This window comes from Xanthobacter sp. DMC12, from assembly GCF_056314105.1.
In genome coordinates this window covers 86,001-311,144 of the sequence record NZ_JBQUYZ010000003.1, presented here as the reverse complement: position 1 = coordinate 311,144, position 225,144 = coordinate 86,001, and the positions used below count along the sequence as shown (strand labels likewise).

The 225,144-nt window shown below is 68.6% G+C and carries 208 protein-coding genes, 2 pseudogenes and 2 riboswitches (1 of these 212 cut by a window edge); of the genes and pseudogenes, 96 read left to right on the top strand and 114 right to left on the bottom strand.

From position 1 onward, the window contains the following. The 8 genes from ACT535_RS14590 to ACT535_RS14555 all read left to right on the top strand — a co-directional run. Positions 1-517: the end of a hypothetical protein gene (locus ACT535_RS14590; RefSeq protein ID WP_476364949.1), read on the top strand. Its footprint begins 5,681 nt before the window's first position; only the last 517 of its 6,198 coding nucleotides appear in the window; its start codon lies off the left edge, out of view; it ends in the stop codon at positions 515-517. A 368-nt stretch (positions 518-885) separates the two neighbouring features. Then, entirely contained in the window at positions 886-1,185 is a 300-nt protein-coding gene (locus ACT535_RS14585; protein ID WP_476365100.1) for an ArsR/SmtB family transcription factor, read from the top strand. Continuing rightward, complete coding sequence (locus ACT535_RS14580) at positions 1,182-2,246, top strand: permease (RefSeq protein WP_476364948.1); 1,065 nt, start codon at positions 1,182-1,184, stop codon at positions 2,244-2,246. The genes ACT535_RS14585 and ACT535_RS14580 overlap by 4 nt, the downstream gene beginning before the upstream one ends. A 19-nt stretch (positions 2,247-2,265) precedes the next feature. After that, on the top strand, positions 2,266-2,502 hold the full coding sequence (locus ACT535_RS14575) for a thioredoxin family protein (RefSeq protein ID WP_476364947.1): 237 nt from the start codon (positions 2,266-2,268) through the stop codon (positions 2,500-2,502). Between the two features lie 234 nt (positions 2,503-2,736). Beyond that, positions 2,737-3,099 (top strand): ArsR/SmtB family transcription factor, encoded by a 363-nt coding sequence (locus ACT535_RS14570; protein ID WP_476364946.1) that lies wholly within the window; start codon positions 2,737-2,739, stop codon positions 3,097-3,099. Continuing rightward, complete coding sequence (locus tag ACT535_RS14565) at positions 3,092-3,631, top strand: arsenate reductase ArsC (protein ID WP_476364945.1); 540 nt, start codon at positions 3,092-3,094, stop codon at positions 3,629-3,631. Before ACT535_RS14570 ends, ACT535_RS14565 begins: the two co-directional genes overlap by 8 nt. Before the next feature lie 24 nt (positions 3,632-3,655). After that, entirely contained in the window at positions 3,656-4,708 is a 1,053-nt protein-coding gene (gene arsB, locus ACT535_RS14560; protein WP_476364944.1) for an ACR3 family arsenite efflux transporter, read from the top strand. Between the two features lie 229 nt (positions 4,709-4,937). After that, positions 4,938-6,101 (top strand): winged helix-turn-helix transcriptional regulator, encoded by a 1,164-nt coding sequence (locus ACT535_RS14555; protein ID WP_476364943.1) that lies wholly within the window; start codon positions 4,938-4,940, stop codon positions 6,099-6,101. On the opposite strand, the gene ACT535_RS14550 is transcribed toward ACT535_RS14555, so the two are convergent. Beyond that, the gene (locus ACT535_RS14550; protein ID WP_476328197.1) at positions 6,091-7,332 is read right to left on the bottom strand and encodes an ABC transporter substrate-binding protein; all 1,242 of its coding nucleotides are present in this window, start codon (positions 7,330-7,332) and stop codon (positions 6,091-6,093) included. The genes ACT535_RS14555 and ACT535_RS14550 overlap by 11 nt on opposite strands. A gap of 348 nt (positions 7,333-7,680) precedes the next feature. On the opposite strand from ACT535_RS14550, the gene ACT535_RS14545 reads away from it, so the two are divergent. Genes ACT535_RS14545 through ACT535_RS14525 form a run of 5 tightly spaced genes read left to right on the top strand, consistent with a single transcriptional unit; the run spans position 7,681 to position 12,099 of the window. After that, positions 7,681-8,148 carry an acyl-CoA thioesterase gene (locus ACT535_RS14545; protein ID WP_476364942.1) on the top strand — a complete coding sequence of 156 codons (468 nt, stop codon included), beginning with the start codon at positions 7,681-7,683 and terminating at the stop codon, positions 8,146-8,148. Then, positions 8,149-8,922 (top strand): enoyl-CoA hydratase-related protein, encoded by a 774-nt coding sequence (locus ACT535_RS14540; RefSeq protein WP_476364941.1) that lies wholly within the window; start codon positions 8,149-8,151, stop codon positions 8,920-8,922. Between the two features lie 26 nt (positions 8,923-8,948). Further along, complete coding sequence (locus tag ACT535_RS14535) at positions 8,949-9,710, top strand: N-acyl homoserine lactonase family protein (RefSeq protein WP_476364940.1); 762 nt, start codon at positions 8,949-8,951, stop codon at positions 9,708-9,710. A 47-nt stretch (positions 9,711-9,757) separates the two neighbouring features. Continuing rightward, positions 9,758-10,510: an SDR family NAD(P)-dependent oxidoreductase gene (locus ACT535_RS14530; RefSeq protein ID WP_476364939.1), complete on the top strand. Its 753-nt coding sequence runs from the start codon at positions 9,758-9,760 to the stop codon at positions 10,508-10,510. Between the two features lie 44 nt (positions 10,511-10,554). Continuing rightward, complete coding sequence (locus ACT535_RS14525; protein WP_476364938.1) at positions 10,555-12,099, top strand: class I adenylate-forming enzyme family protein; 1,545 nt, start codon at positions 10,555-10,557, stop codon at positions 12,097-12,099. 95 nt (positions 12,100-12,194) lie between these two features. Here ACT535_RS14525 and ACT535_RS14520 read toward each other — a convergent pair whose 3' ends face one another. Genes ACT535_RS14520 through ACT535_RS14510 form a run of 3 tightly spaced genes read right to left on the bottom strand, consistent with a single transcriptional unit; the run spans position 12,195 to position 15,942 of the window. Continuing rightward, positions 12,195-14,579, bottom strand: a complete 2,385-nt coding sequence (locus tag ACT535_RS14520; RefSeq protein WP_476364937.1) for a xanthine dehydrogenase family protein molybdopterin-binding subunit — start codon at positions 14,577-14,579, stop codon at positions 12,195-12,197. After that, the gene (locus ACT535_RS14515; protein WP_476364936.1) at positions 14,576-15,058 is read right to left on the bottom strand and encodes a (2Fe-2S)-binding protein; all 483 of its coding nucleotides are present in this window, start codon (positions 15,056-15,058) and stop codon (positions 14,576-14,578) included. The genes ACT535_RS14520 and ACT535_RS14515 overlap by 4 nt, the downstream gene beginning before the upstream one ends. Beyond that, positions 15,058-15,942: an FAD binding domain-containing protein gene (locus ACT535_RS14510; RefSeq protein ID WP_476364935.1), complete on the bottom strand. Its 885-nt coding sequence runs from the start codon at positions 15,940-15,942 to the stop codon at positions 15,058-15,060. Before ACT535_RS14510 ends, ACT535_RS14515 begins: the two co-directional genes overlap by 1 nt. A 128-nt stretch (positions 15,943-16,070) precedes the next feature. On the opposite strand from ACT535_RS14510, the gene ACT535_RS14505 reads away from it, so the two are divergent. From ACT535_RS14505 to ACT535_RS14495, 3 genes are read left to right on the top strand one after another with little or no spacing between them, the layout of a single operon-like run. Next, on the top strand, positions 16,071-17,201 hold the full coding sequence (locus tag ACT535_RS14505) for a zinc-dependent alcohol dehydrogenase family protein (RefSeq protein WP_476364934.1): 1,131 nt from the start codon (positions 16,071-16,073) through the stop codon (positions 17,199-17,201). 9 nt (positions 17,202-17,210) lie between these two features. Further along, positions 17,211-18,701: an NAD-dependent succinate-semialdehyde dehydrogenase gene (locus ACT535_RS14500; protein ID WP_476364933.1), complete on the top strand. Its 1,491-nt coding sequence runs from the start codon at positions 17,211-17,213 to the stop codon at positions 18,699-18,701. Positions 18,702-18,721: 20 nt separating this feature from the next. Beyond that, positions 18,722-19,516, top strand: coding sequence for an SRPBCC family protein (locus ACT535_RS14495; protein WP_476364932.1), 795 nt, complete (start codon positions 18,722-18,724; stop codon positions 19,514-19,516). Positions 19,517-19,641: 125 nt separating this feature from the next. On the opposite strand, the gene ACT535_RS14490 is transcribed toward ACT535_RS14495, so the two are convergent. Beyond that, entirely contained in the window at positions 19,642-20,262 is a 621-nt protein-coding gene (locus ACT535_RS14490; RefSeq protein ID WP_476364931.1) for a TetR/AcrR family transcriptional regulator, read from the bottom strand. A gap of 210 nt (positions 20,263-20,472) precedes the next feature. Here ACT535_RS14490 and ACT535_RS14485 point away from each other — a divergent pair, with 210 nt between their 5' ends. From ACT535_RS14485 to ACT535_RS14460, 6 genes and pseudogenes are all read left to right on the top strand, one after another. Then, positions 20,473-21,294 (top strand): phytanoyl-CoA dioxygenase family protein, encoded by an 822-nt coding sequence (locus ACT535_RS14485; RefSeq protein WP_476364930.1) that lies wholly within the window; start codon positions 20,473-20,475, stop codon positions 21,292-21,294. Between the two features lie 89 nt (positions 21,295-21,383). Then, positions 21,384-22,547: an ABC transporter substrate-binding protein gene (locus ACT535_RS14480; RefSeq protein ID WP_476364929.1), complete on the top strand. Its 1,164-nt coding sequence runs from the start codon at positions 21,384-21,386 to the stop codon at positions 22,545-22,547. Positions 22,548-22,594: 47 nt separating this feature from the next. After that, a pseudogene (locus tag ACT535_RS14475) lies at positions 22,595-23,503 on the top strand (branched-chain amino acid ABC transporter permease); the annotation flags it as partial. Positions 23,504-23,632: 129 nt separating this feature from the next. Further along, entirely contained in the window at positions 23,633-24,571 is a 939-nt protein-coding gene (locus ACT535_RS14470) for a branched-chain amino acid ABC transporter permease (protein ID WP_476365099.1), read from the top strand. After that, positions 24,538-25,296 (top strand): ABC transporter ATP-binding protein, encoded by a 759-nt coding sequence (locus ACT535_RS14465; RefSeq protein WP_476364928.1) that lies wholly within the window; start codon positions 24,538-24,540, stop codon positions 25,294-25,296. The genes ACT535_RS14470 and ACT535_RS14465 overlap by 34 nt, the downstream gene beginning before the upstream one ends. After that, the gene (locus ACT535_RS14460; RefSeq protein WP_476364927.1) at positions 25,296-25,997 is read left to right on the top strand and encodes an ABC transporter ATP-binding protein; all 702 of its coding nucleotides are present in this window, start codon (positions 25,296-25,298) and stop codon (positions 25,995-25,997) included. The genes ACT535_RS14465 and ACT535_RS14460 overlap by 1 nt, the downstream gene beginning before the upstream one ends. A 164-nt stretch (positions 25,998-26,161) precedes the next feature. On the opposite strand, the gene ACT535_RS14455 is transcribed toward ACT535_RS14460, so the two are convergent. The 3 genes from ACT535_RS14455 to ACT535_RS14445 form a co-directional block, all read right to left on the bottom strand. Beyond that, a complete protein-coding gene (locus ACT535_RS14455; protein ID WP_476364926.1) occupies positions 26,162-26,929 on the bottom strand; it encodes an HpcH/HpaI aldolase family protein in 768 nt (255 codons plus the stop codon). A gap of 15 nt (positions 26,930-26,944) precedes the next feature. Further along, complete coding sequence (gene araD / locus ACT535_RS14450) at positions 26,945-28,681, bottom strand: L-arabinonate dehydratase (protein ID WP_476364925.1); 1,737 nt, start codon at positions 28,679-28,681, stop codon at positions 26,945-26,947. A gap of 73 nt (positions 28,682-28,754) precedes the next feature. Continuing rightward, on the bottom strand, positions 28,755-29,753 hold the full coding sequence (locus tag ACT535_RS14445) for a Bug family tripartite tricarboxylate transporter substrate binding protein (RefSeq protein WP_476364924.1): 999 nt from the start codon (positions 29,751-29,753) through the stop codon (positions 28,755-28,757). 243 nt (positions 29,754-29,996) lie between these two features. Here ACT535_RS14445 and ACT535_RS14440 point away from each other — a divergent pair, with 243 nt between their 5' ends. Continuing rightward, entirely contained in the window at positions 29,997-30,689 is a 693-nt protein-coding gene (locus tag ACT535_RS14440; RefSeq protein WP_476364923.1) for a GntR family transcriptional regulator, read from the top strand. Between the two features lie 192 nt (positions 30,690-30,881). Here the strand turns inward: ACT535_RS14440 and ACT535_RS14435 are convergent, their stop codons facing one another. The 7 genes from ACT535_RS14435 to ACT535_RS14405 all read right to left on the bottom strand — a co-directional run bounded on the left by ACT535_RS14435 (position 30,882) and on the right by ACT535_RS14405 (position 38,318). Beyond that, positions 30,882-31,586, bottom strand: a complete 705-nt coding sequence (locus tag ACT535_RS14435; RefSeq protein ID WP_476364922.1) for an ABC transporter ATP-binding protein — start codon at positions 31,584-31,586, stop codon at positions 30,882-30,884. Continuing rightward, positions 31,583-33,337 (bottom strand): branched-chain amino acid ABC transporter ATP-binding protein/permease, encoded by a 1,755-nt coding sequence (locus ACT535_RS14430; protein WP_476364921.1) that lies wholly within the window; start codon positions 33,335-33,337, stop codon positions 31,583-31,585. Before ACT535_RS14430 ends, ACT535_RS14435 begins: the two co-directional genes overlap by 4 nt. 12 nt (positions 33,338-33,349) lie before the next feature. Beyond that, positions 33,350-34,246: a branched-chain amino acid ABC transporter permease gene (locus ACT535_RS14425; protein WP_476364920.1), complete on the bottom strand. Its 897-nt coding sequence runs from the start codon at positions 34,244-34,246 to the stop codon at positions 33,350-33,352. 114 nt (positions 34,247-34,360) lie between these two features. Continuing rightward, positions 34,361-34,717 carry a Zn-ribbon domain-containing OB-fold protein gene (locus ACT535_RS14420; RefSeq protein ID WP_476364919.1) on the bottom strand — a complete coding sequence of 119 codons (357 nt, stop codon included), beginning with the start codon at positions 34,715-34,717 and terminating at the stop codon, positions 34,361-34,363. A 50-nt stretch (positions 34,718-34,767) separates the two neighbouring features. Beyond that, positions 34,768-35,562, bottom strand: a complete 795-nt coding sequence (locus ACT535_RS14415; RefSeq protein ID WP_476364918.1) for an enoyl-CoA hydratase/isomerase family protein — start codon at positions 35,560-35,562, stop codon at positions 34,768-34,770. A 36-nt stretch (positions 35,563-35,598) separates the two neighbouring features. After that, the gene (locus ACT535_RS14410) at positions 35,599-36,762 is read right to left on the bottom strand and encodes a thiolase C-terminal domain-containing protein (protein WP_476364917.1); all 1,164 of its coding nucleotides are present in this window, start codon (positions 36,760-36,762) and stop codon (positions 35,599-35,601) included. Beyond that, the gene (locus ACT535_RS14405; protein ID WP_476364916.1) at positions 36,759-38,318 is read right to left on the bottom strand and encodes an AMP-binding protein; all 1,560 of its coding nucleotides are present in this window, start codon (positions 38,316-38,318) and stop codon (positions 36,759-36,761) included. The genes ACT535_RS14410 and ACT535_RS14405 overlap by 4 nt, the downstream gene beginning before the upstream one ends. A 169-nt stretch (positions 38,319-38,487) precedes the next feature. Between ACT535_RS14405 and ACT535_RS14400 the strand changes: the two genes are divergently transcribed. Next, the gene (locus tag ACT535_RS14400) at positions 38,488-39,168 is read left to right on the top strand and encodes a TetR/AcrR family transcriptional regulator (RefSeq protein ID WP_476364915.1); all 681 of its coding nucleotides are present in this window, start codon (positions 38,488-38,490) and stop codon (positions 39,166-39,168) included. Positions 39,169-39,230: 62 nt separating this feature from the next. Here ACT535_RS14400 and ACT535_RS14395 read toward each other — a convergent pair whose 3' ends face one another. The 7 genes from ACT535_RS14395 to ACT535_RS14365 all read right to left on the bottom strand — a co-directional run bounded on the left by ACT535_RS14395 (position 39,231) and on the right by ACT535_RS14365 (position 47,129). Next, on the bottom strand, positions 39,231-40,391 hold the full coding sequence (locus ACT535_RS14395; RefSeq protein ID WP_476364914.1) for an ABC transporter substrate-binding protein: 1,161 nt from the start codon (positions 40,389-40,391) through the stop codon (positions 39,231-39,233). Between the two features lie 524 nt (positions 40,392-40,915). Beyond that, positions 40,916-41,749 carry a transglutaminase-like domain-containing protein gene (locus ACT535_RS14390; RefSeq protein WP_168459035.1) on the bottom strand — a complete coding sequence of 278 codons (834 nt, stop codon included), beginning with the start codon at positions 41,747-41,749 and terminating at the stop codon, positions 40,916-40,918. A 508-nt stretch (positions 41,750-42,257) separates the two neighbouring features. Beyond that, positions 42,258-43,058, bottom strand: coding sequence for a benzoate diol dehydrogenase BenD (gene benD, locus ACT535_RS14385; RefSeq protein WP_476364913.1), 801 nt, complete (start codon positions 43,056-43,058; stop codon positions 42,258-42,260). 80 nt (positions 43,059-43,138) lie between these two features. Further along, positions 43,139-44,068 (bottom strand): dioxygenase family protein, encoded by a 930-nt coding sequence (locus tag ACT535_RS14380; protein ID WP_476364912.1) that lies wholly within the window; start codon positions 44,066-44,068, stop codon positions 43,139-43,141. Between the two features lie 55 nt (positions 44,069-44,123). Then, positions 44,124-45,287, bottom strand: coding sequence for a muconate/chloromuconate family cycloisomerase (locus ACT535_RS14375; protein ID WP_476364911.1), 1,164 nt, complete (start codon positions 45,285-45,287; stop codon positions 44,124-44,126). 208 nt (positions 45,288-45,495) lie between these two features. After that, the gene (locus tag ACT535_RS14370; RefSeq protein ID WP_476364910.1) at positions 45,496-46,848 is read right to left on the bottom strand and encodes an MFS transporter; all 1,353 of its coding nucleotides are present in this window, start codon (positions 46,846-46,848) and stop codon (positions 45,496-45,498) included. A gap of 41 nt (positions 46,849-46,889) precedes the next feature. Further along, complete coding sequence (locus ACT535_RS14365) at positions 46,890-47,129, bottom strand: hypothetical protein (RefSeq protein WP_476364909.1); 240 nt, start codon at positions 47,127-47,129, stop codon at positions 46,890-46,892. A 247-nt stretch (positions 47,130-47,376) separates the two neighbouring features. Between ACT535_RS14365 and ACT535_RS14360 the strand changes: the two genes are divergently transcribed. After that, on the top strand, positions 47,377-48,261 hold the full coding sequence (locus tag ACT535_RS14360) for a LysR family transcriptional regulator (protein WP_476364908.1): 885 nt from the start codon (positions 47,377-47,379) through the stop codon (positions 48,259-48,261). 281 nt (positions 48,262-48,542) lie between these two features. Here ACT535_RS14360 and ACT535_RS14355 read toward each other — a convergent pair whose 3' ends face one another. The 3 genes from ACT535_RS14355 to ACT535_RS14345 form a co-directional block, all read right to left on the bottom strand. After that, positions 48,543-49,751 (bottom strand): ABC transporter substrate-binding protein, encoded by a 1,209-nt coding sequence (locus ACT535_RS14355; RefSeq protein ID WP_476364907.1) that lies wholly within the window; start codon positions 49,749-49,751, stop codon positions 48,543-48,545. Between the two features lie 82 nt (positions 49,752-49,833). Then, entirely contained in the window at positions 49,834-50,613 is a 780-nt protein-coding gene (locus tag ACT535_RS14350) for a 3-hydroxybutyrate dehydrogenase (RefSeq protein WP_476364906.1), read from the bottom strand. An 11-nt stretch (positions 50,614-50,624) separates the two neighbouring features. Continuing rightward, positions 50,625-51,533, bottom strand: coding sequence for a 3-hydroxyacyl-CoA dehydrogenase family protein (locus tag ACT535_RS14345; protein WP_476364905.1), 909 nt, complete (start codon positions 51,531-51,533; stop codon positions 50,625-50,627). Positions 51,534-51,833: 300 nt separating this feature from the next. Between ACT535_RS14345 and ACT535_RS14340 the strand changes: the two genes are divergently transcribed. Further along, the gene (locus tag ACT535_RS14340; RefSeq protein WP_476364904.1) at positions 51,834-53,219 is read left to right on the top strand and encodes a sigma-54 interaction domain-containing protein; all 1,386 of its coding nucleotides are present in this window, start codon (positions 51,834-51,836) and stop codon (positions 53,217-53,219) included. Positions 53,220-53,489: 270 nt separating this feature from the next. Here the strand turns inward: ACT535_RS14340 and ACT535_RS14335 are convergent, their stop codons facing one another. After that, entirely contained in the window at positions 53,490-53,888 is a 399-nt protein-coding gene (locus ACT535_RS14335; RefSeq protein WP_168459025.1) for an ester cyclase, read from the bottom strand. A gap of 51 nt (positions 53,889-53,939) precedes the next feature. On the opposite strand from ACT535_RS14335, the gene ACT535_RS14330 reads away from it, so the two are divergent. Next, positions 53,940-54,416: a MarR family winged helix-turn-helix transcriptional regulator gene (locus ACT535_RS14330; protein ID WP_476364903.1), complete on the top strand. Its 477-nt coding sequence runs from the start codon at positions 53,940-53,942 to the stop codon at positions 54,414-54,416. Positions 54,417-54,462: 46 nt separating this feature from the next. Here the strand turns inward: ACT535_RS14330 and ACT535_RS14325 are convergent, their stop codons facing one another. Beyond that, positions 54,463-55,257 carry a DNA-binding transcriptional regulator gene (locus tag ACT535_RS14325; protein WP_168459023.1) on the bottom strand — a complete coding sequence of 265 codons (795 nt, stop codon included), beginning with the start codon at positions 55,255-55,257 and terminating at the stop codon, positions 54,463-54,465. A 337-nt stretch (positions 55,258-55,594) separates the two neighbouring features. Between ACT535_RS14325 and ACT535_RS14320 the strand changes: the two genes are divergently transcribed. The 11 genes from ACT535_RS14320 (at position 55,595) to ACT535_RS14270 (ending at position 66,653) form a co-directional block, all read left to right on the top strand. Further along, positions 55,595-56,536, top strand: coding sequence for a 3-carboxyethylcatechol 2,3-dioxygenase (locus tag ACT535_RS14320; RefSeq protein WP_476364902.1), 942 nt, complete (start codon positions 55,595-55,597; stop codon positions 56,534-56,536). Positions 56,537-56,579: 43 nt separating this feature from the next. Further along, positions 56,580-57,773, top strand: coding sequence for an acyl-CoA dehydrogenase family protein (locus tag ACT535_RS14315; protein ID WP_476364901.1), 1,194 nt, complete (start codon positions 56,580-56,582; stop codon positions 57,771-57,773). Positions 57,774-57,783: 10 nt separating this feature from the next. Further along, positions 57,784-58,359, top strand: a complete 576-nt coding sequence (locus tag ACT535_RS14310; protein WP_476364900.1) for a flavin reductase family protein — start codon at positions 57,784-57,786, stop codon at positions 58,357-58,359. A gap of 2 nt (positions 58,360-58,361) precedes the next feature. After that, positions 58,362-59,228, top strand: a complete 867-nt coding sequence (locus ACT535_RS14305; protein WP_168459019.1) for an alpha/beta fold hydrolase — start codon at positions 58,362-58,364, stop codon at positions 59,226-59,228. A gap of 6 nt (positions 59,229-59,234) precedes the next feature. Then, complete coding sequence (locus tag ACT535_RS14300; protein ID WP_476364899.1) at positions 59,235-60,041, top strand: 2-keto-4-pentenoate hydratase; 807 nt, start codon at positions 59,235-59,237, stop codon at positions 60,039-60,041. Next, entirely contained in the window at positions 60,038-60,985 is a 948-nt protein-coding gene (locus ACT535_RS14295) for an acetaldehyde dehydrogenase (acetylating) (RefSeq protein ID WP_476364898.1), read from the top strand. The genes ACT535_RS14300 and ACT535_RS14295 overlap by 4 nt, the downstream gene beginning before the upstream one ends. Further along, positions 60,985-62,016: a 4-hydroxy-2-oxovalerate aldolase gene (gene dmpG, locus ACT535_RS14290; protein WP_476364897.1), complete on the top strand. Its 1,032-nt coding sequence runs from the start codon at positions 60,985-60,987 to the stop codon at positions 62,014-62,016. The genes ACT535_RS14295 and dmpG overlap by 1 nt, the downstream gene beginning before the upstream one ends. Before the next feature lie 139 nt (positions 62,017-62,155). Next, positions 62,156-63,358 (top strand): MFS transporter, encoded by a 1,203-nt coding sequence (locus tag ACT535_RS14285; RefSeq protein ID WP_476364896.1) that lies wholly within the window; start codon positions 62,156-62,158, stop codon positions 63,356-63,358. A 78-nt stretch (positions 63,359-63,436) separates the two neighbouring features. Continuing rightward, complete coding sequence (locus tag ACT535_RS14280; protein ID WP_476364895.1) at positions 63,437-64,285, top strand: fumarylacetoacetate hydrolase family protein; 849 nt, start codon at positions 63,437-63,439, stop codon at positions 64,283-64,285. 341 nt (positions 64,286-64,626) lie between these two features. Further along, positions 64,627-65,304, top strand: a complete 678-nt coding sequence (locus ACT535_RS14275; protein ID WP_168459013.1) for a response regulator transcription factor — start codon at positions 64,627-64,629, stop codon at positions 65,302-65,304. Beyond that, complete coding sequence (locus ACT535_RS14270; RefSeq protein ID WP_476364894.1) at positions 65,301-66,653, top strand: sensor histidine kinase; 1,353 nt, start codon at positions 65,301-65,303, stop codon at positions 66,651-66,653. The genes ACT535_RS14275 and ACT535_RS14270 overlap by 4 nt, the downstream gene beginning before the upstream one ends. 4 nt (positions 66,654-66,657) lie before the next feature. On the opposite strand, the gene ACT535_RS14265 is transcribed toward ACT535_RS14270, so the two are convergent. The 7 genes from ACT535_RS14265 to ACT535_RS14235 all read right to left on the bottom strand — a co-directional run bounded on the left by ACT535_RS14265 (position 66,658) and on the right by ACT535_RS14235 (position 72,080). Then, the gene (locus ACT535_RS14265) at positions 66,658-67,347 is read right to left on the bottom strand and encodes a class I SAM-dependent methyltransferase (protein ID WP_476364893.1); all 690 of its coding nucleotides are present in this window, start codon (positions 67,345-67,347) and stop codon (positions 66,658-66,660) included. Further along, a complete protein-coding gene (locus ACT535_RS14260; protein ID WP_476364892.1) occupies positions 67,347-68,003 on the bottom strand; it encodes a tetratricopeptide repeat protein in 657 nt (218 codons plus the stop codon). Before ACT535_RS14260 ends, ACT535_RS14265 begins: the two co-directional genes overlap by 1 nt. A 30-nt stretch (positions 68,004-68,033) precedes the next feature. Beyond that, positions 68,034-68,816: an SDR family NAD(P)-dependent oxidoreductase gene (locus tag ACT535_RS14255; protein WP_476364891.1), complete on the bottom strand. Its 783-nt coding sequence runs from the start codon at positions 68,814-68,816 to the stop codon at positions 68,034-68,036. Continuing rightward, on the bottom strand, positions 68,806-69,474 hold the full coding sequence (locus tag ACT535_RS14250) for a TenA family transcriptional regulator (RefSeq protein ID WP_476364890.1): 669 nt from the start codon (positions 69,472-69,474) through the stop codon (positions 68,806-68,808). The genes ACT535_RS14255 and ACT535_RS14250 overlap by 11 nt, the downstream gene beginning before the upstream one ends. Before the next feature lie 37 nt (positions 69,475-69,511). Then, the gene (locus ACT535_RS14245; protein ID WP_476364889.1) at positions 69,512-70,963 is read right to left on the bottom strand and encodes an AMP-binding protein; all 1,452 of its coding nucleotides are present in this window, start codon (positions 70,961-70,963) and stop codon (positions 69,512-69,514) included. Further along, positions 70,947-71,564, bottom strand: a complete 618-nt coding sequence (locus tag ACT535_RS14240; RefSeq protein ID WP_476328102.1) for a thermostable hemolysin — start codon at positions 71,562-71,564, stop codon at positions 70,947-70,949. Before ACT535_RS14240 ends, ACT535_RS14245 begins: the two co-directional genes overlap by 17 nt. 246 nt (positions 71,565-71,810) lie before the next feature. Beyond that, positions 71,811-72,080, bottom strand: coding sequence for a PepSY domain-containing protein (locus tag ACT535_RS14235; RefSeq protein WP_476364888.1), 270 nt, complete (start codon positions 72,078-72,080; stop codon positions 71,811-71,813). Positions 72,081-72,234: 154 nt separating this feature from the next. Here ACT535_RS14235 and ACT535_RS14230 point away from each other — a divergent pair, with 154 nt between their 5' ends. From ACT535_RS14230 to ACT535_RS14205, 6 genes are all read left to right on the top strand, one after another. Further along, positions 72,235-72,906, top strand: a complete 672-nt coding sequence (locus ACT535_RS14230) for a response regulator transcription factor (protein ID WP_168459005.1) — start codon at positions 72,235-72,237, stop codon at positions 72,904-72,906. Next, positions 72,903-74,252 carry an ATP-binding protein gene (locus ACT535_RS14225; protein WP_476364887.1) on the top strand — a complete coding sequence of 450 codons (1,350 nt, stop codon included), beginning with the start codon at positions 72,903-72,905 and terminating at the stop codon, positions 74,250-74,252. The genes ACT535_RS14230 and ACT535_RS14225 overlap by 4 nt, the downstream gene beginning before the upstream one ends. A gap of 80 nt (positions 74,253-74,332) precedes the next feature. Beyond that, positions 74,333-74,683, top strand: a complete 351-nt coding sequence (locus ACT535_RS14220) for a hypothetical protein (protein WP_168459003.1) — start codon at positions 74,333-74,335, stop codon at positions 74,681-74,683. 39 nt (positions 74,684-74,722) lie between these two features. Continuing rightward, a complete protein-coding gene (locus ACT535_RS14215; protein ID WP_024279909.1) occupies positions 74,723-75,193 on the top strand; it encodes a DUF2271 domain-containing protein in 471 nt (156 codons plus the stop codon). Between the two features lie 21 nt (positions 75,194-75,214). Continuing rightward, positions 75,215-77,407, top strand: coding sequence for a PepSY domain-containing protein (locus ACT535_RS14210; protein ID WP_476364886.1), 2,193 nt, complete (start codon positions 75,215-75,217; stop codon positions 77,405-77,407). Then, positions 77,388-78,374: an FAD:protein FMN transferase gene (locus ACT535_RS14205; RefSeq protein ID WP_476364885.1), complete on the top strand. Its 987-nt coding sequence runs from the start codon at positions 77,388-77,390 to the stop codon at positions 78,372-78,374. Before ACT535_RS14210 ends, ACT535_RS14205 begins: the two co-directional genes overlap by 20 nt. Here ACT535_RS14205 and ACT535_RS14200 read toward each other — a convergent pair. From ACT535_RS14200 to ACT535_RS14140, 13 genes are all read right to left on the bottom strand, one after another. Continuing rightward, positions 78,350-79,477, bottom strand: coding sequence for an FUSC family protein (locus ACT535_RS14200; protein WP_476364884.1), 1,128 nt, complete (start codon positions 79,475-79,477; stop codon positions 78,350-78,352). The genes ACT535_RS14205 and ACT535_RS14200 overlap by 25 nt on opposite strands. Beyond that, positions 79,474-79,947: a MarR family winged helix-turn-helix transcriptional regulator gene (locus ACT535_RS14195; RefSeq protein ID WP_476364883.1), complete on the bottom strand. Its 474-nt coding sequence runs from the start codon at positions 79,945-79,947 to the stop codon at positions 79,474-79,476. Before ACT535_RS14195 ends, ACT535_RS14200 begins: the two co-directional genes overlap by 4 nt. Before the next feature lie 91 nt (positions 79,948-80,038). Next, entirely contained in the window at positions 80,039-80,866 is an 828-nt protein-coding gene (locus tag ACT535_RS14190) for a DNA-binding transcriptional regulator (protein ID WP_476364882.1), read from the bottom strand. Positions 80,867-81,024: 158 nt separating this feature from the next. After that, on the bottom strand, positions 81,025-81,870 hold the full coding sequence (locus ACT535_RS14185) for a fumarylacetoacetate hydrolase family protein (RefSeq protein WP_476364881.1): 846 nt from the start codon (positions 81,868-81,870) through the stop codon (positions 81,025-81,027). A gap of 42 nt (positions 81,871-81,912) precedes the next feature. After that, complete coding sequence (mhpA, locus tag ACT535_RS14180; RefSeq protein ID WP_476364880.1) at positions 81,913-83,442, bottom strand: bifunctional 3-(3-hydroxy-phenyl)propionate/3-hydroxycinnamic acid hydroxylase MhpA; 1,530 nt, start codon at positions 83,440-83,442, stop codon at positions 81,913-81,915. A 103-nt stretch (positions 83,443-83,545) separates the two neighbouring features. After that, the gene (locus ACT535_RS14175) at positions 83,546-84,514 is read right to left on the bottom strand and encodes a VOC family protein (RefSeq protein WP_168458995.1); all 969 of its coding nucleotides are present in this window, start codon (positions 84,512-84,514) and stop codon (positions 83,546-83,548) included. A 47-nt stretch (positions 84,515-84,561) separates the two neighbouring features. Continuing rightward, positions 84,562-85,866: an MFS transporter gene (locus ACT535_RS14170; RefSeq protein WP_168458994.1), complete on the bottom strand. Its 1,305-nt coding sequence runs from the start codon at positions 85,864-85,866 to the stop codon at positions 84,562-84,564. A 471-nt stretch (positions 85,867-86,337) separates the two neighbouring features. Continuing rightward, positions 86,338-88,473 (bottom strand): glucans biosynthesis glucosyltransferase MdoH, encoded by a 2,136-nt coding sequence (gene mdoH, locus ACT535_RS14165; protein WP_476364879.1) that lies wholly within the window; start codon positions 88,471-88,473, stop codon positions 86,338-86,340. Then, positions 88,461-89,951 (bottom strand): glucan biosynthesis protein G, encoded by a 1,491-nt coding sequence (locus ACT535_RS14160; RefSeq protein ID WP_476364878.1) that lies wholly within the window; start codon positions 89,949-89,951, stop codon positions 88,461-88,463. Before ACT535_RS14160 ends, mdoH begins: the two co-directional genes overlap by 13 nt. Before the next feature lie 175 nt (positions 89,952-90,126). Further along, positions 90,127-91,548 carry a class I adenylate-forming enzyme family protein gene (locus ACT535_RS14155; protein ID WP_476364877.1) on the bottom strand — a complete coding sequence of 474 codons (1,422 nt, stop codon included), beginning with the start codon at positions 91,546-91,548 and terminating at the stop codon, positions 90,127-90,129. A 10-nt stretch (positions 91,549-91,558) separates the two neighbouring features. After that, positions 91,559-92,380, bottom strand: coding sequence for an enoyl-CoA hydratase/isomerase family protein (locus ACT535_RS14150; protein WP_476364876.1), 822 nt, complete (start codon positions 92,378-92,380; stop codon positions 91,559-91,561). A gap of 20 nt (positions 92,381-92,400) precedes the next feature. Beyond that, on the bottom strand, positions 92,401-93,630 hold the full coding sequence (locus tag ACT535_RS14145) for an MFS transporter (protein WP_476364875.1): 1,230 nt from the start codon (positions 93,628-93,630) through the stop codon (positions 92,401-92,403). Between the two features lies 1 nt (position 93,631). Continuing rightward, positions 93,632-94,867, bottom strand: coding sequence for an ABC transporter substrate-binding protein (locus ACT535_RS14140; protein ID WP_168458988.1), 1,236 nt, complete (start codon positions 94,865-94,867; stop codon positions 93,632-93,634). A 168-nt stretch (positions 94,868-95,035) separates the two neighbouring features. Here ACT535_RS14140 and ACT535_RS14135 point away from each other — a divergent pair, with 168 nt between their 5' ends. The 3 genes from ACT535_RS14135 to ACT535_RS14125 all read left to right on the top strand — a co-directional run bounded on the left by ACT535_RS14135 (position 95,036) and on the right by ACT535_RS14125 (position 97,571). Next, positions 95,036-95,776 carry a FadR/GntR family transcriptional regulator gene (locus ACT535_RS14135; RefSeq protein WP_476328062.1) on the top strand — a complete coding sequence of 247 codons (741 nt, stop codon included), beginning with the start codon at positions 95,036-95,038 and terminating at the stop codon, positions 95,774-95,776. Positions 95,777-95,820: 44 nt separating this feature from the next. Then, positions 95,821-96,807, top strand: coding sequence for an acrylyl-CoA reductase (NADPH) (gene acuI, locus ACT535_RS14130; protein ID WP_476364874.1), 987 nt, complete (start codon positions 95,821-95,823; stop codon positions 96,805-96,807). A 104-nt stretch (positions 96,808-96,911) separates the two neighbouring features. Next, positions 96,912-97,571 (top strand): MarC family protein, encoded by a 660-nt coding sequence (locus ACT535_RS14125; protein ID WP_210254496.1) that lies wholly within the window; start codon positions 96,912-96,914, stop codon positions 97,569-97,571. 10 nt (positions 97,572-97,581) lie between these two features. On the opposite strand, the gene ACT535_RS14120 is transcribed toward ACT535_RS14125, so the two are convergent. After that, on the bottom strand, positions 97,582-98,172 hold the full coding sequence (locus ACT535_RS14120; protein ID WP_476364873.1) for a cupin domain-containing protein: 591 nt from the start codon (positions 98,170-98,172) through the stop codon (positions 97,582-97,584). A gap of 97 nt (positions 98,173-98,269) precedes the next feature. Between ACT535_RS14120 and aptA the strand changes: the two genes are divergently transcribed. Beyond that, on the top strand, positions 98,270-99,604 hold the full coding sequence (gene aptA, locus ACT535_RS14115; protein ID WP_476364872.1) for an omega-aminotransferase AptA: 1,335 nt from the start codon (positions 98,270-98,272) through the stop codon (positions 99,602-99,604). A gap of 45 nt (positions 99,605-99,649) precedes the next feature. Here the strand turns inward: aptA and ACT535_RS14110 are convergent, their stop codons facing one another. The 6 genes from ACT535_RS14110 to ACT535_RS14085 are packed head-to-tail and all read right to left on the bottom strand — an operon-like array spanning position 99,650 to position 107,650. Continuing rightward, a complete protein-coding gene (locus tag ACT535_RS14110) occupies positions 99,650-100,996 on the bottom strand; it encodes an aspartate aminotransferase family protein (RefSeq protein WP_476364871.1) in 1,347 nt (448 codons plus the stop codon). Positions 100,997-101,011: 15 nt separating this feature from the next. Further along, a complete protein-coding gene (locus ACT535_RS14105; RefSeq protein ID WP_476364870.1) occupies positions 101,012-102,097 on the bottom strand; it encodes a phosphotransferase in 1,086 nt (361 codons plus the stop codon). A gap of 54 nt (positions 102,098-102,151) precedes the next feature. After that, positions 102,152-102,886: a TetR family transcriptional regulator gene (locus tag ACT535_RS14100; protein WP_476328050.1), complete on the bottom strand. Its 735-nt coding sequence runs from the start codon at positions 102,884-102,886 to the stop codon at positions 102,152-102,154. A 55-nt stretch (positions 102,887-102,941) separates the two neighbouring features. Further along, on the bottom strand, positions 102,942-103,805 hold the full coding sequence (locus ACT535_RS14095) for a sugar phosphate isomerase/epimerase family protein (protein WP_476364869.1): 864 nt from the start codon (positions 103,803-103,805) through the stop codon (positions 102,942-102,944). Beyond that, positions 103,802-105,544, bottom strand: a complete 1,743-nt coding sequence (locus ACT535_RS14090) for a hydantoinase B/oxoprolinase family protein (RefSeq protein WP_476364868.1) — start codon at positions 105,542-105,544, stop codon at positions 103,802-103,804. The genes ACT535_RS14095 and ACT535_RS14090 overlap by 4 nt, the downstream gene beginning before the upstream one ends. A gap of 12 nt (positions 105,545-105,556) precedes the next feature. Next, entirely contained in the window at positions 105,557-107,650 is a 2,094-nt protein-coding gene (locus tag ACT535_RS14085; RefSeq protein ID WP_476364867.1) for a hydantoinase/oxoprolinase family protein, read from the bottom strand. A gap of 162 nt (positions 107,651-107,812) precedes the next feature. On the opposite strand from ACT535_RS14085, the gene ACT535_RS14080 reads away from it, so the two are divergent. The 4 genes from ACT535_RS14080 to ACT535_RS14065 are packed head-to-tail and all read left to right on the top strand — an operon-like array spanning position 107,813 to position 111,423. Further along, on the top strand, positions 107,813-108,814 hold the full coding sequence (locus ACT535_RS14080) for an ABC transporter substrate-binding protein (protein WP_476364866.1): 1,002 nt from the start codon (positions 107,813-107,815) through the stop codon (positions 108,812-108,814). 35 nt (positions 108,815-108,849) lie between these two features. Then, positions 108,850-109,629, top strand: coding sequence for an ABC transporter ATP-binding protein (locus tag ACT535_RS14075; RefSeq protein ID WP_476328040.1), 780 nt, complete (start codon positions 108,850-108,852; stop codon positions 109,627-109,629). After that, on the top strand, positions 109,626-110,477 hold the full coding sequence (locus ACT535_RS14070) for an ABC transporter permease (RefSeq protein WP_476364865.1): 852 nt from the start codon (positions 109,626-109,628) through the stop codon (positions 110,475-110,477). The genes ACT535_RS14075 and ACT535_RS14070 overlap by 4 nt, the downstream gene beginning before the upstream one ends. Beyond that, positions 110,458-111,423 (top strand): DMT family transporter, encoded by a 966-nt coding sequence (locus ACT535_RS14065; protein ID WP_476364864.1) that lies wholly within the window; start codon positions 110,458-110,460, stop codon positions 111,421-111,423. Before ACT535_RS14070 ends, ACT535_RS14065 begins: the two co-directional genes overlap by 20 nt. Before the next feature lie 11 nt (positions 111,424-111,434). Here ACT535_RS14065 and ACT535_RS14060 read toward each other — a convergent pair whose 3' ends face one another. From ACT535_RS14060 to ACT535_RS14030, 7 genes are read right to left on the bottom strand one after another with little or no spacing between them, the layout of a single operon-like run. Continuing rightward, positions 111,435-112,409, bottom strand: coding sequence for an amidohydrolase family protein (locus tag ACT535_RS14060; RefSeq protein ID WP_476364863.1), 975 nt, complete (start codon positions 112,407-112,409; stop codon positions 111,435-111,437). Beyond that, positions 112,406-113,617 (bottom strand): amino acid ABC transporter substrate-binding protein, encoded by a 1,212-nt coding sequence (locus ACT535_RS14055; RefSeq protein ID WP_476364862.1) that lies wholly within the window; start codon positions 113,615-113,617, stop codon positions 112,406-112,408. Before ACT535_RS14055 ends, ACT535_RS14060 begins: the two co-directional genes overlap by 4 nt. Positions 113,618-113,664: 47 nt before the next feature. After that, positions 113,665-115,056: a dihydroorotase gene (locus ACT535_RS14050; RefSeq protein WP_476364861.1), complete on the bottom strand. Its 1,392-nt coding sequence runs from the start codon at positions 115,054-115,056 to the stop codon at positions 113,665-113,667. Positions 115,057-115,075: 19 nt separating this feature from the next. Then, a complete protein-coding gene (locus tag ACT535_RS14045; protein WP_476364860.1) occupies positions 115,076-115,792 on the bottom strand; it encodes an ABC transporter ATP-binding protein in 717 nt (238 codons plus the stop codon). Further along, positions 115,789-116,547 (bottom strand): ABC transporter ATP-binding protein, encoded by a 759-nt coding sequence (locus ACT535_RS14040; RefSeq protein ID WP_168458972.1) that lies wholly within the window; start codon positions 116,545-116,547, stop codon positions 115,789-115,791. The genes ACT535_RS14045 and ACT535_RS14040 overlap by 4 nt, the downstream gene beginning before the upstream one ends. Then, entirely contained in the window at positions 116,534-117,514 is a 981-nt protein-coding gene (locus ACT535_RS14035; protein ID WP_476364859.1) for a branched-chain amino acid ABC transporter permease, read from the bottom strand. Before ACT535_RS14035 ends, ACT535_RS14040 begins: the two co-directional genes overlap by 14 nt. After that, the gene (locus tag ACT535_RS14030) at positions 117,511-118,383 is read right to left on the bottom strand and encodes a branched-chain amino acid ABC transporter permease (protein ID WP_476364858.1); all 873 of its coding nucleotides are present in this window, start codon (positions 118,381-118,383) and stop codon (positions 117,511-117,513) included. Before ACT535_RS14030 ends, ACT535_RS14035 begins: the two co-directional genes overlap by 4 nt. Positions 118,384-118,552: 169 nt before the next feature. On the opposite strand from ACT535_RS14030, the gene ACT535_RS14025 reads away from it, so the two are divergent. From ACT535_RS14025 to ACT535_RS14015, 3 genes are read left to right on the top strand one after another with little or no spacing between them, the layout of a single operon-like run. Next, positions 118,553-119,290, top strand: a complete 738-nt coding sequence (locus tag ACT535_RS14025) for a GntR family transcriptional regulator (RefSeq protein WP_476328020.1) — start codon at positions 118,553-118,555, stop codon at positions 119,288-119,290. A gap of 21 nt (positions 119,291-119,311) precedes the next feature. Continuing rightward, on the top strand, positions 119,312-119,647 hold the full coding sequence (locus ACT535_RS14020) for a hypothetical protein (protein ID WP_476364857.1): 336 nt from the start codon (positions 119,312-119,314) through the stop codon (positions 119,645-119,647). Then, the gene (locus ACT535_RS14015) at positions 119,640-120,677 is read left to right on the top strand and encodes a CobW family GTP-binding protein (RefSeq protein WP_476364856.1); all 1,038 of its coding nucleotides are present in this window, start codon (positions 119,640-119,642) and stop codon (positions 120,675-120,677) included. Before ACT535_RS14020 ends, ACT535_RS14015 begins: the two co-directional genes overlap by 8 nt. Before the next feature lie 20 nt (positions 120,678-120,697). Here ACT535_RS14015 and ACT535_RS14010 read toward each other — a convergent pair whose 3' ends face one another. The 5 genes from ACT535_RS14010 to ACT535_RS13990 all read right to left on the bottom strand — a co-directional run bounded on the left by ACT535_RS14010 (position 120,698) and on the right by ACT535_RS13990 (position 125,799). Further along, positions 120,698-121,489, bottom strand: coding sequence for an ABC transporter ATP-binding protein (locus tag ACT535_RS14010; RefSeq protein WP_476364855.1), 792 nt, complete (start codon positions 121,487-121,489; stop codon positions 120,698-120,700). Positions 121,490-121,494: 5 nt separating this feature from the next. Further along, positions 121,495-122,301 carry an ABC transporter permease gene (locus tag ACT535_RS14005; RefSeq protein ID WP_476364854.1) on the bottom strand — a complete coding sequence of 269 codons (807 nt, stop codon included), beginning with the start codon at positions 122,299-122,301 and terminating at the stop codon, positions 121,495-121,497. Beyond that, positions 122,298-123,704 carry a dihydroorotase gene (locus tag ACT535_RS14000; RefSeq protein ID WP_476364853.1) on the bottom strand — a complete coding sequence of 469 codons (1,407 nt, stop codon included), beginning with the start codon at positions 123,702-123,704 and terminating at the stop codon, positions 122,298-122,300. The genes ACT535_RS14005 and ACT535_RS14000 overlap by 4 nt, the downstream gene beginning before the upstream one ends. A 62-nt stretch (positions 123,705-123,766) precedes the next feature. Further along, the gene (locus ACT535_RS13995) at positions 123,767-124,795 is read right to left on the bottom strand and encodes a CobW family GTP-binding protein (RefSeq protein WP_476364852.1); all 1,029 of its coding nucleotides are present in this window, start codon (positions 124,793-124,795) and stop codon (positions 123,767-123,769) included. 26 nt (positions 124,796-124,821) lie between these two features. Beyond that, entirely contained in the window at positions 124,822-125,799 is a 978-nt protein-coding gene (locus ACT535_RS13990) for an ABC transporter substrate-binding protein (protein WP_476364851.1), read from the bottom strand. 137 nt (positions 125,800-125,936) lie between these two features. Between ACT535_RS13990 and ACT535_RS13985 the strand changes: the two genes are divergently transcribed. Continuing rightward, positions 125,937-126,710: an IclR family transcriptional regulator gene (locus tag ACT535_RS13985; RefSeq protein ID WP_476364850.1), complete on the top strand. Its 774-nt coding sequence runs from the start codon at positions 125,937-125,939 to the stop codon at positions 126,708-126,710. A gap of 71 nt (positions 126,711-126,781) precedes the next feature. Here the strand turns inward: ACT535_RS13985 and ACT535_RS13980 are convergent, their stop codons facing one another. From ACT535_RS13980 to ACT535_RS13945, 8 genes are read right to left on the bottom strand one after another with little or no spacing between them, the layout of a single operon-like run. Further along, a complete protein-coding gene (locus ACT535_RS13980) occupies positions 126,782-127,711 on the bottom strand; it encodes a dihydrodipicolinate synthase family protein (RefSeq protein WP_168458959.1) in 930 nt (309 codons plus the stop codon). A gap of 11 nt (positions 127,712-127,722) precedes the next feature. Continuing rightward, complete coding sequence (locus ACT535_RS13975) at positions 127,723-128,508, bottom strand: SDR family oxidoreductase (protein ID WP_476364849.1); 786 nt, start codon at positions 128,506-128,508, stop codon at positions 127,723-127,725. A 32-nt stretch (positions 128,509-128,540) separates the two neighbouring features. Continuing rightward, on the bottom strand, positions 128,541-129,248 hold the full coding sequence (locus tag ACT535_RS13970; protein ID WP_476364848.1) for a GntR family transcriptional regulator: 708 nt from the start codon (positions 129,246-129,248) through the stop codon (positions 128,541-128,543). After that, on the bottom strand, positions 129,245-130,264 hold the full coding sequence (locus ACT535_RS13965) for a Gfo/Idh/MocA family protein (protein WP_476364847.1): 1,020 nt from the start codon (positions 130,262-130,264) through the stop codon (positions 129,245-129,247). Before ACT535_RS13965 ends, ACT535_RS13970 begins: the two co-directional genes overlap by 4 nt. Next, positions 130,264-131,421, bottom strand: a complete 1,158-nt coding sequence (locus tag ACT535_RS13960) for an ABC transporter ATP-binding protein (protein WP_476364846.1) — start codon at positions 131,419-131,421, stop codon at positions 130,264-130,266. Before ACT535_RS13960 ends, ACT535_RS13965 begins: the two co-directional genes overlap by 1 nt. A gap of 7 nt (positions 131,422-131,428) precedes the next feature. Next, a complete protein-coding gene (locus ACT535_RS13955) occupies positions 131,429-132,289 on the bottom strand; it encodes a carbohydrate ABC transporter permease (protein ID WP_476364845.1) in 861 nt (286 codons plus the stop codon). A 1-nt stretch (position 132,290) separates the two neighbouring features. After that, the gene (locus ACT535_RS13950) at positions 132,291-133,250 is read right to left on the bottom strand and encodes a carbohydrate ABC transporter permease (RefSeq protein ID WP_394029831.1); all 960 of its coding nucleotides are present in this window, start codon (positions 133,248-133,250) and stop codon (positions 132,291-132,293) included. A 3-nt stretch (positions 133,251-133,253) separates the two neighbouring features. Continuing rightward, positions 133,254-134,558: an ABC transporter substrate-binding protein gene (locus ACT535_RS13945; protein WP_476364844.1), complete on the bottom strand. Its 1,305-nt coding sequence runs from the start codon at positions 134,556-134,558 to the stop codon at positions 133,254-133,256. A gap of 203 nt (positions 134,559-134,761) precedes the next feature. Here ACT535_RS13945 and ACT535_RS13940 point away from each other — a divergent pair, with 203 nt between their 5' ends. After that, the gene (locus tag ACT535_RS13940) at positions 134,762-136,459 is read left to right on the top strand and encodes an IlvD/Edd family dehydratase (RefSeq protein ID WP_476364843.1); all 1,698 of its coding nucleotides are present in this window, start codon (positions 134,762-134,764) and stop codon (positions 136,457-136,459) included. Between the two features lie 11 nt (positions 136,460-136,470). After that, positions 136,471-137,343: an amidohydrolase family protein gene (locus ACT535_RS13935; protein ID WP_476364842.1), complete on the top strand. Its 873-nt coding sequence runs from the start codon at positions 136,471-136,473 to the stop codon at positions 137,341-137,343. Here the strand turns inward: ACT535_RS13935 and ACT535_RS13930 are convergent. After that, complete coding sequence (locus tag ACT535_RS13930; RefSeq protein ID WP_476364841.1) at positions 137,328-138,755, bottom strand: aminotransferase-like domain-containing protein; 1,428 nt, start codon at positions 138,753-138,755, stop codon at positions 137,328-137,330. The genes ACT535_RS13935 and ACT535_RS13930 overlap by 16 nt on opposite strands. 218 nt (positions 138,756-138,973) lie before the next feature. On the opposite strand from ACT535_RS13930, the gene ACT535_RS13925 reads away from it, so the two are divergent. Next, entirely contained in the window at positions 138,974-140,257 is a 1,284-nt protein-coding gene (locus ACT535_RS13925) for a hydroxymethylglutaryl-CoA reductase, degradative (protein WP_476364840.1), read from the top strand. 47 nt (positions 140,258-140,304) lie between these two features. Then, positions 140,305-141,534 (top strand): ABC transporter substrate-binding protein, encoded by a 1,230-nt coding sequence (locus ACT535_RS13920; protein ID WP_476364839.1) that lies wholly within the window; start codon positions 140,305-140,307, stop codon positions 141,532-141,534. Positions 141,535-141,606: 72 nt separating this feature from the next. On the opposite strand, the gene ACT535_RS13915 is transcribed toward ACT535_RS13920, so the two are convergent. Then, positions 141,607-142,323: a GntR family transcriptional regulator gene (locus ACT535_RS13915; protein ID WP_476364838.1), complete on the bottom strand. Its 717-nt coding sequence runs from the start codon at positions 142,321-142,323 to the stop codon at positions 141,607-141,609. An 82-nt stretch (positions 142,324-142,405) separates the two neighbouring features. On the opposite strand from ACT535_RS13915, the gene ACT535_RS13910 reads away from it, so the two are divergent. The 5 genes from ACT535_RS13910 (at position 142,406) to ACT535_RS13890 (ending at position 147,670) form a co-directional block, all read left to right on the top strand. Beyond that, positions 142,406-143,419, top strand: coding sequence for a Bug family tripartite tricarboxylate transporter substrate binding protein (locus ACT535_RS13910; RefSeq protein ID WP_476364837.1), 1,014 nt, complete (start codon positions 142,406-142,408; stop codon positions 143,417-143,419). A 73-nt stretch (positions 143,420-143,492) separates the two neighbouring features. Beyond that, positions 143,493-144,635: a mandelate racemase/muconate lactonizing enzyme family protein gene (locus ACT535_RS13905; RefSeq protein ID WP_476364836.1), complete on the top strand. Its 1,143-nt coding sequence runs from the start codon at positions 143,493-143,495 to the stop codon at positions 144,633-144,635. Between the two features lie 3 nt (positions 144,636-144,638). Beyond that, positions 144,639-145,541: a fumarylacetoacetate hydrolase family protein gene (locus ACT535_RS13900; RefSeq protein WP_476364835.1), complete on the top strand. Its 903-nt coding sequence runs from the start codon at positions 144,639-144,641 to the stop codon at positions 145,539-145,541. After that, the gene (locus ACT535_RS13895; protein WP_476364834.1) at positions 145,531-146,499 is read left to right on the top strand and encodes a hydroxyacid dehydrogenase; all 969 of its coding nucleotides are present in this window, start codon (positions 145,531-145,533) and stop codon (positions 146,497-146,499) included. Before ACT535_RS13900 ends, ACT535_RS13895 begins: the two co-directional genes overlap by 11 nt. Positions 146,500-146,530: 31 nt before the next feature. Then, the gene (locus tag ACT535_RS13890; RefSeq protein WP_476364833.1) at positions 146,531-147,670 is read left to right on the top strand and encodes a mandelate racemase/muconate lactonizing enzyme family protein; all 1,140 of its coding nucleotides are present in this window, start codon (positions 146,531-146,533) and stop codon (positions 147,668-147,670) included. 12 nt (positions 147,671-147,682) lie between these two features. Here ACT535_RS13890 and ACT535_RS13885 read toward each other — a convergent pair whose 3' ends face one another. Continuing rightward, positions 147,683-149,545: a TRAP transporter large permease gene (locus tag ACT535_RS13885; RefSeq protein WP_168458940.1), complete on the bottom strand. Its 1,863-nt coding sequence runs from the start codon at positions 149,543-149,545 to the stop codon at positions 147,683-147,685. Positions 149,546-150,074: 529 nt separating this feature from the next. On the opposite strand from ACT535_RS13885, the gene ACT535_RS13880 reads away from it, so the two are divergent. Further along, positions 150,075-150,467, top strand: coding sequence for a hypothetical protein (locus ACT535_RS13880; protein ID WP_476364832.1), 393 nt, complete (start codon positions 150,075-150,077; stop codon positions 150,465-150,467). Between the two features lie 13 nt (positions 150,468-150,480). On the opposite strand, the gene ACT535_RS13875 is transcribed toward ACT535_RS13880, so the two are convergent. Next, on the bottom strand, positions 150,481-152,247 hold the full coding sequence (locus tag ACT535_RS13875) for an ABC transporter ATP-binding protein (RefSeq protein ID WP_476365098.1): 1,767 nt from the start codon (positions 152,245-152,247) through the stop codon (positions 150,481-150,483). A 290-nt stretch (positions 152,248-152,537) separates the two neighbouring features. Here ACT535_RS13875 and ACT535_RS13870 point away from each other — a divergent pair, with 290 nt between their 5' ends. Both ACT535_RS13870 and ACT535_RS13865 read left to right on the top strand, forming a co-directional pair. Further along, positions 152,538-153,209, top strand: a complete 672-nt coding sequence (locus tag ACT535_RS13870) for a PRC-barrel domain-containing protein (protein WP_476364831.1) — start codon at positions 152,538-152,540, stop codon at positions 153,207-153,209. 26 nt (positions 153,210-153,235) lie between these two features. Next, positions 153,236-154,570: an MFS transporter gene (locus tag ACT535_RS13865; RefSeq protein WP_476364830.1), complete on the top strand. Its 1,335-nt coding sequence runs from the start codon at positions 153,236-153,238 to the stop codon at positions 154,568-154,570. On the opposite strand, the gene ACT535_RS13860 is transcribed toward ACT535_RS13865, so the two are convergent. The 4 genes from ACT535_RS13860 to ACT535_RS13845 form a co-directional block, all read right to left on the bottom strand. Then, on the bottom strand, positions 154,536-155,078 hold the full coding sequence (locus tag ACT535_RS13860) for a hypothetical protein (RefSeq protein WP_476364829.1): 543 nt from the start codon (positions 155,076-155,078) through the stop codon (positions 154,536-154,538). The two genes, ACT535_RS13865 and ACT535_RS13860, sit on opposite strands and share 35 nt — an antisense overlap. Before the next feature lie 70 nt (positions 155,079-155,148). Beyond that, on the bottom strand, positions 155,149-155,562 hold the full coding sequence (arsC, locus tag ACT535_RS13855) for an arsenate reductase (glutaredoxin) (RefSeq protein ID WP_476364828.1): 414 nt from the start codon (positions 155,560-155,562) through the stop codon (positions 155,149-155,151). After that, complete coding sequence (locus ACT535_RS13850; RefSeq protein WP_476364827.1) at positions 155,559-155,918, bottom strand: aquaporin; 360 nt, start codon at positions 155,916-155,918, stop codon at positions 155,559-155,561. The genes arsC and ACT535_RS13850 overlap by 4 nt, the downstream gene beginning before the upstream one ends. A gap of 5 nt (positions 155,919-155,923) precedes the next feature. Next, positions 155,924-156,277 carry an ArsR/SmtB family transcription factor gene (locus ACT535_RS13845; protein WP_476364826.1) on the bottom strand — a complete coding sequence of 118 codons (354 nt, stop codon included), beginning with the start codon at positions 156,275-156,277 and terminating at the stop codon, positions 155,924-155,926. Positions 156,278-156,494: 217 nt separating this feature from the next. Between ACT535_RS13845 and ACT535_RS13840 the strand changes: the two genes are divergently transcribed. Together ACT535_RS13840 and ACT535_RS13835 are read left to right on the top strand one after the other, a co-directional pair. Then, entirely contained in the window at positions 156,495-157,646 is a 1,152-nt protein-coding gene (locus ACT535_RS13840) for an Mrp/NBP35 family ATP-binding protein (protein ID WP_476364825.1), read from the top strand. A gap of 181 nt (positions 157,647-157,827) precedes the next feature. Beyond that, complete coding sequence (locus ACT535_RS13835) at positions 157,828-158,919, top strand: TRAP transporter substrate-binding protein (protein ID WP_168458933.1); 1,092 nt, start codon at positions 157,828-157,830, stop codon at positions 158,917-158,919. A gap of 66 nt (positions 158,920-158,985) precedes the next feature. Here the strand turns inward: ACT535_RS13835 and ACT535_RS13830 are convergent, their stop codons facing one another. Then, positions 158,986-159,408, bottom strand: a complete 423-nt coding sequence (locus tag ACT535_RS13830; RefSeq protein ID WP_168458932.1) for a hypothetical protein — start codon at positions 159,406-159,408, stop codon at positions 158,986-158,988. Positions 159,409-159,643: 235 nt separating this feature from the next. Between ACT535_RS13830 and ACT535_RS13825 the strand changes: the two genes are divergently transcribed. From ACT535_RS13825 to ACT535_RS13775, 11 genes are all read left to right on the top strand, one after another. After that, the gene (locus ACT535_RS13825; RefSeq protein ID WP_210254527.1) at positions 159,644-160,549 is read left to right on the top strand and encodes a glycine--tRNA ligase subunit alpha; all 906 of its coding nucleotides are present in this window, start codon (positions 159,644-159,646) and stop codon (positions 160,547-160,549) included. Between the two features lie 82 nt (positions 160,550-160,631). Next, a complete protein-coding gene (locus tag ACT535_RS13820; RefSeq protein ID WP_476364824.1) occupies positions 160,632-161,954 on the top strand; it encodes an MFS transporter in 1,323 nt (440 codons plus the stop codon). A 33-nt stretch (positions 161,955-161,987) separates the two neighbouring features. After that, positions 161,988-163,295 (top strand): MFS transporter, encoded by a 1,308-nt coding sequence (locus ACT535_RS13815; protein WP_168458929.1) that lies wholly within the window; start codon positions 161,988-161,990, stop codon positions 163,293-163,295. 107 nt (positions 163,296-163,402) lie between these two features. Beyond that, positions 163,403-165,601 carry a glycine--tRNA ligase subunit beta gene (glyS, locus tag ACT535_RS13810; RefSeq protein WP_476364823.1) on the top strand — a complete coding sequence of 733 codons (2,199 nt, stop codon included), beginning with the start codon at positions 163,403-163,405 and terminating at the stop codon, positions 165,599-165,601. 416 nt (positions 165,602-166,017) lie between these two features. After that, positions 166,018-166,218, top strand: a riboswitch (cobalamin riboswitch). 59 nt (positions 166,219-166,277) lie between these two features. Further along, entirely contained in the window at positions 166,278-166,769 is a 492-nt protein-coding gene (locus ACT535_RS13805; RefSeq protein WP_476364822.1) for a DUF1636 family protein, read from the top strand. Continuing rightward, positions 166,766-167,800 (top strand): cobalamin biosynthesis protein CobW, encoded by a 1,035-nt coding sequence (gene cobW, locus ACT535_RS13800; protein ID WP_476364821.1) that lies wholly within the window; start codon positions 166,766-166,768, stop codon positions 167,798-167,800. The genes ACT535_RS13805 and cobW overlap by 4 nt, the downstream gene beginning before the upstream one ends. Before the next feature lie 3 nt (positions 167,801-167,803). After that, positions 167,804-171,142: a cobaltochelatase subunit CobN gene (gene cobN, locus ACT535_RS13795; RefSeq protein ID WP_476364820.1), complete on the top strand. Its 3,339-nt coding sequence runs from the start codon at positions 167,804-167,806 to the stop codon at positions 171,140-171,142. After that, complete coding sequence (gene cobG, locus ACT535_RS13790) at positions 171,139-172,440, top strand: precorrin-3B synthase (RefSeq protein WP_476364819.1); 1,302 nt, start codon at positions 171,139-171,141, stop codon at positions 172,438-172,440. The genes cobN and cobG overlap by 4 nt, the downstream gene beginning before the upstream one ends. Beyond that, positions 172,437-173,072 carry a precorrin-8X methylmutase gene (locus ACT535_RS13785; RefSeq protein ID WP_476364818.1) on the top strand — a complete coding sequence of 212 codons (636 nt, stop codon included), beginning with the start codon at positions 172,437-172,439 and terminating at the stop codon, positions 173,070-173,072. Before cobG ends, ACT535_RS13785 begins: the two co-directional genes overlap by 4 nt. Further along, a complete protein-coding gene (locus ACT535_RS13780) occupies positions 173,069-173,794 on the top strand; it encodes a precorrin-2 C(20)-methyltransferase (RefSeq protein ID WP_476364817.1) in 726 nt (241 codons plus the stop codon). Before ACT535_RS13785 ends, ACT535_RS13780 begins: the two co-directional genes overlap by 4 nt. Next, the gene (locus ACT535_RS13775; protein ID WP_476364816.1) at positions 173,791-174,549 is read left to right on the top strand and encodes a precorrin-3B C(17)-methyltransferase; all 759 of its coding nucleotides are present in this window, start codon (positions 173,791-173,793) and stop codon (positions 174,547-174,549) included. The genes ACT535_RS13780 and ACT535_RS13775 overlap by 4 nt, the downstream gene beginning before the upstream one ends. Here ACT535_RS13775 and ACT535_RS13770 read toward each other — a convergent pair. Further along, positions 174,519-175,292, bottom strand: coding sequence for a cobalt-precorrin-6A reductase (locus tag ACT535_RS13770; RefSeq protein WP_476364815.1), 774 nt, complete (start codon positions 175,290-175,292; stop codon positions 174,519-174,521). The genes ACT535_RS13775 and ACT535_RS13770 overlap by 31 nt on opposite strands. Between ACT535_RS13770 and cbiE the strand changes: the two genes are divergently transcribed. Genes cbiE through cobM form a run of 3 tightly spaced genes read left to right on the top strand, consistent with a single transcriptional unit; the run spans position 175,291 to position 177,706 of the window. Further along, positions 175,291-176,565: a precorrin-6y C5,15-methyltransferase (decarboxylating) subunit CbiE gene (cbiE, locus tag ACT535_RS13765; RefSeq protein ID WP_476364814.1), complete on the top strand. Its 1,275-nt coding sequence runs from the start codon at positions 175,291-175,293 to the stop codon at positions 176,563-176,565. The genes ACT535_RS13770 and cbiE overlap by 2 nt on opposite strands. After that, on the top strand, positions 176,562-176,948 hold the full coding sequence (locus ACT535_RS13760; protein WP_168458919.1) for a cobalamin biosynthesis protein: 387 nt from the start codon (positions 176,562-176,564) through the stop codon (positions 176,946-176,948). The genes cbiE and ACT535_RS13760 overlap by 4 nt, the downstream gene beginning before the upstream one ends. After that, entirely contained in the window at positions 176,945-177,706 is a 762-nt protein-coding gene (gene cobM, locus ACT535_RS13755) for a precorrin-4 C(11)-methyltransferase (protein ID WP_476364813.1), read from the top strand. The genes ACT535_RS13760 and cobM overlap by 4 nt, the downstream gene beginning before the upstream one ends. Positions 177,707-177,714: 8 nt before the next feature. Here cobM and ACT535_RS13750 read toward each other — a convergent pair whose 3' ends face one another. After that, positions 177,715-178,836, bottom strand: a complete 1,122-nt coding sequence (locus tag ACT535_RS13750) for a cobalt-precorrin-5B (C(1))-methyltransferase (protein ID WP_476364812.1) — start codon at positions 178,834-178,836, stop codon at positions 177,715-177,717. A gap of 47 nt (positions 178,837-178,883) precedes the next feature. Between ACT535_RS13750 and ACT535_RS13745 the strand changes: the two genes are divergently transcribed. Beyond that, positions 178,884-180,218: a cobyrinate a,c-diamide synthase gene (locus tag ACT535_RS13745; protein WP_476364811.1), complete on the top strand. Its 1,335-nt coding sequence runs from the start codon at positions 178,884-178,886 to the stop codon at positions 180,216-180,218. A gap of 3 nt (positions 180,219-180,221) precedes the next feature. Here ACT535_RS13745 and ACT535_RS13740 read toward each other — a convergent pair whose 3' ends face one another. Both ACT535_RS13740 and ACT535_RS13735 read right to left on the bottom strand, forming a co-directional pair. Further along, entirely contained in the window at positions 180,222-180,848 is a 627-nt protein-coding gene (locus ACT535_RS13740) for a LysE family translocator (RefSeq protein WP_476365097.1), read from the bottom strand. Positions 180,849-180,993: 145 nt separating this feature from the next. Further along, complete coding sequence (locus ACT535_RS13735) at positions 180,994-181,200, bottom strand: hypothetical protein (protein WP_168458915.1); 207 nt, start codon at positions 181,198-181,200, stop codon at positions 180,994-180,996. A gap of 199 nt (positions 181,201-181,399) precedes the next feature. Here ACT535_RS13735 and ACT535_RS13730 point away from each other — a divergent pair, with 199 nt between their 5' ends. Both ACT535_RS13730 and ACT535_RS13725 read left to right on the top strand, forming a co-directional pair. Then, positions 181,400-181,621 (top strand): hypothetical protein, encoded by a 222-nt coding sequence (locus ACT535_RS13730; protein ID WP_168458914.1) that lies wholly within the window; start codon positions 181,400-181,402, stop codon positions 181,619-181,621. A 154-nt stretch (positions 181,622-181,775) separates the two neighbouring features. Next, entirely contained in the window at positions 181,776-183,254 is a 1,479-nt protein-coding gene (locus tag ACT535_RS13725; protein WP_476327917.1) for an NAD-dependent succinate-semialdehyde dehydrogenase, read from the top strand. A 199-nt stretch (positions 183,255-183,453) separates the two neighbouring features. On the opposite strand, the gene ACT535_RS13720 is transcribed toward ACT535_RS13725, so the two are convergent. From ACT535_RS13720 to ACT535_RS13705, 4 genes are all read right to left on the bottom strand, one after another. Then, positions 183,454-183,906 carry a carboxymuconolactone decarboxylase family protein gene (locus ACT535_RS13720; protein WP_476364810.1) on the bottom strand — a complete coding sequence of 151 codons (453 nt, stop codon included), beginning with the start codon at positions 183,904-183,906 and terminating at the stop codon, positions 183,454-183,456. Positions 183,907-183,922: 16 nt separating this feature from the next. Then, positions 183,923-184,684 carry an ABC transporter permease gene (locus tag ACT535_RS13715; RefSeq protein WP_476364809.1) on the bottom strand — a complete coding sequence of 254 codons (762 nt, stop codon included), beginning with the start codon at positions 184,682-184,684 and terminating at the stop codon, positions 183,923-183,925. Beyond that, positions 184,681-185,637 carry an ABC transporter ATP-binding protein gene (locus tag ACT535_RS13710; protein ID WP_168458912.1) on the bottom strand — a complete coding sequence of 319 codons (957 nt, stop codon included), beginning with the start codon at positions 185,635-185,637 and terminating at the stop codon, positions 184,681-184,683. The genes ACT535_RS13715 and ACT535_RS13710 overlap by 4 nt, the downstream gene beginning before the upstream one ends. Positions 185,638-185,736: 99 nt before the next feature. After that, entirely contained in the window at positions 185,737-186,774 is a 1,038-nt protein-coding gene (locus tag ACT535_RS13705) for a Tim44 domain-containing protein (RefSeq protein ID WP_476364808.1), read from the bottom strand. 258 nt (positions 186,775-187,032) lie between these two features. Here ACT535_RS13705 and ACT535_RS13700 point away from each other — a divergent pair, with 258 nt between their 5' ends. Both ACT535_RS13700 and ACT535_RS13695 read left to right on the top strand, forming a co-directional pair. Beyond that, positions 187,033-188,139: a hypothetical protein gene (locus ACT535_RS13700; RefSeq protein ID WP_476364807.1), complete on the top strand. Its 1,107-nt coding sequence runs from the start codon at positions 187,033-187,035 to the stop codon at positions 188,137-188,139. A gap of 285 nt (positions 188,140-188,424) precedes the next feature. After that, positions 188,425-190,368, top strand: coding sequence for a diguanylate cyclase domain-containing protein (locus ACT535_RS13695; RefSeq protein ID WP_476364806.1), 1,944 nt, complete (start codon positions 188,425-188,427; stop codon positions 190,366-190,368). Between the two features lie 17 nt (positions 190,369-190,385). On the opposite strand, the gene ACT535_RS13690 is transcribed toward ACT535_RS13695, so the two are convergent. Further along, a complete protein-coding gene (locus ACT535_RS13690; protein ID WP_476364805.1) occupies positions 190,386-192,176 on the bottom strand; it encodes an acyl-CoA dehydrogenase in 1,791 nt (596 codons plus the stop codon). 155 nt (positions 192,177-192,331) lie between these two features. Here ACT535_RS13690 and ACT535_RS13685 point away from each other — a divergent pair, with 155 nt between their 5' ends. The 3 genes from ACT535_RS13685 (at position 192,332) to ACT535_RS13675 (ending at position 194,891) form a co-directional block, all read left to right on the top strand. Continuing rightward, complete coding sequence (locus ACT535_RS13685) at positions 192,332-193,351, top strand: L-threonylcarbamoyladenylate synthase (RefSeq protein ID WP_476364804.1); 1,020 nt, start codon at positions 192,332-192,334, stop codon at positions 193,349-193,351. Further along, positions 193,348-193,800 (top strand): GNAT family acetyltransferase, encoded by a 453-nt coding sequence (locus ACT535_RS13680; RefSeq protein WP_168458907.1) that lies wholly within the window; start codon positions 193,348-193,350, stop codon positions 193,798-193,800. The genes ACT535_RS13685 and ACT535_RS13680 overlap by 4 nt, the downstream gene beginning before the upstream one ends. 161 nt (positions 193,801-193,961) lie before the next feature. After that, positions 193,962-194,891, top strand: coding sequence for a histone deacetylase family protein (locus ACT535_RS13675; RefSeq protein WP_168458906.1), 930 nt, complete (start codon positions 193,962-193,964; stop codon positions 194,889-194,891). A gap of 78 nt (positions 194,892-194,969) precedes the next feature. Here the strand turns inward: ACT535_RS13675 and sciP are convergent, their stop codons facing one another. The 8 genes and pseudogenes from sciP to ACT535_RS13635 form a co-directional block, all read right to left on the bottom strand. Further along, positions 194,970-195,245 carry a CtrA inhibitor SciP gene (gene sciP, locus ACT535_RS13670; RefSeq protein WP_012113328.1) on the bottom strand — a complete coding sequence of 92 codons (276 nt, stop codon included), beginning with the start codon at positions 195,243-195,245 and terminating at the stop codon, positions 194,970-194,972. A gap of 784 nt (positions 195,246-196,029) precedes the next feature. Beyond that, positions 196,030-196,425 (bottom strand): annotated as a pseudogene (locus ACT535_RS13665) (allophanate hydrolase-related protein); the annotation flags it as partial. 62 nt (positions 196,426-196,487) lie between these two features. Continuing rightward, entirely contained in the window at positions 196,488-200,030 is a 3,543-nt protein-coding gene (gene uca, locus ACT535_RS13660; RefSeq protein ID WP_476364803.1) for an urea carboxylase, read from the bottom strand. A 1-nt stretch (position 200,031) separates the two neighbouring features. Further along, complete coding sequence (locus ACT535_RS13655; protein ID WP_476364802.1) at positions 200,032-200,679, bottom strand: urea amidolyase associated protein UAAP2; 648 nt, start codon at positions 200,677-200,679, stop codon at positions 200,032-200,034. Positions 200,680-200,690: 11 nt separating this feature from the next. Next, positions 200,691-201,503, bottom strand: a complete 813-nt coding sequence (locus ACT535_RS13650; protein ID WP_476364801.1) for an urea amidolyase associated protein UAAP1 — start codon at positions 201,501-201,503, stop codon at positions 200,691-200,693. A 10-nt stretch (positions 201,504-201,513) separates the two neighbouring features. Further along, entirely contained in the window at positions 201,514-202,338 is an 825-nt protein-coding gene (locus ACT535_RS13645; RefSeq protein ID WP_476364800.1) for an ABC transporter ATP-binding protein, read from the bottom strand. Next, a complete protein-coding gene (locus ACT535_RS13640) occupies positions 202,335-203,147 on the bottom strand; it encodes an ABC transporter permease (RefSeq protein ID WP_476364799.1) in 813 nt (270 codons plus the stop codon). Before ACT535_RS13640 ends, ACT535_RS13645 begins: the two co-directional genes overlap by 4 nt. 259 nt (positions 203,148-203,406) lie before the next feature. Then, positions 203,407-204,510 carry a putative urea ABC transporter substrate-binding protein gene (locus tag ACT535_RS13635; protein WP_476364798.1) on the bottom strand — a complete coding sequence of 368 codons (1,104 nt, stop codon included), beginning with the start codon at positions 204,508-204,510 and terminating at the stop codon, positions 203,407-203,409. 69 nt (positions 204,511-204,579) lie between these two features. Continuing rightward, positions 204,580-204,689, bottom strand: a riboswitch (guanidine-I (ykkC/yxkD leader). A gap of 208 nt (positions 204,690-204,897) precedes the next feature. On the opposite strand from ACT535_RS13635, the gene ACT535_RS13630 reads away from it, so the two are divergent. Next, positions 204,898-206,058, top strand: coding sequence for a serine hydrolase domain-containing protein (locus ACT535_RS13630; RefSeq protein ID WP_476364797.1), 1,161 nt, complete (start codon positions 204,898-204,900; stop codon positions 206,056-206,058). A gap of 54 nt (positions 206,059-206,112) precedes the next feature. After that, a complete protein-coding gene (locus ACT535_RS13625) occupies positions 206,113-207,147 on the top strand; it encodes an AI-2E family transporter (protein ID WP_476364796.1) in 1,035 nt (344 codons plus the stop codon). Between the two features lie 189 nt (positions 207,148-207,336). Here the strand turns inward: ACT535_RS13625 and ACT535_RS13620 are convergent, their stop codons facing one another. The 12 genes from ACT535_RS13620 to ACT535_RS13565 form a co-directional block, all read right to left on the bottom strand. Further along, on the bottom strand, positions 207,337-208,818 hold the full coding sequence (locus ACT535_RS13620; RefSeq protein ID WP_476364795.1) for an alpha/beta hydrolase: 1,482 nt from the start codon (positions 208,816-208,818) through the stop codon (positions 207,337-207,339). A gap of 70 nt (positions 208,819-208,888) precedes the next feature. Then, positions 208,889-209,602, bottom strand: coding sequence for an ABC transporter ATP-binding protein (locus ACT535_RS13615; RefSeq protein ID WP_476364794.1), 714 nt, complete (start codon positions 209,600-209,602; stop codon positions 208,889-208,891). Beyond that, positions 209,599-210,348, bottom strand: coding sequence for an ABC transporter ATP-binding protein (locus ACT535_RS13610; RefSeq protein WP_476364793.1), 750 nt, complete (start codon positions 210,346-210,348; stop codon positions 209,599-209,601). The genes ACT535_RS13615 and ACT535_RS13610 overlap by 4 nt, the downstream gene beginning before the upstream one ends. After that, positions 210,341-211,258, bottom strand: a complete 918-nt coding sequence (locus ACT535_RS13605) for a branched-chain amino acid ABC transporter permease (protein ID WP_476364792.1) — start codon at positions 211,256-211,258, stop codon at positions 210,341-210,343. Before ACT535_RS13605 ends, ACT535_RS13610 begins: the two co-directional genes overlap by 8 nt. Continuing rightward, complete coding sequence (locus ACT535_RS13600; RefSeq protein ID WP_476364791.1) at positions 211,255-212,175, bottom strand: branched-chain amino acid ABC transporter permease; 921 nt, start codon at positions 212,173-212,175, stop codon at positions 211,255-211,257. The genes ACT535_RS13605 and ACT535_RS13600 overlap by 4 nt, the downstream gene beginning before the upstream one ends. A 401-nt stretch (positions 212,176-212,576) precedes the next feature. Continuing rightward, positions 212,577-213,749, bottom strand: coding sequence for an ABC transporter substrate-binding protein (locus ACT535_RS13595; RefSeq protein ID WP_476364790.1), 1,173 nt, complete (start codon positions 213,747-213,749; stop codon positions 212,577-212,579). Positions 213,750-214,071: 322 nt separating this feature from the next. Then, a complete protein-coding gene (locus ACT535_RS13590; protein ID WP_168458892.1) occupies positions 214,072-214,533 on the bottom strand; it encodes an arsenate reductase ArsC in 462 nt (153 codons plus the stop codon). Between the two features lie 6 nt (positions 214,534-214,539). Continuing rightward, complete coding sequence (locus ACT535_RS13585) at positions 214,540-215,037, bottom strand: UPF0262 family protein (protein ID WP_168458891.1); 498 nt, start codon at positions 215,035-215,037, stop codon at positions 214,540-214,542. 12 nt (positions 215,038-215,049) lie between these two features. Continuing rightward, on the bottom strand, positions 215,050-216,342 hold the full coding sequence (gene hisD / locus ACT535_RS13580) for a histidinol dehydrogenase (RefSeq protein ID WP_476364789.1): 1,293 nt from the start codon (positions 216,340-216,342) through the stop codon (positions 215,050-215,052). Between the two features lie 107 nt (positions 216,343-216,449). Continuing rightward, a complete protein-coding gene (locus ACT535_RS13575; RefSeq protein ID WP_476364788.1) occupies positions 216,450-217,967 on the bottom strand; it encodes a putative bifunctional diguanylate cyclase/phosphodiesterase in 1,518 nt (505 codons plus the stop codon). A gap of 272 nt (positions 217,968-218,239) precedes the next feature. After that, positions 218,240-218,713: a DUF2948 family protein gene (locus ACT535_RS13570; protein WP_168458888.1), complete on the bottom strand. Its 474-nt coding sequence runs from the start codon at positions 218,711-218,713 to the stop codon at positions 218,240-218,242. Positions 218,714-218,847: 134 nt separating this feature from the next. Next, the gene (locus tag ACT535_RS13565; protein ID WP_476364787.1) at positions 218,848-219,411 is read right to left on the bottom strand and encodes a type 1 glutamine amidotransferase domain-containing protein; all 564 of its coding nucleotides are present in this window, start codon (positions 219,409-219,411) and stop codon (positions 218,848-218,850) included. 299 nt (positions 219,412-219,710) lie between these two features. On the opposite strand from ACT535_RS13565, the gene ACT535_RS13560 reads away from it, so the two are divergent. Continuing rightward, positions 219,711-219,983, top strand: coding sequence for a DUF2798 domain-containing protein (locus ACT535_RS13560; RefSeq protein ID WP_476364786.1), 273 nt, complete (start codon positions 219,711-219,713; stop codon positions 219,981-219,983). 58 nt (positions 219,984-220,041) lie between these two features. Here the strand turns inward: ACT535_RS13560 and rpoD are convergent, their stop codons facing one another. Both rpoD and dnaG read right to left on the bottom strand, forming a co-directional pair. Then, on the bottom strand, positions 220,042-222,042 hold the full coding sequence (rpoD, locus tag ACT535_RS13555) for an RNA polymerase sigma factor RpoD (protein ID WP_168458885.1): 2,001 nt from the start codon (positions 222,040-222,042) through the stop codon (positions 220,042-220,044). 260 nt (positions 222,043-222,302) lie between these two features. Beyond that, positions 222,303-224,246 carry a DNA primase gene (gene dnaG, locus ACT535_RS13550; RefSeq protein ID WP_476364785.1) on the bottom strand — a complete coding sequence of 648 codons (1,944 nt, stop codon included), beginning with the start codon at positions 224,244-224,246 and terminating at the stop codon, positions 222,303-222,305. A 202-nt stretch (positions 224,247-224,448) separates the two neighbouring features. Between dnaG and ACT535_RS13545 the strand changes: the two genes are divergently transcribed. Further along, positions 224,449-224,739, top strand: a complete 291-nt coding sequence (locus tag ACT535_RS13545) for a GIY-YIG nuclease family protein (protein WP_476364784.1) — start codon at positions 224,449-224,451, stop codon at positions 224,737-224,739. Positions 224,740-225,144: the final 405 nt, after the last annotated feature.

The following is a 225,144-nucleotide window of genomic DNA, read 5'->3' as shown; positions in this document are numbered from 1 at the left end:
CGCCCTTTGGCGAACGCAGGGAACATCAAATGTTCTGACCGCAGCTGCCCGGCTGCGGGCGAGCTACGAATTCGTCAATGCGGGTTGGTATCTCAAGCCGTTCGCCGACGTGGACTTCCTCTACACCAGCATGCCCGGCTACACCGAGCAGGGCGTCGGCGGCATGAGCCTGCATTTCTTCTCGGCTGACCAATGGAATGTCGCGATCAGCCCCCAGCTTGAGATCGGTGGCCGCATCGACCTGACGCCGGAATTCTGGCTGCGGCCCTATGCGTCGGCGGGAGCTTCCTTCTTCGCGAACGACGGCATGGACATCGGCGTCAGCTACGGCGCCATACCGGGAGCGGTGCCTGACTTCCTGACCCGCACGACGATCCCCTCCGTGCTGGGTAACGTGACGGCCGGATTACAGCTCTTCTCCACCACGGGTTACGAGCTGCGTACCGAATACAAAGCCGACTTCGGCAACAACTATGTCGCGCAAGAGGCCAGCCTGCGTTTCGCTGTCACATTCTGACGGCGAAACGCGGGATTTACTGGATCGCATGCGGATTTTGCCGGAGGCGAACTCCGGCCGGGAACCGGGAGCTCCATCAGGCCACCCAGCAAGAAGCCGGGCGCATATGCGGGAGTGGCGCCCGGCACGATATCTGGCCGAATGAAGGTTGGAGCAGACGAGCCGCTTCCTAGCACCAGCGCGCCAGGGGCCAGCCCTCGAATGAGGGGGAGCCGGGCGATCTATGGGGCAGAACGCCCGGCGTCCGTCCGTATCAATGTCAGTGCTTGAGGTAGGCCCTCCCTCTTCGAAAAGGACTGCCTTCAGAGCGATGAGATTTCTAAGAAATGCGCTTGCACGCATATGCGCATGAGCATATTGGTTATCTTATGCAGTCCTCGCTCACCCTTCTGTCGGCCCTGGCCGAACCCACCCGCCTCGCGGCGGTCCGCCTCCTGTGGGACGGGCGCGAGCATTGTGTATGCGAGCTTGTGCGCGTCCTCGGCGTCACCCAATCTCGCATGTCGCGCCATATGGCGGTGCTCAAGCAGGCCGGCATGGTGATCGACCGGCGGGACGCCCAATGGGTGCGTTACCGTCGCAACCCCGAATTACCGGCCGAGCAGGCCGCCATCGTCGATGCTGTTCTCAACAGCCTGAATAGTTCGTCCGATAGGAGAGCCGCATGAGTGCCGACCTGTCATTGACCGAGCGCAAGCCGCCGCCTGGGGCATCGCCTTTGGCTTGGGCGGCGGCAACAGTCGCAGCGATCGCGATCTGGTTCGTGGTCTATGCCCAGCTCGCGCCGTTCTCCCAATGGCTGGTGGCCCATCTGCCGGTGGAACCCGGCAGCCATCTGGCCGAAGCGGTCGCGTTCTTCATCTACGATACGCCCAAGGTGCTGATGCTGCTGACGCTGGTGGTGTTCGCCATGGGCGTGGTGCGCAGCTTTTTCTCCGCCGAGCGCACGCGTGCACTGCTCGCCGGACGGCGCGAGGGGCTCGGCAATGTCGCCGCCGCCGGTCTCGGCATCGTCACGCCCTTCTGCTCGTGCTCGGCGGTGCCCCTGTTCGTCGGCTTCGTCTCCGCCGGCGTCCCCCTCGGTGTCACTTTTTCCTTCCTCATCGCCGCGCCCATGGTCAACGAAGTGGCGCTGGGCCTGCTGTTCGCGCTCGTGGGCTGGAAGGTGGCGCTCACTTACCTGGCCTTCGGCCTTGGGGTGGCCATCGTTGCCGGCTGGATCATCGGCCGGCTGCATCTGGAGGGTTGGCTGGAAGACTGGGTGCGCAACGTGCGCGCCGCTCCCGTCGATCTGCCGCCGAACGGCATGACGCTGGTGGATCGCATCAAGGCCGGCCTCGAAGCCGTGCGCGACATCGTCGGCAAGGTGTGGATGTGGATCATCGCCGGCATCGCGGCGGGCGCCTTCATCCACGGCTACGTCCCGGCGGACCTCCTCGCCTCCATCATGGGGCGGGATGCGTGGTGGTCGGTGCCGGCCGCGGTCCTGCTGGGCATTCCCATGTATTCCAATGCCGCGGGCATCATCCCGGTGGTGGAGGCCCTGCTGGCCAAGGGGGCAGCGCTGGGCACCGTGCTGGCCTTCATGATGGCGGTGATCGCTTTGTCGCTGCCGGAAATGATCATCCTGCGCAAAGTCTTGAGCCTGAAGCTGATTGCCGTGTTCGTGGGCGTGGTCGGCGCCGGCATCCTCGCTGTGGGCTTCCTGTTCAACGCGCTGTTTTCCTGAAACCGGAAAGGCTGGAGTCATGAAAGACGTGAAAGTGCTCGGTCCCGGCTGCTCCCGCTGTGAGACGACGGCGCAGATGGTGCGGGACGCGGCGACCAAGCTCGGGCTCGATGTCACGGTGGAAAAGGTCACCGACTATGCGGTGATCGCCGGCTACGGCATCGCCTCGACGCCAGGCATCGTCATCGACGGCAAGGTGGTACATGCCGGTGGCCTCCCGAAGCCGGATGATGTCGCCCGCTGGCTTGTGGCTTGAGCGCCGCGACGCTTGCGCGGATGTTTTCAACCCGGCGGCTTTCCGGCGACGAGGCATGATTCGGCCGCGCCTCCTTTAGGCTCTGCTACCGTCTTTACGGAGGCATGTGCTCTCGCTGTCATCGATCGGGAGTGCGACGCCGCCTCGGCAAAAAGACTGACCGCTAAAACCAAGGTTGCCGTTCACAGGGCCTTGCGCTATCTAATATCTCAATAAATCTTGAGATATTGATCCATGGATGAATCCAGGGCCCTCGGCTCCTTCGCTGCTCTTTCTCAGGAAACCCGCCTCCGCGTGGTGCGCCTTCTGGTGCAGGCCGGTCCGGAGGGGATGCCTGCGGGCGCCATCGGCGAGGCGATGGGCGGCGCTTCCTCCTCCCGCATGTCCTTCCACCTGAACCATCTCGAGCAAGCCGGGCTGGTGCGTTCGCGGCGGGACGGGCGATCCATCATCTACAGCGCCGTCTACCCGGCCCTCTCCGAGCTCGTAGCCTTCCTGATGCGCGATTGCTGCAACGGGCATCCCGAGGTCTGCGCTCCCGCCGTTGCCGCCTTGTCCTGCGCCTGCGAACCCAAGACCGAGGACACCCATGCCTGACACGAGCTCCGATCACGTGTTCAACGTGCTCTTCCTGTGCACCAGCAATTCCGCCCGCTCGATCCTCGCGGAAAGCATCCTGTCGAAGGACGGGGCCGGTCGGTTCCGCGCCTTCTCGGCCGGGAGCGCCCCCAAGGGCGAGGTGAACCCGCTCGCGATCCGCACGCTGAATGCTTTTGGCTACCCGACCTATGGCTTTCGCTCCAAGAGCTGGCTCGAATTCGCCGAGCCGAACGCGCCGGTGATGGATTTCGTCTTCACCGTCTGTGACAACGCGGCCGGCGAAGCCTGCCCCATCTGGCCGGGCCAACCGATGACCGCCCATTGGGGCATTGAGGACCCCGCCGCGGTAGAGGGCAGCGACATCGCTAGGGAAGCGGCCTTCAACGCCGCCTTCCGCTATCTCAAGAACCGCATCTCGGTGTTCACGGCGTTGCCGATCACCAAGCTCGACCGCCTCGCCCTCGGCACCCGGCTGCGCGAGATCGGCCGCCTCGAAGGTGGTACCGATCCGCGGTCCGACGTGGCTTGAGCCGGCTGAGTACGGAGATCAGCAATGTCCCTGTTTGAGCGGTATCTCACCGTATGGGTGGGTTTGTGCATCGTCGCGGGCGTGCTTCTCGGCCATCTGGCCCCGTCGGTGTTCCACGCCATCGGTGCCGTGGAAGTCGCGCAGGTGAATCTGCCGGTGGCCGTGCTGATCTGGCTGATGATCGTGCCCATGCTGCTGAAGATCGATTTCGCCGCCCTCGGCGAGGTGGGCCGGCACTGGCGCGGCATCGGCGTGACGCTGTTCGTCAACTGGGCCGTGAAGCCCTTCTCCATGGCGCTGCTGGGCTGGCTGTTCATCGGCTGGCTGTTCCGGCCCCTGCTGCCGGCGGATCAGATCGACAGCTACATCGCTGGCCTGATCATCCTCGCCGCGGCGCCTTGCACCGCCATGGTGTTCGTGTGGTCGAACCTCACCAAGGGCGAGCCCCATTTCACCCTTTCGCAGGTGGCGTTGAACGACGCCATCATGGTGGTCGCCTTCGCGCCCATCGTCGCGCTGCTGCTGGGCCTCTCCGCCATCACCGTGCCGTGGGGCACGCTGGTGCTGTCGGTGGTGCTCTACATCGTCATTCCGGTCATCGTAGCCCAACTGCTGCGCCGCCGGCTGCTGGCCCAAGGGGGGCAGGCGGCGCTGGACGGCCTGCTCGCGCGTCTCGGACCGCTGTCCCTCGTGGCGCTGCTGGCGACGCTGGTGCTGCTCTTCGGTTTCCAGGGTGAGGCGATCATCGCCCAGCCGCTCGTCATAGCCCTGCTGGCGGTGCCGATCCTGATCCAGGTCTATTTCAACGCCGGCCTCGCCTATCTGCTGAACCGCGCAACCGGCGAAGCGCACTGCGTCGCCGGGCCCTCGGCGCTGATCGGCGCGTCGAACTTCTTCGAGCTGGCCGTGGCCGCAGCCATCTCGCTGTTCGGCTTCACCTCCGGCGCGGCTCTGGCCACTGTGGTGGGCGTGCTGATCGAGGTGCCCGTGATGCTCTCGGTGGTGTGGATCGTGAACCGTTCCAAGGGCTGGTACGAGCGAACGGCCGAGGCCGGGAAAATCCGGCCCGCCGACTAATTCGACAATCGCCGAAATAACCTATGACCCGCAGCTGAGCTTTACTTAATTCTATAATATTTCTTTCCAAAATTATCGATTATGTGGCGGATTTATATAGCGGTTGCGCCGGGACGCAAAAAGAAAGAGAACGCGCCGACGGGCGCCCACGGCATAGAGATATCCGCACAACGTGCCGATTCGTTGGTACTATAGTTGGACTGAAAATCGTCATGGAGTGCACGGCCAGATGCGGAACGAGAAGCGTGCGGGCCCCGGAGCGATTGTGAAGACCGCATCCAGGAGCCAGGCGGTGCCTCAGCTGTTTGAACGCAACTGCTCGGTCGGACGCACAATCTCCATCATGTCGGATGCGTGGAGCTTCCTCGTCATCCGCGAGGCGTTCTTCGGTGCGCAGCGGTTTGAACAGTTCCGGACTGCCCTCGGACTGCCCCGTGGCACGCTTGCGGAACGGCTGAAACGCCTCACCGTGCGCGGCATTTTTCGCCAAGTACACTATTCGGCGAATTCAAGCCGGGCCGAATATCACCTCACGCGCTGTGGGATGGAGTTGTACCCGAGCTTCGTCGCGCTGATCCGCTTTGGGGACCGATGGCTCTCGGGGCCTGAAGGGCCACCGCTCCGCCTCATCCACGCCACATGCGGCGCGGAATGCGAGCCTTATGTGGCCTGTTCCCACTGCCTCGGCGAGGTGAAGGCGAACCGCGTGCGCTACCGCGATGGGCCGGGCGCGGGCCGCACCCCCGTGGAGCCGGCGAAGCGGGCGCGTCGGACGGCGGAATCCGCAAGCTTCTCGCGCGGTCGCCCGAGCTCGGTGTCGCGGTCGCTGGAAATCATCGGCGACCGCTGGAGCTTTCTTATCTTGCGCGAGGCGTTCTTCGGCGTGCGGCGCTTCGACCAGATGCAGACCGAGCTGCGGATCGCGCCCAATATTCTCACCGAACGGCTCGGCCGGCTGGTTACGCGCGGGGTGTTCGCGCGGGTCAAGTATCAGGATTTGCCCGAGCGCTACGAATATCGGCTCACCGAAATGGGCAAGGATCTCTACGGCGCCTTCATCACCATGGGGGCTTGGGGCGACCGATGGCTGTCCGCCGGGGATCCGCCGCTGGTGCTCACGCACCTCGATTGCGGGCACGATTTTTCGGCGGTGGTGGTGTGCGACAAGTGCCGCAAGCCGATCGAGGCCCCCGACATGCGCTACCGCCTCAACTACGATCCGGCACTCTACGGCGCTCCGCAGGCCGGCGACCGGATGGTCGAGATTTTGGTGCCTGATGAGGCAGCGCCGACGCGGGATGCGCCCCCCCAGGATCGAGCGGCGCAGGAAGTGCCCCGGCCGAGAAAGCGGGCGGCCCCACGCCGGGGCCGCCCGGCGTCCGCTACTTCTTGATCAGCGGGCACTGGCTCTGCGACAGCGGGCGGAATGCCTGCTCGCCCGGAATGACCTGCACCAGCTTGTAATAGTCCCACGGGCCTTTCGATTCCGACGGGCTCTTCACTTGGTAAACGTACATGTCGTGGATGAACCGGCCATCGGCGCGGATGTAGCCGTTCTTGGCGAAGAAGTCGTTGACCTTCATCTCGCGCATTTTGGCCATCACCGCCTGAGCCTCGTCGGTTCCGGCAGCTTCGACGGCCTTCAGATAATGCATGGTGGATGAATAGTCTCCCGCATCGCCCATGTGCGGCTTGCGGCCCATGCGCGCCTCAAAGCGCTTGGAGAAGGCGCGGGTCTCATCGTCCCGATCCCAGTAGAAGGCATTGGTGAGCACGAGGCCCTGTGCGTTCTCCAGACCCATGGAATGGATGTCGGTGATCCACACGAGGAGCCCGGCGAGGGACTGCTTGCCGGACTGCGTCAGACCGAAATCGTGCGCGGCCTTCACGGCGTTGATGAAGACGGTGCCGGAGCCGGCAACCGCGATCACGTCCGCGCCCGACCCCTGCGCCTGAAGCATGAAGGAGCCGTGATCGAGGGTATTGATGGGGTAGCGCACAGAGCCCACCACGTTGCCTCCGCCCGCCTTCACGACCGACGCTGTGTCGGCCTCAAGGGCATGACCGAAGGCGTAGTCGGCGGTCAGGAAGAACCAGTTCTTCTTGCCCTGCTTGATAAGCGCGTTCCCCGTGCCGACGGCGAGCGCATAGGTGTCGTACGCATAGTGGATGGAGTTCGGTGTGCACATGTCGCCGGTGAGGCGGGAGGAGCCCGAGCCGTTGATGATGGCGATGCCGTTCTTCTCCTTCGCCACCCCGGCGACACCGATGGCCACGGCCGAATTGATGAGGTTGGCGATCATGTCGACCTTGTCGACGTCGAACCATTCTTTCGCCTTGGCGATGGCGACCTCGGTCTTGTTCTGGTGGTCGGCGACAATGACCTCGATGGGCTTGCCGAGGACCTTCCCGCCAAAATCCTCTACGGCCATTTTCACCGCCGTTACGGATCCCTCGCCCGATTCATGGGAGAACTGCCCCGACATGTCGGTGAGAACGCCGATCTTCACCATGTCGTTGGAGATCTTTCCGGCCGCGGGCGAAGCCGCGGGGGTCTGGGCATGGGCCGGCAGCGACATGGCAAGCGCGGCGCAGATCGTCGCCACGTGTGCAATCCTGGACATCCGTCTTCCTCCTGCGTGATCCGGCGCGCCTTTCCGGCTTAGCGTCCGGCTGGTCTGTCCCTGCACCGACCATTGTCTTTCATAAATGGATGTTTGGACTGCCGCGCCCCAGTCAATTCATCCTGCACTGCAGTATGAATTGGCAGGAACTGAAGCAAATGCTGTCGAAGGCCGGGCAGTCGGTCCCGTTTCGGTCGGTGCGGCATTGACAACAGCACTTTCAGTCTATTAATGCAAGTTACGAATTGATCGGCGGATCCGATCGTCGCGGCCGTCGTCCGCGGCGCGACGGGCCGCACAAGAAACGCTGGTGCCCGTCTGCGGGCAGGTCTGGAAGGGAGGCTGCAGGTGAGCGCACGCGGAACGCCGGACCGACGGCAGAACTATCGACACTTCCGGGAGATCACGACGCGCTGGATGGACAATGATGTCTACCAGCACGTGAATAACGTGGTTTATTACTCGTTTTTCGACACGGCCGTCGGCCATTATCTCATCGAGACTGGCGCGCTGGACGTTGAGGCCAGTCCCGTCATCGGGCTCGTGGTGGAAACGCGCTGCCAATATTTCTCCTCCCTGTCCTTTCCCTCGAAGGTGCACGCGGGCCTGCGCGTCGGGCGCCTTGGAACCACCAGCGTGCGATACGAGATCGGCATCTTCCGCGATGCGGACGATGTGGCGGCCGCGCAAGGGCATTTCATCCACGTCTACGTGGACCGCGCCACGAACCGGCCCGTTCCACTCCCGGGCAAGCTGCGCCAAGTTCTTGCTCCCCTCGTGGTCGACGAGGCGGACATCGGGGCCAGGGAGGGCTGAATGGCGGACATCGAAGTCGTCGTCGCGGATCACATCGCCACCGTCACGCTCAATCGTCCGGCGCAGCGCAATGCCATGACGCTCGCCATGTGGCGGGATGTGGCGCGGATATTCTCGGAACTTGGAGCCGACCGAGATGTGCGGGCGATCCTGCTCGCCGGCGCGGGCGCCGACTTCAGCGTCGGAGCGGACATCTCCGAATTCCCCGTGGTGCGCCACACGCTGGAGCAGAGCGTGGAGTACGAAGTGGCGGTGGATGCCTCGTCCGACGCCATCGCTGGAGCGGGCAAGCCGACCATCGCCGTGGTCTCCGGCTATTGCCTCGGCGGGGGGTGCCACCTCTCCATGTCCTGCGATTTCCGCATCGCCGCGCCGAGCGCCATATTCGGCATTCCAGCGGCTAAGCTCTCCATCGTCTATGGCGTGCGCAGCACCCAGCGTCTGCTGTCCCTCGTCGGGCTCACGCAGGCGAAACGCATTCTCTACACGGCGGATCGCATCCCTGCCGAGGAGGCGCTGCGCATCGGCTTCGCAGATGATCTGGCTGACGACCCGGTGGCCGCCGCACGGGCCCTCGCCGTGCGCATCGCAGCGAATGCGCCGCTCTCCGTGAGTGGCGCGAAGTTCATTCTCGATGGTCTCGTCATGGGGCCTGGCGCGCTTGATCTCGATGCTGCCCAGGCGCGCATCGACGGTGCATCCCGCAGCTTCGATTATCAGGAAGGTCGCAACGCCTTCGCCGAGAAGCGCCCGCCGCGCTTCGAGGGGCGGTAAGCGGTCCCGCACGGGAGGAAACAGCAATGAAGATGCACGTGCTTTCCGGCGGCCGCCTCCGGATGAAGCGGCATATCTACCAGCCCGATGCCGACCGCAGCGAGACCATCGAGCTGCCGGTAGCCTCCATCCTGTTGCGCCATGCCCAGGGAAACGTCCTGTTCGACACGGGCTGCCACCCGTCCGTGGTTGACGATGCCGAAGCGCGCTGGGGCGGCGTGGCACGGGCCATGACGCCGATCATGGGGCGCGAGGACAACGTGGTCTCGCAACTCGCCTGCGTGGGTCTCGGGGCCGACGACATCGATGTGGTGGTCTGCTCGCATTTCCATCCGGATCATTGCGGCTGCAACGGGTTTTTTCGCAAGGCGACGGTCGTGGTCCACGCGGCGGAGCTTGCCGCGGCGAAGGCCGAGAATGCGGCTTCGGCGGGCTATCTCCCGGTGGAATGGGACCAGGGCAATCCGCTGGAGCTGATCGAGGGAGAGAAGGATCTGTTCGGCGACGGCCGCGTCACCCTCATCCCGTTTCCCGGCCACACGCCGGGGCTCACGGGGGCTCTTGTCTCACTCGACCGGGATGGCGCCTTCCTCCTGGCCTCGGACGCGGTGAGCCTGCGCACCAGCCTCGATACCGACGTGGTGCCGAAGAACACCTGGAACGTCGACCTGCACAATCGCTCCATCGCGGAAATCCGCAGGATCGAGGCGGGCGGCGCCACCGTCCTGTGCGGACATGACGACGCGCAGTGGCAGAGCCTCCGGAAGGGGGCGGACGCCTACGAGTAAGGCGCGGCCCCGTTTCCATCCATCATCTCACGCAAGGCGGATTTTCCATGGATCTCAATCTCAAGGGCAAGGTTGCGCTGGTCACCGGCGGCGCGCGCGATGTGGGGCGGGAGATCTCGCTCGCCCTCGCCGCCGAGGGCGCGACGGTTGCGCTGAACTACCGCAATTCGGCCGAAGAGGCGCAGGCCGTGGTCGACGAGATCCGCGCGCTGGGCGGCGAGGCGAAAGCCTACAAGGCAGACGTGGCCGACTTCGCCGCGGTGAAGGGGATGGTCGAGGCCATCGTCACGGATTTCGGCGGGCTGAACATCGTGGTCAATAATGCCGGCCTCGCCATCCGTCAGCGGTTCACCGACTCCACCGAGAAGGAGTGGAAGGCGCAGATCGATACCTGCCTCTATGGCGCCATCCATCTCGCTCACGCGGCCGTCCCGCATCTGGAGAAGGCGGGCGACGGGCGTCTCATCGCCATCGTCGGCGATTCCTCGCGCGTGGGCGAATCCGGCCTCGCCATCGTCGCGGCGGCGCGGGCGGGCACCATCGCCCTCATGAAGTCGCTGGCCCGGGAACTGGGCCGCAGCGGCGTGACGGCCAACACGGTCTCCCTGGGTCTCGTCGAGACCGCCCACGACCGCTCGTGGGTGGAAGCCAATCGCGACAAGCTCACCAAATTCTATCCGCTGCGCCGTCTCGGCCAACCGGAGGACGTCGCGCCCACAGTGGCTCTGCTTGCCTCGCCGAAGGGATCGTGGATCACCGGCCAGGTGATCTCCATCTCCGGCGGCTTCTGCATGGTGTGACGACAGCCGCGCACAAGAATGCGGTGATCGAAGGGGAGGAATCGATGCTCAAGGCGGAACTGATCGCTCCGGTGCCGGAGCTGTTGCGGCGGCATGCGACGGAGCGGGGCGCGAAGGTCGCGTTCCGCGACGCCCGGCGATCGGTCACATATACCGATCTGGAGCGGCGCACGGCGAACCTTGCCGGGCATCTCGCCGGCCTTGGCGTCGGTCCCGGGGATCGCGTTGCGATCCTGCTGCCGAACAGCGTTTCCTGGGTTGAGGCCTGCCTCGCCATCGTCCGGGCCGGGGGCGTCGCGGTGCCCATCAGCGCCGAGGCGGCGCCCGGCGAAGTCTCCTACCGTCTGTCAGACGCCTCGTGCCGGATCGTCATCACCACCGCTGCCCGCGCGGAGATGGTGGAGGCATTGCGGGCCGAGGCCCCCAGCGTCGCCGGCCTGCTGCTGGTCGACGCCCCGGCCGGGGACCTGCGCAGCTTCGAGACGCTGGCGGAGCTGCCGTCGGCCGCGCCCCCGCGCGATGCCGCGGATATCGATGCGGCGTCCTTCATCATCTACACCTCGGGGACGACAGGTCGCGCCAAGGGCGTGCTGCTGACCTGCCGCAGCATGTTGTGGGTGACGGCGGCCTGCTGGAGCCCGGTGGTGGGGCTCAGCAGCGAGGACAATGTGCTCTCGCCGCTGCCGCTGTTTCATTCCTACGCGCTCAACTTCTCCGTCCTGTCCATCCTCGCAACCGGCGCGAGCGAATACATCCTGGACAAATACTCGACGCGCGAGGCCATGCGGCTGATCGAGACGGGCGAATTCACCGTCTTCCCCGGCGTGCCCACCATGTTCCATTACCTGATGGAGGCGGCGCAGGCGGAGGGACGCAGCTCCCTGCCGGGACTGCGCGTGTGCGTTTCGGCGGGAGCCATCATGCCGGCGACACTGAACACCGCCTTCGAGGGCGCGTTCGGCGTGCCTCTGCTGGATGGCTACGGCATCACAGAAACCTCCACCATGGTGACGATGAACGCGGCCTCGTCCTCGCGCGTCATGGGGTCGTGCGGTCTGCCCCTGCCGGGCGTCGCGCTGCGCATTGTCGATCCCGCGAGCCTGCGCGACCTTGATGCCGGCGAGGAGGGCGAGCTGATCGTGCGGGGGCCGAACGTGATGCTCGGCTATCACAACAAGCCGGAAGAGACGGCCAAGGCCCTGCGCAACGGCTGGTACCACACCGGCGATCTCGCCCGCGCCGACCGCAACGGCTTCGTCACCATCACCGGCCGGCTGAAGGAGCTGATCATTCGCGGCGGGCAGAACATCGCCCCGGCGGAGATCGAGGAGGTGGTGCTGCTATTCTCCGGTGTGCTCGACTGTGCTGTGGCGGGTGTCGCCCATCCCCAGCTCGGCGAGGTGCCGGCATTGTATGTGGTGCCACGCGACTCCAGCTTCGACGCGGACCTGCTGCTCGATCACTGTCGGCATCACCTTTCGTCCTACAAGGTGCCCCACGTGGTTCATCAGGTGGACGAGATTCCGCGCACCGGCTCCGGAAAGATCATCCGCTTCCGGCTGAAGGAGATGGTGCAGCCGTTGCCCTGAACAGGCGGCATCAGACCTTCCCGCGAAGAAACGGGCGCCGGTTCCTAAGGAGCCGGCGCCTGATCCGTTGCCGGGGGGGCGCAGAGGAGGCTGTTTCAGGTGGAAGCGGCCACCCTCGCGGCTTGCACCAGCCGGAAGAGCCGATCCGGCGTCACCGGCAGCGTGTCGATCTCGATGCCGAGGGGCGCCAGCGCGTCCGACACCGCATTGGCGATGGCGGCCGGTGCACCGATGGTGCCGCCTTCACCCATGCCGCGGAAGCCACCGATGTTGTTCGGCAGTTCCGCCTCCACATGCAGGATCTCGATCTCAGGCATGGTGCTGGCGATGGGCACGAGATAGTCGGCGAGGCTGGCGGTGAGCAATTGCCCGCCCTCGTCGTGCACCACCTCCTCCAGCAAAGCGGCGCCAATGCCCTGCGCCACCGCCCCGTGCACCTGCCCGTCCACGATCAGCGGATTGATGATGCGTCCGCAATCCTCTGCGACGGCGAAGCGCGTCACCGTGACGGCAAATGTAGCGGGGTCGACCTCCACCATGGCGAGGTGGGTGGAGGCGCAGGCCGTGCCGAGATAGGGGTCGTAGCTCTCGGAGGCGACGAGATCCTCCCGCTGCTCATGCGGGATCCTGCCCATCTGCGCATAGACCGCGTGGGCGACCTCCCGGAAAGTCATCGTTGCATTGGAGGAGCGGGCGCGGATGACGCCGCCTTCGGCCTCAAGGTCCTCCACCGGAACATCCATGAGGAAGGCGGCGGCCTTCAGCACCTTCGCCTTCACCACGCGCGCGGTCTTGGTGGCGGCGCCGCCGCCGAGCACCGCCGAACGGCTGGCATAGGTGCCTGTGCCCATGGGCACGAGGGCGCTGTCGCCGTGCTGGATCTCGATGTCCTCCATGCGGCAGCCCAGTTCATCGGCGACCACCTGGGCGAGCGTCGTCTCCAGCCCCTGCCCGTGGGACGAGATGCCGAACGCGGCGGTGACGGCGCCGGTGGCGTCGATGCGGATGGAGGCGGTCTCCGTGCCGGTATTGATCGGCATGCCCGGTGCAACGGCGATACGCGAGCCGATGCCCGTCAGCTCCGCATAGCTCGCGAAGCCGATGCCGACCCAGCGGCCCTCCGCCCGCGCCGCTTCGCGCTGGCGCACGAGGGCCGGGTAGTCCACCAGATCGCACACGCCCTCCAGGCATTCCTGGAAGGCGGAGCGGTCCCAGATGATGCCCGAGCCGGTGCGGTAGGGAAATTCCTCGGCTGTCACCAGATTGCGGCGACGGATCTCCGCCGGGTCCACGCCGAGCTTGCGCGCGGCCATGTCCATCAGCCGTTCCATGGCGAAGGTGGAGGAGGGGCGGCCGACGCCGCGATAGGGGCCGGTGGGCGGCTTGGGGGTGAGCACGCCGCGCACCCGGCCGCGATAATGCTCCATGCGGTAGGGGCCGGGCAGGAAGCTCACCACCTGCACGGGCTCCAGCGCGCCGGTCCATGGGTAGATCGAGTAGGCGCCGATGTCGCCGATCACGTCCGCCCGGAGGCCGAGCAGCCGCCCGTCCGCATCCACCGCCAGCTCCGCCTTGATGGTTTCGTCGAAGGCCTGGCTCATGGCGGTGAGGTCTTCCATGCGGTCGGCGACGAACTTCACCGGCCGCTCCAGCTTGCGCGCGAGCACGCAGACCAGCATCTCCTCATGGTTCAGCGAGCCCTTGCCGCCGAAGCTGCCGCCCACGTCGGGCGCGACCACCCGCACCCGATTGCCCGGAAGGTCGAGGCAGGCGCCGAGCACATCGCAGATGATGCCGGGGATATTGGTGGAGGAATGCAGAGTCAGCGCCTGCCGCCTTCGGTCCCACTCGGCGAGGTAGGAGCGGGTTTCCATGGGCATGGGCGTCTTGCGCGTCATGCGGAAGCGTCCCTTCACCACCACTGCCGCGGCGGCGATGGCTGCATCCACGTCGCCGCGGGCGAAGGTTCGGGAAATGATGACGTTGGTGCCGGCCTCCTCGTGGAGGAGGGGAGCGCCATCCGCCGCCGCTTCGTCCTGCGCGACGGCGACGGACAGCGGCTCGTAATCGATGGAGATGAGCTCCAGCGCATCCTCGGCGGCGTAGCGGCTCTCGGCCACCACCGCGACCACGGGCTCACCCACATAGCGCACCTTGCCCTCGGCGAGGGGACGGAAGGGCGTCGCGTAATAGCCCTTCATGCGGGAGGTGGGGATGGCCGGCTGGAAGTCACCTGCGATGTCACGCGCATCGAAAATGGCCACGACTCCCGGCACCGCGAAGGCTTCGCCGACATCGATGGACCGGATGCGCGCATGGGGCTGGTCGCTGCGCAGCAGAGCCACGTGCAGCAGGCCCTGCGGGTCCATGTCGTCCACATAACGGCCGGAGCCGGTGAGCAGGCGCGGGTCCTCGGTGCGTTTGATCCGCTGGCCGACCAGCCTGGGGCGCATCTCCACTGAAGCGTCGAAGGCGGTCATGTCAGCGGCCCCCGTTCGCGCGCCAGCTCTCGCACCGCCTCCACGATGTGCTGGTAGCCCGTGCATCGGCAGATGTTGCCGGACAGCGCCTCCCGGATCGCGTCGTCGCTTTCCAGAGCGTGGTGGCGCAGCATATCGGTGATGGTCATCAGGAAGCCCGGCGTACAGAAGCCGCATTGCAGGCCGTGGTGATCGCGGAACGCCTGCTGCACCCTGCCGAGATCGCCCATTCGCCCCACCCCTTCCACCGTCTCGATGGTCGCGCCGTCCGCCTGAATGGCGAGCGTGAGGCAAGAGCGGGCGCTGCGCCCGTCCAGAAGAATGGTGCAGGCGCCGCACACGCCGTGTTCGCAGCCTACGTGCGTGCCTGTCAGGCCGAGCTCGTGGCGCAGGAAATCGCTGAGCAGCAGGCGCGCGTCCACCGCCCGGGTATGTGTAAGCCCATTGATGGTGAGCGTGATGGTGACTGCATCTTGCATCAGGCTGCGTCCCCGTCCGTCTCGCGGGCGCGACTCCATGCATCGGCAAGCGCGCGGCGCGCGAGGGCACCAGCGAGGTGGCGGCGATAGTCGGCGGAGGCGCTGAGATCGGAATTCGGTTCGATGGAGGCTTGCAGGCGGGTCACCGCCTCGTCGAAGGCCGCAGGCGTGCCTTCGCGTCCCTCCAGAGCCGCTTCCACCTCGTTGAACCGGATGGCCGTGTCGGCGATGCCCATCATGGCGATGCGCACATCGCGCATCCGTCCATCCACCCGCCTCATGAGCACGGCGACGGCCGCCAGCGCATAGTCGCCGTGCCGGCGCGAAAACTCCTCGAAGGCCCAGCCTGTGCCGTCCTGCGGAATGGCGAGGTCGACAGCCGTGACCATCTCGTCCGGCTCCAGCGCGGTGGCAAGGGATCCTGTGAGGAAGTCGCGCGCCGGCATGGCGCGGGCGCCGCGCGGCGAGGCGATATGGATGGTGCCGTCGAGCAGCAGCGTCATCATGGGCATCTCGGCGGCGGGGTCGGCATGGCACACGCTGCCGCAGAAGGTGCCGCGGTTGCGCACCGTGAGATGCGCCACATGCTTCATGGCGGCGTGCAGCACCGGGATATGCCTCGCCACCAGCGCATCCTCGGCGGTCATGCGGTGGCGCACCAGCGCGCCGAGCCGCAGCGCGCCGGCTTCGAGCGTGATGCGGTCGAGGTCGGGGATGCGGTTGATGTCCACCAGGACCGACGGCTTCACGAGGCGGAAATTCATCATGGGCATGAGGCTCTGCCCGCCCGCGAGCACCTTGCCGTCGCCGCCCGCGCCAGCAAGCGCCTCCACCGCGTGGGCGATGGTCTCGGCGCGAACATAGTCGAACCGGGCGGGCTTCATCGGCGCATTTCCGGCATGTCGGTTTCCGTTCCCTAGTGACTTGCATTATTAGACTATGTTAATCGGTGTCAAGCTGCCCGGGCCAGAGGCGGCATGCGCGGTTTAAGGACGTAAGGGAGCACCACGCCATGAAGATCAAAGCCGCGGTCCTGCGCAGCATGGGCGCGCAGATGCCTTACGCGCAGAGCCATCCGCTCCATATCGAAGAGGTGGAACTCGATCGGCCGGGCCGGGACGAGGTGCTGGTGAAGATCGCGGCGGCGGGCCTCTGCCATTCCGACCTGTCCGTCATCAACGGCAGCCGTCCGAGGCCCATGCCGATGGCCATCGGCCACGAGGCGGCGGGCGTGGTGGTCGAGGCGGGCGATGGGGTGGACGATCTCAAGCCGGGCGACCACGTGGTCATGGTGTTCATGCCCAGCTGCGGCCATTGCCAGCCCTGCTCGCAGGGCCGGCCGGCCCTTTGCGAGCCGGGTGCGGTGGCCAACGGCAAGGGCGAGCTGCTCACCGGCGCGATCCGGCTGCACGAGGGCGCGGAGACCATCCATCATCATCTGGGATGCTCCGCCTTCGCCGACCATGCGGTCGTGTCGCGCCGCTCATTGGTCCGGATAGACAAGGATGTCCCCCTCGACGTCGCCGCGCTGTTCGGTTGCGCCGTGCTGACGGGGGTCGGCGCAGTGGTGAACACAGCCCGTGTGCAGGCCGGCGAGACGGTGGCTGTGGTCGGGCTTGGCGGCGTGGGCCTCGCCGCCGTCCTCGGCGCTCTGGCGGCGGGCGCCGCACGGGTGGTCGCGGTGGACCTGTCGCCGGAAAAGCTTCAGCTCGCCAAGGACCTCGGCGCCACCGGGGTCGTGGATGCACGTGCTCCCGATGCCATCGAGCAGGTGCGGGCGCTCACGGGCGGCGGCGCGGATTTCGTGTTCGAGTTCGCCGGGTCAGCGCGGGCGCTTGAGAATGCGTACAAGATGACAAAGCGCGGCGGCACCACCGTCACCGCCGGCCTGCCGCCGCCGGATGCCGTGCTGCCGGTGAACATCGTGAGCCTCGTCGCGGAAGAGCGCACAGTGAAGGGCAGCTATATCGGCACCTGCGTGCCGGTCCGCGACGTGCCGCGCTACATCGAGCTTTACAAGGCGGGCCGTCTTCCCGTGGACCGCCTGATGAGCGGGCGCATCTCCCTCGAAGACATCAACGAAGGCTTCGATCAGCTGCATGACGGCTCCGTCGTGCGTCTCGTCGTGGACTTCCAGGGCTGAGAGGGCGCAATGACCGACAAGAACTCCGCCGCGACGCTCGGCCTCGCGGATCCGAGCCTCTTCCGCGAAGCCAACCTCATTGGCGGCGAATGGGTGTCCGCGGCGAGCGGCGCGACGATCGCCGTCACCAATCCGGCGGATGGCACGCTCATCGGCCATGTGCCCGCGCTGTCGCGCCATGAAGTCGCGCGGGCCATCGATGTGGCCCACGCCGCGCAGAAGAGCTGGCGGGCGAGGACCGGCAAGGAGCGCGCAGCGATCCTGCGGCGCCTGTTCGATCTGATGATGGCGAACCAGGACGATCTCGCCCGCATCATGACCGCCGAACAGGGCAAGCCCTTCGCCGAAGCCAAGGGCGAGATCGCCTACGCGGCCGGCTTCATCGAGTGGTTCGCCGAGGAGGCGAAGCGCGTCTATGGCGACACCATTCCCGCTCCCCTGCCGGGCCGGCGCATCATCGTGCAGAAGGAGCCCATCGGCGTCTTCGCCGCCATCACGCCCTGGAATTTCCCCTCGGCCATGATCACCCGCAAGGCCGGGCCGGGCTGGGCCGCCGGCTGCACCGGGGTGATCCGTCCAGCGAGTGAGACCCCTTTCTCCGCCCTCGCGCTGGGTGTGCTGGCCGAGCGCGCGGGCCTGCCGGCCGGTGTGTGCAACATCATCACCGGCCCCTCTTCCGAGACGGGCAAGGAGCTGTGCGAGAACCCCCTCGTGCGCAAGCTGTCGTTCACCGGGTCCACACGCGTGGGCGCACTGCTCCTCGCCCAGTGCGCGCCGACGGTGAAGAAGACCAGCATGGAGCTGGGCGGCAACGCGCCCTTCATCGTCTTCGACGACGCCGACCTTGATGAGGCGGTCAAGGGCGCCATGGCCTCCAAATATCGCAACACCGGGCAGACCTGCGTGTGCGCCAACCGTTTCCTGGTGCAGGCCGGCGTCTACGACACCTTCGCCCTAAAGCTGGCCGATGCGGTGGCGCGGCTGAAGGTCGGCCCCGGCATGGCGGAGGGCGTCACCCAGGGGCCGCTGATCAATGCCGCCGCCGTCGCCAAGGTGGAGGAGCACATCGCCGACGCGGTATCGAAAGGCGCCCGCATCGTCGCCGGCGGGCGGCCTCATGCCCTCGGCCACAGCTTCTTCGAGCCGACGGTTCTGGCCGACGTGTCGAAGGATGCGCTCATCTTTTCGGAGGAGACATTCGGGCCGGTCGCTCCGCTGATCCGGTTCGAGACGGAGGCCGAGGCGATCGCGCTCGCCAACGCCACGGAGTTCGGCCTCGCGTCCTACTTCTACAGCCGGGACGTGGGCCGCATCTTCCGCGTGGCGGAGGCCATTGAGGCGGGCATCGTCGGCATCAATGAGGGGCTCATCTCGACCGAGGTCGCGCCGTTCGGCGGCGTGAAGTCGTCGGGGCTCGGCCGTGAGGGCTCGAAATACGGCATCGAGGACTATCTGGAGATCAAATACCTCTGCCTCGGCGGCATCGACACGCCAGCCTGAAGCGGACGGGAGATACGCACATGGACATGAGTGGCGAACAGCGCATTCCGGCCCCCCGCGAGGTGGTCTGGCAGGCTCTCAACGATCCCGAAGTTCTGAAGCTTTGCATCCCGGGCTGCCAGGAACTGGTGAAGAGCTCCGACACCCAGATGAGCGCGAAGGTGGTGCTCAAGGTGGGGCCGGTGAGCGCGCGGTTCGAAGGCGCGGTGACACTCTCCGACCTCGATCCGCCGAACAGCTACCGCATCAGCGGCGAAGGACAGGGCGGCATGGCAGGCTTCGCCAAGGGCGAGGCGATGGTGCGCCTGGAGGCGGATGGCGACGGGACAATATTGCGCTACGAGGTCGAGGCCCAGGTCGGCGGCAAGCTCGCCCAGCTCGGCGCACGGCTCATCGACGCGACGGCGAAGCAAATGTCCGGAGCCTTTTTCAAGCGCTTCGCCCAGGAGATCGTCGCGCGCCGGGAGGGAGGGCAGGGGGATGCGCCAGCCTCGCCTGCGGTGTCCGGGATGGCGGCCAGCGCAAAACCCCATGCTATCCCATCGCCCGGGGTCTTTCCCGCCGCGATACCCGGGCCTCAGACAGGGGCAGGCGCAGTCCGTCTCGCTGGCCTCGGCATCGTCGCTGCTGCGCTCGTGGCTTCGGTCTATTTTCTGTCCGGATCCATGGTCAGAGGGCCAAACGGTCTAATCGGCGCCTCTCCCGACTTCGTCGCGGCGGTGATCCTCATCCTGACCGCAAGCCTAGGCTACCTCTTCGGCCGCCTCCACGGCGTTGTGACGACCGTCGTGACCATCAGGCGAGACGAAGGGTGAGCCCTCGCAATTGACCATATAGCCCGGACGGGCACGAACCTCTCTCTCGGCCGGCGCACGGCCTGGAACTCCTGATTGTGTGGCGGTCGCACGCTTTGCGCATTCCCGCTCCGGGGAGAGGATGCTCATGCGCGTTTCGTCAGGACTCCCGCAGCCGGCCGCAGGCCATCAAAGACGCAATCGGCGAGGGTCCCCGCCCACTCGGGCGTCAACGGAGCATGGGGGACAAGGATGCGGTACCAGATCGGCCCGTAGAGGGCGTCGATCACCACATCGAGATCGACGTCGGCGCGCAATTCGCCATTGGCCACGCCGCGCAGCAGGGCCTTCTTCGCCTCTTCCCGACGCGGCAGAACATAGCCGTCGAGGAGCGCCCGCAATGCTTCAGGGTCGCTCTGGCCCTGCGCGACCAGAGCGGAAATGGTGCGACCCACCTTCTGTCCGTAAACCTCGGCTACACGCATCATCTGGCTTTTCACGTCGGCGACCGCCGAGGCCGTCGCCGGATAGCCGATCTTTTGGGCAGTCTCCGCGAGAAAGCCGGCGATCGCCAGGGCCCCGCGGTTCGGCCACCAGCGGTAGATGGATGAGCGCGCGGTACCCGAACGGGTTGCAACGGCGTCGATCGTAAACCCCGAAAGTCCTTGCTCTTCGAGCAGCTCATTCGCGGCCTTCAGGATCGCGATCTTCACCTCATCACCTTGCGGGCGACCGCGGCGGCGAACGGTTTTATTGTTCGTGCTCAAATTTTGACGTCCATCATGGAGATTTTGCCCAGATTATCGCCCGGTCCTGAACTTGACAATCAACCGGGCTGATTAAAACTACACACTGTCGCTTTTATCCGGATCCAAGGAGCGAAGCCCACGGTGTGCGTCGGCCGGCGCCGCCTTCCTGTGAAGCCCCGAAACCGCCTGCACATGCGCAGGCATACGCAAACACAGCGAGGAAGCGCAATGACTGGCGTGCTCAGCCCCGAACAGGTCACGCATTTCAATTCCGAGGGATATCTCTGTCCGGTCCGGGCCATCGGCGCGGAAGAGGCCCGCGCCTATCGCAATAAAATCGAAGATTTCGAGGCGAGCTCCGGCGAAGAGGTGAACAAGCGCCTCAAGATCAAGGCGCATCTCGCCTTCCCCTGGCTCGTGGAATTGGCACGGCATCCGCGCATCGTGTCGGCCGTCCAAGCCATCCTCGGACCGGACATCCTGCTCTTCGGCTCGTCCGCCTTCGCCAAGAATGCGCGTGATCCGCGCTTCGTCTCCTGGCATCAGGATTCCGCCTATTACGGGCTGAACCCGCACCAGGAAGTCACCGTCTGGCTCGCTCTCTCACGCGCGAGCCGGGAGAGCGGCTGCATGAAGGTCATCCCGAAGAGCCACCTCGGCCCGGACCTCGTCCATGAAGAGACGTTCGATGCCGACAACCTCCTGGCACGCGGCCAGAAGGTGACGGTGGACGAGAGCCTCGCCGTCGACATGCCGCTCGAGCCGGGCGAGTTCTCCATGCATCACGAGCGCACGGTGCACGGCTCGCCCGCCAACATGTCCGATGATCGGCGCATCGGCATCGCCTTCTTCTACATGCCCGCCCATTGCCGCTCGATGCTGGGGCGCCGTTCAGCGCTGCTCATCGCCGGCGAAGACCGCCATGGCCATTGGGATCGCGACCCCGAGCCGCGTTTCGACCTCGACCCCGACAGCCTCGCCTTCATGGAGGAAGTCTGGGCGAGCTACCGCGACGACGCGACGACCGTTCAGGCCGCGCGCCTCGCCTGACCCTCGGCCCCGGCCGTGCCCCCTCCGGCCGGAGCCTCAGCCATCTGGAAGCCGCGTCCGTCTGCCCCTTGAAACCGAGAGCGCATTCCATGAAAGCCAGCATCCTTTTCAGCACAGCCTTGTCCCTTCTCTGCGCCGCCCCCGCTTTGGCCGATCCGGTCAAGGTAGGCGTCATCCTGCCCCAGACCGGCGTCGGTGCCGTGCTCGCCAAGCAGATGCAGGCGGCCATCGAGCTCGCCGTCGCCCACGAGGGCGGGAAGCTCGGCGGCCAGCCGGTGGAATTCATCTGGAGCGACAGCCAGGGCAAGGCAGATGTGGCCAAGCAGCTGGCGGACGAGATGGTGAAGTCGAAGCGCGTGGACTTCCTCGTGGGCCCGGTCTTCTCCTCGGAGATGATGGCGGTGCATGGCGGCCTCGCCCGCACCGATGCCTTCGTGATCTCCCCCATTTCCGGACCGGCGCCCATCGCCGGCAAGTCCTGCTCTGCGAACTTCTTCAACGTGTCGTCGCAGAACGACCAGCAGGCCGAGGCGCTCGGCGCCTATCTGGAGAAGCTCGGCGTCAAGCGCGTCTACGTCATGACGGTCAACAACCAGGCCGGCAAGGACATGGTTTCCGGCTTCAAGCGCAACTTCAAGGGCGACCTCGTGGGCGAGGTCTACACGCGCTTCGGCCAGGTGGACTTCGCCGCGGAACTGAGCGCGCTGCGCACCGCCGCCCCTGAAGCGACCTTCATCTTCTATCCCGGCGACATGGGCGTGCAGTACGTGAAGCAATACGCCCAGGCGGGCCTTGCGAAATCGACGCCGCTCTACACCGTGTGGACCGTGGACCAGGCGACCCTGCCCGCGGTCGGCGACGACGCCATCGGCGTGCGCTCAGGCAATGTCTGGAGCGTGGACCTGCCCAATGCGGCGAACGCCCGCTTCGTCTCCGATTTCAAGCAGAAGAACGGCTTCCTGCCCAACGACTACGCCGCGCACGCCTACGATTCCATCCTGCTCGTCTCCAGCGCGGTCAAGGCCGTGGGCGGCGATATGAGCCGGAAGGACGACATCCGCAAGGCGCTGCAGAAGGCGGACTTCGCCTCGAACCGCGGCAAGTTCGCCTTCAACACCAATCACTTCCCCATCGAGGATTATTATGTCCGTGAAGTGGTGAAGGGCGAGGATGGAACTCTCGTCACCAAGACCGTCGAGAAGGTGATGACCGACGCCAAGGATGCTTATTACCAGGACTGCCCGCTGAAGTGATTGCGGATCATCTTGAAGATAACTCCTGACACAGCGGGACGGCGGTCATGCAACTCCTGTTCGTCGAGCAACTCCTGAACGGGGTCCAGCTCGGGGTCATTCTGTTCCTGATGGCGGCGGGGCTCACGCTCACCTTCGGCATCATGAACCTCGTGAACCTCGCGCACGGCTCGCTGTTCATGCTCGGCGCCTATCTGGGCATCTCCTTCGCGCTGGTCATGGGCTCGTTCGCGGCCGGGTTCGTGGCGGCAGGGATCGCCACCTTCGTCATCGGCCTGATCCTGGAAAGGCTGGTGATCCGGCATCTCTATGCCCGCAGCCACCTCGACCAGGTGATGTGCACCGTGGGCCTCGTCTATGTGCTCAACGAGGCGACGCGGATGGTGTTCGGGCCGGAGCCGCTGCACGCGCCCATCCCCGCCTTCCTGACCGGTTCGGTGGAGCTCATTCCCGGCGCGCCCTATCCTGCCTACCGGCTGGCGATGATCGGTGCCGGCCTTGCCATCGCAGGCCTGCTTTATGTCCTCATCGGCCGAACGCGGATGGGCATGCTCATCCGCGCCGGCGCCAGCAACCGCGTCATGACGAGCGTTCTGGGCGTCAATATCGGGGCCATCTATGCCGTGGTGTTCGGTATCGGCGCGGCGCTGGCTGGCTTCGCGGGCTATATCGCGGCGCCCATCCTCACCGTCTATCCGGGCATGGGCGACAACGTCCTGATCCTGGCGCTGGTGGTACTGGTCGTGGGCGGCATGGGATCGGTGAAGGGGGCCTTCGTGGCGGCCCTGCTGGTGGGCGTCATCGACACCATCGGCCGGGCCTATCTGAAGGATCTGATGGCGCTGGTCCTCTCGCCGGTGGCCGCCAACACGGTGGCGCCGGCGCTGGCCTCCATGCTCATCTACATCCTGATGGCGGTGATCCTGTTCTTCCGGCCGCAGGGGCTCATCCCCGCCGCCGGTCTGCGCCGGCCCGAAGCGCCGCCGGAGGCGTCCGACATCGGCCCCAACGGCCCCGGCCTCCTGGCGCGCTGGCGCGTTCCAGCCATCGGTCTCCTCTGCGGCGGCTCCCTTTTGCTGCCGCTGGTGGCGGGGATCGCCGACCAGCCGTTCTGGGTAGACATCGGGCTGCGCGTCATCATCTTCGCCATCGCCGCGCTGAGCCTCGATCTCGTCCTCGGCCAGACCGGGCTGGTGAGCTTCGGGCACGCGCTCTATCTCGGCATCGGCGCCTATGTGGTGGGCATCCTCGCGGATGCCGGGGTCGAGAGCGGATTCGTCCAGTGGCCGCTGGCGATGGCGATCTCGGCGCTGCTGGCCGCGGCGCTGTCGGTGGTGGCGTTGCGTACCTCCGGCACCTTCTTCATCATGATCACCCTCGCCTTCGCGCAGATGATGTTCTACGGCGCCTCCAGCCTGTACGACTATGGCGGCGACGACGGCATGCACCTCGCCGTGCGGAGCACCTTCGGCGGACTGGTGGATCTCTACGATTCCCGGCAGTTCTATTATCTGGCCCTCGCCCTTCTGGTGGTGCTCGCAGGCCTCAACATCCGCCTCGCGCGGGCGCGCTTCGGCATGGTGCTGAAGGGCATCCGGATCAACGAGCGGCGCATGGAGGCGGCGGGCTTTCCCACCTTCCGCTACAAGCTCGCCGCCTGCGTGGTCTCGGCGGCGGTCTGCGGGCTCGCGGGCGCGATGCTCGCCAATGCGGCGGAGTTCGTCGGGCCCCAATATATGGACTGGACCCGCTCGGCCGAGCTGATGATCATGGTCGTGGCCGGGGGCCTCGCGACCCCGTTCGGTGCCATCATCGGCGCGCTGGCCTACCTTGGCATCGAGAAGTATCTCTCCGATCTCACCATCCACTGGCGGCTCGCCTTCGGCGCGCTGCTTATCCTCCTCGTCTTCCTCGGCCGGGGCGGGCTCAGCGCGCTGTTCGCGCCGGGCGCGGTGCGGCAGGCGGTTCCGGCGCACAAGGGATCATTCCGATGGGCAAGACCCTTCTTCAGACCGCGGGCGTGACCCGCAGGTTCGGCGGGCTCAATGCCGTCGACGGGGTGGATTTCGAGATCGCAGCGGGCGAGCTGGTTGCGGTCATCGGGCCCAACGGCGCGGGCAAGACCACCTTCGTCAACCTGCTCTCCGGCGCGCTCAGGCCCGACGCGGGCACCGTGACATTCGAGGGGCGGGACATTTCCCGCCTGCCGATGGATGCCCGCGCCCGGCTCGGGATTGCCCGCTCGTTCCAAATCGCCAGCATTTTCCCCGAACTAAGCGTCTTGGAGAACGTCGCGCTCGCCGCCCAGGCCCACGCCGGGCACAGCTTCCATTTCTGGCGGGAGGTGGCGGACGAGGCCCCGCTGCGCCGCAAGGCACAGGCGCAGCTCGCCGCCCTCGGCCTCTCGGACTGCGCCGACCGTCCCGCGTCCCAGCTCTCCCATGGCGAGAAGCGGCTGCTGGAGATCGCCATGGCCCTCGTTGTGGAGCCGCGGGTGTTGCTGCTGGACGAGCCCATGGCCGGGCTCGGCATCGCCGAGGCGCGCCGGATGATCGACTTCATCGCCGGCCTCAAGGGGCGGTTCAGCATCCTGCTGGTGGAGCACGACATGGAGGCGGTCTTCAGCCTTGCCGATCGCGTCTTCGTCCTCGCCTCTGGCGCTCGGGTCGCGGACGGGCCGCCGGAGGTGGTGCGCTCCGATCCACGCGTGCAGCTCGCCTATCTCGGCGGCGAAGGGGAGGACCTGTGATGCTGGAGCTGCGGCAGGTGGAAGCGGCCTATGGCTCGAGCCGGGTGCTGTTCGGCGTGGATCTTGCGATCGCCGAGGGCGAGGTGGTGACGCTGCTGGGTCGCAACGGCATGGGCAAGACCACCACGGTCAACGCAATCATGGGCCTTGTCTCCCTCACCCAGGGCGACATCAGCTTCCGGGGCGCGCGCATTTCCGGGCTGCCGGCCTACAAAGTGGCCCGCAACGGCCTCGCGCTGGTGCCGGAAGGACGGCAGGTGTTTCCCAACCTGACCGTCGAGGAAAACCTCGTCGCCACGGCGGCGAACCGCGGTAAGGTGCCTGCGCCGTGGACCCTTGAGGCCGTCTATGGGTTGTTTCCTGCGCTGGAACCGCTCGCCCGCCGCAGTGCGGGTCTCCTCTCCGGCGGCGAGCAGCAGATGCTCTCCATCGGCCGGGCGCTGATGACCAATCCTGGTCTTCTCATCCTCGATGAGGCGACGGAGGGCCTTGCCCCCCGCATCCGCAGCGAGATCTGGGATGCGCTGGTGCGCATCCGGGAACGCGGCCAGTCCGTTCTGGTGATCGACAAGAACATCGACATGCTTTGCCGCTTCGCCGACCGCCACCACATTCTGGAGAAAGGGCGGATCGTGTGGAGCGGCAGCTCCCAGGCGTTTATGTCTGATGAGGCCCTGCGCATGCGCTTCCTCAGCGCCTGACGGCGGTCTGGCGCCCACCGCCGCGATATGCCCGGCATCCGTTGCGGCGACTTGAAACCGCCGTGGCCGCCCGACGGCGGAGTCTGGTAACACGCGACCTCCTATCCCGCGCGCATCCCGCCGTCAGCTATGTGCTCCACCGGAAGGCGGTGCAGGGCGGCGCCCTACCCGCGGAATCGCTTCGCCAGCGCCTCGGCGTTGCGGGCGAGGAGGCCGGTGTCGGAGCCCACCGCGGTGAACACGCAGCCGGCGGCGATGTAGCGGCGGGCCAGCGCCTCGGCGCCCGTGAGGATGCCTGCGCGGTTGCCGGCCTTGACGATGCGACCGATCAGACCCTCGATGAGCGTGACGATCTGCTCGTTGTTCTGGTCGCCGAGATAGCCGATGGCAGCCGAGAGATCGCCGGGGCCGATAAACACCCCGTCCACGCCGGGCACGGCGCAGATGGCTTCCAGATTGTCCATGCCGAGCCGGGATTCGATCTGCACCAGAACGCAGATCTCCTCATGGGCGCGCTGGTGATAGTCGGCGATCCGGCCGAAGCGCGAGGCGCGGGAGGCGCTCGCGAAGCCGCGGATGCCGGCGGGCGGATAGCGCGTCGCCGCCACCGCGTCGGCGGCCTGTTCCGGCGTGTCCACCATGGGCAGCAGCAGGGTCTGCACCCCCGCGTCCAGCAGTCGCTTGATGGCGACGGGATCGTTCACCGGCGGGCGCACGATGGGCATCACGGAGGGGTGCTCCATGCAGGCCTGGAGCTGGCTGAGCACCATCGGCACCTCGTTGGCCGAATGCTCGGTGTCCAGCAGCAGCCAGTCGAAGCCGGCGCCGGCGAGGATCTCCACCGACACATGGCTGGCGAGGCTGCTCCACAGGCCGATCTGCTGCTGGCCGGCATAGATGGCGTGCTTGAAGGCGTTGCGAGGCAGGTCCAAGGGGCTGTTCCTTGTTCAGTAGATGGCCGGTTCGCCGGGGGCGGCGCCGAAGGAGGTTTCCAGGAAGTCGAAGTCGCAGCCGAGATGCGCCTGGCTGATGTGCTTGGAATACATCCAGCCATAGCCGCGCTCATAGCGCGGCACGGGCGCGGGCAAGGTGGCGCGGCGGCGCTCCAGCTCCTCGGCCGGCACCTCCATGTCGATGCGCCGGTTGGGCACATCGACGGTGACGAGATCGCCGGTCCGCAGCAGGGCCAGCGGCCCGCCCACATGGCTCTCCGGCGAGACGTGGAGGATGCAGGCGCCATAGCTGGTGCCGCTCATGCGCGCGTCCGAGATGCGGAGCATGTCGCGCACGCCCGCCTTCACCAGCGCCTTGGGGATGGGCAGCATGCCCCATTCGGGCATGCCGGGACCGCCGAGCGGGCCGGCATTGCGCAGCACCAGCACATGGTCGGGCGTCACGTCGAGGTTCTCGTCGTCGGTGGCGGCCTTGAGGCTGGGATAATCGTCGAACACCAGCGCCGGGCCGGTATGGACGCGCAGATGGGGGGCGCAGGCGCTGGGCTTGATGACGCAGCCCTCGGGCGCGAGGTTGCCGCGCAGCACCGCGAGCGCGCCCTCGTCATAGATGGCCTTGTCGAGCGGGCGGATCACGTCGTCATTGTGCACCTTCGCCCCCGCAATGGCCTCGCCCACAGTGCGGCCGGAGACGGTGAGGGCATCAAGGTGGAGGAAGTCCGCAAGGCGCCCCATCAGCGCCGGCAGGCCGCCGGCGAAGTAGAAGTCCTCCATCAGATAGGCATCGCCGCTCGGCCGCACGTTGGCGAGCACCGGCACCCGGCGGCTGGCGGCGTCGAAATCATCGAGGGTGATGTCGGCGCCGGCGCGGCGGGCCTGGGCGATGAGATGGATGATGGCGTTGGTGGAGCAGCCCATGGCCATGGCGACGATGATGGCGTTCTCGAACGCCGCGCGGGTCTGGATGCGGGCCGGCGTCAGGTCTTCCCACACCATGTCGACGATGCGCCGACCCGAGGCCGCGCACATGCGCATGTGACCGGCATCCGCCGCCGGCACGGAGGAGGCGCCGGTCAGCGTCATGCCCAGCGCCTCGGCGATGGCGGTCATCGTGCTGGCCGTGCCCATGGTCATGCAATGGCCGTAGGAGCGGGCGATGCCGCCCTCGATCTCGTTCCATTCCGCCTCGCCGATGTTGCCGGCGCGCCGCTCGTCCCAGAACTTCCAGGCGTCCGAGCCGGAGCCCAGCGTCTTGCCGTTCCAATTGCCCCGCAGCATGGGGCCGGCGGGAACATAGATGGCCGGCACGCCGGCGCTGGTGGCTCCCATCAGGAGGGCCGGGGTGCTCTTGTCGCAGCCGCCCATCAGCACCGCGCCGTCCACGGGATGGGCGCGGATCACCTCCTCCACCTCCATGGCCAGCATGTTGCGGTAGAGCATGGACGAGGGCTTGAGGAAGGTCTCGGACACCGAATGCACCGGCACTTCCAGTGGAAAGCCGCCGGCCTGAAGGACGCCGCGCTTGATGTCCTCCACCCGGTCCCGGAAATGGGCGTGGCAGGAGTTGAAATCCGACCAGGTGTTGAGGATGGCGATCACCGGCCGGCCGGCCCAGTCCTCCGGGGCATAGCCCATCTGCCGCAGGCGGGAGCGGTGGCCGAAGCTGCGCAGGTCGTCGGCGGCGAACCAGCGCGCGCTGCGCAGAAGGTCCGGTGTCTTCAGGCGTGTCATTTCTCAAGAACCCGTGTCTCAGGGACCGTCGGGCACCGGGCGAGACCGCCCGGCGCGAAGGTGAAGCGGGGGATTACTGGACCACGATGTTGCCGGCCTTCACCACCTCGCGCCAGCGCTGCTCCTCGGCAGCCTGGAAGGCAGCGAACTCGGCCGGGGTGTTGGCCACCACCTCGAAGCCCAGGTCATTGAATTTCGCCTTCACGCCGGGGTCGGCGAGGGCGGCCTTGAAGGCGTCCACCACCTTGGCCTTCACCTCCGGCGACAGGCCCTTGGGCGCGGCCGCGGCCTGCCAGGAATAGACATCGATACCGTCCACGCCGCCTTCCTTGAGGGTCGGGATGTCCGGGAACTGCGGGCTGCGCGCCGCGGCGGTGACGCCGAGTGCCTTCAGCTTGCCGGCCTTGATCTGGTTCGCCACCGCGCCGAGGTTCTGGAACGAGACGTCCGCATGGCCGGCGATGAGGTCGCTGATGGCCGGCCCGCCGCCCTTGTAGGGCACATGGATGCCGGAGGTGCCCGTCTTCTGCCAAAACAGCGCGGCGGTGAGATGGTCCGAGGAGCCGACGCCGGAGGAGGCGAAGGTCACCTTGTCCGGGTTCTTCTTCAGATAGTCCACCAGCTCCTTCACCGAGTTCGCCGGGAAATTGGGGTTGGCCACCAGCACGTTGGGCGTGCGCACGGCCACCGTGATGAGGTCGAAATCGGACTTGGGCGAATAGCTCAGCGCCGGATAGAGCGCCGGATTGATGGCGAAGACGCCGATGGAGCCCACCAGCAGGGTGTAGCCGTCCGCCGGCGCGGTCTTCACATGGGTCGCGCCGGTACCGCCGTTGGCGCCGGGGCGGTTGTCGATGACCACCGGCTGGCCGAGCGCGTCGCTCACCTTCTGCGAGGTGAGGCGCGCCGTGCTGTCGGAAGCGCCGCCGGGCGGGAAGGGCACCACCACGGTGACGGGCCGCTGCGGATAGGTCTCCGCCGCCGCGCCGGCGAGGGGGAGGGCGGTAGCGGCGAGCACGGCGAGAAGTGCGCCGCTGACGAAGGAGCGGGACGGGCGTTGCAGGCGGGTCATGGGTCCTCCCGGGGCCGTTGGGCAGCGCGGTTGCGGTGCGCGGGCTTCACGGGCGCTATCCGCCACCCGGCAGGGGGCAGGCGGATGCGCCGGCGGCGGTCGTTTCCTCGGCGGCCCCTGCCTGAGGCGGGGCCTTGCTCTTTTATGGCTCCACTAAAACTCTAATGCATCAGTGGCGTCAAGCGCGCGATTTGCTATCCTTCCGCCATGGATAGGATGAGTTGGGACACGACGACCTTGGACATGACGCGCAGCGCGCGGCCCTCCCGCGATCCCTCCCGCCATGCGGCGCCGCAGGTGTTCGATTATCTGCGCGAGCGGATCATCACGCTGGAGATGCCGCCGGGCACGCTGATCTCCCGCGCTGAATTGCAGGACCTGTTCGGCTTCTCCTCCACGCCGGTGCGCGACGCGCTGCTGAAGCTCCAGGAGGAGCAGCTGGTGGAAATCTTTCCCCAGCACGCCACCGTGGTGAGCCCCATCGATCTCGAGCTGGCCCGGCAGGCGCATTTCCTGCGCCGCTCCATCGAGCTGGAGGCTGTGCGCACGGTGGCGCTGGGCGAGGACCATGCGGCGATCGCCGCGCGGCTCGATGGAGTGATTGCCCTCCAGGACGAGCGGCTCGCGCGCGGCGACCTTCCCGGCTTCGATGCCGGCGACCGCGACTTCCACCGCGTTTTGTTCGACGCCACCGGCATCCACAGCCTGTGGCTGATGGTGCGCCGCTATTCCGGCCATATCGACCGCATCCGCCGCCTGCATCTGCCCATGCCGGGCAAGGCGGAGCGGGTGCTGCGCGAGCACCGGGCAGTGGCCGCCGCTGTGCGGGCCGGCGACGCCGCCGGGGCGCAGGAGGCGCTGCGCACGCATCTGTCCAACTCGCTCGCCTATGCGCCGGATCTCGTTGCGCTCTGGCCGGCCTACTTCCGCAGCTGAACGCGGCGCGTCGTCACTGTTAACCGCACCAGCCCGCCAGCCGGCACTTCGCGAGTAAGCTGGTGCGCACTGCGCCGGCCAGCTTCTTCGCATCCGCATTGGCGATAAAGTGCCCGGCGAATGCGACGGCATGGTCGGGCCGACCCTCGACCTCGGCTCCACATTCGACGGCGCGCGCGTCTACTGAATGAGCTACCCCAGATAACTCTCGATCACCGCGCGATCCCGGCGCAGCTCCGCGGCAGGGCCACTGAGGGCGATGCGCCCGCGTTGCAGGACGTAGGCTTCATCCGCCGTGTCGAGCGCCAACAAGGCGAGTTGCTCGACCAGAAGCACCGAGAGGCCATCGTTGGCGAGGCCGCGCAGCGCTCTCAGGATGGTTGTCACCACCTGGGGCGCGAGCCCCAGTGAGGGCTCGTCCAGCAGCAGCACCTTCGGCCGCATCATCAGCGCCCGGCTCACCGCGAGCATCTGCTGCTCGCCGCCGGAGAGGTTGCCGCCGAGGATGTGCTGGCGTTCCTTCAGCACCGGGAAGCGGGCGAACTCCCGCTCCAGTCCCTCGGCGATGGTGCCGGCGTCGAGGCCGGCGCGGTCGGCACCGATCACGAGGTTATCCCGCACCGTCAGGCCCGGAATGACCTGCCGGCCCTGCGGCACATGCACCAGCCCGGCGCGCGCCAGAAGGTGGGGCTTGATGCCGGCGGTCGGTCGGCCCTCGAAACGGATGGTCCCCGAGCGCGGGCTGACGATGTTGGAGAGGGTGCGCAGCAGCGTGGTCTTGCCGGCGCCGTTGGCGCCGATCACCGTGACCAGGCGGCCCGGTGCGAGGCGCAGCGACACGTCGTGCAGGATGCCCACCGGCCCGATGGCGACATCGATGTGATCGACCTCGATCATGCCACATCCTCCACGGCGCCGAGATAGGCGCGGATCACCTTCGGGTCCTTCTGCACCTCCGCCGGCGTGCCGCAGGCGATGCGGTTGCCGAAATCGAGCACCGTCACGCGGTCGGCGAGACCCATCACGAACTCCATATTGTGCTCGACCAGAAGCACGCTGATTCCGGCATCCCGCAGCTTTGCCACGATGCGCGCCACCTCCCGCGCCTCCTGCGGGTTCACGCCGGCCACCGGCTCGTCCAGCAGCAGGATGGCGGGCTTCTGGGCGATGGCGCGGGCCAGCTCGACCAGCTTGCGGTGGCCGTAGGACAGATCGCTGGGCTTCATGTCGGCGAGGTGACCGATGCCGAGAAAGCCGAGGATGGAGGCAGCCTCCGCGCGCTCGCGCGCCTCATGGCCGGAGCCGAGGAGAAAGGACAGCATGTCCGCGAACAGCCCTTGGCGCCGCCGCATCCCCAGCATCACGTTTTCCAGCACGCTCACGCTTTGGATGAGCTGGAGGTTCTGGAACGTCCGCACAAGTCCGAGCCGGGCGCGCCGATGGGCGGGAAGCTCGGTTACATCGACGCCGCCGATCCGGATGCGGCCGGAGGTTGGCGCGTAAAGCCCGGCCACCACATTGATGAAGGTGGACTTGCCCGCGCCGTTCGGGCCGATCAGCGCATGGATGGTTCCGGGCTCGACCGAGACGGTCGCATCGCGCAATGCCACCACGCCGGCATAGCTCTTGGTGACGCTTTCCACATCGAGCCGTCCGCCGGTGCCGCTGCGCCCGCTGATGGCGGGGTGGAAGGCAGGAACGGCTTCGGGCGCGGGACCGGCCTTCGAGCGGGGACGGCCGAAGAGGCCGATGGCGCCCTCGGGGAAGACGAGGAGCACCACAAGCAGGATGCCGCCATAGAGCATCAGCCCGATGTCATGCACGGCGGCGATCGCTTCCGCGATGCCGATCAGGATCGCGGTTCCCAGGAGCGGCCCGGCCGAGCGGCCGAGCCCGCCGATGACGGTGGCGATGAGCAGGGAGATGGTGAGGCGGATGTTGAACGCGTCGGAGGAGACAAAACCGCTCTGGTGGGCGAACAGAACGCCGGCCAGGCCCGCGAGCGCGGCGCTCGCGGCGAACACGCCGATGCGCCAGAGCGGCACGTTGAGCCCCACGGTCGCCGCGAAGGATTCGCTCTCCTTCACCGCGTTGAGGTGGCGGCCGATGGAAGAGCCAAACACATAGTCGCTGGCGATCTGCACCAGCAGGAGGATCCCGGCGGCCACCCAGAAGAAATAGGTCGGCCCCATGCGGAAGTTGCCGAAGTCGATCTGCGGCACGCCCATGAGGCCCATGGTGCCGCCGGTGACGCTCACCCAGCGCTGGGCCACGATCTCCACGATGAAGCCGAAGGCGAGCGTCGCCATGGCGAGGTAGAGCCCGCGTGTGCGAAGCGCCACTGCGCCCACCAACAGGCCGGCGAGCAGACAGGCAGCGAGCGCCACACCCATGGAGAGGGTAAGCGGCCATCCGTAGGTGGTCGCGAGAATGGCGGAGACGTAGGCGCCCACGGCGTAGAAACCGCCATGGCCCAGTGACATCTGTCCGGACAGGCCGAGCAGGATGTTCAGACCGATCACCGCGATAGCGGTGTAGGCGAAGGTCTGGCCCACATGGACGAAGAAGGGATTGGGCGCGACGAGCGGAAAGATTGCGATGACGGCGGCGGCGAGGCCATAGGCGGCGAGGCGTGGGATGCGGGGCATGATCGAGCCTCCTCAGCGCACGTCGGCACGTCGCTCGCCGAACAGCCCGGACGGGCGGAAGGCGAGGAGGGCCATGACGAAGAGCAGCGGGTAGAGATCGCCGAAGGCGCTGTCCCAATAGTTGGAGAAGGCCTCGGCGACACCGAACAGGAGCCCGCCCAGCAGGATGCCCACGGGATTGGTGAAGCCGCCGACCGCCGCCACCGCGAGCGCCTTGATCGTGAAGATCAGCCCCATGTGCGGATGCACCGACACCAGTGGCCCGACGAGCACGCCGGAGATGCCGGCCATGAGCGCGGCAAGCACGAATACCAGCACCACGACGCCACGCACATCGATGCCGAACAGGGAGGCCGCCTCCGGATTGAAGGCGACGGCATAGACCGCCTTGCCCCAGCGCGAGCCGAACAGGAACCAGTAGAAGGCGCCGACGACGACGAAGGCGGTGATGATGATGGCCGCTTCCTCGAAGAAGATGCCGACGCCAAGGATGTTGATGACGTTGTCCCGGGTCTTGGAAAACAGGGGCGGCGCATATTGCGCGGACTTGCCGAAGCCGAGCTCGACGATGTTTTGCAGGATGAGCGCCGCGCCGGCGGTGGTGAGCACCCAGGAATAGGCTCCGGCGCGATCGCCCAGCCGATCCAGGGGGCGGATGGCAAAGCGCTCCAGGAGATAGCCGAGCACGCCCATGATGAGGAGGACGCCCAGCACGGCGAGTGGGGCGGGCACCCCGGCGGTCAGCATGCCGATGGAGGCGAAGGCGCCCACCATCAGGAAATCACCCTGGCCGAAGTTCAGCCGGTGTGTCGCGAGATGGGTGATGAACAGGCCCTTGGCGGTGAGCGTGTAGATCGCGCCCATGGCGATGCCGCTCACGAGCAGCTGGAAGAAATTGAGCAGCGTCATGACGCCCCTCCCGCTCGGGGCGGATCGGACGGACGCACTGCGGATGGTCTCGTGGACATGCGTTCTCCCGGAAGTCTTTTCGGGCCGGTCTGGCGCCGGCCTCGTTGCCCGAACTCAGCGACCGGTGTCGTCCGGCGCAAACTGGGTGATGCCTGCGGTGCCGCCGCACACGCGCATCCGCGCGCCGAGCGGCGGCGCATCGGCGTCGTCGAGCGGCACATGCGCGAGCCGCCCTGTCAGGCGCACGCCGCAGTCGAGGTCCACCACGGCCACGGCATAAGGCCCGTCCGCCTGGAAGCGGGTGGGCGGGCGACGCACCAGCGTCCAGGAGACGAGCGCGCCGTCACCCTCCACCGTGACCGGCTCCATGTCCGGGCTGTGGCACATGGGACAGAGTTCGCGCGGGCCGGCATCGAGCCGCCCGCACGCGGCGCAGCGCAGGATCGCGACGGGGAGAGAAGCGGAAGACATGGGACGGGCGTGATCCTGATGGCGGCGGGCAAGCGGGCTCGACGGTGGGCTCAGCGGCCCTGGAAATCGGCTTCGCGCTTCTCGCGGAAGGCGGTGGTGCCCTCCACGATGTCCTGGCTCTGGCCGAGATCGAAGAAGGAGCGGGATTCCAGCCGCAGCGCCTCTCCCATGGGCATGCCGACGGCGCGGCGCATCACCTCCTTGGCGAAGCGGTGCGACAGCGGCGAGCGCTTCGCCAGCATCTGGGCATAGTCGAGGGTGAAGGCCACCAGCTCTTCCGCGGGCACAATGCGGTTGACGAGGCCAATGCGGAAGGCGTGCTCGGCATTCACCCGTTCGCCGGAGAGGATGATCTCCATGGCATGGCCGAGGCCCACGATCTGCGGCAGCCGGATCAGCCCGCCGTCGCACGCATGGAAGCCCCATTTGGCGTCCTGCAGGGCAAATTCCGCGTTGGGCGCGCAGAACCTGAGGTCGCAGGCGAGGGCCAGCTCGAACCCGCCGGAGATGGCGAAGCCGTTCACCGCAGCGAGGATCGGCTTGTCGATCTCCACCGAACGGGTGATGCCGCCGAAGCCGGGGCCATTGGTGTAGCGGGTGCGGAATTCCGGCGCGGGAGTGCGGGCGAAGTTGACCGTGTAGGTCTTCAGGTCGGCACCCGCGCAGAAGGCCTTGTCGCCCGCGCCGGTGACCACCGCCACATGGGCGCCGTCGTCCCGGTCGAAATCGCGGAACACCTCCACGAGTTCGTCATTGGCGGCAAAGTCCAGGGAGTTCATCACCGCCGGCCGGTCGATGGTGATGAGCCAGACCTTGCCGTGGCGGTCGCAGCGAATGTCGCCCATGGGAGTTTCCATTTCTGTTGCGAAAGCGGCGCGCGATCAGGCGTCGGTGGCGCGCAGGATATTGACGGTGCAGGCGACGCCCGTGCCGCCGAGATTGTGGGTGAGGGCCACCTTGGCGCCCTTCACCTGGTTTGTGTGCGCGCCGCGCAGCTGCAGCACGCTCTCATAGATCTGGCCGAGACCGGTGGCGCCGACCGGATGCCCCTTCGCGAGCAGGCCGCCGCTGGCATTGATCGGCCTGTCACCGTCCACGGCGGTGCGGCCTTCGGCGGCGTAGCCCGCTCCGGCGCCGCGCGGCATCAGGCCAAGGTCTTCCGCATCGATGATCTCGGCGATGGAGAAGCAGTCGTGCAGTTCCACGCAGCTCACCTCGTCGGCGGTGATGCCGGCCTGGGCGTAGGCGCCCTGCGCGGCCGCCACGGTCGCCTCGAAGGTGCACAGGTCCGGATGACCGGCGATGCGCGCGCTGCCGCGTGCCTGCGCCGAGGCCAGCACCTGGACCGGCTGCGGGACCACGTCTCGCAGCCGGTCACCGGAGACGAGGAGCACGGCGGCCGCCCCGTCGCTCGCCGGGCAGCAGTCGTAGAGGCGGAGCGGATCGCAGATCAACCGGGAGCTGCCGATCTCCTCGACGGAAAGGTCCGCCCCCATCTGGGCGAGGGGGTTCTTCAGGCCGTTGCCCTTGTTCTTGCGCACCACGGCGGAGATGTCGTCCCGCGTCGCCCCGTAGCGCTGCTCGTAGAGGCGCCAGGCGAGGCCGAAGAGGCCGGGGAAGGTGAGGCCGCTCACCCCATCGCTGCGGAAATCCATGGCGCAATTGAGCGCCGAGGTGACGGCCGCCGTGTCGGCATGGGTCATCTTCTCCGCACCCACGGCGAGGGCCATGTCGCACATGCCGGTCGCCACCGCGAGATAGGCATGGCGGAAGGCGATGCCGCCGGAGGCGCAGGCGCCCTCCACCTTGGTGCAGGGGATTTGCGGCAGGCCGAGGCCGTCCGCGACAAGTCCCGCCAGCACTTCCTGACCGAGAAGGGGGCCGGCGACGAAGTTGCCGAGATAGAGCGCACCAACCTCGCTTCGGTCGAGCCCGGATTCGCGGATCGCCGCATCGGCGGCGCGGATGGCGAGGGCCTCGATGGAAATGTCCGGATGGCGACCGAAGGCGGAGGAGCCGATGCCGGCGACGAAGACGGGCCTCATGAGGCGGCTCCCTGCTGCTGCGTCCGCACAGCCGCGTCGTCTTCCGCCAGCCGGCGGCGCAGCTCGGTCTTGAGGATCTTGCCGTAATTGTTCTTGGGGAGCGCCGCCTCGAAGCGGTAGCGCTTTGGACGCTTGAAGCGGGCTATGTTGTCCAGGCAGAGCTGGTCGAGCGCCGCCACATCGACTTCCGCGCCCGGCCGCACGGCGACGAACGCCACCACCTCCTCACCCCAGTCGGCATGCGGCGCGCCGATGACGGACACCTCCAGCACGCCTTCATGCCGCAGCAGTACTTCCTCCACCTCGCGCGGATAAATGTTGCTGCCGCCGGAGATGATGAGATCCTTGGAGCGGTCGCGCAGCGTGAGATATCCGCGCGCGTCGAGGCTGCCGACATCGCCTGTGTAGAGCCAGCCGTCGCGCAGGGCGGCGGCAGTGCCAGCGGGGTTGTTCCAATAGCCTTCCATCACGCAGTCGCTGCGGGTGATGACCTCGCCCACTTCGCCGAACGGCAGGTCGCGCCCGTCCTCGTCGACCACGCGCACCTCCTGCCCGGAGCGGGGAAAGCCGCACGAGCCCAGCACCGCGTCATCGGCCGGCGTGCCGTCCGCGTTCACGTGCAGCGCCTTCGGCAGGGCGGTGATGGTCATGGGGGATTCACCCTGGCCGAAGATCTGGCACAGCTTCGGCCCGATGACCCGCAGCGCATGCTTCAGGTCGGCGACGTACATGGGCGCGCCGCCATAGTAGATAGTCTTGAGGTTGGCGAGGTCCGCCGTCAGCGTTGCGGGATGATTGACCATGCGAGTGAGCATTGTGGGCGCTGCGAAGATCGAGACCTTCCGGTAGCGCGCAACGGCCTCCAGCACCGCCTCCACATCAAAGCCGGGCAGCACCACCTGATGCCCGCCCTTCAGCAGGAAGGGCAGGGCATAGAGTCCGGCGCCGTGGGACACCGGCGCGCATGCGATATGGGTGTCGTCGGTGTCGACCGCATCGACATCCGCATAATAGGCCAGTGACATGGCCAGGAGATTGCGATGGCTGAGCATCGCGCCCTTCGGCTTCCCGGTGGTGCCGGAGGTGTAGAACAGCCACGCCTGCTCCTCCGGCGCGGCGTCCGCGGAGGCGATGGGTTCAGCCGCGACAAGGCGGGCATAGGCCTCGGTGCCGGTTGAGATGACAGCGCGCAAGTGAACAGGGATGTCGGTCTCCGCCGTAAGCGACGAGTACAGGCCGGACGTAGTGACCAGCGCTTCGGCGCCCGCATCGGCGGCGATGCCGATCACCTCGCGCGGATGCAGCTTGGCATTCACCGGGACGGCACATAGGCCGGCGATCCAGCAGCCGAGGAGGCATTCGAAGAAGGCGCCTGTGTTCTCCATGAACAGCACGACACGCGCACCGCGCGCGAGCCCCATCGCCCGAAAGCCGCCAGCGATGCGGGCCGAACGTTCGGCGAAGGCCGCGTAGGTGAGCGTGCCGGCGGCATCGGTGATCGCGGGATTGTCCGGCAGCCGTCGCGCAGTCTGCAGGATGAGCGTGGCGATGCTCATCGGCCCTCCCTACCATTTAGTAGTTAATTTTACTCATGAGTCAGACTAGCTGTTTTGTGAGTTTTGTGCAAGCATGCAAGGCAGTATTAGTTCGAAGGTCGTCGGCGGTTCGGGTGCTTGTTCCGGAAAGTCGGTCCTTCGGAGCGCCGAAAGCAGGAACAGTCGGTTCATGAGTGAATCTCCCACCACGACGACTCGCGCCCCCGCGCCGGGGCGCGCGGCTTTCGATCGAGACGAGCAGCGCCGTCGCAAGCGCGAGGCGGTGCTTCGGGTGGCGGCGTCCGCCTTCAATCGCCGCGGCTTCGCCAAGACGTCCATGGACGACGTGGCCTCGGTTCTCGGCGTGTCGAAGCCGACGCTCTACCAGTATTTCAAGAGCAAGCAGGAATTGCTCTACGCCTGTCACCAGGTGGCCATGGACAACGGTGAGGCGGGTCTTGCGCTCGCCGCCGCCCATGACGGGACCGGCCTGGAAAAGCTCATCATCTACCTGCGCCGGTACATGGAGGGCATCTTCGGCGACCTCGGCAATTGCCCGGTGCTCACCGACGTGGATTCGCTGGCACCTGAAGATCGCGAAAACGTGGTTGCCCGCCGCAAGCGCATCAGCGCCGCCACCAAGGAGCTGATCGCCCTCGGCGTCGCCGATGGGTCCATCGGCCCGTGCGATCCGAAGCTCGCCAGCCTGTTCGCCCTCGGCGTGGTGAACTGGATTCCCGCTTGGTACCGGGATTCCGGCCCCAACACGCCGGAGCAGATCATGGAGAGCTTCGCTTCCCTGCTGATCTCGGGGCTCGCCGCTCCGGCCGCTCCGTCGAGCCGGCGTTCAAAAGCAAAACCGAAGCCCTGATCGGCCTCCCGCCCCGCAGCCGGGATGATCCGACGGCGGAGCGGCATCGGGCTGGGTCTCGTCTATTTGGGCGCGGGCACCACGGTGTCGCCCTTCCAGATGCCGAGGAAGATGTCGCCCTGGCCGAGGCATTCGTGATCGTTCGGCCCGAACGGCTTCGCCGGCGTGGCCGAGATCGCCTGGACGCCGTCGATGGTCTCGATGGCATCACGCAACTTCGCAGGGTCCGACTTGCCGACCTTGTCCACGGCGGCGAACATGATCTGCCCGGCGTCGTATCCGAGCGCGGCGACCACCGGCCAGCGATAGTCCTTGCCGTACTTCTCGGTCATGCGCTTGTTGAAGGCCTGCGCCTTGGGATCGGAGAGATCGAGCGCCTGGCCCATGGCCGTGCCCTGAATGGCCTCGACGCCGACGATGTCCTTCACCTTCAGCGAGGAGAGGCCCCAGTTTCCGGCGAAGGTCGGCTTGTAGTCGAGCCGCGGCAGCGGACGGTATGGCAGCTCGAACGACTCGTGGAAGTGCAGGATGAGATCGACGCCGGCATCGCGCATTTTGATCATCTGCGGAGTCAGGTCGTTGACACCCGGTGCCGCGGCCTCGACGGCGGCGAGCTCCACCCCGCGCGCCTTGAGGCCGGCCGTGGCCTCCTGCGCGGCGAAATTGCCGTAGCCGGTGGTGGAATGCAGAAGGCCGATCTTCTTGTAGTTCTTCACCGCCCAGTCGAGGATCGCGTCGATCTGGTACTTCTCGATCATCGAGCAGCGGAAGATGAAGCTCGGCTTCTGGTCGATGAATTTCGTGGTGATGTCCGTGGCTGCGGACGGGCCGGCAATGAGCGGCACGCCGGCGCGCTGGAGCACTGGGGCGAACGCCATGACGTTGCCGCTGGAGACCGTGCCGATGACGCCGGCGACGCCGTCGTTCTGGATCAGGCGCTGTACTACGGACACGGCGCGCTGGGGATTGGCCTCGTCGTCGTAGACGACCAGCTCGATGGGTGTCTTCCCGCCCTTGGTCTTGTAATCCTCAAGCGCGAGCTTGATGCCCTGCAGATAGCTCTCGCCGAAATCAACGATGGCGGGCGGTCCGCTGAGCCCCTCCACGACGCCGATCTTCACCGGCGTTTGGGCCAGGGCCGCGCCACTTGGGCCGAGCAGCAGCGCGAGCACTGTGGCGGCGCCTCGAAGCAGGACGCCTCTTGCCGATTCCGTCCGAACCATACCCATTCCTCCCCATACGCACTCATCGGTTTTGCAGTCCAAGGTGGCGACAAAACTCGTGAGTAAGTTTTATATCTTCTTAGTAGGGCTACCGGATCACGCCATTCTCCGCAAGGGGGAAGTGCTTCCGAACGCAAACCGGCCACATCGCGGCCCGAGCGGCCGCGTCCCTGGGCGTCGATAGCCGTCTGTTGGCGTCACTCAGATGTGTTGGCTTGATGGTGAGCACCGGCGGGTGCGGATCCTCAGGCGCTTGGCGCGTTGCTCCGCGCCATAGAAAGCTTCGACGGCCATCCGCCCGCGCGCGCGGCTCTTCGACTGACGCCCGTCCTCTTTCCGCATCCAGGCGAACTGGGCATGGCGGAGTGGAGCGAAGTCCATTTGGAGAAAGGCGAGGGGAGGGGCCGGCATCTCACATGAAGATGCGCCGGCCCATCGCAGTCCACTTGCTCGACAGACAATATATTATTGTCTGCCAATCCGTATGATTTGATTTTTTGCGTATGACAGGTGCCTGTCCCGTTCTAGGCCACGCCAACGGCGCGAGTGGTTGGCTCTTCGTCCTCGGCGTTCTTGTCGACGGCGTCGATGCCGACGGACATACCCTTGAACTCAGCATCGCCGTAGATCGTCGCGAATGCCGCGTCCGAGGCGTCACGACCCACGCCGATGCGGACCAGGCCCTGAAGGGCGGCCTGCCGTGTCGCGTCGAACAGATACCATTGTCCGCCGAGATAGGCCTCGAACACCGCGTGGAAATCGGGCGGATCGAGCTGCCACGCATAACCGCTGGCAAAGCGGGCGGGAATGTTGAGGGCACGGCAGAACGTGATGCCGAGGTGGGCGAAGTCACGGCACACACCGGCCCGCAAGACCATGGTGTCATACGCCGAGGTCTGGGAATCGCTGGAGCCGCGGACATAGTCGACGTGCTCGTGGATCCAGTTGCAGATCGCCGTCACACGGGTGTGGCCGGGTTCGATCTCTCCGAACTCGCGGCGGGCGAAGCGGCCGAGCTGGTCCGACTGGCAAAAGCGGCTTGGATACAGATAAGGCATGATGTCGAGCGGGAGGTCGCCGACCGGCAGCTCCTGGATGCTTTCGGGCGCCTCGTCGATCATGTCAACCTCGACGACGGCGTGGTAGCTGACGTGAAATGGCCCGGGAGAGGCGTTCACGCGGATGAACCGGCTTCCCCCCTCGTCATCAGCGAAGCGCTCGATGGCGAATGCGGGGTTGAGGCTGAGGCTTTCGACAATGATGCGCTGGCGATGCAGCGCGGCAGCCTCGACATTCAGAATGAATACGGCGGGAGACTTCACGTCGTATTCAAGGCTCGATCGCACGGCAAAGCGCATTTTCCGTCCCCATCGGTGGGCCTGAAGGCGGTGAGGAGACGCTTGGCGGGGCGTATTGTTCCGCTTCCGAAACGAATTACCTTCCGATACCGCCGAACCGTGCCCGGCAAGCGTCTGTCGGGAGTCTCTCGTACGACGGGGCGCCTCGCCGGCGCGCCGCCGGTGCGCGATGTCGAGGCGGCGAGGCGCAAGGGCTCGGTGGCGGCTTGAGGGCGGATTGGCTTGCCTGCCACCGTGTCATGGGGAAAGGCGGCTGCGGATAGCCCAAGTCACCCCGGGGGGCCGCGAGACGTTCGATCTCTGCAACGAGGCGCTCGCACGCCGGCGCTTCGGCACGCAGGGCATCCGCGAAGCGGAAGTGGATTTCAGCCTTCTGTCCGTGTCCCGAAGGACAACGCTGAGTCATGGCCCGCGACAAGGACACGTCCGGCCTCACCGCCGAGCGGCGGGCCTGGCGCATCGCCGGCCCCTGCGACGGCGGGCACGAGGGGAGATGCAATCCGTCTGCTCACCCCTGGTCGCCTCCGCCGACCGGCAGCACGGTTCCCGTGATGTAGGAGGCCTCGTCGGACGCAAGGAACAGGATGGCGGCGGATATCTCTCGGAGTTCGCCATAGCGGCCGAGATGGGTCGAGCGAACGGTCTGGTCTACCACCTCCTGAATCCACGCCTTGCCTTGCTCGGACGGCACGTCGGTGCCGCGGGGGATGCGACGCGGCGGCGCGGAGACCCCGCCGGGCGCCACCGCATTCACGCGGATGCCGGTGCCGGCGAGCTCGAACGACAGCGACGCGGTGAGGGCGTTCACGCCGCCCTTCGAGGCCGAATAGGGAATGCGGTTGATGCCCTTGGTGGCGATCGAGGAGACGTTCACGATGGAGCCGCGCTTCTGCGCCAGAAGATAGGGCAGCACCGTGCGGCAGCCCCACAGGGTGGGGAAGAGCGAGCGGCTGATCTCGGCGGTGATCTGGCGCTCGTCGAATTCCTGGAACGGCTGCATCCAGATGGCGCCGCCCACGTTCGTCACCAGCACATCGATCGCGCCGTACGTTTCGTTGGCCCGTGCCATCACGCGCTCATTGCCGGCCCAGGTTTCCAGATCCTCTTCCATGGCCACGACGCGCCCCGCGCCGTGCACCGCCTCGATCTGCTGCGCGATCTCACGCACGATGGAAGAGCGATCCACGATCACGAGGCGCGCGCCCTCGTCGGCGGCGTCCAGCGCCACCTGCATGCCGACGCCCTGCGCGGCGCCGGTGACGATGACGCTCTTGCCCTCGAAGCGCCGGGCGGGGGTCGGATCTGCCATGGCTGTCCTCCTGTGGAGGCCCGTTGCGGCGGGCCAGCCGTATTGGAAAGGTACCGGCCGGCGCGCACCGGCCGGTGTCATCAGTGCGCGGGAACGTGGTCGCGGTGAACCACCGTCTGCGGGGCGTTGGCGTTGTCCTTCACCAGCACCACGTCGAAGCGCGTACGGGCAAAGGGACCGTTGAGACCCGCGGCATGGATCTCATCCGGCGTATCGACCCGCTCCAGAGACACCACCAACTCATCGCGCGTGCCGAAGGCGAAGTCCGTGTAGAGATACTTGTCGCCGGTGAAGTTGAACTGGGTCGTCAGCTGGCGATGACCAGGCGCCGACACGAAGTAGTGCACATGGGCGGGGCGCTCGGCATGGCGGCCGAAAGCCGTCATGAGCTGACGGGTGGCGCTCTCCGGCGGGCAGCCATAGCCGTTCGGCACGATGGTGCGGGCACGGTAGCGGCCGTCAGCGTCGGTCTCGATGCGGCGGCGCAGGTTGTAGGGCGCCTGCTCGCCGTCGATGAAGGAGTACCCGCCCTTGGAATTGGCATGCCAGATATCGACGATCGCGCCGGCGATGGGCGCGCCGTCCTCGTCCGTCACCTGCCCCTCGATGATGAAGACCTCGCCGGCGTCGGAGCCATCATCCATGCGCGCCTCGCCCTTGGAGAGCGGGGCGCCTGCGACATAGAGCGGACCCTCGATGGTACGCATGGTGCCGCCCGAGAGTCCGGCGAGGCGCTCGGCCTCGTCGAGCCTGAGGTCGAGGAAGTGCTCAAGGGCGACACCGGGCACCATGAGGCCCAGCTCGTCGTTTTTCGCCGCCCGGCCGATGAAGCCAACGGCGGCCCAGAATTCGTCCATGGACACGTCGCACTCGTCGATCACCTGCATGATGCGGTACAAAAGCTGCTCCGACACCTGCTTGACGCGGGCATTGCCCATGTCGGTCCCGGCGCCGACGGCGCGGGCGGCGAGTTCCTTCTTCTGGGAATCGGGGATGAGATTGGCGGGCATAGCGTTTCCTGGTGTTTTGGTTTGATGGGGCAGGCGGGAGAAGCGTCCGGCGCGTCTACCGGGCGCCCGCGACGACGTGAAGGGAGCGCTCCGCGCGGTCGCGCCGGAAACGGTTGACCTGCTGCTCGCAGAGCGTGATGCCGAGGCCCGGCCCCGTAGGCACGGTGATGCCGAAATCGGCATACTCCAGCGGGGTCTCAAGGATATCCTCGGTCAGCAGCAGGGGGCCGAACAGCTCGGTACCCCATTCCATGTTGCCAAGGGTGGAGAACAGATGCGCGGAGGCGGCGGTGCCGACACCCCCTTCCAGCATGGTGCCGCCATAAAGGCCGATGCCCGCCGCTTCCGCAATGGCGGCGACGCGTCCGGCGGCGAACAGCCCGCCGGACTGCTCCACCTTGAGCGCGAATACGTCTGCGGCGGCCTGGGCGGCGAGGGCGAAGGCGGTCTCCGGGCCCGTCAGCGCCTCGTCCGCCATGATCGCGAGCGAGCTCTCGCGGGCGAGGCGGCCGAGGCCCGCGCTGTTGCGCAGCGCGACGGGCTGCTCCACGAGATCGACGCCGGCCTCCGCGAGCAGTGGCAACATGGCGGAGGCGGTGGCTTCGGACCACGCCTGGTTGATGTCCACCCGCACCGAGGCGCGTGCGCCGAGCGCTTTCTTGATGGCGGCCACATGGGCGACATTGGCGCGCGGGTCGCCCTTGCCGATCTTGAGCTTGAAAATGTTATGCCGACGCCGCGCCAGCATCTCCTCCGCCTCGGCGATGTCGCGGCCGGTGTCGCCGCTGGCGAGGGTCCAGGCCACCGGAAGGCGGTCGTGCTGACGTCCACCGAGCAATTCGGAGAGGGGAAGGCCGACCCTCTGCCCCATGGCGTCGAGCAGGGCGGTTTCCACCGCACACTTGGCGAAGTGGTTGCCCTGCACGCACGTTCCGATGGTCGCCATGGTGCGGCCGATGCGGCGCGCATCGCATGCCCTCAGGATCGGCGCGAAATAGGTGTCGATGGCAAGCTTCATCCCCTCGGGGCTCTCCGGCCCATAGGCGAGGCCGCCGATGGTGGTGCCCTCGCCGATGCCGACGATGCCGTCCGACATGCGCAGACGCACGATCATCAGCGTCTGCTGGTGGATGGTCGTCATGGCAAGCTGGTGCGGGCGGATGGTCGGCAGGTCGACGAGGAAGGTTTCGATATCAACGACTCTCACAGCCTCGGGCACGGTCTTGCTCCTGGGTCATCGGAGAGGAATGGCAGCGGGCGAATGGCCCGGATGAGTGAATCTCGATGTGCGAAAAGATGTCGGACTGAATTTGTGCTGCTGAATTATTTCCTGAAATTGAGATTGATACTTTCCGATTGATGGCCGCGGCTTGAATGCCGCGGCCCGTCCGGGGTGGTGATTGCGCTGCAATCGGATTGGCCGTCCTCTAGTGGGCGGCCGGCACCGGAACACCCTGCTCCTCGCCGGATGCACGAACCGTGAGGGTGGCCAGCGCGGCGATGGTCAGCGGGATGGCGAGCGCCATGAAGTAGCCGGAGGGACCCGCGCCCGTCAGAAGCTGACCGCCGATGGCGGAGCCGACGATGGCCCCCGAGCGGCCGATTCCGATTCCCCAGCCGGTGGCGGTGGCGCGAAGCTGGGTGGGATAGGCATTGGCGATCAGATAATTGAGCACGAGCTGCTGGCCGCCGATGCCGAAGCCGGCGAGCGCAATCAGCGTGAACACCACCGGCCAGCGGTCGCCGGCAAGGCCGAGGCCAATCGCGACGCCGATGCCCACGAGGAACATGCACACCAGCAGCTTGCGGGCGTCCACCTTGGGCAGGAAGGCCGAGAGCGGCAGCGCCATGGCGATAAAGGCGGCGTTGACAGTCACGGTGCCGTAGGCCGCCTGCGCCTTCTCGAGGCCCAGCGTCGTGAGCGCGGTGGGCAGCCACTGGAGCAGCAGGAACCACGCGATCCAGTTGAACAGGTAGATGGCCGAGATCGCCAGCGTCACGTTGCGGTAGCGGCTCTCGAACAGCCCTGCAATGGAGGCGCCGTGCGTCACCTTGGCGGGGTTCACGAGGCGCACGCCGTCGGGGATCCTCTGGCCGGTCATCTGCTCGATCAGCTTGCGGGCCTGGTTCTGGCCATCATTCTGCTTGCGGGAGACGAGATAGGCCGGGGATTCCGGCAGCAGGAAGTAGATCACGACCATCAGCGCCAGCGGCACCACGCCGCCCAGCAGGAAGATGCCGCGCCAGCCGAGCACCGGCAGCCAGCTCGCCGCGATGAGGCCGCCCAGCATGGCCCCGGCAGGCAGGCCGAGCAGCACGCCGGTGATCATGAGGCCGCGCTTGGAGGAGGTGCTGTATTCGCCGGCGAGCGCCAGCAAGGAGGGCGTCGCGCCGCCCATGCCGATGCCGATAAGGAAGCGCAACACGATGATCTGGGTGGGCGAGGTGGCGTAAGCGCCCATCAGCGAAAACACTCCAAACAGGAACACCGCGATGAGGATGGCCCTGCGGCGCCCGAATTTGTCGCCGAAACTGCCGAGGCCGATCGCGCCGAGCGTCATGCCGATGATGGATGCGGTGATGACCCAGGTCATGTCCGCCGCCTTCATGCCGAAGTCCTGCGCGATCGCGGGGCCGATAAAGGCGATCGACTGGGTGTCGAAGCCGTCGAGCAGCGCGATCAGGAAACACAGCACGACGACCGCCCAGCGGCGGCCGGTCATCGACCCAGCGTCGATAATGTCCTTGATGTCCCGTGTGACGGCAGTGGGCGTTGGCATGGGGTCTCCTCAGATGTTCTGACGTTTTGGAAAGGAGGTGGCTATGTCTCGGCGCAGTTCGGCGGCGAAGAGATGCACGGCGGGAAAAAGACGGCGAGCCGTGAGCCCGACATGCCGGCATTCGGCTCCGACGCCATGGCCTGCGGCGTCGCGGGTGTCTCGGCGCCGGCGGTGATGGTTGCGTGCGGGGCGATCGCCCAGAGGATGGCCTCGCGCCCGCGGGCATATCCGTCCCGGTCGATGGCGCGAAAGCCGGACGTGGCGATGCGGTTGGCGAACATGGCCCTCCCACGGCTTCGGCCGCGCAGTGTTCCAGTCGGGGGCCTTCGGCACCTCCGTCCGGACGTTTCTTCCCTGCGCGGCAAACTACGGCGCAAGAGGTCGGTGGGCTAAGACCAAATGAGTGTATATTCATACTTTCAGGGTATGTAAGACGATGCGAACGGCGGGGTATCGGGCAAAAATAGCGCTGAATTGAGTGGGTTGGCGCGGCGACCATACTTCTCAGGTATCGAAACGGGGCGGGACATGGACCTGCGGCATCTGCGCTACTTCACCACCGTCGCAGCGGAAGGCTCGTTCAGCCGCGCGGCCGAGAAGCTCAATATGGCCCAGCCGCCGCTCAGCCGGCAGATCCAGCAGCTGGAGGAGGAAATGGGCGTGCGCCTGCTCGATCGCGGGAGGCCGCTGACCCTGACCGAGGCTGGCCGCCATCTGTTCGAGCAGAGCGTGCAATTGCTCCAGCGGGTGGAGGAAATGAAGGCCACCACGCGGCGCATCGGGATGCGCTTGGTCTTCCAGTTCAACATCGGCTTCGTCGCGTCCACGCTCTACGACGCGCTGCCGGAGCTGATCCGTGAGTTCCGCATCCTTTCACCCGAGGTGCAGGTGCAACTCATGGAGATGACGACGCTCGAGCAGATCGCCGCGTTGAAGGACGGGCGCATCGACGTGGGCTTCGGCCGCCTGCGCTTCGAGGACGATGCGCTGGTGCGCGACGTGCTGCGGGAGGAAACGCTGTGCATCGCCGTCTGCGCGTCGCACGAGATGGCAGGGGCGAAAGTGCGCCCGCGGCTCGCGGACGTCGAGGCCGAGCCGCTCATCCTCTATCCTCACTCGCCGCGCCCGAGCTATGCCGATCAGGTGCTGTCCTTTTACCGCGATGCCGGTATCACGCCGCGCATCGGCATGGAGGCGCGCGATGTGCAGACCGCGCTGGGATTGGTGGCTTCGGGCGCCGGCATCTGCGTGGTGCCGGCCTCGATCCGCCGGCTGGGGCGCGGCGATGTGCGTTTCCTCGACCTCGACGAGCCCTTCTCGAGCCCGATCATCCTGAGCCACCGCCGCAACGACGGCTCCACCTTGCTGCGCCAGATGCTGCAGCTCACCGAGCGCCTCAAGACAAGAAGCTGACTTCTCCGTGCTCGGCCATTTCCGTGGGGCCGCGCCTGAGACAAACATGCGCGTGACCAGATAACCGCCCGCCCCGATGAACCACCTCACCCACACCGAACGTAGGGTCCAGCACCGCCGCGAACTGGCGATGCGGCGGTGCAGATCCTCGTTCGGCAGTGCGCCTCGGTGGCTGCCTTCACCTCCCTGGGCAGGACCGACGAAGTCATCCGCGATGCTGGTCCGGCTTCGCCTTCCAGACCCCGACGATGGCGCCGCGCATCTGTTCGAGTGTTCTCCGGCTACTTCACGAGCGGGCAGCCGCTGTCCTTGACCGGGATGTAGGCCTCGGTGCCGGGCACGGTCTCAAGGAGGGTGAGATAGTCCCAGGGGCCCTTCGAATCCTGGGGCTTCTTCACCTCGAACAGGTACATGTTGTTGAACACGCGCCCGTTCTCGCCGATCTTCGCGTCCTTCATCATCATGTCGGTCACGGGCGTGGCGCGCATCTTGGCGGCCACCTTGTCGGCGTCATCCGTGCCGAGCTCCTTCACCGCCTGGAGATAGTGCCGGACCGCGGAGTAGACGCCCGCCTGGTTCATGGAGGGCTTGCGGCCGGTCTTCTCCTCGAACTTCTTGGACCAGGCGCGGGTTTCGTCATTCATGTCCCAATAAAACGAGTTGGACAGGATGAGGCCCTTCGCCACCGGCAACGTCAGCGCGTGGATGTCGTTGATGTTGAGGAGCAGGCCGGCGAGCGTCTGGCCGCCCTGCGGCAGGCCGAACTCGGTCGCCTGCTTCACCGAATTGATGGTGTCGCCGCCGGCATTGGCGAGGGCCACCACCTTGGCACCGGAGGCCTGCGCCTGCAGCAGGAAGGAGGAGAAGTCGGACGTCGCGAGGGGCACGCGTACGCCGCCTTTCACGGTGCCGCCCATGGCCTTCACCGTCTTGGACGCCTCCTCCTCCAGCGAATGGCCGAAGGCATAGTCGGCCGTGATGAAGAACCAGCTCTTGTCGCCCTTGTTCACCAGCGCGCGGGCGGTGGCGGAGGAGACCGAGTGGGTGTCCCACGTCCACATGAAGCCGTAGGGGCTGCACGCCTTGCCGGTGAGGTCCACCGAGCCGGGGCCGGACATGAGGAAGATGCGCTTGCGTTCCTTGGTGATGGCCTGCACGGCCAGCGCGGCGGCGGAATTGGGCACGTCCGCGATCACGTCCACCTGCTCGGTGTCGATCCATTTGCGGGCGAGGCTCGCCGCCACGTCCGCTTTGTTCTGGTGATCGCCGACGATGATCTCTACCGGCACGCCGTTGATGGCGTTGCCGAACTCTTCCGCCGCGAGCCGCGCCGCCTGGGCCGAGCCCTCACCGTTGATGTCGGAATAGACGCCGGCGAGGTCGGACAGGAGCCCGATCTTGATCTTGCCGTCCGACATCTGCGCCGAGGCCGGTCCAGCGAGCCCGGCGACAGCCGTGCCGATCGCCGCGGCAACCATGAGACCCTTCATGCGGTTTCTCCCTGCTTTATGTTTGCCTGATCTTTTGTTTGTCTGATCCGCACTGAACGCGTCGACGCGCGCCTCGCACACCTCAGCGGGCGACGTAGCCGCCATCCACCGCCAGCGTCGTGCCCGTGACGCCCGAGCCCGCCGGCGAGCACAGGAACACGACCGCGCCGGCGATCTCCTCCGCCGTCACGGGGCGCCGGATGGGCTGGTTCTGGAGGAACACCTCCTTCACCACGTCCTCGGGCGACAGGCCCGTGACCTTCGCCTGGTCGGCCACCTGCATCTCGATGATGGGCGTCATCACCATGCCCGGGCAGACGGCGTTGCAGGTGACGCCCGTCTCCGCCACCTCGATGGCGATGGATTTGGTGAGCCCCACGAGGCCGTGCTTGGTGGCGACGTAGGCGGCCTTGTGCGGCGCGCCGACGAGCCCGAGCACAGAGGCAATGTTGACGATGCGGCCGAAGCGCCGCTCCGTCATGGAGCCGATGACCGCCTTGCTCGCGTGGAAGGCCGCGGAGAGGTTCACCGCGACGAGGCGGTCCCACTGCTCATCCGGAAAGTCCGCCAGCGCCGAGACATGCTGGATGCCGGCATTGTTCACAAGGATGTCCACCGGGCCTATTTCCGCGCGTGCCGCCGCAACCAGCGCGCGGACTTCGGTCGGCCGGCTCACGTCGGCCCCGTGATAGCCGATCTTCGTACCGGCGGACGCGGCGAGATCCGCGCGGACAGTCTCGATCTCGCCTGCGTCGCCGAGCCCGTTGAGCATCACGTTGCAGCCCTCGGCGGCAAGAGCCCGCGCGATGGCGAGTCCGATGCCGGAGGTGGAACCGGTGACGATGGCGTTGCGGCCTTTCATGGCGTGCTCTCTCATGTGTCGTGAACCTCGAACCGGCGCAGATGGTCCGCAAGGCGCGTGCGCACCGCCTGCGCTTCCGCGTCGGTCCAGTCCCGGAAGCCCCCGCCGGACTTCATGCCGAGGCGGCCGGCGGCGACCAGCTCTTCCAGTAGCGGAAGGGGGCCGGGCGTGCGATCGAGATCGTGAAGCACATAGCGGTGGACGCTGAGCGTCAGGTCCGTGCCGACAAGGTCGGCATTCTCCAGCGGCCCCAGCACCGCAAGGCGCCGGCCGAAGCTCTCCTTCACTACCTCGTCCACGGTCGCGGCATCGCAGACGCCAGCCTGAACCAGCGCGATGGCCTCGCGCCACATGGCGTGCTGCAACCGGTTGCCGATGAAGCCGGGCACGTCCCGGCGCACATGCACCGGCTTCTTTCCGATGCCGGCAAGGAGCGCCATCATGGCCGCGACCTCGTCCTCGCCGGTATCCTCCGCCTGCACCACCTCCACGAGCGGGATCTGGTGCGGCGGGTTCCACCAGTGCGTGCCCATGGCCCGTCGCCGGTGGGTGAGCCCCGCCATGATCTGCGTGATGGGAATGACCGAGGTGTTGCTGGCGATCAGCGCGTGAAGCGGGGCGGCGGCCTCGATCTCGGCGAACACCTGCTTCTTCAGCTCAAGATCTTCCGGCACCGCCTCGATGATCACGTTGGCACCGGCAACCGCCGCGGCGAGCGTGTCGGCGGGCGTGACCCGGTCGGCAGTGGCGGGGTCGGCTCCCAGCTCGTCGAGGCTCTTGCGGATGCGGTCGGGAATGCCGGCGCGCCGCGCCGGATCCGCGTCGTGAATGGAAACAGGCAGCCCGGCGCCAGCGAACGCCTGCGCGATGCCATGGCCCATCAGGCCGGCGCCAATGACGGCGATCCTCTTCGGCTGCATTTCATCCCGATGTCTTGCGCGCCCGCCAGTGCCGGCGATCTGTTTTGACTTTTCCTGCGCAAGGCGCGTGCCAGCGGAGAGGGCGAGGCGCGGAGGTCGCAAAATCAAGGCGTTGCGCGGGCTGTCCGGCCAAGCTCAATGCCGTTTTTGTCCAACAATCCGGACGCGTCAGCCGCGGCATTGACAGCATCAGGCGGCCCGGGGCTTACATCGACGGTTGACAGCCGGCGCTCCGGCTGATGTCCAGTTGAGCGACAGAGCTTTCCAGATAATTGGACACGCATCCTCCGGATGGCCGCCATGACCACCATCACCGACGAATGCTTCGCATCTGCCAGAGCCCTTCTGGGCGTGGTGGAGGGCATGATCGACGGGGCGACCCTGGTCGATCGCGAGTCCCGGGTCGTCTGGTTCAGCGAAGGCCAGCTGGCGCTACTCGGCAAGCCGGACCTTGCCGAACTCGTGGGGCAGGAGATCGAGCGCGTCATCCCCCATAGCCGGATGCGCGAGGTGGTGGAGACCGGCCAGCCCCATCCCCTGGACATCATCCAGTACGGCGATCGCTGGCTTCTGGTGACGCGGCTGCCTCTGCGGGACGAGACGGGCGCGATCATCGGTGCCATCGCTTTCGCCCTGAAGGACAGCATTCCCTATCTCAAGCCCATCGCCGAGCGGCTTCATCAGATGCAGTCGCGCCTCGCGCGGATGGAGCAGGCCTTCTCCGCCAAGCGGGCCGTCCGCTTCACCGCCGAGCATATCCTCGGCGCGAGCCCCGCCATGCGGCAACTGGCGCGCCTGCTGCGCCGGGCGGGCGAGGTCGGGTCTGCCGTGCTGCTCCTGGGCGAGACCGGCACGGGGAAGGAAATGGCCGCGCATGCCATCCACGCCGCCTCCAAGCGCATGAGCCGGCCATTCGTGGCCATCAATGTGGCGGCCGTGCCGGAGAACCTGCTGGAGGCGGAATTCTTCGGCGTCGCGCCGGGCGCCTTCACCGGCGCCGCCCGCCAGCCGCGGCCGGGCAAGTTCCAGATCGCCCATGAGGGCACGCTGTTTCTCGACGAGATCGGCGACATGCCGCTCGCCCTGCAGGCGAAGCTGTTGCGCACGCTGCAGGATGGAGAGGTGGAGCCCGTCGGCTCCAACCAGCCGTCGCGTGTGGACGTGCGGATCATCGCCGCCACCAGCCGCCCGCTGGCCGACATGGTGCGTGCGGGGACGTTCCGGCAGGATCTCTATTACCGGCTCAACGTGCTGCCCATCCACCTGCCGCCCTTGCGCGAGCGGGCGGGAGACGTGGAACTGCTCGCCACCCGCTTCAGCGAGCAGACCGCCGCCGCATTCGGCGTGACCGTGCGTCCGCTGACGGCGGCCGCCGTCGCGCGGTTGGCGCGCCACGACTGGCCCGGCAATGTGCGCGAGCTGTCCAACGTCATCGAGCAGATCTATGTCCGCAGCGATGGCGCGCGGATCGAGGCGAGCCATGTCGCGGACGTTCTCCCATCCGTCGCGGACGAGAGCGAGGCATCGCCGGTGCTTGATCTCGCCGGCGCCGTCGCAAGGCTGGAGCGCTCCATGATTGCCGACGCGCTAAAACAGGCTGCCGGCAACAAGCAGGAGGCGGCCAGACTGTTGGGTCTCTCGCGCAGCAGTCTCTACGCAAAGATCAAGCAATACGGGACCGCCTGACATCGACGACACGCTGGCCGGCGCTGTTCGCGCGCTGGCAGCAGCGGCCGCGCTCGCCATGTTCCGGTTCAAGCCGGGACTGCTCTCCCCGCTTGCCGCATACGGGTTGGCGGCGATGATGCTCGTGGGCAAAGGGCCCGGCACAGGGAACGGACCGCCCAACTCGCGGACGAGGTGGAAGGGCTGCGTGTCGCAGTCGCCGGCGTGCTGCTGCGGGCGCGGCTGGAGGTGACGGCGTAGGGGGATGGAGGGGCTTTTCCGCCGCACGCTTCATCCGAGCTTCACGGCCCCGATCTGCATGAGAACGCCCAGCCGGTCCACCTGCAACCATGCCCGCGTGAGCTTGCCTTGGCTGGCCTCGTAAATGGCAATGCCCTGCTGAACCGCAACCTTTCCGGTCGGGGCGAAGCCGGACAGCGGCCCAAGCTGCGCCGCCTCAAAACGCCAGCGGACGCAGGCCTTTTCGTCAGCTTCAAACAGATCCTCGATTTCGAAGCGTAGGTCGGGAAAGGCTGCGACCATCCGTTCGACAGTCTGCCGAAACCCGATCGGGCCCTGTTCGCCATTGGACCCCACGAAGGTGTCCGACAAATATTCCGGCAGGCGATCGAGGCGGCGCGGATTGAGGCAATCCTCATAGAGGGATCGCACGAGTTCGGCGGGAGTCATGGATGGGGCTCTCATTGACAGCATGTTGTCAATCACATACATGACAACCTGTTGTCAACGTGCATATGTGATGGGGAGGGCGTCCTGGATCGCAGAAAGAACGAAGAACTGAGCTGCCTGGTCTGGGACATCCTCCAAGCTGGCAACCGGCTGGTCGAGGCCGGCAACAGACTCAGCGCGCCCTTTGGTCTGACGGCTGCGCGATGGCAGGTGATGGGGGTGATCGTCCAGGAGCCTGCGACCGTCGCCGATGTGGCGCGGCGTCTCTCACAGACGCGGCAGAACGTCCAGCGGCTCGCTGATGACATGGTGCGCGCCGGGCTCGTGGCATACCATCCTAATCCGCGGCACGCCCGCGCCAAGCTGCTCGCCCCCACCGCCCAAGGCGCTGACGCTTATCGCAGGCTGATGAAGGCGCAGGCGAAGTGGATCGATGCCCTTTCGGCCGCCATACCGGCTGAAGATATAAAGACGGCGCGTGGCCTGCTGGCGGCGCTTGGCTCGGCGCTGGAAAGAAATGGAGACTGAATCCGGGTTGGCGTTCTCACCTGGTCGGATTGCCGGTCAGAATCCCCTACACACCGTCCGCCTTCATGGTCTCGACTTCGAGTGATCTCACGACCTTGCGCAACGATTCCAGATAGCGCGAGGCCGCGACCGCAGTCGTCATGGCCGACGCGATATAGACGACGCTGAGGCAGCCCAGAAGGCCTTGCGCCCCCCGGATCGGAACCGCGATCCCGGCCATCTTCGGCTCTTCCGTCCAGTTCATGTGGTTGTGGCCATACCCTTGCTGCGCCACCCGGGCGAGGAGATCGTTCACCGCCGTCCGATCACGGGCCAGCCGGCATTCCATCCGCGGCTGTCGGGCGAGGAAATCGATGATGCGTTCGCGTTCATCTTCGGGACAGAAGGCGAGGTAGGCAGTGCCGCTCGCCGTCTGGAGCATCGGCAGGCGCCGGCCGATCATGGAGCGGTGGAAGGAGAGCTTGCTGAAGCGGTGGGTGGTCTCGCGCACCACCATGGCGTCCACGTCGAAGGTGCAGAGATCCGTTGGCCAGCCCACCTCCCGCAGCAACTGCCCGAGCAAGGGCGAGGCGAGGGCGGAGATCCAGTGCTCGTCGCGAAAGCCCTCGCTCAGCTCGCGCACCCGAAGGTTCAGGCAGTAACGATCATCGGACTCGCTGCGCCGGACGTACCCCTCCGTCTGCATCGTCTCAAGCAGCCGCTGCACGGTTGTGCGATGCAATTTGGTCAATTCGGCAAGGCGCGCGACGTTCGCGCCCCCATCCGTGCGGTTGAGGGCATTGAGGAGCGCGAGCCCCCGGCTCAGGCCCCGGACGTTCTTGTAGCGGCTTGCCTCCGCCATCTGGTTTCGCCCCCGACTTTCCCGCCAGCATAGTCCAGGCGCAAAGCGCCCGGTGCGATGGAGCGATGCCCGGACGCCGCCCCCGGCAATGGACGCAAAAGCGCGCCAAACCTCAATCTTCGTGGCGCGCGGATCTCTCCAACGCTTTTCAAATTATCGCTGGAGAGTATTTGAAATCAACGATGTGCACCAGGTGCACACTCGGGTGGTTTGAAGTTCCGTCTCCGCCTCGGCCGCCCCTACAGTGCAGCCACTCAAAATGAAGAAAGCGACCTGGAGGGGGGAGCTGGCCACGCGCTGTCGTTGGCCCGCAGCTTCCAAGGTCGAGGGAGCCATCATGACCATCATGCTCAAGTGCCTCTCGCACACGCCTCTGCGCGGCCTCAACGATCCTGCGTCGGAGGTGATTGCGGAAGTCGATGCCGTGCTGGCCCGCGCCCGCGCCGAAGTGGAAGCATTCGATCCCGAGCTGATCGTGATCTTCGCGCCGGACCACTATAACGGCCTCTTCTACGATCTCATGCCCCCCTTCGTCATCGCAACGGCGGCGGAATCGGTCGCCGATTACATGACGTTGCCGGGTTCACTCTCGGTGGCGCGTGATCTCGCGCTCCAATTGACCCGCTTCGTCCTCGACCATGACGTGGACGTCTCGCTCTCGCACCGCCTTCAGGTGGATCACGGCTGCACGCAGACGCTCGAGGAACTGACCGGCAGCCTGACCCGCTATCCGGTGATCCCCATCATCATCAATTCGGTGGCGCCCCCCTTTGCGCCCTATCGGCGGGTACGCCGCCTCGGCGAGGTGGTCGGCGAGTTTATCGCCACCCTTGACAAGCGCGTGCTCATCGTCGGGACGGGCGGCCTCTCCCACGAGCCGCCGGTGCCGCTGCTCGAAGGCGCGCCGGAAGCCATCGAGGAATTCCTCATCTGCGGCCGGAACCCCACGCCGGAGGCGCGCGCGGCGCGGCAGGCGCGCACCATCGCCGCCGGTAAGATCTACGGCACGGAACTCTCCGCCCAGACGCCGCTCAACGCGGAATGGGACCAGGCCTTCATCGACCTGCTGCTTGGCGGAAAGCTCGATGCCGTGGACGACTTCAGCATCGAGGATATCTCGCACGAGGCCGGCCGCTCCACACACGAGGTGCGCACCTGGGTGGCGGCCTTCGCCGCCCTTGCCGCCGCGCGGGGCGGATACACCGCCCGCCGCGACTATTACCGCCCGATCAACGAGTGGATCGCCGGCTACGGCGTCATGAGCGCCGAGCCACGCTGACAGCGTGCACGCGACCCCAGCGAGGAACGCCAGGAGAATCAGCATGTTGGACAGATCGAGCTGCACCCCCACCGAAACCGAGATCGTCGCCCGCGCGACGGCCATGATTCCCTGGCTGCGCGAGCAGGCGGAGGCGGTGGAGAAGGCGCGCATGGTGCCGGCCGCCACCATTCAGGCATTCCAGGATGCCGGCTTTTTCCGCATCCTCCAGCCGCGGCGCTGGGGCGGCTACGAGACGAGCCCCAACGTGCTCAACAGGGTGCTGATGGAGCTCGCCCGCGGCTGCCCCTCCAGCGCGTGGAACGTCATGGTCCTCGGTGTCCACCCGTTCGAGGTGGGCCTGCTCGATCCGCGCTGCGGCGATGAATTGTGGGGCGAGGACCCGACCCGGCTCGTCTCCTCCTCCTATGCTCCCTTCGGCACCGTAACGGCGGTGGAGGGCGGCTATGTGCTCAAGGGCGAATGGCTCACCTCCAGCGGCTGCGACCATGCCGAAGGCGGCGCCTTCCTCGGCGGCCGCGTCATGGAGAATGGCGAGCAGGTGTTCCGCTCCTTCTGGGTGCAGAAATCCGATTTCGAGATCGTCGACGATTGGTTCGTCGTGGGTCTTGCCGGCACCGGCAGCAAGAAGCTGGTGGTGCGCGAGGCGTTCGTGCCAGCCTATCGCAGCCACGTCATCGCCGCCTATGGCGAGGCGACTCACGGCCACGTGGAAAACCTCTACAAGATGCCGTTTTTCTACGTGTTCTACGCGGCGGTGTCGTCCGTCATCGTCGGCATGGCACGCGGCATGGCCGATCTCTACATCGAGCACATGCGGCCGCGGCAGAACCTGAACCAGGCCGTCGGCGCGGCGGTGAACGACCCCTTCATCAAGGCACGGCTCGGCGAGGCCACCGCGAAGATCCTGGGGGCGGAAACCCGCATCCTGCACAACACCGACGAGGCGTGGAGCTATGCCGAGCGTGGCGAGCTGGTGCCCATCGACGTGCGCGTCCGCCATTTCGCCACCAACCAGTTCACGGGCGGCGAATGCTTTGAAGCGGCCCACATGATCTTCAAGAAGACGTCGACGCGCGGTGTCTGGCTCAACAATCCCATGCAGCGTCAGCTGCGCGACATCCTGGTGGGTGCCAACCACATCACCCAGAACCAGGACAATATCGGCGACCTCCTCGGCGGTCAGCTGCTCGGCAATCCCATGCCCGCCGCCAACCCTTTCGGCGTGCGCGCCTGAGCCCCCGGCCATGACACAGAACACCAACACACAGAACATCAACCAGCGACTCGACTGGGCGGCGAGCGAAACCCTGCGTCACCTGCCCACCGCCAGCCCGGACGATCACCGCACCGGCATGCGCCACCTCGCTTCCGGCGTCTCCATCATCACCACGTGTGACGGCGAGACCAAGATCGGGCTCACCGCCACGGCGGTGTGCTCCGTCACCGTCGATCCGCCCCGCATGGTGGTGCTGGTCAACAAGAAGGTGGCCGCCGCCGACGCGATCCTCGCCAGCGGCTCGCTGTGCATCAACGTGCTCTCGGCCGGGCAGGCCCATCTCGCCAAGGTGTTCGCCGGGATGGTGGAGGGCGTGTTCGGCCCCGCCCGCTTCGAGCATGGCACCTGGCAGACCCGCGTCTCCGGCGCCCCCGTGCTGGAGGGGGCGCTCGCCACCTTCGACTGCCGCGTGGTCAAGGTGTTCGACGAGAGCACCCACCACGCGTTGCTGTGCGAGGTGCTGGACGCCTCCGAGCCGCCGGGTGGCGAGCCCCTGATCTATGTGAACGGCGCCTTTTGCCGCGTCAGCCCCCTGGAATCCTGAGCATGAGCGAACCCTTCACGGAAGCGGGCACCAGCCGCTTCGTCCGCGTGCCCGAGGCTGGCGGCGAACTCTCCATCCATTACAACGACTGCGATCCCGGCGATGCCCGCGAGACCGTCGTGATGCTGCATGGCTCCGGCCCTGGCGCGTCGGGCTGGGCCAACTTCAACCGCAACATCGCGCCTCTGGTGGAGGCGGGCTATCGCGTGCTGCTGGTGGATTGTCCCGGCTGGAGCAAGAGCGACACCATCGTCTCCACCGGCTCGCGCTCCAACCTCAATGCGCGGGTGCTGGCGGGCGTGGTGGCGGCGCTGGGGCTGGAGCGCATCCATATCCTCGGCAATTCCATGGGCGGCCACAGCGCCGTCGCCTTCGCCCTCGACCATCCGGGCAAGGTCGGCAAGCTGGTGCTGATGGGTGGCGGCACGGGCGGGGCAAGCGCCTTCGCGCCGATGCCCACCGAGGGCATCAAGCTCCTGAATGCGCTCTATCGCACGCCCACCATCGAGAACCTCAAGGCGATGATGGCGGTCTTCGTGTTCGATCCCAATGATCTGACCGAAGACCTCTACCGCACGCGCCTCGAGAACATGCTGAAGCGCCGCGATCATCTGGATAATTTCGTCAAGAGCCTCGAGGCGAACCCGAAGCAGTTCCCCGATTTCGGCCCCCGCCTCGGCGAGATCTCCGCCCCCACCCTCGTCATCTGGGGGCGCAACGACCGCTTCGTTCCGCTGGATGCCGGGCTGCGTCTCCTTGCCGGCATCTCGAAGGCGGAGCTGCATGTGTTCGGAAATTGCGGGCACTGGGCCCAGTGGGAGCACGCGGACGCGTTCAACGCGCTGGTGCTCGAATTTCTTTCAAGGTGATTTGAGATGAGCGCAGCAGCAATTGTCGCGGCCGCCGAAAGGCTGGCCGAGGCGGTGCGCACGGCGACGCCCTGCGAGCCGGTGCGGGACCTGATCGGCCTCGACCTGAAGGCCGCCTATGAGGTCCAGTTCCTCAACACCAAACGGGCGGTGGAGGAGGGGAGGCGGCTCGTGGGCCGCAAGATCGGCCTCACCTCGCGCGCCGTCCAGCAGCAATTGGGCGTCGACCAGCCGGACTTCGGCGTTCTGTTCGCCGACATGGAATATTGCGACGGCGAGGAAGTGCCCTTCGCCCGCCTGCTCCAGCCGAAGGCCGAGGCGGAAGTCGCGTTCGTGCTGAAGGCGGACCTCGCGGCGGCGGACGTCACCCCCACCGAGGTGTGCCGCGCCATCGATTATGTGGCCCCCGCCATCGAGATCGTCGGCAGCCGGGTCAAGAACTGGGACATCCGCATCTCGGACACCATCGCCGACAACGCCTCCAGCGGCGTCTACGTGATGGGCGCTCCCATCCGCCGGTTGGAGGACACGGACCTCGCCGGCCTCGGCATGGTGCTCAACCGCAACGGTACCGCCGCGTCGTTTGGTGGTGGCGCGGCCTGCCTCGGCAATCCGCTCACCGCGGTGCTGTGGCTCGCCCGCACCTGCGCCAGGCTCGGAACGCCGCTGAAGGCCGGAGACGTGGTTCTCAGCGGCGCCCTCGGCCCCATGGTCCCCCTTGCTCCCGGCGATGTGCTGGAGGCGCGCATCGCGGGGCTCGGCACAGTGAAGGTCGCCATCGGAGCCCCCGCCACCACGGAGACGCAGGCATGAGCACGCCCAAGATCAAGGCCGCGATCATCGGCTCTGGCAATATCGGCACCGATCTGATGATCAAGATCATGCGGATGTCGCGCCATCTGGAGATGGGCGCCATGGTGGGGATCGACCCCACGTCCGACGGCCTCGCCCGCGCGGCGCGGCTCGGGGTGCCGGTGACCCATGAGGGCATCGCGGGCCTCACCCGCCTGCCCAATTACGCTGAGATCGGTGTGGTGTTCGACGCCACCTCCGCCAAGGCCCACATCGCCAACGATGCGGTGCTGCAGAAGGACGGCAAGAAGGTCATCGACCTCACCCCGGCCGCCATCGGCCCCTTCACCATTCCGGCCATCAATGGCGAGACCAATCTCGACGCGCCCAACGTGAACATGGTCACGTGCGGCGGCCAGGCCACCATCCCCATGGTCCATGCCGTGCGCCGCGCCACCGAGCGGGTGATCTGGGGCGAGATCGTCGCCTCCATCTCCTCGAAGTCCGCCGGTCCCGGCACCCGCGCCAACATCGACGAGTTCACCGAGACCACCTCGAAGGCCATCAAGGTGTTGGGCGGTGCCGAGCACGGCAAGGCCATCATCATCCTCAACCCGGCCGACCCGCCGCTCATCATGCGCGACACCGTCTTCACCCTCTCCCAGGGCGGCACGCGCGAAGCCATCGAGGCCTCCATCCTCGACATGGTCGAGACCGTGAAGGCCTACGTGCCCGGCTATCGCCTGAAGCAGAAGGTGCAGTTCGAGGAGATCGGGAACAACGCGCCGGTCCGCATCCCCGGCGTCGGCCCGGTCACTGGCCTCAAGACCACCATCCTGCTCGAGGTGGAGGGCGCCGCCCATTATCTGCCGGCCTATGCCGGAAACCTCGACATCATGACTTCGGCCGCCCTGGTCTCCGCCGACCGCTGGGCCGCCCGTTTCCTCGCGAAGGAGGCCGCGTGATGGCCCGTCCCAACCCGGACAAGCTCTATATCCAGGACGTGACCCTGCGCGATGGCATGCATGCGGTCCGCCACCAGTATTCGCTCGACACTACCCGCGCCATCGCCCGGGCGCTGGACCGGGCCGGGGTGGACGCCATCGAGATCAGCCACGGCGACGGCCTCACCGGCGCCACCTTCAATTACGGCTTCGGCGCCCATGACGACCTGGAGTGGATCGCCGCGGTTGCGGAGGAATGCAGCCGGGCGGTCGTCACCGTTCTGCTCATTCCCGGCATCGGCACGGTGCATGACCTGAAGGCCGCCTACGACGCCGGCGCCCGCTCGGTGCGGGTGTGCACCCACTGCACCGAGGCCGACGTGTCCCGCCAGCACATCGAGGCGGCCCGTGCACTGGGCATGGATGCGGCGAGCTTCCTGATGATGGCGCACATGATCCCGGCCGAGCAGCTGGCCGAGCAGGCGAAGCTGATGGAGAGCTACGGCGCGGAATGCGTCTACGTGACCGACTCCGCCGGGGCGCTGCTGCCGGAGGACTATACGCTTCGGGTGAAGACGCTCCGCGATGCGCTGAAGCCCGAGACGGAGATCGGCGTCCACACCCACCACAACCTGACGCTCGGTGTTGCCAATGCGGTGGCGGGCATCGAGGCGGGCGCGGTGCGGGTGGATGCGTCGCTCGCCGGCATGGGCGCGGGTGCCGGCAACGCGCCGCTGGAAGCGCTGATCGCCGTGCTGAACCGCAAGGGCATCGCCACCGGCTGCGACCTCAATATCCTGATGGACGCCGCCGACGATCTGGTGCGCCCGCTGCAGGACAGGCCCGTGCGGGTGGACCGGGAAAGCCTCTCGCTGGGCTATGCCGGGGTCTATTCCAGCTTCCTGCGCCACGCCGAGGCCGCCTCGAAGACCTACGGCGTCGACACCCGCGACATCCTCGCCGAACTCGGCCGCCGCCGCATGGTCGGCGGTCAGGAGGACATGATCGTCGACGTCGCCCTCGATCTCGCCCGGGCGACGGCCGCCGCCTGACGGCGCCTCACGAAAGTTCACCGCTTCCGGTCCCGCGCGGGACCGGGAGCACACACAGACGAACCGCGGGGCCTGCCGGCCATCGGCGGATGAACGAGACAGCGGCCGCAACAGGCCGCACCGGATGGGAGGAAAGCAAATGCCAGCCGAACTGAAATCAACCCCTGCCGGAAGCAGGGCGCTTCTTTACGTCTCGCTCGCCGCGGTGATCGAGGGCTTCGATCTGCAGGCCGCGGGCATCGCCGCCCCCAAGATCGGGCCGGCCTTCCACATGACGCCCCAGCAGATGGGGCTGTTCTTCTCCTCGGCCACGCTGGGCCTGATGATCGGCGCCTTGATCGGGGGCTACACGGCCGACCGCTGGGGCCGGCGCGCGGGCCTCCTCATCGCGCTGGTGGCCTTCGGCATCGCCTCCATCGCGACCATCCTGGCCACCTCCGTGGAGGCACTGGTGGTGCTGCGGTTCCTGACCGGCGTCGGGCTGGGTGGCGCGCTGCCGAACCTCGTCTCCATCGCCTCCGAGGCGGTCGGGCCGGAGCGGAAAGGACGGGCGGTCGCCCTCATGTATGCCGGCATGCCGCTGGGCGCGGCAGTGGCGAGCCTCGTCGCCCTGCTCGATCTGCATGGCGGGGACTGGCGCTCTATCTTCCTCGTGGGCGGCATTCTGCCCCTGCTGCTGGTGCCCTTCATCTACATGGGCCTGCCGCCCCTGAAGATGGCGCCGGCCCCGTCCGGCCAGAAGACGCCGTGGACCGAGGTCTTCCGGCCCGATGCGATGATCGCCACCCTGCTGCTGTGGAGCGCCTTTTTTCTCGGCCTGATGGTGGTCTACCTGCTCATGAACTGGCTGCCGCAGCTTTTGGTGGCGCAGGGCTTCTCGCGCAGCGAAGCCTCGCTCGCCCTCATCCTCTACAGCCTCGGCGGGGCGGTCGGCAGCCTCATCGGCGGGCGGGTGCTGGACGGGCGCCAGCGTGGCATCGCCATCGCCGCCAGCTTCGCCTTCGTGGCGGCCGCCCTCGCCATGCTTGGCCTGCTCCAGCCGGCGCTCGCCACCATGCTCTTCACCGTGACACTGGCGGGCGTGGGCGTGCTCTGCGTGCAGTCCATTCTCTACGGCATCGCGCCCCAATGCTATCCGGCGGAAATCCGCGGCACCGGCGTGGGCGTCGTGGTCGCCGTCGGGCGCCTCGGCTCCATGGCAGGCCCCCTGCTTGCGGGTGTCCTGGTGGCGCAGGGCAGCACGCCGGCCGATGTGATGCTGCTGCTGGTGCCCATCATCCTCGTCTGCGGCCTCGGCACCCTCGCGCTGGTGACCCGCCGGTTCCGGCCGGCCCTCGCCTGATGGTGCGGGCCTGCGCTGCCGCGACGCCGGGAGCGCAGGCCGACCGCGAGGGTTGCGGGCAAAGAAAAGGAGATCACCATGAAATTACTGCGCTTCGGACCCGAAGGCCGGGAAAGGCCCGGGCTCCTCGACGCCGGTGGCCGTATCCGCGATCTGTCCCATGAAATCGGCGAGATCGCCGGCGACGCGCTTTCGCCGGCCGGCCTCGCGCGCCTGTCGGCGCTCGACCATTCCGCTCTGCCGATCGTGGAGGGGACGCCGCGTCTTGGCTGCCCCGTCGCCCATGTGGGCAAGTTCATCGCCGTCGGCCTGAACTATGCGGACCATGCAGCTGAGGCCGGCATGGCTCTGCCGAGCGAGCCGGTCATCTTTTCCAAGGCCACCAGCTGCATCGTGGGGCCGAACGACGATGTGGTCCTGCCGCCAGCTTCCACCAAGGGCGACTGGGAGGTGGAACTGGGCATCGTCATCGGCACGCTTGCCCGCCACGTGCCGCAGGAGCGGGCGCTGGAGCACGTGGCAGGATATTGCCTCGTGAACGACGTGTCCGAACGCGAATACCAGCTGGAACGCGGCGGCACCTGGGACAAGGGCAAGGGCTTCGACACCTTCGGCCCCATCGGTCCTTGGCTCGTGACGCGCGACGAGGTTCCCGATCCTCAGGCGCTCGACCTGTGGCTCGACGTGAATGGCCGCCGCATGCAGGCCGGCAATACCCGGACCATGATTTTCGACGTGGCCCATCTGGTCAGCTACATCAGCCGCATCATGACCCTCCTTCCCGGTGACGTCGTCACGACCGGAACGCCGCCTGGCGTGGGCATGGGGCAGAAGCCGGCGCCCATCTACCTGAAGGCAGGCGACGTGATGGAGCTGGGTATCTCCCAGCTCGGCCAGCAGCGGCAGCAGGTGCGCGCCTGGCGCTGACCATCCATCGAACGCCCACGCCGATGGCGCGGGCGTTCGTGCCGGGAAAGGCACGTGCGGCGGCGGCAAGTCCGGCCGACGGCCCGATGTTGCCGATTCCCGAGGCCGGCGCCCGCATCACCCACGGCCGTGACGCAGGCCATGGGCCGGTTCGGTGGCCGCCCCCATCGCCGAGACCAATCCCTGGATCCATGAGCTGCTGAAGACGCGTATCGTCGCGGCTCACCTACCGTGATGTCCTCCGTAAGATCCCGAGGGTAGCCGACACAGCCGCGGAATTGCCGTAGTGCGGAGCATGGTGGATTCGTGCGCAACGGAGCGCGGTACTGCTTGGGTCGGTGATGCGCGTTCTCATTCTTGAAGACAATGCCCGCCTGCGCGGGCTGACCGCCGGTGCCCTGCGCGCCGCCGGCTTCGCAACGGACGCGTTCGAAACCCTCGCCGACGCCCGCGCCGCCATCCAGACCACCGGGTATGACTGCATCGTGCTCGACCTCGGCCTGCCCGACGGCGACGGCATGGACCTCCTCGAGGCACTGCGCCGCCGCGGTTCCTCAACGCCCGTCCTGCTGCTGACGGCACGGGACGACAAAGCCTCCGTGGTCCAGGGCCTCAACCGGGGCGCCGATGACTATCTGCGCAAGCCGTTCGACGTGGACGAACTGATCGCTCGCATCCGGGCCCTGCTGCGCCGGCCGGGCACCGCCTTCCAGACGGTCCTTGCGGAAGGCAACATCGCCCTCGATCCCACCGAGCGGCGGGCCATGGTGGACGGAACGGCCATCGACTTCAGCCGCCGCGAGGTTGGCGCGCTGGAGATGCTGATGCGATCGTCCGGACGCGTGGTGCAGAAGTCCGCGCTGGAGGAAGCGCTTTACGGCTATGACGAGGAAGTCAGCGTCAATGCCATCGAGGTGCTGGTCCACCGGCTGCGCAAGAAGCTTTCCGGTGCCGGCGCCAACCGGGAGATCGTCACCCTGCGCGGCATCGGATACCTGCTGGCGGAGGCTCGGCCGTGAGGATTTGGCCCCGCGACGTTTTCGGCCGGCTCGTGCTGGGCCTCGTCAGCGTGAGCCTCGTTGCCGTCGCGGTCGGCGCCTTCTACCTCTACACCCGCTTTCACAACACCCATTCGTTGTTCTTCGAGGGCACGCTGCAGGCCTTCATCGGCGACATTGCGGACGATATCCACCTGGTCGATGGCAAGCTCACCGCCGATGTGGATGCAACGACGCGCCAGCGCATTGCCGACGAATCCGGTCGCTACGTCGTGCTCGACGACAAGGGCCAAATTGTTGCCGCCTCCCCCGGGGTGACGGAACGCTTCACCTCGTTCCGCACCGACCGCCCCCTCTATTTCTGGATCCCCAGACAGGCGGAGGAGGGGGAATATTACGGACTGTCCGCGCGCATCCCCGACATGCCCGTCCCGGTCTATGTGCAGCTGATGTTTCCCAAGGGGCACATCATCTTTGAATCGGTGCTGCACGAGTTCATGAAGGACATCGCCTGGATCTGGCTGCCTTTCCTGCTCGCCATCCTCGCGGTCAACGTCATCGTGGTACGCATCGCCCTCGCGCCCCTCTCGCAGACGGTGGAGGAGGCGCGGGCCATCCAGCCGGGGGGTGCCGCAGCGCTGACCGAGAAGGGCCTGCCGGACGACCTGCTCGCCCTCGTGCGCACGGTGAATGCCGCCTTCGATCGCCTGCGGGAGGCCCATCGCCTGCAGGAGGAGTTCGTTGCCGACATGGCGCACGAGCTGCGCACCCCGCTCGCGGTGATGAAGGCCGAGCTTGCGACCATGAAGGACCCGCACGCCCGCATCCTGGAGCACGACCTCGGCGTCATGGCCCGGCTGGTGGAGCAACTGCTGGATCGCGCGCGGGTCGGACGCTTCAATCTCGAGGCGGGCAAGATCGTGGACCTGAGGGAAGTGGCGCGCGAAGCCTCGGCCTTTCTGGCGCCCCGCATCGTTGGCCGGGGCCGGATGATCGAGGTGATCGCGCCGGATATCCCCGTCCTCGTGGCCGGCGGCCGGGACGACGTGTTCCGGGCGGTGCGCAATCTGGTCGAGAACGCCCTCGAGCATACGCCGGACAGGGGGCTGATCTCCGTGGAGATCACCGCGGCGCCGTCCATCATCGTTCGCGATCAGGGACCCGGATTTCCCGAGCAGGTGCTGGACCGCGAGGCCCGCCGCAGCGGGCGGGTGCGCAGCGAGCGCCGGGAGGGGGTTGGCCTCGGCCTCTCCATCGTGGAGCGCACCATGATGGCGCACGGCGGCGATCTCACCCTGTCCAACGATCCCGGAGCGGGCGGGTCCGCGACCATGCGCTTCCCTGACGCCGGCTGGCTGCCAGCGGCGTGAGCGCTCACGCCGCCCGCGCGACGGCGATCAGGCCATCGACGCCGAATGGCAGGCGGTGACCCACGATGCGGATGTCGGCATCGCCGAAGCCCCCGTCGATAAGGAGGCGCCGCAGCCCGGCCGCGTCATAGGTCCGGTGGGTGTCCTCCCCGGCAAACGGCCAGCGCGCCATGGTGGATCGATCCGTCACATAGAGAACCGCAAGTCCGCCGGGCTTCAGCACCCGCCGCATCTCGGACGCCGCCATGCCCGCCGGATCGAAGAAATAGGCGACGTTGACGGCGAGCACCCTGTCGAAGCTCCCGTCGGTCCACGGCAGATCGCGGAAATCACCGTCCACCAGTTCGATCTGGCCGCCTGCGACGGCATCGCGGTTGCGCGCCGCCGCCAACCGGAGCATGGCCGGCGAGCCCTCGATGCCTGCCACGAGACCGCCTGGAACGCGCTCGGCCAGTTCCGCGATGCCGGCCCCCGGCCCGAAGCCGATTTCCAGCACGCGGTGTCTCTGGGCGGGGCCGAGGGCTTCGATCGCCAGCCGGTAGGGTTCGCGATTTGCGAGTGACATCGCCCGCCCCACCAGCGCGCCCCCGCCCCCCTCGGGGCGGGCGAGCTGGCGGCCGAGCCAGTGCCAAAGGCCGGAAAGCGCCGCCGCCCCTGGCGCCGCGCCTGTGAGCGGCCGCGCGTCCTTCGCCATCAGTGCTTGGCCTTGATCTGCTCAAGCTTCTCGGTGATGACCAGCCGGCGATTTTCGTCCCACAGCGCCCGGTCGGCGCGCACGGGAATGGCGAGCGCGTGGGTGAAGGCCTCGCGGGCCTTGGCATACTCGCCCTGGGTCATCAGGAAATCGCCGTAGAAATACCAGGCGTCGAGGCCGTCGGGCGCGGTCTTGGTGGCCTGCTCCAGCAGTTGGCGCGCCTTCGCCTTGTCGCCGAACGCCACCGGGAAGCCGGGCACCCGGTAGTAGAGCACGCCCAGGCTGGTCGGCGCGCCGGCGTCGAGCACGGTCGGGTTCATCCTGTACGCCTTCTCCAGCGTGTCGCGGGCGCGGGTGGCGAGCGACAGCGCCGAGATGGGATTGACCAGAGAGGCGCGCTCGCTGGTGACGATGCCGTCCCAGATAAGGACCTCAACCCGGTCGGGATACTTGGCGGCGAGGCTATCGGCATCGGCGCCGAGGACGGTCATCTGGTCGGTCTGCTTGTCGCCTTCCGGCACCGTGAACTTGATGGTCTCCCACCGGGTCTGGATCTGCTTCACCTGCCCGAGAACAGGATCATCGGCGGGGGCGGCGCCGGCGGAAACGGTGAAGGCGGCGGACAGCAGGGCGCCAAGGAAGAGGGTTGCGCGCATGGTTTTATCCTTATGGTTCGGATGTGGGGCTCAGGCGCTGGGGCGCGCGAGGGAGCGGTCGATGAGCCTGGGGAAGAGGCGCTGGAGGAGCACGAACAGGCGTTCGGGACCGGCGGGGTAGGCGGCATCGCGGCCAGCCTCCACAGCCCGCCAGATGTGGGCGGCGACCTTCTCCGGGGCGTCGAGCCGCATGCCGGTCTTGGCGATGAGATCGGTGAAGGCCGCCGCCGCATCGGTCTGCGTTGCGCGCGGCGCGGCATAGGTGACGGCAATGCCGCGCCCCTTCCACTCCCGCCGGAGTGCGCTGGAATAGCCGCGTAAGGCGAACTTGGTGGCCGAATAGGCAGCAAAGCCCGGATAGGCGATGTCGCCGAACACCGAGCCCACGTTCACCACCCGCGCCGGCCGCGCGGCGGCGAGCAGCGGGGCGAGGTCCCGCGTCAGCGCCATGGGGGCGATGACATTGGTGCGGAAGAGATCTTCCAGCGCCCCGTCGCCCATCTCCTCCACATCACCGCCATCGACCCGGCCGGCATTGTTGAACAGGAGGTCGAGTCGCCCCCACGCCTGCTTCAGCCCGGCTGCGATGCGGGCGCGGTCCTCCGGCCGGGTGAGATCGGCAGGGATGACGAGCGGGCGGGCCGAAGACGGCAGCGCCGCCGCCGTCTCCTCCAGCGCCGCCGCGCGGCGGCCGCACACCGCCACGGCCATGCCGCGCCGGCCGGCCTCCAGCGCCAGCGCCCGGCCGATGCCGGAGCCGCCGCCGGTGACGAGCACGCACTTCACATCACGCGGAAATGGCTCAGGCCGCATGGCTCAGCTCCGCGCGGGCGCCGAGCTCGCGGAAGATGTCGCCGTAGAGGCGATAGAACATCCGCGAATGATCGATGATGATGTCCTGGACGGACGGGTCCTCGATGCCATCCACCAGCGAGCGGAAAAAGGCCACGTGCTCCTGGTCGAGGCTGCCGTGGGAGGTGAGGTAGGAGAAGCCGGCGCCGCCCACGCTCCCGAACGCCCGCGCCAGCGTCGCCGCGAGCTGATCGGCGAGCAGAACCGACATGCCTTCCAGCACATGCACGCTGCCGAGCATGGCGTAGGGGCTCACATGCTCGATGGCGTAATAGGTGAAGCCCACCATCACCCGGCAAGCCTGGCCCGGCTGGCCGGTGCGCACCGCCTCGGCATCTCCGCCCATGGCGCGAATGTCGTCGAGGATCCACTTCTCGTGCCCGCGCTCCTCCTCCATGTATTCGAGGAGGGCCTCCTGATAGCGCTCGTCCTGCGTGCGCGAAGCCGCCAGCGCGAGCAGCGGGAAGGTGTGCTTCACGTGATGATAAGCCTCGGTGAGGAAGGCCAGGTAGAGTTCACGCGGGCCCCCCGTGCGCGGGGCGTTGGCGACGAGGGGGATGGCGAGGAAGCTTTCGCGCGCGGCCGCGGTCTCGCGGGTCAGGCGGTCATGGAAGCTCATGGCCGATGCCTTTCTGATGATGGTTGGGAAGAGGGTGTCAGACGGCTGCGGCCACGTCGGCGGCGAGCAGGCCGTGCGCCACGCGCCGGCGGATGCGCCCGTTATCGGTGAAGAGGCCGGCGGCCTTGGCCGCGGGCACATCGATGACGCGTACGCGCGCCGGCCGCGCATAGGCCGGCAAACCCGCGCACGTGGCCGCGACGCGGGCCTCCACCGCCGCGCGGCCCGCATGCGCGAACCATTCGGCGGCGGGGGGAACCGGCACCACCAGGGCTGCGAGCCCCTCCGGGTCCGCCGCGACGGCGCAGGCGGCGATGTAGGGATCGGCCAGGAGCGCGGTCTCGACCCATTCGGGGCTTACGTTGCGCCCGAGCGGGGTGACGATGAGATTGTCCTTGCGGCCGGAGATCGTGAGCCGGCCGTCGGAATCCAGCGCCGCAAGATCGCCGGTCGGCCATGGCCGGGCGGCGGGCGCACCACGCAGATAGCCGTCAGTGACGCACGGACCATCCACGTGGAGTTCACCATCCTCCACGGTGATCGTCAGGCCCGGCAGCGGCTCGCCGACCGTGCCCGCCACGCGCCGGCCCGGCCGGTTCACCGCCACCACCGAGCAGCATTCGGACAGGCCGTAGCCCTCGTGGACGGGAATGCCGAGGTTCCACGCGGCCTCGGCCACCTGGGGCGGCACGGCGGCACCGCCGACAGCGACGAAGCGCAGGCTGTCCGGGGCGCGGGCCCGCGCGGCGGCAAGCTCCGCCACCCAGAGCCGGAGCAGCTCCGGCACCAGCACGCCGGTGGTCGGCCGATGTCGGGCGAACGTCGCGGCGATGCCGGAGACCGCGCCGCTGCCGATCCGCTCCGAGACGGCGGTGTCGAAATGCACGCTGCCTCCCACGAGAGACGGAATGAACAGCGCGCAGATGCCCTCCAGCAGCAGGGAGAGCGGGAGCACGGAGAGATAGGTGTCGTCCTCCCGCGCGCCGATCGCGTCCGCCAGCGCGGCGGCGGACCACCCCACCTGGCCGCTCTCGTGCCGCACGCCCTTGGGGGCGCCGGTGCTGCCGGAGGTGTAGATGAGGGTGCCGTAGCCCGCGCGGAAGCCCGGCATCTCGCCCGGCACGCCGGTCACAGGGACCGCCTGACGGGCGATGCCTTCCGGAACGGCCTTCTCCCCGCCCGGTGCGACGAGGATCAGCTCGATGCCCGCATCACGCACCACATGTGCGATCTGGGCCGGGCTGAAGAAGCCGGGGAGCGGCACGGCGATGCGCCCCGCGGCCACCAGCGCCATCTGGGCCACGGCATAGGCCCGCCCGTTGGGCAGCAGCAGCCCGACGACTCGTGCAGTGGGAGGAAGCGCAGCGACAAGGCGCGCCGCGTCGGCCAGCAATCCGGCGCGGGTGATGGCGCCATCCGGATCGGTGAATGCGATGCGGTCCGGTGCTCGGCGGGCGTGGCCCGCCACGGACTCAAAGAACGTCCGCATGGTGCATCACCCGGCTGGCCGCAGACGGAAGGCGGACGGACGCCGCCTGCGCCCGGCGATAGGCGGCGAGCATGTCCACCCCACACACGCCGAAGACCTTGGGCTCGGTCTCGTAGTAGCGTCCCCAGGCATCGGGGTGGGGGACCCGGGCGGGATCAGCATCGCCGAGATAGATGGGGGACAGGCCGCGCCGCCGCACCAGAAGGCTGAGGCGGCGGGTGAGGGTGAAGAAGCACCAGGACAGGCCGTGGTCGCCACCGAAGGCCACGATATCGGCGATGAACGGCACGAGGTCGTGCGGCGCGCCGCTGGCGAGCGTCGTGACCTCATAGACATCCGCGCGGCGGAGCCTGCGCCCGGTGGCGCCGGAGAGCGCGGCCTCGACCGGCTTGTCCAGATAAAGCTCGGAGAAAAAACCTTCCTCGGCGAGACGCAGGCCGGCGGCGCAAAGGATGTCGCCCGCCGCGTTCCGCCGGCACAGGAGGCGCCGCGCGAAGGCGCCAACGTGGGCGCCATATTCGCGGGCATAGACGGATCGGATGAAAGCTTCGACCTCGGCGCGCTCGGCGTCGCCGGGTTCAACAATCTGTGCAAATCCCATGTCCGCTCGTCCGTGTTTGAAACTGTCACGGACGTTGCAAGGCTGAGCTTACGCCTCGCTTACAGGTGAACGGTCAGGGCGGGGAGAATTTGAGGCGCTTCTGGGGCGCGAGCCGGCGCCCAAGAGCCCGAGACCTCCGCCCGATCTGCAGAGGGTCATCGACCCATCTGGCGCCGGAAAATCAGGGTCGGCTTTTGCCAGCGGGCCACTCAGGAGCGCAACGGGAAAGAGATCCGAAGCACCCGATCAGTCATCGTCGCCATGCCCGGGCACCGGTTCGAGCCGTGCCGGATCGAACTTCGCCTTCAGCCGTGCGCCCTGCGCATTTGTCGCGCGCACCTTGTAGCAGCCATCGTCCGAACGGATGGAGAGCACCGTCCAGCCCTCGGCCTCCAGCTTCTTCTGCAACGCCTCACGCGGCTGCCAGTCGGCCAGAGGCACGTTGCAATCGCGGTCAGCGGCCGCCGGCGTGGCGGCGAGGCAGGCAAGGGCCACGCCGGCCAAGACATTCCGCAATGCGAGCCCCGAGCGATTCACCGCGCAAACTCCTTTCGGCGAGGCCCGATGAAAAGCACGCCAAGCTGACACCCACCTGAACGCACAGGAATATTCTCTCGCCCCATCGTCCTCCGGCCGCGCTAGATTGCCATGCGCCCCGCCGAGGTGACAGATGCGTATCCTCCTGATCGAAGACGATCCCGTCCTGGGCATGGCCGTGCGCGACCAGATCGTCGCGGACGGGCACGGTGCCGATTGGGCAACGCGCCTCGCCGATGCCGAGCACGCCGTCCATGCCGCGGCCTTCGACCTGATCCTCCTCGACCTGATGCTGCCCGACGGCCGCGGCTCGGACTTCCTGAAGCGTCTGCGCAGCTCGGGCGACGCGACGCCGGTGATGGTGCTCACCGCCCGCGACCAGATTTCTGACCGCATCGCCGCTTTGGATGCGGGGGCCGACGACTATCTGGTCAAGCCGTTCGACCTGTTCGAGCTGTCGGCGCGCATCCGCGCCGTGGGCCGGCGCTATGCCGGAAATCCCAACCCGCTGGTGACGCTCGGCGACATCGAGGTGGACCTCGCCGCCCGCTCTGTGCGCCGCGCGGGGCAGGCCATCGCGCTGACGGCGCGGGAATGGGCGCTGTTCGAGGCCTTCGTGCAGCGGCCGCACCAACTCATGTCGAAGCCGCAGCTGGAGGAACGGCTCTATTCCTTCGATGCGGAAGTGGAGAGCAACACCATCGAGGTCTATGTGGCCCGCCTCCGCAAGAAGCTGGGTGCCGACGTCATCGAGACCGTGCGCGGCATGGGCTATCGCCTCGGCACGCCGGGAGGCGGCGCGTGAGCGGAGGCTGGAGCCTGCGGCGGCGCCTCGGCCTGTGGCTCGCTGTGTCAATCGCCGCGCTGTGGCTTGCGGCGGCGACGGTTGCGGGGCTGGTGCTGCGGCACGAGATCGACGAGGTCTTCGACAGCGCGTTGCAGGAGGTGGCGCAAAGGGTGCTGCCGCTCGCCTATTCCGAGCTGCTCGCGCGTGAGGACGGGGCTGGTCCGCAACATATGCCGCCCGTGGGGCCGCATCGGGAATTCATCACCTACGTGGTGCGCGACGCGCAAGGGCGGGTGCTGCTCCAGTCCAGCGACGCGGAGCAGATGGCGATACCCGCAGGCCTCGCCCCCGGCTTTCAGAGCACCGCCCGGCTGCGCACCTACACGGAAGCGGCGGTGCGGGGCACTGTCATCGTCACGACGGCGGAGGAGCTGGACCATCGCGCCGCCGCGGTGTGGCGGGCGGTCATGGCGCTGATCTGGCCGCTTGTCGCCCTCGTGCCCATCGCGCTCGCCGGCGTCTGGCTCACGCTTCGCCTCACATTGAGGCCGGTGATCGCCTTCCGCCATGCCATCGCCGCGCGCGGGCGGGGCAATCTCGCACCGGTGCCGGAGCAAGGGTTGCCAGAGGAGATGGCCCCCGTCGCGGGCGCCGTGAATGCCCTCATGGAGCGCCTCCGCGGGGCGCTGGAGGCGGAGCGGGGCTTTGCCGCCAACAGCGCCCATGAGCTACGCACCCCCATCGCCGCCGCTCTGGCGCAGACCCAGCGGCTCGTGGCCGAGCTGCCGGAAGGGCCGGCGCAGGAGCGGGCGCGCACGATCGCGGGCGCGCTGCGCCGTCTTTCGCGCCTGTCCGAAAAGCTGCTGCAGCTCGCCAAGGCGGAAGGCGCCGGCCTGGTCGCGGAGGCCCCGGCACCGCTCGCGCCTGTGCTGCGCCATGTGATCGCCGACCTTGAGCGCCAGTCCGGGCGCGCGGCGGACATCGAGCTGAGCATCGCGGCGGAGGGCGGACCGGTGAGCGATCTCGACCCCGACGCCTTCGCGGTTCTGGCACGCAATCTCATTGAAAACGCACTGAAACACGGCGCACCCGACACCCCGGTCCGAGTCCGCCTCACCGCCGACCGGCTGGACATTTCCAACCACGGCGCCGTCGTTCCGGCGGAACGGATGTCTCTCTTGCTGCGGCCGTTCGAGCGGGGGCCGACGGGGGCGGAGGGCTCAGGGCTCGGCCTCGCCATCGCCGCCGCCATCTGCCGCGGGGCGGGGCTGGTGCTGGAGATTGCCTCGCCCATCCCGGGGGAGACGGAGGGCTTCAGCGCCGTCGTGCGCTTTACCGAACCTGAGAACCTGACAGCAAGCTGAACGCGATTCAGCAGGGGGTTCAGGCGGCTGTCAGGTTGGTTCGGGAGGGTGTCAGCGTCATCGAACGCCGGAGCCCCTCCATGAAGACACGCACCCTGATCGGGACCGCCCTCCTCCTCTCCACCGCTGGCCTCGGCGTGGCGCTGGCGGCGACCCAGATCGACCATCTCGATCTCCCCTTCCACAGCCGCGACGACGCCCCCCGCGCCGACGCCCGCCCCCTCCATCTCGCCGACAATGACCACCGGCGCGAGGGCAAGGAGCGCCACCACGGCCGCCATCACGACGATGATGACGACGACGACGATGACGGCCGCCCGGGCGCGCGTCCCGCCGCCGTTCCGCAGAACGGCCCGGCCGATCCGGCGGCGCCGGTGCCGGACAACGGCCTGTTCCAGGGCAAGGCCCGGCCCAAGGTCGAGGTGCAGTGACCCTCAGCCGATCCCGCGCACTTTCAAAGGACTAATCAGATGAAATTCGTTCTTCCCGCCGTGGCCGCCACCGCCACGTTGCTTTCGCCGGTGCTGGCCGAGGCACGGCAGGTCACCTTCGAGACCACCCTGAAGCCTTATGGCGGCAACGGCGCCTATGTGGTGCTCTACGTCACCGATGCGGCCGGCGCCTACAAGGGCACGCTATGGATGGCCGGAGGCAAGGCGAAATACTACCGCCACCTCTCCGACTGGCAGCGCGCCTCCGGCGGACGCCCCACCGAGATCGACGGCATCACCGGCGCCAGCATCGGCTCCGGCAAGACGCTGAAGATCACCCTCGATCTCGCCGATGCCATGATCGATGCCGGCTACCAGGTCCATGTGGACACGGCGGTAGAGGACGGGATGGACAATCCCTCCGAGGTGGTCGCCCCCCTCGCCGCAAGCGCGTCCGGCAAGCCTGTCGCCGGCAAGGGCTATGTGAAGTCCTTCACCGTCACCTTCTGATCTCCCTTCGGACATCCCCAAATGCTTCGCCGCCTCCATGGCCTGCCCGGCATCGTGCTGGCGCTCGCCCTTTCCGTCACCGCCCTCTCCGGCACGGTCCTCTCCGTGCAGCCGGCGCTGAACCACGTTGCCGCCCCCGCGATCCCGGCGTCCGCCAGCGTCGCGGACGTCGCGGGTGCGGTCGCCGCGCGCCATCCCGGCGTCAGCGCCATCCGGTTGCGGGCGGATGGCAGCCTCACGACGGCCTTCGATGAGGGCGGCACGCGCGGGGTGGAGCGCATCGACCCCGCCACCGGCGCGGGGCTGGGGCCTTATGCGGTGTCGGACACCACCCGCTTCCTCACCAATGTCCACCGCGCCTTCCTCATGGGCGATGCGGGGCGCGTGGGGGCGGCCATCGGCGCGCTGGCGATGCTTGGCCTCAGCGTCTCCGGCCTCATGCTGTTGGCCCGCCGGCTCGGCGGCATGGGCGCGTTGCTGCGACCCATCCGCGGCACCCCGGCGCAGCGCTGGCATGGAGAACTCGGCCGGCTCGCGGCGGTGGGCCTGCTCCTGTCCTCGCTCACCGGCCTGTGGATGTCAGCCGGCACCTTCGGGCTACTGCCCGAAACGGCGGCGACGACCCCCGCCGTCACTGCCAGCGGCGGCGCGGCGGCGCCCGTCGGGACGCTTGCCGGCCTGAAGACCGTGAAGCTTCAGGATCTGCGCGAACTCACCTTCCCCGATCCCGCCGACCCCACCGACGTCTTCACCCTCGCCACCGCTGATGGCGAGCGGCTGGTGGACGCCGCCACCGGCACCACCCTCGCGTTCACCCCCGCGACCGCGCTGGATCGGGTGAACGACCTCATGCGCACGCTGCACACCGGGCGCGGCGCCTGGGTGCTCGGCCTTCTACTCGGCCTCGCCTCGGCCATGGTCCCGGTGCTGGGCGCAACGGGTCTCGTCCTGTGGCTGCGGCGGCGGGCGGCGCGGCCGCGCATCGGCGCCAATGTCCCGGCGCGGGCGGCGGATACGGTGATCCTCGTGGGCAGCGAGGGCAATTCTACCTGGGGCTTCGCGGGCACCCTGCACGCGGCCCTCGCCGCCGCCGGCCACAAGGTCCACACCGCCGCCATGAACGATGTGAGCGCGGCGCATATGGCCGCCCCGCGCCTGCTGGTGCTCGCGGCCACCTATGGCGAGGGCGCCGCGCCCCAATCGGCCAAGCACTTCCTGTCCCGCCTCGCCAATCTGCCGGGGCAGCCGGCGGTGGCGGTGCTGGGCTTCGGCGATCGCAGCTTCCCCCACTTCTGCCGGTTCGCGCGTGATGTCGCCGATGCGCTGGACGCGCGCGGTTGCCCGCAACTCCTGCCCATGAAACGGGTGGATCGCCGCTCGCCCCAGGAATTCGCCCAGTGGGGCCACGATCTCGGCGATGTGCTGGGGCACGACCTCGTGCTCACCCATGTGGCGGAGCCGCCAAAGACCACCCGGCTGGTGCTCGCGGGGCGCGAGCTTTACGGCGAGGCGGTGGGCGCGCCCGTGGCGATCCTGCGCTTTCAGGCGCCCGTGGACCCGCGCACCGGCGCGCCCGGCCTTCTGCCCGCCTTCGAGGCCGGCGACCTCGTTGGCATCGTGCTTCCCGGCGAGGCCATGCCGCGCTTCTATTCGCTGGCCTCCTCCACCCGCGATGGCGTGCTGGAAATCTGCGTGCGGCTGCGCGAGGGCGGCCTGTGCTCCACCTTCCTGCACGCTCTTCAGCCCGGCGAGGGCATCGATGCCTTCATCCGGGAGAATCCCGCCTTCCGCCCGGCCAAGGGGCGCGGGCCGCTCATCCTCATCGGCGCGGGGGCGGGCATCGGGCCGCTCGCCGGCTTCGTGCGGGCCAATGCGGCGGGCCGGCCGGTGCATCTCTATTGGGGCGGGCGAAGCGCGGCGTCCGATTTCCTCTATGAGCACGAACTGGCCCAGCACCTCGCCGAACGGCGGCTGACGACCCTGCGCACCGCCTTCTCTCGGGACGCGGATGAGAGCGCCTATGTGCAGGACCGCATCGCCGCCGACGCCCCGCGCCTGCGGGAACTGGTGAGGCAGGGCGCGCAGATTCTCGTCTGCGGCGGCCGCGATATGGCCGAGGCCGTGACCCGCGCGCTGGAGCCGGTGGTGCGCCCGCTGGGCCTCGACCTTCCCACCCTCAAGTCGAGCGGACGCTATGTCGAAGATGTCTATTGATACGGGTCGGGATGCCACGGCGCTGCGGCGCCGTGCCCCGAGCGGACCGGCCATGGGCGCGCGCTGGTCCGCCACCTTCTTCGCCGCCGACGTGGACGAAGCGGCGCTCGCCCGCCGCCTTCAGGCCGCCGTGGAGCGGGTGGAGCAGCAGATGTCCACCTTCCGGCCGGACTCCGATCTCGAACGGCTGAATGCCGCGCCGATCGGTGTTTGGACCCCTATCCCCCGCGCGCTGATGCACGTCCTCTCGACCGCCCTCGAGATCGGGCGCCTCTCGGGCGGGGCGTTCGACATCGGGGTGGGCGATCTGGTGAAGGCCTGGGGCTTCGGCGTGGGGCGGACGCCGGATGGCGGACGCATCGCGGCGCTCGCCGGCCGGCCCTCCTTCGAGCCGCCCAAGACCTTGCAGCTCGATCCGGCCGGCGGCCGCGCCCGCCGTCTGGCGCCGCTCCGGCTCGATTTGGCCGGCATCGCCAAGGGCTTCGGCGTGGATGAGCTGGCCCGCGAGATGCGCGCGGCGGGCGTCACGTCATGGCTGGTGGGCATCGACGGCGAGATGCGCGCCGAAGGGCTGAAGCCGGACGGGCGGCCGTGGACGGTGGCCCATGAGCGGCCGTCTGCCGGCGAGCGGGACATTCTCGGCGTGCTGGAACTCTCAGGCGCCGCCGTCGCCACCTCGGGCAACTATCGCCACCGGGTGGAAGTGGGAGGCCGCGTGCTCTCCCACACCATGGACCCGGCGCGCGGCGCGCCGCTGGAGAACGACCTTTGCGCCGTCACCGTGCTCGGCGAGACCTGCATGGCGGCCGACGCCTGGGCGACCGCGCTGCTGGTGCGGGGGGCAGGCGAAGGCCCGGCCCTCGCGCGTCGCCTCGGCCTTGCGGCGCTGTTCGTGCGTGCCGACGGCACGGTGGAGGAGACGTTTCGCCCCGGCGGCGAGGCTCACCTCCCGGTGCGTGCCGCGTGATGCCGGGCGAGGTGGATGCGGTCGTCCAGCGTCGAGCATGCCACCGCCAGGACGATGCCGATGATCGCGCCGACCAGCGTGTCGAACACCCGTTCCGGCGCCATGGCCGTGCCCGCCGCGCCGGGGGCAGCGAGGTAGCTCATGAGCAGCGCCATGGGCGTGACCAGGATCTGCCCGAGGGCGTAGTTCGCGCCGATGATCATCTCGGTGGCGAATTGCAGGAAGACCAGCAGGGCGACCACGCTCCACACCGACGGCTCCTGGGAGAGGATCAGCCAGACCAGGCCCGCGCCCACCACGGTGCCGGCCATGCGCTGCATGGCGCGGCTCATGCTGATGTGCAGGTGCGTGCCCTGCATCACCGCCACGGTGCCCATGGCGGCCCAGGCGGGATGGGCGGCGCCGGCGAGATAGGCGGCGAAGGCCGCGATCGCCGAACCGAGGGTGATGCGCGCGGCGGCGATGAGGCGGTGGTCGAGGGGGCGGACCGGCTCTGCGGGGAAAGGCGCCTCGGGCGTCGCCTGCTGGCGCAGCGCTTCCGTCCCCGCGCAGATCAGCCACGTCAGTCCCGCCGCGAGCGCAGTGGCCGCAGCCCGCTCCACCACCTCCTGCCAGGAGGCCACATGGCCCATGGCGGCACCGGCTGCGAACACGAAGATCAATGCGCCGGGCGGGCCATATTGTCCGGTGTTGGCGACGAAGAAGAAGAACCCGCAGGCCAGCGCCAGAAGGCCCAGCTGGAGGGGATAGGGCGCGCCGAGCCAGCCCGCCGCCGACATGGCGAACACCGAGAAGGTCAGCCACAGGGCGCAGAAGAGGACGATGCGACCGCGCCCGGCCGCGGGGGCGAAGCGGCCGAACAGGGCTGCGAGCGTTCCCAGGGAGGCGAAGCCGACGAGATGCGGCCAGGGTGAGAGGAGGGCGAGGGGCAGGGCGATCGCCGCCGCCAGCGACGCCTGAAGGCCGGCCAGTGCGGCATTGCGCTGCCACGGCTGGGCCGCGAGGGCCCAGCTCTCGCGGATCTGATGCGGCTTCAGCAGATGGCGCGCGGCATCGAGCCGGCGGGTCGCGAGCGTCGCGGGCGCGGATTCGGGCGGGCTCATGGGGCGGTCGTCTCCCGACGCTGGACCTGAAGGCCTTGCAGCCGCTGCTCGATCCGCTCGAAATGCCGGAGCATGGTCGCGATCTCGGCGTCGGACAGGTCCGCCAGCATCTCCGCTTCCCCCTTGGCCAGTTCGCGGCGGATCTCGGCGACCCGCACCCGGCCTGCTTCGGTCAGATGGACCAGCCGGGCGCGGCCGTCGGAGGCGTCGACCCGTCGTTCCACGAGGCCCTGCCGGCACAGGATATCGAGCAGGCGCACGAGGCTCGACCCATCGATGCCCACCAGGGCCGCAAGTTCCTTCTGCGTGATGCCGTCCCCGGACTCCTGCAGATGCACCAGCGGCACCCAGGTGGCATCGGACAGCCCCGCCTCGGCGAGACGGGCATCGAGGGCCCGCCGCCAGCGACGGGCAAGCAGCGCGAAGCGCACGCCGAAGCGGGCGCGGGGTGAGGCGGGAGCCGGGGTCATGCCGCATCAGAAGCAGAATTTAATTTGCATTGCAATGCAAATTAAATTGAGCCGGGACTGCCAAGTGAGGGTTCCGGCTGGGGTCGGCGGGCTATTCCCCGTCCCCGGCCGCCTGCTGGCCACGGACCGCCAGCGCGATGGCGGCTGCGATGCCGCGCAGGGGCTCCGCATGGGCGGAAAGGGCTTCGTCCAGGGACAGGGCGGAGCGGATCCAGATCATCGAGACCACCGCCTCCACGCGATCATCGACCATGACCGGAACGGCGATGCTGGAGGTCTTCGGCCGGAACTCGCCGCCGTCGCGCACGGCGACGGCGCGGCGGCGCGTGTCCTCGATCATCCGCTTCAGCCACGCCTCGTCGAGGAACGGGCGATCCTCGGGATCGGGAATACGGCGCAGGTGATCGAGGATCATCGCCCGCTCCTCCTCCCGGCAGAAGGCCAGATAGGCCCGGCCGGCCGAGGTGCGCAGCATGGGCAGGCGATAGCCGATCATGCCCCGGTCGATGGAGAGCGGGCTGCGCGTGTGGGTGGTCTCGTGGATCACCATGGCGGCGTTCTCGTAGACCGTCAGGTCGAGTGGCCAGACGAGGCGCGGCCCGTGCTCGCCGAACACCGGCCCCGCCGCCTGGCACACGCGCGAGTGCGCCGCATAGCCATCGCCGAGGCTGGCGGAGAGGCGCGTGACCCGCACCTGGGCCGAGGAGGCGGAAAAGGCGACGTAGCCCTCCTCCTCCAGCGTCTGCAGCAGCCGGTAGACGGTGGGGCGCGGGATGTTCAGGGCGCGGGCGATGGCCGTTGCGCTGGTGCTGCCCACCGCATTGATGTGCCGCAGCACGGCGAGCCCGCGGCGCAGCGCGCGCACGCTGTCGGTGCGGTCCTGCGCCGCCGTCCGCTCGTCAGCCGGTCTCTCGCTCATGGCCCGTCTCGCTCATGGCCCGGCCTCTTCCCCGGCGTTCGCCCAGCCGGACGCGCCGGTCTTCCCCCATGCTATACGCGATCGCCATGCTGTGCCTAACAAGTGCCGTGCCAAGCAAGTGCCGGCCCAGCACAGTGCCGGGCCGGCCTGCTCGGGCCTCAGGCCCGCTCGGCGACGACGGGGTTGCGCAGCACGCCGATGCCGCTCACCTCCACCTCCACCACATCGCCATCCTTCATGAACAGCTTGGGCGTGCGCCGCGCGCCGACCCCGCCCGGCGTGCCCGAGACGATCACGTCGCCGGGCAGCAGGGGCAGGATGGTGGAGGTGTAGGCGATCAAGGTGGGGATGGGCGTAATCATCAGGTCCACCGTGGTGCGCTGCACCTCGGTCCCGTTGAGGCGGGTGGCGAGGCTGAGGCGGGTTGGATCGCCGATCTCGTCGGCGCTCACCATCCACGGGCCGAAGCCGCCGGTGGCGGCGAAGGTCTTGCCGGGCATGAACTGCGAGGTGTGGCGCTGCCAGTCGCGCACGCTGGCATCGTTGTAGCAGGCATAGCCCGCCACATGGGACAGCGCGTCGGCCTCGCAGATGCGCCGGCCGGGCTTTCCGATGATGACGGCGAGTTCGCCCTCATAGTCGAACTCGTCGGATTCCAGCGGCTTCACCAGCGCTTCGCCGTCCCCCACCTGGCTGCCGGCATAGCGCGCGAACAGCATGGGATTGGGGGTGACGGTACGGCCCGTCTCCACCACGTGGTCGTGATAGTTGAGGCCCACGCAGACGATCTTGTCCGGGTCGGGAATGACCGGCGCCAGCGTCACGTCGGCGAGGGCGAAATCCGCCGGCGCGCCCACAAGGGCGGCAGCGCGCTCAAGCCCGCCGGCGATGAAGGTGCGCAGCGTCGGCGCCTCGGGAAAGCGTCGGGCGAGATCAATGATCCCGCCGCTGGTCACGAGGCCGTAGCCGGCCTTGCCGGCGTGGGTGAAGGACGCGAACTTCATGGGGCAAGCCTTTTCCTTGAACGTTTCGGGATGTGAGAGAGATCAGGCGGCGGAGGCCTGCGCCGGGAAGGCGGGCGCCAGCGCATCGGCCATGGCGGCAAGGTCCACCGCGTCGGTTGCGCTGCCGGCCACGTAGCGATCCGGGCGGACGAGCACCGCCGCCGCGCCGGCCGTATCCAGCAGCGGGCCGAGGTCGGGACAGTCGGCGGTGCTGACGATGGCGATGCCGGCCGCCTCGAAGCGCTGGCGCACGCCCTCGGCGGCGTTGCGCCAGAGTTCGTCGCGGCACAGCAAGGCGAAGCGGTAGCCCACCGCGTCATCCAGCCGGCGCCCGTCGCCGAGGCGCGGCTGGGCGAAACGGCTGCCGGCTAGGTCCACCTGGCCGAGGGCGACGCCCGGTCCCAGCTGGGGCACCCGGCTGCGCAGGCGCACCACGCCGTCCGCGTCGCGGAAGGCAGCGTTGAGGGCGGCCTCGGTGCCGCAGGTGTTGATGAGGCCGCCGAGCCGCACCGCGGTCTCGATATAGGCGTGGGCATCGGGCGCCCGCTCGCTCTGGTAGGTGTCGAGCAGGCTGTCCTCCGCCTGCCCCTTCACCACCGCCTCGAGCTTCCAGGCGAGGTTCGCCACGTCGCGGATGCCGGAGCACATGCCCTGGCCCATGAACGGCGGGGTCTGGTGGGCCGCGTCGCCCGCCAGCAGCAGCCGGCCGCCGCGCCAGCGCTGCGCCACCGCCGAATGGAAGGTATAGACCGCCGCCCGCTCCAGCTCGGCCTCGTCGGGCCGGAGCCACGGCGCCAGCAGCGACCAGACGGTCTCGGGGTGCACCATGGCGCGACCGTCCTCATGCGGCAGCACGGTGATCTCCCAGCGGCGGCGGTCGCCGGGGCCGCGCACATAGGTGGCAGGCCGCGCGGGGTCGCAATACTGGATGGTGTGGTCGCCCAGCTCGGGCTTCGGCCGCCGGAGCACCGCGTCCACCACCAGCCAGCGCTCATGGAAACCGAGATCGTCCATGGACGAGCCGATGAAGCGGCGGACCAGCGAGCGGGCGCCGTCGCAGCCCACCACATAGCGGGCGCGGGCCTGCTGCAGGCGGCCGGTGGCGAGGTCCTCGTAGCGGACGCTCACCCCTTCCGCCTCCTCGACGAAGGCGAAGGCGTCGCAGCGCGTGCGCACCCGCACGCTGGCGAAGCGCCGGAGGCCGTCGCGCAGGGGCCGCTCCAGGTCCGGCTGGTGGAAGCGGTAGCTGGCGTGCCAGCCGAATTCGCTCACCTCCTGCGGGCGCGGCCAGTCCATCAGCAGCGCGCCGGTCGCATCGACGAAGCGCATCCCCGGATTGACCCGCAGCGACGGGACGATCTCATCGGCGAGGCCGATGGTCTGGAACACGCGCATCACCTCGTCGTCGAAATGCACGGCGCGTGGCAGGTGGTAGGCCTCGGTCTCGCGTTCGAGCACGAGGGTGGAGACGCCCTGAAGGCCCAGCAGGTTGGCAAGGGTCGCGCCAACGGGGCCGAGGCCGATGATGACGACGTCGAAACGATCCGGCGTGCTGCCGTTTGCCTCGGGCATGGTTTTCCCCGTGTTGTGGTCCGCCTGCGCGCAGATCCGATGCGATGAAGAGAGCCCGCGCCTCGACGCCTGCGTCGCGGGGCGGGTCCGGAAGGGTCGGCGGTCAGCCCGCCAGCCGGCTGTAGAGCCAGGGGCAGTCCACCACGTCCGGTGACCGGAGGCCGTTGGCGGCCGCCGCGAGGCGCATGTTGCGCAGCCGCGCGCGCGGCTCCTCGGGCAGATAGAGGCGCTCGTGCCCCCAGAAGCTCGGTCCGGCGAAGGTTTCGTGCGGCTCCCATGTGGCGGGATCGATCACCCGCCCGCCCCAGCCGTTCTCCACGAAGAAGCCGGAGGGCGAGTGGGCGTAGAAGGAGGTCATGAAATCGTTGGTGTGGCGCCCCAGCGTGTAGGCGAGGCGCCCCTCTTCCAGTTCGGCGAGGTCGTAGCCCTGGCCTACGTCGTCGAGATTGTTGAACTCGATCATGAAGTGGTGAAAGCCGGTCTGCCCGGAGCCGACCATGGCGAGGCTGTGGTGGCGCCCGTTCACGTGGAAGAAATAGAGCGGATAGGGGGTGAGCCCGTAGTCGCTGATGTGGAAGTCGAGCAGGTCGCGATAGAAGGGCAGCAGCGCGTCGATCCGCACCGCGTGCAGCACGGCGTGCCCCATGCCGAACGGGCCGGTGCGAAAGCCCGAGATGGGGCGGCCGGGCACGAAGGGATCGCTCGCCCGCATGGGGTTGAAGAACAGCTCCACGCTGTTGCCGTCGGGGTCGGCGAAGGTGATGAGGTCCTCGACAAAGCGCCGGTCGGCCAGCGCGCGGGTGCCGCGCGCCACCGCGACGCCGGCGGCTTCGAGGCGGGCAGCGAAGCGGTCGAGGTCCGCCTTTTCCGCCACCTCCCAGCCGATGGCGGCGATGAGCGGGCCCGGCTCGTTCACCACGAACAGCCGCTGGCGCTGGTCGTCCATGCGGAACGTCGTCTGGGTCCGCGTCGCGTCCACCGCCTGCATGGCGAGGAGGCCCGAGGCGAAGGCGTTCCAGTCGTCCATCCGGTCCGAGCGGATGCCGAGATAACCGAGCGCGATGACGCCCATGGGGTGGTTCTCCTGGGTGTGGGTTCCGGTGGCGGCGGGGCGCGGCCTCAGGCCGGCGGCAGCGCCGAGGCCGGACGGGCGGGGATGAGGAAGCTGCACCAGAAGGTCAGCGCCGCGGACGCCGCGATGTAGAGCGCGGGGGCCGCATTCATCCCGGTCTGCGCGATGAGCGCGGTGGCGGCCAGCGGCGCGAAGCCGGACAACAGCGTGACGCTCACGTTGTAGGACAGAGCGAGGCCGGTGAAACGCACCTGCGTCGGGAACAGGCCGGCGAGGATGCTCGGCCAGATGCCGCTCGCCAGCGAGAACACCAGCGACAGCAGGCTCAGCACCAGGACGATGCTGGCACCGTGGTTCGCCATCAGCGCGAACAGCGGAACCACCACGACCACCATGCCCAGCGATCCGGCCCGCAGGATGAGGCGTCCGGGCACGAAGTCCCCGGCCCAGCCGGCGAGGATGAGGCCCACCGAGCTGACCACCAGCGCCACCGTCATGGCCAGCGCCACGTCGGGGGCGGGATAATGCAGCGTCTTCACGAGGAAGGCGGGCACGAAGCCGTACAGCATGCCGTTGAAGCCGGCGATGATGGCGGCGATGCCCGCCGCGACCAGCACCGAGCGGCCGTGATGGCGCATCAGCTCGCGCAGGGGATGCCGCGTCGCCTTGCCGTGCAGGTTCACGAACTCCGGGGATTCCTCCAGCTTGCGCCGCAGCGCGAAGCTGACGAGGCCGATGACGCCGCCGAGCAGGAAGGCGATGCGCCAGCCATAGTCCGCCACATCCTGGGGCGGCAGCGCATACTGGATGCCGAGGTTGACCAGCGTCGCGATGAGCACGCCCACATTGACGCAGAAGATGATGAAGCCGCACGCGAGACCCGCCCGCCTGGGCGCCGCCTCCACCGCATAGGTCACCGCGCCGGGCAGCTCGCCGCCGAGGCAGATGCCCTGCACGAGGCGGAAGGCCACCAGCAGCAGCGGAGCCGCGATGCCCCAGGACTGGTAGTTCGGCAGAAGGCCGATGGCGATGGTGGCGAGCGTGGTGAGGCCGAGCGAGGCGACGAAGACGGGCCGGCGGCCATAGCGGTCGCCCAGAACGCCCAGCACCGCGCCGCCGAACGGCCGCGCCAGGAAGCCGAGGGCCAGAACGGAGAAGGAGAGGATCAGCGAGACGTAAGGATCTTCCGTCGGGAAGAATTGTGCCGAGATATACTGAACGAAGATGCCGTAGATGATGAAATCATAGAATTCGAGGGAGCCGCCGAGGCTCGCCAGGAAGATGATCCGCCATTGCCCCTTGCTGAGGCTCGGCGCGGCTTGTCCCGACAGGGGATAGGTGGCGTGTGTCATGGGTCCTCTGGGCCTCCGTATTTGTTCTTGGCTGTGATTTGACAACACGGCGTGCGGCCGCCACGGCTCCCGCCGCGTGCGGTCGATCAAGGGCGACACCGGCGAGGGCCGGAGCGATGCCGGGTCTCAATCCCGCAGGGCATTTCATCGGTCGCGCGCGGGATGGCAGCGCCGGAGCGCAGACCCGTGCCGCCATCGTTCCCGGCGGGCTCTATTTGAGAATGGAGGACGCGTTATCCGGTCAGCCTGCGATGCAAGCCGGTCGGCGCATGCTCTGGCGTTGAAGGGCTGCGGGTCTCAGGGGCAAGGGCGGGGCGCCGCTGTCGTCGTTCATGTCATCCTCCCGATATTTTTCTTGGATCCTGGTTAGGACCCCGGGAGGCTTGGCAACAGAGGATTGTCCCGAATGTCCGCAGGCCGGACATGCCGCTTGGTGGCCCGGGTACCGTAACGGCGGGCGTGGCGAGAGCCTCAGGGCTGCCTGGCCGGCAGGGCGATCAGGCGCGTGAGGGCCTGGTCATCGGCGAGGGCGGCCGCCTTCTCCTTCGTCGAGAGCAGCGCCAGCGCCTCCTCGCGGGAGCCGGCATCCTCGATCCTGGCGCGTGCGACGAGGCGATCGGGCCGAACGTCACCGGGCAGGCGCTTGCCCTGCGCGGGCAGGGCGTTGCGATGGAAGGCGAGAAGATCGGCATCGTCGGCAAGGCGCGCCACGGCTTCCGCCGGGCCATCGGTCCCGGCGAGCGCGGCACGCAGGTCCGTGGCCGCGCGCAGCACCGGCGGCGGCTGCTGCGCCTCCGGAGTTTCCAGAAGTCCGCCGGGCCGCCGCGGCCGGCTGGTCCACACCGCGAGCGGTACAGCGGCGAGAAGCCCGAGGATCACCGGCGACATCCACGCCATCAGCGGCCACGCGATGGCGGCGGTCGCGGCCGCGAAGCCGAGGCCGAGGAGCGTATGGGGCCAGAAGTGCCGCAACGCCTCGCCCCAGCCGAGACTGCCGTCGTCGCGCCGCTGCGGAGTCCAGCCGCCGTCCCGTCCCATGAGAATGCTCACCACGGCGAACGACTGGGACACCATGGTCACCGGCGCCATGAGGCCGGAGAGCAGGATTTCGCCCATCATGCCGAGGAAGGTCCGACCGGCGCCGCCGAAGCCGCGTCGTGCCGCGCCGTCGCCGAGCATCAGGGCGAAGGCGATGAATTTCGGCAGAAGCAGCACCGCCATGGTGCCCCCGAACACCCAGGCCGCGCGCACCGGGTCCTGCGCCGGCCAGACGGGGAACAGGGCGAAGCCGGAGGGGAAATAGTCCGGCGGCACGAAGCGCGCCTGGAGCGATGTGAGAAGGCCCGCGAGCAGCATCAGCAGCCACAGCGGCGCCGAGACGTAGGATCCGATGCCGGTGAGAAGATGGATGCGGCTGGCAAAGCTGAGCCCCCGCACCGGCAGCACGGCCGCGTGCTGCAGATTGCCCTGGCACCAGCGGCGGTCGCGCACGGCGAGATCGGTGAGGGAGGGCGGGCCCTCCTCATAGCTGCCGGGCAGGCCCGCCACCATGTGGACACCCCAGCCCGCGCGCACCAGCAGCGCCGCCTCCACGAAATCGTGGCTCAGGATATGCCCGCCGAATGGCTTGCGGCCCTTGAGATGCGGCAGGCCCGCCGCGCCGGCGAAGGCGCGGGTGCGGATGATGGCGTTGTGGCCCCAATAATTGCTCTGCGGCCCATGCCACCAGGCAAGGCCGTGGGCGATGAGCGGGCCAAAGAGGCGCCCGGCGAACTGCTGGAGCCGCGCGAACAGCGTGCGCCCGCCAACGATCACCGGCAGCGTCTGGATCAGCCCGGCGTCGGGGGTGCGTTCCAGCGCGTCGGCGAGGCGGACGATGCAATCGCCGGTCATCACGCTGTCGGCGTCGAGGATGAGCATGGCCTCGTAGGCGGCGCCGAAGCGCGTGACCCAGTCCGCGATATTGCCCGCCTTGCGATCCGTGTTCTGCGCGCGGCGGCGATAGAAGAAGCGCCCGCCGGTGCGGTGGCGCAAGGCCAGGAAGGCGGCCTCCTCGGCCACCCAGACATCCGCATCGGTGGTGTCGCTGAGGATGAAGACATCGAACAGGTCGGCCCGCCTGGTCGCCTCCAGCGAGCGCCATGTGGCCTCCAGCCCGGCGAACACGCGGTGCGGCTCCTCATTGTAGCAGGGCATGAGGAGGGCGGTGCGGATCGCCGGGGAGGGTAGGGGCGCGTCGGGATCGATGCCAAGCGCCTTGCGGCCCGAGAGGAGGCTGATGGCGCCGCCGAGCGCATTGGTGAAGGCAAGGGCGATCCACGCGAACAGGACGACGAACAGCACCAACACAACGCATTCCAGCGCGGTGAGGCCGCCCACGTCGAGCACCTTGTACATCTCGAAGGCGGCTAGTCCCGTCAGCGCAATGGCGCCGCCGAACACGAAGGCACGGCGGGCAACGAGGGACGCGCCAAGCCGCGTGCCGGAACCGACCTGCTCCGGCCTGCGGCGAAAATCCTGCGCCGGCATGGCGAGCGGCGCTTCCGGGGGAAGGGCGCCCTCCGGCGCCTGGCGCACATCCGGTCGGGTGTCCGTCAGGGCGTCCATCGGTAGAGCCAGGTTTCCGTGAGGGGCACGTCGCCCTTCATGAGACGCGCCCTCAGTTCCGACAGACCCGCGCCCTTCGGCTCGAAGGCGAAGGACAGGCGCGCCCCGGATACTTCGGGATTGGGCTGGAGCACCACATCGCGCGCCTCGCCGGCGCTGGCGGAGACGTCCACGCGCACACCGTCCAACGCCAGCCCCGCCATGGGACCGTCCACGAGATCGATGACGAACAGCCGCCGCTCGTCGCTTCCGCCCGCGCGGAAGCCGCCCACGCGACCGAGGCCGGGCGGGGTCGGCATGTCCCAGGTCCAGTGCAGGCGATAGGTGTAATTGTATTCGCTGCCCTTGCGCAGGGTGTCCTTGGGACGCCAGAAGGCGACGATATTGTCGTGGACCTCCTGGGGGGTGGGGATTTCCACCAGATGCACGGCGCCTTCGCCCCAGTCGCCGATGGGCTCCACCCACACGCTCGGCCGCTTCTCGTAGCGCGCTTCCAGATCCTGGTAGTCGAAGAAGGAGCGCTGGCGCTGCATCAGGCCGAAGCCACGCACGTTCGAGCCGGAGAACACGCTGATCTGCAGGCGCCCGGGATTGGCGAGGGGGCGCCAGAGCTGCTCGCCCGTGCCGTCGGTGATGGCAAGCCCCTCCGCATCGCGGACGGCGGGCCGGAAATCGTCGAAGCCGGCATGGTCGGCGGGCCCGAACAGGAACATGCTGGTGAGCGGCGCGATGCCCGCTTCCGTCAGGTCCGCGCGGGGGTAGAGGGCCATTTCCACCGTCATCACGGTGGCGTCGCCGGGGCGGATCGTGAAGCGGTGGGCCGCGGTGGCGCTCGGGCTGTCGAGCAGCGCGTGAACGACGATGGAAGGCACGTCCGGCCGCGGCTGCTCCACATAGAAGGCCTTGAACACCGGGAATTCCTCGCCCGAGGCCGAAGCCGTCTTCACCGCGAGCCCGCGGGCGGAGGTGCCGTAGCGCTGCCCCTTGGCGACGGCGCGGAAATAGCTGGCGCCCTGGAAGACCGCGATCTCGTCGAGATAATCGGGCCGGTTGAGCGGGCCATGCAGGCGAAAGCCGGAGAAGCCCAGATCGGCACCCGGATCGGGCGCCTTCAGCCCATGCTCGAAGCGGAATAGCCCGGGATCGTAGGCGATGCGCCGGGCGCGTCCCTCGGCCACCACGAAGACATCCACCTGATCGCGGAACAGGAAGCCCCGGTGGAGGAGCTGCATCTCGAACGGCAGGCGCTGGCCGCGCCACACCGAGCGGTCGGCATTGAAGCGGATGTTGCGGTAGTCGTCATAGCTGAGCTTGTCGAGCGGGGCGGGCAGGGACTGGTTGCCCTGCTTGTAAGGCTTCGCCGCGAGCTGGCGCGCCATGTTGCGCACCGTGTCGGCATCGAAGCGCTCGCCCTCCTGGGCCTGCGCCGGATGCGCCACGGCGGCCTGAAGCGCCGAAAGCGCGGCCGCGCCCAGCATGAATGACCTGCGGTCGAGCAATACGTCCCCTCCGCCCGGATGTTCGGACATGCCTCGGCGGCATCAGGAGAGGAAGCCGCGAAGGCGGTTCCGGGTTCCCCGGCGAGAGCGCGACATTGGGTCTCGCGCTCGGTTCGGCCGCCGCGCGGCCCGCTTCTCGCTGGAAGAGACCGGGTCACTGCCCTTGCGAGGGGCCTTGCGCGGCGGCGTCGGCGAGGGTGCGGATGCCCGGCCGGTAGGCCTTTCCCGTGGGGCCGGTGGGGAGCGCGGCCACCACATGGATGGCGTCCGGCACCTTGAACCGCTCGATGCGCGCCGCGCACCATGCGCGGAGGTCCTCGGCAGAGGCCGAACTTCCCGCCCTCAGCACCACCGCCGCGTGGAGCGCCTCGCCGAGGCGCGGGTCGGGCACGCCGGCGGCGAGGGCCTGGGCGACGGCGGGATGGGCGCACAGCACCGTCTCGATCTCGGCCGGCGCGATCTTGTTGCCGCCGCGCGAGACGATCTCCTTGATGCGGCCGACGATCTCCACCGAGCCATCCGCGCGCCGCCGCGCCACGTCGCCGGTGCGGAAATAGCCGTCGCGGAAGGCAGCCTGCGTCAGGTCCGGATTGTCGAGATAGCCGAGCATGCCGAAGGGGGTGCGGATGAGCAGCTCGCCCGCCGCGTCCGGCCCCGTTCCCGTGGCGCCGGCCGCAGGATCGTCCGAGATGAGACAGGCGATGCCCTGCGTTGGGCGGCCGATCGAGCCGCGCCCGCTCACCGCCTCAGCCGGTGTCAGGCAGAAGTCGCAGGAACCCGTCTCGGTGAGGCCATAGAGATCGAACACGCCCGCATCCGGCAGCTGCGCCGCGATGGCCCCGGCGAGATGCGTCCCCAGCCCTTCGCCGCCGGTCAGGATGGCCCGCAGGCGCGGTGCCGCCACCTCGCCTTCGCCGAACAAGGTGCGCAGCATGGAGGGGACGGTGGCGAGGACCGTGGCCTCGGGAAGGCGCGCCTTGAGGCCGGCGGGAGAGAACTTGCCCACCAGTTCGAGCCGCGCGCCGGTCTTCAGGGAGAGCAGGGCCACCCACAGGCCGAAGATGAAGATGAGCTGGAGCGGCAGCACCACCCTGTCGCCGGGGCCGAGGGCGAGCAGGGCCTGAAGCGCGTCGAGCTTGCCCGCGAAGCGGTCGTGGCCCAGCACCACGCCCTTGGGCTTGCCGGTGGAGCCGGAGGTGAAGACGATGAGCGCGGCGCCATGGAGCAGGGGCCGGGCCGACGGGGCAACCTCTGCGAGGCGCGACACGGCGCCATCGCAGACGAGGAACCGGGCGCCGGTCTGCTCGAGGATGGCGGCGCGGGTCATCTCCGCCGCGCCGGCATGGAGCGGCACCGCGACGCCGCCCGCCTGCCAGACGGCAAAGAAAGCCGCGAGGTCGGCTGCGCGATTGGCAACGCGGACCACCACCGGCTCGTCGGCGCCGAGCCCTTCCGCCCGCAGGCGTGCGGCGAGGCTGGCGGCTTCCGTTCGGAGGATGTCGGCGTTGTGCGTCGCGCCGCTGTCCTCGGCCACGGTGCCGGCCGCGTCATCCAGGATGCGGCAGAGCGCGCCCATCACGGCCCCCTCAGCCTTCGCGCGCCGGGAAGCGCGCATCGCGCCAGGCGATGGCGGCGCGCAGCCCTTCGCGGCGGGCGACGTCGAAGAAGGCGATCTTGTCGGCCGAGCCCGCGCCCTCGATGGAAAGATCGATCTCCAGCGCGCTTTCCAGCGCCTGCAACATGCCCTGCGTCTCCAATGCGCGGTTGAGGGCGCGCTTGGTCTCCTTCACGAGGCCGGGGTCGATGGCGCCGATGTGCCGGGCCACCCGCATCGCCTCGGCCTCCAGCCGGTCGGCGGAAACGACGCGGTTGATCATTCCGATCTCGGCCGCGCGCTGTGCGCTCACCCGGTCCTCGCCGAGCAGGATGATCTCCTTGGCGATCTTCGGCCCGACGATCCACGGCAGCAGCATCACCACGATGCCGGCACCGAACTTCAGCTCCGGCTCGCCGAAGAAGGCGTCGTCGGATGCGATGGTCATGTCGCAGGCGAGGGCCAGTTCGCAGGCGCCGGCGAGGCAGGCGCCGCGCACCATGGCGATGGTGGGCTTCGGGCAATGCCAGAAGCGCATCACCGTGTCGAAATCCTTGCGCAGCACGGGCCGCCACGCATCGACGCCCACCGGGCGCGCCTCCATCTGCGCCTTGAGATCGAAGCCGGAGGAGAAGGCATTCCCGGCGCCGCGCACGATCACGGTCTTCACGTCCGCATCCGCCTCGGCGCGGTCCATGGCGGCGTTGATCTCACCCAGCATCTCCTGGTCCAGCGCATTGGTGCGCTCGGGCCGGTTGAGGGTGAGCAGGGCGATGCCGTCGCGGGTTTCGTAAGCGATCTTGGTGAAGGTCATGGAAGCCTCGTGGAGAGGGGTCAGCGGCGGCCGCCGGCCATGCTCGCCGCCTCGGGCCGCAGGCGCAGGCGCAGCATGGCGAGGACGCCGAGGAAGGGGCCGATGGCGAGGATGAGGAAGGCGAAACGCCAGCCAAAGGCGTCCACCGCATAGGGCAGGAGGTGGATGCTCACCAGGGTGATGAGGAAGCCGACGCAGGTCTGCACCGTCAGCATGGTGCCGATGAGGCTGCGGTCGGACAGTTCGGTCACGGCGGCGGAGAATTGCGCGGAATCGGAGATCACCGTCACGCCCCACACCAGCGCCAGCGGCAGCACCAGCCAGATCGAGGCGCCGAACAGGAAGCCGATGCCCGCCGCGCACAGGCCGCTCACCGCCATGGAGAGGGCCGTGACGAAGGTGCGCCCGAGCCGGTCGGCCGCGAAGCCGCCGCCCAGCGCGCCCACGGCGCCGATGGCGACCACGCAGAAGGTGGCGAGGCGCGGGTCGAGGGGCGGGGCATCGCCATAGCGGGCGGCGAAGCTGGCGGCGAAGAAGGCGCCGATCCACGCCCACATGGCGTACAGTTCCCACATGTGGCCGAAATAGCCGAGATTGGCGAGCCGCAGCGCCGGCCGCCGGACCGCATCGAGGGCATTGGAGAGCCGAAGCGGCGGCGCCTTCGCATGGTTGGGGCCGATTTTGGCGAAGCGGATGAGGAGGGCGGCCACCAGCGCGCTCACCGCCGCGCCCGCCACCGGCGCGCGCCAATCCAGCCCGCCCACCGCCGCCATGGCATGGGGCGAGGCCGAGCCCAGGGTGAGGGCCGCCACCAGCATGCCGATGAGCAGGCCGAGATCGCCCTTAGCCCAGGTGGCGGCGAGCTTCATGCCCACGGGATAGACGCCCGCCATGCACATGCCGGTGAGAAACCGAAGCAGCGGCACCGCCGGATGGGTGGGCTCGAACAGGAGGATGGCGCCGTTCGCCAGCGCCGCCACGAGGGCGGAGACGGAGAACAGCGTCCGCAGGTCCGCGCGGTCGGCGAGGGAGAGCAAGGCGCTCAGAAGGGTGCCGGCGACGAAGCCCGCCTGCACGGAACTGGTGAGCAAGGCCTCCTGAAAGGGCGACAGGCTCCACTGCGCCCGGATCGCCCCCAGAGAGGCGGTGGTGGCGAACCAGGTCGCCATCGCCGCCACTTCCGCGACCACGAGGATCGCGAGGGAAAAGGCCTTGCCGTCCGTGCGGGCGGTTGTCGCCGGCGCCGTCACCTCAGCCGGCCTTCTTCAGCATGGGGCAGGCCTCGGGCGACATGGGCCGGAAGGCCTCGTCGCCGGGGATGGTCGCCACCAGCTTCAGATAGTCGTAAGGGCCCTTGGACTCCTCGGGCGTCTTCACCTGCCACAGGTACATGTCGTGGATGGTGCGGCCGTCTGCGCGGATGTGGCCCTTGCCGAACAGGGGATCGTCGGTGGGCATGGCCTTCATCTGCGCCACGACGGCGGCGCCGTCATGGGCCTTCGCCTTGTCCATGGCGGCGATGGCCTTCATCCAGTGCAGCGTGGCGGCATAGGTGCCGGCCTGGTTCATGGTCGGCATGCGGCCGTTGTTGCGCGCCCCGAACGCCTTGCCGAAGGCGCGGGTGCCGTCGTTCAGGTCCCAGTAGAAGGCGTTGGTGAGCATGAGGCCCTGCGCCGTCTTCAGGCCCAGCGAGTGGATGTCGGACAGGAAGATGAGAAGGCTGACGAGCTTCTGCTTCTGCGACAGGCCGAACTCCGCCGCCTGCTTCACCGAATTGATGGTGTCGCCGCCGGAATTGGCCAGCGCCACCACCTTCGCGCCCGAGCCCTGCGCCTGCAGGATGAAGGAGGAGAAGTCGGAACTCTGGAACGGCGCCAGCGCGCGGCCCATGACCTTGCCGCCGTTGGCCTTCACCACCTCGGCCGCATCGCGCTCCAGCGCATGGCCGAAGGCGTAGTCGGCCGTGAGGAAGTACCAGGAATCGCCGCCCTGCTTGATCATGGCGCGGGCGGTGCCGTTGGCGAGCGCCCAGGTGTCGTAGGTCCAGTGGACGGTGTTGGGCGTGCAGGCCTTGGCGGTGAGGTCGGACGTGCCGGCGCTCGCCACCAGGAAGACCTTGTTCTTGTCGCGGCTGATGTCGGCGACGGCGAGGGCCACCGAGGAGGTCGGCACGTCGACGATGGCGTCCACCTTGTCGAGGTCATACCAGCGCCGCGCGATGGAGGAGCCGATGTCCGCCTTGTTCTGGTGATCGGCGGAGACCACCTCGACCTTGAAACCGTGCTTTTCCGGATTGAAGTCCGCCACCGCCATCTGCGCGGCGGTTACGGAGCCGGGGCCGGCGATGTCGGAATAAAGGCTCGACTGATCGTTCATGACGCCGATGCGGAAGGTCGGTAGGTCTTGGGCCGAAGCCCTCTGGGCGGTCGTGATCGGGACGGCGACGGCGCACGACAGCACGGTCGCCGCAACGAGGGCAGCGCGCATTTCTTCTCTCCCGGCGTTTCCAGTGTCTTCTTTTTGCCGCGGCATCTCCGTCCGCGATCTGTAGAACCAAAGGCTCATTTGAAGATTTGTCAAACGAATAATTTTTGGTTGATTTGACGCCGCCGATCTGAGACCAAGGGACGACCAAGGCGTCCCGGAACGGATCAGATGGAACCGACCTACGGCCAGATCGTCACCACCAGCGCGGCGAGCCAGATCGCCGATCAGCTCCAGCAGGCCATCATGGACGGCCGGCTGAAGGTGGATGAACGTCTGCCCACCGAGGAGGAACTGGCCGCCCAGTTCGGCGTCTCGCGCCCCACCGTACGCGAGGCCCTGAAGCGGCTGGCGGCGCGCCATCTCATCCGCTCCCGGCGCGGCCCGACCGGGGGCACCTTCGTGACCGGCCCCTCGCCGGAAGAGCTGGCCACCAGCCTGGGCACCTCCGTGACCCTTCTCGTCGCCACCGGCGGCGTCTCGCTCGAGGAAATGGCGACCGCGCGGCTGGAGATGGAGGCGGTCTGCTGCCGCCTCGCCGCGCTCAACCGCACGGAAGCCCACCTTGCGGCGCTGGAGGCGGAGATCGCCCTGCAGCGCACCGCGAGCCTTTCGGATCAGGATTTTTGCGCCTCCGACGTGCGCTTCCACCGCACCATCGTGGACGCGGCGGGCAATGCTCTGCTGCGCTTCCTCATGAACGCGGTGGTGGAAGCGCTCATGCCGGTGAGCAACATGATCATCTTCCGCGTCCGCGACCGGAAGGAGATCGTCGCCCATCACGAGACCCTGCTTGCGGCCCTGCGCGACCGCGATGGCGAGGCGGCGGTGGCCGCCCTCGGCGGGCTCGTGCGCTACATCCGCGCCCAGTACGAGAAGGCCGAAGAGGCCCGCAAGGCCGCAAGGCCCTGAGCACGCCGCCTGCGCGGTCCACGCACATCACAGGGAAACGTCCAATGAGCACCGAGACCTTCCGCGCCCTCATGGCGCGCAAGACCGACGCCGGGCAGGCCATCGCTATCGAGACCATCACCGAGGCTGATCTCCCGGCCGGCGACGTGACGGTGGATGTCGAATATTCCTCCTTCAACTACAAGGACGGTCTCGCGCTGAAGGGCATGAGCCGCATCCTGCGCGCCCTGCCCATGGTGCCGGGCATCGACTTCGCCGGCACGGTGCGGGCCAGCGACAACCCCGGCTTCGCGCCGGGCGACAAGGTGGTGCTGACCGGCTGGGGCGTCGGCGAGAACTGGTCCGGCGGCTTCGCCGAGCGGGCCAAGGTGAAGGGCGAGTGGCTGGTGAAGCTGCCCGAAAGCCTCACCCCGCGCCAGGCCATGGCCATCGGCACCGCCGGCCTCACCGCCATGCTGTGCGTGGATGCGCTGGAGCGCTACGGCATTGCGGCGGGGGGTGATGTGCTGGTGACGGGCGCGGCGGGCGGCGTGGGCAGCGTCGCGGTGCGCCTGCTTTCGCGCCTCGGCTACAAGGCGAGCGCGCTCACCGGCCGCCCGGCCGAGGCGGACTTCCTGAAGAGCCTCGGCGCCACCGACATCGTGGACCGCGCCACCTATGCGGCAGCGGGCAAGCCGTTGGCCGGCGAGCGCTGGCACGGTGCGGTGGACACCGTGGGCGGCACCATCCTCGCCAACGTGCTCGCCGCGACCCGCTACGGCGGCGCTGTTGCAGCCTGCGGCCTCGCGGCGGCCACCGACCTGCCGACCACCGTCTTCCCCTTCATCCTGCGCAACGTCGCGCTGCTGGGCGTCGATTCAGTGAATTGCCCGACCCCGCGCCGCCTCGCGGCGTGGACCCGCCTGGGGGAACTCCTCACCGAGGCCGATTTCGATCTCGTCACCCGCGAGGTCGCGCTGGAGGACCTGCCGCAGGTGGCGGACGACATCATCGCCGGCGGCGTGCGCGGGCGCACGGTGGTGCGCATCTGAGCGGGCAAAGCGGGCGCGCCGCCGCGACGCGCCCGCATTGAGCCCGAGGGTCCCCTGCACTAGGGTCAGGTCTCCTGAATCGTCCGCCGCAGGGGGCTTGCGACGTGAATCTCGCCGGTATCGATCTGACGTTGTCCGCCAAGCTGTTCGCGGCGCTGTTCGCCATCATGAACCCGCTGACGATCATCCCGGTGTTCCTGAGCCTGACGGCGGACCGCTCCCCGGCCGAGCGGCGCAGCACCATGCTGGTGCTGAACGCGACGGTGGCGCTGGGCTGCCTCGTCTGCGCGCTGGGCGGACGCTTCGTGCTGGGCATGTTCGGCATCGACGTCACCCACTTCCAGCTGGCGGGCGGGCTCATCGTGCTGCTTCTCGCGCTCTCCATGCTCAGCGGCGAGGAGCACAGCGCGCATGCCGGCACGGAGGCGGAAAAGAAGACCTTCAGCTCGGCCTCCAGCATGGGCGTCTACCCGCTGGGCATTCCGCTTTCCATCGGCCCGGGCACGATGACGACCATCATCATCTTCTCGGGCTCCAGCGCCACTGCGGGCGGCGCGGCGGGGTTCTATCTCGGGCTCATCGGCTATGTGGTGTTCTTCGGCATTGCGATGGCCGTGGCGCCGGCCCTCTCCTCCATCCTCTCGCCGACCGCGCTGAGCATCTCCAAGCGCCTGATGGGCATCGTGCTGGCGGCCATCGCTATGGAGATGCTGAGCGACGCGCTCGGCCACCTCTTCCCCGCCTGGGTCGCGCACGCGGGCTGAGGCAGCGCGCTCAGAAGCTCGGCGGGGTGCAGGCGCTGATGACCTCGCAGGGGTTGGGGCCGATGCAGCGGAAGCGATGCGGGCGGCGGCTCTCGAAATAATAGGCGTCGCCGGGGCCTAGGATGCGCCGCACATCGTCGACCGTCACCTCCAGCCGCCCGGACAGGACGATGCCGCCTTCCTCGCCCTCGTGGACGAGCGGGACGACGCCGGTGTCCGCCCCCGGCTGGTAGCATTCCTTCAGAATCTGCAGCTTGCGGCCGAACAGCCGCTCTCCCACCTGGCGATAGGAGATGGCGCCCTTGCCGATCTCGGTGAGTTCCTCGGCGGCATAGAACGTCTGCTTCGGCGCCTCCGGCTCGAACGCGAAGAACTCCGCGAGGCCGATGGGGATGCCCTCCAGAATCCGCTTCAGGGCGCCGACCGAGGGGTTGGACGTGTTGGACTCGATCAGCGAGATGGTCGAGTTGGTCACGCCTGTCCGCTTGGCCAGCTCGCGCTGGGAAATGCCGTGCAGCAGCCGCAACTGGCGCAGCCGGTCCCCGATGTCCATGGCGGAAGCCCCTGTTGCACGTGTTGCGAATATCGAAATTACTGCCATTCGTGGTGAGGATTTTCAATGACATAGTGGCGTTCAGAAAACGACTTGTTCAGCCTCTGCAATTGGCCGATGGGAGGGCAGCCAAGAGGAGAACGGCATGACCCTTCACGTCCGGTCCAACCAGCCCAGTCTCGACAATTTCTGGATGCCGTTCACCGCCAATCGCCAGTTCAAGGCCGCCCCCCGGCTCCTGGCTGGTGCGAAGGGCATGTATTACACCGACATCGACGGCAACACGGTTCTGGACGGCACCTCCGGGCTCTGGTGCGTCAATGCCGGCCATGGCCGCACCGAGATCACGGAGGCCGTCGCGCGCCAGCTGGGCGAGCTCGATTTCGCGCCCACCTTCCAGATGGGCCACCCCGTTGTTTTCCAGTTCGCCGAAAAGCTCGCCGCCATTGCGCCGGGCGGGAAAGACGGCGGTCTTGACCGGGTGTTCTTCACCGGGTCAGGTTCTGAATCGGTGGATACGGCTTTGAAGATCGCCATCGCCTATCAGCGGGCGATCGGGCAGGGCACCCGCACCCGCGTCATTGGCCGGGAGAAGGGCTATCATGGCGTCGGGTTCGGCGGCATCTCGGTGGGCGGCCTCGTCAACAACCGACGAGTTTTCCCGCAGATCCCCGCCGACCATATGCGCCATACGCTCGACACCGAGCGCAACGCCTTTTCCAAGGGGCTGCCGGCCCATGGCATCGAACTGGCCGAGGATCTGGAGCGGCTGGTCGCGCTGCATGGCGCCGAGACCATCGCCGCTGTCATCGTGGAGCCCATGGCCGGCTCGGCCGGCGTCATCCTGCCGCCGAAGGGCTATCTGGAGCGCCTGCGGGCCATTGCCGACAAGTACGGCATCCTGCTGATCTTCGATGAGGTCATCACCGGATTCGGCCGCCTCGGCACGCCGTTCGCGACCGACTATTTCGGCGTCACGCCCGATCTCGTCACCACTGCGAAGGGCCTCACCAACGGTGCCATCCCCATGGGCGCCGTCTTCGCCTCGCGCAAGGTTCACGATGGCCTCATGACCGGCCCGGAGAACCAGATCGAGCTGTTCCACGGCTACACCTATTCCGGCCATCCGGTGGCCTGCGCGGCCGGTCTCGCGACGCTGGGCATCTATGCCGAGGAGGGGCTTCTGACCCGCGGGGCGGCGCTTGCCGAATACTGGCAGGAGGCCCTGCACGGCCTCAAGGGGCTGCCGCACGTGGCGGATATCCGCAACCTCGGCCTCGTCGGCGCCATCGAGCTTCGCTCGCGCGACGGCGCACCGGGCGCACGGGCCTATGACGTCTTCGTCGAGTGCTTCCGCAAGGGGCTCCTCATCCGCGTCACCGGCGACATCATCGCCCTGTCGCCGCCCCTGATCATCGAGAAGGAGCAGATCGACACTCTCGTCTCGATGATCGCCGACACGCTGAAAACCACCGCTTGATGCTGGAAGGCCGCCGCCGCAAAACCCTTGCGGCGGCTGGTCCGGTCAAACGGCCTTCAGCGTCTCCGCCAGGGTGGTGAGAAGGCGGTCTGCATCCGCCGCCGAGAAGACAAGCGGCGGGCGGATCTTCAGCGTGTTGGCGTGATATCCGGTCGCCGAGATCAGCACCCGGCGCTGGCGCAGCCCATCCACCACGGCGAGGGCTGTGGCGGAATCCGGCTCCTTGGTGGCGCGGTCCTTCACGAACTCGACGCCGATATAGAGCCCCGCCCCCCTGATATCGCCGATCCGCTCGTCGGAGCTGGCGATCTCCCGGATGCCATCCTGGATCATCCGTCCGATGCGGGCGGCATTCTCCTGCAACCCTTCCGACTTCAGCACATCGAAGGTCGCCCGCGCGGCGGCGATGGCGACCGTGTTGCCGCCGAAGGTGTTGAAATAACGCATCTCATTGCCGAAGCGCTCGATGACGTGGGGTGCCACCGCCACGGCGGCGACGGGGAAGCCGTTGCCCATGGGCTTGCCCATGGTGACGATATCCGGCTGAAGGCCGTGGCGCTGGAAGCCCCAGAGCCGGTCGCCGGAGCGGCCGAAGCCGGCCTGCACCTCGTCGGCGATCACCACGCCGCCTGCCGCCCGCACCACCTCGGCGATGGGGCCGAGAATGTCGGTGGGATCGGCATAGATGCCGTCGGACGAGAACAGGGAATCGGCGATGAAGGCGGCCAGCCCCTCGCCCCGCCGCTCCAGTTCCTCGATCTCGTATTTCAACTGGCGGATGAGCGTCGCCGCGATCTCCGCAGGGGCCATGCGGTAGGAATCCGGCCCCGGAATCCGCCGCACCCATTCACCCAGCGGCGACTTCTTCCCGAGCGAGGGCGACAGGCCGGCGGTGAGAAAGGAATTGCCGGTATAGGCCTCGGACGTGATGACGATGCCCTTGCGCCCGGTGTGGTGCATGGCGATCCGCAGCGCGAGGTCGTTGGCCTCGGACCCGGTGCAGGTGAACATGATGTGGCGGATGGGATCGCCGAAGGTCGGGACGATCTCTTCCGCGAAGTCCAGAATCCCGTCCTGCAGATAGCGCGTGTGGGTACACAGCGTCTGCATCTGCTCATGCACCGCCTCGACCACGCGCGGGTGGCAGTGGCCCACGGACACGACATTGTTGTAGGCGTCGAGATATTCGTTGCCGGCGCTATCCCACAGGCGGGTGCCCTTGGCGCGGCTGATCTCCACCGGGTGGGCGTACATGAGGCGGTAGGCCGGCCCGAGCAGTGCCTGCCGGCGCACGATCCTGTCCTGCGTCGCGGGATCGAGGGCGGAGAGGGTGGACGGATCGAAGCCATTCACCATCCCGACGTTGATCTTGCGTTCCTTCACCTCGGTCATGACGAAACGCCTCCTTCACAGGGCGGACTGAAAGCGGGGACGGACGGCGAGGAAGGTCTCGCTGACTTCCTCGACGGAGCCGCTGAGGAAATGGTCGAGCTGCGACCAGCTCTGGTGCGTGTTGCGCAGGATGTAGGTCGCATTGTCGGGAAACTGTTCCGCCCGCCAGGTGGTGATGAGGGCGCGGGCGATGACGCGGGCCATGACCATGTGGGGCAGAAGCAGCAGTTCGTCCTGCGTCAGGTCGGCGACGCTGAGGTAGCCGCGCAGAAGATCGCGCCCGGCATCGAACATGGCATCCGATCCCACCGGGCTGAGCTGGTTGAGAAGGGCGGTGGACAGGTCGATGACGATGGCGGTGCGCACCACGTCGCCGAAATCGATGATGCCGGAGATGAAGTGCGGCCGCGCGCGATCCACCACCACGTTGGAGCGGCTGAAATCATTGTGCAGCACCTGTGTGCGGCAGGCCGCGAGCCGGCCTTGCAGCGCGCGAAAGCGATCGAGCCCGCGTTCGAGCTGGCGGCGGCGGTCCCTGTCCGCGATGCGCTCCATGAGGAAGGCGAGCTTGGGCAGGTGCTGCACGTCCCAGGCGATCTCGCGGGTGTCATGAGGGTGGGAGAAGCGGGCCATGGCCAGCCGCAGGCGGGCGAGGCTCGCCCCCAGCTTCTCGCGCTCCTCGCCCGTCGCCTCGATCCGGTCGAGCGGCGTGCCGTCGAGATAGGTCAGCACCCGCACGAGCCGCACCTGCCCATGGCTGTCCTCGTGGGAGAGGAAGGCCTCGCCCGCCGCCGTCCGCACCACCCGGGGCACCGGCAGCAGGGGATCCGCCTTCGCCACGTGGTCCAGCAGTTCGGCCTGGAGCGAGATCTCGCGCGGGTCTTCGTCGGGATTGGAGAATTTGGCGATGTGACGGCCCTGCGCACCGCTGACCAGGAAGGTGTCGTCCTTCTCCGTGTCGAGCCGCGTCAAAGTCCCGGACAGGCTGAAATGACGGGTGAGCACCGCGACCGCTTCGTCCGGCGGAATGGAGCGGAAGGCGGTGGCCAGCCCTCCGGCCATGAGGAGGGAGGTGGATGCGGGGACAGGCGGGGTCGGCATTCGGTGTCTTTTCCTCGGGACAGGAGGGCGCGCGGCCGCATCGGCAGGGCGATGTCAGACCTTGGCGATCACGCGCTTCCTTCGGCCGGGAGCGGCAGGTTCCGCATCGGGCGACGTGCGTTCCGGGGCCTCGGCGCGGGCGGCTTCCCGATTGGGCGCGCCCTCGGTGAGATAGGCGAGGGTCATGTCGATGATGGTCGCCCGGTGCTGCTCCAGAAAATCCGGGCGCATCAGGTCGCGGTCAAAGATCATCGACAGGGTGAAGCGGTTGGAGATGTAGAAATAGCCCATCGCCGAGATGGAGATGTAAAGATCAATGGCGTCCACGCCCGGCCGGAACACGCCCTTGCGCTCGCCCTCCCGCAGGATGGCGTCCACAGTGCCGGCGAGGCGGCTGTAGAGCTGGCGGATGATCGGCGACTTGGCCACGTGGCGCCCGCGATGGATGTTCTCCGAGTTCATCATCACGATGACCTCGGGTTCCTCGATGAAGGTCTGGAAGGTCGCGTCACACAGGCGGCGGATGGCCGCCACGGGCTCGAGGCCGGTGAGGGGGATTTCCTCCTGCCGGCGGCGCATGGCCTCGTAGGTGCGCTCCAGCACCTTCACATACAGCTCTTCCTTGGAGGTGAAGTGATGATAGAGCAGGTTCTTGCTGATCTTGGCGCGGGCGATGATGGCATCCACCCGGGCGCCATCGTACCCCCGCCGGGCAAACTCCATCTGCGCAGCCGCGAGGATCTTGTCCTGCGTGCCGATGGAATCACGCTTGCGGGGTTTCTCGCTCACAACCGATACGTCCTTTTCGACCATGATCCCATGAGGATGCGCGGCACCGCTTCCGTCAACCGCAAACTGTGGCGCCAGGGCGCGGTGCGACGAAGGGCTCGCACCGTTCCAGGCTGATGCGCGTCGTCTCGGCGGCATCGCGGGTCCACCAGTCGAGCTTCGAGAAGATTTCGATCTCGAACGGGCCGTCATATTCAAGCGCGTCCAGGAGACGGCGATAGAAGGCGATGTCGATCACGCCGTCGCCCACCATGCCCCGGTCCTGATAGACATCGCGCGTCGGCACCAGCCAGTCGCACAGATGGAAGGTGAGGATGCGCGCCGCTCCCGCCGCCTTCAGGCCCGCCGCGAAGTCCGGGTCCCACCAGCAATGGTACACGTCGGCCACGATGCCGGTGCCCGCGCCCATGGCCTCGACCAGATCGAGGCAGTGGCGGAAGGTGTTGAGGCAGGAGCGGTCGGCCGCGAACATGGGATGCAGCGGTTCGAGACCGAGGGCGACGCCCGCCGCCCGGGCATGGGGCAGAAGCTCGGCCAGCGCATCCGCCACCCGGTTGCGGGCGGCGCCGATGTCCTTCTCGCCGGTGGCGAGGCCGCCGGGCACCACGACGAGGCAGGCCGCGCCCAGATCGTGCGCGGCGTCGAGCCGCCGGCGGTTCTCGTCGATGGCTGCCGCACGGGCGAGAGGATCGGCGAGGTTCACCCACGCGGTCGTGCACAGGCACGGCACGAACAGGCCCGCGTCGCGGATCATCCGCCCGGCCGCAGCCGACGCGATGCCATCCAGATACTGGTTCCAGACGCCGATGCCGCGCGCGCCATGGCGGGCGTAGGTGTCCACCGCCTCGGCGAGAGAGAGGGCGGGCGTGGTGATCTGGTTGATGGCAAAGCGGGAGAAATCGCCGGGCACAATGCTCATGATCCGTTCCCCGCCATGGCACTGCGCAGCGCCGCCGTCGCGTGGGCATCGACGGCGCCGTTCACCACCAGCACGCCGAAGCCGTCGCGGGCATAGGCGGGGCTGATCTTGCCGTCCAGCACATCCTCCAGCACGGCTTCCGGCGGGCGCGTCAGCGGATCGCCATAGCCGCCGCCGCCTGCCTGCTCGTGGCGGATGACTGTTCCCTTGCTCACGTTGCGGGTGACCTTGCTCGCCAGAAGCTCGAAATTCCCGGCCTCGGAGAGGAGGTTGCGCGAAAGCGCGCCTGGCTTGCCGCCGAACAGGCCATAGGGCGCATGGGCATAGCGGTCCGCGCGCAGCTGCATCACCGCCTCGTCGGCGAGAAGGCGATACTGGCGGACGACGCCAAGGCCGCCCCGCGTCCTGCCGGCGCCGCAGGAATCGTCGCGCAGGGCGTATTCCTCGATCATGAGCGGGTAGGTCGCCTCCATGATCTCCACCGGCATGTTCGACATGTTCTGCGAGGGGTTCGTCACCGCGTCGATGCCGTCCCGCGTCGCCCGCGCGCCGAGGGCGCCGTTGATCATGTCCACCACGATGAAGGGCTCGCGCGTCTCGGTGTCATAGCCGCCGAGGCAGACCACCGTGTTGCCGCCTTCGCCGGCCGCGCACACCCGCTCGGGCACGATGGCGGCGAGGGCGCCGAGCACCGTGTCCACCACCCGGTAGCCGGTCAGGGCGCGGGCGGCGACGGGGGCGGGGAATTCGGGATTGAGCACGCTGCCCTTGGGCGCGCTCACATCGACGCAGCGATAGAGCCCGGCATTGTTCGGCACATCGGGGTCCAGCACGCAGCGCACGGCGAGGTAGGTGGCCGACTTGACGAAGGAGAGCGTGGAATTGATCGCCCCCTTCACCTGCGGCGCCGAGCCTTCGAAATCCACGCCAATGTGGTCGCCCTTGACCGTGATGGTGACGTGGATCGGAATCTCGCTCTCGTCGAAACCGTCGCCGTCAATGTAATCGGTGAAGGCATAGGTGCCGTCTGGCCATGTGGCGAAGGCCTTGCGCACGAGGCGCTCGCCATAATCGAGGAATTCGGCGAGGAATTTTTCCACCAGCGGAATGCCGTATTTCTCGGTGAGGCGCAGGAACTCGCGCTCGCCAAGGGCACAGGTGGCAAGCTGCGCCTCAAGGTCGCCGATGACCAGATCGGGCAGGCGCACGTTCTTCGCGATGATGTCGAACAGGGTCTTGTTGCGCACGCCCTTGTCGAACAGCTTCAGGGGGGGAATGCGCAGGCCTTCCTGGAAGATCTCGGTGGAATCCGAGGCGTTCGAGCCCGGCACCCGGCCGCCCACGTCGCAATGGTGGCAGATCACCACGGCATAGCCGATGTGCTGCGCGCCATCGAAGATGGGCTTGAACATGAAGATGTCCGGCAGGTGCATTCCGCCGTCATAGGGGTCGTTGAGGATGATGACGTCGCCGGGGTTGAGGTCGTCCCCATAGTGGCGCTGGATCGCCTCCATGGCGTCCGGCACGGCGCCGAGATGCAGCGCCACCGTCTTGGCCTGGGCGAGGATGCGCCCCTGCGCGTCGCACATGGTGGCTGAATAATCGAGCACGTCGCGCACGATGGGCGAGCGGGCGGTGCGCATGACCGTGTAGGCCATGTCGTCCACGATGGATTCAAACGCGCTCTTGAGCACCGCGAAGGTGACGGGATCGATGGTCTTTTCGGTCTGGTCGAGCATGGCGCGATCCCGTCAGGCGAGGGTGATCAGGAGATTGGCGTGGGCGTCGGCCTCGGCGGTGGCGCCGGGGGGCACCACGACGGTGCTGTCCGCCCCCTCGATGACGGCGGGGCCGACGACGCGCGCCGGGCAGCGGGTGCGCACATAGACCGGCGTCTCGATGTGGCCCTGCTCCGCGCCGTAATAGACCTTGCGGATGCTCTCCGGCGCGCTCGAACCTTCGCCACGGGCATGGGCGGCGCGGAAGTCGATCTTGCCGGGCCGGAGGCCGCGGCCGATCACGCGGAGGCTCACCACCTCGATGGTGTCGGAGGAGGAGTAGCTGTAGATGGCCTCATAGGCCGCCTTGAACGCCGCGTGCAGCGCGTCCCGGTCCGCCAGATAGGGCACGGAGAGCGACATTTCCTGACCGCGGAAGCGCATGTCCACCTCGCGGGTCACGCTCATCAGGTGCTCGGCCACGTCCTCGCCGGCAAGGGCGGCGCGGGCATCGGCTTCCAGCGCGGCGAAGGCCGTCTCTGCCTCGGACGGCTGGAAATCGGCGAGCTTCACCGCGAAGGGGCGGATGAAATAGCGCTCCACATCGCCCGCCAGCATGCCCATGGCGGTGAACACGCCGGGCGAGGCCGGGACCAGCACGCGGGGCATGGAGAGGAGGCGGGCGATGTCCGCCGCATGCACCGGGCCGGAGCCTCCGATGGCGACCAAAGTGAAGTCGCGCGGATCGACGCCGCGCTCCACCGTCACCGCGCGGATGGCGCGGGCCATATTGGCGTTCACCACGTCGCGCACGCCGCAGGCGGCATCCTCCGGCGTCAGGCCGAACGGGTCGGCGAGGTCGCGGGCGATGGCGGCGCGGGCCGCTTCCACCGAGAGCGCGCGGGAGCCGCCGGCGAGCTGGGCGGGCAGGTATCCGAGCAGAAGATTGGCGTCAGTCACCGTGGGGCGCGAGCCGCCGATGCCGTAGCAGGCGGGACCCGGGTCGGCACCGGCCGAGACCGGGCCGACGCGCATCAGCCCGCCCTGGTCCACATAGGCGATGGAGCCGGCGCCCGAGCCCACCTCGGCCACGTCCACCGTGGGCACGCTCATCATGTATCCGCCGGCCTTGATGAAGCGGCTGGGCGTGGAGATGCCGGCGCGGAACTCGTATTCGCTCACTCGCGTCAGCTCGCCGTTCTGGACGAGCGAGGCGGAGGCGGTGGTGCCGCCCATGTCGAATACCACGAGATCCTTGATATCCAACGCTTCGCCGAGGCGCGAGCCGCCCACCACGCCGGCGGCCCGGCCGGAGGAGATGAAGAAGACCGGCTTTTCCCGGGCCGTGCCGGAGGAGGCGAGGGCGCCGTTGGAATTGCAGACGAGGAGCGGCGCGTCGATGCCGGCATCGGCAAGGCCGCGCTCCAGCCGGGTAAGATAGGCTTCGAGCACCGGCCGCACATAAGCGTTCACCACGGTGGTGCTGGTGCGCTCGTATTCCTTGGCCTCGGGCAGCACCGAGATGGAGCTTGTGACGCGCACCTGCGGGAAATGCCCGGCGATCAGGGTCGCGGCGCGCTGCTCGTGCGCGGGATTGCGATAGCTGTTGAGGAAGCAGACGGCGAAGGACGTGATGCCCGCATCCACCAGCTCCTGCGCGGCTTCCAGCACCGCCGCCTCGTCCAGCGGCACGAGGATGGTGCCATCGGCGGCGATGCGCTCGGCCACTTCCTTGCGGTAGCGGCGGGCGACGAGCGGAACCGGCTTTTCCCACTGGAGGTCGAACATGGACGGCGTGCGCAGCCGGCCGATCTCCAGCACGTCGCGAAAACCCTTGGTGGTGATGAGGCCGGTGGGCGCTCCCACCTTCTGCAGCAAAGTGTTGGAGCCGACGGTGGTGCCGTGCACCACCTCCGCCACGTCGCCTGGCGTCAGCCGGGCATCGGCGATGATCGCGGCGACGCCCTCCAGAACCGCTTCCTCGGGTGCCGCGGGGGTCGAGGCGACCTTGCGATGGAACACCGCGCCGCGTCCATCCGCGAGCACGAGATCCGTGAAGGTGCCGCCAATATCGACGCCGATGCGCGCGCCGGTCGCGGCGCGCTCCAGGCCGGTGAGTGTCCCCACGACATATCTCCTGAGTTATTGGACTGAATGGTTAGTTAGGATCGATATCCCCGTCAAGACATGAACTGCACAAACCATTTGCTGCGACTGGTGCATAAATCCTCTTGCATGACGTATTGGACCATATAGTCTCATTTCGATGCCGAAGAGGGGATCGCAATAATGAAAACGACGTCCATCGCCGCCCGCCTCGTCCGGGCCGTCGCCGCCGCCGCTCTGCTGGCTGGCCCGCTCGCCGCCGGCCCCGCCGCGGCGGAGGAGAAGATGACGATCCGTCTCGATTTCTCGCCCTGGGGCGTGCATGCGGGCATGCATCTCGCCAAGGAAAAGGGGTGGTTCAAGGATGCCGGCCTCGACGTGGACATCCAGGACGGCCGCGGCTCCGGCAACACGCTCCAATTGGTGAACGCCGGGCAGGTGGACGTCGGCCAGATCCAGGTCGGCCTCCTGCCGCAGGCGCGCGAGAACGGCTCCACCGCCAAGGCGTTCGCCGGCTTCGACAAGAGGACCGACCTCGCGGTCCTCGTCGACCAGGATTCGCCCATCGCCAAGGTCGCCGACTTCAAGGGCAAGAGCCTCGTGGTCTTCGCCGCGAGCCCCTGGGCGCCCTTCATCGACTACTGGCTGAAGCAGGGCGGCCTCGACCGCACCACGGTCAATGTGATGTTCGTGGACCCGGCCGCCGTGTGGGGCACCTACACCGCCAAGCGGGCCGATGGCCTCATGTCCACCGAGCCCTCCGCCATTCCCGTCGCCGCTGCCAACCGTCCCTCCAAGGCCATCCTTGCCGAAGATGTGGGCATCACCTTTCCGAGCTACGGCCTCATCGCCACCGAGAAGACCATCGAAGGCCGCAAGGAGGCGCTGAAGAAGCTGGTCGAGGTGCAGCAGAAGGCGTGGGCCTATATCCGCGACGGCCACATCGACGAGGCGGCCGACGCCATCATCAAGCAGCGCCCCAACGCCAAGCTGGACAAGAAGGTGCTGGCCGACCAGATCAAGCTCACCATCGATTTCTTCGACACGCCCAACACCAAGGGCAAGCCCATCGGCTACCAGTCGCCGGACGACTGGGCCAAGGCGGCGAAGTCGGCGGTGGACGCGGGCGCGATCAAGCCCGGCACGGACCCCGCCACCTACTTCACCAACGAGTTCATTCAGTGAACGCCCACGTCGCCTCGAGGACGGATGCCACGACGATGGCCTATCTCTCGATCTCCGGCGTCCGCAAGACGTACGGCTCCCCCCGCGGACCGGTCACTGCGCTGAAAGGCATCGGCCTTGAGGTCAAGGAGGGGGAGTTCGTCTCCATCCTCGGGCCGAGCGGCTGCGGGAAGTCCACGCTGCTCAAGTGCATCGCGGGGCTGGAGGACGCGAGCGCCGGGACGATCTCCGTGGACGGTCAAGCCCTCAAGGGGCCGCCCCAGAACATGGGCATCGTCTTCCAGCGCGACGTGCTGCTGGACTGGCGCACCATCCTCGACAACGTGCTCATCACCGCAGAGTTCGCCGGGCTCAAGGGTCCGGCGGTGCGGGAGCGCGCGCTGGCGCTGCTCGGGCGCTTCGGTCTCGGCGGATTCGAGAGCCGCCATCCCTGGGAACTCTCCGGCGGCATGCGCCAGCGCGCGGCCATCTGCCGGGCCTTGCTCTGCGACCCCAAGCTCCTGCTCATGGACGAGCCGTTCGGCGCCCTGGACGCCATGACGCGCGACGATCTCAATCTCGAGCTTGCGCGCATCTGGCAGGACACGCGCAAGACCGTGGTGTTCGTGACCCACGGCATTACGGAAGCCATCTTCCTCTCCGACCGGGTCGTCATGATGGACCGCAACCCGGGCCGGATCGTCGAGATCATCGACATCGACCTGCCCCGGCCCCGGCATCTCGCCATGCGCGAGAGCGCCGAGTTCGGCCGTTATGTCGCCCATGTCCGCCACCTCTTCGCCAGCCTCGGCGTGCTGAAGGACGATGCCCCATGATCGCCTCCGGGAACGGCACCTCCGGCGATAGCGCCACCGAGACCCTCGATCCGCCCATGCCCCAGCGTCTGCCCACCTCGCTGGTGGAGGCGGGCATGGTGGTGGGCCTGCTCGTCGCCGTGCTCATCGCGTGGGAGGCGGCGGTCTATATCTTCAAGCCGGCGCCCATCATCCTGCCAGCACCGAGCGTGATCTGGCAGGAGTTCCTGCTCTCGCCGGGCTATTTCCTCCAGATGTCGGCCTTCACGCTCTACACCACCCTCGCGGGCTTCGGCCTCGCCGTGGTGCTGGGGCTGGCGCTGGCCGTGGGCATCGTCCATTCCAAATTCATCGAGCGTACGGTCTATACGCTCCTCGTCGCGCTCAACAGCGTGCCGAAGGTGGCGCTGGCGCCGCTGTTCGTGATCTGGATGGGCACCGGCGTCGAGCCCAAGATCGCCATCGCGCTCATGCTCGCGCTGTTCTCCGTGGTCATCGACGCGGTGCTGGGCCTGAGGTCGGTGGATCCGGACATGGTGAACCTTGCGCGCGCCAGCCGCGCCTCGTCCTTCGACATCCTGCGCAAGATCCGCTTTCCCAATGCCCTGCCGAGCATCTTCGCGGGCCTGAAGGTGGCGATCTCCTTCGCGCTGGTGGGCGCCATCGTGGGCGAGTTCGTGGCCGGCTCCGAAGGCCTGGGCTTCGCCATCCTCACCGCGCAGGGACAGTTCGACACGCCGCGCGTGTTCGTCTGCCTCATGCTGCTCGGCCTCCTCGGTACGGCGCTGTTCTTCGTGGTCGAGGCGTGCGAGCGCCTGCTGCTGCCCTGGCACGTGTCGCAGCGCGGCGGTGGCGGCTCCGGTCACTGAGGTGGGGGCGCAGGGAAAGGCACCCCTTTCCGCCATCCTCGCCCTTCTGGCCACGGCCCTCCTGTGGGGCAGCAACCACGCGGCGGCGCGGGCGATCCACGACGCCCTGCCGCTGCCCTCGCTGGTGTTCTGGCGCTGGGCGATCGCTCTCGTCCTGCTGCTGCCCATCGCGCTGCCCGGTCTGCTGCGCGAGCGCCGCGCGATCCGCCGCAACGCTGGTCGCATCGCACTGCTGGGGCTGGTGGGTGTCGGCCTCTTCTCGGTGAGCCTCTATGCCGGCGCCTATCTGAGCCCGGCGCTGGAGGTCGGCCTCCTGAATGCGACGACGCCCATCTGGGTGCTTTTGATCGCCACCTTCGTCGGGCGCGCGCGGCCCCGCCTCGCACAGATCGTCGGCATCCTCATTGCGATGGCGGGGGTCACGCTGGTGCTGATGAAGGGGCTGCCCGCGGGTTTCGCGGGCTTTCATTTTGGCGCGGGAAATCTCTGCTCGATCACAGCGGCGGTGCTGTTCGCCTTCTACACCTACAGCCTCGGGCAGAACCCCATCGGCATTTCGGCCCTGAGCCTCACGGCGCTGACCGCGCTCGCCGGCTTCGTGCTGGTCTTCTGCCCCGTCTACGCGGTGTTCCTCTGTCTCGGCGGGCAGGATCCTTTCACCAGCGGGCTCAAGGTGGAGCCCGTGACCTTGACGGTGCTCTATATCGCGGCCGGCCCGACGCTGCTCGGCAACCTGTTCTGGATCTACGGCGCCGCACGGGTGGGCGCGGCGCGCGCCGGCCCGTTCCTCTATTTTTCGCCTCTGGCGACGGTCGCACTTTCCGCGACGCTCCTAGGCGAGACGATCACGCCGCTGCAGATGGTCGGCGGCGCAGCCATCCTCGCCGGCCTCTGGATCTCCACCCAGGCGGGAGCGGGACCTGCGAAGGCGGCGCCGGGCCCTTAGGCCCGGCGGTCTTATGCGAGACCCATGAGACGTGCGCCATTGGAGAGCACGCGGTCGCGCACCTCTGCGCTCTGCCGCTCCAGCGCGGCGAGGGCTTTTACGCCTTCCGCATCGCCGATCTCGAACGGGAAGTCGGTGCCGAAGACCACGCGCTCGGGGCCGACAAGCTGCAGCAGGAAGTCCAGCACGGTCGGGTGCGCCACCACCGTGTCGTAATAGAGCTGGCCGAGGTAATGCGAGGGCGGCCGGCTGATGTGCGCCCGGCACGCCGGGTTCGCCTCATAGAGCGGCGCCTCATAGGCGAGGTCCAGCCGGCCCACGAGCATAGGCAGCGTGCCGCCGCCATGGGCCAGCACCAGCTTCAATCCCGGATGGCGCTCCAGCACTCCGGAGAAGATGAGGCGGGCCACGCACAGCGCCGTCTCTGACGGCCAGCCCACGAGCTGAAGCATGGTGAAGCTGCCGAACGCAGGCCGGTCCACCCCGGAGGTGGGGTGCATGAAGACGACGCAGCCCTGCCGCGCGCACTCCGCCCACATGGCCTCAAAGGCCGGATCATCCAGCGGGCGCCCAGCCGCCGAGGTGGGCAGCGCGACGCCCATATGGCCCTCGTCCAGCGCGCGGCGGATGGCGTCCGCGCAGCGCTCCGGCTCGGCGATGGGCGGCACGGCGAGGCCGCCGAGCCGCTTCCCGCCCTCCCGCGCAGCGGCGAGCGTCTGCGCATTCAGCCGCCGCGCGAACGCGCCGTCCGCCGCCCATCCGGCGTGGGAGACCACGCGCGGCGGCGGCGAGACGAGCTGGAGGCCGATGTCGCGCCGCGTCAGGCTTTCGAGCCGACCCGCCGTGTCGAACAGCAGCGGATCGAGGGGGCCGTAACCGGCGAAGCGGAAGCCTTCGGGACAGGTCTCGATGCCGAAGGCGCCCTCCCGCGCGAGTTCGCCGAGGAAATCGCGCGAGAGGGCATGGGCGTGAACGTCGACGATCACGGGAAGGGCTTGCGCGGATAGACAACCGGCGCCGCCGCGATGGCCGCGGGATAGACCGGCACCGCCTTGCCGCCCTGCACCTGCGCGACCACGGCGGAGGCCTTCACGTCCACGCCGGCATCGTTGTACTTCACCGGGCCGAAGAAGGTGTCGGTGTCGAGCTGGAGCATGGCCTCGCGCACCTTCACCGGATCGATGCTGCCGGCCTTCTCGATGGCGAGCTGGAGCGACAGCGCGCCCGCCGTGCCGGCGGCGGTGATGTAGGTGGGCACCTCGCCGCCGAACTGCTTCTTGAAGCCGTCCACATAGGCCGCGCTGTCGGCGACCACCGGACCCTTGTAGGTGAGGGCCGGATCCCAGATCTGCACGCCGAACAGGTCTTCCGCCGCCGGGCCGAGAGCGTTGAGGAAGTCGGGGATACCCACCGCGAAGGCGAAGCCGATGAGCTTCGGGTTCACCTTCAGCGTCTGTAGCGTCTTGATGAGCAGGATGGAATCCTGGACGTATCCGGTGAGGATCAGCACGTCCGGATTGCTCTCCTTCAGCGCGGTGGCGACGGAGGAGAGGTCGGCCGAGCCCTTGGGATACTTGGTGGAATAGACCACCTTCAGGCCCTCGGCCTCGGCCTTCTTCTGCGCGGCGCCGGCGAACACGTTGGGGAAGAGGTCGTCGGGGCCGGCGATGGCGATGGTCTTGGGCGGGTCCTTCACCGTCTTCAGCAGCGCCAGCATGGGGTCGAGCGTGGTCGAGGCCAGCGGCGCGGGACAGAAGATGTATTTGTAGCCGCGCTGATAGAGGCTGTCGGCCGTCGCCATGGGCGTCATGGTGATGACCTTGTACTTCTCGCTGATCGCCGCCGTGGCGGTGGCGATGCCGGAGGAGTAGGGGCCGAGGATGAAGCCCACGCCGTCCTCGGTGATGAGCTTCTCGGTAAGGCGGGCGGAGGTCTGCGGCTTGCTTTCGTCGTCGTAATAGATGACCTCGACGGGCATCTTCTTGTCGCCGACCTTGATGCCGCCGGCGTCATTCACCAGCTTTTCCCAATAGGCATAGCCGTTCTTCAGCAAATGCCCCTCGCGGGCGAAGTTGCCCGTGAGGCTGACGGCGGCACCGATCTTGATCTTCTCCTGTGCCGCGGCCGTGCCCGCGCCCAGAAGGGTGGCGAGGCCGAGGGCGGCCACACTCTTCACCAGAGTTCGTCTGTGCATCATCTCGCTCCTGCTGGTCCCGGAAGGTTCGGTTTTCTTCGATTGTCTCAGGCGGATGCCGCGGTGCCGGGCACGAAGCGCCCGAAGCCCGGCGCGCCGACGAGCTTGCCGTCCTGCGCGACGATGGTGCCGCGCACGATGGTGTGGGTGGCCGCGCCCTTCGTGGCCATGCCCTCCCAGCTGGAGAAGCCGGTGCGCGAGAGCATGTCCTCGTTGCGGAAGACGCCTTCGCGGCTCATGTCGACGATGGTGAAGTCGGCATCCGCGCCGGGCTGGATCACGCCCTTCTTCGGGAAGATGCCGAAGCGCCGGGCCGGGGCCTCGGCGGCGAGGCGCGCCACGTCGTTGAGGGTCAGGCGCCCCTCGTTCACCGCATTCATGAGCAGCGGGATGTATTCCTGCGCGCCGGTGACGCCGAGCGGCACCGAGAACAGGTCCTTCCAGCCCGGGTCCACGTCGTCCTTGGAATGGGGCGCGTGCTCCAGCACGATCATGTCGGCGGTGCCGTCCTTGATGGCCTCCCAACCGGCTTCGGGGTCGTAGGCCCAGTTGTAGGTGCGCGGCCCCACCTTCTCCATCTGCGCACGGTTCATGAACATGGTGCCGAGCTCCAGCTCGCACGACACGTCCTGGCCGAGATCATACTTGGCGTGGTGGATCATCTCGTTGGCGCCCTTGGGCATGACGCCGAGATGCAGCACGTGCAGCTTCACCCCGCAGATGCGGGCGTAATAGAGCGAGGCCGCAAGGCCCGCGACCATGCCGTGGCCGTACATGTAGCCCTTCGAGAAGCTCTCATGATAGGCCATGGCATCGGTGCGGCCTTTGTCGATGTAGTCGCGGAAGGTCAGCCGCTTGCACCACTCGGGATCGTCGTGATGCACCGAGGCGACGAGCCCCATGTCCCGCGTCGCCTCATAAAGCTCGAACAGGATGCCGTGGTCGAGCACGCCGAGTTCCGAGATGTAGGGGTAGACTTCCTTGATGTGACGCGTGTTGAAGATCTTGATGCCGATGGCGCCCGCCTTCGCGAGAGCTTCCACCGTGCGCGGATAGAGCCCGCCGCCATAGAGCGCGTAGTCCACATGGGCCTTGGGCGCGACCAGCGCCTTCTTCATCTCGTAGTCTTCGAGCGTGGTCGGGTGGGGCGTGTTGTTGGTCATGTCGATGCACATGGTCACGCCGCCGACCGCCGCCGCCGCGGAGCCGGTCTGGAAGTCTTCCTTGTAGGTGTGCCCCGGCTCGCGGAAGTGGCAGTGGACGTGCCACAGGCCCGGCAGAACGGCGAGCCCCTTGGCGTCCACGCGCTTCGTCGCCTCCGTGAAGGGGCCGCCGATGGCGGAGATCTTGCCGTCGAGGACGGCGATGTCCGCCTTGAAGGAGGAGGAGGGGGTGTGGATCGTGCCGTTTTCGATCACGAGGTCATAGGGTCGGGACACGTCACGCTCTCCGAAAACGTCAGTTGAGGCCGAGATAGGCGGCGCGGATGTCCTCGCGCCGCAGAAGGTCTTCCGCCGGGCCGTCGATGGTGATGCGCCCGGTATCCAGCACGTAGCCGCGGGTGGCGATCTCCAGCGCGAGGCCTACGTCCTGCTCCACCAGCAGCACGGTGATGCCGCGCTCGCGGTTGACCTGGCGCACCGCGTCCGCGATGCGATCGACGATGACGGGGGCGAGGCCCAGCGACATCTCGTCGATGAGCAGGAGGCTCGGCCGCGCCATCAGCGCGCGGCCGATCGCGCACATCTGCTGCTCGCCGCCGGACATGAGGCCGGCGAGCCGGCCTTCCAGCCGTACCAGTTCCGGGAACAGCTTGAAGATGAAGGCGAGGTCGTCGTCCTCGCCCTCGCGGCTTGGGCGCGCGGTGGCGCCGAGCTTGAGGTTCTGGCGCACGGTGAGGCCGGCGAACAGGCGCCGGCCCTCCGGCACCATGGCGATGCCGCGCCGGGCGCGCTCATAGGGCTTCAGCGGGTTGAGGTCCGCGCCGGCGAAGCGCATCTGGCCCGCCCGCACCGGCACGAGGCCGGTGAGGGCGCGCAGCAGCGTCGTCTTGCCGGCACCGTTCGCGCCGACGAGGGCGACGATCTCGCCCTCGGCCATGTCGAAGCCGACATCCCACAGCACGCGGCTGTCGCCATAGGCCACCGCGAGGCGTTCCACGGAAAGAAGGCTCATCGCGCCCCTCCCGCTGCTGCGTGGGCCTTGGCGAAGCGCTGGCCGAGATAGGCCTCCACCACCTTGGGGTCGGACACCACGTCGTCCGGCACGCCCTCGGCAAGCTTGGCGCCGAAGTTCAGCACCATGATGCGGTCGCAGAGCGCCAGCACCGCCTTCATCACATGCTCGATCACGACCACGGTGAGGCCGGCCTGCTTGAGGCTCTTCACGAGGTCGATCATGCGTTCGATCTCCGTGTGGTTGAGGCCCGCCATCACCTCGTCGAAGAGGATGATGCGCGGCCCCATGGCGAGGGCGCGGGCCACCTCCAGCCGCTTGCGATCGGCGAGGGTGAGCTGCGGCGGCATGAACTCCGCCTTGGGCGCAAGTCCCGTGCGCTCCAGCGCGGCGTCGGCTGCGGCGAGCCAGGCGTCGCGGGTGCGCAGCCGCGCATGGCCGAACATGGCGCCGATGGCGACATTCTCCCGCACGCTCATGGCCTTGAATGGCTGCACGATCTGGAAGGTGCGGGCGATGCCGAGGCGGGAGAGGCGATGTGGCGGCAGGCCGGTCACGTCCTCCCCGGCGAAGCGGATCGAGCCGCCGTTGAGCTTGTAGACGGCGGAGATGGCGTTCAGCAGCGTGGTCTTGCCGGCGCCGTTGGGGCCAATGACGCCGAACACTTCGCCCTCCTCCACGCGGAAGGAGACGCCGGCCAGCGCCTTCACGCCGCCGAAGCGGATTTCGAGGTCGTTCGCCTCAAGCAGCGCCATGGCGCGACCTCCACCGCTGGATCAGGGAACGCCCGGCCACCAGCATCCCGTTGGGGGCGACGAGGCAGATGACGACGATGAGCACGCCGAACACGATCTGGTGCGCCTGCAGGAAGCCGCCCCACACCAAAGTGGAGAGGAATTCCAGCACGAAGGCGCCCAGCACCGGCCCGATCACCGTGCCCATGCCGCCGAGGATGAGCATCATGTAGGCCTTCACGCCGATGGCGGGATCGAACGCGCTGGCCGGCTCGATGAAGGTGATCCAATAGGCCCACACGCCGCCGGCAAATCCGGTGATGCCGGCGGAGATGGCCCAGGCCGCGACCTTGGTGGCGGTGGTGTCGATGCCCATCACCCCCGCCGCGCGCTCGCCGTCACGGATGGCGCGCAGCGCGTAGCCGAAGGGGCGGGTGAGGATGAACGCCGCCAGCAGGGTCGAGGCGACCATGCCGGCCAGCATCACCAGATAGATGGCGCGATAGAGCGGGCCCGGCGGCAGATCCGACAGCGGCAGCGGCAGGCCTTCCGCCCCGCCGGTGACGCCGCCCACCTGGATCACAAGCTGAATGGCGGCGAGGTTCAGCGCCACGGTGGCGATGGCGAAGTAATGGCCCCTGAGCCGCAGGATGGGCCAGCCGATGATGCCCGCCACCAGCGCCGAGAAGGCGACCGCCGCGACCAGTGCCACGGGAAAGGGCGCCCCCAGCGTCATGGCGACGCCTGAGGCATAGGCGCCGAAGCCGAAGAACACGGCATTGCCGAAGGCGTGATAGCCGGTGAGGCCGACGATGACGTTCAGCCCCTGCGTGACCGTGGCGTACATGAACACCGTGGTCAGCACGCGGAGCCAGTAATTGTTGAGGGCGAGGGGCGCGAGCGCGAGGACGACCGCGCCGGCGGCGAAGAAGGCCCAGAAGAGAAGCGCGCGGCGCCGCGCGCCCGAGAGGGAAGAGGGGGAGATCATGCGTGCTCCCCGAAGAAGGCGCGGCCGAACAGGCCCTGCGGACGCAGCGCCAGCACCAGCAGGAACAGGCCGAAGCCGACGATCTCCTGATAATTGGCGCCGAGGAAATAGCCGGCCCAGGCCTGCACGAGGCCATAGATGAAGCCGGCGACGATGCACCCTTCCACCGAGCCGATGCCGCCCAAGACGGTGATGACGAACACAGCGCTGAGGAAGGTGACGCCCATGCCCGGCATCACCGGAAAGAGCATGGAGGCGAGCGAACCCGTGGCGCCGGCCAGCGCCGCGCCGGCGCCCGCCGTGAGGGCGTAGATCCGCTCGGGGTTGATGCCCATCAGGGAGGAGACCTCCCGGTCGAGCGCGGTGGCGAGGATCATCTGTCCGGCGCGGGTGAAGCGCAGGAAGGCGAAGAAGGCGATGCCGAGGGCGATGGAGAAGCCCGCCGCGATGAGACGCACCACCGGCACCAGGATGCCGAACACCTCGATGGAACTCGCCGCATAGGACGAATTCACGGAGCGCACGTCGGAAGTGAATGCGATGGAGACCGCATCCACCATCACCAGCTCGATGCCGAAGGTCACCACCAGCGAGAGCAGCAGGCTGGTGCGGATGATGCGGTTCAGCACCAGCACCTGCAGCGCGTAGCCCAGCGCGAACATGGCGATCATCGAGATTGGGATGGAGGCGATCGGATCGAGCCCCGCGAAGCGGAACAGGCCGTAGGTGATGTAGGCCCCCAGCATGATGAAGCCGGTGTGGGCGAGGTTGATGACCCCCATGACGCCCCAGACCATCGAAAAACCGATGGTGGCGATGCCGTAGAGGCCGCCCAGAAGCAGCCCGTTGGCGGTGGCTTGCCAAAGCACCCGTTACCCCTCCAACTCATTGAAATTGATATAATTTATGCTTGACGGAAGGCTTATTTATACATATCTTATGCAAAATAAATTGAGTCATGCAACAACGATGTCTGAACGCAGCGCACAAAGAAATCGCACCCCTGCCGCAGGACGCGGCAGTCGCGCCCTGCCTCCCGTGGCCAAGGCGGGAATCTCCAAAGGGGGGTCGAGCGAGTTCGCCTATCAGGTGATCCGCGCCGAGATCGTCTCGCTGGCGCTCGCGCCGGGCTCTGACCTTGATGAGGCGGCGCTGGTGAGCCGTCTCGGCCTCTCGCGCACGCCGCTGCGCGAGGCATTGGTCCGTCTCGCCGGCGAGGGGCTGGTGCAGATCCTGCCCAATCGCGGCACGCGCGTCGCGCCCATGGGCTGGAACGACATTCGCGAGCATCTGGAGGCGTTCGACCTCTCCCAACGCCTCGTCACAAGATGGGCGGCGCTGCGGCGGACGGAGGCGCAGATCGTCGCCATCGATGCCCAGCGGGAAGCCTTCGAAGCGGCGACGGCGCGGCGGGATTCCGAGGCCATGCTGGAGATCAACTGGCGCTTCCACGCCGCCATCGCCGCCTGCTGCCGCAATGGCGTGGTGGAGCGCTTCTATCTCCAGCTGCTCACCACCAATCTGCGCATCTCCCGCCTCGCCATGACCTACGACTGTTTCGCGACCGAGGAGGCGTATGACGCGCACATCGGCAACATCATCCGCGAGCACCGGGAGATGGTGGAGGCGATCCGCGCCCGCGACGCGGACCGGGCGGACACGCTCGGCAGCTCCCACGCCGGGCTCGCCCGCAAGCGCGTTTCCGAATGCCTCACCCAGAGCATGCTGTCCGACATGGAGCTGCCGCTCGGCGGCGCGCCGGACAGCCCCGCCTGAACGCGAGAAGGAGAAGCCGGCATGTGCGAGGTGTGCGCCATCTTCGGCGCGGGAGAGCATTGGAGCGATTTCGCCCGGCAGCGTGATGATCGCTTTCCGTTCGAGGACATCCTGCATTATCGCGCGGAGCGCCGACGGCGCATCGCCATGCTGAATGCGCTGGTCGGCCCGCTCGGCCTCATCTGCGAGGATTGGGACGGGGAGGCGCTGGCGCTCACCGATGCGCGCGGCCGCACCAAGATCGCGCCGACGCTGGGCGATGTCTGGCCCATCGCGGAGAGCCTGTCGGGCCGTGGCATCGATCCCCTTGCCGAGGATTTCATCGCGCCCGCGCGGGAGACACTGGCCCATGGATGAGCGCCTGCCCCTGATCGTCGTGACCGGCTTCCTCGGCTCGGGCAAGACGACGCTCATCCGCCGCTTCATCGAGACCCCGGAGGGCGGCGATTCCGGCCTCATGGTCAACGAGTTCGGCGAGGCGGGCGTCGATCATCGCCTGCTGGTGCATGCCAGCGAGGCGGTGGAGCTGATCGACGGCGGTTGCCTCTGCTGTGCGCGCCGCTCCGACGTCGCCAAGGCGATGCACGACTTGGTGCGCATGGCCAAGGACAGTTCCAGAGCCGGCGGCGGCTTTCGCCGCGCCATCCTTGAAACGTCGGGGCTGGCCGATCCTGCGCCGGTCATCGCGACCCTCGCCCGCGACCCCTGGCTGAAGGCGCATGTGCGCCTCGCCTCCGTAGTTGCGGTGGTGGATGCGGTGGCGGGCCTGCGCAATCTTGAAAAGCGTCCGGAGGCGCGCCGTCAGGTGGCCATCGCCGATACGGTGGTCATCACCAAGGGCGACATGCGCGCCGCCGAGCCGATCGCCCGCCTCGCCGCCGCGGTGCGTGCCATCTCCCCTGACGCGCGCATTCTCGACATCCAGGACGAGACGTTCCGGCTGGGCGATGTGCTCGCCGGGCGCGAAAGCCTGCATGCCCCGCCGTCGCCGTTCCTGGCCGACGCGCCGGAGCATGATTCCGAAGTCTCCTCCTTCACGCTGCCCATCGCGGGCGCGCTGGACTGGCCGGCCTTCACACTCTGGCTGTCGGCGCTGCTCCATGCCCATGGCGACCGCATCCTGCGGGTGAAGGGGCTGCTGCGCACCACATCGTCGGACCGGCCTTTGGCCATCCACGGCGTGCAGCATGTGATGCACCCGCCGACGCATCTGGGCGTGGACGACGGCGGGCCGTCCTTCCTTGTGTTCATCGCCCGCGGCATCCGCAAGGCCGAGATCGAGCGCAGCCTCGCCCGCGCGCTCGAACTTTGTCAGGCGGGCACCGGCATGTCGGACCCCGTGCGGCAAGCGGCGGCCTTCCGCGAAGGCGCCGCCCCGGCCGCGTAGGCAGCCGGGGCCGGCCATCCTCAGGCGCGGTTATCGGCGACGGCGCTCCGCACCTCATGCTCGATGAGGTGCCAGATGCGCTCCACCAGTGCGCCGAACGCCTCGTGGCGCTTCACCTCCAGCGCCCGCGGGCGCGGCAGCGGGATCGGGATTTCCTCGCGCACCGAGCCAGGCCGGGCAGAGAAGACGATCACGCGGTCGGAGAGGAACACCGCCTCGTCGATCTGGTGGGTGATGAGCAGCACGGTGGTGCCGCTCTTCTGCCAGATGTTGAGCAGCTCCGTCTGCATGATCTCCCGCGTCTGGGCATCGAGCGCGGCGAAGGGCTCGTCGAGAAGCAGGATCTTCGGGTTCACCGCCAGCGCGCGGGCGACATTCACGCGCTGGCGCATGCCGCCGGACAGCTGGTGCGGATAGTGCTGCTCGAAGCCCTTCAGTCCCGCCATGTCGATGAAGCGCTGGGCGGTGGCGTGGGCGTCGCGCTTGGGCGTGCCCGCGATGGTGAGGCCGTAGGCGACATTGTCGATCACCGGCTTCCACGGCAGCAGCGCATCCTGCTGGAACACCATGGCGCGGTCGGCGCCCGGCCGCGTCACCGTGTGGCCGGAGACCTTCACCACGCCGGATGAGGCCGGCAGCAGGCCATCGATGATGCGCAGCAGCGTCGATTTGCCCGATCCGCTCGCCCCCACGATGGAGACGAACTCGCCTTCCCGGATGGAAAGGTTGATGTCGCGCAGGGCCTCAACGGAGGGCTTGCCGGCGCGCTCGAAGACCTTGTTGATGCCTTCGATGGAGAGAGCCTGTGCCATCCGGTTCACTCCTGCCGCCACGGTGCGAGCCGGCGTTCCAGCCACTCGAAGAAGATGCTGCCCATGAGGCCGAGCAGGCCGAGCATGATGACGTAGGCGAGCAGCGTCGCGGTGTCGAAGCTCTGCCCGGCGGCGAGGATCGCGAAGCCGAAGCCGGCGAACGAGCCGAAGAATTCGGCGATGATGATGGCCACCAGCGCCCGCGCCCAGGCGACACGGATGCCCGAGACGATGAACGGCACCGCGAAGGGCAGCGTCACCGTGGTGAACACCTGCCAGCGCGACGCGTTGAACGAGCGTGCCGCTTCGATGAGGTTCCTGTCGGTGGCCTTGAGGCCGGTCTCCGTCGTCACCAGCACCGGGAAGATGGTGAAGATGGTGACGAGCACGAACTTCGACGCGAAGCCCAGCCCCAGCCACGCGATGAAGAGCGGCGCCAGCGCCACCAGCGGCACCGAGTTCAACGCCGTCAGCATTGGCCCGGCGGTGAGCGCGAGCAGCCGGCTCGACGCCAGAGCGAGGCCGATGGCGACGCCGATCAGCACCGCCACCGGGAAGGACGCCGCCACCGCGCTCACGGTGGCGAGCGCATTGGTCCACAGCGCACCGTTGGCGCTCTCCTTGGCGAGCGCGCGGAACACCTCGGCCGGCGGCACCAGCAGCAGCTTGTTGGTGACCACATAGGTCGCCAGCACCTGCCAGACCGCCAGCACGAAGGCGAGCGAGATGAGCATCCGCAGAAGGCCTGCGGCACGCGAGCGCCCTTCGAGGAAATCGTAGACGCTGCGCCAGAAAGGGGCGACTGCGGTCATTCCGCCGCGGCCTTGTGCGCGTGGCGGGCGGTGGAGACGGCCTGCCTGCCGTAGCCCTTCTCGCCCACCACCTTGCCGTCCACATAGATGGTGCGGCCGCGCAGGATGGTGCGCACCGGCTTGCCCTTGAAGCGGCGGCCGGCATAGGGGCTCCAGCCGACGAGGGAGAGCACATCCTCGTCGCGCACCTCATATTCGGTTTCGAGGTCCACCAGCACGAGGTCGGCGTCGAAGCCGGGCTTGATTTCGCCCTTGCGGTCGAGACGGAACAGGCGCGCCGGGCGGGTGGAGGTGGCCTCCACCACGCGCTCCAGCGGCAGCTTGCCCTCGGTGGCGGCGGTGAGGAACATGGAGAGGTAGAACTGGGTCGAGGGCGTGCCGGTGTGGGCCTTCCAGCCGTCGGTCCAGCCGATTTCCTTCTCCTCGCGGGTGTGCGGGGCGTGATCGGTGGCGATGATGTCGATGGTGCCGTCGCGCACGCCCTCCCACAGGCCGGGTACGTTCTTCTCCGGCACCCAGTAGGAGAGCGCGTAGGAGCCGAGGCGCTGGATGGCGGCCCATTCGCAGCCGAGGAACAGCGCCCAGGGGTTCAGTTCGCACGTCACCTTCTGGCCGCGCGCCTTGGCCTCGCGGATGAGCTGCACCGAGCCGGCGGTCTGGGTGTGCAGGATGTGGAGATGGCAGCCCGCCGCCTTCTGCAGGCGCAGCAGGGTGGCGATGGCGGTCTCCCAGATCACCCCGTCATGGGCGGCATAGGCCTTGGCGTAGGCGAGGGCGTCGCGCTCACCGCGCGCCCAGAATTCCTGCTCGATCACGTCCATCAGCGCCTGGTCGTGGGGATGGATCATGAGCGGCACGTCGTGGGCGGCGGCGGCCTTCATGATCTCCAGGATCTTGCCGTGGTCGTGCACGCCGATGCCCGGCATGTGCGGATAGGAGCGGCCGGTATCCACCACCATGAAGAACTTGAAGGCGGCGATGCCGGTCGCGGCCATCCCAGGCACTTCCTCGAGGATGGTGGGGGCGGGATTGAAATTCCAGTCCACCACCGCGTCGCGCTCATAGATGGCGAACTGCTTCTCCAGGAGGTCCAGCGTGTTGGGCGGCGGGGTCACGTTGGGCATGGCCACCGAGGTGGTCACGCCGCCCGCGGCGCACTGGAGCGTCGAGGTGTAGATGGTGTCCTTGTACTCAAAGCCCGGCAGCGAGCCCTCGCGGTGGTGCGAGTGCATGTCGATGACACCGGGCAGGATGGCGAGGCCCTTGGCGTCGATCACCTCGGCGGCGGCCGGCTCCAGCCCCGGCTCGAAGATGCCGGCAATGGCCCCGTCCTTGATGCCGATGGAGGCCTCGAAGCGGCCGTCGGCGGTCACGACGAGGCCGTTCTTGATGATGGTGTCCACACTACTCTCCCGAGGACGAGGCCCGCGCGGGCCGATTAGAAAGCGAAAGGGCCGGCGGCGCGTCAGGACGCGAGGTCGAGCGCCACGGGACGGGTGCGGATCACGTCCAGCACCTCGGTCACGTAAGCCTGCGACAGGCCGCGGGTGATGAAGACGATGCGCGAGCCCGCCATCCCCTCCGGCCAGGCGGAAAGCTCCACCGGCGGCGAGAACAGCCGCTGCACGGCCTGCACCACCACCGGCTTGTTGCGGCCGGTGATGGCGAGGATGCCCTTCACCCTGAGCAGGTCGTCGCCATGGGCGATGACCAGCGCGTCGAGCCACGCCGAGACGTGCTCCCAGTGCAGAGGCTCGTCGAAGGCGAGGCAGAAGGAGCCGATGTCCTCCCGGTGCGTCACCGGGTCCGCCGCCTCGAAGGCTTCCGCGCGCAGCCAGGCGCGCACTTCGCTGGGGCGGGTGTCGGGATCGGCGGGGTCGATGCCGTCGAGCAGGGTGGGCTGGGCGAGATGCGTGAGCGAGGACAAATGCAGCCGCGCGCCGGGGGACAGGCCGGCGATGCGGGCTTCCAGCGGGGCCAGATCGGTTCCCGCGAGGTCCGCCTTGGTGAGCACCACCTCGTCGGCGACGCCCACCTGCTTGCGCGCTTCCGCGTGGCGGTCGAGCGTGCCCATGCCTTGCACCGCGTCCACCGCCGTCACCACCCGCCCGAGCCGATAGGTGCGGGCGACAGGAAACGTAATGAGCGCCTGGATGACCGGGCCGGGATCGGCCATGCCGGTGGTCTCGATGATCACCCGCGCGAAGGCCTTCACCTCGCCCCGCGCGCGCTTCTCGGTGAGGTCGCGCAGCGTCTCCACGAGGTCGCCCTTCACGGTGCAGCACAGGCAGCCGGTGGACAGCTCGATGGTGTTGTCCGAGCTGGCCGCAATGAGGGCATGGTCGATGCCGATCTCGCCGAATTCGTTGACGATCACGGCCGCGTCGCTCAGCGCGGGATCCCGCAGCCACCCGTTGAGCAGGGTGGTCTTGCCCGATCCAAGGAAGCCCGTGAGCAGCGTCACCGGCGTCCGCATGTCGCGAAAATGGGCCATGGCCGCAGCTCCTCGCGCCTGTCGGCTCACTTGCCCGCGATGTAGCTGGGGTCGTAGTAGCGCTTGAGGTCGAAGGCCTGGGTCTGGGGATCTCCACCCACCGCGGCGTCGATCTTGTAGAGGTTTTCAAGGCCGGCGGCCGGGACGGAGAGATCTGCGGGAACGGCCTTCTGCTCCTTCACGATGAAGGCGTAGGAATCTTCCACCACGTCGCGCGGCGTCTTGGTGTAGGCGGCGAGCACGTCGATGGCGGCGTCCCTGTTGGCCGGGTCGTCGATGAAGGCGGCCGCCTCCTTCAGCGCCTGCGTCACCGCGATGGCGGCGGGGCGCGTGGCAGGCGCCTCGCCCCAGGCCTTGTTCAGCACCAGCGGGGTCTGGACGTAAGGCTCGCGATAGACGTCGAGCAGCACGGCGCCATCACGCCCGGCCAGGGTGTCGAAGGGGGCGATCAGCAGCGCGCCGGCGACCTGCCCGTTGCCCATGGCGATGATGCGGTCGCGGGAATTGGCGATGGAGACCATCTGCACCCCAGCCGGGTCCACGCCCGCCTGCTTCAGCTGATACTTCAGCAGGTTGGCCGTGCCGCCCTTGACCGCGCCGGCGGTCAGCGGCTTGCCGGCGAGATCCTTCACAGAAGCCGTGCCCTTGGCGCCGTAGAGGCGCAGGATCGTCTTGTCGAGCACCGCACCGGCGATGATGACCGGGGCACCCTTGTCGATGGCGCGCACCGCGAGGTCGCCAAGGGCGATGCCCGCATCCGCGCTACCGGACGCCACCGCCTGCAGCAGCGCCGGGCTGTCCGACGCGCGCAGCTCGCGCACGGCGATGTTCCGCTTGTCGTAGAAGCCCTTGTCCATGGCGATAGCGTGCAGCCACAGCAGCGCGCTCGGGGCCAGAACGGCGAGCTTCACTTCGGTCTTCGGCGCCTGCGCATGGGCCCCGGCGAGCGGAATGCTGAGGGCGAGGGCAGCGGCAACGAGGCGGGGAAGGACGCGCTTCATCATCTCTCTCCGGAAGGGGGACGCGTCTTGCCGCGCGTCATCTGCCGAAAGAGTGCTCGAACTTTTCATCTCCTTCAAGCATAATTCGCAACAGGTAGGAATTTTGAGAAATTCCTACTGAATGATATAAAGTATCATTCTTGGGGAGGGCGAGGTTGGCCAGCAGGATTCTTCAGGTCATGGGACTGTTTCGCGGACGCCCCTGGCCGCTGACGGTGGAGGAGATCGCCCAGGAGACGGGCGTGTCCCAGAGTTCCGCCTATCGCGACGTGCAGGAGCTTTGCCGCGCCGGCTTCCTCGATCCCGTCATCGGCGCCGGCTACGTGCTCGGCCCCGCCTTCATCGAATATGACCGGCTGCTGCGGCAGGGGGACACGCTGATCCCCATCGCCTCGCGGGTCATGCACGACCTGCTCGACCAGACCACCCAGCGCGCGACGGCGATCCTCTGCCGGCGCTATCGCGACACGGTGATGTGCGTGCATCAGGAGCATGGCACCGCACCCCATCCCATCACCACCTATGAGCGCGGCGTCGCCATGCCGCTCTTCGCCGGCGCGTCATCCAAGGTGGTGCTAGCCCATCTCGACGACCGCTCCCTGAAGCGCATCTATCTCGACAACGAGGACACCATCCGCGCCCGTCTCGGACACGGCGACTGGAAAGCCTTCAAGGCCGAGGTGCGCGCCATCCGCCGCGACGGCGTGGTGGAGACGGTCTCGGAGGTCGCCGAGGGGCGCGCGGGCATCGCGGCGCCGGTCGTCGTGAACAAGCAGGTCATTGCGGGCGTCAGCCTCGTGCTCGCGGCGGAGGATCTCGCTGGCGCGTCCCAGGCCATCCGTGCCGCCGTCATCGATGCGGGACGGCGGATTTCGGAGGAGATCGCCGGCAGCGGCACGTGGGTGGCGCGCTAGATCGGCCTTAAAACAGAACGGGGCGGCTCCATCGTTGGAGCCGCCCCGGTCGAACTTCAAATCTCGTCGTTTCAGACCAGCGCGCGCGGATCGTGCCGGGCGAGGCGGGAGAGCAGATAGTCCACTTCCGCCCGCGCGGTGGCGGAGAGGGATGAGCCGGGCTTGCGCTGGGCGTCGGAGGCGATGAAGCCGCGCTTCATCATCACATATTTGCGCACCGCGAGGCCGACGCCCTGCTGCTGCTCGTAGCGCAGCAGCGGCAGGTGGGCGTCGAACAGGTCATGCGCCGCCTCCCGCTCACCGGCCTTCTGCAGCTTCACCACGTCGCCCAGCATCTCGGGGAAGGCGTAGCCGGTCATGGCGCCGTCCGCCCCGCGCTCCATCTCGAAATCGAGGAACAGCGCGCCGTTGCCGGTGAGGATGGAGATGGGGCGCATGGAGCCTTCCTTCTGGAAGGCGCGCAGCGCGGAGATCTTCTCGAGGCCCGGCCAGTCCTCGTGCTTCAGCATCACGCAGGAGGGGTTCTCCTGAACGATCTGGCGGATGACCTTGGGCGTCATCTGCACGGTGAGGGTGAGCGGATAATCCTGGATGACGAAGGGGATATCGTCGCCGATGGCCTCGATGGCCTGCCGGTAATAACCGGTGATCTGGTCGTCCGTGCGCAGGCTCGGCGGCGGGGCGATCATGACGCCCGCCGCGCCCTTGTCCATGGCGGCCCGCGCCAGCCAGCGCATGGCGGCGAGGCCCGGCGCCGAGACGCCGACGATGACCGGCAGCTGGCCGAAGCCGGCGATGAAGCGCGCGGTGACGGCGAGGGATTCCTCCGGCTCCAGCTTGGGCGCCTCGCCCATGATGCCGAGCACCGTCACGCCGGTGGCGCCGGCGGCGAGATAGCGCGCGATCAGGGTGTCGAGGGAGCCCTCGTCGATCTTCCCGTCCGGCGTGAACGGGGTGGGGGCGATGGGGAACAGGCCGGAGGCGCTGGCGTCGAGAAGCATGATGAAACCGATCAGATGCTGGCGATGAGGCCGCCATCCACGCGGATGACCGAGCCGTTGACATAGGACGAGGGCGTGCCGGCGAGGAAGGCCACCACGTTGGCATATTCCTGCGGGTCGCCGTAGCGGCCGACGGGGATGGAGGCCGTGCTTTCCGCCGACACCTCCTCCACGGAGCGGTTCTCTCGCTCGGCCTTCTTGGCGTCGAGGAACTTGATGCGGTCGGTGGCGATGCGGCCGGGCAGGATGATGTTGGCGGTGATGCCGTCGCGCGCCACCTCGCGGGAGAGCGTCTTCGACCAGCCCACCAGCGACAGGCGCAGCGCGTTGGAGATGGCGAGGTTGGGAATGGGCGCCACCACGCCGGAGGAGGTGGAGGTGATGATGCGGCCCCACTTGCGGGCGCGCATGCCGGGCAGCACCCGGTCGGCGATGGCGATCACCGAGAGCACCATGTCGTTGAAGCTCTTCGCCCAAAGCGCCGGGTCCTGCCCGGCGGCCGGGGTGGGGGGCGGCCCGCCCGTGTTGTTGACCAGCACGTCCACCGGGCCGAGCTTCGCCTCGATCTCGGCGATGCGGGCATCGATGCCGGCGAGGTCGGAAAGGTCGAACTTCAGCGCCATCGCCTCGCCGCCCAAGGCCGCGATGCGCTCCGCCACCGCACCGGCGGCGGCAAGGTCGATGTCGCCCAGCGCCACCTTGGCGCCTTCGGCCGCCAGCGTCGCCGCGATGGCGCTGCCGAGCCCGCCGCCCGCGCCGAGCACGAGGGCCGTCTTGCCTTTCAGTCCGAGATCCATGGGTCTTCCCTTCGTCTTGTTCGCGCGGGCCGTCAGTCGGCGATGGCCAGCCGGCCAGAGGCCGCCGTGCCGGCGGTCCGCGCGAGGTAGTCGGCCTTGCTGTACTGCATGTGATCGACGCAGAGCTGCGCGAGCGCCCAGCTGTCCGTTCCCTGCAGCAGCTCGATCATGATGTCGTGCTGGCGGCGGGAGAGCTGGAGCCCGGCGTGATCGGCGAGATTCTTGGCGCGCATGGGCAGGGTATAGCCCATGTAATCCTGCAGCGTGCGCACGAGATAGGGATTTCCGCAGCCCGAGAACAGCGTCAGGTGGAACAGGTCGTTGGTCTCGTGGATGCCGCGCAGATTGCCGGCGTCGGCATTGCGGCAATAATCGGCCTGGATGTCCTTGAGGCGGGCGATCAGCTCCGGCGGGGCGGGCAGGGGGATCATCAGAGCCGCCTGCCGGGTGAGCATCTCGCGCACCGCGTAGATCTGCTGCACCTCCTGCGCCGAATAGGAGCACACGGTGGCGCCCACGTTCTTCTCGCGCCGCACGACGCCGGTGCGCTCCAATTGCACCAGCGCCTGGCGGATGTAGTGCCGCGAGGCGCCGTAGCGCGCCATCAGCGTGTCTTCCACCAGCCGCGAGCCGGGGGCGAACCGGCCGAAGATGATGTCGTCCTCCAGCCGGCGCTGGACTTCGGCCTGCTCGTCGGCGCGGGATGCGGGAATAGATGCGGGAAGGGACGCTTCGCTCATGCGGCGCTCCTGTTCGCCGTCTCGAATCCGGAAAGCGTGTAGCAGTCTTCCACCAGCCGCAAGGTCTCCAGATTGTCCTCTGGCGACGTCTCGAAGGGCGCGCCGCTTCGAAGACACGCGACGAAATGGGCGATCGTCGCCGCATAGGAGCCGAGATAGGTCGCCTCGGGATCATAGTCCAGCCGCTCCGGCGCGGGGCCGGCGAGGCTGAGCGTGGACCCTTCGAGACGCAGGGTGCCGGCATCGCCGAGGATGGTCAGCCGGTCCGCCTGCTGGGCTGGCACGCCATAGGCGGCGAAGCTCGCGAAGATGGAGACGCCGGCACCATCAGCGGTGGAGAGCTGGATGACGGCGCCGTCCTCGCCCCGCATCGCGGTGCAGGTGCGGCTGAGGGCGGCGGCCTCCACCTTGAGCGGGCCGAGCAGCATGCGCAGCGTGTCGAGGTGATGGATCAGCACCTCCGCCACCAGCATGCGCCGTTCCTCGCGCATGAAGGGCTGGCGCTCCAGCGCCTGGAAGCGCCCTTCCGCGTCCGGGACGGTGCCGGAGGTGACGAGGGAGAGATGAGCGGCCCTCACCGGGCCGATGCGCCCGGCGTGGAGCCATTCGGCGGCCTGCCGATAATAGGCGCGGAAACGCCAGTTCTCATGCACCATCAGCCGCACACGGCCGCCGATGTCCGCCACCAGTTGCTCCGCTTCGGGCAGGTTGGGGGCGAGGGGCTTCTGGCACAGGATGGGCAGGCCGTGGCGCGCGGCGAGGCGGGCCAGCTCGGCATGGACGGCACGGGGCGCGGCGATGTCCACCGCATCGAGGCCGCCGGCGGCCAGCATCGCCTCGGCGCTGGTGAAGACGGCGGGGATGCCGAAGGCACTCGCCCGCTCGGCGGCGCGCTCGGCGGATGGATCGGCGATGGCCACGACTTTCGCGGCCTCGCCCAGCGCAGCCCAGCCCCTGAGGTGATGCTGGGTGACCCAGCCGGCGCCGATGAGCCCGACGCGGAGCGGCGTGGCCATCAGTGCGTCCTCCGCTGCACGGCGGCGCGCACCGCGGCGGCTCCGGTCTCCAGCGGAGCGATGGCGTCGCCCGTCTCCGCATCGAACAGATAGGTGGCGTCGGCCCGGAAGAAGAGCTCTACCGTCTCGTCCGGCGCGGCGGTGACGTGGCGGGGCAGGCGGGCGGTGATCTCGCCGCCGCCGGGCAGTTCCAGCAGCAGCAGCGTCTCCGCGCCCAGCGGCTCAACGGCGACGGTGCGCCCGGTGACGCGCCCGCCCGGCGCACCGTCGAGGGCCGCGGGATCGATCGCCATGTCTTCCGCGCGCACGCCGAGCGTCACCTTGCGGCCGTCGCGCGCCTGAAGCACGCCGTCGCTCCAGCGGGCGAGCGGCGCATCCAGCGCCGGGCTCGACGCGCGGCGGGTGGCGGCGGTGAGCGTCGCATCCATGAGGTTCATGGGCGGCGAGCCGAGGAAGCGGGCGACGAAGGTGTTGGCCGGCTGCCAGTACACGTCCAAAGGCGCGCCGATCTGCGCCACCTTGCCCGCGTTCATCACGCAGATGCGCGTGCCCATGGTCATCGCCTCCACCTGATCGTGGGTGACGTAGATCATGGTGGAGCCGAGGCGGTGGTGCTGCTTGATGATCTCGCTGCGGGTGTTGACGCGCAGCGCCGCGTCGAGGTTCGAGAGCGGCTCGTCGAACAGGAAGACCTGCGGCTCGCGCACCATGGCGCGGCCGAGCGCGACGCGCTGGCGCTGGCCGCCGGAGAGCGCGCTGGGCTTGCGCGTCAGCAGCGGTGCGAGGCCGAGGAGCGCCGCCACCTCCTTCACCCGCCGTTCGATCTCGGCACTGGGAATGGCCCGCCGGCGCAGCCCAAAGGCGAGATTGTCGGCAACGCTCATGTGCGGATAGAGCGCGTAGGACTGGAACACCATGGCGATGTCGCGGTCCTTGGCGGGCACGTCGTTCACCACCCGCCCGTCGATGGAAAGCGTACCGCCGGAGATGGTCTCCAGCCCCGCGATCATGCGCAGCGTCGTGGACTTGCCGCAGCCCGAGGGGCCGAGCAGCACCATGAACTCGCCGTCGTCGATGGTGAGGTCCACGTCCTCCACCACCACGGGGCCGCCGCCGCCATAGCGCTTCACGATCTTGTCGAGTTTCACCACTGCCATGGCAGCCTCACTTGATCGCGCCGGCGGTCATGCCGCGGATCAGCTTTTCGGAGAAGAAGACGTAGACGATGATCACCGGGATGACCGAGATCATGACGCCGGTGGCGATCATGCCGATGTCCTGGAAATGATCGCCCATGAAGGCGCGGATGCCGATGGGCAGGGTGCGCTTGTCCGGATCGGTGATGAGCACCACGGCGAACAGGAACTCGTTCCAGAGCTGGATGAAGTTCAGGATCAGCGTGGTGGCGATGGCCGGCATGCCCACCGGCAGCACGATGCGCCAGAAGATTTCGAGATCGCCGTAGCCGTCCATCTTGGCCGCGTCGAACAGGTCCTGCGGGATGCGGGCGAAGAAGCCTTCCAGCAGATACACGGTCAACGGCAGCTGGAGCGAGATATAGACCAGCGCCAGCCCGAACAGGCTGTTGTAGAGATTGTAGTCCACCAGGATCTGGTACAGCGAGATCAAGGTGATCTGCGGCGGGAAGATGATGGACGAGAACAGGATGCCGTAGATGATCCGGTTGCCCCGGAAGCGGTAGCGCGCCAGCGCATGGGCCGCCGCGGCACCGATGATCGTGAGCACCGCCACCGCGCCCACCACCACGAGGGTGGAGTTCCAGAAATAGGTGGCGAAGTCGGAATCCACCCATGCGGTGCGGAACTGGTCGAGGTGCATCGGGCTCGGCCAGGCGTAGGGATCGGCGCTGATCTCCGCCGTCGTGCGCACCGACATGGTGGCGAGCCACAGGAAGGGCCCGAGCTGGTAGATGGTGTAGACGCCCAGAACCAGCGCGAGGATGCCCCGCGAGAACAGGCGCGGCAGCGGCGCGCGGCCGGGGTTGGCTGCGAGGGTTGCGGCCATCTCAATACTCCAGCCGCTCGCGCGAGCCGAGCACGCGGTTGAGGATGATGACCGCGGCGCACACCACCAGGAACCACACGGTGGCGATGGCGGAGGGATAGCCGAGGTCGAAGGTGTTCCAGTTGAAGGCGCGCTTGTAGACGTAGGTGGAGACCGTCTCCGTCGCCCACAAAGGCCCGCCCTGGGTCATGATCCAGACGAGATCGAAGACTTTCATCTTGCCGATGAAGGACAGGATGTAGAGCGACAGCAACGTCGGCCGCAGCATGGGGATGATGATGTAGCGCAGCTTCGCGCCCCAGCCGCAATTGTCGAGGTCGGAGGCTTCCAGCACTTCCTTCGGCAAAGAGTGGATGGCCGCGAGGCACACCACCATGTTGAAGCCGGCCCATTTCCACGCATGGGTGACGATGACCGCCCCGAGCGCGAGGTTGGGATCGCCCAGCCAGGAGGAGGCGAGATCGCCGAGGCCCACGGCCCGCAGCATCACGTTCAGCACGCCCCAGTCGTAATTGTAGATCCACATCCACAGGATCGCGACGACCACGTAGGAGAGCAGCACCGGCGTGAACCAGGCGACGCGCAGGAAGCGGGCGAACGGCACGCCGGCATAGAGCGCGAGGGCGAGGAGAAGGCCGGTGGCGACATCAATGACGGGGGCGACGAAGGACCAGATGAAGGTGTTGCGCACGGCGACCCAGAAGGTCTCGTCGCCCATCAACTCGCGATAGTTCGCGAGGCCGACGAAGGTCGCGTCCATCCCCTCGATGGTGAAGAAGCTGTCAAAGATGGTGCGGAAGGCCGGATAGGCCGTGAGCCCGCAATAGACCAGCAGGGCCGGCCCGAGAAAGATGGCGAGGACCAGCCGCGTGGCGCGCCTGGGGTCGGCGAGGGTGGCCCGCGAGGAGGCTTTCGCCTCCCCGCTCTTGGCCGCGGTTCGGATGGAAATGGCGTCGGGCATCGCTCACTTCTTCAGGCAGGCGGCATCCATCTTCTCCGCCGCATCGGCAACGCTGATGAGGCCGGCGGGGAAGGCGTTGTTCATGACCTGGATGTAGGTCTCGGCGCACTTGGCCCGGTAGTAGAGCAGGGGCGTGCCGAAGAAATAGGTCACGTCCTTGTTCCGGGCATTCAGCTCGTCAAAATACGCCTTGTGCGGGCTGACGATCTTCGCCGGATCGGACTTGAGCCCGCTCTGCAACGAGACTTCGCTGATCCATTTGGTGCCGTTCTCGGCATTGGCCATGGATTTCAACAGCGCGCCGGCACAATCCTTGTTCTTGCCCTTGGAATACATGACGAAGCTGCCCGCCACTGCCAGCGTCTTGCAGTTCGGGCAGGCGCCCTTGTCCATGGCCGGGAACTTCATGATGCCCAGCGGGAAGTTGGCCGGCATGCCGCCCTTCTCCGGCGCCGCGAAGGCGCGGCCGGTGAACCAGCTGGGATCGGGGAAGGTGAGGGAGCCCGGAGAATTGTAGAAGTAGAAGTGGGATTCGCCGAGCTTCAGGGTGGAGAAGCTCTTGGGATAGGCGCCGGCATCCACCAGTTCCTTCACCCAGGTCATCACCTCCTGGACGCGGGGATCCTTGAACGACAGCTCGCCGTTGAGGAGCTTCATGTAGTCATCCGGCCCGAGCTTGCGCAGCAGCGATTCAAACAGCAGCTGGCCGCCGGGGAAGGGCCGGTCGCCAACGCCCTGCGACACCGGCGTGATACCGGCGGCGACGCCCTTCTTCACCAGGTCGGTGAACTGCGCCTGCGTGAGCTGGAAGGAGGCGGGCACGTCCACGCCGACCTTCTTCACGAGGTCCTTGTTGTAGTAGAGCTCGACCGTATAGGCCTCCACCGGCACGCCATAGACCTTGCCCTTGGAGGTCCAGGCGGGCTTGGCCCAGTCTTCGAGGCCGTTGAGGTCGATGTAGCCGTCGAGGGGCTCAAGGAAGCCACCGGCGAGGAATTCGGGCTGGTCCGGCTCCATGTAGAAGATGTCCGGGGCCTGGCCGGTGCGCACGGCTGACTTCGCCTGGGTGTAGATGTCCGCCTTGGGGATGAAGCTGAGCTTCACTGTGCATTGCTTGTTGGCGGCCTCGAACTCCTTCACCCGCGCCGTCACCCATTCCTTCTTGGCCGGCTCGTCGGGCCAGTTGCTCCACATGGTGATCTCGGTCTGCGCGAAGGCGTGGCCTCCGCCCATCGCCGCCGTCATGGCGATCGCCGCGCACAGGCCGCGACCCCACGACGCTTTTCCGACGCCTCGAATGCTCGTCATCCACGTTCCTCCCGCTAAGTCCCGTTATGCCCCGGGTTTGCCGGGAGACTGGGCGGCGGTCGGATTATTGTCAATAATGATTCCGAAGATCGGCGCAATTTTCGTCTCATCGCGCATATGAAGGCTTATATTATTGACAATCATGCGAGAGGGGGAAATTGTCCGCATTCAGGTCGGCGATGATCGGCACGAGGAAGGCGAGGATGGCGCGGGGACTGCGAAAAGGATTGACGAGCTACGGCGACGACGGGTTCGCGCTGTTCCTGCGCAAGGCCTTCATCAAGGCCATGGGCTATTCGGACGATGCGCTGGACCGGCCCATCGTCGGCATCACCAACACCTACAGCGACTACAACCCCTGCCACGGCAACGCGCCCCAGCTCATCGAGGCGGTGAAGCGCGGCGTGATGCTGGCCGGGGCCATGCCCATGGTGTTTCCCACCATCTCCATCCACGAGAGCTTCGCCCATCCCACCTCCATGTTCCTGCGCAACCTGATGGCCATGGACACGGAGGAGATGATCCGCGCCCAGCCTATGGATGCGGTGGTGGTGATCGGTGGCTGCGACAAGACCCTGCCGGCGCAGATCATGGCTGCGGCGAGCGTGGATCTGCCGACCGTGGTGGTCCCGGTCGGCCCCATGGTGGTGGGCCATCATCGTGGCGAGGTGCTGGGCGCCTGCACCGATTGTCGGCGCCTGTGGAGCGCGCACCGCGCCGGCGAGATCGACGAGGTCGAGATCGATACGGTGAACGGGCGACTCGCGCCCTCGGTGGGCACCTGCATGGTCATGGGCACGGCCTCGACCATGGCCTGCATCACCGAGACGCTCGGCCTCTCATTGCCCATGAGCGCGTCCATTCCCGCCCCCCATGCGGAGCGGGTGCGGCTCGCCGAACAGAGCGGCAAGGTCGCCGCGCGCCTCGCGGTGGAGGGTGGCCCCAAGCCGAGCGAACTGCTTACCCCCGCCGCCTTCCACAATGCGCTGGTGGTGATGCAGGCCATCGGCGGCTCCACCAACGGCATCATCCACCTCACCGCCATCGCCAACCGCGCCGGCGTGAAGCTGGAGCTGGAGACGCTGGACGCCATTGGCCGCGACGTGCCGGTTCTCGTGGATCTCAAGCCCTCCGGCGCCCACTACATGGAGCATTTTCACCATGCCGGCGGTGTGCCCAAGCTCCTGAAGCAGCTCGGCGATCTCATCGACCTCGATGCCCCCACTGTGCATGGCGGCACCCTGCGCGAGATGGTCGAGGCCGCCGAGGAGGTGCCCGGACAGGATGTCATCCGGCCCCGCTCCAACCCCATCAAGGCGCAGGGCTCCATGGTGGTGCTGCGCGGCAATCTCGCCCCCGGCGGCGCCATCCTGAAACAGGCGGCGGCGAGCGAGCGGCTGCTCCAGCATACCGGCCGGGCCGTGGTGTTCGATTCGGTGGCCGACATGGCCGCGCGCATCGATGATCCCGACCTCGACGTGACCGCCGACGACGTGCTGGTGCTGCGCAACACCGGCCCCAAGGGCGCGCCGGGCATGCCGGAGGCGGGCTATCTGCCCATCCCGAAGAAGCTCGGGCGGCAGGGCGTGAAGGACATGGTGCGCATCTCCGACGCGCGCATGAGCGGCACGGCCTTCGGCACCATCGTTCTGCACATCACGCCGGAATCGGCGGTGGGCGGGCCGCTGGCGCTCGTCGAGAGCGGCGACATGATCCGCCTCGACGTGGAAGGCCGGCGCATCGACCTTCTGGTGGCGGAAGACGAACTCGCCCGCCGCCGCGCCGCCCTCGCGGATGTTCCGGAAAAGCCACTGCCGGAGCGGGGCTACGCCCGGCTGTTTCAGCAGAGCGTGCTGCAGGCGGACGAGGGCTGCGACTTCGACTTCATGGTCCCGCGCTGAGGCGCGCGATCATGAGCGACGCCCCGCTCTGCCTGCCGCCGCGCCCTCTCACGGGCACGGCCTTGCGCATGCTGCCGGAAGGCGCTTGCGATACGCACATGCATGTGTTTGGCCCGCCCGAGCGCTACCCGCTGGTGGCCGGCCGCAACTACACGCCCCAGCCGGTGACGTTCGATGCCTACCGGCCGGTGATGGCGGCGCTGGGTATCGACCGCGCGGTGCTGGTACAGCCGAGCGTCTACGGCACGGACAATTCCGCGCTGCTGGATACGCTGCGGCGTGATCCCGAGCGCCTGCGCGGGGTGGTCGTTGTGGCGCCGGAGGTGAGCGATGTGGAACTGGTCGCGCTCCATGGGTCGGGCGTGCGCGGCATCCGCGTCAACCGGCGAAATCCCGGTGGGCTGTCGCTGGAGGATCTGGCGCGGCTCGCCGGGCGGATCGGGGCATTCGGCTGGCACATCCAGCTTCAGGTGGTGATCCGCGAAGGCTTCAGCCTCGCGCCCATCGTGCGGGCCTGCCCGGTGCCCGTGGTGCTCGACCATGTGGGCTTCCTCGCGCCCGGCCTGCCGCTCGCGGGCGGCCCGTTCGGCGAGGTGCTGGAGCTGGTCGCCGAGGGAAATCTCTGGGTGAAGCTTTCCGCGCCCTATCGCCTGTGCCGTCGGGGGCCGGACGGCTACGGCGCTCTCGTACCCTACGTGGCGGCCCTCGTCGCCTGCCGCAGCGACCGGATGCTCTGGGCCAGCGACTGGCCACACACCGAGCTGTTCGAGGCGATGCCCGACGACCTCGACCCCGCCCTTATGCTCGGCCTCGACGGCGCCGACGCGGACACCCGCCGCCGCATCTTCGTGGACAATCCCGCAGCGATCTACGGCTTCGACTGAGATGAGGCCAATATCTCGCCCATGAACTTCTCGAAGCGCGGATCGTCGGCATAGGCCACATTGATCCGCAGCGACGGCCGGCGCGGCTCGCTGTCCGGGTGGAACACCGCGCCCGGCGCGAGCAGGATGCCGCGCTCGGCGGCGCGGCGGGAGAGGGCGCTGTCGTCCAGCCCCTCCGGCAGTTCGCACCAGAGATAGAAGCCGCCGCCCGGCGGGCCGAAGATGGGCAGGCCGAGCCGGCCCAGCGTCGCCTGCGCCTGGTCCGTCGCGGCGGAGACGCGGCCGCGCAGGCGCTTGAGATGGCGGCGATATTGGCCGGAGGTGATGAGATCGTGGACGATGCGCTCCACATAACCGGACGAGTTCACGCTCGTCACCATCTTGAGCGCGCCTAGGCGCTCGATGAGGTCGGCGGAGGCGACCACATAGCCGCAGCGCAGGCTCGCCGAGAGGGTTTTCGCGAACGTGCCCACATGGATCACCCGCTCCAGCTGATCCAGCGAGGCGAGGCGCGGGTGGGAGGCGGGGAGGAGGTCGGCGAACGGGTCGCTCTCCACCACGAGAAGCCCGTGGCGGGTGGCGACCTGCAGCAGGCGATAGGCCACCGCCGGCGTGAGCGAGGCGCCGGTGGGGTTGTGCGCCAGCGACTGGGTAAAGAACAGCTTGGCGCCCGACTGCGCGGCCTTCTCTGCGAGGTCCGCCACGTCCGGCCCCTCGGGCGTACGGCGCACACCGAGCGTGCGCGCCTTGGCGAGGCGCAGCTTGCCGAAGAGGGGATAATAGCCGGGCGAATCCACCAGCACCGTGTCGCCCGGCTCCACCAGCATGCGCACGATCAGGTCCAGCGCGTGATTCGCGCCCTGCGTCAGCAGCACCCGCGCGGGATCGGCGGCGATGGCCCGCTCGGCGAGCAAACCGGCGATGGCCTCGCGCAGCAGAGGGAAGCCGAAGGGGCTGCCATAGCTTGCCGGAAAGGGGCGGCGGCCGGGACGGTTGATGGGCTTGAGATAGCGCCCCACCTCCGAACCTTCCATCCAGGACGGGGGCGGGCGGCCGTCGCCGACGCGCACGTCGTAATGCTGCTCCAGCTGCTCACGCAGCAGCCACACGCTGTCCACCGCCTCGATTACGGCGGGCGGGGCCGGGGGGCGCACCGGCTCGGCGCGGGTGCGCATCACATAGAAGCCGGAGCCCGGCCGCGCCTCGATGCGGCCCGAGGCGGCAAGCCGCTCATAGGCTTCCACCAGCGTGTTCCGCGACACGCCGTAGGCCGCGAAGGCGGCGCGGATCGAGGGCAGCTTCTCCCCCGGCCGCAACTGGCCCGCATCGATGCGCCGCGACAGCAGACGGACCACCGCGTCCACCCGCGTCAGGCTCTCGTCTTCCTGGAGAAGCTGCTCAATCGTACCCATGAAATGAAGGGTACGGCTGCATCGTTTCCAACGCAAAGTGTTCCTTGCCGTACCCTTCGCCGCAGCGGAAAGTCCGCCCCAACAGGCACGCCACGCGCGGCCGACAAGAGACAGGGAAGAAACGCCGGCTACCGCGCCACCTCTGGGGGCGGGCCTTGCTTTCGCGCCTGCCTCGCGTCCGCCGTCCGGCGCTGCCGCGACCACAGGAAGGCCCGAAGATGACCAGCGCCGCCGGCTCCAACCGTTCCTCCCGCATCGCCGGCTTCCACAAATTGAGCCCGCGCGACCGGCTCGACCTCGTCGCGGCCTTCGCTGGGCTGGACGAGGGGCAGGTTGCCCACCTCGCCAACATGGGCAATCTCGATCCGGTGCTGGCCGACAAGCTCATCGAGAATGTCATCGGCACCATGAACATTCCGGTGGGCGTCGCCACCAACATGAAGATCGACGGCGAGGACGTGCTGATCCCCATGGCGACGGAGGAATCCTCCGTGGTCGCCGCCGTCTGCAATGCGGCGAAGCAGAATTACGAGACGGGGTTCTTCACCTCGGTCTCGGGCAACCTGATGATCGCGCAGGTGCAGGCGGTGGAGGTGGCGGACCCGGCCGGCGCGCGCATCCGCATTCTGGAGAAGCGGGACGAGATCAAGGCAGCGTGCGATGCCTGCGACCCGGTGCTGGTGTCGCTGGGCGGCGGCTTCCGGGATCTAGAGGTACGCCTGCTCGATACGCCGTCGGGCACCATGGTGGTCACCCATCTCATCGTCGACACGCGCGACGCCATGGGCGCCAATGCGGTGAACACCATGGCCGAGAAGCTCGCCCCCTCCATCGCGGCGTGGAGCGGCGGGCGGGTCTATCTGCGCATCCTCTCCAACCTCGCCGACCGCCGCCTTGCCCGCGCCCGGGCGGTGTGGAAGGCGGCCGACATTGGCGGCGAGGCCGTGCGCGATGGCATGATCAGCGCGTACGAGTTCGCCGCCGCTGATCCTTACCGCGCCGCCACCCACAACAAGGGCATCATGAACGGCATTTCCGCCGTGGTGCTCGCCACCGGCAACGACACCCGTGCGGTGGAGGCGGGCGCCCACGCCTACGCCGCCCGCTCGGGCCGCTACACTTCGCTCACCACCTATGAGGTGGACAAGGACGGCAACCTTTCCGCCTCCATCGAGTTGCCGCTGGCGGTGGGGCTCATCGGCGGTGCGACGAAGGTGCATCCCACGGCGCGCGCGTGCCTCGCCATCCTCGGCGTCACCACCGCCGAGCGGCTTGCCCGCATCATCGCGGCGGTGGGGCTGGCGCAGAACTTCTCGGCACTGAAGGCGCTCGCCACCACCGGCATCCAGAAAGGCCACATGGCGCTGCATGCCCAGAACATCGCGATGATGGCCGGTGCCGTGGGCGAGGAGATCGACCGCGTGGCGCGCCTTCTCGTGGAGCGGGCCAGCGTGCGCATGGACGTGGCGCAGAAGGTGCTCGAAGAGGTGCGCGGCGGCTGACCGCGCGGGTTTCAAGAACAGTCAAAAGAACACACAGGGAGAAAACCATGCTCAGGACAACCCGGCTCGCGCTCGCCGCGGGCGCCGCCTTCCTCGCCGCGGCGCACTTTGCCGCGCCGACGCCCGCCCGCGCGGAAATCCCCGGCAACAAGATCCGTCTCGGCGTGCTGACCGATCTCTCGGGTTTTGCCTCCGATTCCACCGGCATGGGTTCGGTGGTCTCGGCGCGCCTCGCGGCCGAGGATTTCAAGAAGGAGCATCCCGGCATCGAGGTGGAGGTGATCTCCGTCGACCATCAGAACAAGCCGGACATCGGCTCGGCAACGACCCGCAAGTGGATCGCCGACGGCACGGTGGATGCGATCCTCGACGTGCCCTTCTCCTCCGTCGCGCTGGCGGTGCAGGAGGCGGCGCGCGGCTCGAACGTGGCCTTCATTGCCTCCGGCCCCGGAACGGCCCTGCTCACGGGCGAGAAGTGCTCGCCCAATACGGTGCACTGGACCTACGACACCTGGGCGCTGGCCCACGGCACCGCGCTGGCCCTGCTGAAGGCGAAGAAGGACACCTGGTTCTTCGTCACCGCCGACTATGCCTTCGGCCATGCGCTGGAGGCCGACGCCATGGCGGTGGTGAAGGCGGAGAACGGCAAGATCCTCGGCGCCGTGCGGCATCCGACGAACGCTTCGGACTTCTCTTCCTTCATCTTGCAGGCGCAGGCCAGCGGCGCGCAGGTGGTGGCCCTCGCCAATGCGGTGGGCGACACCATCAATTCCGTGAAGGCGGCCTCCGAGTTCGGCCTCACCCAGAAGCAGAGCCTCGCCGCGCTGCTGATGCAGCTCACGGACGTGCATTCTCTTGGCCTGCCGGTGGCGAAGGGCCTGTTCCTCACCGAAGGCTTCTACTGGAACATGAATGACGGCACCCGCGCCTATGCGGACCGCTTCGCGGCGCAGATGAACGGCCGCCGGCCCACCGCAAACCAGGCGGGCGTCTATTCCGGCGCGCTCCACTATCTGCGCGCCGCCGCCGCGGCCAACACCACCGAGGGCCAGAAGGTGGTGGCGAAGATGAAGGAGATGCCCTCCGACGATCCGCTGTTCGGCAAGGGCCAGGTGCGCGCCGATGGCCGGCACATCCACAACATGTACCTGTTCCAGGTGAAGACGCCGGACCAGTCCAAGGGGGCGTGGGACTATTACAACCTCGTCGAGACCATTCCCGCCAAGGACGCCTTCCGCCCCATCGCCGAAGGCAACTGCCCGATGGTGAAGGGCTGAGCCAGCGCGCTCCGCGCATCCGCCTAAGATCGTGCCCCGGCCTGTCCTCCAGGCCGGGGTTTTTTGTGTCGGTCAGGCGGGCGTGCGGCGGCGGATGCGGCCGGTCGGATCGGCGAGGCCGAGGAGATAGCGCCCGGCCTCCTCGATGTCGGCGACGATCTCCGCCTCGGCCGCGGCGCCGTCGCGACGGCGCAGCGCATCGAGGGCGGCCTGGTGATGGTCGGTGCCTTTCAGCAGCACCACATATTCGGGCACCACGAAGGACAGGATCGGCCCGCAGCGCAGCCAGAGATTCTCGATCATCTCGTTTAGAATAGGGATGCCGGCCAGCGCATAGATGCCGAAATGGAAGCGGCGGTGGACGTCGAGATAGGCGTCCAGCGCTCGCCGGGCGATCATGCCCCGCATGTCCACGAGCAAGGCGTCCAGCGCGTCGATGTCGGCCGGCGTCGCCTTTTGCGCGGCCTCGCGGGTGGCACGGCCTTCCAGCTCGCAGCGGACCATGGTGATGTCCACCAGTGCGCTCCTGCGCAGGTCCGGCACCAGCGCGGAATTGCGCGGCCCCTGTTCCAGCACGCCCTGCGCCACGAGCCGGGCGATGGCATCGCGCACCGGGGTGATGGACGTGCCGAACGTCTCCGCCAGCTGCCGCAGCACCAGCGCGCTGCCCGGCTCGAACCGCCCGGCGAGCAGCGCCTCGCGCAGCTGCGCATGGGCGCGATCCCACAAGGGCTCGCGGGAGAGCCGGGAAAGGTTGCGGTCGGCGACGGTGGCGTTCGTGTCCATCATCCAAGGGGAGCACTGGAAAAGCGCGTTGACAAGCAGCTTATATGTCGTTTGTTATAACAAATAACAAAAGGGAGACGCGCCAATGAAGCACAGCCTTGCCCTCGCCCGGGGCTTTGCCCCGGCCCTGGCCCCAGCCTTTGGGCTCGCAGCGACTTTGGGGGCGGTCCTCCTCGCGTCAGCCGGGAGCGCCACTGCCCAGGACAAGTTTCCGAGCCGCGAGGTGCGCCTCATCGTTCCCTGGAACGCGGGCGGTTCCAACGACATCGCCGCGCGCGTGCTGGCGCCGATCCTCGCCGAAAACGGCGTGCGCATCATCGTGGACAACGTGCCCGGAGGCACCGGCACCATCGGCATGGGCCGCGTCGCCAGCGCCAATCCGGACGGCTACACCATTGGCATGGGCACCTCGTCCACCCTCTCCATGATCGCCCAGAACAAGACGCCGCTGCGCAACGACCAGTTCGCCGGCATCGCCCGCGTGTCCAGCGATCCCTTGATGCTGCTGGTGAAGACGGACGGGGCGAAGGACGTGGATGCCTTCGTCGCCCAGATGAAGGCCAATCCCGGCAAGATCACCATCGGCACGCCGGGCAGCTACAACATCAACCACATCTTCGCGACCATGACCGCCAAGGCGGCGGGCGTGGACTATGTGAACGTGCCCTATCCGGGCGGCGCCAAGGTCATCACCGATCTCGCCGGCGGCCAGATCGACGCGGCGGTGCTGAAGCCGTCCGAGAGCATCGCGCAGATCAAGGCCGGCCAGGTGAAGCCCATCGCCATCTTCGACACCCAACGCCTCACCGTCTTCCCCGACGTGCCGACCATGAAGGAGAAGGGCTTCGACGTCTTCCCCTACGGCCCGGTGGTGCAGATGGCCTATATCGTCGGCCCGGCGAAGATGCCGCCGGAGGTGCGCAAGACGCTGGTCGAGGCCTTCCGCAAGTCCATCCAGGACCCGCGCTTCAAGACCTTCGCGGCCGAGAACGGCGTGCTGGTGGACGACCTCACCGGCGATGCGCTCGATGCCGAGGTGAACGCCGTCCAGAAGTCGCTGAATGCGGTCGCCACCCAGGTATTCAAGGGCGCGGAATAGCGCCCGGCAACGGCGCGGGCCTCGCATTGCCCGCGCCATTCTTTCCTTCCCGATCCATAAGAAAGGGCGCGACGTGAGCGTCATCAAGAGTGTCCGGGCCCACGTGATGGCGGCGCCCGTCGAGAAGCCGTTCACCTCGTCGCGGGGCTGGCTCTACAAGACGCGCGGCACCTGTCTCGTGGAGATCGAGACCGCCGACGGCATCGTCGGCTGGGGCGAGTGCTACGGCCCGTCCGCCGTCGCCAAGGCCTTCATCGAGACCCAGTTCGGCCCGCGCATCCTCGGCCGCGACCCGTTCGACGTGGAGGTGATCTGGGAAGACCTCTACAACCGCATCAAGGATTACGGCAACAAGGGCATGTCCATCGCCGCCATCAGCGGCATCGACATCGCCCTGTGGGACATCATCGGCAAGAGCTGCGGCAAGCCGGTGCACAAGCTGCTCGGCGGCGCCTTCCGCACCGAGGTGGATTGCTACGCCACCGGCCTCTATTTCATCGATTTCGACAATCTGGTGGGCGAGGCGGTGGAAGAAGCCACCGGTTATGTGGACGAGGGCTTCAAGGCCATCAAGATGAAGATCGGCCTCGGCAACATCACCAAGGACTACGAGCGGGTGAAGGCGGTGCGCGACGCCATCGGCCCCAACATCCGCCTGATGGTGGACGCCAACCACGCCTTCTCCGTGCCCGTCGCCATCCGCCTCGGCCGCAAGCTGGAAGAGTTGGACGTGGAGTGGTTCGAGGAGCCCATCTCGCCGGAAGACATCGACGGTTACGTCGAGGTGGCCCGCGCCCTGGACATGGCGGTGGCCGGCGGCGAGAACGAGTTCACCCGCTGGGGCTTCCGCGACGCTATCGTGCGCAAGGCCATGGACATCGTGCAGCCGGACGTGTGCGCCGCGGGCGGTCTCTCCGAGTGCAAGAAGATCGCCACGCTCGCCTCCACCCATGGCGTCGAGTGCGTGCCCCACGCCTGGGGCTCGGCGGTGGGCATCGCCGCGACGCTCCACTTCCTGGGCTCCCTCGCCGACCAGCCGCCGAGCCTGTTCCCGTTCGAGCCGCTGCTGGAGTTCGAGCAGTGCGAGAACCCGTTCCGCGATCACCTCGCCAAGGAGCCCATCGTGCAGGAGCGCGGACGGGTGAAGATCCCCACCGCTCCCGGCCTCGGCATCGAGATCGACCGCTCGGTCATCGACCGCTACCGGGTGGGTTGAGCCATGCGCTTCGTGAGCTTCCGCCACGCCGGCGAGGACCGCGCCGGCGTGCTTGAGGGCGATGGCGCGGGCGCCGATGACGTGGTGTTTGACCTCGCCCATCCGGCCATGGCCGATGCCCTCGGCGGTGTCGCGCCCCATGTCCATGCCCTCATCCTCGCCGGCCTGCCGGCAATGGTTGAGCGCATCGTCGCCCACGGCCTTGCCGAGGCCGCGCGGCTCCCGGCGCGCGAGGTGGACCTGCTGGCGCCCTATGTGCCGCCGCGCATCTATGCGCTCGCCTTCAATTATCGTGACGCTTTGGCCGAGCGGGGCATGGCGGCGCCGGCCGAGCCGGTGCTGTTCATGAAGCAGGCCTCCACCGTGGTCGGGCCGGGCGCGCCCATCCTTCTGCCGCCGGATATCGGCGGCTGCACCTACGAAGTCGAGATCGCCGCCATCATCGGCCGCCGGGCGGAGAAGGTGGGGCGGGAGGACGCGCTCTCCCACGTCGCCGCCTATGCCGTGTTCAACGACATCAGCGCCAGCGAGATGATCAAGCGCGACGGCGGCTTCACCCGCGGCAAGAATCTGCCGACCTTCGGACCTCTGGGCCCCTTCCTCGCCAGCGCCGACGAGATCGCCGACCCGCACGCGCTCGCCCTCTCCCTCGACGTGGACGGCACCCGGCTGCAGGAGGGCGTCTCCGCCGACCTTGTGTTCGACATCGCAGATCTGGTCTCGCGCCTCTCGCAGGCCCACACGCTGGAGCCGGGCGACGTGATCGCCACCGGCACGCCGGCCGGCGTCGCGGGCATGCGCAAGCCGCCGGCCTGGCTCCGGCCCGGCTCCGTGGTGCGCGCCCGCGTGGAAGGGCTCGGCACCCTGGTCAATCCCATCGTGGAAGGTGCGCCCTATGGTCCGTGAGCGGCCGATCGTCTTCGCCACCAATGCGCTGCATCCGGACGGCGCGGCGCTGCTGGAGGCCGTTGCCGAAATCGTCGTCGGCCCCGACACGTCCGACGGCACTTTGCGCCGGCTCACCCGCGAGGCCGACGCGGTGATCGTGCGCGCCAAGCTCCCGGAGGATGTGTTCGAGGGCGCGGATCGCGTAAAGGGCGTGGTGCGCCATGGGGTGGGGCTCGATTTCATCCCCGTCGCAGCGGCGACCGCGCGCGGCATCCCGGTCGCGAACCTGCCGGGCAGCAACACGCAGACCGTCGCGGAATACGTGTTCTCCGCCCTCTTCCATCTGCGCCGGCCGCTGGCGCGGATCGATGCGCGCCTGCGCGCGGAGGGCTGGAATCCGGCTCGCGGGCTGGGGGACGGCACCAGCGAGATTGCGGGCTCGACCCTCGGCATCATCGGGCTCGGCGCCATCGGCCAGCGGGTCGCGGCCATCGCGCGGGCCGGGTTCGGCATGCGCGTCATCGGCGCGTCGCGCTCCGGCGGGGCGGTGGAGGGCATCGAGGGCGTCGATCTGGAGGCCCTGTTCGCCCAGAGCGACGCGGTGGTTATCGCCTGCCCGCTGACGCCGCAGACGAAAGGCCTCGTGGACGGGCGGCTGCTCGCCCGCATGAAGCCCTCCGCCGTGCTCATCAATCCGGCCCGCGGCCCCATCGTGGATACGCAAGCGCTCCTCACCGCCCTCAAGGCGGGGTGGATCGTGGGCGCGGCGACCGATGTCTACGACACCCATCCCGTGCCGCCGGACAGCCCGCTCTTCGACCTGCCGAACCTGCTGATGACGCCCCACCTCGCCGGCATCACCGCCACCTCCATGCGGGCCATGAGCATCGGTGCCGCCGAGGAAGTGCTGCGTGTCCTGAGGGGCGGGGAGCCGCAGAACCTCGTCAATCCCGCCTATCGCGCCGCGCGCGCCTGATCCGCGCCGCCAGAAAAACCGAGAGAGCCCCATGCGCATCGCCTCCGTCCGTGCCGTCCCCGTCTCCTTCCGCGTGCCCGAGGGCCAGAACGTCACCCTCGGCATCGGCCGGGCGGTGAAGCGCGATTCCGTGCTGGTGCGGGTGGAGACGGACGAGGGCATCGTCGGCTGGGGCGAGGCCCATCACGGCCGCTGCCCGGGCGCGGTGGCGAAGCTCATCGACACCACTTTGTCCGAGCTGGTGCTGGGCATGGATGCGCTGGACGTGGTGGGCGTGTGGCAGAAGGTCTACCGGATGCAGCTCGCCAGCCACGGCATGGGCGCAGCAGCGGCCCTCGCCTTGAGCGGGCTCGACATCGCCCTCTGGGACATCCGCGGCAAGGCGATGAATGCGCCCATCCATCGCCTGCTGGGCGGGGCGCCGAGGAAGATCAAGGCCTATGCCGGCGGCATCTCGCTCGGCTGGCAGGATCCGGCGGCGCTGGCGGAGGAGGCGCAATCCTACGTGGCGCAGGGCTATCGCGCCCTGAAGCTGCGCGTGGGCGACACACCCCGCCGCGACATCGCCCGGGTGGAGGCGGTGCGCGCCGCGGTGGGGGACGAGATCGACATTCTCGTCGACGGCAACACCGGCTGCTCGCTGGACGACGTGCGCCGGGTGATGCCGGCCTATGAGGCGGCGAAGGTGGGCTGGTTCGAGGAGCCGTTCCCGCCGCACGATTACCGCAGCTATCAGGACGCCGCGAAGCTCGGCACCGTGCCGCTGGCGGCGGGGGAGAACCACTATACCCGCTTCGAGTTCACCCGTCTGATCGCGGACGGCGCCGTCTCCTTTGCGCAGCCGGACCTCTCCAAGGCCGGCGGCATTACCGAATGCCAACGCATCGCGGTGCTCGCCTCCGCCTGGAAGATGTCGGTGAACCCGCACACCTCCGCCACTGGCATCAACATGGTGGCGACGCTGCACCTGATGTGCGCGGTGGACAACCCCGGCTATTTCGAGGGCGACGTGGCCCACCACAACCCGTTCCGCGACGAGGTGTGTGGCCTGCCGTACCAGCTTTCGCCGGATGGCACCGTCACCTGCCGCGAGGGGCCGGGCCTCGGCATCGAGGTCGACGAGGCCTTCCTTGCCGCCCACCCGCTCATCGAAGGCCCATGCTACGTGTGATCGCTTCTCACCTCACAGGAAGCCGGTGGAGATCCACGGCACGGCGGCGACGATGATGAGGCCGATGAGCAGCGCGATCATGTAGCCCACGATGGGCTTCATGCCCGCATCTGGGCTGATGCGGCTGATGGCGCAGGCGGCGTAATAGCCGACGCCGAAGGGCGGCGCGAACAGGCCCATGCCCATGGCGAGGATGACCACCATGGAATAGTGCACCTCGTTCACCCCCACCTGCTTGGCGATGGGGAAGAGGAGGGGGCCGAACAGCACGATGGCGGGGATGCCCTCCAGCACCGAGCCCAGCACCACGAACGCCACGATGGAGACCGCGAGGAAGCTCGCCGCCCCGCCCGGCAGGGCACGCATGGCCTCGGCCAGTGCGTTGGAGAAGCCGGACTGGGTGAGCGCCCACGCCATGCCGGTGGCGGCGCCGATGATGAACAGGATGGCGCCGGAGAGCGCCGCGGTATCCACCAGCATTGGGAACAGGCGGCGGAAATCGAACCGGCGATAGATGAGCAGGCCCGCCACCACCGAATAGACGATGCCGATGGTGGAGACCTCCGTGGCGGTGGCGACGCCCTCGATCACCGCCGCGCGGATGACGAAGGGCAAGGCGATGGCAGGCACGGAAATGATGAAGGCGCGGCCCACCTCGCCCCAGCTCGCCTTGGCGACGCCGCTCAGATCCTCGTCGCGATAGCGCCACCACACCACCGAGCACAGGGCAACGGCGAGCACCAGCGCCGGTAGCAGGCCGCCGGTGAACAAGGCGGCGATGGACACGCCCGTGACCGAGCCGATGGTGATGAGCACGATGGACGGCGGAATGGTCTCGGTCTGCGCACCGGTCGCCGAGAGCAGCGCCACAAGGTCGCCGGGCTTGGCGCCGCGCTTGGTCATTTCCGGAAACAGCACCGGGGCGACGGCGGCCATGTCGGCGGCCTTGGAGCCGGAGATGCCCGAGACGAGATACATGGCGCCGACGAGCACGTAATGCAGGCCGCCGCGCACATGGCCGAGCAGGCTGGCGAGGAAGGCCACCATCGCTTTCGCCATGCCGGTCATCTCGATGAGCTGGCCGAGGAACACGAACAGCGGCACCGCGAGCAGGATGAGGTGACCCATGCCCTCGTCGAAGCGGCCGATCACCACCATGCTCGGCGTGTGGGTGGAGAGCGAGATGTAGGCGAAGGTGGCGAGGCCGAACGAGAAGGCGATGGGCACCGCCATCAGCACCATCACGCCCACGCCGAACAGGAAGAAGATCAGGAGGTTGTAGTTGCCCAGCGTCCGGAACACCGGCCCGAGCGCGTAGAAGCCGCCGACGATGGCGGCGACCACCAGGATGGCGATCACCGCGTCGCGCCCGGTGGCGTGCTGGGCGAGCTTGAGCAGCCCCACCATCAGCATCAGCGCCGTCCCCACCGGAATGGCGGCGGCCCGCCAGGTGTTGGGAATCTCCAGCGCCGGCATCACCACATAGGCTTCCTCCTGCGCATACTCGATGGCCGGGTGGAGGATCATCAGCAGGAAGGCGACGGCGGCGGCGATGGCGATCATGTCGAAGAAGGCGCGGGCGCGCGGCTTCATCATGCCGACGATGGCCGTCATGCGCATGTGCTCGCCGCGGTTCAGCGCGATCACCGAGCCGAACAGGGAGAGCCAGAGGAAGAGCATGGAGGCCAGCTCATCCGACCAGATGAGCGGCTTGTGCAGGGCATAGCGGAAGATGACGCCCGCGAGCAGCACTAGGATTTCCGCCACCACCAGCACCGCGGCGGGGATCTCCGTCAGCCAGCCGAGGATGGCGCTGGCCTTGACCGCCCACACGCGTCCGGTGACGTCCGAATGGTCATGGGTGTGTAGCGACATGGAAACCCCTTGGCACGGTGCAGGCTTTTTCGCGTCCACGTCCGGAGTGCCGACTCAAGACGTTGCGCTGAACCGTCCCCGAAGATTGATGCGGGCTCAAGAGGGTAAGCGCGCGATCAGCCCGCACCGCACCGATCTAGGGGGCTTGCCCCCGGCATTTTTTGCGTTCCGGCCCCGAGGGAAGGCGTTCGTGCTGCAATCGCACGCAAAGCTCGCACTGCAGCATGGCGTCATCCTCGCGCGTCATCGGTGGCGCCGGCGAGGGAGACGCGGCGGCGATGAATGCAGGTGGGAGCGCGTGGAAACACAGGGAAACAAGAAGAAATTAATGTTCGGCCTGTCGGTGTCTGTAAAAACAGGAAACTACAAGAATTCGCTCATCTACGCCGTCTGATCGACGAAGGGGCGTGCATATTGATTTACACTTCCTGACATGTGCCGACTTCGGTGGAGACTATGAAGCAGGTATGTTTGGCACAGGGGCGGAGGTTCGTAATTCTGGTGCCCTATGCGTCATTGTGCAGTCGCCATGGCCTGCGCCCTGCTGGCATTTCCGATCTTGACGGATGGTGGGAAGGCCGCCGAGCGCGGCGCGCAGGCGGAGTCCGGGGATGAGGTGCTTTTCCTGCGGTGCGCCGGCCCCGCGGCGCCGTCGGCCTCGGACACCTTCAGCTTTTCCAAGGCCTACAAGGTCGATCCAAAGGCGGGTGAGGTCTTTGCGTTCGATGGAGCGCGCGACGTCTTCGTCGCTGCCGGCCTGTGCGCGGTCGGTCCGGATATCATCAGCTGCCAGGATGAGAATCCAGGTGCGGCCCAATATCAATCGATCACCATCCATCGGGCCGACGGCGCGTTCAGGCGCGAGATCACCGTCCGCGATGTCCGCATCACATCCGAGGGCGCCTGCCGGAAGAGCCTGTGATGGGGCTTACCAGTCATACCGCCTGCTCGGAGAGCCGGCCCAGCTCGCGTGAGACGAGATCGCGGTAGACCCCCGGCCGGCGCATCAGCTCCTCGGGCGGGCCGCTCTCCACCAGCCGACCGCCGCGCAGCACCAGGATGCGGTCGAACTTGCGCAAAGTGGAGAGGCGGTGGGCGATGGTGATGACGGTGCGGCCGGTCATCAGCCGCTCCAGCGCAGCGCGGATCGCCTCCTCGGCCTCGGTATCGAGCGCCGATGTCGCCTCGTCGAGGATGAGGATGGGCGCGTTCTTGAGGAAGGCGCGGGCGATGGCGATGCGCTGGCGCTGCCCGCCGGAGAGCTTCACGCCCCGGTCGCCGACGATTGTGTCGAGCCCCTGCGGCATCTCCTCGATGAAGGGCAGGCAGCGCGCCGCCACCGCGGCCTCCCACACCTCGTCGTCATCCGCCTCGGGCCGGCCGTAGCGGATGTTCTCGCGCAGGCTGCGGTTGAGCAGGGCCGTGTCCTGCGGAACCAGCGCGATGGTCTGGCGCAGGCTCGCCTCGGTGCTCCGCGCGATGTCCTGCCCGTCAATGAGGATGCGCCCACCATCGAGCGCATAGAAGCGCTGGAGCAAAGCGACCAGGGTGGACTTGCCGCCGCCGGAGGGTCCCACCAGCCCCACGCGCTGGCCGGCCTCGATCTCGGCGCTGAAATTCTCGAACACCCGCCGACCGTTGGGAAAACCGAAGGAGATGTTCTCGAAGCTGACGCGCGCCCCGGCGGGCACCAGTGCGGATGCCTCCGGATGGTCGCGCATCTCGTGCGGGGAGAGCAGGGTGGACAGCGCCTCGGACAGGCGGGCGAGGTGCTGCGTCACGTCCACCAGCGCCACGGCGAGATCGCGGGTGGCGCTGAGCACCGAGATACCGAGGGTACACACCAGTACCACGTCGCCGGCGCTGGCCTGCCCGCTCTGCCAGAGGGTAATGGCCCAGGCGAGGAGGCCGATGGTCATCACCACCACCACGCCGGCATGGAGCAGGCGCAGGCGCTCCAGATAGATGAGGCTGCGGCGGCGGGCGGTCATCTCCTCGGCCACCGTCGCGTCAAACCGGCGATGCTCGCGGGAGATGGCGCCGAAGGCCCGCACCAGCGCCATGTTGCCCACCACGTCCACCATTTCCCCGTCCACCGCCGCCGCCTTGTCGGCGAAGGAATGGTGCAGCGGCTTGCCGGCGGCGGCGATGCGGAACATGACGAACATCACGAGGCCCGCCACCGCCACCAGCACCGCCGCCATCTCCACGCTGACGAGGGACAGGAAAAGGATGGCGCCGAAGGTGGCGACGCAGGGCGGCAAAACGTTCCACACGAACATGTTCTCGATCTGGAACACGGCGTTGGATGTGGCTGTCACCCGGCTGGTCAGGACGCCCGGAAGCCGCTCGGTAAAATAGCCGGGAGCGTGGCCGGTGAGGTGGCGGAACAGGTCCGACCTCAGATCGCCGGTCACCGCCACGAAAGCATAGGCCGCGCACAGGCTGGCAACCCGCCAGAGCAGGGTATCGGTCGCGATGAAGCCGACCAGCACGGCGAAGGCGGTCCACGGAGCGACGGCGCCGGGGGCGGGGGAGGTGGAGAGCGCGTCCACCAGCAGCTTCACGCCATACTGCGTGCTGACGGAAGCCGCGACCGCGCCGAGCACCGCGATCAGGATCACGGCATGCAGCAGCCGGTGCCGCGCCACATATCGCCCGAGGAAGGCGAGGGGCCTTTGCGCGTAGCAGCAGAGGTCCACCGGCGCGGCTTGAGCGCGGCTGGCGCCCGCCTGCGCGGCGCGGCGGCGGAGCCAGGACGATCCCAGCAGATGGGGCGGCGTGGGGCAGGCCTGCCCCTCGGATTGCAATGTGGTCACAGGCCCTCGCGCGGTTCGGGACAATGGGTCCGGAAGGTTCTGGCGCTCTTGACGCACGAACCCGGAACGCTGCGGGGCCGTGTTCGTTTCCCACCGGTGACGAATTCGCTGCACTGCGCCATCCGGCGTGGGCACGGCGCCGCTCTCGCGCGCGGCGCGTCAGGAGGGCAGGCATGGAAAACCACGAGCGGCAGCAGGGGCCTGCGCTGACGCAGTTCATCGGAGATACGGGCGCGCGGCCGGGTCGCGATGCCGCCCGGGCCATGCAAGGGTGGCTGCGGCATCTTGCCCTTGCAGCCCTCCTCCTTCCGGGGCCGGCGCTGGCGCAACCGGCGGCGCCGGCCGAGCCTGCGCCCTCCGCATCCCCGACCCCCGTACCCGTCGCCCCTGCGCCACCGCCCGCCGCGCCGGCGCGGCCGACGGTGGAGACGCCTGCCGTGGTGCTCGATGGAAGCGTGGCCGAAACGCTCCTCGGCAAGCCGGTGAAGGGCGCCAGTGGCGACGACATGGGGCGCGTGGTGGACGTGATGGTGGACCGCGCCGGCACCATCCGCGCCGCCATCATTGATTTCGGGGGGTTCCTCGGGGTGGGCACGCGCAAGATCGCCGTGGACTGGCGGGTGCTTCACTTCCCCGCCTCCGGCGCCATGGAGGCCATCGGCGCCGATCTCTCCCGCGACCAGCTGCGGACCGCACCGGTCTACAAGCCCGGCGAGCCGGTGGTGATCGTCGGCCGGGCCGACCCGACGCCGGCGGCCGCGCCCCGCCCGGCCGCCGTTGTCCCTGCGCCTAAACCGGCAGCGCCGGCCACACCGCCCCCCGCCGCTCCGGCCGCCAAGCCGTAAGACGCACGGTGGCAAGGCGCACCGGCATGACCGACGTGATCGACGCCCCACCAGGCCAGAGGGACGATGCCGCCTCGCGTCCGATCCCGCACGGGGCGCCTTCGCCCCAGCCTTCGCCGCCCGCCTCGGCGCGGAGCCGGCACGGGCTGGACGGGCTGGTGTTCTTCATCGCCGATGTACAGACCGGCTTCGGGCCGTTCATCGCCGTCTTCCTCACCACGCAGAAATGGACGCAGGCGGATATCGGCCTCGTCCTCACCATCGGCTCGCTGGTGAGCCTCGGCGGGCAGATCCCCCTCGGGGCGTTCGTGGACCGGTTGAAGGCGCTGCGCGCGGCGATTGCTGTCTCCCTGATTCTGATCGGCGGGGCGGCGCTGGCCTTTGCGCTGTGGCCGGTGTTCGCGGTGGTGGCGGCCTCGCGGGTGGTCCACGCCGTCGCCAGTTGCGTCGCCGGGCTGGCGCTGGTGGCGATGAGCGTCCGGCTCGCGGCGCCGGGGCAGGTGGGGGAGCGGCTCGGCCGCAACGCCGCCTTCGCCTCGGCCGGAACCGGCATCGCCGCCGCCGCCATGGGGGCGGTGGGCTACTATCTGTCGAGCCACGCGGTGTTCTATCTCACCGCGCTCATGGTCATCCCGGCGCTGCTTGCCCTCTCGCGCATCCGCGCCGAGGAGGTGGCGGCTCCGCCCCGGCCGGAGGGGGAGGACGCGCGGGGCGCCCGCACCGGCGGGCTAGGCGCCGGCCTTCTCGCCCTCGCGCGCAATCGCCCGCTGGTGATCTTCGCCGGCTGCGTCATGGCGTTCCACCTCGCCAATGCGGCCATGCTGCCGCTCGCCGCGAGCATGCTCACCATGCGCTCCAGCGAGGCCGCCACCGTCATGGTGGCGGCGGCGATGGTGGTGCCGCAATTCACCGTCACCGTGCTCTCGCCGCTGGCGGGGCGCCTCGCCCAGAGTCTCGGGCGGCGGCCGGTGCTGCTTGCGGGGTTCGGCGCGCTGGTGGTGCGGGGGCTCTTGTTCGCCACCGTCACGGAGCCGGCGGGGCTGGTGGCGATCCAGCTTCTGGATGGCCTCTCGGCGGCGGTGTTCGGCGTGCTGGTGCCGCTGGTGGTGTTCGATCTCGCCCACAAGAGCGGCCACTTCAACCTGGCGCAGGGCGCGGTGGGCTGTGCCATGGGCATCGGCGCGTCCATCAGCACGCTCCTGGCGGGCATCGTCGCCGACCGCTTCGGCAGCTTCGCCGCCTTCGAGATGCTGGCCGCCCTGGCCGCGCTCGGCTTCCTCGCGGTGCTTCTCGCCATGCCGGAGACCCGGGGTCGGGCGGGGGAGCCTACTTCCGAAGCCCCACCCGGTGGCGGGACATGATCTCGTTCATCTCCGCCCGCAGGATGCCCATGGTCTCGGACAGCCGCATGGCCATCTCCTGGATGGCCGCCTGCGCGGGATCCTGCAGCACCAGCTTCTTCGCCTTCTCGATGCAGTAGCCGGTGAACAGCGCGTCCTGCTCGGGGCCGAGGGCAAGGCCCGCCTTGAGCGTGCGGACCTCCGCCGCGTCGCTGCGGTGGGAATTCACCTTCGGCGCATAGAGCGAGGCGTGCCGCCGCCAGTATTCCGCCTCCGCCACCTGCCCGGCCATGAGCACGACGATGGCGTCGGCCACCCGCCGCCGGTCGGCTTCGAGCGAGAGGTCGAGGGGCAAGCTTTCCGCGTCGGCAAAGCGCGTTTCCCCGCTCAGCCCGTCGGGCGGGCGCAGCAGCGCCTCCGTCACGTCCCGCTTGAGGAGAATGGCCACCAGCGCGTGCCCCGCCTCATGGACCGCGATGGCCTTGCGGCGGATGCCGATGGGTATCTCGTGGGCGGGCGTCATGGTCATGGGCGGGTTCGCGACAAGGGACGTGAGCCAAGCATTTCCCGTACCAGTCGCAGTCTGGCCCGCCGTCCGCCTAGCGGGCGCGCTGCACCACCTCGCCGTCTTCCTTGGTGAAGCTTTCCGGGGGCGTCTCCAGAAGGTCGAGCACAAGTTCCGACGGGCGGCACAGGCGCGTGCCCTTGGGCGTCACCACGATGGGACGATTGACGAGGATGGGGTGTTCGACCATGGCGTCGAGCAATTGCGCGTCCGTCACGCCGGGCTCGGACAGCTTCAGCTCGGCGACGAGGGGTTCCTTGGCGCGCAGCAGGTCGCGCAGGGGCGCGCCGGTGGCGGCAGCGAGGTCCGTGAGCTGCGCCCGGGTCCATCCGGCCTTCAGATACTCGACCACCGTCGGCTCGATGCCGGCGGCGCGGATCATGGCGAGGGTGTTGCGCGAGGTGCCGCAGCGCGGGTTGTGATAGATGGTCACCGGAAAATCGCTCATCGAATTGATCTTTCGCGGAAAAGCCAGCCGCACAGGGCCGCGGCGGCGAGGGCGCCCGCCAGCTGGGCGAGCAGGAAGAGGGGGACGGACTGCGGCGCGATGCCGGCGAATGTATCGCTGAGGCTGCGCGCCAACGTCACCGCCGGATTGGCGAACGAGGTCGAGGCCGTGAACCAATAGGCCGAGGTGATGTAAAGCCCGACCACCGCAGGCACAATTTCCGGCCGCGCCCGCGCGGTGGCGATGGCGAGCAGAAGCGCCGTTCCAAGCATTTCCGCCGCGAGGCGACGCGGCAGATCGAAGGCGGGCGCGGCTTCGCGGGCGAAAGTCGCGGCAGGCGGGATGATCTGGTTCATGAGGCCTATGGTCCCGGGGGCGGCTTCGGGGCGCAGGCACCGGCTTCGACGCCGGCGGGCGCGCACAGTTCGGGCCGGCCCTCGCAGCACTGGTCGGTGAGGAATCCGATGAGATCGCCCACCGTCTCGAACTGCGCCGCATAGATGATCGAACGGCCGTCGCGGCGCGACGAGACGAGCCCCGCATGGGCGAGCACGGAAAGGCTGGCGGAAAGCGTATTCGCGGGAATGCCGAGCCGGCGGGCCATTTCGCCGGCCGCAAGCCCCGCCGGTCCCGCCTCCACGAGGAGGTGCAGCGCGCTGAGGCGGCCCTCATGGGCGAGGGCGGAAAAGACCGGGACGGCCTGCTTTAATTCCATATTTCATGAATAATGGAAGTCTGGCCCTTCCGCAACAGCCGGACTAAAAGAAGCCTCGAGAGACGAAGGCTGTGCTGCCTAGCGTTTAATCAGCGCTCATATGTCGGGCTTTGCAGTCGCCGGCTCTCGTGCGAATCAGAAGATGATTTCAAATCATTCCAGTCCGGCCTCCGCGCCTGCCCCAGATGCGCGTCGCCCGGCCGGGGAGTTGAGTGACATGATGAGCCACACGGCCGAGCTTTCCGAGGACACCGTTCGTTCCACTTTGGCCAAGGTGCGCACGCCCGAGGGCGTGGCGCTGTCCGTCTCGCCGGCCTTGTCCGGCGTCGTGGTCACGTCGGGCAAGGTGTATCTCTCCATCAACATCGATCCGACCCAGGCGCGGGCGTGGGAGGATGTGCGCATCGCCGCCGAGAACGCGGTGAAGGCGCTGCCGGGCGTTGCCTCGGCTCTCGTCACCCTCACGGCCGAGCGCAAGCAGGCGCCGGCGGCCCCGGCCGCGCACAGCCACGGCCACGGTCACGGGCACGCCCATGGAGGAGCCCCTGCGCCGCGCGGCATCGCCGTGCCGGGCGTTGCCTCCATCATCGCCGTGGCCTCGGGCAAGGGGGGCGTGGGCAAGTCCACCACCTCCATCAATCTCGCCCTTGCGCTGCGCGATCTCGGCCTGAAGGTCGGCCTGCTCGATGCCGACATCTACGGCCCCTCGGTCCCGCGCCTCACCGGCGTCGCCCAGAAGCCGGAGACCACCGCGGACGGCAAGACCATGCTGCCGCTGGAGAATTTCGGCCTTCAGCTGATGTCCATCGGCTTCCTCGTGGAGGAAGACACGCCGATGATCTGGCGCGGCCCCATGGTCATGTCCGCCATCTCCCAGATGCTGAAGGACGTGAAGTGGGGGCCGCTCGACGTGCTGGTGGTGGACATGCCCCCCGGCACCGGCGACGCACAGCTCACCATGGCGCAGCAGGTGAACCTTGCCGGCGCGGTCATCGTCTCCACCCCGCAGGATCTGGCGCTCATCGACGCCCGGCGCGGCGTCGCCATGTTCGAGCGGGTGAACGTGCCCATCCTTGGCGTGGTCGAGAACATGTCGCACTTCGTCTGCCCCCATTGCGGCGGGCGGTCCGACATCTTCGGCCATGGCGGCGCCCATGCGGAGGCGGACAAGATGGGCGTGCCGTTCCTCGGCGAGATCCCGCTCCACATGCGCATCCGGGAAATGTCGGATGCCGGCCTGCCGATCCTCGTCTCCGATCCCGACAGCCCGCAGGCGGACGCGTACCGACACGTGGCGACCGGCGTGAAGGCGGCCCTGGACAAGGCCGCCGCCCAGACCCGGCAGGCGCCGCGCATCGTCATCGAGTGAGCCTCGGGCGGCACCTGCCGATGCGGTGCCGTGATTTTGAGCCGCCGGGGCATTTTTTCCCCGGCGGGCTGCGTTTCATCCCTTCCTCTGCGTTGAGCCGGAGGGGCGGCTGCTCTAAAAGCGGTACGACGGCCCGCCTTTAGAAGCGGCGCTGCGTTGAAAGAGCCCCAGGGAGTTCTCCATGAAACGCCGTGAGTTCCTCACCGCCGCCAGCGCGGGTGTCGCCGCTTCCGCAGCCGTGGCCATGCCGGCGATCGCGCAGTCGGCGCCGGAAGTGAAGTGGCGCTGCACGTCGTCCTTCCCCAAGTCCCTCGACACCATTTACGGCGCCGCCGAGCTGATGGCGAAGCAGGTGGCTGACGCGACCGACGGCAAGTTCCAGATTCAGGTGTTCGCGGCGGGCGAAATCGTCCCCGGCCTGCAGGCCCTCGACGCCACCACCAACAAGACCGTCGAGATGTGCCACTCGGCGTCCTATTACTACGTGGGCAAGGACCCGACCTTCGGCCTCGGCACCGCCGTGCCGTTCGGCCTCAACGCCCGCCAGATCAACGCCTGGTTCCTGTTCGGCAACGGCATGAACCTGTTGAACGAGTTCTACAAGAAGTACGGCGTCGTGATGTTCCCGGGCGGCAACACCGGCGGCCAGATGGGCGGCTGGTTCCGCAAGGAAATCAAGACGGTCGAGGACCTCAAGGGCCTCAAGATGCGCATCGCCGGCATCGGCGGCCAGGTGCTCGCCAAGCTCGGCGTGGTGCCGCAGCAGCTCGCGGGCGGCGACATCTATCCCGCGCTGGAGAAGGGCACCATCGACGCGGCCGAGTGGGTCGGCCCGTATGATGACGAGAAGCTCGGCCTCTACAAGGTCGCGCAGTATTACTACTTCCCCGGCTGGTGGGAGGGCTCCGCCGCCCTCAACTTCTTCGTCAACCAGGACAAGCTCGCCGAGCTGCCGAAGAACTACAAGTCGATCCTCACCGCCGCCATGGCGCAGGCCAACGAGAGCATGCTCGCGAGCTACGATGCCAAGAACCCGGTGTCGGTGCAGAGCCTCGTGAAGGCCGGCACCCAGCTGCGCCGCTATCCCAGCGACGTAATGGACGCCGCCTACAAGGCCTCCCAGCAGCTCTATGAGGAAATCGGCGGCAAGAACGAGGACTTCAAGAAGATCTACGAGGACATGAAGACGTTCCGCAACAACGCCTATCTGTGGTGGCAGATCGTCGAGTTCACGTATGACGACTTCATGGTGCGCGCCCGAACCCGCGGCTGATCGGGCATCACATCAAGGCAAAGCCCCGGAGCGTCGCTCCGGGGCTTTTTTCTGTGCTCAGCCCGTTCAGCGCGTGCCGCCGGGCGTCGCCTGCGTGCGGCCGCCTTCCTGCGCCGGGCCCTTGTGCGGATCCTGGCCGGGCGCCATGCCCGAGCGCGGCGTGACGGTTCCGGTGGTGTCCATGGCCGGGCCGTTGCCGGTGGACGAGGCGCCCGGCGTAGCCTGGGTACGGCCTGCCTCCTGCGCCGGCCCCTTGTGGGTATCCTGGCCGGCGGACATGCCCGAGCGCGGGGTGGACGGCACGCCCGGAGTCGGGGCGGTCATGCCGCTGCCGCTCGGGCCGGGGGTGGCCTGGGTGCGGCCACCTTCCTGCGCCGGGCCGCTCTGCGTGTTCTTGCCGGGCGCGGTGCCGGACTGCGCGCCCGCGGCGCCGGTCATGGCGATGAAAGCGGCGGCGGCGACGGGGATGGCGTACTTCGCGATGCTCATGCGGGGTCTCCCTCCAATTGACTGCACGGCATGACAACCGCGGAAACCGCATTTCGGTTCAGTCGATTTTGAGCCGGCGAAAGCGAACTTGCCGCGGCCACGTTGCATTCGCGCCGCCCTCTGCCTAGTGTCCGCGCGCCTGAGGCCCCCTCGTCCCGCGCCGCCGGGGAGGGCACGCCGGGGTCACGTTGCTGCGAGCTTTCTTGAAATGATCGACCCGAGCCTTCCCGCCCACATGCGCCCCGACCGTTCGTTCCAGGCGCTGCTCCTGACCCTTCAGCGATTCTGGGCGGACCAGGGCTGCGTCGTGCTCCAGCCCTACGACATGGAAGTGGGCGCCGGCACCTTTCACCCGGCGACGACGCTCCGCGCGCTCGGCCCGAAGCACTGGAAGGCCGCCTATGTGCAGCCCTCCCGCCGCCCCAAGGACGGCCGCTATGGCGAGAACCCCAACCGGCTCCAGCATTATTACCAGTTCCAGGTCATCCTGAAGCCTTCGCCGGAGAACCTGCAGGAGCTGTACCTGCAATCGCTGGCGGCCATCGGCGTGGACCTGAAGCTGCACGACGTGCGCTTCGTGGAGGACGACTGGGAGAGCCCGACGCTCGGCGCCTGGGGCCTCGGCTGGGAATGCTGGTGCGACGGCATGGAGGTGTCGCAGTTCACCTACTTCCAGCAGGTCGCGGGCTTCGAGTGCTCGCCGGTCTCCGGCGAGCTGACCTACGGCCTGGAACGCCTCGCCATGTATGTGCAGGGCGTGGAGAACGTCTACGACCTGAATTTCAACGGCCGCGAAGGCGCCGAGAAGACCACCTACGGCGACGTCTTCCTCCAGGCGGAGCAGGAATATTCGCGGCACAATTTCGAGGCCGCCGACACCGCCATGCTGTTCGAGCAGTTCCGCATGGCCGAGGCGGCCTGCCACAAGTATCTGGCGTTCGGCGACAAGGGCGAGACCCACGAGATGGCCCTGCCGGCCTACGACCAGTGCATCAAGGCCTCCCACGTCTTCAACCTGCTCGACGCGCGCGGCGTGATCTCCGTGACCGAGCGGCAAAGCTACATCCTGCGCGTGCGCGAACTGGCCAAGGCCTGCGGCGCGGCCTGGCTGAAGACGGCCGGCGGCGGCGCTGCTGCCTGAGGGGCTGAGCGGTAAGGGATTGCCCCGACCGCCGCGCGGGTGATAGCTCAAGCGGAGCCGCAACTGCCCGTCCGGACACGCCATGACCGCCACCGATGCCGGGAGACGCGACCTGCCCGGCCTCACGCCGCCCGAGGAGGCGGGGCCAGCGGGGGCGTCGCCGCGCCTGCTTGCGGCGGGGGGCATCGGCAATCTGCTGGAATGGTACGACTTCGCCTCCTACGGCTTCCTCGCCCCCATCTTCGCCCGCACCTTCTTTCCCGCCGAGGATGCGCTGGTGGGGCTCATCTCCGCCTTCGGCCTGTTCGGCGCGGCCTTCCTGATGCGCCCGCTGGGAGCGATCCTGTTCGGCCATGTGGGCGACCGGTTCGGCCCCCGCATCGCCCTCATCGCCTCGGTGTCGGTGATGAGCTGCGCCACGGTGGGCATCGGCCTGTTGCCCACCTACGCCACAGCCGGCTTTCTCGCCCCTTTGCTGCTCCTTATCCTGCGGCTGCTGCAGGGGCTCTCCATCGGCGGGGAATACACCACCTCCTCCATCTATCTCGCCGAGCACGCCGTGCCCCGCCATCGCGGCCTCACGGCGGCCTTCTCCACGGCGGGCGGGCAGACGGGGACGCTGCTGGGCTCCGGCGTGTGCGCAGTGCTGAGTGCGGTTCTCTCGGCTGAGGCGATGCTGGCGTTCGGCTGGCGGGTGCCGTTCCTGCTGGGAGCGGTGCTCGGCATCATCGCGCTGCTGCTGCGCCGGCCCCGGCCCGGCGACCGGGGCGGCAGCAAGGCCAAGGGGCTGCCGCTGAAGCGGGCCTTCCGCGAGGCCGGCGGCGCCATCCTCGCCGCCATGCTGGTGACGCTTTTCGTCGGCGCCGACACCTATCTCCTGTTCGTCTACCTGCCGACCTATATGGAGCAGGAGGCCGGCCTCGCCCCCGCGACCGCCCTTGCCTTCACCACCCTCGCGCTGATCGTGTCGGTCACCTGCTGCCTGCTGTTCGGCGCCCTGTCGGATCGTATCGGCCGGCGGCGGATCGTGGCGACGGGGCTGTCCGGCTTCGTCCTTCTGTCCTGGCCGCTCTTCCTGCTGCTGCGCGGCGGCAGCCCGATGGAAGTGCTGGCCGCTCAGATCGTTTTCTCGGTGCTGGCCGCCGCGGTGACGAGCCCGCTGCCGGCGCTGCTGGTGGAATTGTTCGAGACGCCGGTGCGCTGCAGCGCCATGGGCTTTGCCTGGAATCTCGGCATCGGCGTCTCAGGCGGCTTCGCGCCCATGCTCGCCACCTATTTCGTGAAGGGCCTCGGCCTCACCATGGCCCCGGCGGTCCACCTGATGCTGCTGGCGGCCGTCGCGCTGGTGGGCGTCGCGGCGCTGACCGAACGGCGCGGCCGGGTGCTGGACGCGCCTTCCGAATAGACCTAACGCTTGAGCTGAGCGGGGGCGGAATCCATGAGCAGCATAGCGCATACGCAGGCGGACGACTTCTCCGGAGGCATGGCGCCGCAGGGCGCGCCCGTTCTCTCCCGGCGGCTGATGGCGGCCGGCATGCTCGGCAATGTGCTGGAATGGTACGACTTTGCCGTCTATGGCTTCCTCGCCAGCATCTTCGCCCGCAACTTCTTCCCCGAGACCAGCCCCACGGCGGCCATGCTGTCGGTGTTCGGCGTGTTCGCTGCCTCCTTCCTCATGCGGCCGCTCGGCTCGGTGCTGTTCGGCCACATCGGTGACCGGATGGGCCGGCGCGCGGCGCTCATGTCGTCCGCCGCGCTCATGAGCATCTCCACCTTCTGCGTCGGGCTTCTGCCCACCTATGAGACGGCCGGGGTGCTCTCCGCCGTGCTCCTTCTGGTGCTGCGCCTCGCGCAGGGGCTCTCGGTGGGCGGGGAATACATGACCTCCGCCGTCTTCCTGGCCGAGAACGCGCAGGTGCGCTGGCGCGGGGCGGTGACCTCGCTGGTCATCGTCGGCTGCAACGGCGGGATGCTGCTGGGTTCGGCGGTGGGGGCGCTGGTCTCCGGCCTCATGTCGGCGGACGATCTCGCCGCCTGGGGCTGGCGCATCCCCTTCCTGCTCGGATGCCTGCTCGGCGGCTTCGCGCTGATCCTGCGCCGGACGGTGGCGCGGGACGTAAAGCCGGTGCATCGGCCCACCCTGCCGGTGGTGGAAGCCTTCCGCGAGAATGGCGGCAGCATCCTGCGGGCGACGCTCATCAACATCGTGCTGGGCATCGCCTATTACCTCTCCTTCGTCTATCTCGCCACATGGCTCCAGCAGCAGGAGCATTTCACGCCCCATGTGGCGCTGGAGCTGAACGCCGTGAGCATGGCGGTGGTGATGGCCGGCTGCCTCGGCTTTGCCGCGCTCTCCGACCGCATCGGCCGAAAGCCGCTGATCGTCGGCGGATTTCTGTGCCTTGCCGTCTTCACCTGGCCGCTGTTCCTGCTGCTGCAGTCCGGCTCGACGGGGCTGGCGCTTTTGGGACAGCTCGGCTTCGCTGTGATCGTCTCCATCTATGGCGGGCCCATCGCGGTGGCGCTGGTGGAGATGTTTCCCCGCCACACCCGCTGCACGGCGGTGGGGCTGAGCTGGAATCTCGGCCTCGGCCTCGGCGGCGGCACGGCCCCCATGGTGGCGGTGCTGCTGGTGAGTCTCACCGGCGATGCCATGGCCCCGGCCTTCTACATGATCGGCGGCGGCATCGTGGCCTTCCTCGCCGCGCTGGGGCTCAAGGAGATGCGCGGCCGGTCCCTCGACTGAGCCCGCCCCCTCGACGCGGCGGCCGAAACGAACTAGCACAGGCCCCGAAATTCACCCGCCGCGCGCAAGCGCCAGCCTCCCCGCATGGGGAGGACGAGCCCGAACCGATGCCTGATCTTCTGCTCGAACTCTTCTCCGAGGAAATCCCCGCCCGCATGCAGGCCCAGGCGGCCGACGCGCTGAAGAAGCTCGTCACCGACGCTCTGGTGGAGCGCGGCCTGCTCTATGAGGGCGCAAAAGCCTTCGTGACGCCGCGCCGCCTCGCGCTGGCCGTCCACGGCCTGCCCGGCCGTCAGGCGGACCAGAAGGAAGAGAAGAAGGGGCCGCGCGTGGGCGCGCCCGAGCAGGCGGTGGCCGGCTTCCTGAAGGCGGCGGGCCTCGCCTCCCTCGATCAGGCGACCATCCAGTCCGACCCCAAGAAGGGCGATTTCTACGTGGCCGTGGTGGAAAAGCCCGGCCGCGCCACCACCGAGGTAGTGGCCGAGATCGTGCCGGACATCATCCGCAAGTTCCCCTGGCCGAAGTCCATGCGCTGGGGAACCGGCACGCTGCGCTGGGTGCGCCCGCTCCATTCCATCGTCGCCACCTTCGGGGCGGAGGGGGACGAGCCGGAGGTGGTGCATTTCTCCGTGGACGGCATCGAGGCCTCCAACGTCACCCGCGGCCACCGCTTCCTGGCGCCCGAGCCCTTCACCGTGAAACGGCTGGACGACTGGATGGCGAAGCTGGAGGCCGCCAAGGTTGTGGCCGACCGCGACCGCCGCAAGGAAATCATCCTCAACGACGCCAAGGACCTCGCGCTCGCCGCCGGCCTCGAGCTGGTGGAGGACGAGGGGCTGCTCGACGAGGTGTGCGGGCTCGTGGAATGGCCCGTGGTGCTGATGGGATCGTTCGAGGAGCGCTTTCTCGACATTCCGGACGAGGTGATCCGCGCCACCATCCGCGCCAACCAGAAGTGCTTCGTGCTGAAGGACCCCAGGACCGGGCGCCTCGCCAACCGCTTCATCCTCATCTCGAACCTCGTCGCCTCGGACGGCGGCGCAGCCATCGTCGCCGGCAACGAGCGCGTCATCCGCGCCCGCCTCTCGGACGCGAAATTCTTCTGGGACACGGACCGGCTGAACGGCCTCGCCAGCCGCATGCCCAAGTTCCAGTCCATCACCTTCCACGAGAAGCTGGGCTCCCAGGCCGAGCGCATCGAGCGCATCGTCCGCCTCGCCAAGGAGCTCGCCCCCAAGGTCGGCGCGCCGGTGGCGCTGGCCGAGGAGGCCGCGCTGGTGGCGAAGGCGGATTTGCTCACCGAAGTGGTGGGCGAGTTCCCCGAGCTTCAGGGCCTCATGGGCCGCTATTATGCGCAGGGCGAGAACCTGCCCCCGGAAGTCGCCGCCGCCTGTGAGGAGCATTACAAGCCGCAGGGGCCCAACGACCGCGTGCCGACCGCGCCGGTCTCGGTGGCCGTGGCGCTGGCCGACAAGATCGACACGCTGGTGGGCTTCTGGGGAATTCGTGAACTGCCTTCCGGTTCGAAAGACCCTTATGCGCTGCGTCGTGCCGCTCTAGGCATCGTCCGGATCATAGTTGAAAATGGACTTTATTTGAAACTGAGATCCGAGTTTGCTAACCAAGCGCGTGAAAGGTTGTATCTGCATCGGGTTACTGACGGTCATGTCCAGCTTAAATTCGGGACGTATGTTCGACCGGAAATGTATGGGAATCTGACCGAGCAGCAAATCCAGGAATTTGTGGAGGAGATGAAGCGTGTTCACTCAAGCGATATTTCGAGTGAGCTCTTTTCTTTTGTTGTTGAACGCTTAAAAGTCTACCTCCGCGACCGTGGCGCCCGTCACGATCTCGTCGATGCCGTCTTCGCCCTCGAAGGGCAGGACGACCTCCTCCTCGTCGTCCGTCGCGTGGAGGCGCTAGCGGCCTTCCTCGCCACCGAGGACGGCAGGAACCTCCTCGCCGGCTATCGCCGCGCCGTGAACATCCTGCGCATCGAGGAGAAGAAGGACGGCCGCGCCTTCGCCGGCCCCACCGTCGCCGCGCTGCTCAAGGAGCCGGCCGAGGAGCACCTCGCCGCCGCCATCGACGATGTGAAGGCCCGCGTCTCCAAGGCCGTCGCTGCCGAGGATTTCGAGGCTGCCATGACCGCGCTGTCGGACCTGCGCCAGCCGGTGGATGCCTTCTTCGACGCCGTGACGGTGAACGACGCCGATCCCGCGCTGCGCGAGAACCGCCTGAAGCTGCTCGACGAAATCCGCGCCGCCACCCGCGGCATCGCCGATTTCGACCGTATCGAGGGGTAGGGCAGGGGGCTGTTGTTTCCCCCAGCACAAGCGCGTCCCCTCTCCCCTTGCGGGAGAGGGTTAGGGTGAGGGGTAAATATCGCCGCCTGCCAGTCGGTCGTCTTCCCTCGCGAAGCCGCCGCTGACCCCTCACCCCCGCCCTCTCCCGCAAGGGGAGAGGACGTTCGGCCGGTTCTCGCGCAGACACCTCCCTCGTATCCCGGCCGACTGCAACGCCGCGTAGCGGCGTGGAAGGAGAGCCGGGACCCAGCGCAACGAGTTCCGCGCAGCGGGCAAACCCCGAGAAAGCCGGATATTGAAGCGCCGGCGGCGGGCCCTTGCGTTGGGGCCGGGGTCTGCGCTCCGGCTGCGCCGTCGCTGGTCCGGGGCACGAGAGCGTTCCGCGCCCCTCATTTGACAATCCCGCCCACCCTGCCTTTAGTGGCGGCGTCGAAGGTCCCGTGGTCCCACACGGGCGTAAAAGGGAATGCGGTGCGGGGGTGAAGAGCCTCCAATGCCGCGGCTGCCCCCGCAACTGTCGGCGGTGAGCCCCTGCCAGACGCCACTGGAGCAATCCGGGAAGGCGGCAGGGGCGGTGATCCGCGAGCCAGGAGACCTGCCTTCGACGAGGTCCGCGCCGGGCGGGGTGCTCCGGTATTGCGTCCCTTCGAGCCCGTACGCGCGGGCGCTCGCACCCGTGGACGTTTCGGTGGAGCGCGGCGCGATTCCCGACAGCACAGCACCCGAGCCGGGCGGCGAAAGCCCGGACATCGGCTGCGCGGCCCAAGCTACGCCAGAAGCCGCCCGCGAAACCGCTCCCGCCGTCACCCTCCTCATCTGCACCACCTGCCGCGCCGCAGGCAGCGAGGCCCCACCTGACGCCGAGCGCGACGGCGCGCGCCTTCTTGCCTCCGCCTGCGCCACGTCCGTCCCCGAAGGTGTTGCAGTTGAGGGCGTTTCTTGCCTCGCCAATTGCAAGCGCGCGCTCTCTGCCGCCATGGTCCGCCGCGACGGCTGGACCTATGTGTTCGGCGACCTCGCCCCCGACAGCGCCGCCGACCTCATCGCCGGCGCCGCGCTTCTCGCCGGCTCGGAAGACGGCCTGATGCCCTGGCGCGGCCGGCCGGACGTGCTCAAGCGCGGCATGGTCGCGCGCATTCCCCCGCTCACCCGCAAGGAGACCCGATGACCTCGCTCGCCCGCGTGCCCTGCACCATCGTCACCGGCTTCCTCGGCGCCGGGAAGACGACGCTGATCCGCCATGTGCTGGAGAATGCCGGCGGCAAGCGCCTCGCGGTCATCGTCAACGAGTTCGGCGACGTGGGCATCGACGGCGAGATCCTGAAGGGCTGCGGCATCGAGAGCTGCGACGAGACCAGCATCGTGGAACTCGCCAACGGCTGCCTGTGCTGCACCGTGGCGGATGATTTCGTGCCGGCACTGGACCAGATCCTCGCCCGCGCGCCGAAGGTGGACCACATCCTCATCGAGACCTCCGGCCTCGCGCTCCCGAAGCCCCTCGTGCAGGCCTTCCAGTGGCCGGCCATCAAGGGCCGGGTGACGGTGGACGGCGTGATCGCGGTGGTTGATGGCCCGGCGCTGGCGGAAGGCCGTGTCGCGCCCGATCTCGCCGCGCTCGATGCGCAGCGGGCCGGGGACGAAAGTCTCGACCATGACGACCCGGTGGAAGAGGTGTTCGAGGACCAGATCGCCTGCGCCGATCTCGTCGTCCTCTCCAAGTCCGATCTGCTCGATGCGGCCGGCTTCGCCACGGCGGAGCAGGCGGTGGCCGGCGCTTTGCCGCGCGCGGTGAAGCTGGTGCGCGCCGCCGGCGGCAAGGTGGACCCGGCGGTGCTGCTCGGCCTCGGCGTCGGCGCGGAAGACGTCATCGACGCCCGCCGCACCCATCATGACGACGAGGAAGACCACGACCACGACGAGTTCGAGAGCATCGTCCTCGCTCTGCCCGAAATCGCCGATCCCGCCGCGCTGGCGGCCCGCGTGGTGAAGGCGGCCGAGACGCCGGACGTGCTGCGCGTGAAGGGCTTCGCCGCCGTCGCGGGCAAGCCGCTGCGCCTGCTGGTGCAGGGGGTCGGCCCGCGCGTGTCGCACCATTTCGATCGCGCGTGGGGCGCGGACGAGGCGCGGCACGGGGCGCTGGTGGTCATCGGCCTCAAGGGCTTCGACCGCGTGGCGGTGGAGCAGGCCATCCTCGGCTAGCCCATGCATATCCTCGCCACCACATCGACGAGCCTGGAGGCGTTGGCCGAGCCGGTCGACCTCGCCCAGCCGCCCGGCGACATGGTGGCCCTCTCCTTCACCGACAGCGACCTCATTGCCCTCTCCGCCGCGTGGCGCGCGCGTGGTGGTGCGGCTCCCAGCCTGCGCCTCGCGCGGCTGAAGGATCTGCGTCACCCCATGTCGGTGGATCTGTGGGTGGAGAAGGTCGCGGCCAAAGCGAAAGTGGTGCTGGTGCGCCAGCTCGGCGGGCTGGACTGGTGGCGCTATGGCGCCGAGCAGCTCGCCGCCACGGCCCGCGCCCGCGGCATCGCCCTTGCGCTGCTGCCGGGCGAGGATCAGGACGATCCCCGCCTCGCCGCCCTCTCCACGCTGCCGGAAGCGACGCTCGCGCGCTGGCTCGGCTATTTCCGCGCCGGGGGGCCGGACAACATGACGGCCCTGCTCGCCGCCATGGGCGACGCGGCGGGCTTTCCCGCGCCCTGTCCCATCCCCGCTCCCCGCCCCGTGCCTTCCACCGCCTTCCACCGCCCCGGCGCCGGCCTCGCCACGCTGGAGGAGGTGCGCGCGGCGGGGCAGGGACGGTCGAACGCGCTCATCCTTTTCTACCGCTCGCAATGGCTCGCCGCCGACACCGCCGCCGTGGATGCGCTGGCGGAAGCGCTGGAGTCGCGGGGCATCGCGGCCCATTGCCTCTTCGTCCCCAGCCTGAAGGCGCCGGAGGCCCGCGCCGCCGTGCAAGCGGCGACGGCGGCGCTCGATCCCGCCATCCTCCTCACCACCACCGCCTTCGCGGCGGGGGATGCGGCTGAACTCTTCCCGGAGGGCGGACCACCCGTGCTTCAAGCAGCGCCCGCCACCACGGCGCGGGAGGCGTGGGCGGGCAGCCCGCGCGGCTTCTCGGCGGCGGACCTCGCCATGCATGTGGTGCTGCCGGAGCTGGACGGGCGCGTGCTGGCCGGCGCGCTCTCCTTCAAGGATTTCGCCCCGCCCGATGCCGACCTCGCCTTCACCGCCGCGCTCAACCGGCCGGAGCCGGAGGCGGTGGCCCATGTGGCCGACCGCGCGGCGGCACTGGTGCGCCTCGCCGCGACGCCCCCCGCGGAGCGGCGGCTCGCGCTGATCCTGCCGGATTATCCCGGCGCGGAAGGCCGCTCCGGCTATGCGGTGGGCCTCGACGTGCCCGAGAGCGCGCGGCGCATGCTCGGAACGCTCGCGGCAGCCGGCTACGGCACCGGACGCGTGCCAGATGATGCAAAGGCGCTTCTCGCCTCCTTCCGCCCCGAGCCGGCGCTGACGCTGGACACCTACCGCCGCCTCTTCGCCGCTTTGCCAGAAGCCGCGCAGGCCGCCGTCACCGCCGCCTGGGGCGCACCGGAGGACGATGCGGATTTAAGCGACGGCGCCTTCCGCTTCCGCCTCGCCCGGTCCGGAAACATCACGCTGGCTTTTGCGCCCGATCGCGGCGCCAGCCTCGACCGGCGGGCGGATTATCACGACGCCAGCCTGCCGCCGCGCCATGGGCTGCTCGCCTTCGGCCTGTGGCTGCGAAACGGGCTCGATGCCCATGCGGTGGTCCATCTCGGCGCCCACGGGACGCTGGAATGGCTGCCGGGCAAGGCGGTGGCGCTCACACCGGCCTGTTTCCCGCAGGCCGTGATGGGGGCGCTGCCGGTGGTCTATCCCTTCATCGTCTCCAATCCCGGCGAGGCGGCGCAGGCGAAGCGGCGGCTCGCCGCCGTCACCATCGGCCATCTGCCGCCGCCCCTCGCGAGCGCGGGCCTGAGCGAGGCCGAGCAGCGGCTGGAGCGGCTGGTGGATGAATATGCGCAGGCGGACGGGCTCGACCGCCGCCGCCGCGAACGTCTCGCCGGCCTTATCGTCGAGACCGCTAGCGAAACCGGCCTCGCCGCCACCGCCGGGGTCTCCGCCGCGACCGACCCCGACGAGGCCCTGCGCCGCATCGATGCCTGGCTGTGCGACCTGAAGGACCTCGCGGTGAAGGACGGCCTGCACATCTTCGGCGCCGCGCCGGACGACGAGTCCGACCCGCTGCGCGCCGCCTCGGCGGACGCCGAAACCCGCGCGCTGCTCACCGCCCTCGACGGTCGCTTCGTGCCGGCCGGGCCAGCCGGTGCTCCGGCGCGGGGGCGGCGGGACGTGCTGCCCACCGGGCGCAATCTGTTCACCGCCGATCCGCGCACGCTGCCCACCCCCACCGCCTGCGACCTCGCCCGCAAGGCGGCGGACGAGGCGCTGCGACTCATCCTGCAGGAACAGGGCGACTGGCCCCGTGCGCTGGTGCTGGACCTGTGGGGCAGCGCCAGCCTGCGCACGGGCGGCGAGGAGATCGCGCAGGGCCTCGCCTTCCTCGGCTGCCGGCCGATGTGGGAGGCGGCCACCGGCCGTGTGACGGGGGTGGAGGTGCTGCCTCCCGCCGTGCTCGGCCGCCCGCGCATCGACGTCACCTTCCGCATCTCCGGCCTGTTCCGCGACATCTTCCCCGCCCAGATCGCGCTGCTCGATGCCGCCGTGCGCGCGGTGGCGGCGCGCGACGAGGAGGGGAGCGAAAACCCGCTCGCCGAGGCTCGTCGCAAGGGCGAGGACCTCTCCCGCCTGTTCGGCTCGGCCCCCGGCGCCTATGGCGCGGGCATCGAAGCGCAATTGCAGCGCGGCGCGTTCGAGACGCGGGAGGAGCTGGGCGCCGCCTATCTCGCCGCCGCCTCCCACGCTTATGGCGGCGCGGACGGGATGGCGCGCCCGGCGCCCGGCCTCTTCGCCGCGCGGCTCGCCGAAGCGGATGCGCTGGTGCATGGCGCCGACGATGCGGCCCGCGATCTGCTCGATGGCAGCGAGGATGCCGCTTTCATGGGCGGCTTCGCGGCGGCTGGCGCGGCGCTGGGGCGATCCGCCCATCTCGTGGTGCTCGACACCACCGACCCCGACCGTCCCCGCGCCCGGCCGCTGAAGGAGGCGCTAGCGCGGCTTGTCCACGGCCGCGTCTCGGCCCGCTTCATCGCCGGCCAGATGCGCCACGGCCCGCGCGGCGCATCGGAACTGGCGGAGACGGTGGACCGCCTCGTCGCCTTCGCCGAAACCACGGAGCAGGTGCCCTCCGCACTGCTCGACCGTCTCCACGCGGCCTATCTGGGCGATCCGGCGGTGCGCGCCTTCCTCCTCGCGCAGAACCCCGATGCCGCCCGCGCCATCGCCCGCCGCTTCGCCGATGCCCGGCGGCGCGGCCTGTGGCATGCGCGGCGCAACGATCTCGATAGCGATCTCGACGCGCTCCGCGCCGAAGCGGGCCGGGAGGCCGCGGAATGACGCCGATCCCCCCCACCCGTCGCGGTGCCTGCCCGGCCTTCCTCGCCCCCATGGAGACCGGGGACGGGCTCATCCTGCGCCTCGTCCCCGCCGATGGCCGGCTCTCCGCGGCGCAACTGCGTGGTCTCGCGGACGCCGCCCGCCGCTTCGGCAACGGGATGATGGAGGTGACGGCGCGCGGCAGCCTCCAGGTGCGCGGGCTGACGGCCGGGTCGGTCGGCCCCCTGCAGGTGGCGGTGGTCGCCCTCGGCATCACCCCGCGCATCGGGCTGGCGGTGGATGTCTCGCCGCTGGGCGGGCTCGACCCGTCAGAGATTGCGGACGGACATAAGCTCGCCGCGGAGATCATCGCCGGGGCGCAGCCGCTGGCGGGGCAATTGGGGCCGAAGGTGTCGGTGGTGGTGGAGGGCGGCGGTGCCGTCAGCCTCGCCGGGCAGAAGGCCGATGTGCGGCTTGTCGCGACGGCGCCGGGGCACTGGGCGCTGACCATCGGCAATGGGCCCGCGCGCACGCTGCCCGAAGCGGAGGCCGCGACCGAGGCACTGGCTGCACTTTCCACCATCGCCGATCTCGGCCGCGCCGCCCGCGCCACCGATCTGCCCGGCTGCGGCGGCCGGGCGCGCCTCGCCGAAGCCAAGGCGCCGCTGGGGCGCATTCCGCTCGCCGACGGCACGCTGGCCTTCGGCTTCGGCCTGCCGTTCGGGGCCGGCGATGCCGCGCAGTTCGAGGCCATCGCCGTTGCGGTGGACGCGGCCGGCGCGCGCGATCTTCGGCCCGCGCCGGAGCGCACGCTCATCGCCACCGGGCTTTCGGACGGCGCCGCCGACACCTTCGCGGCGCGGATCGCCGCCCTCGGCTGCATCACCGCTCCGGGCGATCCGCGCGCGCGCATTGCCGCCTGCGCCGGGGCGCCGGCCTGCGCCTCGGCCCACATCCCGGCCCGCGCGCTGGCGCCGGTTCTGGCGGAGGCGTTCGCGCCGCTGCTGGACGGCACGGTGTCGCTCCACCTCTCCGCCTGCACCAAGGGCTGCGCCCATCCCGCGCCGGCGAGCCTCGCCTTCGTGGGCATGGACGCGGGCGTCGCGCTGGTGCATGACGGCCCGGCCTCCGGCGCGGCGCGCCCGGTGCGGCCGGCGGCGGATTTTCCCGCCGCCGTCGGCTCCCTCGCCGCGACGCTGGCGGCCCGGCGCGCGCCGGGCGAAACCACCCGCGCGCTCCTCGCCCGCCTCGATCCGGCGGGCCTGTGGGCGGGCGCGGCAACGAACAGAACAGACGACGTGACGAGCCGCGCAGAATGACCCTTCCCCTCGATTACGTGCGCGACGGCACGGCCATCTACGAGCGCTCCTTCGCCATCATCCGCGCGGAAGCCGACCTCTCCCGCTTCTCGGCCGAGGAGGAGGACGTGGCGGTGCGCATGATCCACGCCTGCGGCCTCGTGGAGGCAGCGCGGGACTTCGTGTTCGGCCCCGGCGCGGTCGCCGCCGCGCGCGCCGCGCTTCAGGCCGGCGCGCCGATCCTGTGTGATGCGCAGATGGTGGCTCACGGCATCACCCGCGCGCGGCTGCCCGCCGGCAATGAGGTGATCTGCACCTTGCGCGATCCGGCGGTGCCGGCGCTGGCGGAAAAGCTCGGCACCACCCGCTCCGCCGCCGCGCTGGAATTGTGGGGTGACCAATTGGCCGGATCGGTCGTCGCCATCGGCAATGCGCCGACCGCACTCTTTCACCTGCTGGAGATGCTGGATCGCGGCGCGCCCAAGCCGGCGGCCATCCTCGGCATGCCGGTGGGCTTCGTGGGGGCGGCGGAATCCAAGGATGCGCTGGCGGATGATCCGCGCGGCGTGCCGTTTGCCATCGTGCGCGGGCGCCTCGGCGGCAGCGCCATCACCTCCGCCGCTGTGAACGCGCTTGCGAGGGCCGGGCTGTGAAGGGGCATCTCATCGGCGTGGGCGTCGGCCCGGGCGATCCCGATCTCCTCACCCTCAAGGCGGTGAAGGCGCTGCAGAGCGCGGACGTGGTGGGCTATTTCGCCAAGGCCGGCAATGTCAGCCACGCCCGCACGGTGGCCTCGGCGCACTTTCCGGCCGGCGCGGTGGAGCTGCCGCTGCTCTATCCCGTCACCACGGAAATCCACCGGCATGATGACGCCTATCGCACGGCCATCGGCGCCTTCTACGACGCCTCCGCCTCCGCCGTTGCCGAGCATCTCATGGCCGGGCGCACGGTGGCGGTGCTGAGCGAGGGCGACCCGCTCTTCTACGGCTCCTACATGCACATCCATGTGCGTCTCGCCGGGCGGTTCCAGACGCAGGTGATCCCCGGCGTCACCGGCATGTCCGGCTGCTGGTCCGAGGCCGGCGCACCCATTGCGCAGGGCGACGACGTGCTGATGGTGCTGCCCGGCACGCTTGACGAGGCCGAACTCGCCCGCCGCCTCGCGGAGGCGGATGCGGCGGTCATCATGAAGGTGGGGCGCAACCTGCCGAAGATCCGCCGCGCGCTCGCCGCCGCGGGTCGGCTCGACCGGGCCGTCTATGTGGAGCGCGGCACCATGGCCGACTGCGCGCTCGTTCCCCTCGCCGAGCGTGCGGAGGGGCCGGCGCCCTATTTCGCCATCGTGCTGGTGCCCGGCTGGGAGCGCGCGGCGTGAGCGGGCGGCTCACCGTGGTCGGCCTCGGCCCCGGCGCGGCGCGGCAGATGACGCCGGAGGCGGCCGAGGCGGTGGCGGCGGCGGATATCCTGTTCGGATACATGCCCTATCTCGCCCGTCTGCCGGAACGGCCGGGGCAGGAGCGGCGCGCCTCCGACAATCGCGAGGAGATCGGCCGTGCGTCCGCTGCCCTTGAGGCGGCCGTGGCCGGGGCGAAGGTGGCGATGGTCTCGGGCGGCGATCCCGGCGTGTTCGCCATGGCGGCGGCGGTGTGCGAGGCCATCGAGCATGGCCCGGACGAGTGGCGGGCGCTGGACGTCGAGATCGTGCCCGGCGTCACCGCCATGCTGGCGGTGGCGGCCCGCTGCGGTGCGCCGCTGGGACACGATTTCTGCGCCATTTCCCTCTCGGACAATCTGAAGCCCTGGCCGCTGGTGGAAAAGCGCCTCGCGCTCGCCGCCGAGGCGGGCTTCGTGATCGCCCTCTACAATCCCATCAGCAAGGCGCGCCCCTGGCAGCTCGGCCGCGCGTTCGAGCTGCTGCGGGAAAAGCTGCCGGGGAGCGTGCCGGTGGTGTTCGGCCGGGCGGCGGGGCGGGCGGACGAGCGCATCGCGCTCGCGACGCTGGCGGAGGCCGATCCCGCGCGGGCGGACATGGCCACCTGCGTGCTCATCGGCACCGCCGAGACCCGCATCGTGCCGCGCGAGGGGATGTCGCCCCTGGTCTATGCGCCGCGCTCGGCGCCTGCGCCGTGAGTGAGGATGCCGTCGAGCCACGCCTCGGCCTCGGCCGGGCGCTCCACGGCGGGCACGTCCGGCACCGGCGGACGGGCGATGAGGATCACCTCGATGCCCAGCGCCCGCGCCGCCGCCATCTTGCCATAGGTGGCGCTGCCGCCACTGTTCTTGGCGACGATGGCGTCGATGCCATGGGCCTTGAGCAGCGCGTGATCCTCCGCTTCGCCGAACGGCCCGCGCCCGAGCACATAGTCCGCCTGCGGCACGGCGAGCGGCGGCGTGACGGGATCGACGCTGCGCACCAGAAAGGCGTGCTGCGGCGCCGATTCGAAGGCGCGCACCTCGTTGCGGCCGAGCGCGAGGAAGACCCGGTGGGGGGCCTCCCCCAGCGCCGCCACGGCGGCCGGAACATCCGCCACCTCGCGCCAGCGGTCGCCCGCCTGCGCCTGCCACGGCGCGCGGCGCAGCGCGAGGAGAGGCACGCCGGCCGAAGCGCAGGCGAGCGCCGCGTTGAAGGACATGCGCGCGGCATAGGGATGCGTCGCGTCGATGACGGCGGCGATGGCCTCCGCCTTGAGATAGTCTTCCAGCCCGGACGGCCCGCCGAAGCCGCCGACGCGCACCGGCACCGGCTGCGGCGCCGGGTTTTCGGTGCGGCCGGCGAGCGAGAGCGTGACGCGGATGTCCGTGCGGGGCGCGAGCCGGGTCGCGAGCGCGCGGGCATCGCCGGTGCCGCCGAGGAGAAGGATGTGGGGTTTCATGGCTGAGGCAGGGGTTTCCATCGCCGCCGACACTGCCCCGGCCGGGCGCTGGCTGTCCATCGTCGGCATCGGCGAGGATGGGGCGCAGGGCCTTTCCCCCGCCGCCTGCGCCGCCATCTCCGCCGCCGCCATTGTGTTCGGTGGGGCGCGCCACCTGGCCCTCGCCGGCGATCTTGTGACAGGCGAGGCGCGGGCGTGGCCGAGCCCCTTCAGCCTCGACGGCGTGCTGGCCGTGCGTGGGCAGCGGGTGTGCGTGCTCGCCTCGGGCGACCCGTTCCTCTACGGCGTCGGCGCGAGCCTTGCCCGCCATGTGCCGGCGCAGGAGATGGCGGCCTTTCCCGCCCCCTCCGCCTTCGCGCTCGCCGCCGCGCGGCTCGGCTGGGCGCAGCAGGAGGTGGACCTCCTCTCCCTCCACGGCCGTCCGCTGGCGCGGCTGCGGCCCTTCCTGCAGGACGGCGCAAAGCTGCTGCTGCTGACCTCGGACGGGGAGGGGCCGGCGCAGGTGGCCGCCTTCGCCACGGCCCATGGCTGCGGCGCCTCCCGTCTCACGGTTCTGGAAGCCTTGGGCGGGCCGGCGGAGCGCATCCGCAGCGCCACGGCCGAAGCGTTCGACCTGAACGACGTGGCCGCCCTCAACGTGGTGGCGCTGGAGGTCAAGGCCGCGCCCGACGCGCCCGTCCTACCCCTCGCGGCCGGCCTCGCGGACGATCTGTTCGAGCATGACGGGCAGATCACCAAGCGCGAGGTGCGCGCGCTCACCCTTTCCTCCCTCGCCCCGCGGCGGGGGGAATTGCTGTGGGACGTCGGAGCGGGGGCGGGCTCCATCGCCATCGAATGGCTGCTGGCGCATCCCTCCCTCTCGGCCATCGCCATCGAGGGGAATGGGGAACGCGCCGCCCGCATCGGCCGCAATGCGTCGCGCCTCGGCGTGCCGCATCTCAAGATCGTCGAGGGTGCGGCACCGGGCGCCCTTGCGGGATTGCCCACGCCGGATGTGATCTTCATCGGTGGCGGCGCCAGCGAGCCGGGCGTGTTCGACACGGCTCTCAAGGCGCTGAAGCCGGGCGGGCGGATGGTGGCCAATGCGGTGACTTTGGAGACCGAGGCGCTGCTGATCGCCGCCCACGCCCGCCTCGGCGGCACGCTGACCCGCGTTTCGCTGGCGCGGTCGGTGGCGGTGAAGGGCATGACGGGCTGGCGGCCGGCCATGCCGGTGACGCAATGGTGCTGGGTGAAGCCCGGTGAGACGCCGGACGCGGGAGAGGGCGCATGATCGTGGCCGGCATCGGCTCGAAGCGGGGGGTGTCGGTGGAGGAGGTGATCGCCGCCTTCGACGCCGCCCTCGCGCGCGCCGAGCTTGGGCGGGACGACGTGTCCCTCGTCGCCACCCCGGCGATCAAGGGCGGGGAGGCCGGCATCAGCGAGGCGGCGGCGCTGCTCGGCCTGCCTCTGGTGCTGGTGCCGCAGAGCCAGCTGGAAGCCGCCTCCAGTCGGGCGAAGACCCATTCCGAGCGGGTGGTGGCGCTGCTGCGCGTGCCCTCCGCTGCCGAAACGGCCGCGCTGGCGGCGGCGGGGGCGAACGGCCGGCTCATCGGCCCGCGCCTCGCCCTCGGCCCCGTCACCTGCGCGCTGGCGCGGCGGGAGGGCGTGGTGTGACCGTCCATTTCATCGGCGCCGGCCCCGGCGCGGCGGACCTCATCACCATGCGCGGGCGCGATCTCATCGCCCGCTGCCCGGTGTGCCTCTATGCCGGCTCCATCGTGCCGGCGGAAATGCTCGGCTGGTGCCCGCCGGGCGCGCGGATCGTCGATACCGCGCCGCTCGACCTCGACCGGATCGAAGCGGAATATGTTCGCGCCTTCGAGGCCGGCGAGGATGTCGCGCGGCTGCATTCGGGCGACCTCTCCGTCTACAGCGCGGTGGCCGAGCAGGTGCGGCGGCTGGAGCGGCGGGGCATTCCCTATACGCTCACGCCCGGCGTGCCGGCCTTCGCGGCGGCGGCCTCCGTGCTCGGGCGGGAACTGACGGTGCCGGAGGTGGCGCAGAGCCTCGTCATCACCCGCGTCTCCGGCCGCGCCTCGGCCATGCCGGAGGCGGAGAAGCTGGCGACGTTCGCGGCCACGGGGGCGACGCTCGCCATCCATCTCGCCATCCATGCGCTGGATCAGGTGGTGGCGGAGCTGGTGCCGGCGCTCGGCGCCGACTGCCCGGCGGCAGTGGTGGCGCGGGCGACGTGGCCCAACGAGCGGGTGGTGAGGGGCACGCTCGGCGATATCGCCGAAAAGCTCGCCGCCGATCCCATCCCGCGCACGGCGTTGATTCTCGTGGGGCGGGCGCTCGCGGCTGAGGATTTCCGCGAGAGCGCGCTCTACGACCCGGCCTATGTCCGCCGCTTTCGCGGGGGCGGTGAATGATCCGCCGCTCAGCGTTGCGCGGGAGACAGCGGCGCGCGGCCCACAAGGGTGCCGTCGCGGTCGAAGACGGTGATTTCCAGCAGCACATCCGCCCGGTCGAGGGCGCGGGCGGCGGTGGCCCAGGCGGCGCGGGCGACGCAATCACCGAGCGGGACGCCGGCTGCACCCGCGATCTGGAAGGCCTCCGCCACCATGTTCGCCCCGGCGATGCGGGCACAGAGATCGGCATCCGCGCCGGCCTCGGCGGCGAGGCGGGCGAGGGCGGGAAGATCAGCGCTGCCGCGCTTGGAGTGCAGATCGAGGAAGCCCTGCGCGAGCTTCGTCATCTTGGCGACGCCGCCGGCCACCGTCACCTTGGGCACCGGGTGCGTGTGCAGATATTTCAGCATGCCGCCGACGAAATCGCCCATGTCGATGAGGGCCACCTCGTCGAGCCCATGCAGCTTCGCCACCGCCGCCTCGGAGGCGGAGCCGGTGGCGCCGGCCACATGGTCGAGCCCCATGGCGCGGGCCACATCGATGCCGCGATGGATGGAGTGGATCCACGCGGCGCAGGAATAGGGCACGACGATGCCCGTGGTGCCGAGCACCGACAGGCCGCCGACGATGCCGAGGCGCGGGTTGAGCGTCTTCAGCGCCAGCGCGGCGCCATCCTCGATGGAAATCTCCACCTCCGCATCGGCCGCGACGCCATAAGCGGCGGCCACCTCTGCGATGCCGGCGGCGATCATGCGGCGGGGCACGGGATTGATGGCCGGTTCGCCGGGCGGAATAGGCAGGCCCGGCCGCGTCACCGTGCCGACGCCTTCGCCGGCCTTGAAGGTGACGCCCGCGCCCGCCGCGCCGCGCCGCACGGTGGCGCGGACGAGGGCGCCGTGGGTCACGTCCGGATCGTCGCCGGCATCCTTCACGATGCCGGCGGTGGCGCTATCGGCGTCGCGCGCGTGCATGGCGAGGGCGAAGGCCGGGCGGGCGCCGGAGGGCAGCTCCACCTCTACCGGATCGGGAAAGGCGCCCGTGACCAGCGCCGCAAACGCCGCCTTGGCCGCGCCGGCCGCGCAGGTGCCGGTGGTCCAGCCGCGCTTCAGCGGCCTGTCGGGTGCGTCGTCGGCGGTGTCGCCCGTGCTCATGGGGTTGGTGATAGCGGGCTCGGTGCCGGCAAGGAAGGGTGCGCGTCATGAGGGATACGCCCCGCGGCCTCCTCGTCGCCGCCCCGCGCTCGGGCTCGGGCAAGACAACGGTGACGCTGGCGCTCCTCGCGGCGCTGCGCCGCCGGGGGAGGGCGGTGCGGGCCATCAAGTCCGGGCCGGACTATATCGACCCCGCCTTCCACGCCGCCGCCACCGGCCAGCCGGGGCTGAACCTCGACAGCTGGGCCATGCCCCCGGCGCTGCTGGACCATCTCGCCGGGCTGGCGGGGGAGGGGGCCGAAATCGTCATCGGCGAGGGGGCCATGGGCCTGTTCGACGGGGTGGCAGTAGAGAAGGGCCGCACGGGCGCGGGGGCGGATGTGGCGGCCCGGCTCGGCCTGCCGGTGCTGCTGGTGCTGGATGTTTCCGGGCAATCGCAGACGGCGGCGGCGGTGCTGCGCGGCTTCATCGGGCATGATCCGGCCGTGCGCATCGCCGGGGTGGTGCTGAACAAATTGGGCAGCGAGCGGCACGAGCGGATGATCCGGGAAGCGGTCGCGCCGCTGGGCGTGCCGGTGCTCGGCACGGTGCCGCGTGCGGCCGACATCGTGCTGCCCGAGCGCCATCTCGGCCTCGTGCAGGCGGGCGAGACCGACGATCTGCCGGCCCGCCTCGCCGCGCTGGCTGATCTTGCCGAGGCCCATCTCGACCTCGATGGCATCATCGCCGCCGCCGCGCCGCTTCAGGCCGGGGCGGGGGAGGGGCAAGGGGACAGCAAGGCGCTGCTGCCGCCTCCGGGCCAGCGGATCGCGCTGGCGCGGGATGCCGCCTTTGGCTTCGTCTATGCCCACATGCTCGCCGGCTGGCGCGGGCAGGGGGCGGAGATCGTGCCCTTCTCGCCCCTGGCCGACGAGGCGCCGGATGCCTCCTGCGACGCGCTCTGGCTGCCCGGCGGCTATCCCGAGCTGCAAGCCGGTCGGCTCGCGGCGGCGGAGCGCTTCCGCGCCGGGGTCCATGCCTTCGCGGCGGCAGGCAAGCCGGTGCATGGGGAGTGCGGGGGCTATATGGCGCTGGGCGCCGGGCTGGTGGACGCCGAGGGCGCGCGCCATGCCATGCTCGGCCTGCTGGCGCTGGAAACAAGCTTCGCGAAGCGCCGCATGAATCTCGGCTACAGGCAGGCGCGCCTCCTCGCCCCCTCGCCTCTGGGGCCGGAGGGCGCCTTGGTGCGCGGCCACGAATTTCATTACGCGACCGTGCTCGATCGCGGGTCCGACCAGCCGCTGGCCGATCTCTCGGATGCCGAAGGCCGCCCGCTCGGGCCGGCGGGCAGCCGCCGGGGCAGCGTCACCGGCAGCTTCTTTCACGCCATCGCGCGGGGGTGAGGCTCAGGAATTGCCCGTGCGCACCGCGACCGTGGCGATGCCCGCCCCGATGAGTAGCGAGCCGCCCGCCTTGTTGATGGCGCCGATGACGCGCGGGCTGCGCACCGCCCGGCGGGCGCGGGAGGCGGCGAGCGCGTAGCCGAGCGCGTTCAGGAAGGCGAGGGTCAGGAAGGTCGCCTGGAACACCAGCAATTGCGGCAGGAAGTCCGCCCTGGGGTCGAGGAACTGGGGCAGGAAGGCCACGAAGAAGGTGATGCTCTTGGGGTTCAGCGCCGTCACCAGCCAGGCATGGGCCATCATCTTCACGGGCGCGGAGCGTTCCGTGCGTGGCGCCGCATCCAGCGTCCCGCCCGCGCGCCACAGCTTGAGGCCGAGATAGACGAGATAGGCCGCGCCTGCCCATTTCACTGCGAGAAACAGGCTCGCCGAAGCGGACAAGAGCGCGCCCACGCCGAGCATGGAGAGGGTCATGGCCGTGAAATCGCCGAGCGCGACGCCCACCGCCATGGGCAGGGCCGTCCGCCAGCCCTGCCCGAGGGCGTAGGACACCACCAGCAGCACGGTGGGGCCGGGGATGACGAGGAGCACGGCCGACGCCGCGGCGAAGGCTGCCCACGTTTCCAATGCCATATCAAGGCTCATGGCCCGCTCCCTTCCGCTGCGACAGAGGCGCAAGGATGGACGGTGCGCAAGGCGACGGTCAACCGTCGCCTCCGCAGCCCGAAGCAGGCCCCAGCCGGGCTCGGTGCTTATGGCCTTGCGGGGTCCGGAGCCCTCACGCCCCCTTGGCGGTCAGCGCCAGGATGCGCTTGGCGACGAGCACCGCGAACGGGATGGCCACGACCGCGCCGGCACCGGCGGCGATGGGGATGAGGCGCATGTCCTGCCCGGCAAGAGAGGGAAGGGCCAGGACGGCCAGAATCGCGGCACCCGCGAACACGGTCGCGAGCATGAGCCAGACGAGAATCGCGATCTTGAGCATGACAAAGCTCCCGCGGGCAGACGCTCAAGTTCTAGCGCCTTCCCCAGCGGCGCCTTTGACGCCGATCAACAGAAGATGGCCGGTGAATATCGCATGCGTTCAGAGCATGACCGGATTGGCCGAAGCAGCGTTATAGTCTCCAGAGGCGCGCCGGTCCGCCGGGCCGCAAGCACGCCCGGTTCCCCACGGGAGGGACGCGATGCAGTGCCAGAACAAGGAAGACGATTTCCGCCAGGCCGTGCTCGACATCGTCGGCCACAAGGAAGGCCAGGCCATCATCATCCAGGTGGTGGGCGGCAACACCATCACCGGCTTTGCCCCCCTGAGCGTCGGCAAGGACTATCTGCGCTGCCAGGTGGCGGCGGGAATCGGGCAGAAGGAGCAGATCGTGCCCTTCCACTCCATCACTTGCGTGCGTTGAATTTTTGCGTGCGCTGAGTCCCCTGCGTGCGCTGATACCTCGGCACTGGCCCGGACACGGCTGATCGTATATCCCACGGGCGCCGCCGCGCCCGTCACGAGCGCGCGCCCTTCGGCATGCCACGGCCGGAGGCAAGAGATCCAAGGAGCACGCCATGGCCGCCACCCAGCCCGCCTTCACCTCCGAGCCCCACCGCTTCACCCTGCTGCGCGACAAGATGCTGATCGGCGGGGCGTGGGTGGATGCCGACGGCGGCGAAACCATCGAGGTCAACAATCCGGCCACCGGCGAAATCATCGGCACCATCCCGAAGGCCGGCGCCGCCGAGACGCGCCGCGCCATCGAGGCCGCCGCCGAGGCCTTCAAGACCTGGCGCGCCACCACCGCCGCCGAGCGCGCGGCCAAGCTGCACAAGCTCGCCGACCTGATCCTCGCCAATGCCGACGAGCTGGCGCTCATCCTCACCACCGAGCAGGGCAAGCCGCTGGCGGAGGCCAAGGGCGAGGTGGGCGGTTCCGCCGCCTATGTGCGCTGGTTCGCCGAGGAGGCCCGCCGCCTCTATGGCGACGTGATCCCCTCGCCGTGGCCCAACCGCCGCATCCTCGTGACCAAGGAGCCGGTGGGCGTGTGCGCGGCGGTGACGCCGTGGAATTTCCCCTCCTCCATGCTCTCGCGCAAGATCGGCGCGGCGCTGGCGGCCGGCTGCACCGTGGTATGCAAGCCCTCGGAGCTGACCCCCTATTCGGGCCTCGCCTGGGGCGTGCTGGCGGAGATGGCGGGCATCCCGGCCGGCGTCGTCAACATCGTGGTGGGCGACGCCCCGGCCATCGGCGGCGAGATGACCTCCAACCCGGCGGTCAAAAAGGTGACGTTCACCGGCTCGACCCCCGTGGGCAAGCTGCTGATGAAGCAGTCCGCCGACACCATGAAGAAGATATCGCTGGAGCTGGGCGGCAACGCGCCCTTCCTCGTGTTTGACGATGCGGACCTCGACCTCGCCGTGGAGCAGGCCATCGCCTCCAAGTATCGCAACGTGGGCCAGACCTGCGTCTGCGCCAACCGCTTCTATGTGCAGGCCGGTATCTATGACGCCTTCGCCGCGAAGTTCGCGGAGGCGTCCAAGAAGCTGAAGGTGGGCAACGGCGTGGACGCGGGCGTGGTCGCCGGCCCTCTGATCGACGAACGGGCGCTGGCCAAGGTGGAGCGGCTGCTGAAGGACGCGCTGGACAAGGGCGCCACCGTGCTCACCGGCGGCAAGCAGCCGGCGCTGGGCGGTACCTTCTTCGAGCCCACCGTGCTCGCCAATGCCACGCAGGACATGGCCTTCGCCCGCGACGAGATTTTCGGCCCGCTGGCGCCGCTGTTCAAGTTCGAGACGGAGGAAGAGGCGGTCTCCTATGCCAACGCCACCGAATACGGCCTCGCCTGCTACTTCTTCACCAAGGACCTCGGCCGCGCCTTCCGCGTCTCCGAGCAGCTGCAGTATGGGCAGGTGGGCGTGAATGCCGGCGTCATCACCACCGAGGTGGCGCCCTTCGGCGGCGTGAAGGAGAGCGGCGTCGGCCGCGAGGGCTCCAAGTACGGCTGCGACGACTACCTGAACATCAAGTACGTCTGCATGGGCGGGGTGTGAGGGGGGCGTTTCAGCACCAGCGCTCGCAACTCTAACAAGCCTCATGCCCGGCCTCGTGCCGGGCATCCACGTCGGGCCGATTGAAACGGCCATCGCGAATGTGTTCCCGGCCACACCACGTGGATGGCCGGGACAAGCCCGGACATGACGGAAGTGGGGTATCGACCGGGGCTCTGTCAGCCCTGGCAGATTCTTCCCCTCACGCCTCGAAATTGAAGGCGATGCCGATCCGGTTCCAGGCGTTGATGGTGGCGACCGCGACGGTGAGGAACAGGGCTTCGTCGGCGGAGAATTCCTCCAGCACCGCCTCCCAGGCGTCCTGCGAGGCCGCGCCGGTGCCGAGCAGCGTCAGCTCCTCGGCCCAGGCCAGGGCCGCCTTTTCCCGCGCGGAGAAGGCGGAGGCCTCCTCCCAGGCTGCGAGCAGGTCCAGCTTCTCCTGCGCGACGCCGGCCTTGCGGGCGACGCCGAGATGGAACTTCAGGCAGAAGGCGCAGCCGTTGATCTGCGAGGCGCGCACCTTCACCAGTTCGGTCAGCCCCTTGTCGAGGCCCGTGGCGTCCACGCCCTTGGTGAGGGCGGCAAGGCCGGCATAGATGTCCGGCGCGCGCTCGGTGAACGCCTTGTAGGTGGGGCGGGCGAAATCTTCGGACATGGGAACCTCTTGGGGATCAGCTCTTGAGCCGGTAGCCGGTGCGGAACATCCAGCGCACGATGAGGAGGCAGGCGATGAGGAAGGCGAGCGTCATGGCCGCGCTCACCTCCACCCGCACGTCCGACGTGCCGAAGAAGCTCCAGCGGAAGCCGGCGACCAGATAGACGACCGGGTTGAACAGGGTGATGGTGCGCCACACCGGCGGCAGCATCTCCAGCGAATAGAAGGTGCCGCCGAGGAACGTCAAAGGCGTGATGACCAGCATGGGGATGAGCTGCAGCCGCTCGAACCCGTCCGCCCAGATGCCGATGATGAAGCCGAAGAGCGAGAAGGTGACGGCGGTGAGCACCAGGAAGGTGAGCATCCAGAACGGGTGCCGCACCTCTATGGGCACGAACAGCGCGGCCGTGGCCAGGATGATGAGGCCGAGCAGTACCGATTTCGTCGCCGCCGCGCCCACATAGCCCGCGACGATCTCGAATGGCGAGACCGGGGCCGACAGCAGCTCGTAGATGGTGCCGGTGAAGCGCGGGAAATAGATGGCGAAGGCCGCGTTGCTGATGGATTGGGTCAGCAGCGTCAGCATCATCAGGCCGGGCACGATGAAGGCGCCGTAGGGCACGCCCCCCACCTCCGACATGCGCGAGCCGATGGCCGAGCCGAACACGACGAAATAGAGCGAGGTGGACAGCACGGGCGAGACGATGCTCTGGCCGATGGTGCGGCGCGTGCGGTTCATCTCGTAGGTGTAGATGGCGCGGATGGCTTGCAGGTTCACGAGCGCCTCACCAGGCTGACGAAGATGTCCTCGAGCGAGCTTTGCTCCGTGTGCAGGTCGCGGAAGGCGATGCCCTCGGCAGCCAGCGCTTCCAGAAGGTCGGCGATGCCGTGGTCGCGATCCTCGGTGCCCTCGACGCTGGCCGCATAGCTGTAGGTCAGGCAGGCGCCGCCATCGGACAGCGTGAGGTTGAACGGAGCAAGGCGCTCCGGGATCGTGGCCAGTGGCGCGGCTAATTCCACGGATAGCTTCTTCTTGCCGAGCGTCTTCATCAGCGCGGCTTTCTCCTCCACGAGGATCAGCTCGCCGCGATTGATGACGCCCACCCGGTCGGCCATCTCCTCTGCCTCTTCCAGATAGTGCGTCGTGAGGATGATGGTGACGCCGGAATCGCGCAGCTCGCGCACGAGGCGCCACATGTCGCGGCGCAATTCCACGTCCACGCCGGCGGAGGGCTCGTCGAGGAACAGCACCTCCGGCTCGTGGGCCAGCGCCTTGGCGATAAGCACGCGCCGCTTCATGCCGCCCGAGAGGGTCATGATGCGGGAATCGCGCTTCTCCCAGAGCGAAAGGCTGCGAATGACCTTCTCTACATAGGCGGGGTCCGGCTTCTTGCCGAACAGGCCGCGGGAGAAGCTCACCGTCGCCCACACGCTCTCGAAGGCCTCGGCGGTCAGCTCCTGCGGCACGAGGCCGATGCGCGAGCGGGTCTCGCGATACTGGGAGACGATGTCGAAGCCCGACACGGTGACCGTGCCGGCGGTGGGCTTCACCAGGCCGCAGACGATGGAGATGAGGGTGGTCTTGCCCGCCCCGTTGGGGCCGAGAAGGGCGAAGATCTCGCCCCGCCGGATATCCAGCGAGACATTGTTGAGGGCCGTGTGGCCGGTGGCGTAGGTCTTGCTGAGCCCTGAGACGCTGATGACGTCTGAGACGGGGATGGCGTTCGGCATGGGCGCCTTATAGCGCGTTCCGCCCGGGCGGGGACCCGGGCGGATGTAAATTCTAAATTCACGGGGACGTCCGAAACGGCTCCGGAGAAACGGCTCGGCTCAGGTCTCCTGAATGGCGCTGAGCAGCCACGGGCCGGCGCCGAAGGGACCGCGCTCGCGCACGAAGGTCCAGATCTCCGTGGTCTCGCCGACGCCGGGATTGCCGGAGACGACGCGGCCGGTGGCGCGGTCCACCATCTGGTCCTTGATGGCGTAGCGCATGGCCACGGTCGCGTAGTCGCGCATGCCCTCGCGCCAGGCCTCGGCCACGTCGCCCTGCAGCAGCTTCACGTCGGAGACCTGATTGCGCTGGCCCTTCTCCGCATTGGCGCGCAACTCGTCGCCCAGGAAGCCGAACATCTCGGGCGTGGTGTTGGCCTTCAGCTCGCCCTGATCCTCGCGAGAGAAGGCGGTCTGGATGGTGGAGAGCAGGCGCTCGAACGTGTCGAGGTCGGCGGGGAGCACGCCGATCTCGTCGGTCTTGCCGCCACGGGCCGGAGGTGCGGCGGACGGCTGGGGCGGCACCGAAGCGCCGGCCATCCCGCCGCCCATTCCACCGCCCAATCCGCCACCCATGCCGTAGCCGGGCATCGGGCCATTGTTCATCGGACCACCGGGCGTGGGGCCGCCCGCCATGGAGCGGCCGTAGCCGGCGGCGGCGGGGGTGGGGTTCCGGCCGCGCAGCAGGCGCATCACCAGGAAGATCACACCGGCGATGAGGGCCACCTGCAGCAGCAGCCCCAGAAGGCCGGCCATGCCGCCGAGGCCGCCGCCGAACAGCATGCCCACGAGGCCGCCGATGAGCAGGCCGCGCATCAGCGCGCCGCCGAAGCCGTTGCCGAACATGGAGGGACGCGCCGCCGTCTGCGGCCGGGCGCCCGGATTGGTCGCCTGCGGGCCGGGCTGCGGCGTAGTGGAGCGCTGGATGGGCGCGGCGGTGCTCGGTGCGGTCTGGGTCGGCGCCGGGGTCGTGTAGGTCCGGGTGCCGCGGCTGCCGAAGGAGCCGCCCTGACGGGCATCCGCCTGATCGGCGACGACGAGGCTCAGGGCCAGCGCGACCGCCACCGCCGCAATCCCGGAAACCTTGCGCGAACCCATCCAAGAACCCTTGCTGTTGCTGGACATCTGACCTCGATCCTCCCGCGCGGCGACTTCCGCACCGCTGCGTTTCCCGACGGAGATAGGGAGCCGCGCGGGGATTTGCGAGGGGTGGCGGCGAGAGAATTTCCCTTACGTCATATCGGCCGTCCTGCCGACCGCGACGATGCTGCCGCGGCGTGAGGTCGTGCTTTCCCGCCGGTGGATCGCACTGCTAAGGTCCGCCCGCCCCCGGACGACCGAGTTGCGGAGATCGTGATGCCTGCCTTGGAGATGCGTGCCTTGGAGATGCGTGCCTCGGAGATGCGTACCTCGGAGATGCCTGCCTGCGAATCGCGCGTCTCGCGCCCCGGCGCCCGTCACAGCCTCGCCGCCGCGCTCTTCGCCATTCCCCTGCTGGCCGTTCCCCTGCTGGCCGGCGCCGTCCTCGCCGCGCGTCCCGCGACGGCGGAGCCGCTGGGCGTCACCGTGCGCAACGAGAGCGTCAACGCCACCTGCGCCGAGACCGACAACGTGACGCTGAAGCTGGTGTCGGACAAGGTGCAGAAGTTCAACATCAGCGTCCGGCACCCGGCCTATCTCGGCATGCTGCTGGTGGACAATACCGATCCGGATTGGGAAACCTGCGACATGTCCGGCGACCCCATCGTGCCGGCCGATCCCAAGGCGCCGCAGCCGCCCACCGCCGCGCCGAAGCGCATCACCATCTTCGAGACGCCGGACATGTGGGTCACCGGCTTCGTCTTCCCCACCTTCTGGCGGGCCGCGACCGTGCCGGTGCGCATCGGCGGGGACGTCACGCAGGGCCTGCACATGATTCAGCTCTGGGTGCGCGCGGAAGGCAAGGCCGAGGAGGTGCTGGTGATCTATCCGCCGGACGGCTACATGCGCGCCCGCCCCATGTCGCCGGCGCACATGCGCGATACCGCCTATGGCTCGTCCTTCCTCGTCGGCCCGGTGGAGCAGGCGGAACGCCCCATCGTGCGGCTCAAGGAGGTGGATTTCGCCCCGCAGACCCGCACCTTCACCCTCCATTTCGCCGCCGGCGGCAAGGCGCGGATGCAGGTGGTCAAGGCCGGCTCCGACGAGGTGCGCCTGGAGGTGCAGCTCGACGGCACCCCGCCCGGCACCTTCGCCGCCTTGCGCTCCATGTATGTGACGGAGGGGAATGCCGATGTGGCCCGCGTCAGCTGGCGCAGCCTCGGCAGCGGCAAGAACGGGGCCGGCGGCACCATGGGCGAGGCGCCGGTGCTGTCCTTCGCCGACGCGCAGAACGTCTCCATGCTGTGGGCGGGCCGCCTCGTGCCCTCGCGTCACAACACCAGCGCGCCGGATTTCATCTTCGACGGCTTTGCGGGGCGCTGAATCTACCTTATGGTACCGTGGTTTGTCGCAATTTGCGATTCATGCGAAAACCATAACGCGCGATGCAACTTGAATGGCATGGCGGCTCACGCGTAAGTCGCGTCCGTGGCGAGGATGGGAGGGATCTTCCGCCGCGGTTCAGCGCGCCGGTCCCGGCAGGGAGCGGCCGGCCCTCATGCAGGTGAGATGCGCCCGCACACGATGCAGCCCGCGGGGCCGCCGACGGTGATGCCGCCGGTCCCCGGGGCCCAACAGGACAGCCCCGCCGGACCGGACGTCGCGTCCGTGCCGCAGGAGATCGCTGTGCCGCCGGCGGCGACCACGCCGCGCGGTTCCGCCGCCTCCGTCCTGGCCGATCTCCTCCTGTTCGCCCTGTTCTATGGCGGCGTCGTCATCGCCTTTACCGAGATGGGGCGGCGCCTTGGCGTCTATCCGGCGATCTGGCCCACCAATGCGCTGGCGGTGGGCGTCTATTTCCTCATGTTCCGGGATGCGGTGGGGCGGCTGTCCGCCGTCGTCGCCCTCGTCTCCGTCGTTGTCCAGCTGGCGGCGCTGGGACAGGACATCGGCTCGGCGCTGGCCGCCGGCTGCGCCAACGGGCTGACCTTCGCGCTGGTGGGCTGGGGCTGCGTGCGCGCCGGCATGGAGCGGGGCGCGCTGCGTAGCGTGCCCATGGTGGTCAGCCTCGGCGTGGTCGCGGTGGCGGGCACCCTTCCGGGCGCGCTCATCACCGCCTTCGTCCAGTTCATCGAGAACAACGGCACGTTCGTGCCGCTGCTGCTGCGCTGGTGGATCCCGGAAATGGCGAGCGTGGTGCTGCTGCTGCCGCCCTTCCTGCTGTGGCACGGACGCAAGGAAGACCTCACCACGCGCGGCACCGAGGGCGTGCGCCCGAAATTCTCCCGCGAGGAGGAACTGGGCTTCGCCAGCCTTGCGCTCGCCACGACGCTGGCGGCCAGCGCCTATTATGGCGAGCCGTTGCTGCGCGACCTCGGCGGCGCCATCCTGTTGTGGTTCGCCTTCCGCCTCGGCCTGTTCGCCACGGCGGTTGCCTCGTGCGTCTATGCGCTGGTGGTGCTGGGGCTGGGGATGGCCCAGGCGTGGCCGCAGCAATCGTGGGGGCAGGATTCTCCCGATCTCGTCGCCGCCATGCTGCGCCTGCAGGCGCGCCTCGTGCTGGCGATGATGCCAGCGCTGCTCATCGCCGCCATCATGGCCCAGCGCAGCCGGCAGCAGCGCGAGGTGCAGGAAGACCGCCGCCGCCTCGCCTACGCGCTGGAAGGCGCCAACGACGGCATCTGGGACTGGCACCTGCCGTCCGACGCGGTGTTCTTCAGCACCCGCGCCCACCGGATGCTCGGCCTTGAGCCCGACGATGCCCGGAAGAGGCTCTCCGATTACGGCCAGATGATCCACCCCGAGGATCTTCCCGCCGTCGCCAAGTCGCTGAAGGATCACGCGGAAGGACGGCACCTGCTGTTCCAGGCGGAAATGCGGGCCCGGCACCGCAACGGCAGCTGGCTGTGGGTGCTCGTGCGCGGCAAGATCGTCGAGCGCGATCCGGTGGGGCGGCCGACCCGGGCGGTGGGCACTGTCACCGACATCTCCCAGCGCAAGCATCTGGAAGCCGCGCTGGAGCACGCCGCCTCCCACGACCCGCTCACCGGCCTCTCCAACCGCGCCGGCTTCGACCGGGCGCTGGAGCAGGCGCGCCGCCGCCTCGTGCGCGACGGCGCGCTGTTCGCGGTGGTGCTCATCGACATCGATTATTTCAAGTCGGTCAACGACCAGCACGGCCACATGGCCGGCGATCTGCTGCTGACCACCGCAGCGCGGCGGCTGCAGTCGGCGATCCGTGCCGGCGACCTCGTGGCGCGCTATGGCGGCGACGAGTTCGCCATCATCGCCGCCGGCAAGAGCCGGGACGAGTTCGCCGCCATGGCCGAGCGCCTGCACCGGCACCTGTCGCGGCCGGTGGAGGTGGAGGGGCTGGTGCTGCCGTCCTCCTTCTCCCTCGGCATGGCGGTGGCAGACGACCGGACGCTGGATGCCGCCGCCCTCATCGCCGAGGCCGACACGGCCCTTTATGCGGCCAAGGATGCCGGCCGCGGCACCTGGCGCGCGGTGGGCATCGCCGCCCGCACCGCGGAGGAAGCCGCCCACGAGACCCCGCGCCGCGCGAGGTCCCCCCACTCCGGCCTGCGCGTCGACCGCCGCCCGCCGCAATAGCGAGCGGCGTCCCGCGCTCAGCCGATCGCCATCACCGCCTCGGCGTCCAGCACGCCGCCGGCGCCGCCGGTCACGACCTCCTCCAGCCCCTTCGCCTCCACCGCGAGGTTTTCCGCGAAGAAGCGGGCCACGGCGATGCGGGCGGCAAGGCGCGGGTCCGTCGCTCCGCCCGTCCGCTCCGCGTAGGCGGCAAGCGCCGTGCGGGCGAGGAAGGCGCCGCCGGCCGCGCGGGCGTAGAGGCGCAGATAGGGCGTGGCGGCTGCGAGCGCCTTGGCCGGCTCGTCCGCCACCCGGTCCAGCATCACCCGCGTCGCCCGGGCGAGGGCGTCCACCGCCTCGGCGAGGCGCAGGCCGGCATGGCCGAAGTCCGGCGCGTTGAGGGCGGAGACCTCCTCCGCCGTCTCGCGATAGTCGGCGATGAGCGCGTTCACCACGTCGCCGTCTTCCTGCGTGAGCTTGCGGGTGACGAGATCGATGGCCTGGATGCCGTTGGTTCCCTCGTAGATGGCGAAGATGCGGGCATCGCGCAGGTGCTGGGCCGCGCCCGTCTCCTCCACATAGCCCATGCCGCCATGCACCTGGATGCCCAGCGACGACACCTCGATGCCGGCGTCGGTGGAGAAGGCCTTGGCCACCGGGGTGAGCAGGCTCGCCTCCGCGAGGGCCGCCGCGCGGGCGATGGGATCGGGCAGGAGGCGCGAGCGGTCCAGCGCGTCGGCGGTCTTCAGGCACAGCGCGCGGGCGGCGTCGGTCTCGGCGCGCATGGTGAGCAGCATGCGCTTGACGTCCGGGTGGGCGATGATGGGGGCGGACCCCTCCACCCCCGGCGCCTTGCCCTGCTTGCGGTCCCGCGCATAGGCGAAGGCGCGCTGGGTGGCGCGCTCGGCCACCGCCACGCCCTGCACGCCCACCGCGAGGCGGGCGTTGTTCATCATGGTGAACATGCAGGCGAGGCCGCGATTTTCCTCGCCCACGAGGTAGCCGACGGCGCCCTCGCCCTTCTCGCCGAACGCCATGGTGCAGGTGGGCGAGCCGTGGAGGCCCAGCTTGTGCTCGATGCCGGCGCAGACCACGTCGTTGCGCGCGCCGAGGCTGCCGTCCTCGTTGACGAGGAACTTCGGCACCACGAACAGGGAGATGCCCTTGGTGCCGGCGGGCGCGTCCGGCAGGCGGGCGAGCACGAGGTGGACGATATTCTCGGCGATGTCGTGCTCGCCGTAGGTGATGAAGATCTTGGTGCCGAAGATGCGATAGGTGCCGTCGGCCTGCTTCACCGCCTTGGCGCGCAGGGCGGCGAGGTCCGAGCCCGCCTGCGGCTCGGTGAGGTTCATGGTGCCGGTCCAGGTGCCGGCCACCATCTTGGGCAGGAAGGTGTGCTGGAGCGTGGCCGAGCCGTGGGCGGTCAGCGCCTCGACGGCGCCGAGCGTCAGCACCCCGCAGATGCCGAAGGCCGGGGAGGCGGAGTTCCAGAATTCGGTGAGCGCGGAGGTGACCGAGGTGGGCAGGTTCTGGCCGCCGAACTCCTCCTCCGCCGCGACGCCGCTCCAGCCGGCCTCGCTCCAGGCCTCATAGGCGGCGCGCATGCCCTCCGGCGTCGTCACGGCACCATCCTTCACGGTGCAGCCCTGCTTGTCGGCCACGCGATCGAAGGGGGCGACGACGGAGGCGGCGAACTTGCCGGCTTCCTCCAGCACGGGGTCCACCACGTCGAAGGAGAGATCGACGAGGCCCTGGGCCATCAGCTCGGGGAGTGAGGTGGAGGTCTTGAGGAAATAGGAGATCTCTTCCACCGGCGCGCGATAGCTCACGGAACCCTCCCTTAAGGTTTGGGGGCGCCGGCTTGACCGCTCCCGACGGGCACGCTCTAAGCACGGCGATTGCCGGTCTCCCACATCGCGGCGCCGGCCGCTGACGTCAAGAGGCGCGCCCTGACCCTTTGGTCGGGGGGCGCGGGTTCCAAGCCATGGCCGTGACCGCTCCCGATCGCCCCACGAGGCTCCTCGACGCCCATGCTCCGGGCGCGGTGGATGAGGCCGCGCGGCTTCTGGCGGCGGGCGGGCTGGTGGCCTTCCCGACCGAGACGGTCTACGGCCTCGGCGCCGATGCCGCGAACCCGGATGCGGTGGCCGCCCTCTATGCCGCCAAGGGGCGCCCGGCCTTCAACCCGCTCATCGCCCATACCGCCGATGCCGAAGCCGCCCGCCGCCTCGGCGCCTTCAACGCGGACGCGGCGCTTCTGGCCCAGCGCTTCTGGCCGGGGCCGCTGACGCTCATCGTGCCCTTCACCGGCGGCGACGGCGTGTGCGACCTCGCCCGCGCGGGGCTCGACACGGTGGGCCTGCGGGTGCCGTCCGATCCCCATGCCCGGGCGCTGCTCGCGGCGTTCGGCGGGGCGGTGGTGGCGCCCAGCGCTAACCGCTCGGGCCATGTCTCGCCCACCGAGGCCGGCCATGTGATGGACGACCTCTCCGGCCGCATCGATGCGGTGCTGGACGGCGGGCCGACGCCGGTGGGGGTGGAATCGACCATTGTGGATTGCACCGGCGCCGATCCCGTGCTGCTGCGCCCCGGCGGGCTCGCGCGGGAGGAGATCGAGGCGGCGCTGGGCCGGCCTTTGCTGCTCCCCGTCTCGGAGAGCGACGCCGCGCCCTTGGCGCCCGGCCGCCTCGCCTCCCATTACGCGCCGCGCGCCGCGCTGCGGCTCGATGCCCACGCGGTCGCATCCGGAGAGGCGCTGCTGACCTTCGCCGGCGCCCGCCCGCCGGGCAGCGAAGGGGCGGCGACCGTCCTCGACCTCAGCCCCTCAGGAAGCCTCACCGAGGCGGCCGCCCGGCTCTATGGCGCCCTGCGCGCCCTCGATGCGGCGGGCGTTCCCGCCATCGCCGTCGTTCCCCTGCCGCGGGAAGGGCTCGGCGAAGCCATCGCCGACCGCCTCGCCCGCGCCGCCGCACCCCGACCCTCCCAGAGCGAGTTGCCGCAATGACCACCCAGACGCTCGATGTCGACGGCCTCACCATCGCCATCGGCCACGCCTCCGACGCCGACACCGAGGCGCTGGCCGCGCTGTGGGAGCGGGCGGGCCTGACCCGGCCGTGGAACGATCCCCATGCGGACATCGCCCTCGCCCGGCGCGGGCCGCATTCCACCATCCTGGTGGCGCGGGAGGGCGGGAGGATCGCCGGTTCGGCCATGGTGGGTCACGACGGGCACCGGGGCTGGGTCTATTACCTCGCGGTGGAGCCGGACCTGCAGGGCCGGGGCCTCGGCCGGGCGCTGCTGCGCGCGGTGGAGGACTGGCTGCGCGCCCGCGCCATCCCCAAGCTCATGCTGCTCGTGCGCCCGGACAACGAGAAGGTGCGCGGCTTCTATGCCGCCGAGGGCTATGTGGAAGAGCCGCGCATCGTCTTTTCCCGCCGCCTCGACGGGAATTGAAGGCAGGTGTTTTTGAGGCTGCCGCACCCAAAGGGATGAGGCCATTGGGGCCTTCGGCGGCAATAGTCTTGATCCGGCGCAACATCCTCCCGGTGCTGCTGGAATATGGTATGGCACAATAAAGAACGTAAAGATTGCGCCAAGGGAGGGCGTTCCTGTCCATGTCCACGCTGCTCGTCACCCATCCCGCCGGTCTCAGCCACGCGACGCCCGCCGGTCATCCCGAGCGCGCCGACCGGCTCCGCGTGCTGGATCGCATCTTCGAGCAGGAGAAGTTCTCCCACCTCGTGCGCGATCTCGCGCCGCGCGGCGAGCGGGAGGACATCATCCGGGTGCATCCGGCGGACTTCGTGGACGCCATGGGCGAGGCCGTGCCGCAGGACGGGCTGGTGCGCATCGATTCCGACACCATCCTCTCGCCGGGCAGCTGGGAAGCGGCCCTGCGCGCCGTGGGCGGCGCCTGCTTCGCGGTGGACGAGGTGATGGAGGGCAAGGTCTCCAACGCCTTCGTCGCCATGCGCCCGCCGGGCCACCATTGCGAGACGCGCAAGCCCATGGGCTTCTGCCTGATGAACCAGGTGGCCATCGCCGCCCGGCACGCGCAGGCGAAATACGGCCTTCAGCGCGTCGCCATCGTGGATTTCGACGTCCACCACGGCAACGGCACGCAGGAGATCTTCTGGGCCGACGACAGCGTGCTCTACTGCTCCACCCACGAGATGCCGCTCTATCCCGGCACCGGGGCGCAGGGCGAGACGGGCGCGGTGAACACCATCGTCAACGCCCCGCTGCGCTCGGGCGACGACGGCGCGGTGTTCAAGGAGGCGATGGAGACGCGCATCCTGCCGCGCATCACCTCGTTCGCGCCGGACTTGATCCTGATCTCGGCCGGCTTCGACGCGCACGTGCGCGATCCGCTCGCCTCGCTGCGCCTCGTGGACACGGATTTCGGCTGGATCACCCGCCGGCTGATGGAGATCGCCGACCAGAAGTGCGAGGGCCGCGTGGTCTCGCTGCTCGAAGGCGGCTACGACCTCGAAGGCCTCGCCACCTCCGCCGCCGCCCACGTCACCGCGCTGATGCACGGCTGACGCCGGGGCGTCCCAGTTGCGGGGCGCATGACAAAGGCCCGGGAGGCTTGCTCACGGGCCTTTGGTCAAAGCCGAAAACTACTGCCGATAGTGCTGGATGCGCGTGGTGCGCAGGCCGGGCAGGCCGTGGCGGTCGATGGAGGCCTGCCACGAGAGGAATTCATCCACGGTGAGGGTGTAGCGCTTGCAGGCCTCCTCCAGGGAGAGAAGCCCGCCGCGCACGGCTGCCACCACCTCCGCCTTGCGGCGGATGACCCAGCGCCGCGTATCGGGCGGCGGCAGGTCGGCGATGGTCAGCGGTCCCCCGTCCGGCCCGATCACATATTTGACCCTCGGACGATAGGCATCCGTCATGTCTACGCACCTGTTACTCAAACCAACTTCGATGAAGATGGCAGGTGCCGATGAAGACTTTGCTAAAGCACGGAAATAAAAGGATTTTTACTTGTCTTAATGGGGGCTGAACAGGTTCTTCCCGAAGCGTAAACACGCGGCCACGCTTTCGCAATTTGCGAAGCGGGCACGTTTTCCGGTCAGCATGTTGAAAAGAAAGGCGGCTTGGGCGGTGCCGTGGTGCTGCGCGGGCGCGCGGAGCGGCCGGGGATTCAGCACTTGTTCAGCTCTATTAATGGATCACGAAGTAATGATTGGCGGTGGGCGAGGCGCCGTGTGCGCTGCAATATGCGTTTTGTGGGCCTGGCCTGTGCCGGGCGGGTTCGGGGCATCGCCATTCTTCCACCGCCGTCATGCCCGGGCTTGTGCCGGAAGTCGGCTGTTGCCGACTTCCGCTCCCGAGAACGGAACCCGCGAACACGCGGGTTCCGGGCATCCACGTCGGGCCGATGGGACGGTGGGCGGAGGCTGATTCCCGGCCGATCCACGTGGATGGCCGGGACAAGCCCGGCCATGACGGTGGTTGGGGGCGGTCGGTTCCCCGGACCAGCGACGGCGACAGTCGGAGCGCCGAGCCGGGGGCCAGCGCAAGAGTTCCCGCGCAGCGGGCAAAACCTGGGAGCGTTGGGATCGGGAAGCGCCTGCGGCGGACTATTGCGCTGGGCCCCGGCTCGCATTCCGCTGGCGCTGCATGCGTCCGGGGCGCGAGGGCGGTGAGGGCCGCCCCCCCCCCCGGTCCTCAGGCCTAGGCCACGCCCCTGCCGCCCGTCACATAGGCGCGCCAGCCGCCGAGCGCGGTGATCTCCTCCGCCTCTTCCACCGCATGGGCCTCGCAGAGAAAGCCGGGCACTTCCGAGCCGTCCTCCAGCCTGAGCTTGCCGACCCCCAGCGGCGCGGGGATGGCGGCGACGAAGCGGCCGAAGGCGGCGGGCTCCAGCGCCCACACCTCCACCTCCAGCCCCGGCCCGGAAAAGCCCGGGGCGCGCACCACGCCGGGCTTGCGGGGCGTGGTGTCGGGCAGCACGAAGAGGCGATAATCGGGCGCGGTGCGGCAGCTCTTCACCAGCACGCCGCCGGCGCCGGTCAATTCGCCGTTGAGGGGCATGCCCGAGAGATGCGCGCCCACCACGGCGATGGGCACGGCATCCGGCGGGAGCGAGGCGCGAGGGCCGCTGAGCGGGGTCTCGTTGGTCATCTTGGTCCTCACACGGTTTCGAGCACGGCCACCACATCGCCCGAGCGGACGGTGCGGCCCGGGGCGGCGCGGATCTCGCGGACGCGGCCGGCGGCGTGGGCGGTGATGGAAATCTCCATCTTCATGCTCTCGATGATGGCGATGGTGTCGCCTGCGGCGACCACCGCTTCCTCCTCCACCAGCACCTTCCAGACATTGCCCGGCACGTTGGCGGAAACGCCGAAGCAGCCGTCCGGCATTTCGCCCTCGCCGAGCATCCCGGCGCCGTCCTCGACGACGAAGCTATCCAGCCCCTCCGCCTTCCACCGCGCGCGCTCGGCCTCGAAGGCCGCCTGCTGGCGGGCCTTGCCGGCGGCGATGGCGCCGGCATTGGCGGCAAGGTTCGCGGCATAGTCCGCGTAGGAGAAGCGGCTCTCCTCGATGCGCACGGGATAGGCGCCGTGGGGAAACGCCTCGCGCGCCTCCATCAGTTCCTGGTGCGAGACCGGGAAGAAGCGGATCTCATCGAAGAAGCGCAGCAGCCACGGGTTGTCTTTGAAGGCAGGCGTGCGGCGCCACGTGTTCCACATCTGGATGGTGCGGCCGAACAGCTGGTAGCCGCCCGGCCCCTCCATGCCATAGATGCACATATAGGCGCCGCCGATGCCCACCGCGTTCTCCGGCGTCCAGGTGCGGGCCGGGTTGTATTTGGTGGTCACGAGCCGGTGGCGCGGATCGATGGGGGTCGCCACGGGCGCGCCGAGATAGACATCGCCCAGCCCCAGCACCTGATAGCTGGCGCCGAAGATGATGTCCTTCACCGCCTGCTCGTCTTCGAGCCCGTTGATGCGGCGGATGAACTCGATGTTGTCCGGGCACCAGGGCGCATTGGCCCGCACCAGCTCCTGATACTTGCGCATGGCGAGCTGCGCCTGCGGGTCGTTCCAGGAGAGGGGCAGGTGGACGATGCGGCTCGGCACCACCACGTCCTCCGCCGCCGGCAGGCCTTTCTCAATCTCCGCGAGGGCATCGAGCAGCCTGGTGCGCGGCAGGCTCGCGCCGTCATAATGAATCTGGAGCGAGCGGATGCCAGGGGTGAGGTCGATGAGGCCGGGGAGCTTCGCCTGTTGCACCGCCTCGGCCATGAGGTGCGCGCGCAGGCGCAGCGCCACGTCGAGGTGCATGTCGCCGAACTCGACGAGGAGGTTGTCGTCGCCCTGCCGGCGGTAGACGACGCGCACCGGCCCGTCCTCATGGATGGCGAGGATGGGGGAGGAGGTCTCCTCCGGCGCGCCGACGATGGCGGGGCCGGCGATGGGGTCCTCCGGCCGGGGCAGGGGGGTGAAGCGCACGCGGTCGCCGGGCTTCAGTTGGCCCATCTTCCACTGCTCGTCTCGGGCGATCACCGCCGGGCAGACGAAGCCGCCCAGCGAGGGGCCGTCCGGACCGAGGATGATGGGCATGTCGCCGGTGAAATCGATGGCGCCGATGGCATAGGCGTTGTCGTGCAGATTGGAGGGGTGGAGCCCCGCCTCCCCGCCGTCCGTGCGCGCCCAGCGGGGCGTCGGCCCCATCAGGCGGACGCCGGTGCGGGCGCTGTTGAAATGCACCTCGTAGGTGGCGGAGAAGAGGTCGGCGATGTCTTCCGGCTGGAAGAAATCGGGCGCGCCGTGGGGGCCGTAGAGCACGCCGATCTCCCAGTCGCGGGTGAGCGGGGCGGGGGCGGACACCGTGGCGGCCGGCGTGGTCGGACGCGCGGATGCGGGGGCGAGGTGCAGCGCATCCCCCGCCTTCAGCGTGCCGGTGGCATGGCCGCCGAACTGGCCGAGGGCGAAAGTCGCCCGCGAGCCCAGCACTTCCGGCGCCTGGAAGGCCCCGGCCACCGCGAGATAAGCCCGCTGGCCGGCCCCCTCGATGGTGCCGATGGCGAGCATCTGCCCGGCCTTCACCGGGATGGCGGCATCATGCGGCACCACGGCGCCGTCGAGCTTCGCCGGCATATGGGCGCCGGAGATCGCCACCATTGCATCGTCATGGAAGCGCAAGGTGGGGCCGTTGACGGTCATTTCCAGCGCGCACGCCACTTCCGCATTGCCCACGAGGGCATTGGCGCGGCGGAAGGAGTGCTCATCCATGGGGCCGGACGGCGGCACGCCCACGTGCCACAGATTGAGCCGCCCCGGCAGTTCCTGAAGGCTCGATTGCGCGCCGGGCACGACGACTTCCACGCTGGAGGGCCGGAAGGCGAAATCCTTCAGCGCGGTGGTCGCCACCTTGCCGGAGGCGAGGAGGTCGGACGCGGCGATGGCTGAGAGATACTGAAGGTTCGTCTCGATGCCGCGGATGGAAGTCTCGGCGAGCGCCTTCTGCAAGGCGGCGATGGCGCCCGGCCGGTCGTCCGCCTTGACGATCACCTTGGCGAGCATGGGATCGTAATAGGGCGTCACCTCCGTGCCGGTCTCGATCCAGCCGTCGATGCGCGCCCACGCGGGGAATTTCACTTCCGTCAGCAGGCCGGCGGAGGGCTGGAAATTGGCGTGGGGGATTTCCGCATAGACGCGCACCTCCATGGCCGCGCCCTTCGGCGTGAGCGGGCCGGCGGAGCCGATGGGGTCTTCCCCCGCCGCCTGGCGGATCATCCATTCCACGAGATCGATGCCGAACACCGCCTCGGTGACGGGATGCTCCACTTGCAGGCGGGTGTTCACCTCCAGGAAGTAGAATTCCTGCCGCGCCGGGTCGTAGATGAACTCCACCGTCCCGGCGCTCTCGTATTTCACGCTCTCGCCGAGCTGGACGGCGGCGGCGTGGAGGCGGGCGCGCACGGCGTCGGAGAGGAGGGGGGCGGGGGTCTCCTCCACCACCTTCTGGTTCCGCCGCTGGAGCGAGCAATCGCGCTCGCCCAGTGCCACGACCTTGCCCTTGCCGTCGCCGAAGATCTGCACCTCCACATGGCGCGCCTCCGACACGAAGCGCTCCAGATAGACGCGGGCATCGCCGAAGGAGGCGCGGGCCGTGCGCTGGACGCGCTCGAACACGTCGCGCAATTCGTCGGGCGTATGGCAGAGCTGCATGCCGATGCCGCCGCCGCCGGCGGTGGATTTCAGCATCACCGGATAGGTGATGGCCTCCGCCGCCTTGAGCGCCTCCTCGGCGCTGTCGAGAAGGTCGGTGCCCGGCAGCAGCGGCACGCCGCTCGCCTTCGCCAGCTCGCGCGCGGTGTGCTTGAGGCCGAAGGCTTCCAGATGCTCCGGCTTCGGGCCGATGAAGGCGATGCCTTCCTCCGCGAGGCGACGCGCGAAGCGCACGTTCTCGGACAGGAAGCCGTAGCCGGGATGCACCGCCTGAGCCCCCGTCGCCTTGCAGGCGGCGATGACGGCATCGACGTTGAGATAGCTTTCGGCCGCCGGCGCCGGGCCGAGGCGCACCGCCTCGTCCGCCTCCAGCACGCCGCGGGTGAAGCGGTCGGCATCCGAATGCACGGCCACGGACTGGATGCCCATGGCCCGCGCGGTACGGATGACCCGCCGCGCGATCTCGCCGCGATTGGCGATGAGGATTTTCGAGAACATCTCAATCCTCCGCGCCGAACACGAGCACCTGAATGGGTGTCGGGTTGAAGCCGTTGCAGGGATTGTTGATCTGCGGGCAGTTGGAGATGACGAGGAGCACATCCATCTCCGCGCGCATCTCCACATAGTCGCCGGGGCCGGAAATGCCGTCCACGATGGCGAGTTCCCCGGTGGGCTCCACCGGCACGTTCATGAAGAAGTTGATGTTGGGCACGATGTCCCGCTTCGTCATGCCGTGCTTCGCCACTTCGAGCACGAAATTCTCGCGGCAGGCGTGCAGATACTTCACCTGATGGCCGAAGCGCACCGTATTCGCCTCGCACGAGCAGGCGCCCGCCGAGGTGTCGTGCCGGCCGCAGGTGTCGGCGGTCACGGTCAGCATCAAATTGCCTTCGGTGGAGATCAGCTTGGTGCCGGTGGAGACATAGGCCGAGCCCTGCACGCGCAGCGTATCCTGCGAGGAATAGCGCTCGGCGAAGTCATCGGCCTTGTAGAACAAGGTATCCACCGCCTGCTGGCCTTCGAGATCGACGATGCGCACGCTCTCGCCCTTCTTCACCAGACAAGAGAAGGGGGCGTTGGCGGGCACGAAGTAATCGCGCAGCGCGGAGGACGCATCGCGGACGGGAGAAGCGAAGAACTGGCTCATGGATGCCTCCCTCAGCGCGCGTTGTTCTCGAAGCCGCGGACGGCCTCGATGGTGGCGGTGCGGCACAGATCGTCCGCGCCGGGGGCGGGCGGCTGGAAGCGGATGGCCTCCACCGGGGGCGGGGCGTAGTCCGGCGCCGGATCCATGGGATGCGGGCAGTTGGAGAGGGCGACGATGAGGTCCATCTCCGCGCGCAGATCCACGAAGTCGCCGGTCTGGCGGGCGTCCTCGATCCAGCGGAAATTGCCCTCCGCGTCCGTGCGCACGGGGGCGAAGAAGGTCAAAACGGGGGGAATGTCCCGCTTGTCGAGGCCGAGTTTCAGCGCCTCAAGGATGAAGTTGTCGCGCGTGTTGCGCAGCACTTTCTCGCCATAGCGGGCGCGGTTGGAGGCGGGGGTGGAGCCGCCCACCAGCGCGTCATGCATGCCGGTGGTGTCCTCGACCATGGAGAACATCACCCGGCCCATGTCGGAGAACAGCACGCGGCCCTTTCCGAGGGCGGAGGTCCACTGCACCTTCACCGTGTCGGCATAGTTCAGCCGCTCGGAGGCGTCCGCCGCCGACCAGGCGATCATGGAGACCGCCGCCGGGCCGTGCGCCAGATGAATGCGCAGCGCCTCGCCCGCCTTCAGCGGCGTGGACCAGTACCAGCCGCCGGGGATGGTCTCCGTGTGCAGCACCGCGCCGGGCATGATGGAAGCCGAGCCGCGCAGGGTGGGGCCGGGCAGGGCCTTGGGCGCATGCTGCTGGCCGGCCGCCTTCAGCTCCTCGTAGCGGCGCTTGTTCTCTTCGATGAACTTCTGGGTTTCGACGCTGACGGTCATGGCTGTCTCCTCAAGCCGTCTTCAGCGCCGGGTCGTCCCGGCCGGTGCCCGAGGAAATGGCCGGGTCGTCCCGGCCGGGGGCGGTGGATTTGAGCTTCAGCTGGCCCGCGATGCGTTTCGGCCAGACCTCGATGTCCTTGGCGATGGTGGCGCCATAGCGGGCCTTCTCCTCCGGCCGGTTGCGGCGGCGCTCGAAGGCGATGATGCGGGTGGCGAGGGTGAAGGCCTCCTTGAGGTCGTGGGTCACCATCACCACGGTCATCTCGCAGGTGTTCCACAGCTTCAGCATGAGCTGGTGAATGTCGGCGCGGATGCCGGGATCGAGCGCGCCAAAGGGCTCGTCCAAGAGCAGGATCTTGGGCTTCCTCATGATCGCCTGCGCCAGCGCGAGGCGCTGCTGCATGCCGCCGGAAAGCGCCGCGGGATACTTGTCCTCCGCCCCCTTGAGGCCGACCTCCTCGATGAGGGCGCGGGCCTCCTCCTGCGCCTGCCGGCGGCGGGCGCCGAACAGGCGGCCGGTCAATGGAGCCTCGGCCATCTCGGCGGAGAGCAGCACATTGCCCAGCACGGTGAGGTGCGGGAACACCGAATAGCGCTGGAAGACGACGCCCCGGTCGGCGCCCGGCTCGCGGGCGATGGGCTGGCCCTCGATGAGCACCTCGCCGCGCGTCGCGGTTTCCTCGGAGAGGAGGATGCGCAGGAAGGTGGTCTTGCCGCAGCCGGAGGGGCCGACGAGGGCGATGAAGGAGCGCGGCGCGAACTCAAGGCAGATGTCCTCGAGCACGATCTGCTCGCCATATTCCTTCCAGAGATGGCGCACGGAAATGGCGGTCATTTCGCGCCTCCGAACCAGGGGAAGAGGGCGCGGCGGGCGCGGGCGAGGCCGAAATCCATGGCCACGGCAATGAGGGTGATCCAGGCCACGTAGGGCAGGATCACATCCATGGCGAGATAGCGCCGCACGAGGAAGATGCGATAGCCGAGGCCACTATCCGAGGCGATGGCTTCCGCCGCGATGAGGAAGAGGAAGGCCGGGCCCAGCGACAGGCGCAGCCCGTCCATCAGGCGGGGCAGGATCTGCGGCAGCACCACGCGGACCATCATCTGCCAGGTGGAGGCGCCGAGCGTCTGCGCCTTGATCATCTGCTCGCGCGGCAGTTCCTCCACCCGCATGGCGAGGTCGCGGATCAGGTAGGGCGCGATGCCGATGGTGATGAGCGCGATCTTGGATTCCTCGCCCAGTCCCATGACGATGAACAGGATCGGCAGCAGCGCCAGCGGCGGCACCATGGACACCATGGCGACGAACGGCGCCAGCAGCGACCGCACGATGGGCAGCATGCCCACCAGCACGCCGACGATGAGGGCGATGATTGTGGCGATGGCCAGCGCCGAGAGCAGCCGCTCCATGCTGGCGAAGGTGTCGGTCCACAGAAGGTAGTCGCCGGTGCGGGCATCGGCGGTGAAGGCCATCTTCACGATGGCATTGCCGAGGGAGGGCAGGCTCGGCAGCAGCTTGTCGTCCGGGTTCTCCGCAAGGCGCTGCGCCGAGCCGAGGATGTAGGCGAGGACGACGAGGGCGAACGGGAGGACGGCAAGGAACAGCGCCGTTCCCCGATCCGGCCTGACATTGATGAGGCGCATCAGCGCTGCTCCTGAAGGGTGGAAGACGGCGGGCGGGTGATGGCCGCCCGGCCCGGAGAGTGATGAAGGAGAGGCGCCTCGCGCCCCGGCCGACTGTAGCGCCAGCGCAAGGAGAGCCGGGGCCCAGCGCACGGGTTCGCCGAAGGCGGCTCCTGCCAGCCGCGCTGGCAGGGTATCGCCTGCTGCGCAGGGCTTTCTCCTGGATCCCGGATCAGCGCTCAGGCTGCGCCTTCGCTTGTCCGGGATACGAGGGAGTCCCTCACAGCTTCCCGTCGGCGACCAGCGCCATCCAGGTGTCGGTGAAGCGCAGCTTCACGTTCTTGGCGTCGCCGAGCACCTTGCCGCCGGGCAGCTCGATGCCGATGGCGTCGGCGGACTTGGCGCCGGAGCCGAGCAGTTCCTTCTCGAACAGGAACTTGCGCACGCGGTCCATGGTGGTGCCCACATCCGGCGAGCGCACGAAGGCCACAGCCTCGGGCGCCTTGGCGAAGAGGCGGGTCGCGGCGAGCTGGCTGTCGAAGCCGGCGAGGTCGGTGCCGGAGGCCTTGCCCATGGCCTCGCGCGCCGCCTTGCCTTCCGGCGTGTCGGCGGTGAAGAGGGCGGTCGTCTCGTACCAGATGCCCACCAGCGCCTTGGCGAAGTCCGGATTGTCCTTCAGCACGGCGGTGTTGGCGACGAGGAGGTCCATGATCTCGCCGGGGATCTTGGACGAGTCAAACACCGCGTGGGCGTTCTTGTCGGTGAGGATTTCCGACACCAGCGGGTTCCAGGTGACCACCGCCGAGACCGCCTTGGTCTTGTAGGCGGCGACCATGTCGGCATCCGAGGTGTTCACCACCTTCACGTCGCGCTCCTTCAGCTTGATCGATTCAAGCGCGCGGGCGAGCAGATAGTGGGAGACGGAGAACTCGACGAGGTTGACCTTCTGCCCTTTGATGGCGGCGAGGTCCTTCTTGCCTTTCAGGATCACGGCGTCATTGCCGTTGGAGAAATCGCCGACGATGACGGCGGTGGTGTCCACGCCGCCAGCGGCGGGTACGGAGAGGGCATCCATGTTGGTCACGGTGAGGGCGTCGAAGGCGCCGGCCGTGTACTGGTTGATGCTCTCCACATAATCGTTGAACTGCACCACATCGATCTTGATGCCGTACTTGTCGGCCCACTTCTTCACGATGCCGGTGTCGTTGGCGTAGCCCCAGGGCATCCAGCCCACATAGATCGACCAGGCGACCTTGAATTCCTTCTTCGGCGCGGCTTCGGCCGGGCCGGCGCCGAGCGCGAGGCCGGCGACCGCCGCGAGGCCGAAGGCCCCCGCGAGCGCGGATTTCAGACGGTGAAGTTTGGACGAAACCGGAGTGCGCATTCAAATTCCCCTTCGCTTCGACGATTGGGAATTGGCGAGACCAGTGCCGCCAATTCCTTGGCCACTGAGGTCTCCCGGGCTTTTATCCCGCCGTGCACCCGCGCCGGATGTCTCCCGTCGCGGTGGCAGCTCTCGGACCAGCGCATCGCTCGGATGCCGGAACCCTAGCCACCAACTCGACATGATTAAAAGCAACGGGCGTGCCAAGAGGCGGCTCGTGAGTTTTCAACGGCTTGACGGAGGCGCTCGCGAAACGCCTGCGCCTCGGCTGGGCAGTAATGGGCCAAATATTGTGCAGAAGCGGCGGATTGCGCGCGCATTGCATACATGCGCGGGCTCGCCATCCGCTGCGCCCCGCGCCATTCTGAGGGGCAGGGAGGCGGGGCGATGATCGACCGGCGCGCATTTCTGAAGGGGGCCTTTGCGGCGGGAATGCTCGGCCGCCCGGCCTTCGCCGCGGGCTATCCGCGCCTGCCGTTCGAGGCCTTGCAGCAGATGGCGGACGCGGAGGTGGCGAACGCCCGCGCGCATGGGGCGCGGCTCGCGGTGGTGCTGGGCGTGGTGAACCCGCGCGGCAACGGGCAGCTCTTCCTCGCCCAGGCGCCGGACCTCACCCATCCCGGCGGGCGACCCCTGACGCTCGATGGCGGGACGCCCTTCGCCATCGGCTCCATCTCCAAGGTGTTCACCGCCTGCCTGCATTATCAGGCGCATGGCCCCTTCAAGGGCAATCTCGGCGACTGGCTCGCCCCCCGCGCGCTCTCGCCGGGCCTCGCGCGCATCCCCCTCGCGGATCTCGCGCGCTACCAGTCCGGCATGGCGCAGGACAATCAGGGCGGGGTGCATCCGCCCGGCGTGATGGCGAGCTTCCAGACCCTGTTCCCCTATCTCGCGACGCTCCAGCCGCCGTTCGCGCCGGGGAGCTGCTATTCCTATTCCAACCTCAGCTGGTCGCTGCTGGCGCTGGCCGGCTCTGGCGCGGCGAAGGGCAGCATGGTTGATGCGGCCGAGCGCTACGACCGCGCGCTGAAGGCCTTCGGCGCCGGCATGGGCATGTCCGCCACCGGCATCTTCCGGCCGCAGATGAAGCCGCGCCTGCCCATCGGCTATCGCAAAAACTGGCAGCCCTTGCTGCCGCGCGCCGACTATGCGCCCACCCGCCTCACCGGCGTCGGCGCGGGCGGCATCGTCTCCACCGGTGCCGACATGCTGGCCTTCCTGAGGAGCAGCATGGGCCACGGCGACGGCGGCATGGAGAATGCGGCGCTCGCCAATCAGCAGGGCAACATCTTCGCGTCTCCCCGCTGCGGCGGCGGGAAGGCGCCGCGCACGGCCTATGGCTGGATCCTGCACGATGTGGCCGACGCCTCCGGCCCGCTCACGCTCGTCACCAAGGATGGCGCGGTGGCGGGCTTCACGGCCTGGATGGGCTTCCTCGCCTGGCAGGGCACGGGCGCGCCTTCGCCCTACGGGGTGTTCGCGCTGGTGAACGGGCCGGGCGCTGCCGGCCTCGGGCTTCGGGCCATGCGGCGCATCTTGTCCGCGTAAGCCTCGCCAATCGGCTCCACCTCAGGTAATCGCCACAGGGAAACCGGAGGCGGAATGATGCGGGGATTGGTGGGGCTGGCGGCGGCGGTGGTCGTGTTCGCGGCGCTCTACGTGACGGACGCGCTGCTGGCGCCCGTGGTGTTCGCCCTGTTCGTCATCGCCGTGGTGCATCCGCTGCTGGCGCGGCTGGAGGCGAAGCTGCCCAAGATGGTGGCCGTGCTCGGCACGCTCCTCATCACGCTGGCGGTGGTGGGAGCGGTGTCCTCGGTGGTGGTATGGGGCTTCAGCCATGTGGCGACCTGGGTGTTCCAGAACGCCTCCCGCTTCCAGCGCCTCTATGGCGAGGCGGCGGTGTGGCTGGAGGGCCATGGCTTCGTGCTGGCGGGCCTGTGGGCCGAGCATTTCGACGTGCGCTGGCTGCTGCGCGTCTTCCAGGATCTCTCCGGCCGCCTGCAGGGCATGGCGAGCTTCCTCGTCTTCACCTTCATCTATGTGCTGCTGGGCCTGCTCGAAGTGGACGCCATGAAGAGCCAGGTCAAGCGGCTCTCCCGCTCCGGCCGCGCGCCCTTCCTCGCTCCGGCGCTCGCCGACATCGCCCGCAAGATGCAGACCTACATGGCGGTGCGCACGCTCATGAGCATCGCCACCGGCGCGGTGGTGTGGGCTTTTACGCTGACCGCCGGGCTGGAACTGGCCCTCGCCTGGGGCGCCATCGCCTTCGCGCTGAACTACATCCCCTTCATCGGCCCATTCGTGGCGACGCTGCTGCCCACGCTCTTCGCCCTCGCCCAGTTCGAGAGCTGGGAGATGGCGGTGTTCGTGTTCGTCAGCCTCAACATCATCCAGTTCCTGTCGGGCAGCTATCTGGAGCCGCGCCTCGCCGGCAAGGCGCTGGCGGTGTCGCCGGTGCTGGTGCTGCTGGCGGTGTTCTTCTTCGCCTTTCTGTGGGGCATCGCGGGCGCCTTCATCGGCGTCCCGATCCTGATCGCCGCCCTCACCCTGTGCGCCCACCACCCGGATACGCGCTTCGTGGCGGAGCTGTTCTCCGGCCGGGTGGCGACGGAGGAGGGGGAGAAGGCCGCGTCGTGAACGCATGCCTTCGGGCGTGACGCGCAGCAGCTGTTCTCTGTCATCCCCCGGCGCGTCCGGGGGATCCACCCCTCCGCCCGGCGGCTCTTTGGGATTCCGGGCACCGCCACGGCGGCGAAGTGGATGCCCCGGACAAGCCGGGGCATGACGGTGTTCGCGAACGGGGCGGCGCAACAGCCGATCTGGTTCCTAATTCCCTCTTGCCGGCGGTAGGCCGGCGGCGACGCGCTCTTCCAGATAGGGGAAGAAGGGATTGGAGGACATGCGCACCAGCATGTCCACGCCCACCACCAGCGCTCCATATTCCCCGCGCGCCGCGATGTCGCCGAGGCGGATGCCGAACTTTTCCGCCGGGTCGGGCGCGAGCCCGTAGAGCCCGTCCGTCAGGGGGAAGGGCACCGCCACGTGGGAGAGGGAATAGACATCGTCCGGATAGATGGCGGTGAGCGGCCGCACCGTTTCCTCGGTGGCCCCGGCCGGGGTCTCGCGCACCACGGTCGCCGCCGAGCCGGGCGCCGAATTGCCGATGACGGCGGTGCGGAAGCGGCGGGGGGCCGGCGGCAGCAAAGAGGTGATGGCGGTGTCGGACTGGCGCGTCAGCAGGTCCTCGAACTGGCCCGACCGGTTGATGTCGATGAGCACCAGCTCGCTGCCATTGTCGTCCAGCCGCGCGTGCAACTGCTCGATCACCGCCCGTGCGCTCACCGTGTGGTCCAGCACCGACTGGAAGGTGAGCACCGGCGCGAGGCCGGTGAGGCGGCCGGCGCGGGCGTGGCGCTCGATGTTCGCCTGCAGCGCCTGCGTGAGCAGGAAGGACTGGCGCGCGGCATGGACCGGGAATGAATTGTACTTGAAGGGGTTGAACTCGGGCACGATGTTCAGCCACGCCGCCTTGGCGAAGGCCGGGAAGATGGCCGGCAGGCCGGCGAGGCCGGCGAAGCGGGCAAATTCCGTCACGCCCACCATGGGCGACATCAGCACGATGCGGTCCGGCCGCACGAGGGCGGGGTCGTCCAGCGCGTCGAGCGCGTGCATCAGCGCCAGCGCGCCGCCGTTGGAATAGCCGACGATATGCACCGGCTTGCCCGCCCCCACCCGCGCGCGGGCCTCCCGCATGGCGAGGCGGGTGGCGGCAATCCAGTCCTCATGGTCGATCTCAGTCAGCGATCCCGGCACCGTGCCGTGGCCGGGCAGGCGCAGCACGATGGCGATGAAGCCATGGTCCGCGTAAAGCTGCGCCAGATGGCGGTGGCTGTAGGGCGAATCCGTGAGCCCGTGCAGGAACACCGCCGCCCCCACCGGCTCTCCCTTGGGCTGGAGCACATAGGTGCGGTTGAAGTCCTGCGCGAAGCGGGGCGGGTAGATGGGGCTCGCGGCGAAATAGCGGTTGAAGCGGACGCGGTCCTCCGGGTCCACCTTGTCGGTCACGTTGGCCTTCACGCCGGCGAAGGCCCTGTCCTCGGCGGCCATGTAGGCGGCGAGGTTTGCGGTGGCCATGGCGCTGCGGCTCATCTCCGGCGGATGGTAGGTGTGCCAGGCATCGAGCGGCGGGCCGCGCTGGGAATCCACCGCCCGCACCACGAAGATCGTGGCGACCACGGCGAAGACGAGCAGCGCGACAATCTTCGCCGTGCGCTTCGCGCCCCGCCACATCAGCCCGAATGCCCCCATCCGCTCCGTCCCCCATTTGCCGCAGGCCCCGCGACCCTACAGGCCGCAGGCGCCGGGGAACAGGCGTCCCTCAGACGCCGAGATAGCGGCCCACCAGCGCCGCGTCGCCCGCGAAGTCCGCGGCCGGGCCGGAATGCACCACGCGCCCCTTCTCCATCACCGCCACCCGGTCGCACACCTGCGCCAGCGCCGGGACGTGCTTGTCGATGACGATGAGCGACAGGCCCTCCCCCTTCAGCACGGAGAGCACCGCCCAGATCTCCTCGCGGATGAGCGGGGCGAGCCCTTCCGTCGCTTCATCGAGGATGAGCAGGCGTGGATTGGTCATCAGCGCCCGGCCGATGGCGAGCATCTGCTGCTCGCCGCCGGAGAGGCGGTTGCCATAGTTGCGCCGCCGCTCGCCGAGGCGGGGGAAGAGGGCGTAGACGCGCTCCAGCGTCCAAAGCGGCAGGCCGGCGCGGCCGGGGGCGGCGGTGGCGACGAGGTTTTCCTCCACCGTGAGGGTCGGGAAAATCTGCCGCCCCTCGGGCACCAGGCCGAGGCCAAGGCGGGCGATCCTGTGCGGCTTCAGCCCGCGCAGGGCCACGCCGTCGAAGGTGAGCGTGCCGCCGGTGGGCGGAAGCAGGCCCATGAGGGCGCGGATGGTGGTGGTCTTGCCCATGCCGTTGCGCCCCACCAGCGCCAGCGCGCCACCCATGGGCACGGCGAGGTCCACGCCGAACAGGGCGGGCGTGCCGCCATAGCCGGCGGTGAGGCCGGTGATGGTGAGCAGCGGCGCGGTCATGCGCCGTCCCCGAGATAGGCGGCCTTCACGGCCGCATCGGCGCGCACGGCGTCCGGCGTGCCACAGGCGATGATGCGCCCGTTGACCAGCACGCTGATGCGGTCGGCGAGGCGGAACACCGCATCCATGTCGTGCTCCACCAGCAGGATCGCGCAGCGGCCCTTCAGGCGGGTGAGCAGCGCCACCATGGCGGCGGATTCCGCAGGCCCCGTGCCGGCCATGGGCTCGTCCAGCAGCATGAGGCGCGGGCGGGCGGCGAGGGCCATGGCCAGCTCCAGCGCCCGCTTCTCCCCATGGCTGAGGGCGGCCGCTGCCACCCCGGCGCGGGCGCCGAGCCCCACCTCATCGAGCAGGCCATGCGCCTCCTCCCGCGCCGCGCGGTCGGAGGCGGCCGGGCGCAGCAGGCGGAAGGTGCGCCCGCGCGCGGCCATCACGGCGAGCGCCGCGTGCTCCAGCGCGGTGAAGCGGGGGAATATGGAGGTGATCTGGAAGGCCCGCGCGAGGCCGAGCCGGGCGCGGCGATGGACGGGCAGGCGGGTGATGTCCGCCCCGTCGAAGTGGATGGTGCCGGCATCGGGCATCACCTCGCCAGCGATCTGGCCGACGAGGGTGGTCTTGCCCGCGCCGTTGGGGCCGATGAGGGCATGGATCTCGCCGGGCAGAACCGCGAGGTCCACCCCGGCAGTCACATGCAGCGCGCCATAGGCCTTCGCGAGGCCGGCGATGTGGAGCAGCGGCTCAGCCATCGCGCCGCCCTCCGAGCAGGGTTGCGATGCCGCCGCGCGCCAGCACCAGCAGCACGAGGAGGGGGCCAAAGATGATGCGCCAGTGTTCGGTGAGATGGGCAAGCCCATCCTCCAGCAGCACCACGCCCAGCGCGCCGAGCACCGGGCCGAGGGCGCTCATGGGCCCGCCCGCCACCACCATGACGATGAATTCCGCCGAGCGGTGCCAGGAGAGATAGGCCGGGCTCACGAACTCGGTGAGATTGGCATAGAGCGCGCCCGCGAGCCCGGCGAAGGCGCCGGCGATGACATAAGCAACGAGCCGATAGGCGTAGGGGTCCACCCCCAGCGCGCGCAGCCGCCGCTCATTGTCCCGCCCTGCCGCCAGCACCCGGCCGAAGGGCGAGCGCGCCAGCATGGCGCAAACAAGCACGGTGAACGCGAGCAGGCCCAGCACCACATAATGGAAGGTCTTCGGGTCCTTCAGCCAGCGCATCCCCGCCACTGTGGAGCGGGCGGCCAGCGTCAGGCCATCGTCCCCGCCATAGGCCGACAGGCTCTGGGTGACGAAGAAGGCCATCTGCCCGAAGGCCAGCGTGATCATGATGAAATAGACGCCGCGCGTGCGCAGCGAGATCGCCCCCGTCACCAGCGCGAACAGGCCGGCCGCCGCCATGGCCGCGGGGAAGGCGACGAGGGCGTCGCGCACGCCCTCTTCCATCAGGATGCCGACCGCATAGGCGCCGATGCCCATGGTCGCCGCATGGCCGAAGGAGACGAGCCCGCCCTGCCCGAGGATGAAGCCGAGGCTGACGGCGGCGAGGGCGAAGATCATGGCCCGCGCCACCAGCGTCAGCATCGCGGTGTCGGCGAAGGCCGGCACGGCGGCGAGGGCCGCGAACACTGCGAGGGCGAGGAGGGCGCGCGTCATGCCGGCGCCGGGAACAGGCCGCGCGGGCGGAAGAAGAGGATGGCCGCCATCAGCACATAGACGCTCATGGAGGCGAGCGCCGGCCCGGCCGCGCTGGCGGCGGAGGCGGACAGGACGAGCTTGAGAATGTCGGTGAGGAACGAGCGGCCGAGCGTGTCGATGAGCCCCACCAGCAGCGCCGCCACGAACGCCCCCCGCATGGAGCCGATGCCGCCGATGACGATGACCACGAAGGCGAGGATGAGGAGATTGTCCCCCATGCCCGGTTCAACGGACAGGATCGGCCCCGCCATGGCCCCGGCGAAGGCGGCGAGCATGGCACCGAAGGCGAAGATGCGGGCGAACAGGGCATTGATGTCCACCCCCAGCGCCGAGACCATGGGCGCGTTGGTGGCCCCCGCCCGCAGCAGCATCCCCGCGCGGGTGCGGGTGACGAGCCCATAGAGCAGCCCCGCCACGCCTAGGCCCGCGCCGATGAGGACGAGCCGGTAGACGGGATAGTTCAGCCCATCCATCAGCCGCACCGAGCCGGACAGCGCCTGCGGCATGGGGATGGCGAGGGGCGCCGAGCCCCACACCATGCGCACCGCCTCGCTCACGAACAGGATGATGCCGAAGGTGGCCAGCACCTGATCGAGATGGTCCCGCCCGTAAAGCTGGCGGATGACGAGGCGCTCCAGCAGCAGCCCCAGCACCAGCGCGGCGGCGAGCGCCAGCGGCAGGCCCAGCCAAAAGCTGCCGGTGAGCGCGGTGGCCGTCACCATCAGATAGGCGCCCAGCATGTATTGCACGCCATGGGCGAGATTGATGACGTCCATCACCCCGAACACCAGCGTCAGCCCCGCCGCCACGAGGAACAGCAGGATGCCGAGCTGGAGCCCGTTGAGCATCTGGACGAGGAAGAGGGTGAGGGTCATGGGGAAAGGAGCTGGACCGGGATGGCTCAAGGAGAATGCGCCACCGCTTCAGGACCGTCATCCCCCGGCTTGTCCGGGGGATCCACGGCACGGCGGGGCGGGTGACTTCATGGCCGGCAGCAGAATATCGGCGGGGTGGATGCCCCGGACAAGCCGGGGCATGACGGCTATTAATCAGGAGGCCGCGCCCCGGACAAGCGACACCGCGGGTGGAGCGCTGATCCGGAGGCCAGGAGAGAAGTCGGCGAAGCCGGCGAAATCCGTCCCGGCCTCGGGTCACGCCGCCTGCGGCGAACCTTTGCGCTGGACCCCGGCTCGCATTCCGCTGTCGCTGCATGCGTCCGGGGAACCAGACACCCGCCAATCATCAGCCGGGGTGCGAGACGAAGTGAGGCGAGGCCTCACTTCATCTCGCACTTTTCCGCATAGGCGTCGCCATAGTTGGAGAAGACCTTCTCCTGCACCATGGTCTCCACCTTGCCGTCCGGCCGCTTGCCCACCTTCACGAGGTAGAAGTCCTGGATGGGGAACTGGTTGGTGTTGAACTTGAAGTTGCCGCGCACGCTCGAAAAGTCAGCCTTCTTCAGTGCCGCGCGCACGGCGGCCTTGTCGGCGGTCTTGCCGCCGGTGGCCTTCAGGGCGCTGTCGATGAGCTTGGCCGCATCATAGCCCTGCGCGGCGTAGAGCGCGGGGATGTAGCCGTATTCCTTCTCGAAGGCCGCGACGAAGGCCTTGTTGGCGGGCGTGTCGAGGTCCGGCGCCCAGGCCGCGCCGGAGAAGAAGCCCAGCGCTGCCTCGCCGGTGGCGGGGAGCGTCGTCTCGTCCACGGTGAAGGCGGAGAGGAAGGGCGTGGTGTCGGCGAGGCCCGCCTGCCGATACTGCTTCACGAGGTTCACGCCCATGCCGCCGGGCATGAAGGTGAAGACGGCATCGGGCTTCGCGGCGGCAATCTTGGCCAGTTCGGCGGAGAAATCGAGCTGGCCGAGCTGGGTGTAGATCTCGTCCGCCACCTCGCCCTTGTAATAGCGCTTGAAGCCGGCCAGCGAATCCTTGCCCGCCTGATAATTGGGGGCGATCAGCACAACCTTCTTGAAGCCCTTGTCCTGCGCATACTTGCCGAGAACCTCGTGGTTCTGGTCGTTCTGGTAGGAGGCGGAGAAGAAGAAGGGGCTGCAGCCCGCGCCGGCGATGGTGGAGGGGCCGGCATTGCCGGAGATGAGGAAGGTCTCGTTGGCCGTAACCGGCTTCGCCACCGCGCCCATCACGTTGGAGAAGACGACGCCGGCCACGAAGTCGACCTTGTCGCGCTCCAGAAGGCCCTTCACCTTCTGCACGGCGATGTCAGGCTTCAGCTCGTCATCGACCACCACCACCTCGGTCTCCTGCCCGCCGAGCTTGCCGCCAAGCTCCTTCACCGCCAGCAGGAAGCCGTCGCGCATGTGCTGGCCGAGCACGGCGGACGGGCCGGAGAGGGTCGAGACCAGCCCCACCTTCACCGGATCGGCGGCGGCCGCGCCGGACAATGCGAGGGTGCCGAGGAGCGCGGTCGAGGCGAGAAGTCCCTTGAAACCCATGGCGGTGAAGTCCCCAGTCGTTCGGTCTGACGTCGTTGGTCTGACGTGGCGGCACCCTTGCAGAGCCGCGCGCGGCAGACAAGCCGGGATGTGGGAGTGGGCGGTGGAGGGGGCCGCTCCCCGGACAAGCGACACCGCAGGTGGAGCGCCGATCCGGGGCCCAGCGCAAGACTCCCGCGCAGCGGGCAGAACCTGAGGATGGTTGGATCATGCAGCGCCTTCGGCGGTCCGTTGCGCTGGGCCCCGGCTCGCATTCCGCTGGCGCTGCATGCGTCCGGGGCGCGAGGGCGGTTCTCGGGCGGGCGACGGCCCCGCACGTCTCCTACGCCTGCCGGAACCTTGCCCTGATCCGCCGTTCCAGCTCGTCGCGCACCTCGCGATAGGCGTCGAGCCGCTGCTCGCGGTTGCCGCCTTCGCCGGTGGGGTCGGGGGTGGGCCAGTATTCCACCTTGAGGGCGTTGGTGCGGGTCAGCTCCAGCGCGCGGTGGTGGGCATCGGGCGAAAGCGAAATGGCGAGGTCGAAGTTCAGCCCCTCATATTCCTCGAGGTCCTCGACGCTCTGGGGCCGGTGCTTCTTCACGTCGAGGCCGATCTCCTCCATCACCGCCGTGACGAAGGGGTCGGGATCACCTGCGATCACGCCGGCCGAGCCCACATAGATGGACTTGCCGAACAAATGCCGGGCGAGCGCGGACGCCATCACCGAGCGCACCACGTTCTGTCCGCACATGAAGAGAACCGATTGCGGCCGCGCTGAGCGCTGGGGCGCCGCAGGGGGCTCCATCGTCGCTCAGCCTTTCCAGTGCAGGGCGCAGATGAGCGTGAACAGGCGGCGGGCGGTGTCGAAATCCACCACCACCTTGCCGTCGAGGCGTTCCTGCAGCAGCGTCGATCCCTCGTTGTGGAGGCCGCGCCGGCCCATGTCGATGGCCTCGATCTGGCTCGGGGAGGCGGTGCGGATGGCGTTGTAATAGCTCTCGCAGATCAGGAAATAGTCCTTCACCACCTTGCGGAAGGGGGTGAGGGAGAGGTGGTGCTGCACCACCTGGTCGCCGCTCTCGCGCTTGATGTCCAGCACGAGGCGGTTGTCGGCGAGCGAGATGAGAAGCTGGTACGGCCCCTCGCCGGGATCGCCGCAGGGCAGGAAGCTGTTGTCCTCGATGAGGTCCCAGATGGCGGTGGCGCGCTCGTGCTCGATGTCCGGGCTGCCGGCGTGGCCGATGGAGGCGTCGTCGAGGGTCACGGCGCAGAGGCGGGCCGTGGGGCTCCTCTCCGGCTTGTCGCTCATCCTATTCCCCCGTCATCTGTTGCTGCGGATGGAGACCGACCGCCCGTGCGCGTCCAGCCGCTCCACGGCGGCGAGGCGCACGGCGGCCGGCCCGAGCTTTTCCAGCGCGTCGGCATCGAGCTTGAGGATGGACGTGCGCTTCATGAAGTCCAGCACGCCGAGGCCGGAGGAGAAGCGGGCCGAGCGGGCGGTGGGGAGCACGTGGTTGGTGCCGCCCACATAGTCGCCGATGGCCTCCGGGGTCCAGGCGCCGATGAAGATGGCACCCGCGTGCCGCACCTTGGCGGCCAGCGCGTCGGCATCCGCCGCGTGGATCTCCAGATGCTCGGGGGCGATGCGGTCCACCAGCGGGATGGCGTCGGCGAGGCTGTCCACCAGGAAGATGGCGCCATGGTCGCGCCAGGAAGCGGAGGCGATTTCGGCGCGCGGCAGGGTGGCGAGCATGCCCTCCACCGCCTTTTCCACACGATCCGCCAGCTCCGGCGAGGAGGTGATGAGGATGGACTGGGCGGCGGTGTCGTGCTCCGCCTGGGCGAGGAGGTCGGCGGCGATGAAGTCGGCGCTCGCGTCGCTGTCGGCGAGGATCAGCACCTCGGAGGGGCCGGCCACCATGTCGATGCCGACCTTGCCGAACACCTGGCGCTTGGCCGCCGCGACGAAGGCGTTGCCGGGGCCGACGATCTTGTCCACGGGGCGGATGGTTTCCGTGCCGTAGGCCAGCGCGGCCACAGCCTGCGCCCCGCCCACGCGATAGACCTCATGCACGCCCGCAAGGCGCGCGGCCGCCAGCACCAGAGGCGCGATCACGCCGTCGGGGGCGGGCACCACCATGACGATGCGCGGCACGCCGGCCACCTGAGCGGGCACCGCATTCATCAGCACGGAGGAGGGATAGGCCGCGGTGCCGCCGGGCACATAGAGGCCCACCGCGTCCACGCTGGTCCAGCGATGGCCGAGGGTGACGCCGGCCGCGTCCACATAGGTCTCGTCCGCCGGCTTCTGGCGGGCGTGGTGCGCCTCGATGCGCGCCTTGGCGAAGTCCAGCGCCGCTCGGGTGTCTTCCGGGATGGAGGCGAGGGCCGCGTCCAGCTCGGCGTCGCTTACCCTGATGCCGAGGGCGTCGAGGTCCACCCGGTCGAAGGTGCGCGACAGGTCCACCAGCGCCCGGTCGCCGCGGGCGCGGACGTCGGCGATGATGGCGGACACCTTGTCCTGCACGTCCACGGACGCCTCGCGCTTGGAGCCGAGGAAATCGATGAAACGCTCGGGGAAATCAGGCTGGCTGATGGTCAGGCGGATCGGCATGCCGCCTTGCTAGAGCAGGTTCGCGCGCGAGGGAAGCCCCAAGCGGTGCGGCAGGCCCGGCGACGCAACCGTGCCGCGCCGAGCCGCCCATCCGCGCGGCGTCGGCGTCAGTGTGGGGCGGGGCTCGCGGTGGCGAAGGCATCCTTCGGCCAGAGCGGACGGGAAAACAGATAGCCCTGCCCGAGCTGGCAGCCCTGCCCGCGCAGGAAATCGGCCTCCGCCTCGGTCTCCACGCCCTCGGCGACGGTGATGAGGCCGAGCGTGCGCCCGAGGCTGATGATGGCGGCGATGATCTTGCAGCTCTGCGCCTCTGTGGCGATGCGTCGCGTGAAGGAGCGGTCGATCTTGATCTTGTCGATCGGCAGCTCGTTGAGGTGGCGCAGGCTGGAAAAGCCGGTGCCGAAATCATCGAGGGAGATGCGCACCCCCGCGGCCTTGAGGGCGGCCAGCGAGCGGCGCGCGGTCTGGAAGTCCAGAAGCAGGCCCGTCTCGGTGATTTCGAGTTCGATCTGCTCCGGAGGTATGTTCAGCTGCTTCAGCAGATCGAGGATGCGCCGCGGCGGGTGCGGGTCCACGAGCTGGACGGGCGAGAGGTTGACCGCCACCGGCAGGGCGGTGCCGCATGCCGCGATATCCTCCCCCACCCGGCGGAGCGTTGCGGTGAACAAAGGGTCGATCAGGCCTTCGTCCTCGGCGATGGGAATGAACTCGGCGGGGGAGATAAGGCCGCGCTTGGGGTGCTGCCAGCGGGCCAGCGCCTCGCATCCCACCGTCTCGCCGCTCTTCAGGTCGATCACCGGCTGGTATTGCGCCACGATCTCGCCGGTCTCCAGCGCCCGGCGGAAATCCATCTCCAGAAGCCGGCGCTCGCGGCCGCGGGCATCGAGGCTCGAATCGTAGAGCGCGTAGCAATCCTTGCCCGCAGCCTTGGCCTGCCGGAGGGCCTTCTCCGCCGCCTGCAGCAGCACCGTCACCGACGACCCGTCGCGCGGGTATTTGCTGATGCCGATGCTCGCCGTGATGTCGACACGCGCGCCGTTGCAATCGAACGGTTCGCGCAGACGCGACAGGATGCGGCTTGCGAGGCGGAACAGCTCGTCGGTCTCGTCCGCGCCCATGGGAAAGAGGACGGCAAACTCGCCGCTGCCCAGGCGTGCGACCATGCCGCTGCGGTGGGGCACCGAGACGAGGCGCGTCGCCAGCTGGCGCAGGACATCATCGCCGGCACCATGCCCGTGTGCCTCGTTGACCGAACGCAGAAGGTCCACGTCGACCACGAGGAGGGCGAGGCGCGTGCCCCTGGCATGGGCGTCCTTCAGCGCGCGGCTGAAATCCGCTTCGAATTGAATGCGGTTGGCGATGCCGGTGAGGCTGTCGAACGCGGAGGCGTCGTCGGCCTGCTTCTGCGTTTCCCGCTGCTGGAGCACCAGCCGGCGCAACTGGTGCTCGCGAACGATCAGTAATGCGATGAGCGCGAGGGTCGCGACGGTCCAGCCAGCGAAAACCTCATCCAGATGCCACTCTTCGTGTGCCTCGCCCAGGGTGAACAGGGAATGGACGAGGTGCGCGCGCAGGAGGGCAAGATAGGCCGCGATCGATGCGAGAAGGATGCTGCCGTAGATCAAAAACCAACGACGACGGAATGGAGAGTCTGGAGGCCGCGGGGACATGGTTATACGAATGCGATCCTCTGCCAGTCTCCGGCCTGCCATCGAAGGCCAGGAGTCGAACTCCATCCAGGAGTCGAACTCCATCACGCGGCAGGCAGGTCTCAGCAAGCTTAGCCGTGGCCGGGCAGTTCGCAAGCCTCATCAGCTGCTTGTTTAACAGCTTACGGCGGAGACCCGTCGCCGGATCACCTGCGTCTTCAAGTGTCGGGAGCGGGAAATACCGCCGTTCAACCCTGTCCCGTGCTACCGCCGACGCCGGCCGCAGGGGTGGCGACCTCGGGATGCTTTGGTGCATGGGTGCAGCCCCAGGCGGGGCCGAGATCCCTGAGGCCGGCCTCGATGCACTCCACTTCGAGCCGCACCTCGGCACCGCCGGAGAAGGTGAGATAGACGAAGCCCGAGGGCGCATCGCCGGCCATGAAGGTGACGGCGAGGAGGTTGAGCACGCCGGTGCGCCGTGCCTCTTCCATGCCGCGGCACTTCACGTCCCGCACCCGCTCGAAGTGCAGGCCGGTGCGGCGCCGCACCGTCTCGTTGGCGAGCACCTTCTGGTCCCAGTCGAAGCGGTTCAGCACCAGGGCAAAGCGCTGGAGGCGGGGCAGGAAACCCATGTCCACCGTCTTCACCACCGCATCCTGAAGATGGGCAGAGAAAATGGCGAGGTCTTCCTCGTCGAGGGCGATGAGTTTCAGGTTTTCCATGGCAACGCAGCCTCTTGGGCAGCCTCTTTGGGGCGTGAACCGCAGATAGCGACGCCACCCGTCTGCCGCAAGGGGCGCACGCGCAGGGCGGTTGTGCGCCGGCCGCGTTTCGAGCCGCGGCCGGCGCCAGCGCCCTACGCCGCGCGGCGGTCGTGCCTTCCTTCCCGCACTTCCTCGATGATCTTGCGGCTGAAATCCTCAAGATCGCCGGGGTTGCGGGAGGTGATGAGGCCGTTGTCGGTGACGACGGAGGCATCCTCCCAGCGCGCGCCGGCATTCTCCACGTCCGTACGGATGGATTTGTAGGAGGTCATGCGCTTGCCCTTCGCGAGGCCCGCCTCCACCAGCAGCCACGGAGCGTGGCAGATGGCGGCCACCGTCTTGCCGGCATCGTAGAAGGACTTGATGAGGCCGATGGCCGCCGGCTCCACCCGCAGCAGGTCGGGATTGATCTGGCCGCCGGGCAGGACGAGGGCGTCGTAGTCGTTCTCCCGCACTTCGGCGAGGGTCTTGTCCACGGGCACCGCGCGGCCCCAGTCCTTCTTGTCCCAGCCCTTGATCTCGCCGCGCTCGGGCGAGACGACGTGAACCTGCGCGCCGGCCTCCTTGAGCCGGTCGCGGGGCACCTCCAGCTCGGACTGCTCGAAGCCGTTGGTGGCGAGGATGAGAATGCGCTTGCCGTCCAGAGGACCGGGCATGTGAGCCTCCATGTTTGAGTTTCGCGCGGGCGGCCCGTGGCCGAGGCCCGCAATTCCGGCGCGCCGCGTGCGGGCCGGTTACAGGGACAATGACGAGGGCGGGCAATCGTTCCGGGGGCGGCCTGCGGTGCCCTTCACGCCCCCTTGACGGCGCGGGCCGTTCGGCGCTTTATCCGCCTGCGCAGCTTCTGCTGCGCCGTAAGCGTCCGACGTCAGGCAACGCATCCAACTCCGGTCCCGGCCGGTCGGATGCGCGTTGCGATCCGGACCTCCGGGACCATCCGAAGAAGGATGGCCCGATGGCCTCTTCAAAGCCTGCTTCCTACAAACTTCTCCGCAAGCTGCCGGCACGCTATGCCGGCTTCGTCATGCCGCTGGTGCTGTCGGTGCTGATGACCTTCGTGGTCTCGGCCATCGCCACCGGGCGCAGCCTCGGCTTCGGCCCGGACTTCCTCGCCACCTGGCCGGTGGCGTGGGGCCTCTCCTGGCTCGTGGCGTTTCCCACCCTGCTGCTCGTCCTGCCCGTGGTCCGGCGCATCGTCGGGCTCCTCGTGGAGGCGCCGGCGCGGTAGGCCCAAACGAAAACGGCAGGCCGAGGCCTGCCGTCTTTGCGTTTGGGATGAGCGCCGCTCAGTTGTCGAGGAAGGAGCGCAGCTTGCGCGACCGGCTCGGGTGCTTGAGCTTGCGCAGCGCCTTCGCCTCGATCTGGCGGATACGCTCGCGCGTCACGGAGAACTGCTGGCCGACTTCCTCCAGCGTGTGGTCCGTGTTCATGCCGATGCCGAAGCGCATGCGCAGCACGCGCTCCTCGCGGGGGGTGAGGGAGGCCAGAACCCGGGTCGTCGTCTCGCGCAGATTGCTCTGGATCGCGGCGTCGATGGGCAGGATGGCGTTCTTGTCCTCGATGAAGTCGCCGAGGTGCGAATCCTCCTCGTCGCCGATGGGCGTTTCGAGGGAAATGGGCTCCTTGGCGATCTTCAGCACCTTGCGCACCTTCTCGAGGGGCATGCCGAGCTTCTCGGCCAGTTCCTCGGGGGTGGGCTCGCGGCCGATCTCGTGCAGCATCTGCCGCGAGGTGCGGACGATCTTGTTGATCGTCTCGATCATGTGGACCGGGATGCGGATGGTCCGCGCCTGGTCGGCGATCGAGCGGGTGATGGCTTGGCGGATCCACCACGTGGCGTAGGTGGAGAACTTGTAGCCGCGGCGGTACTCGAACTTGTCCACCGCCTTCATCAGGCCGATGTTGCCCTCCTGGATGAGGTCCAGGAACTGCAGGCCGCGGTTGGTGTACTTCTTGGCGATGGAGATGACGAGGCGGAGGTTCGCCTCCACCATTTCCTTCTTGGCCTGGCGGGCTTCCTTCTCGCCCTTCTGGACCATCTGCACGATCTTGCGGAACTCGGCGATCTCCAGCCCCGTCTCGGTGGCCAGGGCGTGGATGTCGCCGCGCAGTTCGTGGATGGTGTCCTTCTCGTGGGCGACGAAGCCCTTCCAGCCCTTGGTGCCGAGCTTGGAGACGCGCAGCACCCACTTGGGGTCCAGCTCCGCGCCCATGTAGTTCTTCAGGAAGTCGTCGCGGGAGACGCCGTAGCTGTCGGCGAGACGCAGCAGGCGGCCCTCATAGCCCACGAGGCGCTTGTTGATCTCGTAGAGCTGCTCCACCAGCGCGTCGATGCGGGCCTGGTTGAGCGACAGGCTCTTCACGTCGCCGACCAGCTCTTCCTTGAGCTTCTTCGCCTTGCGCTCCTGCGCGGGCGAGAGGGTCTCGTTCTTGAGCTTGGATTCGACGTTCTGGTCCTGCAGCCGGCGCAGCTTGGTGTAGCTGGAATGGATGCGGTCGAAGGTCTCCACCACCTTCGGCTTGATCTCCGCCTCCATGGCGGCGAGGGACATGGAATTCTCCATGTCGTCTTCCTCGCCCTCGGGGCCGGCGCCGTCGCCGAGCAGGCCGTCCTCGCCCGCCTCGGGGGCGAGCGCCGCCTCCTCGCCGAGGGCGGCGGGCGGGTTCTTGCCTTCGGGGCCGGCGTAGGTGGCTTCGAGATCGATGATGTCGCGCAGCAGCACGCGGCCTTCGGTCAGCTCGTCGCGCCAGATGATGATGGCCTGGAAGGTGAGGGGGCTCTCGCACAGGCCGGCGATCATGGCCTCGCGGCCCGCCTCGATGCGCTTCGCGATGGCGATTTCGCCCTCGCGGGAGAGCAGCTCCACCGAGCCCATCTCGCGCAGGTACATGCGCACCGGGTCGTCGGTGCGCTCGGCCGGCTCGGACTTGGTCTCGGCGCGGGCGACGGCGCGCGGGGCGGCCTCCGTCAGCTCGCCGCCTTCGGCCTCTTCCGGCTCGTCCGGCGTCTCGGTCTCCTCGGCGCCCTCTTCGGCCTCGGCTTCCTCGGCCTCGATGACGTTGATGCCCATGTCGTTGAGCATCGCGAGGGTGTCCTCGATCTGCTCGGAGGTGACTTCCTCGGAAGGCATCACCTCGTTGAGCTGCTCGTAGGTCACGTAACCGCGCCGCTTGGCGTTCTTGATCATCTTCCGCACAGCGGCGTCGGACAGGTCGAGCAACGGCCCGTCGGGGGCGTCGGTCTCCTTTTCCGGGGCCTCTGTGGCTTCGGAAGATTGCTTCGCCATCGACTTCTCCTGCTGATCCCGCCGATTTCCAACAGCAGAACGGCGGCGCGGCTCCTCGGCCTCGCCACCTTTTGCCCTTGAACCCGGGAGCGGCCTTTTTGACGCCATCCCGTTAAACCAGCCTGAACGCGCTTCCAACCCCTATGGTCGTCGGCGGCAGGCTGCCTTCCGTCCCGTGGGCCGGAGCGTCCCGCATGCACCCGCCACGCGGGCCATGCCAGAGGCTCTTGGCCAAATTGTGCCGCTTCGGCTTCAAATTCCTACAGCGACCGGACCGCCGAGCGGCCCGAAGATGCACCGAACCCTTCCACCAGCGCCTCGGTTCCGTCGATCGCCGACAGGCGCTCGCGGACATCCCTGAGCCAGGCGAAATTGGCCTCGCTCGGGTCCTCCCCCAGCGTGCGCTCGGCTTCCTTCAACTCTCTAGATAGCGCGTGAGCCTTGCGATGCAAGGCCGTGCGCTGATGCCACCAGAGCCGGACATCGGCTTCTGCGGTATCCGAATAAGCTGGCCAGTCGTGCCGGGGGTTGGCGAGGGCCTTCACCCGACGGGTCAGGGCGTCGAGATCGGAGCGGCCGAGATGCTCGGCGAGGGCGTCCGCATCCAGCCCCTCCAGATGGGCCTCGATGAGGGCGCGGCGCAGCCGGTCGGCCTCCGGATTGGCGAAGGGCAGGCTCGAAACCTCCTCGCCCGCCTCGTCCAGCAGGAAGGGGTGATTGATGAGGCAGAACAGCAGCAGCGCCTCGTTGCGGGGCAGGGCGGCCATGGGGCCGCGCACCAGCGCGCTCCTTGCAATCTCCTGTCCGCGCGGGGCCAGCGGCGGGGCGGAGGGCTTGCCCGGGAATTTTCCGCCGCGCCCCCGTCCGGGGGTGAACCCGGGCGACCAGCTCTCCCGGCTGCCACCCCCGCGACCGGGGCCGCGCGCGCGATCCGCGGGGGCGACGAGGGCGTTGAACCGGCCCATCAGATCGGCCCGGTAGTGCTTGCGCACCGTCTCGTCGCCGATGGCGTTCACCACCTCGTTCAGCCGGCCTTCCAGCCCCGCGCGACGCTCGGGCGTTTCGAGGGAGGCATTTTCGCTCTCGCGCGCCCAGAGTTCCGCAGCGAGAGGCCGCGCCTGCGCCAGCACCTGCTCCATGGCCTCGCGGCCGGAGCGGCGAATCAGGTCGTCGGGGTCCTGCCCGTCCGGCAGGGTGGCGAAGGAGAGGCTGCGGCCGGCCTTGAGGTGCGGCAGCGCGAGGTCGATGGCCCGATGGGCGGCCCGCCGGCCGGCCTTGTCGCCGTCGAACAGCAGCAGCGGCTCCTCCGACATGCGCCAGAGCAATTGCAGCTGCTCCTCGGTGAGGGCCGTGCCAAGCGGTGCCACAGCACCGCCAAAGCCCGCCTCGACCATGGCGATCACATCCACATAGCCTTCCACGGCGATGACGCGGGCGCCGGACTGGGCGGCGGCGCGGGCGGCAAAGCCGTTGTAAAGCAGGGAGCCCTTGTGAAAGAGCGGGGTCTCCGGGGAATTGAGGTATTTTGCCGGGACATCCTTCTCCAGCGCCCGCCCGCCGAAGGCCACGACGCGGCCCTTGAGATCGGTGATGGGGAACATCACCCGGTCGCGGAAGCGGTCGTAGGGGACGGGAATGTCCTCCCCGGCGATCAGCAGGCCCGCCTCCACCATGTCGGCGACGGAGACGCCCTCCTTGCCCAGCGCCTCCTTCAGGTTGAAGCGCTCGCCCGCCGCGTAGCCGAGGCCGAACTTCTTCTGCGTGGCGGGGCCGATCTCCCGGTCCGCCAGATAGCCGCGCGCCTTGGCGCCGAGGCGCGACTGCAGATTGGCCTCGAAATGCTTGGCCGCCAGCGTCATCACCTCATGGAGCGTGCGCCGCCGCTGCTCCTTGGCGGCAGCCTCCGGCGTCTCCTGCGGCAGCGACAGCCCGGCCATGGCGGCCAGCCGCTCCACCGCCTCGCCGAAGGAGGCCCCCTCCGTCTCCATCAGGAAATCGAACACGTCGCCGTGCTTGCCGGAGGAGAAGCAGTGGTAGAAGCCCTTCTGGTCGTTGACGAAGAAGGACGGCGACTTCTCCGCATTGAAAGGCGACAGCCCGGCGAATTCGCGCCCCTGCTTCTTCAGCTTCACCCGACGGCCGACCACCTCCGACACCGGAAGCCGGGCGCGAATCTCGTCGAGAAAGGCGGGCGAAAAGCGCATGGGCGATTGGGGCCGGCAGTCTGTGAGGGGCGCGGGCAGGGCGCCGGAAGATCAGCCCTTCAGTGTAGCCGGGAATGGGGGGAGGGGGAAACAGGGGGCAGGCCGTCCCCCGGACAAGCGACACCGAAGGTGGAGCGCTGATCCGGGGACCAGGGAATACCTCTGCCGCGCAGCGGCGCCGAAATCCTGTTACCGTTGGGCAATGCCAAGCTTCGCCTTCTACATCCTCGCGAGCGGCCGCAACGGGACGCTTTATGTGGGCGTCACGAATGATCTGGCCCGCCGGCTGTTCGAGCATCGCTCCGGAGCCGTTGCCGGCTTCACCCGCAAATATACCGTCCACCTCCTCGTGCATGTGGATTTGTTCGACGAACTGGAGGCCGCCCGCGCTCACGAGCGAAGGTTGAAGAGATGGCACCGGGATTGGAAGCTGGCGCTCATCGAACGCACCAATCCCGAGTGGCGTGACCTGGCCGAAGACTGGCTGTCTTGACCCGTTCCCCGGACAAGCGACGGCGTAGCCGGAGCGCCGATCCGGGGTCCAGCGCAAAAGCGCCCGCGCAGCGGGGCAAAGCCTGAGAGCGCTGGGGTTCGGCAGCGCCTTCGGCGGGCCCTCGCGCTGGGCCCCGGCTCGCATTCCGCTGCGCTGCATGCGTCCGGGGCGCGAGGACGGTTCCCCGGACACGCGACGGTGCGGAGCGGGCTGCACCCCGGAGACGCGTTCGAGGCACGAGAGCTGTTCCCCGGACAAGCGATGGCGAAAGTCGGAGCGCTGATCCGGGGTCCAGCACAAAAGTGCCCGCGCAGCGGGGCAAAGCTTGAGAGCGCTGGGGTTCGGCAGCGCCTTCGGCGGGCCCTCGCGCTGGGCCCGGCTCGCATTCCGCTGCGCTGCATGCGT

Bases quoted from the DNA above. Each gene is read 5' to 3' on its own strand.
- ACT535_RS14585 (WP_476365100.1), top strand. From the start codon at position 886: ATGCAGTCCTCGCTCACCCTTCTGTCGGCCCTGGCCGAACCCACCCGC.
- ACT535_RS14580 (WP_476364948.1), top strand. From the start codon at position 1,182: ATGAGTGCCGACCTGTCATTGACCGAGCGCAAGCCGCCGCCTGGGGCA.
- ACT535_RS14575 (WP_476364947.1), top strand. From the start codon at position 2,266: ATGAAAGACGTGAAAGTGCTCGGTCCCGGCTGCTCCCGCTGTGAGACG.
- ACT535_RS14570 (WP_476364946.1), top strand. From the start codon at position 2,737: ATGGATGAATCCAGGGCCCTCGGCTCCTTCGCTGCTCTTTCTCAGGAA.
- ACT535_RS14565 (WP_476364945.1), top strand. From the start codon at position 3,092: ATGCCTGACACGAGCTCCGATCACGTGTTCAACGTGCTCTTCCTGTGC.
- arsB (WP_476364944.1), top strand. From the start codon at position 3,656: ATGTCCCTGTTTGAGCGGTATCTCACCGTATGGGTGGGTTTGTGCATC.
- ACT535_RS14555 (WP_476364943.1), top strand. From the start codon at position 4,938: ATGCGGAACGAGAAGCGTGCGGGCCCCGGAGCGATTGTGAAGACCGCA.
- ACT535_RS14550 (WP_476328197.1), bottom strand. From the start codon at position 7,332: ATGTCCAGGATTGCACACGTGGCGACGATCTGCGCCGCGCTTGCCATG.
- ACT535_RS14540 (WP_476364941.1), top strand. From the start codon at position 8,149: ATGGCGGACATCGAAGTCGTCGTCGCGGATCACATCGCCACCGTCACG.
- ACT535_RS14535 (WP_476364940.1), top strand. From the start codon at position 8,949: ATGAAGATGCACGTGCTTTCCGGCGGCCGCCTCCGGATGAAGCGGCAT.
- ACT535_RS14530 (WP_476364939.1), top strand. From the start codon at position 9,758: ATGGATCTCAATCTCAAGGGCAAGGTTGCGCTGGTCACCGGCGGCGCG.
- ACT535_RS14525 (WP_476364938.1), top strand. From the start codon at position 10,555: ATGCTCAAGGCGGAACTGATCGCTCCGGTGCCGGAGCTGTTGCGGCGG.
- ACT535_RS14520 (WP_476364937.1), bottom strand. From the start codon at position 14,579: ATGACCGCCTTCGACGCTTCAGTGGAGATGCGCCCCAGGCTGGTCGGC.
- ACT535_RS14515 (WP_476364936.1), bottom strand. From the start codon at position 15,058: ATGCAAGATGCAGTCACCATCACGCTCACCATCAATGGGCTTACACAT.
- ACT535_RS14510 (WP_476364935.1), bottom strand. From the start codon at position 15,942: ATGAAGCCCGCCCGGTTCGACTATGTTCGCGCCGAGACCATCGCCCAC.
- ACT535_RS14505 (WP_476364934.1), top strand. From the start codon at position 16,071: ATGAAGATCAAAGCCGCGGTCCTGCGCAGCATGGGCGCGCAGATGCCT.
- ACT535_RS14500 (WP_476364933.1), top strand. From the start codon at position 17,211: ATGACCGACAAGAACTCCGCCGCGACGCTCGGCCTCGCGGATCCGAGC.
- ACT535_RS14495 (WP_476364932.1), top strand. From the start codon at position 18,722: ATGGACATGAGTGGCGAACAGCGCATTCCGGCCCCCCGCGAGGTGGTC.
- ACT535_RS14485 (WP_476364930.1), top strand. From the start codon at position 20,473: ATGACTGGCGTGCTCAGCCCCGAACAGGTCACGCATTTCAATTCCGAG.
- ACT535_RS14480 (WP_476364929.1), top strand. From the start codon at position 21,384: ATGAAAGCCAGCATCCTTTTCAGCACAGCCTTGTCCCTTCTCTGCGCC.
- ACT535_RS14465 (WP_476364928.1), top strand. From the start codon at position 24,538: ATGGGCAAGACCCTTCTTCAGACCGCGGGCGTGACCCGCAGGTTCGGC.
- ACT535_RS14460 (WP_476364927.1), top strand. From the start codon at position 25,296: ATGCTGGAGCTGCGGCAGGTGGAAGCGGCCTATGGCTCGAGCCGGGTG.
- araD (WP_476364925.1), bottom strand. From the start codon at position 28,681: ATGACACGCCTGAAGACACCGGACCTTCTGCGCAGCGCGCGCTGGTTC.
- ACT535_RS14445 (WP_476364924.1), bottom strand. From the start codon at position 29,753: ATGACCCGCCTGCAACGCCCGTCCCGCTCCTTCGTCAGCGGCGCACTT.
- ACT535_RS14440 (WP_476364923.1), top strand. From the start codon at position 29,997: ATGACGCGCAGCGCGCGGCCCTCCCGCGATCCCTCCCGCCATGCGGCG.
- ACT535_RS14435 (WP_476364922.1), bottom strand. From the start codon at position 31,586: ATGATCGAGGTCGATCACATCGATGTCGCCATCGGGCCGGTGGGCATC.
- ACT535_RS14430 (WP_476364921.1), bottom strand. From the start codon at position 33,337: ATGCCCCGCATCCCACGCCTCGCCGCCTATGGCCTCGCCGCCGCCGTC.
- ACT535_RS14425 (WP_476364920.1), bottom strand. From the start codon at position 34,246: ATGACGCTGCTCAATTTCTTCCAGCTGCTCGTGAGCGGCATCGCCATG.
- ACT535_RS14420 (WP_476364919.1), bottom strand. From the start codon at position 34,717: ATGTCTTCCGCTTCTCTCCCCGTCGCGATCCTGCGCTGCGCCGCGTGC.
- ACT535_RS14415 (WP_476364918.1), bottom strand. From the start codon at position 35,562: ATGGGCGACATTCGCTGCGACCGCCACGGCAAGGTCTGGCTCATCACC.
- ACT535_RS14410 (WP_476364917.1), bottom strand. From the start codon at position 36,762: ATGAGGCCCGTCTTCGTCGCCGGCATCGGCTCCTCCGCCTTCGGTCGC.
- ACT535_RS14405 (WP_476364916.1), bottom strand. From the start codon at position 38,318: ATGAGCATCGCCACGCTCATCCTGCAGACTGCGCGACGGCTGCCGGAC.
- ACT535_RS14400 (WP_476364915.1), top strand. From the start codon at position 38,488: ATGAGTGAATCTCCCACCACGACGACTCGCGCCCCCGCGCCGGGGCGC.
- ACT535_RS14395 (WP_476364914.1), bottom strand. From the start codon at position 40,391: ATGGTTCGGACGGAATCGGCAAGAGGCGTCCTGCTTCGAGGCGCCGCC.
- ACT535_RS14390 (WP_168459035.1), bottom strand. From the start codon at position 41,749: ATGCGCTTTGCCGTGCGATCGAGCCTTGAATACGACGTGAAGTCTCCC.
- benD (WP_476364913.1), bottom strand. From the start codon at position 43,058: ATGGCAGATCCGACCCCCGCCCGGCGCTTCGAGGGCAAGAGCGTCATC.
- ACT535_RS14380 (WP_476364912.1), bottom strand. From the start codon at position 44,068: ATGCCCGCCAATCTCATCCCCGATTCCCAGAAGAAGGAACTCGCCGCC.
- ACT535_RS14370 (WP_476364910.1), bottom strand. From the start codon at position 46,848: ATGCCAACGCCCACTGCCGTCACACGGGACATCAAGGACATTATCGAC.
- ACT535_RS14365 (WP_476364909.1), bottom strand. From the start codon at position 47,129: ATGTTCGCCAACCGCATCGCCACGTCCGGCTTTCGCGCCATCGACCGG.
- ACT535_RS14360 (WP_476364908.1), top strand. From the start codon at position 47,377: ATGGACCTGCGGCATCTGCGCTACTTCACCACCGTCGCAGCGGAAGGC.
- ACT535_RS14355 (WP_476364907.1), bottom strand. From the start codon at position 49,751: ATGAAGGGTCTCATGGTTGCCGCGGCGATCGGCACGGCTGTCGCCGGG.
- ACT535_RS14350 (WP_476364906.1), bottom strand. From the start codon at position 50,613: ATGAAAGGCCGCAACGCCATCGTCACCGGTTCCACCTCCGGCATCGGA.
- ACT535_RS14345 (WP_476364905.1), bottom strand. From the start codon at position 51,533: ATGCAGCCGAAGAGGATCGCCGTCATTGGCGCCGGCCTGATGGGCCAT.
- ACT535_RS14340 (WP_476364904.1), top strand. From the start codon at position 51,834: ATGACCACCATCACCGACGAATGCTTCGCATCTGCCAGAGCCCTTCTG.
- ACT535_RS14335 (WP_168459025.1), bottom strand. From the start codon at position 53,888: ATGACTCCCGCCGAACTCGTGCGATCCCTCTATGAGGATTGCCTCAAT.
- ACT535_RS14325 (WP_168459023.1), bottom strand. From the start codon at position 55,257: ATGGCGGAGGCAAGCCGCTACAAGAACGTCCGGGGCCTGAGCCGGGGG.
- ACT535_RS14320 (WP_476364902.1), top strand. From the start codon at position 55,595: ATGACCATCATGCTCAAGTGCCTCTCGCACACGCCTCTGCGCGGCCTC.
- ACT535_RS14315 (WP_476364901.1), top strand. From the start codon at position 56,580: ATGTTGGACAGATCGAGCTGCACCCCCACCGAAACCGAGATCGTCGCC.
- ACT535_RS14310 (WP_476364900.1), top strand. From the start codon at position 57,784: ATGACACAGAACACCAACACACAGAACATCAACCAGCGACTCGACTGG.
- ACT535_RS14305 (WP_168459019.1), top strand. From the start codon at position 58,362: ATGAGCGAACCCTTCACGGAAGCGGGCACCAGCCGCTTCGTCCGCGTG.
- ACT535_RS14300 (WP_476364899.1), top strand. From the start codon at position 59,235: ATGAGCGCAGCAGCAATTGTCGCGGCCGCCGAAAGGCTGGCCGAGGCG.
- ACT535_RS14295 (WP_476364898.1), top strand. From the start codon at position 60,038: ATGAGCACGCCCAAGATCAAGGCCGCGATCATCGGCTCTGGCAATATC.
- dmpG (WP_476364897.1), top strand. From the start codon at position 60,985: ATGGCCCGTCCCAACCCGGACAAGCTCTATATCCAGGACGTGACCCTG.
- ACT535_RS14285 (WP_476364896.1), top strand. From the start codon at position 62,156: ATGCCAGCCGAACTGAAATCAACCCCTGCCGGAAGCAGGGCGCTTCTT.
- ACT535_RS14280 (WP_476364895.1), top strand. From the start codon at position 63,437: ATGAAATTACTGCGCTTCGGACCCGAAGGCCGGGAAAGGCCCGGGCTC.
- ACT535_RS14275 (WP_168459013.1), top strand. From the start codon at position 64,627: ATGCGCGTTCTCATTCTTGAAGACAATGCCCGCCTGCGCGGGCTGACC.
- ACT535_RS14265 (WP_476364893.1), bottom strand. From the start codon at position 67,347: ATGGCGAAGGACGCGCGGCCGCTCACAGGCGCGGCGCCAGGGGCGGCG.
- ACT535_RS14260 (WP_476364892.1), bottom strand. From the start codon at position 68,003: ATGCGCGCAACCCTCTTCCTTGGCGCCCTGCTGTCCGCCGCCTTCACC.
- ACT535_RS14255 (WP_476364891.1), bottom strand. From the start codon at position 68,816: ATGCGGCCTGAGCCATTTCCGCGTGATGTGAAGTGCGTGCTCGTCACC.
- ACT535_RS14250 (WP_476364890.1), bottom strand. From the start codon at position 69,474: ATGAGCTTCCATGACCGCCTGACCCGCGAGACCGCGGCCGCGCGCGAA.
- ACT535_RS14245 (WP_476364889.1), bottom strand. From the start codon at position 70,963: ATGCGGACGTTCTTTGAGTCCGTGGCGGGCCACGCCCGCCGAGCACCG.
- ACT535_RS14240 (WP_476328102.1), bottom strand. From the start codon at position 71,564: ATGGGATTTGCACAGATTGTTGAACCCGGCGACGCCGAGCGCGCCGAG.
- ACT535_RS14230 (WP_168459005.1), top strand. From the start codon at position 72,235: ATGCGTATCCTCCTGATCGAAGACGATCCCGTCCTGGGCATGGCCGTG.
- ACT535_RS14220 (WP_168459003.1), top strand. From the start codon at position 74,333: ATGAAGACACGCACCCTGATCGGGACCGCCCTCCTCCTCTCCACCGCT.
- ACT535_RS14215 (WP_024279909.1), top strand. From the start codon at position 74,723: ATGAAATTCGTTCTTCCCGCCGTGGCCGCCACCGCCACGTTGCTTTCG.
- ACT535_RS14210 (WP_476364886.1), top strand. From the start codon at position 75,215: ATGCTTCGCCGCCTCCATGGCCTGCCCGGCATCGTGCTGGCGCTCGCC.
- ACT535_RS14205 (WP_476364885.1), top strand. From the start codon at position 77,388: ATGTCGAAGATGTCTATTGATACGGGTCGGGATGCCACGGCGCTGCGG.
- ACT535_RS14200 (WP_476364884.1), bottom strand. From the start codon at position 79,477: ATGAGCCCGCCCGAATCCGCGCCCGCGACGCTCGCGACCCGCCGGCTC.
- ACT535_RS14195 (WP_476364883.1), bottom strand. From the start codon at position 79,947: ATGACCCCGGCTCCCGCCTCACCCCGCGCCCGCTTCGGCGTGCGCTTC.
- ACT535_RS14190 (WP_476364882.1), bottom strand. From the start codon at position 80,866: ATGAGCGAGAGACCGGCTGACGAGCGGACGGCGGCGCAGGACCGCACC.
- ACT535_RS14185 (WP_476364881.1), bottom strand. From the start codon at position 81,870: ATGAAGTTCGCGTCCTTCACCCACGCCGGCAAGGCCGGCTACGGCCTC.
- mhpA (WP_476364880.1), bottom strand. From the start codon at position 83,442: ATGCCCGAGGCAAACGGCAGCACGCCGGATCGTTTCGACGTCGTCATC.
- ACT535_RS14175 (WP_168458995.1), bottom strand. From the start codon at position 84,514: ATGGGCGTCATCGCGCTCGGTTATCTCGGCATCCGCTCGGACCGGATG.
- ACT535_RS14170 (WP_168458994.1), bottom strand. From the start codon at position 85,866: ATGACACACGCCACCTATCCCCTGTCGGGACAAGCCGCGCCGAGCCTC.
- mdoH (WP_476364879.1), bottom strand. From the start codon at position 88,473: ATGGACGCCCTGACGGACACCCGACCGGATGTGCGCCAGGCGCCGGAG.
- ACT535_RS14160 (WP_476364878.1), bottom strand. From the start codon at position 89,951: ATGCTGGGCGCGGCCGCGCTTTCGGCGCTTCAGGCCGCCGTGGCGCAT.
- ACT535_RS14155 (WP_476364877.1), bottom strand. From the start codon at position 91,548: ATGGGCGCGCTCTGCCGCATCCTGGATGACGCGGCCGGCACCGTGGCC.
- ACT535_RS14150 (WP_476364876.1), bottom strand. From the start codon at position 92,380: ATGACCTTCACCAAGATCGCTTACGAAACCCGCGACGGCATCGCCCTG.
- ACT535_RS14140 (WP_168458988.1), bottom strand. From the start codon at position 94,867: ATGCGCGCTGCCCTCGTTGCGGCGACCGTGCTGTCGTGCGCCGTCGCC.
- ACT535_RS14135 (WP_476328062.1), top strand. From the start codon at position 95,036: ATGGAACCGACCTACGGCCAGATCGTCACCACCAGCGCGGCGAGCCAG.
- acuI (WP_476364874.1), top strand. From the start codon at position 95,821: ATGAGCACCGAGACCTTCCGCGCCCTCATGGCGCGCAAGACCGACGCC.
- ACT535_RS14120 (WP_476364873.1), bottom strand. From the start codon at position 98,172: ATGGCAGTAATTTCGATATTCGCAACACGTGCAACAGGGGCTTCCGCC.
- aptA (WP_476364872.1), top strand. From the start codon at position 98,270: ATGACCCTTCACGTCCGGTCCAACCAGCCCAGTCTCGACAATTTCTGG.
- ACT535_RS14110 (WP_476364871.1), bottom strand. From the start codon at position 100,996: ATGACCGAGGTGAAGGAACGCAAGATCAACGTCGGGATGGTGAATGGC.
- ACT535_RS14105 (WP_476364870.1), bottom strand. From the start codon at position 102,097: ATGCCGACCCCGCCTGTCCCCGCATCCACCTCCCTCCTCATGGCCGGA.
- ACT535_RS14095 (WP_476364869.1), bottom strand. From the start codon at position 103,805: ATGAGCATTGTGCCCGGCGATTTCTCCCGCTTTGCCATCAACCAGATC.
- ACT535_RS14090 (WP_476364868.1), bottom strand. From the start codon at position 105,544: ATGCTCGACCAGACCGAAAAGACCATCGATCCCGTCACCTTCGCGGTG.
- ACT535_RS14080 (WP_476364866.1), top strand. From the start codon at position 107,813: ATGAAAACGACGTCCATCGCCGCCCGCCTCGTCCGGGCCGTCGCCGCC.
- ACT535_RS14075 (WP_476328040.1), top strand. From the start codon at position 108,850: ATGGCCTATCTCTCGATCTCCGGCGTCCGCAAGACGTACGGCTCCCCC.
- ACT535_RS14070 (WP_476364865.1), top strand. From the start codon at position 109,626: ATGATCGCCTCCGGGAACGGCACCTCCGGCGATAGCGCCACCGAGACC.
- ACT535_RS14055 (WP_476364862.1), bottom strand. From the start codon at position 113,617: ATGCACAGACGAACTCTGGTGAAGAGTGTGGCCGCCCTCGGCCTCGCC.
- ACT535_RS14045 (WP_476364860.1), bottom strand. From the start codon at position 115,792: ATGAGCCTTCTTTCCGTGGAACGCCTCGCGGTGGCCTATGGCGACAGC.
- ACT535_RS14040 (WP_168458972.1), bottom strand. From the start codon at position 116,547: ATGGCGCTGCTTGAGGCGAACGACCTCGAAATCCGCTTCGGCGGCGTG.
- ACT535_RS14035 (WP_476364859.1), bottom strand. From the start codon at position 117,514: ATGATCTCCCCCTCTTCCCTCTCGGGCGCGCGGCGCCGCGCGCTTCTC.
- ACT535_RS14020 (WP_476364857.1), top strand. From the start codon at position 119,312: ATGTGCGAGGTGTGCGCCATCTTCGGCGCGGGAGAGCATTGGAGCGAT.
- ACT535_RS14015 (WP_476364856.1), top strand. From the start codon at position 119,640: ATGGATGAGCGCCTGCCCCTGATCGTCGTGACCGGCTTCCTCGGCTCG.
- ACT535_RS14010 (WP_476364855.1), bottom strand. From the start codon at position 121,489: ATGGCACAGGCTCTCTCCATCGAAGGCATCAACAAGGTCTTCGAGCGC.
- ACT535_RS14005 (WP_476364854.1), bottom strand. From the start codon at position 122,301: ATGACCGCAGTCGCCCCTTTCTGGCGCAGCGTCTACGATTTCCTCGAA.
- ACT535_RS13995 (WP_476364852.1), bottom strand. From the start codon at position 124,795: ATGGCCCATTTTCGCGACATGCGGACGCCGGTGACGCTGCTCACGGGC.
- ACT535_RS13990 (WP_476364851.1), bottom strand. From the start codon at position 125,799: ATGATGAAGCGCGTCCTTCCCCGCCTCGTTGCCGCTGCCCTCGCCCTC.
- ACT535_RS13980 (WP_168458959.1), bottom strand. From the start codon at position 127,711: ATGCTTCTCGACGCCAGCGCCTCCGGCCTGTTCCCCATCGCCCCCACC.
- ACT535_RS13975 (WP_476364849.1), bottom strand. From the start codon at position 128,508: ATGGATCTCGGACTGAAAGGCAAGACGGCCCTCGTGCTCGGCGCGGGC.
- ACT535_RS13970 (WP_476364848.1), bottom strand. From the start codon at position 129,248: ATGAGCGAAGCGTCCCTTCCCGCATCTATTCCCGCATCCCGCGCCGAC.
- ACT535_RS13965 (WP_476364847.1), bottom strand. From the start codon at position 130,264: ATGGCCACGCCGCTCCGCGTCGGGCTCATCGGCGCCGGCTGGGTCACC.
- ACT535_RS13960 (WP_476364846.1), bottom strand. From the start codon at position 131,421: ATGGCAGTGGTGAAACTCGACAAGATCGTGAAGCGCTATGGCGGCGGC.
- ACT535_RS13955 (WP_476364845.1), bottom strand. From the start codon at position 132,289: ATGGCCGCAACCCTCGCAGCCAACCCCGGCCGCGCGCCGCTGCCGCGC.
- ACT535_RS13950 (WP_394029831.1), bottom strand. From the start codon at position 133,250: ATGCCCGACGCCATTTCCATCCGAACCGCGGCCAAGAGCGGGGAGGCG.
- ACT535_RS13945 (WP_476364844.1), bottom strand. From the start codon at position 134,558: ATGACGAGCATTCGAGGCGTCGGAAAAGCGTCGTGGGGTCGCGGCCTG.
- ACT535_RS13940 (WP_476364843.1), top strand. From the start codon at position 134,762: ATGGCGCGGGGACTGCGAAAAGGATTGACGAGCTACGGCGACGACGGG.
- ACT535_RS13935 (WP_476364842.1), top strand. From the start codon at position 136,471: ATGAGCGACGCCCCGCTCTGCCTGCCGCCGCGCCCTCTCACGGGCACG.
- ACT535_RS13930 (WP_476364841.1), bottom strand. From the start codon at position 138,755: ATGGGTACGATTGAGCAGCTTCTCCAGGAAGACGAGAGCCTGACGCGG.
- ACT535_RS13925 (WP_476364840.1), top strand. From the start codon at position 138,974: ATGACCAGCGCCGCCGGCTCCAACCGTTCCTCCCGCATCGCCGGCTTC.
- ACT535_RS13920 (WP_476364839.1), top strand. From the start codon at position 140,305: ATGCTCAGGACAACCCGGCTCGCGCTCGCCGCGGGCGCCGCCTTCCTC.
- ACT535_RS13915 (WP_476364838.1), bottom strand. From the start codon at position 142,323: ATGATGGACACGAACGCCACCGTCGCCGACCGCAACCTTTCCCGGCTC.
- ACT535_RS13910 (WP_476364837.1), top strand. From the start codon at position 142,406: ATGAAGCACAGCCTTGCCCTCGCCCGGGGCTTTGCCCCGGCCCTGGCC.
- ACT535_RS13900 (WP_476364835.1), top strand. From the start codon at position 144,639: ATGCGCTTCGTGAGCTTCCGCCACGCCGGCGAGGACCGCGCCGGCGTG.
- ACT535_RS13895 (WP_476364834.1), top strand. From the start codon at position 145,531: ATGGTCCGTGAGCGGCCGATCGTCTTCGCCACCAATGCGCTGCATCCG.
- ACT535_RS13890 (WP_476364833.1), top strand. From the start codon at position 146,531: ATGCGCATCGCCTCCGTCCGTGCCGTCCCCGTCTCCTTCCGCGTGCCC.
- ACT535_RS13885 (WP_168458940.1), bottom strand. From the start codon at position 149,545: ATGTCGCTACACACCCATGACCATTCGGACGTCACCGGACGCGTGTGG.
- ACT535_RS13880 (WP_476364832.1), top strand. From the start codon at position 150,075: ATGGCCTGCGCCCTGCTGGCATTTCCGATCTTGACGGATGGTGGGAAG.
- ACT535_RS13870 (WP_476364831.1), top strand. From the start codon at position 152,538: ATGGAAAACCACGAGCGGCAGCAGGGGCCTGCGCTGACGCAGTTCATC.
- ACT535_RS13865 (WP_476364830.1), top strand. From the start codon at position 153,236: ATGACCGACGTGATCGACGCCCCACCAGGCCAGAGGGACGATGCCGCC.
- ACT535_RS13860 (WP_476364829.1), bottom strand. From the start codon at position 155,078: ATGACCATGACGCCCGCCCACGAGATACCCATCGGCATCCGCCGCAAG.
- arsC (WP_476364828.1), bottom strand. From the start codon at position 155,562: ATGAGCGATTTTCCGGTGACCATCTATCACAACCCGCGCTGCGGCACC.
- ACT535_RS13850 (WP_476364827.1), bottom strand. From the start codon at position 155,918: ATGAACCAGATCATCCCGCCTGCCGCGACTTTCGCCCGCGAAGCCGCG.
- ACT535_RS13845 (WP_476364826.1), bottom strand. From the start codon at position 156,277: ATGGAATTAAAGCAGGCCGTCCCGGTCTTTTCCGCCCTCGCCCATGAG.
- ACT535_RS13840 (WP_476364825.1), top strand. From the start codon at position 156,495: ATGATGAGCCACACGGCCGAGCTTTCCGAGGACACCGTTCGTTCCACT.
- ACT535_RS13835 (WP_168458933.1), top strand. From the start codon at position 157,828: ATGAAACGCCGTGAGTTCCTCACCGCCGCCAGCGCGGGTGTCGCCGCT.
- ACT535_RS13830 (WP_168458932.1), bottom strand. From the start codon at position 159,408: ATGAGCATCGCGAAGTACGCCATCCCCGTCGCCGCCGCCGCTTTCATC.
- ACT535_RS13825 (WP_210254527.1), top strand. From the start codon at position 159,644: ATGCGCCCCGACCGTTCGTTCCAGGCGCTGCTCCTGACCCTTCAGCGA.
- ACT535_RS13820 (WP_476364824.1), top strand. From the start codon at position 160,632: ATGACCGCCACCGATGCCGGGAGACGCGACCTGCCCGGCCTCACGCCG.
- ACT535_RS13815 (WP_168458929.1), top strand. From the start codon at position 161,988: ATGAGCAGCATAGCGCATACGCAGGCGGACGACTTCTCCGGAGGCATG.
- glyS (WP_476364823.1), top strand. From the start codon at position 163,403: ATGCCTGATCTTCTGCTCGAACTCTTCTCCGAGGAAATCCCCGCCCGC.
- cobW (WP_476364821.1), top strand. From the start codon at position 166,766: ATGACCTCGCTCGCCCGCGTGCCCTGCACCATCGTCACCGGCTTCCTC.
- cobN (WP_476364820.1), top strand. From the start codon at position 167,804: ATGCATATCCTCGCCACCACATCGACGAGCCTGGAGGCGTTGGCCGAG.
- cobG (WP_476364819.1), top strand. From the start codon at position 171,139: ATGACGCCGATCCCCCCCACCCGTCGCGGTGCCTGCCCGGCCTTCCTC.
- ACT535_RS13785 (WP_476364818.1), top strand. From the start codon at position 172,437: ATGACCCTTCCCCTCGATTACGTGCGCGACGGCACGGCCATCTACGAG.
- cbiE (WP_476364814.1), top strand. From the start codon at position 175,291: ATGGCTGAGGCAGGGGTTTCCATCGCCGCCGACACTGCCCCGGCCGGG.
- ACT535_RS13770 (WP_476364815.1), bottom strand. From the start codon at position 175,292: ATGAAACCCCACATCCTTCTCCTCGGCGGCACCGGCGATGCCCGCGCG.
- ACT535_RS13760 (WP_168458919.1), top strand. From the start codon at position 176,562: ATGATCGTGGCCGGCATCGGCTCGAAGCGGGGGGTGTCGGTGGAGGAG.
- ACT535_RS13750 (WP_476364812.1), bottom strand. From the start codon at position 178,836: ATGAGCACGGGCGACACCGCCGACGACGCACCCGACAGGCCGCTGAAG.
- ACT535_RS13745 (WP_476364811.1), top strand. From the start codon at position 178,884: ATGAGGGATACGCCCCGCGGCCTCCTCGTCGCCGCCCCGCGCTCGGGC.
- ACT535_RS13740 (WP_476365097.1), bottom strand. From the start codon at position 180,848: ATGGCATTGGAAACGTGGGCAGCCTTCGCCGCGGCGTCGGCCGTGCTC.
- ACT535_RS13735 (WP_168458915.1), bottom strand. From the start codon at position 181,200: ATGCTCAAGATCGCGATTCTCGTCTGGCTCATGCTCGCGACCGTGTTC.
- ACT535_RS13730 (WP_168458914.1), top strand. From the start codon at position 181,400: ATGCAGTGCCAGAACAAGGAAGACGATTTCCGCCAGGCCGTGCTCGAC.
- ACT535_RS13725 (WP_476327917.1), top strand. From the start codon at position 181,776: ATGGCCGCCACCCAGCCCGCCTTCACCTCCGAGCCCCACCGCTTCACC.
- ACT535_RS13720 (WP_476364810.1), bottom strand. From the start codon at position 183,906: ATGTCCGAAGATTTCGCCCGCCCCACCTACAAGGCGTTCACCGAGCGC.
- ACT535_RS13710 (WP_168458912.1), bottom strand. From the start codon at position 185,637: ATGCCGAACGCCATCCCCGTCTCAGACGTCATCAGCGTCTCAGGGCTC.
- ACT535_RS13705 (WP_476364808.1), bottom strand. From the start codon at position 186,774: ATGGGTTCGCGCAAGGTTTCCGGGATTGCGGCGGTGGCGGTCGCGCTG.
- ACT535_RS13700 (WP_476364807.1), top strand. From the start codon at position 187,033: ATGCCTGCCTTGGAGATGCGTGCCTTGGAGATGCGTGCCTCGGAGATG.
- ACT535_RS13685 (WP_476364804.1), top strand. From the start codon at position 192,332: ATGGCCGTGACCGCTCCCGATCGCCCCACGAGGCTCCTCGACGCCCAT.
- ACT535_RS13680 (WP_168458907.1), top strand. From the start codon at position 193,348: ATGACCACCCAGACGCTCGATGTCGACGGCCTCACCATCGCCATCGGC.
- ACT535_RS13675 (WP_168458906.1), top strand. From the start codon at position 193,962: ATGTCCACGCTGCTCGTCACCCATCCCGCCGGTCTCAGCCACGCGACG.
- sciP (WP_012113328.1), bottom strand. From the start codon at position 195,245: ATGACGGATGCCTATCGTCCGAGGGTCAAATATGTGATCGGGCCGGAC.
- uca (WP_476364803.1), bottom strand. From the start codon at position 200,030: ATGTTCTCGAAAATCCTCATCGCCAATCGCGGCGAGATCGCGCGGCGG.
- ACT535_RS13655 (WP_476364802.1), bottom strand. From the start codon at position 200,679: ATGAGCCAGTTCTTCGCTTCTCCCGTCCGCGATGCGTCCTCCGCGCTG.
- ACT535_RS13650 (WP_476364801.1), bottom strand. From the start codon at position 201,503: ATGACCGTCAGCGTCGAAACCCAGAAGTTCATCGAAGAGAACAAGCGC.
- ACT535_RS13645 (WP_476364800.1), bottom strand. From the start codon at position 202,338: ATGACCGCCATTTCCGTGCGCCATCTCTGGAAGGAATATGGCGAGCAG.
- ACT535_RS13640 (WP_476364799.1), bottom strand. From the start codon at position 203,147: ATGCGCCTCATCAATGTCAGGCCGGATCGGGGAACGGCGCTGTTCCTT.
- ACT535_RS13635 (WP_476364798.1), bottom strand. From the start codon at position 204,510: ATGCGCACTCCGGTTTCGTCCAAACTTCACCGTCTGAAATCCGCGCTC.
- ACT535_RS13630 (WP_476364797.1), top strand. From the start codon at position 204,898: ATGATCGACCGGCGCGCATTTCTGAAGGGGGCCTTTGCGGCGGGAATG.
- ACT535_RS13625 (WP_476364796.1), top strand. From the start codon at position 206,113: ATGATGCGGGGATTGGTGGGGCTGGCGGCGGCGGTGGTCGTGTTCGCG.
- ACT535_RS13620 (WP_476364795.1), bottom strand. From the start codon at position 208,818: ATGGGGGCATTCGGGCTGATGTGGCGGGGCGCGAAGCGCACGGCGAAG.
- ACT535_RS13615 (WP_476364794.1), bottom strand. From the start codon at position 209,602: ATGACCGCGCCGCTGCTCACCATCACCGGCCTCACCGCCGGCTATGGC.
- ACT535_RS13610 (WP_476364793.1), bottom strand. From the start codon at position 210,348: ATGGCTGAGCCGCTGCTCCACATCGCCGGCCTCGCGAAGGCCTATGGC.
- ACT535_RS13605 (WP_476364792.1), bottom strand. From the start codon at position 211,258: ATGACGCGCGCCCTCCTCGCCCTCGCAGTGTTCGCGGCCCTCGCCGCC.
- ACT535_RS13600 (WP_476364791.1), bottom strand. From the start codon at position 212,175: ATGACCCTCACCCTCTTCCTCGTCCAGATGCTCAACGGGCTCCAGCTC.
- ACT535_RS13595 (WP_476364790.1), bottom strand. From the start codon at position 213,749: ATGGGTTTCAAGGGACTTCTCGCCTCGACCGCGCTCCTCGGCACCCTC.
- ACT535_RS13590 (WP_168458892.1), bottom strand. From the start codon at position 214,533: ATGGAGCCCCCTGCGGCGCCCCAGCGCTCAGCGCGGCCGCAATCGGTT.
- ACT535_RS13585 (WP_168458891.1), bottom strand. From the start codon at position 215,037: ATGAGCGACAAGCCGGAGAGGAGCCCCACGGCCCGCCTCTGCGCCGTG.
- hisD (WP_476364789.1), bottom strand. From the start codon at position 216,342: ATGCCGATCCGCCTGACCATCAGCCAGCCTGATTTCCCCGAGCGTTTC.
- ACT535_RS13570 (WP_168458888.1), bottom strand. From the start codon at position 218,713: ATGGAAAACCTGAAACTCATCGCCCTCGACGAGGAAGACCTCGCCATT.
- ACT535_RS13565 (WP_476364787.1), bottom strand. From the start codon at position 219,411: ATGCCCGGTCCTCTGGACGGCAAGCGCATTCTCATCCTCGCCACCAAC.
- ACT535_RS13560 (WP_476364786.1), top strand. From the start codon at position 219,711: ATGGCCTCTTCAAAGCCTGCTTCCTACAAACTTCTCCGCAAGCTGCCG.
- rpoD (WP_168458885.1), bottom strand. From the start codon at position 222,042: ATGGCGAAGCAATCTTCCGAAGCCACAGAGGCCCCGGAAAAGGAGACC.
- dnaG (WP_476364785.1), bottom strand. From the start codon at position 224,246: ATGCGCTTTTCGCCCGCCTTTCTCGACGAGATTCGCGCCCGGCTTCCG.
- ACT535_RS13545 (WP_476364784.1), top strand. From the start codon at position 224,449: ATGCCAAGCTTCGCCTTCTACATCCTCGCGAGCGGCCGCAACGGGACG.